At 72.2% G+C, this 227,259-nt stretch carries 220 protein-coding genes, 1 pseudogene and 1 riboswitch (2 of these 222 cut by a window edge); of the genes and pseudogenes, 96 read left to right on the top strand and 125 right to left on the bottom strand.

Features of this window, described 5'->3' with window-relative positions; translation table 11 throughout:
- On the bottom strand, positions 1-1,333 hold the 5' portion of the coding sequence (locus tag IE200_RS07210; RefSeq protein WP_229856241.1) for a uracil-xanthine permease family protein. 92 nt of this gene lie to the left of the window's left edge; only the first 1,333 of its 1,425 coding nucleotides appear in the window; the start codon lies at positions 1,331-1,333; its stop codon lies off the left edge, out of view.
- Positions 1,334-1,510: 177 nt separating this feature from the next.
- Here IE200_RS07210 and IE200_RS07215 point away from each other — a divergent pair, with 177 nt between their 5' ends.
- Entirely contained in the window at positions 1,511-1,984 is a 474-nt protein-coding gene (locus IE200_RS07215) for a GNAT family N-acetyltransferase (protein WP_191278727.1), read from the top strand.
- A gap of 182 nt (positions 1,985-2,166) precedes the next feature.
- Here the strand turns inward: IE200_RS07215 and IE200_RS07220 are convergent, their stop codons facing one another.
- Positions 2,167-3,033: a glycerophosphodiester phosphodiesterase gene (locus tag IE200_RS07220; RefSeq protein ID WP_191278728.1), complete on the bottom strand. Its 867-nt coding sequence runs from the start codon at positions 3,031-3,033 to the stop codon at positions 2,167-2,169.
- Between the two features lie 170 nt (positions 3,034-3,203).
- Between IE200_RS07220 and IE200_RS07225 the strand changes: the two genes are divergently transcribed.
- Entirely contained in the window at positions 3,204-3,965 is a 762-nt protein-coding gene (locus IE200_RS07225; protein WP_191278729.1) for a tyrosine-protein phosphatase, read from the top strand.
- Between the two features lie 45 nt (positions 3,966-4,010).
- Here the strand turns inward: IE200_RS07225 and IE200_RS07230 are convergent, their stop codons facing one another.
- The gene (locus tag IE200_RS07230) at positions 4,011-5,267 is read right to left on the bottom strand and encodes a PucR family transcriptional regulator (protein WP_191278730.1); all 1,257 of its coding nucleotides are present in this window, start codon (positions 5,265-5,267) and stop codon (positions 4,011-4,013) included.
- A gap of 81 nt (positions 5,268-5,348) precedes the next feature.
- On the opposite strand from IE200_RS07230, the gene IE200_RS07235 reads away from it, so the two are divergent.
- The 3 genes from IE200_RS07235 to IE200_RS07245 are packed head-to-tail and all read left to right on the top strand — an operon-like array spanning position 5,349 to position 9,024.
- Positions 5,349-6,128, top strand: a complete 780-nt coding sequence (locus IE200_RS07235) for a DUF2877 domain-containing protein (RefSeq protein WP_191278731.1) — start codon at positions 5,349-5,351, stop codon at positions 6,126-6,128.
- The gene (locus IE200_RS07240; RefSeq protein ID WP_191278732.1) at positions 6,125-7,636 is read left to right on the top strand and encodes an FdrA family protein; all 1,512 of its coding nucleotides are present in this window, start codon (positions 6,125-6,127) and stop codon (positions 7,634-7,636) included. Before IE200_RS07235 ends, IE200_RS07240 begins: the two co-directional genes overlap by 4 nt.
- A complete protein-coding gene (locus tag IE200_RS07245; RefSeq protein ID WP_229856242.1) occupies positions 7,633-9,024 on the top strand; it encodes a YlbE family protein in 1,392 nt (463 codons plus the stop codon). Before IE200_RS07240 ends, IE200_RS07245 begins: the two co-directional genes overlap by 4 nt.
- Positions 9,025-9,272: 248 nt before the next feature.
- On the opposite strand, the gene IE200_RS07250 is transcribed toward IE200_RS07245, so the two are convergent.
- From IE200_RS07250 to moeZ, 9 genes are all read right to left on the bottom strand, one after another.
- Entirely contained in the window at positions 9,273-9,950 is a 678-nt protein-coding gene (locus IE200_RS07250; RefSeq protein ID WP_191278733.1) for a lysophospholipid acyltransferase family protein, read from the bottom strand.
- Between the two features lie 5 nt (positions 9,951-9,955).
- Positions 9,956-10,288 carry an MGMT family protein gene (locus IE200_RS20665; protein WP_229856243.1) on the bottom strand — a complete coding sequence of 111 codons (333 nt, stop codon included), beginning with the start codon at positions 10,286-10,288 and terminating at the stop codon, positions 9,956-9,958.
- Positions 10,285-10,794, bottom strand: coding sequence for a hypothetical protein (locus tag IE200_RS20670; RefSeq protein ID WP_229856245.1), 510 nt, complete (start codon positions 10,792-10,794; stop codon positions 10,285-10,287). The genes IE200_RS20665 and IE200_RS20670 overlap by 4 nt, the downstream gene beginning before the upstream one ends.
- Positions 10,791-12,065 (bottom strand): DUF58 domain-containing protein, encoded by a 1,275-nt coding sequence (locus tag IE200_RS20675; protein WP_229856246.1) that lies wholly within the window; start codon positions 12,063-12,065, stop codon positions 10,791-10,793. Before IE200_RS20675 ends, IE200_RS20670 begins: the two co-directional genes overlap by 4 nt.
- Positions 12,062-13,057 carry an AAA family ATPase gene (locus tag IE200_RS07260; protein ID WP_191278734.1) on the bottom strand — a complete coding sequence of 332 codons (996 nt, stop codon included), beginning with the start codon at positions 13,055-13,057 and terminating at the stop codon, positions 12,062-12,064. Before IE200_RS07260 ends, IE200_RS20675 begins: the two co-directional genes overlap by 4 nt.
- The gene (locus IE200_RS07265; RefSeq protein WP_191278735.1) at positions 13,044-13,481 is read right to left on the bottom strand and encodes a hypothetical protein; all 438 of its coding nucleotides are present in this window, start codon (positions 13,479-13,481) and stop codon (positions 13,044-13,046) included. Before IE200_RS07265 ends, IE200_RS07260 begins: the two co-directional genes overlap by 14 nt.
- Positions 13,478-14,278, bottom strand: a complete 801-nt coding sequence (locus IE200_RS07270; protein ID WP_191278736.1) for a DUF4129 domain-containing protein — start codon at positions 14,276-14,278, stop codon at positions 13,478-13,480. The genes IE200_RS07265 and IE200_RS07270 overlap by 4 nt, the downstream gene beginning before the upstream one ends.
- A gap of 46 nt (positions 14,279-14,324) precedes the next feature.
- On the bottom strand, positions 14,325-15,194 hold the full coding sequence (locus IE200_RS07275) for a chymotrypsin family serine protease (RefSeq protein WP_191278737.1): 870 nt from the start codon (positions 15,192-15,194) through the stop codon (positions 14,325-14,327).
- A 67-nt stretch (positions 15,195-15,261) separates the two neighbouring features.
- Entirely contained in the window at positions 15,262-16,476 is a 1,215-nt protein-coding gene (gene moeZ, locus IE200_RS07280; RefSeq protein WP_229856248.1) for an adenylyltransferase/sulfurtransferase MoeZ, read from the bottom strand.
- Between the two features lie 304 nt (positions 16,477-16,780).
- Here moeZ and IE200_RS07285 point away from each other — a divergent pair, with 304 nt between their 5' ends.
- From IE200_RS07285 to IE200_RS07300, 4 genes are all read left to right on the top strand, one after another.
- Complete coding sequence (locus IE200_RS07285) at positions 16,781-19,087, top strand: immune inhibitor A domain-containing protein (protein ID WP_191278739.1); 2,307 nt, start codon at positions 16,781-16,783, stop codon at positions 19,085-19,087.
- A 199-nt stretch (positions 19,088-19,286) separates the two neighbouring features.
- Complete coding sequence (locus IE200_RS07290) at positions 19,287-19,874, top strand: TetR/AcrR family transcriptional regulator (protein WP_191279072.1); 588 nt, start codon at positions 19,287-19,289, stop codon at positions 19,872-19,874.
- 52 nt (positions 19,875-19,926) lie between these two features.
- Positions 19,927-20,145 (top strand): DUF3107 domain-containing protein, encoded by a 219-nt coding sequence (locus IE200_RS07295; protein ID WP_191278740.1) that lies wholly within the window; start codon positions 19,927-19,929, stop codon positions 20,143-20,145.
- A 19-nt stretch (positions 20,146-20,164) separates the two neighbouring features.
- A complete protein-coding gene (locus IE200_RS07300; protein WP_191278741.1) occupies positions 20,165-20,479 on the top strand; it encodes a GlsB/YeaQ/YmgE family stress response membrane protein in 315 nt (104 codons plus the stop codon).
- A 20-nt stretch (positions 20,480-20,499) separates the two neighbouring features.
- Here the strand turns inward: IE200_RS07300 and IE200_RS07305 are convergent, their stop codons facing one another.
- Positions 20,500-21,174 (bottom strand): ferritin-like fold-containing protein, encoded by a 675-nt coding sequence (locus IE200_RS07305; RefSeq protein ID WP_191278742.1) that lies wholly within the window; start codon positions 21,172-21,174, stop codon positions 20,500-20,502.
- Positions 21,175-21,345: 171 nt separating this feature from the next.
- Here IE200_RS07305 and IE200_RS07310 point away from each other — a divergent pair, with 171 nt between their 5' ends.
- Positions 21,346-22,743 carry a DEAD/DEAH box helicase gene (locus IE200_RS07310; protein WP_229856249.1) on the top strand — a complete coding sequence of 466 codons (1,398 nt, stop codon included), beginning with the start codon at positions 21,346-21,348 and terminating at the stop codon, positions 22,741-22,743.
- A 6-nt stretch (positions 22,744-22,749) separates the two neighbouring features.
- Here the strand turns inward: IE200_RS07310 and IE200_RS07315 are convergent, their stop codons facing one another.
- Complete coding sequence (locus tag IE200_RS07315; protein ID WP_191278743.1) at positions 22,750-23,604, bottom strand: ParA family protein; 855 nt, start codon at positions 23,602-23,604, stop codon at positions 22,750-22,752.
- A gap of 60 nt (positions 23,605-23,664) precedes the next feature.
- Here IE200_RS07315 and IE200_RS07320 point away from each other — a divergent pair, with 60 nt between their 5' ends.
- From IE200_RS07320 to IE200_RS20685, 3 genes are read left to right on the top strand one after another with little or no spacing between them, the layout of a single operon-like run.
- Positions 23,665-24,417, top strand: a complete 753-nt coding sequence (locus IE200_RS07320) for an SDR family NAD(P)-dependent oxidoreductase (protein WP_191278744.1) — start codon at positions 23,665-23,667, stop codon at positions 24,415-24,417.
- 2 nt (positions 24,418-24,419) lie between these two features.
- Positions 24,420-24,701, top strand: coding sequence for a hypothetical protein (locus IE200_RS20680; RefSeq protein ID WP_229856251.1), 282 nt, complete (start codon positions 24,420-24,422; stop codon positions 24,699-24,701).
- Between the two features lie 27 nt (positions 24,702-24,728).
- A complete protein-coding gene (locus IE200_RS20685) occupies positions 24,729-24,902 on the top strand; it encodes a GNAT family N-acetyltransferase (RefSeq protein ID WP_229856252.1) in 174 nt (57 codons plus the stop codon).
- A 145-nt stretch (positions 24,903-25,047) separates the two neighbouring features.
- On the opposite strand, the gene IE200_RS07330 is transcribed toward IE200_RS20685, so the two are convergent.
- The 5 genes from IE200_RS07330 to IE200_RS07350 form a co-directional block, all read right to left on the bottom strand.
- Positions 25,048-25,590, bottom strand: a complete 543-nt coding sequence (locus IE200_RS07330) for a P-loop NTPase family protein (RefSeq protein WP_191278745.1) — start codon at positions 25,588-25,590, stop codon at positions 25,048-25,050.
- Complete coding sequence (locus IE200_RS07335) at positions 25,583-26,428, bottom strand: PHP domain-containing protein (RefSeq protein WP_191278746.1); 846 nt, start codon at positions 26,426-26,428, stop codon at positions 25,583-25,585. The genes IE200_RS07330 and IE200_RS07335 overlap by 8 nt, the downstream gene beginning before the upstream one ends.
- A 1-nt stretch (position 26,429) precedes the next feature.
- Positions 26,430-26,999: a histidine phosphatase family protein gene (locus IE200_RS07340; RefSeq protein WP_191278747.1), complete on the bottom strand. Its 570-nt coding sequence runs from the start codon at positions 26,997-26,999 to the stop codon at positions 26,430-26,432.
- A gap of 46 nt (positions 27,000-27,045) precedes the next feature.
- Entirely contained in the window at positions 27,046-27,231 is a 186-nt protein-coding gene (locus IE200_RS07345; RefSeq protein ID WP_191278748.1) for a DUF5302 family protein, read from the bottom strand.
- Positions 27,232-27,303: 72 nt separating this feature from the next.
- Positions 27,304-28,116 (bottom strand): class I SAM-dependent methyltransferase, encoded by an 813-nt coding sequence (locus IE200_RS07350; RefSeq protein ID WP_191278749.1) that lies wholly within the window; start codon positions 28,114-28,116, stop codon positions 27,304-27,306.
- 37 nt (positions 28,117-28,153) lie between these two features.
- Between IE200_RS07350 and IE200_RS07355 the strand changes: the two genes are divergently transcribed.
- Positions 28,154-29,248, top strand: a complete 1,095-nt coding sequence (locus IE200_RS07355; RefSeq protein ID WP_191278750.1) for a hypothetical protein — start codon at positions 28,154-28,156, stop codon at positions 29,246-29,248.
- Here IE200_RS07355 and IE200_RS07360 read toward each other — a convergent pair.
- Together IE200_RS07360 and IE200_RS07365 are read right to left on the bottom strand one after the other, a co-directional pair.
- The gene (locus tag IE200_RS07360; RefSeq protein WP_191278751.1) at positions 29,224-30,264 is read right to left on the bottom strand and encodes a MaoC family dehydratase; all 1,041 of its coding nucleotides are present in this window, start codon (positions 30,262-30,264) and stop codon (positions 29,224-29,226) included. The two genes, IE200_RS07355 and IE200_RS07360, sit on opposite strands and share 25 nt — an antisense overlap.
- Positions 30,261-31,457 carry an acyl-CoA dehydrogenase family protein gene (locus IE200_RS07365; RefSeq protein WP_191278752.1) on the bottom strand — a complete coding sequence of 399 codons (1,197 nt, stop codon included), beginning with the start codon at positions 31,455-31,457 and terminating at the stop codon, positions 30,261-30,263. The genes IE200_RS07360 and IE200_RS07365 overlap by 4 nt, the downstream gene beginning before the upstream one ends.
- A gap of 148 nt (positions 31,458-31,605) precedes the next feature.
- On the opposite strand from IE200_RS07365, the gene IE200_RS07370 reads away from it, so the two are divergent.
- A complete protein-coding gene (locus IE200_RS07370) occupies positions 31,606-32,229 on the top strand; it encodes a hypothetical protein (RefSeq protein ID WP_191278753.1) in 624 nt (207 codons plus the stop codon).
- A 10-nt stretch (positions 32,230-32,239) separates the two neighbouring features.
- On the opposite strand, the gene IE200_RS07375 is transcribed toward IE200_RS07370, so the two are convergent.
- The 6 genes from IE200_RS07375 to IE200_RS07400 all read right to left on the bottom strand — a co-directional run bounded on the left by IE200_RS07375 (position 32,240) and on the right by IE200_RS07400 (position 39,836).
- A complete protein-coding gene (locus IE200_RS07375; RefSeq protein WP_191278754.1) occupies positions 32,240-33,685 on the bottom strand; it encodes a phospholipase D-like domain-containing protein in 1,446 nt (481 codons plus the stop codon).
- 34 nt (positions 33,686-33,719) lie between these two features.
- Positions 33,720-34,751, bottom strand: coding sequence for a hypothetical protein (locus tag IE200_RS07380; RefSeq protein WP_191278755.1), 1,032 nt, complete (start codon positions 34,749-34,751; stop codon positions 33,720-33,722).
- Positions 34,752-34,786: 35 nt separating this feature from the next.
- Positions 34,787-35,011: a DUF6752 domain-containing protein gene (locus tag IE200_RS07385; RefSeq protein ID WP_191278756.1), complete on the bottom strand. Its 225-nt coding sequence runs from the start codon at positions 35,009-35,011 to the stop codon at positions 34,787-34,789.
- A 13-nt stretch (positions 35,012-35,024) separates the two neighbouring features.
- Positions 35,025-36,590 (bottom strand): class I SAM-dependent methyltransferase, encoded by a 1,566-nt coding sequence (locus tag IE200_RS07390; protein WP_191278757.1) that lies wholly within the window; start codon positions 36,588-36,590, stop codon positions 35,025-35,027.
- 64 nt (positions 36,591-36,654) lie between these two features.
- Positions 36,655-37,791: an endonuclease/exonuclease/phosphatase family protein gene (locus IE200_RS07395; protein WP_191278758.1), complete on the bottom strand. Its 1,137-nt coding sequence runs from the start codon at positions 37,789-37,791 to the stop codon at positions 36,655-36,657.
- Between the two features lie 122 nt (positions 37,792-37,913).
- Positions 37,914-39,836 carry an endonuclease/exonuclease/phosphatase family protein gene (locus IE200_RS07400; RefSeq protein ID WP_191278759.1) on the bottom strand — a complete coding sequence of 641 codons (1,923 nt, stop codon included), beginning with the start codon at positions 39,834-39,836 and terminating at the stop codon, positions 37,914-37,916.
- 198 nt (positions 39,837-40,034) lie between these two features.
- Between IE200_RS07400 and IE200_RS07405 the strand changes: the two genes are divergently transcribed.
- The 4 genes from IE200_RS07405 to IE200_RS07420 are packed head-to-tail and all read left to right on the top strand — an operon-like array spanning position 40,035 to position 43,383.
- Entirely contained in the window at positions 40,035-41,318 is a 1,284-nt protein-coding gene (locus IE200_RS07405; RefSeq protein ID WP_191278760.1) for a magnesium transporter MgtE N-terminal domain-containing protein, read from the top strand.
- Positions 41,315-41,827 carry a DUF1003 domain-containing protein gene (locus IE200_RS07410; protein WP_191278761.1) on the top strand — a complete coding sequence of 171 codons (513 nt, stop codon included), beginning with the start codon at positions 41,315-41,317 and terminating at the stop codon, positions 41,825-41,827. The genes IE200_RS07405 and IE200_RS07410 overlap by 4 nt, the downstream gene beginning before the upstream one ends.
- Positions 41,828-41,858: 31 nt before the next feature.
- Entirely contained in the window at positions 41,859-43,019 is a 1,161-nt protein-coding gene (locus tag IE200_RS07415; RefSeq protein WP_191278762.1) for an Mrp/NBP35 family ATP-binding protein, read from the top strand.
- Between the two features lie 34 nt (positions 43,020-43,053).
- Entirely contained in the window at positions 43,054-43,383 is a 330-nt protein-coding gene (locus IE200_RS07420) for a sec-independent translocase (protein WP_191278763.1), read from the top strand.
- A 21-nt stretch (positions 43,384-43,404) separates the two neighbouring features.
- Here IE200_RS07420 and IE200_RS07425 read toward each other — a convergent pair whose 3' ends face one another.
- Positions 43,405-43,941, bottom strand: coding sequence for a hypothetical protein (locus IE200_RS07425; RefSeq protein ID WP_191278764.1), 537 nt, complete (start codon positions 43,939-43,941; stop codon positions 43,405-43,407).
- A gap of 122 nt (positions 43,942-44,063) precedes the next feature.
- Between IE200_RS07425 and IE200_RS07430 the strand changes: the two genes are divergently transcribed.
- Both IE200_RS07430 and IE200_RS07435 read left to right on the top strand, forming a co-directional pair.
- Positions 44,064-44,756, top strand: coding sequence for a LysM peptidoglycan-binding domain-containing protein (locus tag IE200_RS07430; protein WP_229856254.1), 693 nt, complete (start codon positions 44,064-44,066; stop codon positions 44,754-44,756).
- Positions 44,756-45,274: an Rv3235 family protein gene (locus IE200_RS07435; RefSeq protein WP_191278765.1), complete on the top strand. Its 519-nt coding sequence runs from the start codon at positions 44,756-44,758 to the stop codon at positions 45,272-45,274. Before IE200_RS07430 ends, IE200_RS07435 begins: the two co-directional genes overlap by 1 nt.
- A 74-nt stretch (positions 45,275-45,348) precedes the next feature.
- Here IE200_RS07435 and secA read toward each other — a convergent pair whose 3' ends face one another.
- From secA to IE200_RS07485, 10 genes are all read right to left on the bottom strand, one after another.
- Positions 45,349-48,189, bottom strand: a complete 2,841-nt coding sequence (gene secA, locus IE200_RS07440) for a preprotein translocase subunit SecA (RefSeq protein WP_191278766.1) — start codon at positions 48,187-48,189, stop codon at positions 45,349-45,351.
- Positions 48,190-48,204: 15 nt separating this feature from the next.
- A complete protein-coding gene (locus tag IE200_RS07445) occupies positions 48,205-49,431 on the bottom strand; it encodes a winged helix-turn-helix domain-containing protein (protein ID WP_191278767.1) in 1,227 nt (408 codons plus the stop codon).
- Positions 49,432-49,436: 5 nt separating this feature from the next.
- A complete protein-coding gene (locus IE200_RS07450) occupies positions 49,437-50,111 on the bottom strand; it encodes a response regulator (protein ID WP_229856256.1) in 675 nt (224 codons plus the stop codon).
- Between the two features lie 44 nt (positions 50,112-50,155).
- On the bottom strand, positions 50,156-50,770 hold the full coding sequence (hpf, locus tag IE200_RS07455; RefSeq protein WP_191278768.1) for a ribosome hibernation-promoting factor, HPF/YfiA family: 615 nt from the start codon (positions 50,768-50,770) through the stop codon (positions 50,156-50,158).
- A 400-nt stretch (positions 50,771-51,170) separates the two neighbouring features.
- On the bottom strand, positions 51,171-51,923 hold the full coding sequence (locus IE200_RS07460) for a ComF family protein (protein ID WP_191278769.1): 753 nt from the start codon (positions 51,921-51,923) through the stop codon (positions 51,171-51,173).
- Positions 51,924-51,982: 59 nt separating this feature from the next.
- Positions 51,983-53,719 (bottom strand): LpqB family beta-propeller domain-containing protein, encoded by a 1,737-nt coding sequence (locus IE200_RS07465; protein ID WP_191278770.1) that lies wholly within the window; start codon positions 53,717-53,719, stop codon positions 51,983-51,985.
- Positions 53,716-55,311 carry an MtrAB system histidine kinase MtrB gene (gene mtrB / locus IE200_RS07470; RefSeq protein ID WP_191279075.1) on the bottom strand — a complete coding sequence of 532 codons (1,596 nt, stop codon included), beginning with the start codon at positions 55,309-55,311 and terminating at the stop codon, positions 53,716-53,718. The genes IE200_RS07465 and mtrB overlap by 4 nt, the downstream gene beginning before the upstream one ends.
- A gap of 28 nt (positions 55,312-55,339) precedes the next feature.
- Entirely contained in the window at positions 55,340-56,038 is a 699-nt protein-coding gene (gene mtrA, locus IE200_RS07475; protein WP_191278771.1) for an MtrAB system response regulator MtrA, read from the bottom strand.
- Positions 56,039-56,108: 70 nt separating this feature from the next.
- Positions 56,109-57,560 carry an adenosylhomocysteinase gene (gene ahcY, locus IE200_RS07480; protein ID WP_191278772.1) on the bottom strand — a complete coding sequence of 484 codons (1,452 nt, stop codon included), beginning with the start codon at positions 57,558-57,560 and terminating at the stop codon, positions 56,109-56,111.
- A 93-nt stretch (positions 57,561-57,653) separates the two neighbouring features.
- Positions 57,654-58,781, bottom strand: coding sequence for a DUF808 domain-containing protein (locus IE200_RS07485; protein ID WP_191278773.1), 1,128 nt, complete (start codon positions 58,779-58,781; stop codon positions 57,654-57,656).
- Between the two features lie 22 nt (positions 58,782-58,803).
- Here IE200_RS07485 and IE200_RS07490 point away from each other — a divergent pair, with 22 nt between their 5' ends.
- From IE200_RS07490 to IE200_RS07505, 4 genes are all read left to right on the top strand, one after another.
- Positions 58,804-59,535, top strand: coding sequence for a hypothetical protein (locus IE200_RS07490; RefSeq protein ID WP_191278774.1), 732 nt, complete (start codon positions 58,804-58,806; stop codon positions 59,533-59,535).
- A gap of 166 nt (positions 59,536-59,701) precedes the next feature.
- A complete protein-coding gene (locus IE200_RS07495; protein ID WP_191278775.1) occupies positions 59,702-61,108 on the top strand; it encodes an HNH endonuclease signature motif containing protein in 1,407 nt (468 codons plus the stop codon).
- Between the two features lie 491 nt (positions 61,109-61,599).
- Entirely contained in the window at positions 61,600-61,947 is a 348-nt protein-coding gene (locus IE200_RS07500; protein ID WP_191278776.1) for a hypothetical protein, read from the top strand.
- Positions 61,932-62,090: a VOC family protein gene (locus tag IE200_RS07505; RefSeq protein ID WP_191278777.1), complete on the top strand. Its 159-nt coding sequence runs from the start codon at positions 61,932-61,934 to the stop codon at positions 62,088-62,090. The genes IE200_RS07500 and IE200_RS07505 overlap by 16 nt, the downstream gene beginning before the upstream one ends.
- Positions 62,091-62,092: 2 nt before the next feature.
- Here IE200_RS07505 and IE200_RS07510 read toward each other — a convergent pair whose 3' ends face one another.
- Genes IE200_RS07510 through IE200_RS07525 form a run of 4 tightly spaced genes read right to left on the bottom strand, consistent with a single transcriptional unit; the run spans position 62,093 to position 64,106 of the window.
- Positions 62,093-62,491 carry a hypothetical protein gene (locus IE200_RS07510; protein ID WP_191278778.1) on the bottom strand — a complete coding sequence of 133 codons (399 nt, stop codon included), beginning with the start codon at positions 62,489-62,491 and terminating at the stop codon, positions 62,093-62,095.
- A 7-nt stretch (positions 62,492-62,498) separates the two neighbouring features.
- The gene (locus tag IE200_RS07515; protein ID WP_191278779.1) at positions 62,499-63,530 is read right to left on the bottom strand and encodes an SIS domain-containing protein; all 1,032 of its coding nucleotides are present in this window, start codon (positions 63,528-63,530) and stop codon (positions 62,499-62,501) included.
- Between the two features lie 12 nt (positions 63,531-63,542).
- Positions 63,543-63,713 (bottom strand): Trm112 family protein, encoded by a 171-nt coding sequence (locus IE200_RS07520; protein WP_191278780.1) that lies wholly within the window; start codon positions 63,711-63,713, stop codon positions 63,543-63,545.
- 30 nt (positions 63,714-63,743) lie between these two features.
- Positions 63,744-64,106 carry a DUF3499 domain-containing protein gene (locus IE200_RS07525; protein ID WP_191278781.1) on the bottom strand — a complete coding sequence of 121 codons (363 nt, stop codon included), beginning with the start codon at positions 64,104-64,106 and terminating at the stop codon, positions 63,744-63,746.
- Positions 64,107-64,155: 49 nt separating this feature from the next.
- Between IE200_RS07525 and IE200_RS07530 the strand changes: the two genes are divergently transcribed.
- Complete coding sequence (locus IE200_RS07530) at positions 64,156-64,620, top strand: metallopeptidase family protein (RefSeq protein ID WP_229856258.1); 465 nt, start codon at positions 64,156-64,158, stop codon at positions 64,618-64,620.
- Here IE200_RS07530 and IE200_RS07535 read toward each other — a convergent pair.
- From IE200_RS07535 to IE200_RS07545, 3 genes are all read right to left on the bottom strand, one after another.
- Entirely contained in the window at positions 64,617-66,011 is a 1,395-nt protein-coding gene (locus IE200_RS07535; RefSeq protein WP_191278782.1) for a DUF5719 family protein, read from the bottom strand. The genes IE200_RS07530 and IE200_RS07535 overlap by 4 nt on opposite strands.
- Positions 66,004-68,937 (bottom strand): glycosyltransferase family 2 protein, encoded by a 2,934-nt coding sequence (locus IE200_RS07540; RefSeq protein WP_191278783.1) that lies wholly within the window; start codon positions 68,935-68,937, stop codon positions 66,004-66,006. The genes IE200_RS07535 and IE200_RS07540 overlap by 8 nt, the downstream gene beginning before the upstream one ends.
- Positions 68,938-69,010: 73 nt before the next feature.
- Entirely contained in the window at positions 69,011-69,268 is a 258-nt protein-coding gene (locus IE200_RS07545) for a WhiB family transcriptional regulator (RefSeq protein ID WP_056605988.1), read from the bottom strand.
- 144 nt (positions 69,269-69,412) lie between these two features.
- Here IE200_RS07545 and cofD point away from each other — a divergent pair, with 144 nt between their 5' ends.
- Genes cofD through IE200_RS07565 form a run of 4 tightly spaced genes read left to right on the top strand, consistent with a single transcriptional unit; the run spans position 69,413 to position 72,978 of the window.
- Entirely contained in the window at positions 69,413-70,441 is a 1,029-nt protein-coding gene (gene cofD, locus IE200_RS07550) for a 2-phospho-L-lactate transferase (RefSeq protein ID WP_191278784.1), read from the top strand.
- Positions 70,438-71,448, top strand: a complete 1,011-nt coding sequence (cofE, locus tag IE200_RS07555; protein ID WP_191278785.1) for a coenzyme F420-0:L-glutamate ligase — start codon at positions 70,438-70,440, stop codon at positions 71,446-71,448. The genes cofD and cofE overlap by 4 nt, the downstream gene beginning before the upstream one ends.
- A 51-nt stretch (positions 71,449-71,499) precedes the next feature.
- Positions 71,500-72,237: a DUF3105 domain-containing protein gene (locus IE200_RS07560; RefSeq protein WP_191278786.1), complete on the top strand. Its 738-nt coding sequence runs from the start codon at positions 71,500-71,502 to the stop codon at positions 72,235-72,237.
- A 3-nt stretch (positions 72,238-72,240) separates the two neighbouring features.
- Positions 72,241-72,978, top strand: coding sequence for a TIGR03089 family protein (locus tag IE200_RS07565; protein ID WP_191278787.1), 738 nt, complete (start codon positions 72,241-72,243; stop codon positions 72,976-72,978).
- A gap of 21 nt (positions 72,979-72,999) precedes the next feature.
- Here the strand turns inward: IE200_RS07565 and IE200_RS07570 are convergent, their stop codons facing one another.
- From IE200_RS07570 to IE200_RS07610, 9 genes are all read right to left on the bottom strand, one after another.
- On the bottom strand, positions 73,000-75,735 hold the full coding sequence (locus tag IE200_RS07570; RefSeq protein WP_191278788.1) for an FG-GAP-like repeat-containing protein: 2,736 nt from the start codon (positions 75,733-75,735) through the stop codon (positions 73,000-73,002).
- Positions 75,736-75,980: 245 nt separating this feature from the next.
- Positions 75,981-76,748, bottom strand: coding sequence for an ABC transporter ATP-binding protein (locus tag IE200_RS07575; protein ID WP_191278789.1), 768 nt, complete (start codon positions 76,746-76,748; stop codon positions 75,981-75,983).
- The gene (locus IE200_RS07580) at positions 76,748-77,656 is read right to left on the bottom strand and encodes an ABC transporter permease (RefSeq protein ID WP_229856260.1); all 909 of its coding nucleotides are present in this window, start codon (positions 77,654-77,656) and stop codon (positions 76,748-76,750) included. The genes IE200_RS07575 and IE200_RS07580 overlap by 1 nt, the downstream gene beginning before the upstream one ends.
- Positions 77,657-77,663: 7 nt before the next feature.
- The gene (locus tag IE200_RS07585) at positions 77,664-79,682 is read right to left on the bottom strand and encodes a glycosyltransferase (RefSeq protein WP_191278790.1); all 2,019 of its coding nucleotides are present in this window, start codon (positions 79,680-79,682) and stop codon (positions 77,664-77,666) included.
- Entirely contained in the window at positions 79,679-80,887 is a 1,209-nt protein-coding gene (glf, locus tag IE200_RS07590; protein ID WP_191278791.1) for a UDP-galactopyranose mutase, read from the bottom strand. The genes IE200_RS07585 and glf overlap by 4 nt, the downstream gene beginning before the upstream one ends.
- A gap of 36 nt (positions 80,888-80,923) precedes the next feature.
- Complete coding sequence (locus tag IE200_RS07595) at positions 80,924-81,838, bottom strand: glycosyltransferase family 2 protein (RefSeq protein WP_229856262.1); 915 nt, start codon at positions 81,836-81,838, stop codon at positions 80,924-80,926.
- Complete coding sequence (locus IE200_RS07600; RefSeq protein ID WP_229856264.1) at positions 81,835-82,764, bottom strand: glycosyltransferase family 2 protein; 930 nt, start codon at positions 82,762-82,764, stop codon at positions 81,835-81,837. The genes IE200_RS07595 and IE200_RS07600 overlap by 4 nt, the downstream gene beginning before the upstream one ends.
- 31 nt (positions 82,765-82,795) lie before the next feature.
- A complete protein-coding gene (locus IE200_RS07605; RefSeq protein WP_191278792.1) occupies positions 82,796-84,352 on the bottom strand; it encodes an LCP family protein in 1,557 nt (518 codons plus the stop codon).
- A 94-nt stretch (positions 84,353-84,446) separates the two neighbouring features.
- A complete protein-coding gene (locus tag IE200_RS07610) occupies positions 84,447-84,962 on the bottom strand; it encodes an acyl-CoA thioesterase (RefSeq protein ID WP_191278793.1) in 516 nt (171 codons plus the stop codon).
- Between the two features lie 25 nt (positions 84,963-84,987).
- On the opposite strand from IE200_RS07610, the gene IE200_RS07615 reads away from it, so the two are divergent.
- The 3 genes from IE200_RS07615 (at position 84,988) to IE200_RS07625 (ending at position 87,533) form a co-directional block, all read left to right on the top strand.
- Complete coding sequence (locus IE200_RS07615) at positions 84,988-86,199, top strand: LCP family protein (protein WP_191278794.1); 1,212 nt, start codon at positions 84,988-84,990, stop codon at positions 86,197-86,199.
- A 168-nt stretch (positions 86,200-86,367) separates the two neighbouring features.
- Positions 86,368-87,081 (top strand): PadR family transcriptional regulator, encoded by a 714-nt coding sequence (locus IE200_RS07620; RefSeq protein WP_229856266.1) that lies wholly within the window; start codon positions 86,368-86,370, stop codon positions 87,079-87,081.
- Positions 87,078-87,533, top strand: a complete 456-nt coding sequence (locus tag IE200_RS07625) for a DUF1707 SHOCT-like domain-containing protein (RefSeq protein WP_191278795.1) — start codon at positions 87,078-87,080, stop codon at positions 87,531-87,533. The genes IE200_RS07620 and IE200_RS07625 overlap by 4 nt, the downstream gene beginning before the upstream one ends.
- 17 nt (positions 87,534-87,550) lie before the next feature.
- Here the strand turns inward: IE200_RS07625 and IE200_RS07630 are convergent, their stop codons facing one another.
- Positions 87,551-88,396 carry a universal stress protein gene (locus tag IE200_RS07630; protein WP_191278796.1) on the bottom strand — a complete coding sequence of 282 codons (846 nt, stop codon included), beginning with the start codon at positions 88,394-88,396 and terminating at the stop codon, positions 87,551-87,553.
- 107 nt (positions 88,397-88,503) lie between these two features.
- Here IE200_RS07630 and IE200_RS07635 point away from each other — a divergent pair, with 107 nt between their 5' ends.
- Complete coding sequence (locus tag IE200_RS07635) at positions 88,504-88,941, top strand: pyridoxamine 5'-phosphate oxidase family protein (protein ID WP_191278797.1); 438 nt, start codon at positions 88,504-88,506, stop codon at positions 88,939-88,941.
- A 181-nt stretch (positions 88,942-89,122) separates the two neighbouring features.
- Here IE200_RS07635 and IE200_RS07640 read toward each other — a convergent pair whose 3' ends face one another.
- From IE200_RS07640 to IE200_RS07655, 4 genes are all read right to left on the bottom strand, one after another.
- Positions 89,123-89,326, bottom strand: a complete 204-nt coding sequence (locus IE200_RS07640) for a hypothetical protein (protein WP_191278798.1) — start codon at positions 89,324-89,326, stop codon at positions 89,123-89,125.
- A gap of 116 nt (positions 89,327-89,442) precedes the next feature.
- On the bottom strand, positions 89,443-90,081 hold the full coding sequence (locus IE200_RS07645; RefSeq protein ID WP_191278799.1) for a DUF305 domain-containing protein: 639 nt from the start codon (positions 90,079-90,081) through the stop codon (positions 89,443-89,445).
- A 104-nt stretch (positions 90,082-90,185) separates the two neighbouring features.
- On the bottom strand, positions 90,186-90,734 hold the full coding sequence (locus tag IE200_RS07650; protein WP_191278800.1) for a hypothetical protein: 549 nt from the start codon (positions 90,732-90,734) through the stop codon (positions 90,186-90,188).
- A 28-nt stretch (positions 90,735-90,762) separates the two neighbouring features.
- On the bottom strand, positions 90,763-93,204 hold the full coding sequence (locus tag IE200_RS07655) for a heavy metal translocating P-type ATPase (protein WP_191278801.1): 2,442 nt from the start codon (positions 93,202-93,204) through the stop codon (positions 90,763-90,765).
- Positions 93,205-93,355: 151 nt separating this feature from the next.
- Here IE200_RS07655 and IE200_RS07660 point away from each other — a divergent pair, with 151 nt between their 5' ends.
- Together IE200_RS07660 and IE200_RS07665 are read left to right on the top strand one after the other, a co-directional pair.
- Complete coding sequence (locus IE200_RS07660) at positions 93,356-93,559, top strand: hypothetical protein (protein ID WP_191278802.1); 204 nt, start codon at positions 93,356-93,358, stop codon at positions 93,557-93,559.
- A 237-nt stretch (positions 93,560-93,796) separates the two neighbouring features.
- Positions 93,797-93,970, top strand: coding sequence for a nuclear transport factor 2 family protein (locus IE200_RS07665; protein WP_191278803.1), 174 nt, complete (start codon positions 93,797-93,799; stop codon positions 93,968-93,970).
- 87 nt (positions 93,971-94,057) lie between these two features.
- Here the strand turns inward: IE200_RS07665 and IE200_RS07670 are convergent, their stop codons facing one another.
- The 5 genes from IE200_RS07670 to trxA form a co-directional block, all read right to left on the bottom strand.
- Positions 94,058-94,717, bottom strand: coding sequence for a DUF305 domain-containing protein (locus IE200_RS07670; protein ID WP_229856267.1), 660 nt, complete (start codon positions 94,715-94,717; stop codon positions 94,058-94,060).
- Between the two features lie 108 nt (positions 94,718-94,825).
- A complete protein-coding gene (locus tag IE200_RS07675) occupies positions 94,826-95,233 on the bottom strand; it encodes a four-helix bundle copper-binding protein (RefSeq protein ID WP_191278804.1) in 408 nt (135 codons plus the stop codon).
- A gap of 88 nt (positions 95,234-95,321) precedes the next feature.
- Positions 95,322-95,801, bottom strand: coding sequence for a hypothetical protein (locus tag IE200_RS07680; RefSeq protein WP_191278805.1), 480 nt, complete (start codon positions 95,799-95,801; stop codon positions 95,322-95,324).
- A gap of 77 nt (positions 95,802-95,878) precedes the next feature.
- Positions 95,879-97,051: an acyl-CoA dehydrogenase family protein gene (locus tag IE200_RS07685; protein WP_191278806.1), complete on the bottom strand. Its 1,173-nt coding sequence runs from the start codon at positions 97,049-97,051 to the stop codon at positions 95,879-95,881.
- An 83-nt stretch (positions 97,052-97,134) separates the two neighbouring features.
- Complete coding sequence (gene trxA / locus IE200_RS07690; protein WP_191278807.1) at positions 97,135-97,506, bottom strand: thioredoxin; 372 nt, start codon at positions 97,504-97,506, stop codon at positions 97,135-97,137.
- Positions 97,507-97,618: 112 nt separating this feature from the next.
- On the opposite strand from trxA, the gene IE200_RS07695 reads away from it, so the two are divergent.
- A complete protein-coding gene (locus tag IE200_RS07695; protein ID WP_191278808.1) occupies positions 97,619-98,059 on the top strand; it encodes a CoA-binding protein in 441 nt (146 codons plus the stop codon).
- A 6-nt stretch (positions 98,060-98,065) separates the two neighbouring features.
- Here the strand turns inward: IE200_RS07695 and IE200_RS07700 are convergent, their stop codons facing one another.
- Positions 98,066-99,067: a Gfo/Idh/MocA family protein gene (locus IE200_RS07700; RefSeq protein WP_191278809.1), complete on the bottom strand. Its 1,002-nt coding sequence runs from the start codon at positions 99,065-99,067 to the stop codon at positions 98,066-98,068.
- A 34-nt stretch (positions 99,068-99,101) separates the two neighbouring features.
- Here IE200_RS07700 and arfB point away from each other — a divergent pair, with 34 nt between their 5' ends.
- Positions 99,102-99,539, top strand: coding sequence for an alternative ribosome rescue aminoacyl-tRNA hydrolase ArfB (gene arfB / locus IE200_RS07705; protein ID WP_191278810.1), 438 nt, complete (start codon positions 99,102-99,104; stop codon positions 99,537-99,539).
- Between the two features lie 6 nt (positions 99,540-99,545).
- On the opposite strand, the gene purE is transcribed toward arfB, so the two are convergent.
- The 6 genes from purE to IE200_RS07735 form a co-directional block, all read right to left on the bottom strand.
- Positions 99,546-100,088, bottom strand: a complete 543-nt coding sequence (gene purE / locus IE200_RS07710; RefSeq protein ID WP_191278811.1) for a 5-(carboxyamino)imidazole ribonucleotide mutase — start codon at positions 100,086-100,088, stop codon at positions 99,546-99,548.
- A 20-nt stretch (positions 100,089-100,108) separates the two neighbouring features.
- Complete coding sequence (locus IE200_RS07715; RefSeq protein WP_191278812.1) at positions 100,109-101,278, bottom strand: 5-(carboxyamino)imidazole ribonucleotide synthase; 1,170 nt, start codon at positions 101,276-101,278, stop codon at positions 100,109-100,111.
- 26 nt (positions 101,279-101,304) lie between these two features.
- Complete coding sequence (locus IE200_RS07720) at positions 101,305-101,622, bottom strand: winged helix-turn-helix domain-containing protein (protein ID WP_191278813.1); 318 nt, start codon at positions 101,620-101,622, stop codon at positions 101,305-101,307.
- Positions 101,623-101,715: 93 nt separating this feature from the next.
- Positions 101,716-102,735 (bottom strand): adenylate/guanylate cyclase domain-containing protein, encoded by a 1,020-nt coding sequence (locus IE200_RS07725; RefSeq protein ID WP_191278814.1) that lies wholly within the window; start codon positions 102,733-102,735, stop codon positions 101,716-101,718.
- Entirely contained in the window at positions 102,725-103,225 is a 501-nt protein-coding gene (locus IE200_RS07730) for a PH domain-containing protein (RefSeq protein WP_191278815.1), read from the bottom strand. Before IE200_RS07730 ends, IE200_RS07725 begins: the two co-directional genes overlap by 11 nt.
- Before the next feature lie 55 nt (positions 103,226-103,280).
- Positions 103,281-104,078, bottom strand: coding sequence for a biotin--[acetyl-CoA-carboxylase] ligase (locus IE200_RS07735; protein WP_191278816.1), 798 nt, complete (start codon positions 104,076-104,078; stop codon positions 103,281-103,283).
- 107 nt (positions 104,079-104,185) lie between these two features.
- Between IE200_RS07735 and IE200_RS07740 the strand changes: the two genes are divergently transcribed.
- The 6 genes from IE200_RS07740 to IE200_RS07765 are packed head-to-tail and all read left to right on the top strand — an operon-like array spanning position 104,186 to position 109,465.
- Positions 104,186-105,769, top strand: a complete 1,584-nt coding sequence (locus tag IE200_RS07740; protein WP_191279082.1) for an acyl-CoA carboxylase subunit beta — start codon at positions 104,186-104,188, stop codon at positions 105,767-105,769.
- Entirely contained in the window at positions 105,769-105,999 is a 231-nt protein-coding gene (locus IE200_RS07745) for an acyl-CoA carboxylase subunit epsilon (protein ID WP_191278817.1), read from the top strand. Before IE200_RS07740 ends, IE200_RS07745 begins: the two co-directional genes overlap by 1 nt.
- A gap of 47 nt (positions 106,000-106,046) precedes the next feature.
- Positions 106,047-107,750 (top strand): DUF885 domain-containing protein, encoded by a 1,704-nt coding sequence (locus tag IE200_RS07750; protein ID WP_229856269.1) that lies wholly within the window; start codon positions 106,047-106,049, stop codon positions 107,748-107,750.
- On the top strand, positions 107,747-108,346 hold the full coding sequence (locus IE200_RS07755; RefSeq protein WP_191278818.1) for a Maf family protein: 600 nt from the start codon (positions 107,747-107,749) through the stop codon (positions 108,344-108,346). Before IE200_RS07750 ends, IE200_RS07755 begins: the two co-directional genes overlap by 4 nt.
- 19 nt (positions 108,347-108,365) lie before the next feature.
- Positions 108,366-109,007 (top strand): CDP-alcohol phosphatidyltransferase family protein, encoded by a 642-nt coding sequence (locus tag IE200_RS07760; protein WP_229856271.1) that lies wholly within the window; start codon positions 108,366-108,368, stop codon positions 109,005-109,007.
- Positions 109,007-109,465, top strand: coding sequence for a YqaA family protein (locus IE200_RS07765; RefSeq protein WP_191278819.1), 459 nt, complete (start codon positions 109,007-109,009; stop codon positions 109,463-109,465). Before IE200_RS07760 ends, IE200_RS07765 begins: the two co-directional genes overlap by 1 nt.
- Positions 109,466-109,492: 27 nt before the next feature.
- Here IE200_RS07765 and IE200_RS07770 read toward each other — a convergent pair whose 3' ends face one another.
- From IE200_RS07770 to IE200_RS07785, 4 genes are all read right to left on the bottom strand, one after another.
- The gene (locus tag IE200_RS07770) at positions 109,493-110,686 is read right to left on the bottom strand and encodes an ABC transporter permease (protein ID WP_191278820.1); all 1,194 of its coding nucleotides are present in this window, start codon (positions 110,684-110,686) and stop codon (positions 109,493-109,495) included.
- Positions 110,683-111,564: an ABC transporter ATP-binding protein gene (locus IE200_RS07775; RefSeq protein WP_191278821.1), complete on the bottom strand. Its 882-nt coding sequence runs from the start codon at positions 111,562-111,564 to the stop codon at positions 110,683-110,685. Before IE200_RS07775 ends, IE200_RS07770 begins: the two co-directional genes overlap by 4 nt.
- 66 nt (positions 111,565-111,630) lie before the next feature.
- Positions 111,631-112,317, bottom strand: coding sequence for a response regulator (locus tag IE200_RS07780; protein ID WP_191278822.1), 687 nt, complete (start codon positions 112,315-112,317; stop codon positions 111,631-111,633).
- Positions 112,314-113,657 (bottom strand): sensor histidine kinase, encoded by a 1,344-nt coding sequence (locus tag IE200_RS07785; protein WP_191278823.1) that lies wholly within the window; start codon positions 113,655-113,657, stop codon positions 112,314-112,316. The genes IE200_RS07780 and IE200_RS07785 overlap by 4 nt, the downstream gene beginning before the upstream one ends.
- Positions 113,658-113,799: 142 nt before the next feature.
- On the opposite strand from IE200_RS07785, the gene IE200_RS07790 reads away from it, so the two are divergent.
- The 3 genes from IE200_RS07790 (at position 113,800) to IE200_RS07800 (ending at position 116,293) form a co-directional block, all read left to right on the top strand.
- Positions 113,800-115,140 carry an HNH endonuclease gene (locus tag IE200_RS07790; RefSeq protein ID WP_191278824.1) on the top strand — a complete coding sequence of 447 codons (1,341 nt, stop codon included), beginning with the start codon at positions 113,800-113,802 and terminating at the stop codon, positions 115,138-115,140.
- A 33-nt stretch (positions 115,141-115,173) separates the two neighbouring features.
- The gene (locus IE200_RS07795; RefSeq protein ID WP_191278825.1) at positions 115,174-115,509 is read left to right on the top strand and encodes a YnfA family protein; all 336 of its coding nucleotides are present in this window, start codon (positions 115,174-115,176) and stop codon (positions 115,507-115,509) included.
- 73 nt (positions 115,510-115,582) lie between these two features.
- The gene (locus IE200_RS07800) at positions 115,583-116,293 is read left to right on the top strand and encodes a hypothetical protein (protein ID WP_191278826.1); all 711 of its coding nucleotides are present in this window, start codon (positions 115,583-115,585) and stop codon (positions 116,291-116,293) included.
- 19 nt (positions 116,294-116,312) lie between these two features.
- On the opposite strand, the gene IE200_RS07805 is transcribed toward IE200_RS07800, so the two are convergent.
- Positions 116,313-117,509 (bottom strand): acyl-CoA dehydrogenase family protein, encoded by a 1,197-nt coding sequence (locus IE200_RS07805; RefSeq protein WP_191278827.1) that lies wholly within the window; start codon positions 117,507-117,509, stop codon positions 116,313-116,315.
- A 138-nt stretch (positions 117,510-117,647) separates the two neighbouring features.
- Between IE200_RS07805 and IE200_RS07810 the strand changes: the two genes are divergently transcribed.
- The 7 genes from IE200_RS07810 (at position 117,648) to IE200_RS07840 (ending at position 129,771) form a co-directional block, all read left to right on the top strand.
- The gene (locus tag IE200_RS07810) at positions 117,648-118,661 is read left to right on the top strand and encodes an iron ABC transporter substrate-binding protein (RefSeq protein WP_191278828.1); all 1,014 of its coding nucleotides are present in this window, start codon (positions 117,648-117,650) and stop codon (positions 118,659-118,661) included.
- A gap of 101 nt (positions 118,662-118,762) precedes the next feature.
- A complete protein-coding gene (locus IE200_RS07815) occupies positions 118,763-120,238 on the top strand; it encodes an ABC transporter permease (RefSeq protein ID WP_229856273.1) in 1,476 nt (491 codons plus the stop codon).
- Positions 120,235-121,299 (top strand): ABC transporter ATP-binding protein, encoded by a 1,065-nt coding sequence (locus IE200_RS07820; RefSeq protein WP_191278829.1) that lies wholly within the window; start codon positions 120,235-120,237, stop codon positions 121,297-121,299. Before IE200_RS07815 ends, IE200_RS07820 begins: the two co-directional genes overlap by 4 nt.
- Positions 121,300-121,400: 101 nt before the next feature.
- A complete protein-coding gene (locus IE200_RS07825; protein ID WP_229856275.1) occupies positions 121,401-123,893 on the top strand; it encodes an AMP-binding protein in 2,493 nt (830 codons plus the stop codon).
- A 90-nt stretch (positions 123,894-123,983) separates the two neighbouring features.
- Positions 123,984-125,762 carry an acetyl/propionyl/methylcrotonyl-CoA carboxylase subunit alpha gene (locus IE200_RS07830; protein WP_191278831.1) on the top strand — a complete coding sequence of 593 codons (1,779 nt, stop codon included), beginning with the start codon at positions 123,984-123,986 and terminating at the stop codon, positions 125,760-125,762.
- A 34-nt stretch (positions 125,763-125,796) separates the two neighbouring features.
- Positions 125,797-126,222, top strand: a complete 426-nt coding sequence (locus IE200_RS07835) for an HIT family protein (RefSeq protein ID WP_191278832.1) — start codon at positions 125,797-125,799, stop codon at positions 126,220-126,222.
- A 162-nt stretch (positions 126,223-126,384) separates the two neighbouring features.
- Positions 126,385-129,771: a pyruvate carboxylase gene (locus IE200_RS07840; protein ID WP_191278833.1), complete on the top strand. Its 3,387-nt coding sequence runs from the start codon at positions 126,385-126,387 to the stop codon at positions 129,769-129,771.
- A gap of 9 nt (positions 129,772-129,780) precedes the next feature.
- Here the strand turns inward: IE200_RS07840 and IE200_RS07845 are convergent, their stop codons facing one another.
- Together IE200_RS07845 and IE200_RS07850 are read right to left on the bottom strand one after the other, a co-directional pair.
- Positions 129,781-130,782, bottom strand: a complete 1,002-nt coding sequence (locus IE200_RS07845) for an amidohydrolase family protein (protein WP_129455408.1) — start codon at positions 130,780-130,782, stop codon at positions 129,781-129,783.
- Entirely contained in the window at positions 130,779-131,093 is a 315-nt protein-coding gene (locus IE200_RS07850; RefSeq protein WP_191278834.1) for a metal-sulfur cluster assembly factor, read from the bottom strand. Before IE200_RS07850 ends, IE200_RS07845 begins: the two co-directional genes overlap by 4 nt.
- A gap of 216 nt (positions 131,094-131,309) precedes the next feature.
- On the opposite strand from IE200_RS07850, the gene IE200_RS07855 reads away from it, so the two are divergent.
- Entirely contained in the window at positions 131,310-132,137 is an 828-nt protein-coding gene (locus tag IE200_RS07855) for an IclR family transcriptional regulator (protein ID WP_191278835.1), read from the top strand.
- On the opposite strand, the gene IE200_RS07860 is transcribed toward IE200_RS07855, so the two are convergent.
- Genes IE200_RS07860 through IE200_RS07870 form a run of 3 tightly spaced genes read right to left on the bottom strand, consistent with a single transcriptional unit; the run spans position 132,095 to position 135,483 of the window.
- Positions 132,095-133,288: an MFS transporter gene (locus IE200_RS07860; protein ID WP_191278836.1), complete on the bottom strand. Its 1,194-nt coding sequence runs from the start codon at positions 133,286-133,288 to the stop codon at positions 132,095-132,097. The two genes, IE200_RS07855 and IE200_RS07860, sit on opposite strands and share 43 nt — an antisense overlap.
- A 30-nt stretch (positions 133,289-133,318) precedes the next feature.
- Entirely contained in the window at positions 133,319-134,260 is a 942-nt protein-coding gene (locus tag IE200_RS07865) for an SGNH/GDSL hydrolase family protein (protein WP_191278837.1), read from the bottom strand.
- Positions 134,257-135,483, bottom strand: a complete 1,227-nt coding sequence (locus tag IE200_RS07870) for a SpoIID/LytB domain-containing protein (protein WP_191278838.1) — start codon at positions 135,481-135,483, stop codon at positions 134,257-134,259. The genes IE200_RS07865 and IE200_RS07870 overlap by 4 nt, the downstream gene beginning before the upstream one ends.
- Before the next feature lie 98 nt (positions 135,484-135,581).
- On the opposite strand from IE200_RS07870, the gene IE200_RS07875 reads away from it, so the two are divergent.
- The gene (locus IE200_RS07875) at positions 135,582-136,238 is read left to right on the top strand and encodes a hypothetical protein (RefSeq protein ID WP_191278839.1); all 657 of its coding nucleotides are present in this window, start codon (positions 135,582-135,584) and stop codon (positions 136,236-136,238) included.
- 33 nt (positions 136,239-136,271) lie between these two features.
- The gene (locus IE200_RS07880; RefSeq protein ID WP_191278840.1) at positions 136,272-137,162 is read left to right on the top strand and encodes a DNA-formamidopyrimidine glycosylase family protein; all 891 of its coding nucleotides are present in this window, start codon (positions 136,272-136,274) and stop codon (positions 137,160-137,162) included.
- Here IE200_RS07880 and IE200_RS07885 read toward each other — a convergent pair.
- Together IE200_RS07885 and lpdA are read right to left on the bottom strand one after the other, a co-directional pair.
- Complete coding sequence (locus IE200_RS07885) at positions 137,098-138,489, bottom strand: NAD(P)H-quinone dehydrogenase (protein ID WP_191278841.1); 1,392 nt, start codon at positions 138,487-138,489, stop codon at positions 137,098-137,100. The two genes, IE200_RS07880 and IE200_RS07885, sit on opposite strands and share 65 nt — an antisense overlap.
- Complete coding sequence (lpdA, locus tag IE200_RS07890; protein WP_191278842.1) at positions 138,489-139,892, bottom strand: dihydrolipoyl dehydrogenase; 1,404 nt, start codon at positions 139,890-139,892, stop codon at positions 138,489-138,491. The genes IE200_RS07885 and lpdA overlap by 1 nt, the downstream gene beginning before the upstream one ends.
- Positions 139,893-139,960: 68 nt before the next feature.
- Here lpdA and IE200_RS07895 point away from each other — a divergent pair, with 68 nt between their 5' ends.
- From IE200_RS07895 to IE200_RS07905, 3 genes are read left to right on the top strand one after another with little or no spacing between them, the layout of a single operon-like run.
- Positions 139,961-140,413 carry a gamma-glutamylcyclotransferase gene (locus IE200_RS07895; RefSeq protein WP_191278843.1) on the top strand — a complete coding sequence of 151 codons (453 nt, stop codon included), beginning with the start codon at positions 139,961-139,963 and terminating at the stop codon, positions 140,411-140,413.
- Positions 140,414-140,446: 33 nt separating this feature from the next.
- Positions 140,447-141,259 (top strand): purine-nucleoside phosphorylase, encoded by an 813-nt coding sequence (locus tag IE200_RS07900; protein WP_191278844.1) that lies wholly within the window; start codon positions 140,447-140,449, stop codon positions 141,257-141,259.
- Positions 141,260-141,269: 10 nt separating this feature from the next.
- Complete coding sequence (locus IE200_RS07905) at positions 141,270-142,085, top strand: NAD-dependent epimerase/dehydratase family protein (protein ID WP_191278845.1); 816 nt, start codon at positions 141,270-141,272, stop codon at positions 142,083-142,085.
- A 211-nt stretch (positions 142,086-142,296) separates the two neighbouring features.
- Here the strand turns inward: IE200_RS07905 and IE200_RS07910 are convergent, their stop codons facing one another.
- Complete coding sequence (locus IE200_RS07910; RefSeq protein ID WP_191278846.1) at positions 142,297-143,616, bottom strand: DUF2252 domain-containing protein; 1,320 nt, start codon at positions 143,614-143,616, stop codon at positions 142,297-142,299.
- A gap of 40 nt (positions 143,617-143,656) precedes the next feature.
- Here IE200_RS07910 and tpx point away from each other — a divergent pair, with 40 nt between their 5' ends.
- Positions 143,657-144,154 carry a thiol peroxidase gene (gene tpx, locus IE200_RS07915; RefSeq protein WP_191278847.1) on the top strand — a complete coding sequence of 166 codons (498 nt, stop codon included), beginning with the start codon at positions 143,657-143,659 and terminating at the stop codon, positions 144,152-144,154.
- A 49-nt stretch (positions 144,155-144,203) separates the two neighbouring features.
- Here tpx and IE200_RS07920 read toward each other — a convergent pair whose 3' ends face one another.
- The gene (locus IE200_RS07920) at positions 144,204-144,848 is read right to left on the bottom strand and encodes an MOSC domain-containing protein (RefSeq protein WP_229856277.1); all 645 of its coding nucleotides are present in this window, start codon (positions 144,846-144,848) and stop codon (positions 144,204-144,206) included.
- Positions 144,849-144,857: 9 nt separating this feature from the next.
- Entirely contained in the window at positions 144,858-147,671 is a 2,814-nt protein-coding gene (locus IE200_RS07925) for an AAA family ATPase (protein ID WP_191278848.1), read from the bottom strand.
- Between the two features lie 115 nt (positions 147,672-147,786).
- Here IE200_RS07925 and IE200_RS07930 point away from each other — a divergent pair, with 115 nt between their 5' ends.
- A complete protein-coding gene (locus IE200_RS07930; RefSeq protein ID WP_191278849.1) occupies positions 147,787-148,287 on the top strand; it encodes a VOC family protein in 501 nt (166 codons plus the stop codon).
- 38 nt (positions 148,288-148,325) lie between these two features.
- Here the strand turns inward: IE200_RS07930 and IE200_RS07935 are convergent, their stop codons facing one another.
- Positions 148,326-148,694 (bottom strand): VOC family protein, encoded by a 369-nt coding sequence (locus tag IE200_RS07935; RefSeq protein WP_191278850.1) that lies wholly within the window; start codon positions 148,692-148,694, stop codon positions 148,326-148,328.
- A gap of 51 nt (positions 148,695-148,745) precedes the next feature.
- On the opposite strand from IE200_RS07935, the gene IE200_RS07940 reads away from it, so the two are divergent.
- Genes IE200_RS07940 through yidC form a run of 3 tightly spaced genes read left to right on the top strand, consistent with a single transcriptional unit; the run spans position 148,746 to position 151,566 of the window.
- Positions 148,746-150,401, top strand: coding sequence for a phospho-sugar mutase (locus IE200_RS07940; RefSeq protein WP_191278851.1), 1,656 nt, complete (start codon positions 148,746-148,748; stop codon positions 150,399-150,401).
- Positions 150,402-150,423: 22 nt separating this feature from the next.
- The gene (locus IE200_RS07945) at positions 150,424-150,711 is read left to right on the top strand and encodes a hypothetical protein (RefSeq protein WP_191278852.1); all 288 of its coding nucleotides are present in this window, start codon (positions 150,424-150,426) and stop codon (positions 150,709-150,711) included.
- A gap of 57 nt (positions 150,712-150,768) precedes the next feature.
- A complete protein-coding gene (gene yidC / locus IE200_RS07950) occupies positions 150,769-151,566 on the top strand; it encodes a membrane protein insertase YidC (RefSeq protein WP_191278853.1) in 798 nt (265 codons plus the stop codon).
- On the opposite strand, the gene IE200_RS07955 is transcribed toward yidC, so the two are convergent.
- Positions 151,553-152,494 (bottom strand): NAD(P)-dependent alcohol dehydrogenase, encoded by a 942-nt coding sequence (locus IE200_RS07955; RefSeq protein WP_191278854.1) that lies wholly within the window; start codon positions 152,492-152,494, stop codon positions 151,553-151,555. The genes yidC and IE200_RS07955 overlap by 14 nt on opposite strands.
- Positions 152,495-152,586: 92 nt before the next feature.
- Here IE200_RS07955 and IE200_RS07960 point away from each other — a divergent pair, with 92 nt between their 5' ends.
- Together IE200_RS07960 and IE200_RS07965 are read left to right on the top strand one after the other, a co-directional pair.
- On the top strand, positions 152,587-153,228 hold the full coding sequence (locus IE200_RS07960; RefSeq protein ID WP_191278855.1) for a TetR/AcrR family transcriptional regulator: 642 nt from the start codon (positions 152,587-152,589) through the stop codon (positions 153,226-153,228).
- Between the two features lie 579 nt (positions 153,229-153,807).
- Positions 153,808-155,376, top strand: coding sequence for a hypothetical protein (locus IE200_RS07965; RefSeq protein WP_191278856.1), 1,569 nt, complete (start codon positions 153,808-153,810; stop codon positions 155,374-155,376).
- A 7-nt stretch (positions 155,377-155,383) separates the two neighbouring features.
- On the opposite strand, the gene IE200_RS07970 is transcribed toward IE200_RS07965, so the two are convergent.
- Positions 155,384-155,992: a hypothetical protein gene (locus IE200_RS07970; protein ID WP_191278857.1), complete on the bottom strand. Its 609-nt coding sequence runs from the start codon at positions 155,990-155,992 to the stop codon at positions 155,384-155,386.
- 78 nt (positions 155,993-156,070) lie between these two features.
- On the opposite strand from IE200_RS07970, the gene deoC reads away from it, so the two are divergent.
- From deoC to IE200_RS07985, 3 genes are read left to right on the top strand one after another with little or no spacing between them, the layout of a single operon-like run.
- Positions 156,071-157,048: a deoxyribose-phosphate aldolase gene (deoC, locus tag IE200_RS07975; RefSeq protein ID WP_191278858.1), complete on the top strand. Its 978-nt coding sequence runs from the start codon at positions 156,071-156,073 to the stop codon at positions 157,046-157,048.
- Positions 157,049-157,053: 5 nt separating this feature from the next.
- Positions 157,054-158,493: an aldehyde dehydrogenase family protein gene (locus IE200_RS07980; protein WP_191278859.1), complete on the top strand. Its 1,440-nt coding sequence runs from the start codon at positions 157,054-157,056 to the stop codon at positions 158,491-158,493.
- Entirely contained in the window at positions 158,490-159,356 is an 867-nt protein-coding gene (locus IE200_RS07985) for an aldehyde dehydrogenase family protein (protein WP_191278860.1), read from the top strand. Before IE200_RS07980 ends, IE200_RS07985 begins: the two co-directional genes overlap by 4 nt.
- Positions 159,357-159,460: 104 nt before the next feature.
- Here IE200_RS07985 and IE200_RS07990 read toward each other — a convergent pair whose 3' ends face one another.
- On the bottom strand, positions 159,461-161,125 hold the full coding sequence (locus tag IE200_RS07990) for a substrate-binding domain-containing protein (protein ID WP_191278861.1): 1,665 nt from the start codon (positions 161,123-161,125) through the stop codon (positions 159,461-159,463).
- 96 nt (positions 161,126-161,221) lie between these two features.
- Between IE200_RS07990 and IE200_RS07995 the strand changes: the two genes are divergently transcribed.
- Positions 161,222-161,848 carry a nucleoside/nucleotide kinase family protein gene (locus tag IE200_RS07995; protein ID WP_191278862.1) on the top strand — a complete coding sequence of 209 codons (627 nt, stop codon included), beginning with the start codon at positions 161,222-161,224 and terminating at the stop codon, positions 161,846-161,848.
- Here the strand turns inward: IE200_RS07995 and IE200_RS08000 are convergent.
- Positions 161,823-162,917, bottom strand: coding sequence for an adenosine deaminase (locus tag IE200_RS08000; protein WP_456237848.1), 1,095 nt, complete (start codon positions 162,915-162,917; stop codon positions 161,823-161,825). The genes IE200_RS07995 and IE200_RS08000 overlap by 26 nt on opposite strands.
- Positions 162,918-162,958: 41 nt before the next feature.
- On the opposite strand from IE200_RS08000, the gene IE200_RS08005 reads away from it, so the two are divergent.
- Complete coding sequence (locus tag IE200_RS08005; RefSeq protein ID WP_191278864.1) at positions 162,959-163,411, top strand: MaoC family dehydratase; 453 nt, start codon at positions 162,959-162,961, stop codon at positions 163,409-163,411.
- A 40-nt stretch (positions 163,412-163,451) separates the two neighbouring features.
- Here IE200_RS08005 and IE200_RS08010 read toward each other — a convergent pair whose 3' ends face one another.
- Positions 163,452-164,735 carry a thymidine phosphorylase gene (locus IE200_RS08010; protein ID WP_191278865.1) on the bottom strand — a complete coding sequence of 428 codons (1,284 nt, stop codon included), beginning with the start codon at positions 164,733-164,735 and terminating at the stop codon, positions 163,452-163,454.
- Positions 164,735-165,151, bottom strand: coding sequence for a cytidine deaminase (locus IE200_RS08015; protein WP_191278866.1), 417 nt, complete (start codon positions 165,149-165,151; stop codon positions 164,735-164,737). Before IE200_RS08015 ends, IE200_RS08010 begins: the two co-directional genes overlap by 1 nt.
- A gap of 165 nt (positions 165,152-165,316) precedes the next feature.
- Here IE200_RS08015 and IE200_RS08020 point away from each other — a divergent pair, with 165 nt between their 5' ends.
- From IE200_RS08020 to IE200_RS08040, 5 genes are all read left to right on the top strand, one after another.
- A complete protein-coding gene (locus tag IE200_RS08020) occupies positions 165,317-166,429 on the top strand; it encodes a BMP family lipoprotein (RefSeq protein ID WP_229856281.1) in 1,113 nt (370 codons plus the stop codon).
- Between the two features lie 203 nt (positions 166,430-166,632).
- Positions 166,633-168,156, top strand: coding sequence for an ABC transporter ATP-binding protein (locus IE200_RS08025; RefSeq protein WP_191278868.1), 1,524 nt, complete (start codon positions 166,633-166,635; stop codon positions 168,154-168,156).
- Complete coding sequence (locus IE200_RS08030) at positions 168,153-169,382, top strand: ABC transporter permease (protein WP_191278869.1); 1,230 nt, start codon at positions 168,153-168,155, stop codon at positions 169,380-169,382. Before IE200_RS08025 ends, IE200_RS08030 begins: the two co-directional genes overlap by 4 nt.
- Positions 169,379-170,683 carry an ABC transporter permease gene (locus tag IE200_RS08035; RefSeq protein ID WP_229856283.1) on the top strand — a complete coding sequence of 435 codons (1,305 nt, stop codon included), beginning with the start codon at positions 169,379-169,381 and terminating at the stop codon, positions 170,681-170,683. The genes IE200_RS08030 and IE200_RS08035 overlap by 4 nt, the downstream gene beginning before the upstream one ends.
- Positions 170,684-170,752: 69 nt before the next feature.
- Positions 170,753-171,889: a CDP-glycerol glycerophosphotransferase family protein gene (locus IE200_RS08040; RefSeq protein ID WP_191278870.1), complete on the top strand. Its 1,137-nt coding sequence runs from the start codon at positions 170,753-170,755 to the stop codon at positions 171,887-171,889.
- Here IE200_RS08040 and IE200_RS08045 read toward each other — a convergent pair.
- Positions 171,879-173,069, bottom strand: a complete 1,191-nt coding sequence (locus IE200_RS08045; protein ID WP_229856284.1) for an MFS transporter — start codon at positions 173,067-173,069, stop codon at positions 171,879-171,881. The genes IE200_RS08040 and IE200_RS08045 overlap by 11 nt on opposite strands.
- A gap of 33 nt (positions 173,070-173,102) precedes the next feature.
- On the opposite strand from IE200_RS08045, the gene IE200_RS08050 reads away from it, so the two are divergent.
- Both IE200_RS08050 and IE200_RS08055 read left to right on the top strand, forming a co-directional pair.
- Entirely contained in the window at positions 173,103-173,522 is a 420-nt protein-coding gene (locus IE200_RS08050; RefSeq protein WP_191278871.1) for an OsmC family protein, read from the top strand.
- A gap of 38 nt (positions 173,523-173,560) precedes the next feature.
- A complete protein-coding gene (locus tag IE200_RS08055) occupies positions 173,561-174,706 on the top strand; it encodes a sensor histidine kinase (RefSeq protein WP_191278872.1) in 1,146 nt (381 codons plus the stop codon).
- Between the two features lie 12 nt (positions 174,707-174,718).
- On the opposite strand, the gene IE200_RS08060 is transcribed toward IE200_RS08055, so the two are convergent.
- Genes IE200_RS08060 through IE200_RS08075 form a run of 4 tightly spaced genes read right to left on the bottom strand, consistent with a single transcriptional unit; the run spans position 174,719 to position 180,920 of the window.
- Positions 174,719-175,906 (bottom strand): amidohydrolase, encoded by a 1,188-nt coding sequence (locus IE200_RS08060; RefSeq protein ID WP_191278873.1) that lies wholly within the window; start codon positions 175,904-175,906, stop codon positions 174,719-174,721.
- Between the two features lie 12 nt (positions 175,907-175,918).
- Complete coding sequence (meaB, locus tag IE200_RS08065; protein WP_191278874.1) at positions 175,919-176,929, bottom strand: methylmalonyl Co-A mutase-associated GTPase MeaB; 1,011 nt, start codon at positions 176,927-176,929, stop codon at positions 175,919-175,921.
- On the bottom strand, positions 176,929-179,115 hold the full coding sequence (scpA, locus tag IE200_RS08070; RefSeq protein ID WP_191278875.1) for a methylmalonyl-CoA mutase: 2,187 nt from the start codon (positions 179,113-179,115) through the stop codon (positions 176,929-176,931). Before scpA ends, meaB begins: the two co-directional genes overlap by 1 nt.
- On the bottom strand, positions 179,112-180,920 hold the full coding sequence (locus IE200_RS08075) for a methylmalonyl-CoA mutase family protein (protein WP_191278876.1): 1,809 nt from the start codon (positions 180,918-180,920) through the stop codon (positions 179,112-179,114). Before IE200_RS08075 ends, scpA begins: the two co-directional genes overlap by 4 nt.
- Before the next feature lie 94 nt (positions 180,921-181,014).
- Between IE200_RS08075 and IE200_RS08080 the strand changes: the two genes are divergently transcribed.
- Positions 181,015-181,137 carry a DUF2510 domain-containing protein gene (locus IE200_RS08080; protein ID WP_191278877.1) on the top strand — a complete coding sequence of 41 codons (123 nt, stop codon included), beginning with the start codon at positions 181,015-181,017 and terminating at the stop codon, positions 181,135-181,137.
- A pseudogene (locus IE200_RS21175) lies at positions 181,137-181,514 on the top strand (DUF4328 domain-containing protein); the annotation flags it as partial. The gene IE200_RS08080 and the pseudogene IE200_RS21175, both read left to right, overlap by 1 nt.
- 98 nt (positions 181,515-181,612) lie before the next feature.
- Here the strand turns inward: IE200_RS21175 and IE200_RS08085 are convergent.
- From IE200_RS08085 to IE200_RS08095, 3 genes are read right to left on the bottom strand one after another with little or no spacing between them, the layout of a single operon-like run.
- Positions 181,613-182,389, bottom strand: a complete 777-nt coding sequence (locus IE200_RS08085; protein ID WP_191278878.1) for a succinate dehydrogenase/fumarate reductase iron-sulfur subunit — start codon at positions 182,387-182,389, stop codon at positions 181,613-181,615.
- Between the two features lie 10 nt (positions 182,390-182,399).
- Positions 182,400-184,253 (bottom strand): fumarate reductase/succinate dehydrogenase flavoprotein subunit, encoded by a 1,854-nt coding sequence (locus IE200_RS08090; protein ID WP_229856286.1) that lies wholly within the window; start codon positions 184,251-184,253, stop codon positions 182,400-182,402.
- A gap of 20 nt (positions 184,254-184,273) precedes the next feature.
- Positions 184,274-185,095, bottom strand: coding sequence for a hypothetical protein (locus IE200_RS08095; protein WP_191278879.1), 822 nt, complete (start codon positions 185,093-185,095; stop codon positions 184,274-184,276).
- 158 nt (positions 185,096-185,253) lie between these two features.
- Between IE200_RS08095 and IE200_RS08100 the strand changes: the two genes are divergently transcribed.
- From IE200_RS08100 to IE200_RS08110, 3 genes are read left to right on the top strand one after another with little or no spacing between them, the layout of a single operon-like run.
- Entirely contained in the window at positions 185,254-185,973 is a 720-nt protein-coding gene (locus tag IE200_RS08100) for a succinate dehydrogenase cytochrome b subunit (protein WP_229856289.1), read from the top strand.
- 41 nt (positions 185,974-186,014) lie between these two features.
- A complete protein-coding gene (locus IE200_RS08105; protein WP_191279091.1) occupies positions 186,015-188,036 on the top strand; it encodes a fumarate reductase/succinate dehydrogenase flavoprotein subunit in 2,022 nt (673 codons plus the stop codon).
- Positions 188,037-188,038: 2 nt separating this feature from the next.
- The gene (locus tag IE200_RS08110; RefSeq protein ID WP_191278880.1) at positions 188,039-188,782 is read left to right on the top strand and encodes a succinate dehydrogenase/fumarate reductase iron-sulfur subunit; all 744 of its coding nucleotides are present in this window, start codon (positions 188,039-188,041) and stop codon (positions 188,780-188,782) included.
- A gap of 201 nt (positions 188,783-188,983) precedes the next feature.
- Here the strand turns inward: IE200_RS08110 and IE200_RS08115 are convergent, their stop codons facing one another.
- From IE200_RS08115 to trpS, 4 genes are all read right to left on the bottom strand, one after another.
- On the bottom strand, positions 188,984-189,856 hold the full coding sequence (locus IE200_RS08115; RefSeq protein ID WP_191278881.1) for a hypothetical protein: 873 nt from the start codon (positions 189,854-189,856) through the stop codon (positions 188,984-188,986).
- Between the two features lie 265 nt (positions 189,857-190,121).
- Positions 190,122-191,180, bottom strand: coding sequence for a YihY/virulence factor BrkB family protein (locus IE200_RS08120; protein ID WP_191278882.1), 1,059 nt, complete (start codon positions 191,178-191,180; stop codon positions 190,122-190,124).
- 1 nt (position 191,181) lies between these two features.
- On the bottom strand, positions 191,182-191,691 hold the full coding sequence (locus IE200_RS08125) for a 2'-5' RNA ligase family protein (RefSeq protein WP_191278883.1): 510 nt from the start codon (positions 191,689-191,691) through the stop codon (positions 191,182-191,184).
- 9 nt (positions 191,692-191,700) lie between these two features.
- On the bottom strand, positions 191,701-192,720 hold the full coding sequence (trpS, locus tag IE200_RS08130; RefSeq protein ID WP_191278884.1) for a tryptophan--tRNA ligase: 1,020 nt from the start codon (positions 192,718-192,720) through the stop codon (positions 191,701-191,703).
- A 171-nt stretch (positions 192,721-192,891) separates the two neighbouring features.
- On the opposite strand from trpS, the gene IE200_RS08135 reads away from it, so the two are divergent.
- The 3 genes from IE200_RS08135 (at position 192,892) to IE200_RS08145 (ending at position 195,949) form a co-directional block, all read left to right on the top strand.
- Complete coding sequence (locus IE200_RS08135; protein ID WP_191278885.1) at positions 192,892-194,160, top strand: lipase family protein; 1,269 nt, start codon at positions 192,892-192,894, stop codon at positions 194,158-194,160.
- Between the two features lie 77 nt (positions 194,161-194,237).
- On the top strand, positions 194,238-194,759 hold the full coding sequence (locus tag IE200_RS08140) for an RNA polymerase sigma factor (protein WP_191278886.1): 522 nt from the start codon (positions 194,238-194,240) through the stop codon (positions 194,757-194,759).
- Positions 194,756-195,949: a hypothetical protein gene (locus IE200_RS08145; RefSeq protein WP_191278887.1), complete on the top strand. Its 1,194-nt coding sequence runs from the start codon at positions 194,756-194,758 to the stop codon at positions 195,947-195,949. The genes IE200_RS08140 and IE200_RS08145 overlap by 4 nt, the downstream gene beginning before the upstream one ends.
- 42 nt (positions 195,950-195,991) lie before the next feature.
- Here IE200_RS08145 and IE200_RS08150 read toward each other — a convergent pair whose 3' ends face one another.
- The 4 genes from IE200_RS08150 to IE200_RS08165 all read right to left on the bottom strand — a co-directional run bounded on the left by IE200_RS08150 (position 195,992) and on the right by IE200_RS08165 (position 200,536).
- On the bottom strand, positions 195,992-196,150 hold the full coding sequence (locus IE200_RS08150; protein WP_191278888.1) for a hypothetical protein: 159 nt from the start codon (positions 196,148-196,150) through the stop codon (positions 195,992-195,994).
- A gap of 129 nt (positions 196,151-196,279) precedes the next feature.
- On the bottom strand, positions 196,280-197,527 hold the full coding sequence (locus IE200_RS08155) for an MFS transporter (RefSeq protein WP_191278889.1): 1,248 nt from the start codon (positions 197,525-197,527) through the stop codon (positions 196,280-196,282).
- Between the two features lie 73 nt (positions 197,528-197,600).
- Complete coding sequence (locus IE200_RS08160) at positions 197,601-198,290, bottom strand: DUF6498-containing protein (protein WP_191278890.1); 690 nt, start codon at positions 198,288-198,290, stop codon at positions 197,601-197,603.
- A gap of 20 nt (positions 198,291-198,310) precedes the next feature.
- Entirely contained in the window at positions 198,311-200,536 is a 2,226-nt protein-coding gene (locus tag IE200_RS08165) for an NADP-dependent isocitrate dehydrogenase (RefSeq protein WP_191278891.1), read from the bottom strand.
- 174 nt (positions 200,537-200,710) lie between these two features.
- Between IE200_RS08165 and IE200_RS08170 the strand changes: the two genes are divergently transcribed.
- Positions 200,711-201,802, top strand: coding sequence for an aquaporin (locus IE200_RS08170; RefSeq protein WP_191278892.1), 1,092 nt, complete (start codon positions 200,711-200,713; stop codon positions 201,800-201,802).
- 15 nt (positions 201,803-201,817) lie between these two features.
- Here the strand turns inward: IE200_RS08170 and IE200_RS08175 are convergent, their stop codons facing one another.
- A complete protein-coding gene (locus IE200_RS08175; RefSeq protein WP_191278893.1) occupies positions 201,818-202,513 on the bottom strand; it encodes a hypothetical protein in 696 nt (231 codons plus the stop codon).
- Positions 202,514-202,624: 111 nt separating this feature from the next.
- Between IE200_RS08175 and IE200_RS08180 the strand changes: the two genes are divergently transcribed.
- A complete protein-coding gene (locus IE200_RS08180; RefSeq protein ID WP_191278894.1) occupies positions 202,625-203,611 on the top strand; it encodes a malate dehydrogenase in 987 nt (328 codons plus the stop codon).
- Positions 203,612-203,699: 88 nt separating this feature from the next.
- Here the strand turns inward: IE200_RS08180 and IE200_RS08185 are convergent, their stop codons facing one another.
- From IE200_RS08185 to IE200_RS08210, 6 genes are all read right to left on the bottom strand, one after another.
- On the bottom strand, positions 203,700-204,104 hold the full coding sequence (locus tag IE200_RS08185; RefSeq protein ID WP_191278895.1) for a DUF3017 domain-containing protein: 405 nt from the start codon (positions 204,102-204,104) through the stop codon (positions 203,700-203,702).
- Position 204,105: 1 nt separating this feature from the next.
- Positions 204,106-204,954: a bifunctional methylenetetrahydrofolate dehydrogenase/methenyltetrahydrofolate cyclohydrolase gene (locus IE200_RS08190; RefSeq protein ID WP_191278896.1), complete on the bottom strand. Its 849-nt coding sequence runs from the start codon at positions 204,952-204,954 to the stop codon at positions 204,106-204,108.
- Positions 204,955-204,980: 26 nt separating this feature from the next.
- Positions 204,981-206,558, bottom strand: a complete 1,578-nt coding sequence (gene purH / locus IE200_RS08195; RefSeq protein ID WP_191278897.1) for a bifunctional phosphoribosylaminoimidazolecarboxamide formyltransferase/IMP cyclohydrolase — start codon at positions 206,556-206,558, stop codon at positions 204,981-204,983.
- A 23-nt stretch (positions 206,559-206,581) separates the two neighbouring features.
- A riboswitch (ZMP/ZTP riboswitch) is annotated at positions 206,582-206,659 on the bottom strand.
- A 2-nt stretch (positions 206,660-206,661) separates the two neighbouring features.
- The gene (purN, locus tag IE200_RS08200) at positions 206,662-207,279 is read right to left on the bottom strand and encodes a phosphoribosylglycinamide formyltransferase (RefSeq protein WP_191278898.1); all 618 of its coding nucleotides are present in this window, start codon (positions 207,277-207,279) and stop codon (positions 206,662-206,664) included.
- A 10-nt stretch (positions 207,280-207,289) separates the two neighbouring features.
- Complete coding sequence (locus IE200_RS08205; protein WP_191278899.1) at positions 207,290-208,534, bottom strand: YibE/F family protein; 1,245 nt, start codon at positions 208,532-208,534, stop codon at positions 207,290-207,292.
- On the bottom strand, positions 208,489-209,739 hold the full coding sequence (locus IE200_RS08210; protein WP_191278900.1) for a cell division protein PerM: 1,251 nt from the start codon (positions 209,737-209,739) through the stop codon (positions 208,489-208,491). The genes IE200_RS08205 and IE200_RS08210 overlap by 46 nt, the downstream gene beginning before the upstream one ends.
- 146 nt (positions 209,740-209,885) lie before the next feature.
- Between IE200_RS08210 and IE200_RS08215 the strand changes: the two genes are divergently transcribed.
- From IE200_RS08215 to IE200_RS08225, 3 genes are read left to right on the top strand one after another with little or no spacing between them, the layout of a single operon-like run.
- Positions 209,886-211,772, top strand: coding sequence for a SigE family RNA polymerase sigma factor (locus tag IE200_RS08215; RefSeq protein WP_191278901.1), 1,887 nt, complete (start codon positions 209,886-209,888; stop codon positions 211,770-211,772).
- 36 nt (positions 211,773-211,808) lie between these two features.
- A complete protein-coding gene (locus tag IE200_RS08220; protein WP_191278902.1) occupies positions 211,809-213,128 on the top strand; it encodes a hypothetical protein in 1,320 nt (439 codons plus the stop codon).
- 6 nt (positions 213,129-213,134) lie between these two features.
- A complete protein-coding gene (locus IE200_RS08225) occupies positions 213,135-213,338 on the top strand; it encodes a hypothetical protein (protein ID WP_191278903.1) in 204 nt (67 codons plus the stop codon).
- Between the two features lie 24 nt (positions 213,339-213,362).
- On the opposite strand, the gene sucD is transcribed toward IE200_RS08225, so the two are convergent.
- Together sucD and sucC are read right to left on the bottom strand one after the other, a co-directional pair.
- A complete protein-coding gene (gene sucD, locus IE200_RS08230) occupies positions 213,363-214,244 on the bottom strand; it encodes a succinate--CoA ligase subunit alpha (RefSeq protein WP_191278904.1) in 882 nt (293 codons plus the stop codon).
- 17 nt (positions 214,245-214,261) lie between these two features.
- Positions 214,262-215,431 carry an ADP-forming succinate--CoA ligase subunit beta gene (gene sucC / locus IE200_RS08235; RefSeq protein WP_191278905.1) on the bottom strand — a complete coding sequence of 390 codons (1,170 nt, stop codon included), beginning with the start codon at positions 215,429-215,431 and terminating at the stop codon, positions 214,262-214,264.
- Positions 215,432-215,557: 126 nt separating this feature from the next.
- Between sucC and IE200_RS08240 the strand changes: the two genes are divergently transcribed.
- On the top strand, positions 215,558-216,868 hold the full coding sequence (locus tag IE200_RS08240; RefSeq protein ID WP_191278906.1) for a cryptochrome/photolyase family protein: 1,311 nt from the start codon (positions 215,558-215,560) through the stop codon (positions 216,866-216,868).
- A gap of 265 nt (positions 216,869-217,133) precedes the next feature.
- A complete protein-coding gene (locus tag IE200_RS20695; RefSeq protein WP_229856291.1) occupies positions 217,134-217,856 on the top strand; it encodes a M23 family metallopeptidase in 723 nt (240 codons plus the stop codon).
- A gap of 66 nt (positions 217,857-217,922) precedes the next feature.
- Here the strand turns inward: IE200_RS20695 and pcrA are convergent, their stop codons facing one another.
- The 6 genes from pcrA to IE200_RS08275 all read right to left on the bottom strand — a co-directional run bounded on the left by pcrA (position 217,923) and on the right by IE200_RS08275 (position 224,772).
- Positions 217,923-220,325: a DNA helicase PcrA gene (gene pcrA / locus IE200_RS08250; RefSeq protein WP_191278907.1), complete on the bottom strand. Its 2,403-nt coding sequence runs from the start codon at positions 220,323-220,325 to the stop codon at positions 217,923-217,925.
- A 71-nt stretch (positions 220,326-220,396) separates the two neighbouring features.
- On the bottom strand, positions 220,397-220,750 hold the full coding sequence (locus IE200_RS08255; RefSeq protein ID WP_191278908.1) for a hypothetical protein: 354 nt from the start codon (positions 220,748-220,750) through the stop codon (positions 220,397-220,399).
- 25 nt (positions 220,751-220,775) lie between these two features.
- Positions 220,776-221,219 (bottom strand): universal stress protein, encoded by a 444-nt coding sequence (locus tag IE200_RS08260; RefSeq protein WP_191278909.1) that lies wholly within the window; start codon positions 221,217-221,219, stop codon positions 220,776-220,778.
- Positions 221,219-222,649, bottom strand: a complete 1,431-nt coding sequence (locus IE200_RS08265; protein WP_191278910.1) for an APC family permease — start codon at positions 222,647-222,649, stop codon at positions 221,219-221,221. The genes IE200_RS08260 and IE200_RS08265 overlap by 1 nt, the downstream gene beginning before the upstream one ends.
- 99 nt (positions 222,650-222,748) lie before the next feature.
- A complete protein-coding gene (locus tag IE200_RS08270) occupies positions 222,749-223,414 on the bottom strand; it encodes a LuxR C-terminal-related transcriptional regulator (protein ID WP_191278911.1) in 666 nt (221 codons plus the stop codon).
- On the bottom strand, positions 223,411-224,772 hold the full coding sequence (locus IE200_RS08275; protein WP_191278912.1) for an ATP-binding protein: 1,362 nt from the start codon (positions 224,770-224,772) through the stop codon (positions 223,411-223,413). Before IE200_RS08275 ends, IE200_RS08270 begins: the two co-directional genes overlap by 4 nt.
- Before the next feature lie 143 nt (positions 224,773-224,915).
- On the opposite strand from IE200_RS08275, the gene IE200_RS08280 reads away from it, so the two are divergent.
- Together IE200_RS08280 and IE200_RS08285 are read left to right on the top strand one after the other, a co-directional pair.
- Positions 224,916-226,136 carry a PspC domain-containing protein gene (locus tag IE200_RS08280; protein ID WP_191278913.1) on the top strand — a complete coding sequence of 407 codons (1,221 nt, stop codon included), beginning with the start codon at positions 224,916-224,918 and terminating at the stop codon, positions 226,134-226,136.
- A gap of 24 nt (positions 226,137-226,160) precedes the next feature.
- Positions 226,161-226,445: a hypothetical protein gene (locus IE200_RS08285; RefSeq protein ID WP_191278914.1), complete on the top strand. Its 285-nt coding sequence runs from the start codon at positions 226,161-226,163 to the stop codon at positions 226,443-226,445.
- A gap of 3 nt (positions 226,446-226,448) precedes the next feature.
- Here the strand turns inward: IE200_RS08285 and IE200_RS08290 are convergent, their stop codons facing one another.
- Positions 226,449-227,259 carry the end of an aminotransferase class V-fold PLP-dependent enzyme gene (locus IE200_RS08290; RefSeq protein WP_229856293.1) on the bottom strand. Its footprint extends 878 nt past the window's final position, so only the last 811 of its 1,689 coding nucleotides appear in the window; its start codon lies beyond the right edge, outside the window; it ends in the stop codon at positions 226,449-226,451.

Genomic DNA, 227,259 nt, shown 5'->3' on the forward strand with positions numbered 1-227,259 from the left:
CGCCGCCACGCCCCTTGACCATGTGGAAGAAGACGATGACCAGGATCGTGCCGAGGGCGATGCCGCCGAGCTCGAAGTCGTCGCCGAAGGTGAGGGTCACTCCGCCGATGCCGGCGATGATGCCGGCGGCGAGGCCGACCATGTTGACGGGGTTGCCGAAGTCGATGTTGTTCTCGACCCAGATCTTCGCGCCCACCAGTCCGATCATTCCGTAGAGGACAACCGTGATGCCGCCCAGGACGCCGCCGGGGGTGGCGTTGACGACCGCACCGAACTTCGGGCACAGGCCGAGCAGGATCGCCACGAGCGCGGCGACGTAGTAGGCGGCCGAGGAGTAGACACGGGTGGCGCCCATGACGCCGATGTTCTCGGCGTACGTCGTGGTCGGCGAGCCGCCGAACGCACTGGCGAAGGCGGTCGCGATGCCGTCGGCACCGATGGCACGGCCCATGTAGGGGTCGAGGTCCTCACCGGTCATCTCGGCGACGGCCTTGACGTGGCCGGTGTTCTCCGCGACGAGCGCGATGACGCCGGGCAGGACGAGCAGGATCGCGGTCAGCGAGAACGACGGGCCGTGCACGACGGAGACGCCGTCGGCGAGGGTGCCGCTCGGCAGGCCGATCCAGTCAGCCGCCTGGACGCCGGCCCACGAGACGCGGTCGTGCTCGGTGGCCTCCGTGGCACCGCCGAGGACGGAGGTGATGGGGCCGAAGACGACGTCGAGGATCCACGACAGGAGGTAGCCGAAGACGAGCGCGAGGAAGACCGCGATCCGCGACCAGAAGCCGGGCAGCGCTACGGCGGCGAAGACCATGAACGCCGCCGTGGCCAGCGCGACCCACTGGTCCTGGGGCCAGTAGATGCCGGCCACGACCGGCGCGAGGTTGAAGCCGATGAGCATGACGACCGCACCCGTCACCGCCGGCGGCAGGATGCGGTGGATCAGCTCGGCGCCGGCGAAGTGGATGAGCACGCCGACCGCGGCGAGCACGAGACCGCCGACGAGGATCGCGCCGGTGACGTACGACGAGTCGTTGCCCTCGTCGAGCGCGCGGATCGCCGCGACGGACGCCACGAACGAGGCGCTCGTGCCGAGGTAGCTCGGCACGCGGTTCTGGACGATCAGCAGGAACAGGATCGTGCAGAAGCCCGAGAACATGATGGCGAGGTTGGCGTCCAGCCCCATCACCAGGGGGAACACGAAGGTGGCGCCGAACATGGCGACCACGTGCTGGGCGCCGAGCCCGATCGTCTTGCCCCACGGCAGCCGCTGCATCGGCAGCACCGCCTGACCGGGTGCGGGATCGACCACGTCCCACTTGAACATCGACATGTGCAGGCCTCCAGATTTCGCAAGGGGTGTGTACCCGAGAAGCCACAAACTAGTGCGCCACATCACACACCCTCACTGGCGAGATCTGCCGAAGGAACGCCGGGAGCGATGACAAGTTCTTCAGCGGGTTCCCGGGTCGCCTGTCAGACATCGCCGAACGTTCCTACGCTCGCGGCCATGACTCCACCCGCACCGGGACCGGCCGTCGAGGTCCGACGGGCGACGTCTGCCGATGCCCGGGACATGGCAGACATCGCCGAAGCGGCGTACGCCCCCTACCTCGACCGGATGGGCGGTCTGCGCCCCGGGCCGATGGACGCCGACCACGCCGCCGCGGTGCTGGAGGACGAGGCGTGGGTCGCCGAGCTGGACGGCGACGTCGTCGGCTACGTGGTGCTCGTCGACGAGGCGGACACGATGCTGCTCGACAACGTGGCGGTCGTCCCCTCCTGCCAGGGCCGCGGCGTCGGCCGGGTGCTGCTGTTGCTCGCCGAGGAGCGCGCCCGCGCGACCGACTGCTCGCGGATCCGGCTGTTCACCCACGAGACGATGGTCGAGAACCAGGCGCTGTACCAGCGCAACGGGTACGTCGAGACCGCACGCGGCGGGGAGCCGGGGCTCGTGCGGGTGTTCTACGAGAAGCGGCTCTGACGCGGCCGTCGGGGTGGCGGCACATCGCACGTCCGGACCGACGTTGCACGCAATCCGCCGCCACCATCATGGGCAGGCCCGCGTACGGCGCCGGAGGTGGCGGCACATCGCACCCCGGAGGAACCCGAGCACGCAATCTGCCGCCACCCCCGATGACGGGGCGCGTACGCCCGAGCGGGCTGTCAGCCCCGGCGCAGGATGTCGCGCAGAAGCTGGGGGTAGTTGGTGATGATGCCGTCGACCTCCCACCGGATGGCCCGGCGCATGTCCTGCCCGGCGTTGACGGTCCACACGTGGGCCTCCAGGCCGGCGGAGTGGACCTGGTCGACCGTGCTTTCGTCGATGGCGCCGAGGGCCGGGTTCACCTGCTCCGCCCAGGTCGCGGCGGCGGCGATGTCAGCGGGGGTCGGCCTGCTTCCGTAGAGCAGGCCGACGGTGACGTCGGGCGCGCGGTCCTTGTAGGTCCGCAGCCACGGGTGGTTGAAGGACTGCACGACGACCTCGTCGCGCTGCAGCGCGCGGTTGAACGCCGGGAGCGAGCGCAGCTCCTTGTCCAGGTCGACCTCGATGCTCGGGTAGAGCTCGGGCGCCTTGGGCTCGAGCAGCATGCCCGCCCGGTCGCCGACGGCGTTGACCCACTCGGCGAGCGTGGGCACCCGCTCCCCAGCGAACTCCGGGGCGAACCACGAGCCGGCGTCGAGCTGCTTGATCTCGGCGAGCGTGAAGTCACGTACGTTCCACGGCGCGCGGTCCGGGAAGACCTGCTCGACGTCGGTCGTCCGGGCGAGCGTGACGTCGTGCATGATCACCAGCTCGCCATCGCGGGTGCGCTGGATGTCGTTCTCGACGACGTCCGACTTGTGGGCCAGGGCGAGACGGACGGCCGCGAGGGTGTTCTCCGGGGCCGCGCCGGAGGAGCCGCGGTGGGCGGTCACGTCGATCGCCGGCGCCGGAGCGGCTGCGGCGCCCGGCGTGGAGACGGCGGACACCGAGCCGAGCAGGGCGAGTGCGAGGGCCGGTGCTGCGAGGAGTCGTGTCGTACGACGCATGTGAGGTTCTCCCGAGGGTGACGGGGCCGCGCCGGGTCGGCGGGCCGCTCCCCGCCACCGTGCGCAGCGGATGCCAACGCACGGTGACGGGAGGCGCAACCGGCCGTGTCGGTGACGTGCCAACACGTCGCGCGGGGCCACGGCCGTTCGGCGGCACTAGGGTTCGACGGGTGTCGGACAACACCGCTGGACCACGATGGGACGGCGCCCGCAACCTCGGCGACCTCGGTGGGCTCCCCCTGACGTCGGGCGGGACGACCAGGACCGGCCGGGTCTACCGCTCAGCCGCTCCGGAATGGGTCACCGATCGAGGGTGGGCCGACGCGAAGGCGGACGGGCTCACTGCCGTCATCGATCTCCGCAACGAGATGGAGCGTGGTCGCACCGACGTCCACCCGACCGTGGCCGCAGGCGTCATGGACGGCATCGACGTGATCCACGCACCGACCGAGGACCCGGAGGACGAGCAGTTCCTCGACGAGTGCGGTCCGTGGCTGGACCACCCGCGGTCGTGGGCTGCCAACCTGAGGATCTACCCGGACAAGGTCGCACGCGTCTTCACCGCTCTCGCCGGGACCGGGGGTCCGGTGCTCATCCACTGCGCAGGGGGCCGGGACCGCACCGGGATGATCGGCTCGGCGCTGCTCGCGCTGGCCGGGGCGACGCACGACGCGATCGTCGCCAACTACGAGTCCGGCTTCCGGGGCGCCGCCCAGCACCGCGGCCACGGGTTGGCGTTCGACACCGCGTCCGGAACCTGGGTCACGTCGGCCGACGAGCCCTGGGACGAGGACGAGCTCGACGCGGCGCTGGCCGATCGACGTCCGGCACTCACCGCGTGGCTGGCGTCGTTCGACGCCGAGGCGTACCTGCGGCGAGCGGGAGTCGCCCCGGACTCGCTGCAACGACTGAAGGCCCTCCTTGAGGCCTGAACCCGGCAGGGCCTCGCGCGCGGACGTCGCCGCCCGCCGGGAGGCTCAGCCGACGATCTCCAGCGCCCGCAGCGCGACCGCCACGTCGAGACGCAGGTGCGGGTCGGTCGCCACGGGCCCGAGGATGCGCTGCAGCTTGCCCACGCGGTAGCGCATCGTGTTGTAGTGGAAGAACTGGGCGCGTGCCGCCTCGGCCACGTTGAAGTTGGTGTCGAGCAGCACCTGGAGCGTCTCGCGCAGGTCGGCGGCCTCCGGCGTGCGCTCGGCGAGCGGCCCGAGCACGTCGGCGGCGAACGCCGTGAGCTCGGCACCGTCGGGCACGAGCGCCAGCAACCGGTGCAGGCCGAGCTGGTCGAAGCGGGTCACCGAGCCACCGCCGTGCACGCGACGCCCGATCTCGACGGCACGCTGGGCCTGGCGGAACGCCTCGGGCAGGTCGTTGAGCCCGCGGGACACACGGCTGACGCCGGCCGAGAACGCGATGCGGCCGCCTCCGCGGTCGCCGCGCACGGCGGCGATGATGCGGTCGACGGCGGCGTGCGCGTCGGCACCCGCGTCGAGGTCGACGGGCACGAGCGTCACCACCTCGCGACTGAACGCCACCGAGGCGATGCCCGGGTCCACCGTCGCGGAGACCTGCCGCCACGCGTGGGCGAAGCGGTCCTGCCAGGCCCGCCGGTCCTCCGGGTCGGGGCCGAGCGCGGCCATCGCGTCGGGGTCGAGCACCGCGACCACCACCATCACCGGCCGGTCGAGGTGCCAGCCGAAGGCCTGCGCGTGCTCGGCGACGTACTCCTCCTCGCCGGCACGGCCCAGGAAGACGTCGCGCAGGAAGTCGCCGCGGTACTTGTTCTCGACCGCGGTGATCGCCTCGACGCGCGTGACCAGCAGCGCCGCCACGATCGCCGCGCGCTCCAGCGCGTGCACGTCGGAGGCGTGGATCCGGCCGTCCTGGCGCAGCGCGACCAGGCGGGCCAGGTCGACGCCCGCCGCCACCACCCGGCGTACGAGCGCCTCGCCGTCGCCGACCGCGGTGCCGTCGGGGTTGATCCGCTCCACGCGCACGCGACCGGTCGGGTCGAGCAGGTCGGCGGTGGCCAGCGACTCGCGCTGGGACTCGTCGAGGTGGGCCGCGCGCTCGCGCCCGTCGGTGGAGGTGAAGACGACGCCGCACTCCAGCGCCGCGCCCACCGCCTCGGCGATCGCGGCCAGGTCCCCGCCCTCGAGGACGATGTGGCTCAGCGCCGTGTGCAGGGCGTCGGCGCGCTCGAGCGCGGCGACGGCCTCCGGGTCGGTTATCAAGTCTTGGCGCACATCTGCCCCTTGCTCCGACAAGTTCTCACATTCGCGAGTGTCCCATGGCCCGCTAGCGTCTGGGGAGTGATGTCCGGACCACTTCCCGTTGCGGCACCACGACGGGTCCGCGAGCGGCTCCTCGCCGCCGCCGACGGCCCCCGGACGGTGCTCCACGCCAGCGGCACCGCGATCTACGTCGACCTCGACGGCTGGTGCCTGGGCCTGGTCTCCGCGACCGCCACCCGGGTGCCGTGCGCGCTCTGGTCGACGCTCCCGGACCTCGGCGTCCTCACCGACCTCGCCCGCCCCGACGTCCACGTCCGCGCCGGCACCCTCGTCGTGGGCGGGGTCGCGACCCGGGTCGGGCGACTCGTCGACGTCACCGCGCCCGCTCCACGCGACCACGCCGAGCGGCGACGCGGACCGCTCCACCCCGTCACCGCCGGCCTCGACCTGCCCGCGGACGGACGCCTGACGCCCGCGCACCTCGACGACCTGGTCGGACGCGGCCCGGGCCTGACCCCCCTCGGCGACGACGTGCTCGCCGGCTGGCTCGCCACCCGCGCCGCCGCCGGCCGTCCCGACCCGGCGCTGGCCACGGCCGTACGCCGCCGGTTTGGCGCGACGACCCTCCTGTCCGCGACCCTGCTCGACTGCGCCCTGCGCGGCGAGGTGCTGCCGCAGCTGGCCGACTGGCTGGCCGGCCCCACCGCCGGCGCGACCGAGGCGCTGCTCGCCGTCGGCGCGACCTCGGGCGCCGGCCTGCTCACCGGCGCTGAGCTGGCGCTGGCCTCGCTCACGGCTCGCGACCCTCACGACCATCGTGCAGAACCCCACACCACCGACCGCCCCGGGAGGGCAGCATGAAGGACCACGTCGAGCTCCGCAGCGGCGCGTACGCCGACTCGGTGACCCTGCTCCAGGTCAGCCGAGCCGTCCAGGCCAGCCCCGGCGTCGTCGCCGCGCAGGTCGCGATGGCCACGGGCCTCAACCTCGAGGTGCTCGAGGCGATGGGCTTCGACGTGCCCGACTCGACCCCCAACGACATGGTCGTCGCACTGCGGCTCGAGGGTGACGCGGACCTGGCGCAGGCGCTGCAGGCCGTCGACGCCGCGCTCGTCCCCACCCGCCCCTCCTCCGGCGACACCACCGAAGCCCCGGCGCGGACCACCGCGAGCGCGCTGCGACGTGCCGGCGCCGGCGCCGTCGCCCTCGTGTCGGTCCCGGGCGCGAGCGCCACCGTCGAGGCGATGGACGCGCTCGAGTCGGGGCACGACGTGATGATCTTCAGCGACAACGTCCCGGTGGCCGAGGAGGTGGCGCTCAAGACGTACGCCTCCTCCCGCGGCGCCCTGGTGATGGGCCCGGACTGCGGCACCGCGGTCATCGACGGCGTCGGGCTCGGCTTCGCCAACACCGTCCGGCCCGGGCGGATCGGCCTGGTCGCGGCCTCCGGCACCGGCTGCCAGCAGCTGCTGGCGCTGCTCCACCACGCCGGCGAGCAGCTGGCCGCCCGGGGCACCGAGGGCGTCGGCGTGCGCCACGCGCTGGGCGTCGGCGGACGCGACCTGTCGGCCGCGGTCGGCGGTCTCGCGACCCGCGAGGCCCTGCGCCGCCTGGACGCCGACCCCGACGTCGACCTGGTGGTGGTCGTCTCCAAGCCGCCCGCGCCCGAGGTGGCCGAGGCGCTCGCGCGTGACACCGAGGCACTGGCCACGCCCGTCGAGCTCGGTCTGCTGGGCCGCGGTCAGCGCGACCTCACGGCGGTCGCCGAGGCCGTGCTGGCCCGGCTCGGCCACGACGCGCCCGACTGGCCCGTGGACGGCGCGGACGACGCGGCGACCGCGACCGGACCGCTGCTGCGCGGCCTCTTCGTCGGCGGGACGCTGTGCGACGAGTCCATGCTGCTCGCGACCCAGGTGCTCGGCCCGGTGCGCAGCAACATCCCGCTGTCCGACGACCTCGCCCTCGACCCCGGCGAGCTGCTCGCCGACACGCACACGTTCGTCGACTTCGGCGACGACGCGCTCACCCAGGGCCGCGCGCACCCGATGATCGACCCCACCCTGCGCAACGAGCAGATCGCCCGGGCCGCCGCGGACCCGGCGACCGGGGTGATCCTGCTCGACCTCGTGCTCGGCCACGGCGCCGAGCCGGATCCCGCGTCCCACCTGGCCCCCGCCATCGAGGCGGCCCGCCGGGACCGGCCGATCCCGGTCGTCGTCAGCCTCGTCGGCACCGACCTCGACCCCCAGGACCTCACCGCGCAGCGTGAGGCCCTGGTCGCCGCCGGCGCCGAGGTCCACCTGTCCAACGCGAGCGCCACCCGTCGCGCCCTCGACCTGCTGAGCCGATCCGAAGGAGCCCACCAGTGAGCACCACCGTCGTCACCTGCGGAGCCGACATGTTCGCCGACGCCGTGGCCGGCCAGGCCGTGGAGGTCGAGCGCGTCGACTGGCGCCCGCCGATGCCCGGCACCGAGGCGGACCTCGCCGCGGTCGCCACCGACCCCCGCCGGGTCGAGGCCAACCGCACGGCCGTCGAGGCGATGCTCGGCGTGACCGCACACCTCGTGGACGTCGCCCCGGCGAGCGAGGTGCTCGGCCTGGAGAAGGGCCAGTTCCTCCACGCCGGGCCGCCGATCGAGTGGGCGCGCACCTCCGGGCCCCTGCGCGGCGCGCTGATGGGGGGTGCCGCACTGGAGGGTCTCGTGGACGACCCCGAGGACGCGGTCGCGCTGTTCGAGTCCGGCGACAACGTCAGCCTCGAGCCGTGCCACCACCGCAGTGCCGTCGGTCCGATGGCCGGAGTGGTGACGCCGTCGATGTGGATGTGGGTCCTCGAGGACCGTGCCACGGGCAGGCGGACGTACTGCTCGCTCAACGAGGGCCTCGGCAAGGTGCTCCGCTACGGCGCCTACTCCCCCGAGGTGCTGACCCGGCTGCGCTGGATGGGCGACGTGCTCGGTCCGCTGCTGCAGGCCGTCGTCCGCGGGACGGAGGAGGCGTCCGACATCACCGGCATCCTCACCCAGATGCTCCAGATGGGCGACGAGGCCCACAACCGCAACCGCGCCGGCACGCTGATGCTGCTGCGCGACCTCTCCCCCGCGATGGTGACGAGTGGCTTCGAGAGCAAGGACGTCGCCGACGTGCTGCGCTTCGTGGGCGGCAACGACCACTTCTTCCTCAACCTCGCGATGCCGGCCTGCAAGCTCGCGCTCGACGCCGGACGCGACGTGCCGGGCTCGACGATGGTCGTGGCGATGGCGCGCAACGGCACGGACTTCGGCATCCAGGTCTCGGGCACCGGCGACGAGTGGTTCACCGGGCCGGCGCAGGTCGCCGAGGGCCTCTTCCTCGGCGACTACGGCCCCGACGACGCCAACCCCGACATCGGTGACTCGGCGATCACCGAGACGGCAGGGATCGGCGGATTCGCCATGGCGACGGCGCCCGCGATCGTCCGCCTGGTCGGCGGCTCGGTGCCGGACGCACTCGCGACCACCCGCCGGATGCACGAGATCACGCTCGCCGAGAACCCGCGCTGGTCCGTCCCGGTGCTTGAGTTCCAGGGGACGCCCACCGGCATCGACGTGACCAAGGTGTGCCGTACGGGGATCCTGCCGCAGATCAACACCGGGATGGCCGGCGCGGTCGCCGGCGTCGGGCAGGTCGGCGCCGGTCTCGTGACGCCGCCCGCGGAGATCTTCCCGAAGGCGCTCGCCGCGCTCGCCGCCCGGGCGGTCGGGACCTCGGGGTAGTCCAGTGGCCAACGGTCGTCCAGAGGCTCTGCCCGGGACGTCGGGGTAGTCCAGTGGCCAACGGTCGTCCAGAGGCTCTGCCCGGGACGTCGGGGTAGTCCAGTGGCCAACTGTCGCGCGGAAGCTCTCCCGGCGACCGTTCGCCACTGGACTACCGCGCGCCGGCGACCGTTCGCCACTGGACTACCGCGCGCCGGCGACAGGTCGCCACTGGACTACCGCGCGCCGGCCGGGCACGCCGTACGTCGTCAGGTCGCGGCGGCGGAGCGCTCGTTGTAGACGCCGGCCTGCTCCTGCCCGGTCAGGCCGGCGATGGCGGTCATGATCCTGTCGGTGAGGTCGCGACGCGCGCGGCCGGTGGGGACGCCGTCGTACTCGCCGGCGACCGTGATCGGCTCGCCGAAGCGCACGGTCACGTCGACCTTGCCCAGCCGCGGCCGGCTGGCGCCGACCGGCTGGATGTCCTCGGTGCCGAGCAGCCCCACCGGCACCACCGGGCACCCGGCCGTCAGGGCGAGGTGCGCGACGCCGGTGCGCCCGCGGTAGAGGCGGCCGTCGCGGGAGCGGGTGCCCTCGGGGTAGATGCCGAAGGCCTCCCCGCGCCGGAGCACCTCCAGCGCGGTGTCGAGGCTGGCGATCGCCGCCTTGGTGTCGTCGCGGTCGACCGGCAGCATCCCGAGGCCCTCGAACCACGCCCGCGTGAGCGAGCCCCGCACCCCGGTGCCGGTGAAGTAGTCGGACTTCGCGAGGAAGACGACCTTGCGCGGCACCACGACGGGGATCACCACGCTGTCGAAGAACGAGAGGTGGTTGCTCGCCACGATCACCGGCCCGGTGGCCGGGACGTGGTGCTGCCCCTCGACGGTCGGGCGCCACACGGCACGGACCAGCGGAGGGATGACGCCGTTCGCGACCGTGTAGAGCATGGGCGTCATTGTGCCCCGAGCCGCGGCGTGGAGAACGCGCGCGTCAGATCCACGGACCCGTTCGGTCGCAGTGGGGTGCCCTCCTCGAGGTGGGCCTGCCGCGCCTCCTCGTCGTGCGACGGCGGCAGCGAGCCGTCCGCGCGCACCACCCGCCACCACGGGACCGCGGCGCCGTGGGTGGCCATCACGTTGCCGACCAGGCGCGGCCCGCCGCGGCCCAGCCGCTCGCCGACCGCGTCGGCGATCGCACCGTACGTCGTGACCCGGCCGCGCGGCACCGACTCGGCGCACCGCAGCACCAGCTCGGCGTACAGCTCGCGCTCCTCCGGCGTGGTCACCGCGCCTCCGCCCGGACCAGCCGTGCGGTCACCAGCAGCAGCACGACGGTCAGCACGCCGGTGACCAGCCACGTCCCCGGCGGCGCCCACGCCGGGTCGAGCCCGCGCACGGCCAGCCACGCGAGCGGGACCGGCACCAGGACCAGCAGCGCCCGCCCCAGCCACAGGCGCGCCAGGTGCGGGTCGAGGGCCAGCGTGACGGGTCCGTACGACGCGAGGGTCGCGGCGACGTGGGCGCCGAGCAGCAGCGCCGCGACGAGGAGGAGCCGCCAGTCGACCACGCCGTGGGAGGCCCACCAACCGCCGACGAGCACGGGCGGCACGACCCCGATCGCGTGGTCGGGGGTGCGTGCCCAGACGGCGGCGCTCAGCGGCACGCCGAACGACACGGCCCAGTGCGGCACCTCCGGCAGCGCGAGCACCAGCGCGAGGCACGGGAGCACCAGGACCGCTGCACGCAGCGCGAGGGCGGAGGCAGCGACACCGGGCGGGAGGAGTCGCATCACGCACGCACCCGGGGCACCTGGGCGCGGCGCGCGAGCTGGTGCAGCACGGTGTCCAGCGTGCCGGGTCCGCGCCACGGCACGACCGGGGTGCCGAGGCCGGCGAGCCGCTGGAGCCGGTCGTCGCGCTCGATGCGCTGCATCCGGGCGGCGAGGGACGGCAGCGCGAGGCGGTCCGCATCACCGGTCATGCCCTCGCCGAGGGTGTCGACGACCACCACCGAGGCACCGCTGCGCTGCAGGCTGGCGGTCGCGGTGACGAGCGGGGTGAACAGCATCGGCGACAGGACGTAGACCACGCTGCCGGCGCCGGCGCCCAGGTCGAGCCGCTCCGGGGCGACGCTGCGCGCCTCCGTACGGACCCGCGCGAGCGTGCCGTGCAGACGGTGCAGGTGGCGCGGTCCCCCGCCGAGCGGGACGCGCACGCCGTCGGCGGCCAGCACGAGCAGGCCCACCCGGTCACCGGTGCGGACGTGATGCTCGGCGAGGGCCGTGGCGGCACGCACGGTGAGGTCGAGGGTGCTGGCCGCGCCGTCGATCCCGCCGGAGACCCCGATGTCGCGCAGGCCGTCGACCACGAGCCACACGCCGGCGTCCTGCTCGGCGCGGGTGGTGATGACGTGGAGCTCGCGGGTGCGCAGCGACACCGGCCAGGTGATCCGCTTGAGCCGGTCGCCGGTCGCGAAGGGCCGGATCCCCTCGAACTCGGTGCCCTGGCCCACGCGGCGCGAGCGGTGGCGTCCGACCAGGCCGTCGGGCTGCGGCACCTCGGCTCGGCTGTCGTACGGAGCGGTCTGCGGCAGCACGCTGAGGCCGTGCTCGGGGAGGTCCAGCGGCCCCCAGCGCCAGCCCGCCCAGGCGCTGGTGAGCGCGACGCGCTCGGCACCGAGCGCCCGCCGACCCCAGCGCCGCGGGCTGAAGCCGAGCGTCGGCAGTCCGTCCCCGGTCAGCGCGCCGACGGCACCGTACGGCGGCGAGGTGGCGACGTGGGCCGCGACGCCGGCCACCCGGGTCACGTGCTCGACGGCGGTGAGATCGTCCACGTCGAGCCGCGAGGTCGACCCCTGGCCCTCGTGCAGCCGGTGGTGGTCCAGGCGGGCCGTCACCAAGGGCGTGCTGCGCGGCCGGCTCGCCAGCCCCATCGCGGCGAGGACCAGGAACGGTGCGGCGAGCACCACCAGCGCCTCCTGGCCGAGCACGACCCCGCCCGTGAGCCCGCCGAGCGCGAGCAGGCACGCGCGCACGAGCGCCGGGGTCGGCCGCCAGGAGGTCACCGCGGCTCCAGCGTCCGGGGGGTCTCGACCGAGCCCAGCACCGCGTCCACCACGCGTGCCCCCGACGCCTGCGTCATCCACAGGTCGGGCTTGATCGTGATCCGGTGGGCGAGCACGGCGCGGGCCACGACCTTCACGTCCTCGGGCACCACGTAGTCGCGGCCCCGGATCGCTGCCCACGCGCGGGCGGTGAGCACCAGCCCGAGGCTGCCACGAGGCGAGGCGCCGGTCAGCACGTCGCCGTGCGAGCGGGTCGCCGCGACCAGCTCGACGCAGTAGCGGCCCACCGACTCGTCGACGACCACCCGCTCGACGGCCGCCTGGACGCCGGCGAGACCGGCGGCATCGGTGACCTGGGCGATGTCGACCTCCTCGCGCCGGCGGTCGAGGCGGCGCCGGAGCACGTCGTACTCCTCCCGCGCGGTCGGGTAGCCGAAGCCGACGCGCATCAGGAAGCGGTCGAGCTGGGCCTCCGGCAGCGGGTAGGTGCCCTCGTACTCGACCGGGTTGGCGGTGGCGAGCACGTGGAACGGGCTCGGCAGCGCGTGGGTCTGGCCCTCGACGGTGACCTGGCCCTCCTGCATCGCCTCGAGGAGCGCCGCCTGCGTCTTGGGCGGGGTGCGGTTGATCTCGTCGGCGAGCAGGAGACCCGCGAAGACCGGCCCCGGGCGGAAGTCGAACTCGCCGCGTCGCTGGTCGTAGACGTACGAGCCGGTGAGGTCGGCGGGCAGCAGGTCGGGGGTGAACTGGGCCCGGGCGAACTCCAGGCCCAGCGCGCCCGCGAACGACCGCGCGGCCAGCGTCTTGCCCAGGCCCGGGAAGTCCTCGAGCAGCACGTGGCCCTTGGCCAGGATGCCGGCCAGGACCAGCGCCAGCGCCTCCCGCTTGCCGACGACGGCGCGGCCCACCTCGTCCAGCACGCGCTCGGCGAAGTCGGCGACCCCGGCGGGGTCGGTCGGGGCGCCGGAGGGGCGGGGGTCAGCGTCGGTCACGGGCTTCCTCGATTCGGGTCAGGATGCGGTCGATGTCGGCGGGGGCGATGCGGTGCACGCCGGAGAGCTCCCGGCGGACCTGCGCGGCGAGGTCGGGGTCGCGACCGTCCGCCAGCTCGACCAACCGGTCGGCGAGCGCCTCGGACGGCTCGTCGGCCTGCTGGTGGCTGGTCAGGACCCGGAGGTCGGAGGTCGCCTCGTCGACCCGGTCCGACCGGGGCCGCACGGCCTGCTGCCAGTGCGCGGGATCGACGTCGACGGTGTCGACCACGAGGTAGGTCAGCGCCAGCAGGACCACCGCCCACACGGCGTACGGCAGGAGCCGGGGCTCGAAGTCGAACCAGACGGCGATGGCGTAGCCGGCTGCGGCGAGGAGGGCACCTCCCCCGGCTCGTCCGCGCCAGCGAGCGAGGGCGGCCCTCACGACCGCACCCCGAGACTGCGCCGTACGGCGGCCAGCGCCGCCAGCGCCTCGGACCGGTGCTGCTCGGTGATCGCGTGGTCGGAGAAGCGGGCCTCGCGGTAGAGCTCGGCGAGCCGGCTCACCGGGCCGCTGTCTGCCTCGGCGAGGTCGAGGATGCGCAGGGCGTACTCCGAGGACGTCTCCGACGCGCGGCGCGGCACGCCCGCCCGCTCGCCGTGGACCTCGAAGCGGTGCCAGGTCGCGACGATGGCGTTGCGCGCGTCGCCGTCGCGGAGCAGCGCGTCCTGCTCGGCGGCGTCGCGGACCACCTGCTCGACCACGCGGGCCGGCTCGTCGAGGACGGTGAAGCCGACCTCCTGCCGCTCCTCGCGGCGCGAGCGCGACCGGACGGCCCGCACCACCTGGAGCAGCAGCCACAGCACCAGGGCGACGGCACCGACGAGGAGCGTGGAGAGCCCCAGCCACACCAGCAGCCTGACCCAGAGCGGCGGCGGGTTGTCCTCCACGAGGTCGCGGGCCTCGTCGAGGGAGGCCCCGGACGGCGGGTCGCAGTAGTTGCTGCCCAGCGCGTAGTCGTCGGGGTAGTCCACCTCGGTGGTGCCGTCGGGCAGCGTGCGCACCGGCAGCGGGGTGCAGGACTCGGTCGCGGTGGCCGTGCCCGGCCGCGGCCCGGGGCCGGTGAACACCTGGTCGGGGCCCAGCCGCGTGGCCCACGCGGCGAGCACCACGAGCAGGCACGTCGCGGCCACCGCGACGGTGGCGCGCACCGCCGGCGACCACTCCCCCCGCCCTCGCATGGCGCGACCCTAGGTGACGCGGGTCGCGCCGTGCGATGGCGGTGGTTCAGAGCAGCGGGCTGAACGGCTCCGTGCCGGGCACCAGGCGCAGCCCGGCGATGCCGCTGGTGGCCTGGGCGTAGGCCAGCTCACGGGGCAGGTCGCCGACACCGTTGGAGCCGGCCAGCGGGGCGAGGGCGAGCGTGGACAGCGTGCCGAGCGCGTTGCCCTCGGAGTCGAGGAAGGCCGAGCCGGAGTCACCCGGGACGCCGGGCGTCACGGTGTAGACCGGGTGCGACCAGCCCTCCCCCTCGGTGCCGAGGCTGGTGCCCTGCTTGGGCGAGAGCGCCTCGACGCCCGCGCGGAGGCTGGAGTTGCCGTACGAGTAGACGGTCTCGCCCACCGTGGTGCCACTCGTGCTGAGCGCGACGGGTCCGCCCCAGAACGGGACCGACGGGTTGACCCCGGCCGCGTCCGCGGCGTCCACCCGCACCAGCGCGAAGTCGTTGTAGGCGCATGCGTTCTCGTCGGTCTCGCCCCGCTGCTGCATCGCCAGCCAGGAGGAGTAGACGAGCGTGCCGCCGCCGACCCGGGTGCCGCCGGTGACGAGCGAGCCGCCCTCGACGAAGTCCACCCGGGTGCCCAGCGGCAGCGAGGCCGCGTCGCAGCCGTTGGTGTCGGTGGCCTCGCCGGTGCCGGCACAGTGCGCGGCATAGCCGACGTACGTCGTCCCGGCGGTGTCGGTGAAGACGAAGTTCGCGGTGCACTGGGCACCCTCGGTGTACATCTGCACACCGGGGTGGATCGTCGCGGTGTCGGCCGGCGCCCAGGCGACGCGCGCCTGCTTCTTGGGGGCGGCGGTCGCCGGGGTGCTGGTGGCCACTGTGGCCACGAGACCCGCGGCAGCGAGGGTCAGGAGCTTCGTCGGAGCGCGCATGCCACCCCAACGAGGCCCCGCCCGCACGGGTTACGCGCGGGAGCTCGCGAGGAGCTCCCGCCGCGCCTCAATACGCCGGCTGGCTCGGGTCGATCTGGCTGACCCAGGCCACCACGCCACCGCCCACGTGCACGGCGTCGGAGTAGCCCGCACCCTTCACGATCGCGAGCACCTCGGCCGAGCGGACGCCCGACTTGCAGTGCAGGACGATGGGCTTGTCGCTGGGCAGGTCACCGAGGGCGTTGCCGTTGAGGAACTCGCCCTTGGGGACCAGCCGGGCGCCGGGGATCCGGTTGATCTCGAACTCGTTGGGCTCACGGACGTCGATCAGCTCGAAGTCGCGGGTGCCCTCCTCGCGCTCCTTGAGCATCGCCTCGAGCTGGGTGACCGAGATGGTCGAGCCGGCGGCCGCCTCGGCCGCCTCGTCGGAGACCGCGCCGCAGAAGGCGTCGTAGTCGATCAGGCCGGTGACGGTGGCGTTCTCGCCGCACAGCGCGCAATTGGGGTCCTTGCGGACCTTGAGCTTGCGCCACTCGAGCTCGAGCGCGTCGTAGATCACGAGCTTGCCGATCGCGGGGTCGCCGATGCCGGTGAGAAGCTTGATCGCCTCGTTGACCTGGATGGAGCCGATGCTGGCGCACAGCACGCCGAGCACGCCGCCCTCGGCGCAGCTCGGGACCATGCCCGGCGGCGGGGGCTCGGGGTAGAGGCAGCGGTAGCACGGGGCGTCGTCGGCCAGCGAGGGCGCGAACACCGAGGCTTGGCCGTCGAAGCGGTAGATCGAGCCCCAGACGTAGGGGATCTTCAGGAAGTAGGCCGCGTCGTTGACCATGTAACGGGTGGCGAAGTTGTCCGTGCCGTCGACGATGAGGTCGTAGCCCTCGAAGACCTGCAGCACGTTGTCGTTGTCGAGGCGCTCGGGGTGCACGACGACCTCGACGTAGGGGTTCACCTCCGCGATCGACTCCCTGGCGGACTCGGCCTTGGAACGGCCGATGTCGGACATGCCGTGGATGATCTGGCGCTGCAGGTTCGACTCGTCGACCTCGTCGAACTCCGCGATGCCGAGGGTGCCCACACCGGCAGCGGCGAGGTAGAGCAGGGCGGGCGAGCCGAGGCCACCGGCACCGATGACGAGCACCTTGGCGTTCTTCAGCCGCTTCTGCCCTGTCATGCCCACGTCGGGGATGATCAGGTGGCGGCTGTAGCGGCGCACCTCGTCAGTGGTGAGCTCGGCGGCCGGCTCGACGAGCGCGGCCACACCGGACGAGTTGGACGACACAGGGACTCCTTCGTGGCGGGGCTTCTGGAACAGGCACAACCGGCCGGACGCCGGGTCTGTTCCCTGCCATCGTCCCGTCGGGCCACCGCGCTCCTCGACCGGTCCCGCCATCCGGACGCACACCGGCGTCCCCGCCGGACCGGCGGCCGGAGCATCTGCGGCCCCAGGGGTGGAACGCGCCAGGATTTCCTTGCCAGATCGGCGGCGATGGGGTGGAGTGGTCCGCTGTGCAGTGCCCCGGCCGGGCGTTCCGGTCACTCTGGGGGGAGCAGGGCACTGCCGCGAATCTCGTGGAGCATCGACAGTGAACAAGCTGGTACCCGGCATCATCGCCGGCACCGCCACGCTCGCGCTGGGCCTGACCGCCCTCGCCCCCGCCGTGGCCTCACCCTCGTCCGCAGCACCCGGCCGCGACACCGCGGCGGCCCAGCGCCCGGACGACCTTCCCAACCCCTTCGCGACCAAGCAGGCGGAGCTGCGCAAGCAGGCCGTCGAGCTCATCGTCAACGGCAAGGCGAAGGCCGAGCCACGGCGCGGCGGCGGCTCCGTGGTCACGCTCGCCGACGGCCAGGCCGTCGAGTTCGTGGACAACAAGAAGGAGGCACGCGTGTGGACCGTGCTCTCCGAGTTCGGCGAGGAGTCCTCGGGCCGCTACGGCCGCGGCGCCGGCCCGCTCCACAACGAGATCGCCGCGCCCGACCGGGCATCCGACAACTCGACCCAGTGGACCGACGACTTCGACGTGGCCCACTACGAGGAGATGTTCAACGGCGAGGGCGAGTCCTTCCGCAACTACTACCTCGACCAGTCCAACGGGCAGTACCGCCCGACGGTCACCACCGAGGACTGGGTCCGGGTCCCCAAGAACGGCGCCTGGTACGGCGACAACGCCAACGAGACCCAGGGCTACTGGACCTACGTCGCCGACACGGTCAACGCCTGGTACGAGAAGCAGCTGGCGGCCGGCAAGACGACTGCCGAGATCGACGCCTACCTGTCCCAGTTCGACGTGTGGGACCGCTACGACTTCGACGGCGACGGCAACTTCAACGAGGCCGACGGCTACATCGACCACTTCCAGGCCATCCACGCCGGCGAGGGCGAGGAGGCCGGCGGCGGAACGCTCGGCGAGGACGCGATCTGGTCGCACCGCTGGTACGCCGACTACACCACCCAGGGCTCCGTGGGCCCGGTGGTCGAGGGCAACACCGACGCCGACGGCCAGCCCGCCGAGGAGAACCTCCTGGGCGGCAAGCGGATCGGCTCCTCGAAGTACTTCATCGGCGACTACACGATCGAGCCCGAGAACGGCGGCCTCGGCGTCTTCGCGCACGAGTACGCCCACGACCTGGGCCTGCCCGACTTCTACGACACCGCCGGCGGCGAGAACGGCTCGGCCTTCTGGACGCTGATGTCCAGTGGCTCGTGGCTGGGCCACGGCGAGGAGGCCACGGGCTTCGAGGTCGGCATCGGCGGCACGCCCAACGACATGGGCCCCGAGGAGAAGCTCTTCCTCGGCTGGCTGGACCCGCAGGTCGTCGAGGCGGGCACGCAGAGCGACCACACCCTGCGCCCCACCGGTGACCCCGCCTCCAACGACGCCGTGCTGGTCAACCTCCCCGACTCCACCGACACCCAGGACCTCACCACCCCGTACGCGGGCAGCAAGTCCTGGTACTCCGGTAGCCGTTCGGAGCTGACCGCGACCCTCGCGCGCGAGGTCCCGGCCACCGACAGCGTCACGGTGACGGCGCAGGCCTGGTACGACACCGAGGTCGGCTACGACTACTGGTGGGCCGAGTACCGCCCGGTCGGCGCCACGCAGTGGACCAAGATCGGCCAGCCCGTCGACGGTGCGTCGCGCGGCTGGACGTCCACCCGGTTCTCCTACCGCCCCGGCGGCCAGGCGACCGAGTTCCGCTTCGTCTACAAGAGCGACGGGGGCGTCAACGAGGCCGGCGTGTTCCTCGACGAGATCGTGACCAAGGCCGGCCGGGAGGTCCTCGACACCGAGGGCGCCGAGGGTGGCGAGTCCGCCTGGACGGCCGACGAGTTCAGCGTCTCGGACGGCACCGCCACGACGACCGGCGCGCGCTACTACCTGATGGAGAACCGGTCCTACGTCAACTACGACGACACCCTGCGCACGGGGCCGTACAACTTCTCCGAGGGCGTCACCCGGCCGAACTGGGTCGAGCACTTCTCCTACCAGGACGGCATGCTCGTCTGGCTGGTCGACCACAGCGTGGCCGACAACAACACCAGCCAGCACCCCGGCACGGCGTACGCGTTGCCCATCGACGCCAACCCCGCCGCGCTGAAGTGGAGCGACGGGTCCCTGGGACGCAGCCGCATTCAGGTCTTCGACGCGACCTTCGGCCTGCAGGCCACCGACGCGTTGAAGCTCAGCCGTCAGGTGTCGGAGACCGAGAGCCAGACCCTCGAGGCCGCCGTGCGCGACGGCGTGGCGATCTTCGACGACACGGTCGACTACTACAACGAGGAGCTCCCGGGCACCTCGGTGAGGACGGTGGGCGCCGGCGTGCTCGCCACCGTCACGGCCCACGACGCGAGCGGCATCACGGTGCGCGTGGCGAACCAGCTGCCCTGACGGCAGCCGTCCCGACACGCTGGGAGGGGCCCCGGGAGACCGGGGTCCCTCTCGCCGTCTGCGGTGCCGGATAGGCTCGGCCCCCACTACCCGCGAGTACCCCCGGCAGCATCAGGAGCACCACGTGACCGCAGGACGTCCCGACACCACGTCCGACGGCTCGGCCGCCGGCACGTTCTCCCGCCCACGTGGCAGTCGGATGCCGCGTCGCGAGCGCCGCGCCCAGCTGCTCGAGTCGGCCCTCGAGGTCTTCGTCGCCCAGGGCTACCACGCCGCGGCGATGGACGACATCGCCGACCGCGCCGGGGTCTCCAAGCCCGTGCTCTACCAGCACTTCCCCGGCAAGCTCGACCTCTACCTCGCGCTGCTCGACACCTCGTGCGACCTGATCATCGACAACTGTCGCGAGGCGCTCGCCTCGACCACCGACAACAAGGACCGCGTCGCGGCCACGATGAAGGTCTTCTACAGCTACGTCGCGTCCGAGGAGGGCGCCTTCCGGCTGGTCTTCGAGTCCGACCTCACCAGCGAGCCCGACGTGCGCGAGCGGGTGGACCGGGTCACCACCGAGTGCGCCTCCATGATCGCCGACGTGATCCGCACCGACACCGGGCTGCCCGACGAGGCCTCCGAGCTGCTGGCAGTCTCCCTGGTGGGAATGGCGCAGGTCTCGGCGCGGTTCTGGCTGGCGGGCGGCGGCGAGATCGCCCAGGACGACGCCGCGGACCTGATCGCGGGCCTGGCGTGGCGCGGCATCCGGGGCTACCCGATGACCGATGACCACTGACCCGGCATCATTCACCACGACGTACCCACCCCTGAGCTGAGGAGCATCCACCGTGGAGGTCAAGATCGGCGTGCAGCACGCCCAGCGCGAGCTCGTGCTCGACACCGACAGCACGCCCGAGGACGTCGAGAAGCTGCTCGGCGACGCGCTCGCCGACGACGGCGTGCTGCACCTCAAGGACACCAAGGGTCGCGCGGTCGTCGTGCCCGCGGCGAAGATCGCGTACGTCGAGCTGGGCTCCCCGAGCGCCAGCACCGTCGGCTTCCGCTGACCCGCGCCGGAGGACACCCATGGGTCTGCTCTGGACCATCCTCGTCACCCTCGGGGTCGGTCTGGTCATCGGATTCCTCGGCAAGGCGATCGCCCCGGGTGATCGCGACAACATCCCGCTGTGGCTGACGGTCGTCTGCGGGATCGTCGGCGCGTTCGTCGGCAGCTACGTCTACTACGGGCTGTTCGGCGTCGCCGCCGACCACCCCAACGGCGACATGTACGACACGAGCCGCGGTCTCGACGTGTGGCGCCACGTGTGGCAGGTCGGCGTCGCCGCGGTGCTGGTGATGGTCGCGGCGTCCTTCACCGGCCGGCACACGCCCAAGGCGTGACGCCCCGCTCCCCCAGTGCCTCAGGCGTCGAGGCCGAGCTCGGCCATCCGGGCCGCGTGCAGCTCGGTGAGCCGGGCGAACATCCGACCCAGTGCGGCCAGGTCGAGCCCGGGCCGGTCCACCCCGCCGGCCAGGAGCGCCGTGAGCGAGTCGCGGTCGCCGGCGACGCGCTGGGCCTGGGTGAGGGCCTCCCCCATCAGCCGTCGGCCCCAGAGCGCGAGCCGGCCGCCGAGGCGGTGGTCCTCGGCGATGCCGGCGCGTACGCGCTCGACGATGAACGCGGTCTGCCCGGTGTCCTCCAGCGAGCTGATGATGACCTCGCGGGTCTCGGGGTCGAGGTAGGCCGCGATCTCACGGTAGAAGTCGGCGGCGAGCCCGTCGCCGACGTAGGCCTTGATCAGCCCCTCGTAGTAGTCCGAGGGCGCCGTGTGGGCGTGGAAGCTGTCGAAGCTCGGCCTAAAGACCTGCATCGCCTCGGCGGGGTCGGCGCCGAGCTGCTCCAGCCGCTCGACGAGCTTCTGCAGGTGGGCGAACTCCGCGGTGGCCATCGCGCCGATGGCGATCTTGTCGCCGATGCCGGGCGCCATCTTGGCGTCCTCGACGAGCCGCTCGAAGGCCGAGAGCTCCCCGTAGGCGATCGCCCCGAGGAGGTCGACTGCGGCACGGCGGTAGTCCTCGTCGGGCGATTCCGTCATGGCCGCAGCCTAGCGATAGCATGATGGTGACCGAGCCGCCGACCAACCGGTCCGTGGCCGCCTGTATGTGCGCGGTCGCCATCCCCTCCCACCATTCCGGGAGGGAGCTTTCGAGTGGGCTGACCGCATACGCGTGGGACAACCCGACTCATCAGAGAGCGACATCGATTCGTGACCACCTTCCGTGAACTGGGCGTGCTGCCCGAGATCTGCGACGCGCTCGACCGCGCCGGCATCACCACCCCCTTCGCCATCCAGGAGATGACCCTCTCGGTCGCCCTGCTCGGCACCGACCTGATCGGCCAGGCCCGCACGGGCACCGGCAAGACGCTGGCGTTCGGCATCCCCGTCCTGCAGCGCTCGATCGCACCGACCAACCCGGCGTACGCCGACCTCCCGCAGGGCAAGCCGCAGGCCCTCATCGTCGCCCCGACCCGTGAGCTCGCGCTCCAGGTGTCCAACGACCTGAGCCTGGCGAGCAAGGACATGGGCCTGCGTGTGCTCACCGTCTACGGCGGCGTCGGCTACGAGCCGCAGCTCGAGGCCCTCGACGCGGGCGTGGACATCGTCGTCGGCACCCCGGGCCGCCTCATCGACCTGGCCAACCGTCGCGCCCTCGACCTCTCCCACGTGCACGCGCTCGTGCTCGACGAGGCCGACGAGATGCTCGACCTCGGCTTCCTGCCCGACGTCATCACGCTGATCTCCAAGACCCCCGAGACCCGCCAGACGATGCTCTTCTCGGCGACCATGCCCGCCGCGATCGTGGCGCTGGCGCGCACCCACATGCGCCACCCGATGAACATCCGCGCCGAGTCCTCCTACGAGAACGCCACGGTGCCGGCCACCGCGCAGTTCATCTACCAGGCCCACGACCTCGACAAGACCGAGATCATCGGCCGGGTCCTGCAGGCCGAGGACGCCGACAAGATGATCGTCTTCACCCGCACCAAGCGCCAGGCGCAACGGGTCGCCGAGGACCTCCAGGAGCGCGGCTTCAAGGCCTCCCCGCTCCACGGCGACATGGCCCAGGTGGCGCGCGAGAAGGCGCTCGCCCGGTTCCGCGAGGACAAGATCCAGGTCCTCGTGTGCACCGACGTCGCCGCCCGCGGCATCGACGTGCGCGGCGTGTCCCACGTCGTCAACTACACCTGCCCCGAGGACGACAAGACCTACGTCCACCGCATCGGCCGGACCGGCCGCGCCGGCGCCTCGGGCACCGCGATCACCTTCGTCGACTGGGCCGACCTGCACCGCTGGAAGATGATCAACAGGGCCCTCGACCTGCCCTTCGACAACCCGCAGGAGACCTACTCGACCTCCGAGCACCTCTTCCACGACCAGGGCATCCCGGCCGGCACCAAGGGTCGCGTCGTCGACCCCGCCCCGGTCGAGAAGAAGGAGCGCGCGCCCCGCGAGCGCTCGGGCGGCCGCTCCGGTTCGGGCCGCGACTCCGGTTCCTCGGCCGCGGGCGGCTCGTCGGAGAAGTCGGGCGACGCCCCGCGTCGCCGCAACCGCAACCGTCGCCGTACGCGCGGCGGCGCCGCGGTCGAGACCCCGAAGGGCTGACGCCGGCTACTTCTTCGCGCGAGCGGGCTTCTTCGCCACCTTCTTCTTGGGGCGGGAGGCCCGCTCGACGAGGTTCGCGGCCACCTCGCGGTAGGCCGTGGCGCCCTTGTTGCTGCGGCTGGTCGCGAGGATCGAGCGCCCGGCGGCGGGCGCCTCGGCGAACTTGATCGTCTTGGGGATCGGCGGCTCGACGACCTCGAGGTCGTAGGTCTCGCTGATCGTCTCCAGCACGGTGCGCGCGTGGTTGGTCCGCCCGTCGTACAGCGTGGGCAGGACGCCCCACACCTCGAGGCCGCGATTGGTGAAGCGGCGCACGTCGTGGACGGTGTCGAGCAGCTGGCCGACACCGCGGTGCGACAGCGTCTCGCACTGCAGCGGCACCAGCACCCCGTCGGCAGCCGTGAGCGCGGCGACCGTCAGCACGCCCAGCGACGGCGGGCAGTCGAGCAGCACCCAGTCGTACGCGCCCTCCTCGGTGTCCGCGAGGTCCTCGGCGAGCTGCTCGAGCGCCCCCTTGATGACGTGCTCGCGCCCAGTGCGGGTCAGCAGGTCGGCCTCGGCGCGGGCGAGCTCGATCGTCGCCGGCAGCACGTCGACGCCGTCCTCGGTCTCGATGATCACCTCGGTCGCGTCGATGCCCTTGGTGAGCACGTGGTGGACCGAGATGTCGAGGTCCTCGGGGTCGATGCCCAGCGAGAAGGTCAGGCAGGCCTGCGGGTCGAGGTCGACCAGCAGGACGCGGTGACCGAGCTCGGCCAGCGCGGCCCCGATCGAGGCGACGGACGTGGTCTTGGCGACCCCGCCCTTCTGGTTGGCGACGGCCAGCGTGACGGGGGCCGCTCCCCGGCTCTTGGTGCTCATTGCACGCCATTGTGCCGGACCGGGTCGCATCCCCGGGCGGCGTCCTGAAATGCTGGTGGCATGAGCACTGCACTGATCACCGGCGCGACCGCCGGCATCGGCCACGAGTACGCCGTCCAGCTCGCCGCTCGCGGGGACGACCTCGTCCTCGTCGCGCGCGACGCAGCCCGCCTCGAGAGCGTGGCCGCGGACCTGCGGCGCGCCCACGGGGTCGACGTCGAGGTCCTGGTCGCCGACCTGACCGACCGTGCGCAGCTCGCCACGGTCGAGGCCCGGCTCGCGGACCGCGGGCGACCGGTCGACCTGCTGGTCAACAACGCCGGCTTCGGGCTCAAGCAGCGCTTCCTCGACAACTCCGCCGACGACGAGACCGCGATGCTGGAGGTGCTGGTGACCGCCGTGCTGCGGCTGAGCCACGCAGCCCTCGGTGCGATGGCCGAGCGCGGCCACGGCGGCATCATCAACGTCTCCAGCGTCGCGGCCTTCCTCCCCCGCGGCTCCTACTCGGCCGCCAAGGCGTGGGTCAACAGCTTCAGCGAGTGGGCACACCTGGAGTACGGCCCGCGCGGCGTGAAGGTCATGGCGCTGTGCCCGGGCTTCACCAAGACCGAGTTCCACGAGCGGATGCAGGTCAAGCGGGGCGACGGCTTCATGTGGCTCGACGTCGACTTCCTCGTGCGCAGGTCGCTCGAGGACTTCGAGAAGGGCCGCGCGTTCTCCATCCCCGGCGCGCAGTACAAGGCGATCATCGCGCTCACCCGCGCCATCCCCAACCGCGCCCTGCGGCTCACGCAGTCCATCGGGCGTCGCTGACGATGCGGGTCGCCACCGCCCGCGTCGAGGACGCCGAGGCGCTGACCGACCTCCACCTCGACGTGTGGGACGAGGCGTACGGCTCGCTCGTCGACCCCGCGATCCTCCGTGAGCGGCGCGAGCGTCGCACGGAGCGGGTGGCGAGCTGGCGCACGATCATCGGCGCCGGCTCCAGCGCGAACCTGCTGGCCTGGGACGGCGACCGGCTCGTCGGGTTCTCCAGCACCGGCAACGGCCGCGACCCCGGTGAGGGCCTGCCCCCGCTCGAGCTGATGGCGCTCTAGGTGCGGGCGTCGTCGTACGGCACGGGCGTGGGCTTCACGCTCCTGACCGAGGCGATCGGAGCTGCCGACGCCTACCTCTGGGTCCTCGACGGCAACGAGCGCGCCATCTCCTTCTACGAGCGGCAGGGCTTCGCCCTCGACGGGGCGACCAAGCCCGAGGACGTCGGGCTCGAGCGGCGGATGGTGCGGCGGGCGGACTGAGGGGCAGAGGACCCAGCACCACGAAGGCAGTTCAGCGTCGTGAGCGCTGGCCTGAGCGTGAGCCCGGCCGCACGGGACGCGAACTGCCTTCATGATGCGAGTCGACCTCGCGGACGGACATCGTGGATCTCGCGCCCAGGCAGTCTCAGCGGTCGGCGGCGGGCTGCAGGGTCGCCAGCCACGCCTCCAGCTCGCGCGGCCGCCTGAACATCAGGACCTCCGGTCCCTCGGGAGAGGCGGCCCACGCCCGCATCCGGGCCCGCTTGCGGGCGAACGAGTGGAAGTGCCAGCGGATGATCGAGTCGCGCGCGACGACGCCACGCCAGGTCTCGACGTTGCCGTTGCACCGCGGCTCGCGCGTGACCGCGCCCGACACGGTGCGCCGCACCAGCCGGGCCAGCGACAACCAGCGCGGGTAGTCGAGCCCGACGACGAGCTGCGCGCGCGGGAGCACCAGAACCAGCCACGCGCCGTACGACGAGTCGAGCAGCCACCGCTCCCCTGCCGTGATCTCGCCGATGATGCGGCGCTGCTCGTCCTCCTCGACCGGCACCCAGCCCGGCAACCACGTGAGCTCGTCGACCAGCGTGACGGGCAGACCCGTACGGGCCCCGATCGCGAGGGCCCCGGTGCTCTTGCCGCTCCCGGTCACGCCGTAGACGAGGACCCGGTCCGGGAGCTCAGCCACCCGGCGTCCTGCCCGCCAGTGACACCAGCCGCTCGTACTGCTCCGGCTCGGTCGTGTTCACCCCGAGGTCGTGGTCGACCTTGCCGAGGCCGTGGTGGTCGCTGCTGCCGGTGACGACGAGGTCGAGGTCGCGGGCGAGCGCGCGCAGCTCGGCGCGGTCGGCGGCGGAGTGGTCCTGGTGGTCGACCTCGATCCCGGCGAGGCCGAGGTCCTGGAGCCCGGCGAGGGCGTCGGCGTCGAGGACGCCCCGGCTACCGCGTCCCCACGGGTGCGCCAGCACCGCGACGCCGCCGGCTGCGACGACGAGCGGGACCATCTCCTCCAGCGCCGAGGCGTAGCGGTTGACGTAGCCCGGCTGCCCCGGGCTCAGCAGGGTCGCGAAGGCCTCCCCGCGGTCCGCGACGACGCCGCGGCGCACGAGGGCGTCCGCCACGTGCGGGCGACCCGCCGCCACCGACCCGCCGGACTCGCGGCGTACGTCGTCCTCGCTGATGTCGATGCCGTGCTCGCGCAGCGCCGCCACGATCGCAGGCGTACGCGCGGTGCGACCCGCCAGGATCCGGTCCAGCTCCGCGACCAGCGGCGGGTGTGCCGGGTCGGGGAGGTAGGCGAGCAGGTGGACGCCGCGGTGCCGGAAGCGCGTGCTGATCTCCAGCCCGGGGACGAGCGTGATGCCCACCTCATCGGCCACCTGCTGCGCCTCGGCCCACCCGGACATCGCGTCGTGGTCGGTCAGCGCGACGACGTCGAGCCCGGCCCGGGCGGCCTCACGGACGAGGTCGCCGGGGGTGTCGGTTCCGTCGCTGGCCGAGGAGTGGGTGTGGAGGTCGATGCGCACGTCAGCTGTTCCACCGCAGCAGGGCGGGGTGCTCGCGCTCGAAGCCGAGCACCGAGACGGTCGAGGTGTCGAGGCGGAAGAACCGGCCCTCCGCGACGGACTGCTGCAGCCACCGCGCGGTCAGGACGCGCAGTGAGTGACCGTGCGCGAAGACGAGCGCCCGCTGGTGGCGGCGCGAGCGGGCAACGACGCGGTCGAGCCGGGCACCGACCTCCTCGGCCGTCTCGCCGCCGGGCGTCGGGTGGGTCCACACCGTCCACCCCGGGACGCTCTCGCGGATCTCGGCGGTCGTGACCCCCTCGTAGTCGCCGTAGCCCCACTCGACGAGGTCGTCGTCGACCTCCGCGTCCGCGAAGCCCGCCAGCTCGGCCGTACGCCGCGCGCGCAGGCGCGGGCTGGTCAGGACGAGGTCGAACTCCACCCCGCCCAGTCGCGGGGCGAGCTCGCGCGCCGCTGCCTCTCCCACGTCGGTGAGGGGCAGGTCGGTGGCCGAGGTGTGCTTGCCGTCACGACTCCACTCGGTCTCCCCGTGCCGGACCACCCACAGCTCAGGACCCGCGACCGATGACATGCGGCGAGTCTGCCACGGCCCCTGGCCGTGGATGGTCGGGCGGGAGTCAGACGCCGCCGCCGCCCGCCTTGCGCCGGTGCATCGGCTTGGCGACGTTCTTGTCGTTGACCTCCGAGCCGTGTGCCTTCTCGCGCGAGCCCGCACGGTCGTCCGGGTGGTCGTGACCCTTCTTGCGATCGAGGGCCTCCCGCATCTTCGCCTTGATGTCTGCGTTGGGGTCCTGATCAGCCATGAGGTCCTCCTGGGTCGACGACGGTCGGGTGGCCCACCCTGCCAAACGCGACCGGGCGCGGTCGAGGGGATATCAGGGCCGGCGCAGCACGTCGACGCGTCCGCGCAGTCCGCCCGTCATGAGGTGGAGCCGCCAGCGGCAGTCGCCGAGCATCACCTCGTACGCCGCGTCGCCGAACTCGGCGCGGTAACGCTCCGGCTCGCGCGCCAGCCGCGCCAGGTGGAGCAGTGCGCGACCGCCTGCGCCTTCCTGCTCCTGCGACCACTCTCCCCACTCCGAGGCGAGGTCGACCGTGGCGACCACCTCGAGCCCGGAGCTCGCGATCGCGTCGTCCAGCAGGCGACCGTCGGTCGACGACGGCACCACCCCCATCACCTCGAAGAGCCGGTCCGCCTCCTCGTGGGCGAGCAGGTCGGTCGCCACCGCCTGGTAGGCCACGACGTGGCCGCCACGACGCAGCACCCGGGCGAACTCGGCGTACGCGTCGTGGGGACGCTCGACGTGGACCAACACGTCGCGGCACCAGACCAGGTCGAGCGAGGCATCGGGCACCGGCACGCGGGTGGCCGTGCCGCGCTCGAAGGCGAGGCGTGCCGCGATGGCCGGCGCGAGGTCGCGCCGCGCCGTACGGGCCAGGTCGAGGTGGCGCTGGACCGGGTCGACGCCGAGCACGCGGAAGCCGAAGTGCGTCGCGATCCGGACGGCGTACGCCCCCTCCCCGCACCCCACGTCGACCGCACGGCTGTCGGGAGGCAGGTCCAGCTCGCGCACCACCTGCAGCAGCACCGACGGGTCGCGCGGGGCGAGGCTCTCGTCGAGGCGCGCAGCGAAGGCGGCCTCGAGCCGCGGGTAGGTGTCGTAGAAGAAGTCCGGGTCCCAGGCCACGGAGCGAGTCTGCCGCCACCGGAGTAGGGTCCCCGCCATGGCTCGCCGCGTGTTCCTCCACGTCGGCACCGCGAAGTCCGGCACGTCCTTCCTCCAGGACCTCTGGTGGCAGCACCGCGACGAGCTGCGCGAGCGCGGCCTGCTGCTGCCGGGCGGCCGGCGTCGCGACCACTTCGCGGCGGCGGCGGTCGTCAAGGGCATGACCGCGGTCGTCGAGACGCTCCGCGAGCGCGAGCGTGACGCATGGAGCCGCCTCGTGGAGGACACCAGCGCGTGGCCCGGTGACGCGCTCATCACCAACGAGCACTTCTCCGACTCCCCGCCCGACGCCGCGGCCGCCGCGCTGGCCGACCTGGCCGGCGCCGCCGACGAGGTGCACGTCGTGGTGACCGCCCGCGACCTGGGTCGGGTGCTCCCCTCGGCGTGGCAGCAGCGCGTCAAGATGGGCGCGCGCCAGCCCTACCGTCGATTCCTCGCCACGGTCCGGCGCGGCGAGGGCGACCAGAAGTTCTGGCGCTACCAGGACGTCGCGGCGGTCCTCGGACGATGGTCCGCCGGCCTCCCCGGCCCCCGCGCCCACCTCGTGGTCGTCCCTCCGTCCGGGGCGCCTCGCGACGAGCTGTGGCTGCGCACGTCCGCGGTCCTCGGCCTCGACGTGACCGGCCTCGACACCGCGGCCCGCCGCCCCAACGACTCCCTCGGCCTCGTGGAGGCCGAGCTGCTGCGGCGCATCAACGAGCGCGTGCCGCGCCCCCGACGTACGCCGGCGCTGACCCGCCACGTGAAGGGGACCTTCGTGCCCGAGGCGCTGTCCGGCTCGGCGGACCGGGAGTCGTTCGTCCTCCCTGCGCGGCACCACGGCTGGGTGGGCGAGCGCTCCGAGGCGCTCGTCGCCGACCTGCGCGCCAGTGCGTACGACGTGGTCGGCGACCTCGACGAGCTGCTGCCCGCCGCCCCCCGCTCCGGACGTACGCCGGACGACGCCACCGACGACGAGCTGCTCACGGCGGCGCGGGTGGTGATGACGCGGCTGGGCCTCACGGAGGCAGCGACCCTCGACGCCGCGCTCGCTGCGATCGGGGACGACCTGCTGGCCCGCTTCGGGGCTCAGCGCGGGACGAGCGCCCAGTAGTCCAGGTCGAGCAGCACCCCGTCGGCGTACTTCCCGTCCTCGCCGCGCAGGGTCGTCGACTCGTCGCGACCCCTGGTGGCGACCAGCCTCAGGCGCAGCGCGCCGACACCCGGGGCGTCGAGCTCGGCGGTGTCGAGGACCTCCGACCACGCATGCACGGTGTCGCCGGCGAAGGCCGGGGCGACGTGCGCACCGGCGTTGATCGCTGCGACGAGCTGGGCGTTGGCGAGGCCGTTGAAGGACAGCGCGCGCGCCAGGGAGATGACGTGGCCGCCGTAGACCAGTCGTCGGCCGTCGGGACGGGCGTCGGTGTTGAAGTGCACCTTGGCGGTGTTCTGCCACAGGCGCGTGGCCATCATGTGCTCCGCGTCGGTGAGGGTGACGCCGTCGACGTGGTCGATGCGCTCCCCCACCTCGTAGTCGCCGAGGCGGTGGGGCTCCCCCGCCGCAGCCGTGTCGTACGCGGTGAAGTCGAGGCCGGCGGGCACCACGAGGTCGTCGGGGGCGACGGCGTCGGCCAGCGACGGCACCACCGTCTCCGGGGCGGGCGAGTCGGCCGAGCGCTTGTGGACCATCACCCAGCGCGCCCAGTCGATCGCGACCTCTTCGCGCTGGTTGGTGGCGGTCGAGCGCACCCAGACCACGCCGGTGCGGCCGTTGGAGTTCTCCTTGAGGCCGATGACCTCCGAGCGGGTGCGCAGCGTGTCGCCGGGCACGACGGGTGAGCGGAACCGGCACTCGGCGTAGCCGAGGTTGGCCACCGCGTTGAGCGACACGTCCGGCACGGTCTTGCCGAAGGCGACGTGGAACCCGATGAGCTCCTCGACCGGGTGCGGGCTCAGACCCACCGACGCGGCGAACTCCGCCGACGACGGGACCGCGAAGCGCGTCGGGTAGATCGCGCCGTAGAGGGCCCGGTCGCCCTCCGTGATCGTGCGCGGGGTGGCGTGCTCGATCACCTGCCCGACGGTGAAGTCCTCGAAGAAGTTGCCGGCGTTGGTCTTCGCGGCGCTCATCGCAGCTGGTAGTCCTTGAGCAGGCTGCGGCCGATGATCATCTTCTGGATGTCGGAGGTGCCCTCTCCGATCAGCATGAACTTCACCTCACGCATGAGGCGCTCGATCTCGTACTCCTTGGAGTAGCCGTAGCCGCCGTGGATGCGGAAGGAGTCCTCGACGACCTCGTTGGCGTACTCGCTGGCCACCATCTTGGCCATGCCGGCCTCGACGTCCATGCGCTGGCCGGTGTCCTTGAGGCGAGCGGCCTTGACCATCATCGTGTGCGCCACCTCGACCTTGGTCGCCATCTCGGCGAGGCGGAACAGCACCGCCTGGTGCTCGGCGATGGCCTTGCCGAAGGTCTTGCGCTGCTGGGCGTAGGCGATGCCGAGCTCGAACCCGCGCCAGGCCAGGCCGCACGCACGGGCGGCGACGTTGACGCGGCCGACCTCGACGCCGTCCATCATCTGGAAGAAGCCCTTGCCGGGCTCGCCACCGAGCACCTGGTCGGCGCCGATGCGGTGGTCCTCGAGGATGAGCTCGGTCGTCTCGACGCCCTTGTAGCCCATCTTGTCGATCTTGCCGGGCACGGTGACGCCCTGCGCGGTCTCGCCGAAGCCGGCCTCCTTCTCCACGAGGAAGGTCGTCATGTTCTTGTAGACCGAGTCGGCGCCCTCGTCGGTCTTGGTGAGCACCGCGACGAGCGTGGAGGTGGCGCCGTTGGTCAGCCACATCTTCTGCCCGGTGATGCTGTAGGACCCGTCGTCGGCGCGGGTGGCCTTGGTCGACACCGCGGACACGTCGGAGCCCAGCCCCGGCTCGGACATCGAGAAGGCGCCGCGCACCTCGCCGGTCGCCATCCGCGGGAGGTACTTCTCCTTCTGCTCCTGCGTGCCGTGCTGGACGAGCATGTAGGCGACGATGAAGTGCGTGTTGATCACGCCCGAGACGCTCATCCACCCGCGGGCGATCTCCTCGACCACCAGCGCGTAGGTCAGCAGCGACTCGCCGAGCCCGCCGAACTCCTCGGGGATCGTCAGGCCGAACACCCCGAGCTCCTTGAGCCCGTCGATGATCTCCTGCGGGTACTCGTCGTTGTGCTCGAGCTCCTGCGCCACCGGGATGATCTGCTCGTCCACGAACTGGCGCACGGCCTTGAGGATCTCGGTCTGGTCCTCGGAGAGGCCGTCGGTCTGGCAGAGGCGGGGCATGTCGTGGCTCCTGTGCGCTCGTGGGTGCGACGACTCGGGAGTCTAGTTACTGACCGTTCACCTGGGCAGGGGCGCGACCGGAGACTGATGTCACACGCGCGGCTCTCGCAGCCGGTGAGGAACGCGCCTGCGTGACAGACTGGAGTGCATGCGACTCACCCGTGCGATCGGACCAGCCCTCGGAGCCTCCCTCGTCCTGCTCACCGCCGGGTGCGGGGACGAGGCCGACTCGCCGGACACCGGGGTGGACCCGTCCTCGTCGGAGTCCTCCTCCGAGTCCTCCTCGGAGTCCTCCTCCGAGTCCTCCGAGCCCACCGCCCCGCCGGTCGAGCCCGTGGACTTCGGTGACGAGCCGGCGGTGCGCGCGTCGTACGAGCGCGCGGCGTTGCGGGCGACCGACGACGAGCTGATCACCATGGTGCCGAGCGCCCTGCCGGACGGCTGGACCGCTGTGGGCGGCGGCTACCAGCGCGACCCCCAGTGGTGGCGCATGGAGTTCACCGCGCCGACCGGCGACGTGGTCCTCGACCAGCTCCCCGGCACCAGTGACGAGGCGCTCGCCGACCAGCCCGGCCTCACCCCGGCCGACGACGTCGACCTCTCGGACTGGGGTACGGGCGCGTGGTCGGCGTGGGACCACGAGGGCGCGGCGGTGCTGGCCTACGACCTCAAGGGCAGCACGGTGGTGCTGCAGGGGCCGGACCTCGCGACCGTGCGCAGCCTCGCCGAGTCCCTCCTGCCGGCCGAGGACGCCGCCGAGCAGGAGGGCTGAGCGGGTCCGCTCAGTCGTTCTCCCAGGTGGGTCCGGCGCCGCGGAGGCCGTCGGGCTCGATGGTCACGACCGGGTCGGTGCCCACGCGTCGACCGTTGACCATCTTCCACTCCGAGTAGGTCGTGGTGTAGGCGTCGCGGCTGTAGGGCTTCTTCCACATCAGGTTGAAGTTCTTCAGGTACTCGCGCACCAGACCGCGCCCGTGCATGCTGAACAGGATCTCGTCCTGCGGGGTGCCGAGGCTGGACCAGTTGGTCGAGCCGGTCCACACGATGTGGCTGTCGACGTTGCCCTTGTAGGAGCCCTTGAGCACGAAGTACTTGTGGTGGGTGTAGCGCTCGATGTTCTCCGGCATGTTGTCGATCTCGGGGTCACCGGTCGGGACGTCGTCCTTGAGGTTGAAGCCGGTGGAGCGCAGCGGCACCCGGCCTCGCTCCGTCGGCGCGCCGATCTGCTGCTTGGTGTGGAAGCCCATCAGGCCGTAGTTGACCCGCAGGGCGCAGCCCTGGGCGTAGAGGTCGCGCAGCTTCGCCGCGATGTAGTTGCCGCGGTTGCCGCGCATCGAGTGCATCGACAGCGCCAGGCGGGTGCGTCGCTGCACGCCTGTCGCGTCGGTGTAGACGCACTGGATGTTGTTGAGGATGTCGAGGACGGCGTCGTTGCTCGACGTGGTGTAGCGGGGGAAGACGGTGCTGAAGTACTTCTGCTGGTCCCCGGCCGGGCAGTCGCGGCCGTTCTCGCAGAAGTTGTAGGTGGCGCGACGCTTGTCCCAGTCGGGCTTCATGTCGCGGAAGAGCGTCTGGAACTCGTCGTAGAGCGTCTTCTTGCCGACCGTCGTCCAGAGGTCGTTCCACTGCCAGCGCACGGCGTTGAGGGTCATGTTGTAGGACCCGAGCATCACGACGTTGCGGTTCCGGCCGGTGCGGCTGAACAGGTAGAACTTGCTGTGCAGGTTGTTGTACTCGTTCTCGTCGGCACGGCAGCCGGAGACACAACGCTTCAGGAAGCTCTTCTTCTTGACGTTGTTGCCGAGCACGCGCTGGATGCGCACCTGCGCGTTGGGCACGAGGTGGTCGTTGAGCAGGACCTGCACCTTGACCCCGCGCCGCTTGGCCCGGATCAGCTCGTCGGCGAAGACCTGCCGGTCGAGGGAGTAGGCCGAGATGGTGATCTTCTCGCCCTTGGGCGTGTTGCGGATCGCGCGCAGCACGTGGCGCTCGATGACGAAGCGGTCCTTGGGGACCATCGGGTTGTTGAACTTGGCCCCGACGGGGACCTTCCACTTCTTGTTGGGCTTGCCGGGCTTGCGCGCGCTGAAGGCCACCGGCTCGTCCGAGGTGCTCGCGATCCGGCTCGTGCTGGGCGCGGCGCCGGACACGGTGGCTGCCGAGGCCGGCGCGGCCAGGGAGACGGCCAGCCCGAGGGCGGCGAGAAGGGCAATGGACTTGGAACGCACAACAACTCCTACGTGGCACCCCGTGGCGCCCGGATCAGAGATTCCCCCGACGGCGTGGCGGCACATCACCTGTGCTCGCGCGGACGTCCGCCACGATATCAGCGACGAGGCGGGCGGCCGATTCGAGCAGCTCCTCGCCGGTGACCGTGTCGGGCTCGCGCCCGGCCCCCCGCAGCGCCCCCTCCCCCGCGAGGTCGGAGAGGTCACCCAGGACGTGGAAGCCGCGCTCGACGACGAGGTCGACGGCGGCGCGGTCGAGCTCGGCGAACCGCGCGCGGTGCTGCTCGGGCAGCCCGCCGCGTTCGCGGGGTTGCCGGGCGAGCAGGTCCTCGGCGAGGTAGCCCCGGATCCAGACCCCTCGCTCCTGTGCCGAGTAGCGCGGCAGGTGCTTGTTGACCAACCGCAGGGTCTCGATCTGGACGATGCCCAGCGCCGGGTTGACCGCGTCGTCCGGCGCGGCGTACGCATCGGGGTCGAGGCCGAGCACCTCGGCGAAGTGGCGCCAGTGCAGGTCCCGTGCCTGGCCTGCGCCGGGCATCACGAGGACGTGCACCCGGTCGCCGGTCAGGTCGGGCGTCCAGCGCTCCAGCACGCCGGCCAGGTCCCACGTGCGCATGCTGAACTCGGGTCCGCCGGCCGGCTGGCCGGCCATGACGGCGTCGAGGTCGACCGTGCCTCCGTTCTTCACCGACTCCTGCCATCCGGCCGAGACCACGCTCGCCGCGTCGCGGGCGGTGACGACGAGGTGCACCTCCGCGTCGGGGAAGCTCGCGATCGCACGCGAGGCCTGCTCGGCCGAGGCCCCGCAGAAGAACTCGTGGGTGATCAGGACGTCGCCCGCCTGCGCGGACGCCTCGTCGACCAGCCGCTGCCAGGCGCCAGGCGCGTCCGGGTGCCGCTTGGCGAGCCGGGGCCGCTCCTGCAGGTCGAGCGCGGCCCACAGGTGCTCGCGGTGCCCGAACCCGGGCACGTGCAGCCCGGCCGCACGCAACCGGTCTCGATTGCCCCACACGACCTGCTGGAGATAGGTCGTCCCGGTCTTGGGCAGGCCGATGTGGAGGAACACCCGCCGCGGCCCGCCCGCCTGTCGGGAGCCTGGACTCAAGAGAAGTCCCCGCGGTACTTCCCGAGCAGCTCCTCCAGCTTCTCCTCGTCCCGCGCAGCGACCGGCAGCAGCAGCTCGGTCACGACGTCGGTCAGCTCGGCCAGGCGCACGTTGAGGGCGCGGTTCTCCCGGACGGCCTCCTCGAGGGCCGCGACCCGCCTCTCGAGGTCGCCGCTGGCGACACCTGACCGGTTGCCCCAGCGGCTGCCGAGTCCGAACATGTCTGCTCCCACCTCACGCGTTCCAGTCGATGATCATGCGGCACACCTGCGAGCTCCCCGGCTCGGAGGAGACGCTGGTGCGGACCTCCTCGAGCACCCGGCCGCCCGACTCGGCCACCTCGGCCAGCACGACCGCCGGGTCGAGGGGCTTGCGGGCCCCGGTCCGGCGAGCGTAGCCGTCGCGGCCCTTCTGGCTGAGGAACTGCAGGTGCAGGGTGCCGGTCGTCCCCGCGAGCACCATCCGCGCGGCACGGAGCAGGTTCATCCGGCCGCGGTGGCCGAGTCGCTCGACGACGTGCACGCACCCCACGGCACGCGGTCCCGGCATCCGGGCGATCCACGCCGGGACGGCGAGCACGTGGCGCAGCTCGAGCAGGTTGAAGAGCTGGAACGTCACGCGCGGGTCGTCGGCACGCCGCTGCGCCTCGGCCTCGAAGGCGTAGGGCTGGAAGTCCAGGCCGACGGCGGACACGCCACGGTCGGCGAACCACGCGACGTCGGTGCCGCGCCCGCACCCGATGTCGACGTAGGTGGCGAGGTCCGGGTGGCGCTCGGCCACCTCGCGGGCGACGTCCGACACCGATGGCTGCTGGCGTGCGGTGCGCTTGTGGTAGGCGTGCCACCCGGCCCGCCCCGTACGCATCCCGCGGAACCAGCCGTTGAAGAGCTCGATGGTGCTGGCCGGGGTGGTGAACTTGTAGGCCGGGTCGGGAACACGCCAGCGCGGTCCGTAGGTCGCGGTGAGGAACTTGTCCGCGTCGGCGGGCACCGGGAACTCGCGCCCCTCGAGGGTGGCCGTCCCGAGCGGGTAGATCCACTCGCGCTCGAAGGGCACCGCGATCTCACCCATGAGGTAGAGGACGCCGTCGCGCATGAAGCCGCCGAACACGTCGAGGCCGCGGTCGAGGCCGTCGCTCTCCTCGACGTGGACCTTGAGCGCGATGGCCGAGTAGCGCGTCACGCGGTAGCCCATGTCGGTGAGGGCACGCTGGATGCGGAAGGACTCGCGGATCACGTCGACCGGGTGGTCGTAGGTGCTGACGTAGCCCAGGTCGGCGTCGCTGTCGTGGCCGATGAGGCCGCCGTCGCGGATCGCCCCGAGCGCGGTGCCGTAGGCCAGGAAGGCGTCGAGCCCGACCTCGCGCAGCGCGCCCAGCACCTCGTCGATGGCGTCGAGCAGCGGCTCCACCTGCGCGGCGTCGCGGGTGTCGAAGGTCTCCACGAGCTTGAGCGACTTGTCGATCGCCAGCGGCCGGCCGGCCGCGTTGACGACCTCGATCCGCTCGGACCTCTCACCGAACTGCACCGTGCGCGAGAACAGGACGGTGTCGGAGGCCGGGTCGGTCATCGTCACGTCGGTGACGCCGTCGAGGAAGGGCCGCAGCGGCTTGGGCCAGGCCAGGCGTACGCCGTCCTCGCCCTGCTCGCCGTCGCGCAGCACCCAGAACGACCAGATGCGGCGTCCGTCGAACGCGACGTCGACCAGCCGCTCGCGTCCGGCGCCGAGGAGGATCCCGCTGGCGTCGACCTGGAGGACGTCCAGCGCGCCGGGACGCCGCAACTGGCTCAGGGACCTCACGCGGCGGAGTATATCGATGGGCGCGGGCGCGGGCCCGGCGCCCGCTCGACCCCGTGCCGGCCGGCTAGTCGGACCCGGCCAGCGTCGCGGTGGCGTGGACCATCGCATGGTCCGAGGCCACGCCGGTGTCCATGACCGCGTAGTCGGCGAAGGCGACCCCGGTCGAGCCGAAGATCCAGTCGACCTGCATCCGCGGGGGCGGGGCGCAGCCCCCCGCCGAGCTGCCCCCTGCTGCGGCGGAGAACACGCCGCCGGCGGTGAAGCGGCAGAAGATCTCCTCGCGCTCGTTGTAGTCGCCGGTGGCGATGACCGGGAGGCCCGTCGACTGGTGGAGCTCGGTCAGGTAGGAGACCTCGATGCTCGCCGCCTCCGCACGCCAGCGCGCGTTGTTGCCGAGGTTGGGCGTGTCGGCCGGGTTGTGGAAGTTCGCGAACCAGGCCCTGCGGCCGGTGCTGACGGACTCCAGCAGGACGACCGGCATCGCGATGCGGCTTCCGCCGGCGTACGGGATCGAGAGGGACCGCCCCTCGACGAGGCGCCACACGCTCGAGCGCCAGGCGATGTTGAAGCGGACCGACTTGTTGCCCAGCGACATGCCCGGGTAGAGCGAGTACTCGCCGGCACGCGAGGAGAACATCGCCCACTGGCTCTGCTCGAACTCCTGGAAGCCGACCACGTCGATGCCGTTGCCGCGCAGGTCCGCGATCATCATGTCCATCCGCGGGCCGGCGTCCGGGAATCCCGGCTTGTTGCCGCCCGGGCCGGTGTGCGAGTCGCCGAGCACGTTGTAGGTCGCGACCCGGAACTCGAAGGGCTGGGTGCGCTCGGCGAGCCGCTGGGAGACGCGGGCGGCGAGCTTGCGCTGTGCGGCGCGGAAGCGGCGTACGGACGCCTCGAGCTCCTCGGGCTCCACCTGGTCGGGCTCCGCGCCGTCGCCCACTGCGGCGCCACCGTCCGAGCCGTCCGCCGAGCCGTCCGCCGAGCCGTCGTCGGCGTCCGTCGCGGAGTCACCGCCCCCGCCGATCCGCGCCGCCTCCTGGACGGCGCCGGCACGGTCCTTCGCGGTGTCCTGGACGGCGGCGTCGGAGAAGAACGACGCCCACACGACAGCCGCGACCACCGCCACCACCAGCGCGGGCGCCCACAGCTCCACGCGCGACCGTCGCGGGCCGCTCGTGGTCGGAGGGTCCTTGTGCTTCACGGCCACCTTCTGCGGGAGGTGAGCCGACGGCCGCGGACGGACGGCTCCACAGGCCCCCTGCGGGGCATGGGCGGCTCGGGAGGGCCCAGCCTAACCGGGCACGCCCGTCCCGCACCAACCGATCAGGATCCCGGCACCTGGAGGGGGTCGAAGACCTGGAAGCGCTGCTCGGGGTCCATCGACGAGCCCGGCACCGGCGGCAGGCGCAGCGTGCGGGTCACGAGGTTGGTCAGGTCGCCCACCCGGATCGGCTGCGCACCCGAGTAGCCCACCTGCTGCTTGCCGGGCGAGGTGAACGACGGGTTGAGGTCGTAGAGGTCGCTGCCGGCCGGGACACCGGGCCCCGTGACCCACATCGGCACGCGGTAGCTCTGCGCCCACGTGCGCGAGGATCCCCTGGCCTTCTGCGCCCCGCCCGTGCCGGTGACGACGAGGAGGGTGCGGCCGGCCATCTCGGGCTGCTGGTGGATGCTGCGGCGGATGGCGGCGACGCGCTGGAACGCCTTGCGGACCGCCTTCTGGTAGGCGGGGCCACGGAAGCCGCCGTCGAGGCCCTCCTCGAGGACGCCGGACAGCTCGATGACGCTCAGCCGGGCGGGCCGCTTGGCGAGCCGGTCGCGCCACAGCTTCACCGCGGTGGCGTCGTCCTTCTTGATCTTGAAGGTGTCGATCTTCGCGGGACCGTCGTCGACGCCGTACGGGTCCTTGCCGCCCGTCTTGCGGTTCCAGCTGCGCAGCACGAGCTGGGTCGCGGGCCGGCTGGAGAAGAACATCGTGCGGTTGGAGAGGTTGTGGGCGAGGTCGAAGACGCTCGAGACGTACTGCCCGGCCGAGTCGTGCACGGTCGCGGGCAGGGACTTCTCCGAGCCCACGCCGTGGCCGCCCCGCTTGGGGAAGACCCGGCGACCGCTCAGCAGGGAGAACAGGTTGGCGTCGGCCTCGGTGCTCTCGGTGACGGTGCGGGCGTTGGTCGTCGACGCGCCGTTGTCGCGCATGCGGGCCGCCTCGCCGGGTGCGCTGGTGCCGCGCACGACCGTGGAGGTGAGGCCCGGCACGGCGACCACGACCACGTGGTCGACGTCAGCGGGGGCCGAGGCCGGGATGACGGCGTTGGCGTAGTAGAGCGGGTGGTCACTGGTCTTGGAGACGAAGTCGTTCCACACGCGGGTGTAACCGTTGAAGAAGACGTCCTTGGTGCCCATGATCCAGTCGATCGCACCGCCTGCGGGGGGCTGGCAGGTGGAGCCGTCGACGTAGCCGCCGCTGGCCGACCACATGTCGGCGCCGGGCGCGACGACGCAGTAGTAGTCGCTGCCGCGCTCGTTCTTGTCACCGAGCGAGATGAAGGGGACGCCGGGGTACGCCGCGCGCAGCTCGTTGGCGAGCGCGACCTCCATCGCGAAGCCGGCGTCGCGCCACTGCTGGGCCGGACCGCGGGTGTCGGCCGGGTTGTGGGTGTTGAAGAACCACACGCGACGACCCGTGCCGTTGTTCTGCAGGAGGACGGCCGGCATCCGGCTCGGCACGCCGTCGAAGTAGGGGATCGGGATGGTGCGCGCCTCGACGAGCGTCCACACCGCGGTGCTCCACCCGATCGAGTTGACCGACGGACCGGCCGGGTTGTTGAGGCCGGGGTAGGTCTGCCAGGAGGTGCCCATCAGCTGCTGGAAGCGGGTCGCCTGCGGCGGCTGGAACTCCTGGAACCCGACCACGTCGGGGCCCTTCTCCTTCAGCAGGGTCACGACCCGGTCCATCCGCACCGTGCCGGAGTCCCAGCCCTTGCGGTTGCCGCCGGGCGCCGTGTGGTCGGCGCCGAGCACGTTGAAGTTCGCCACGCGGAACGAGGTGGCCGGGGTCGTCTGGACCGTGTCGGCGGCGCGGGCCGCGACCGGCGCTGCCGCCTCGGCCGATCCGTCGGACGCGTCGGGCGCGGCCGGGGCGAGGACGAGCGCCAGGGCGAGGGTCGCACCGGCGGCGCACAGGCGGCGCAGCCCCGCGCGGGACGGGCGCGCCAAGGTGCGCGGGGAAGCGGTCGTGCCGGACATGCGGGCCTCACAGTCGTCGGGGAAGTGGCGGCGTCGAGGTGACTCGACCGCGCCCCCCAACGCGCCGTGGACGCATCGGCACGGACCCGGTCGATGTGACAGAAGTGACTCGTGCGACGTCAGCGTACACCAACCCTTCGGGCGTGGCCGCGGTTCGTACGCGTCGCTCGAGGCCCCCGGCACGCTAACGTTGCGGCCGTGAGCACCACCCCGACCCGCGTCTTCGTGGCCCGGATCGTCGGGCTGCCGATCTTCGACCCCCAGGGCGACCAGGTGGCCAAGGTACGCGACCTGGTCGTCGCCATCCGCACCGAGACGAGCCAGCCGCGCGTGCTCGGCATGGTCGCCGAGGTCTTCGGCCGACGCCGCATCTTCGTCCCGATGACCCGCATCACCAACATCGACAGCGGCCAGGTGCACACGACAGGCCTGCTCAACATGCGCCGGTTCGTGCAGCGCTCGACCGAGACGCTGGTGATGGGTCAGATGCTGGACCGGACGGTCACGATCAAGGAGTCGGGGACCACCGGCGTCGTCTACGACGTCGCCATGGAGCAGGCCCGCAACCGCGACTGGGTGCTCTCCCGTGTCGCGGTGCAGGAGCCGAGCAAGGGCTTCCGCCGCCGCGGCCAGACGCACGTCGTGGAGTGGCGCGACGTCACCGGCCTGACCGAGCACGAGCCGGCGCAGGGCGCGACCCACCTCATCGCCGCCCTCAACGACATGCGGCCCGCCGACGCGGCCAACATGATCCACGACCTGCCGCGCGAGCGGCGTACGGCCGTCGTCGCGGCCCTCGACGACGAGCGCCTGGCCGACGTGCTGGAGGAGCTGCCCGAGGAGGACCAGGTCGAGATCCTCGAGCACCTCGACTCCGAGCGGGCGGCCGACGTGCTGGAGGAGATGTCGGCCGACGACGCGGCGGACCTGATCGCCGACCTCAACCCCGAGACGGCCGCCACCCTGCTGGGCCTGATGGAGCCCGACGAGGCCGAGGACGTGCGCCGGCTCATGTCGTACGACGACGACACCGCGGGCGCGATGATGACGCCGGAGCCGGTCATCCTCTCCCCCGACGCCACGATCGCCGACGCGCTCGCCCACGTCAGGAACCCGGAGCTCACCCCGTCCCTCGCCGCGCTCGTCTATGTCTGCCGCCAGCCGCTCGAGACCCCCACCGGCCGCCTCCTGGGCGCCGCCCACATCCAGCGGCTGCTGCGTGAGCCCCCGTCGACGCTCGTCGCGGCCGCGCTCGACGAGTCGATGGACCCGCTGCGCCCGGACGCGTCGATGGACGAGGTCGCGGCCCACCTGGCGACCTACAACCTGGTCGCGGCCCCGGTCGTCGACGACGAGGGGCGGCTGCTCGGTGCGGTCACCGTCGACGACCTCCTCGACCACATGCTGCCCGAGGGCTGGCGGGACCGCGCCCCGCGGCCGGGCCGGATCAATGGCGGACCGAGCGCCGGGAGGGCCGGATGAGCGACAACCGGCGCAGCCGGCTGGACACGCCGCGGGAGACGCGTCGCCAGCTCGTGCGGCGACCGGCCTACGACGCCGACGCGTTCGGCACCTTCGCCGAGCAGTTCGCGCGGTTCATGGGCACGGCCCGGTTCCTGATGTGGATGACGCTCTTCGTCATCGCCTGGATGGTCTGGAACACGTTGGCGCCGGCCGACCTGCGCTTCGACGAGTTCCCCTTCATCTTCCTGACGCTGATGCTCAGCCTCCAGGCGTCGTACGCCGCGCCCCTGATCCTGCTCGCCCAGAACCGGCAGGAGCAGCGCGACAAGGTGATCGCGGAGCAGGACCGCCAGGCCAACGCGCGCGCCCATGCCGACATGGAGTTCCTGGCCCGCGAGGTGGCCTCGCTGCGCATGTCGGTCGGCGAGGTCGCGACCCGCGACTTCCTCCGCTCGGAGCTGCGCGGGCTGATGAGCGACATCGAGGACCTGTCTCGCCGCGAGCCCGAGGACGAGCCGGGACCGTGACGTGCCGGGGCGGCTCGTAGACTTCTCCCCCATGAGCACCCCCACGCAGCAGCAGGTGATGGACGCGCTGGCGACCGTCAACGACCCCGAGATCAAGCGCCCGATCACGGAGCTGGGGATGGTCGACTCGGTCGCGGTCGCCGACGACGGCTCGGTCGCGGTCCACGTGCTGCTGACGGTGGCCGGTTGCCCGCTCAAGGACACGATCAACCGCGACGTCACCGCCGCCGTCACCGCGGTGTCGGGCGTGGCCTCGGTCGACCTCACCCTCGGCGTGATGACCGCCGAGCAGCGCGCCGGGCTCAAGGAGATCCTCAGCGACGGCCGCGCGCAGCGCGAGATCCCCTTCGCCCAGCCGGGCTCGCTGACCAAGGTCTACGCCATCGCCAGCGGCAAGGGCGGCGTCGGCAAGTCCTCGGTCACGGTCAACCTCGCCCTCGCGCTCGCCTCGCAGGGGCTCAAGGTCGGCATCGTCGACGCCGACATCTACGGCCACTCGGTGCCGGCGATGCTGGGCGTCGCCGACACCCGGCCCACCCAGGTCGACGACCTGATCATGCCCGTCCCCACTCCCAGCGGGGTCTCGGTGATCTCGATCGGCATGCTCAAGCCGCGTCGTGACCAGGTCGTGGCCTGGCGCGGCCCGATGCTCGACCGGGCCCTGGTGCAGATGCTCGCCGACGTCTACTGGGGCGACCTCGACGCCCTCCTCCTCGACCTCCCCCCGGGCACCGGCGACGTCGCGATCTCCCTCGGACAGCACCTCCCCAGCGCCGAGGTCGTCGTGGTGACGACCCCGCAGGAGGCGGCGGCCGAGGTCGCCGAGCGGGCCGGCACGATGGCCTCGATGATGCACCAGCGCGTGGTCGGCGTCGTGGAGAACATGAGCTACCTGCCGTGCCCGCACTGCCCGGCCGAGGACGACCACCGCCTCGAGGTCTTCGGCAGCGGCGGCGGCGAGCGTGTGGCCCGCACGCTGTCCGAGCGCTTCGGCTACGACGTCCCCGTCCTGGCACAGGTCCCCCTCGACATCTCGCTGCGCGAGGGCGGCGACGTCGGCAAGCCGATCGTCGAGGCGGACCCGTCCGCGCCGGCGGCCCGCGAGCTGACCCGGATCGCCGAGGCCCTCTCGGGTCGGGGCCGCGGCCTCGCCGGCATGCAGCTCGGCCTCACGCCCTCCAACAGGTTCTGATCGCGGTTCACGGCGAGGCAGTAGGTTCTGGGACATGTGGGACGTCGGGCTGCTCGAGCTGGCCGTGATCGCGCTCGTGGCCGTCGTCGTCCTCGGTCCGGACCGGCTTCCCGAGCTGGCCCGGCAGGCCGCGCAGCTGCTGCACCGTGCCCGCAGCCTGGCCCACACCGCGCGTGACGAGCTGCGCAGCGAGCTCGGCCCGGACTACGCCGACCTCCAGCTGCGCGACCTCGACCCGCGCACCGTCGTGCGCAAGCACATCACCGAGGCGATGGCCGAGGTGGAGCGCGAGGAGGCCAGGACCGCCAAGCAGAAGGCGCTGCCCGAGGGACAGGTCCCGCCCTACGACGTCGAGGCCACCTGACCTCCGCTGACCCTCGCCCGCCTAGTCCTCGCGGCTCTGCACGGCGACCAGGCCGGCGTACGGCACGAGCAGCTCGCTCCCGGCCGCATCGAGCGCCTCGAGGAAGTCGGCGCCGACGCGACGCACGTACGCCTCGTGGCGAGAGCCGTCGGCCAGGTGCAGCAGGCACCGGGCACCGGCGTCCGCCAGGCGCCTCAGCGCGGCACGCAGGCCGAGGCGGTCGACCGGCGACCACGCGACCTCCGGCACCGAGCGCCCGCTGGCGCCGTGCACGCCGGTCACCGCACGCAGCGGGACGATCCAGTCCTGCCGCGCCCCGCTGAGCAGGCACCACTCCTCCCCCACCCGGGCGAGCCGTCCGTCCAGCCGACCGACGTGGGGCAGGTCCAGCGCCACGTCCTGTCCACGCGAGGCCATCAGCCGGCTGGCCAGGGTGACGGCGCCGTACTCGGCACGGGCCCGGTCGGCGAGCTCTGCCTCCCGATCGGCCTCCCAGGCGGCCGTTGCCTGGCCCTCGAGGTCGTCGAACAGCGCGAACAGCTCGTGCTCCCAGGACATGTCGCGAGCCTAGCCGCGCGCGACGCAGTCGCGAGCGGCGTGGTGAGGCTGTGGAGAAACCTTTGACATCGCTGCCAAACATTCGTTGAATGAAGCAAACGCACGCAAACGAAAGGATGCGGATGTCTCGGGGGAACACGCGTGTCGTACGTCCGATCGTGGTCTGGCTGACGGTCACGCTCGCCGCGCTGGCGAGCAGCCGGGAGGTTCCGTCGGCATGGCTCGCCCTCGCTGCTGCCGGCGACAGCCACGCGGACGCGGCCGACGCCGTGGTCGCCGGGTGCGCGTTGCTGCTCGCCGCGGCCCTGGGCTGGGTGTGGCTGGTCGCGACGGTGACGGTCACGCAGGTCCTCGCCGGCACCGCCCGTGCCGGCAGCGGTGGCACCACCCGTCGCCTCGTGCTGCTGGCGTGCGGGGCGGTCGTGGTCACCGGGGGCACCCTGCCGGCCCACGCCGAGGACGGTGGCGGGCTCGAGCGCTTGGCGGGCCTGGGCCTCCCCGACCGCGCGGTCGCCCCGGCAGCAGCCACCTCGACCCCCGACCTGACCCACGCCCCGACCCCCACGCCGGCGTCCACGTCACCGTCTCCCCCCACCTCGCCGGCGACCTACGTCGTGCGCGCCGGCGACTCGCTGTGGTCCATCGCCCGGGCCCACCCGGGCGACCGCGACGACATCGGTCTGCGCTGGCGCGAGATCTGGGCCGCCAACCGGGGCGTCGTCGGCGCCGACCCCGACCTGATCCACCCCGGGCAGGCGCTCGTCCTGCCCGGCGACACCCCACGCACCCGCACCCACGAGGACGGAGAACGATGATGAGCACACCCGACACCGCAGAGGCCCAGGTCGTCGTCCTGCGACCGCGCGCCCCCGTGGCGAGCGTCCAGGGCTCGCTCGCCCTCGACCTCACCCCTCGCACGGCTCCCCCGCGACCCCGCCTGCGCAGCGCCCGGACCACTGACCTGGTCGCCCTCGAGCATGCGGCGCGCGAGCACGTCGACGCGTTCGTCGGCCGGTTCCTGCAGGCGGTGGTCGAGATCGGCGCCGGCGACCGGCCGGTCACGCAGGTCCTCCGGCACGCCGTGCCCGAGGTCTACGACCAGCTCACCGAGCGGGCGCGCACGGTGAGCTCGGCCGGTGGCGCCACGCCCGGTCACGTGCGAGGACCCAACCCCGCCCGCCCCGTCGTGGTGGGAGTGCGCACCGCGCTCATCCGCCGCGACGCGGTCGAGGCGAGCGCGCACGTGCGGTACGGCCGGCGCTCGCGCGCGGTCGCGGCACGCTTCGAGGTCGTGCGCGACCGCTGGCAGTGCGTCGCGATCCAGTTCGGATAGGCCGACTGAGGCAAGCGGGGTCCCCGCGGCGTTGTTCGGGGGAGCGCAGCGGAGGAGAAGAACGTCGTGGGGTGCTATCCGCCCATGGTCGCGCGGCCGGTCGCGCCGCCCGGCGCACCGTGGCAGCGCTTGAACTTCTGGCCCGACCCGCAGGGGCACAGCGAGTTGCGCCCGACGCCCGCGAACGGGTCGTCCTCCGCGGCCGGCGCCGCGTGGACCTCGGCCTCACCGTCCTCCGAGGGCGCGCTGTAGGACAGGTTCTGGGGGCGCTTAGGCCTGTCCAGGCCCTTGGCACGGATGGTCGGCGCGTGGGCCTGCGCCTGGGCGAAGTCGATCTGCGGGGTGGCCGCGGAGACCTGGGGCGCGACCGCGGCCGGGACCTGCTCGGCCTCCTCACCCTCGGGGCCCTCGCCGTCCTCCTCCTCGACCTCGACCTGGAGGTTGAACAGGAAGCCGACCGACTCCTCCTTGATGCCGTCCATCATCGCGGCGAACATGTCGAAGCCCTCGCGCTGGTACTCCACGAGCGGGTCGCGCTGGGAGTAGGCACGCAGGTAGATGCCCTCGCGGAGGTAGTCCATCTCGTAGAGGTGCTCGCGCCACTTGCGGTCGAGGACCGAGAGCACGACTCGGCGCTCGAGCTCGCGCTGCACCTCCTCGCCCATCTCGTCCTCGCGGCGGTCGTACGCCTCCTGCACGTCGCGCTGGAGGTCCTCGACGAGCTTCTCGCGGGTCAGGCCCTCGAGGCCGCCGGCCTCCTTGACCACGGCGTCCTTGGTGAGGCCGACCGGGTAGAGCTGGTTGAGCGCGGTGAACAGGCCGTCGAGGTCCCACTCCTCGGCGTAGCCCTCGGTCGCACCGCGGACGTAGCCGGCGATGACGTCGTCGAGGAAGCCGCGGATCTGCTCGCCGAGGTCGGCGCCCTCGAGCACGCGGCGTCGCTCGGCGTAGATGACCTCGCGCTGGCGGCTCATCACGTCGTCGTACTTGAGGACGTTCTTGCGCGACTCGAAGTTCTGCGACTCGATGTTGGCCTGCGCGCCGGCGATGGCGTTGCTGACCCGCTTGGCGTCGATCGGCACGTCGTCGGGGACCTTGAGCACGGTGAGGATGCGGTCCACCCACTCCGACTTGAACAGGCGCATCATCTCGTCCTGCAGCGACAGGTAGAACCGGGACTCCCCCGGGTCGCCCTGACGCCCGGAGCGACCGCGCAGCTGGTTGTCGATGCGGCGCGACTCGTGGCGCTCGGTGCCGACGACGTAGAGGCCGCCCAGCTCCCGGACCTCGTCGTGCTCGGCAGCGACCTGCGCCTTGATGCGCTCGACCATCGCGGGCCAGGCCGCGTCGTACTCCTCCGGCGCCTCGACCGGGTCGAGGCCCTGCTTGCGCAGCTCCTGGTCGGCGAGGAAGTCGACGGAGCCACCGAGCATGATGTCGGTTCCTCGGCCGGCCATGTTGGTGGCGACCGTGACCGCGCCCTTGTGGCCGGCGAGCGCGACGACCTTGGCCTCGTCGGCGTGCTGCTTGGCGTTGAGGACGGTGTGCGGGATACCGCGCTTCTTGAGCAGGTTGGAGAGGTACTCGGACTTCTCGACCGAGACCGTGCCGATGAGGATCGGCTGGCCCTTCTCGTGGCGCTCGGCGATGTCGTCGGCGACCGCCTCGTACTTCGCCTCCTCGGTGCGGTAGACGAGGTCGACGTTGTCGATGCGCTGCATCGGCCGGTTGGTCGGGATCGGGACCACGCCGAGCTTGTAGATCTTGTCGAACTCCGAGGCCTCGGTCATCGCCGTGCCGGTCATGCCGGAGAGCTTGTCGTAGAGGCGGAAGTAGTTCTGCAGGGTGATCGTGGCGAGGGTCTGGTACTCCTCGCGGACGGTCACGCCCTCCTTGGCCTCGATCGCCTGGTGCAGGCCGTCGTTGTAGCGGCGACCGGCCAGGATGCGGCCGGTGTGCTCGTCGACGATGAGCACCTCGCCGTCCATGACGACGTACTCCTTGTCCTTGCGGAACAGCTCCTTGGCCTTGATGGAGTTGTTGAGGAAGGAGATCAGCGGGGTGTTGACCGAGTCGTAGAGGTTCTCGATGCCGAGGTGGTCCTCGACCTTGGTGATGCCGGGCTCGAGGACGGAGATCGTGCGCTTCTTCTCGTCGACCTCGTAGTCGGTGTCGCGGACCATCGAGCGCGCCACCTTGGCGAACTCGGCGTACCACTTGACCTCGTCCTGGGTCGGGCCGCTGATGATCAGCGGGGTGCGGGCCTCGTCGATCAGGATCGAGTCGACCTCGTCGACGATGGCGAAGTTGTGGCCGCGCTGCACGCACTCGGCGACGGTGTCGGCCATGTTGTCGCGCAGGTAGTCGAAGCCGAGCTCGTTGTTGGTGCCGTAGGTGATGTCGCAGGCGTAGGCCTCGCGGCGCTCGGCCGGGCGCATCTGCGGCAGGATCACGCCGGTGGTCAGGCCGAGGAAGTGGTGCACGCGGCCCATCTGCTCGGACTGGAACTTCGCGAGGTAGTCGTTGACCGTGACGACGTGCACGCCCTTGCCCTCGAGGGCGTTGAGGTAGGACGGGAGGACCGCGACGAGGGTCTTGCCCTCACCGGTCTTCATCTCGGCGATGTTGCCGAGGTGGAGCGCCGCCGCGCCCATCACCTGCACGTCGAAGGGCCGCATGCCGAGCACGCGCTTGCTGGCCTCGCGCACCGTGGCGAAGGCCTCGGGCATGATGTCGTCGAGGGTCTCACCGTTGGCGAGGCGCTCACGGAACTCGGCGGTCATCGCGCGGAGCTCGTCGTCGCTCATCTTGACGAAGTCGTCCTCGATGGCGTTGACGGCCTTGGAGACGGCTTCGAGCTCACGGAGGATCTTGCCCTCGCCGATGCGGAGGAGCTTGTCGATGATGGCAGGCACGAGTGGTAACTGTACCTACCGCGCCAACGCTGCACCCAATGCCGTCGACAGGTCGCCCTTGACGCCCACGACGACGTCGTCCAGCCCCAGCCAGCCGGCCAGCCGCCACAGCTCCGCGGCCAGCTCCTCGGCCGTCTCGGCTGGGGCGTCCTCCTCCGCGTACGCGCCGGGTACGAGCAGCACCCGGGCCCCGCGGTCGGCCTTGAGGTCGACGCGCGCCACGATCCGGTCTCCCAGGAGGAACGGCAGCACGTAGTAGCCGTGGAGGCGCTTCTCCTTCGGCACGTAGATCTCGATCCGGTAGGAGAAGCCGAACAGCGCCTCGGCCCGGGCACGCTCCCACACCACCGGGTCGAACGGGCTGAGCAGCGTGCGGGCCGCGACCCGACGGGGCAGCCGGGCGTCGCGGTGCAGGTAGGCCCGGCGCCGCCACCCCTGCACCGTGACCGGGACGAGCTCCCCCTCCTCGACGAGCTGCTCGACGGCGACCGTCGCGCTCGCCTCGCCCGGCGTGGGCTGGAGCCGCAGCCGGTAGTAGTCGGCGAGGCAGGCGAGGCTGGCGACGCCGTGGGAGCGCGCGGCGAGGCGTACGAGCTCGGTGACCGCCTCCTGGGGCGTGGGCGTCGGGGCGTCGAGGACCGCGGCGGGCAGCACCCGCTCGGGCAGGTCGTAGACCACCTCGAACTGGCTGGTGCGCCCGGCGATGGCGACGTCGCCGACGAGGTAGAGGTAGTCGAGGACCTTGCGGGCCTCCGACCAGTTCCAGCCCCAGTGCTCCCTCGTCCGGGGGCCGGTGCTGAGCTCGGCCTCGAGGTCGCGCGCGGTGACCGGCCCGCGGTCGCGCACCGCGTCGCGCACCCGCGGCTCGAGGGCCGCGTCGGCGGCGAAGCCCCACTTGCCGCGCTCGGCGCGGTACTTCTCCATCCGGTGCCGCATCAGCGGCCACAGCCCGACCGGCATGAACGCCTGCACGTGCGCCCAGTACTCGACGAGCAGGCGCTCGCGGCGTCCGGTCGACGACGCCGCCCGCTGGAGCAGGTCGACGTCGTAGGGGCCCATCCGCGAGTAGAGCGGCATGTAGTGGGCGCGCTGGAGGACGTTGACCGAGTCGACCTGGAGCACGCCCGTTCGCCCGACGGTCCGCTCCAGCGTCCTCAGCGAGGGCGTCGCGTGCGCGCGGTCGGTGAAGCCCTGGGCGGCCAGCGCGATGCGGCGGGCCTTGAGGCGGGTGAGCCGGTCCACCGGACCTACGGGAGGTCGAGAAGCTTCTCGCGCATGGCGTACATCACGGCCTCCATGCGGGAGTGGAGCTGCAGCTTCTCCAGGATGTTGCGCACGTGGTTCTTCACCGTGTTCTCGGAGATGAAGAGCTCCTTGGCGACCTCGCGGTTGTTGAGCCCCTTGGCCACCAGCCGGAGCACCTCGAGCTCGCGCTCGGTCAGCCGCAGGGCCGGACCCTGCTCGCGCTCGGGCTTGGACATCTGCTTGAACTCGTCGATCAGCTTGACCGCCATGGACGGGCTGATGAGGGACTGGCCCTCGTTGACGACGCGGATGGCCTGGGCGACCTCCTCGATCGAGGAGTCCTTGAGGAGGTAGCCGGCCGCGCCGTTCTTGACCGACTCGTAGAGGTCGGCCTCCTCGTCGGAGACGGTGAGCATGATGATCTTGGTGGCCGGGACGGCCTCCTTGATGGCCCGGCAGGCCTCGACTCCCGTGCGGCGTGGCATCCGGACGTCGAGCAGGATGACGTCGGGCGCGGTCGTGGTCGCGAGCTCCGTGGCGGTGATGCCGTCGGCCGCCTCGCCGACCACCTCGATGTCGGTGTCGCCGGACAGCAGCATGATCAGTCCACGACGGAACAGCTCCTGGTCGTCGACCACCAGGACGCGGACGGGTTCACTGCTGGGTGCCTCGGTCACGCGCGCATCATTACATGCGCGCGCGACCGAGGCGTGGAGGGCGCTCAGCCGACGTCGAGCGAGATGACGCCGTAGTCGTAGCCGCGCCGGCGGTAGACCACCGCCGGCCGCTCGCTCTCCTTGTCCACGAAGAGGTAGAAGTCGTGCCCGACCAGCTCCATCTCGTAGAGCGCCTGGTCGAGCGTCATGGGGGTGGCGTGGTGGGACTTCTCGCGCACGACGAGCGGTCCGTCGCCGGTGACGGTGATCGGTCCGACCTGGTGCTCGATGACGTCGGGCTCCTCCTCCTGGGCGACGTCGTCGACGGTGGGCATGGCGGCGAGCGCCTCTCCCACCGACACCTGCGCACGGCCCTTGTGCACGCGTCGTCGGTCGGCGGCGCGACGCATCTGTGCCTGCATCTTGTCGAGCGCCAGGTCGAGCGCGCCCATCTTGTCCTCGGCTGCCGCCTCGGCCCGGATCACCGGGCCCTTGGAGAACGCGGTCAGCTCCACCTTGGTGGACCGGTCGTGCTGGCGGGGATTCTTCTCGAGCTCGACCTCCACCTGGACGCGCATGATGCGGTGATCGTGCTTCTCCAGACGGGTGAGCTTCTCGGACACGTGCTCGCGGAACCGGTCGGACACCTCGCAGTGCCGCCCCGTGACCACAACCTCCATGTGAACCTCCTCAACTAGCGAACGGTCCGCACCCCTCCATTCGCCGCGGCGGCACACCCGCCGGGGCAGGGTGGGATGGAGCCCGCCCGGCCGACCTGGTCTTCGACCCCACAATCGCCTGCTGAGGCGTTCGCAGCTTCTCCGCCACTACTGGCCTTCTCCCGGCATCCGGCACATCTGGTGCCGGCGACGGGGCAGGACTTACTTCTAAGCCGCACCGTGATCGTCCGACGGGCACGCGGCTGCAGGGCAGCGACGCGACCGGGGACTTACGTGGACCGTTTCGCCTGCGACTGGCATCGGCTTGCCGCGGGTCGGACCTGACGAGGCACCTGACGGTGCTGCGCGCAGCCCTCTCCGTGACGCAACCACGGACCCGGGCGGACTCCATGACAAGACGCTAGCCCCTCCGGGCCCCCGGGCCAACAGCCGGGTCACCCCTCGGTCCTCCACCCTCGTGCGGGCGGGTCTGCGTGCGCCTGCGGGTCCCAGCCACGGCGGCGATCGCGACCGGCGGCAGGCCCACGGCCTCGAGCGCCCGCTGGGCTTCGCGCGCCGTCGAACCGGTCGTGACGACGTCGTCGCAGACCACGACGTACGCCGCCCGCCGCCGGCGCACGGCCCGCGCGAGCGCGGCCGAGGGACAGTGCATCGAGCCGGCCATGTTGGCTGCGCGGTCCCCCGCGCCGAGACCGGCCTGGTCGGCCGCCCCGCGCGAGACCAGCAGCGGCGCGAGCGCGACCGGTCGCTCGCCGCGCAGCGCCCGCGCGGCCGTGCGCACGAGCGCGGAGGTCGCCTCGTAGCCGCGCCGGCGTCCGGCGCCGGGGCGGGACGGCACGGGCACCAGCAGCAGCGGCACACTGGGCTCGAGCCCGGCCGTCGCGCCCCGCACGGCATCGGCCAGCAGGGCGCCCAGCACGCGCCGGTGCCCCCACTGTCCGCGGTCCTTGTGGCCCACCACGAGAGCCCGCACGGCACCGTCGTACGACTCGGTCACCCAGGGCGTGACCAGGCCCGCGGGCACTGGTGAGGGCCACGCGACCCGCGCGGTGCCGGACAGGCCCGCCCGGCACGCGGGGCACAGCATCCGCCCGGGGCGGTCACAGCCCACGCAGCGGCTGCCGAGGAACAGGTCGAGGGCCTCGTCGAGCACCCGCCCATGCCAGCAGCCCGGCCACGCGCCGCGCAACGCGACGACCGCAGCCCTGTGGATCAGCCCACGTAGGTGAGGGACGTCAGCCCCCGGGGCAGGTCGGGCACCGGCCGTTCGGGGCGGGTCAGGCTGGTCACCTCGCGGCCGGCGAGGGCGTAGACCTCGCCGTCGGCCGGGGTGGACACGAGCGTGCGGACCCGCCCGCGCAGGCTCGTCGTGCCGCCCGTCGAGATCCCTCCGGGCGCGCCGTCGACCGAGATCGTGCGCACCTGGGAGAACTCGTCGTTGATGTCGCTCAGCACCGACACCGTCGTCGGCGAGCGCCACGCGACGTCACGGATCCGCGCGGTGCCCTCGGCGGGCAGGGACAGCGTGCGGGGCCGGGTGAAGCCGAGGACGGCCCCGGCGACGTCGTGGCGCACGCGCACGGACACGACGCGGTCCGCCGAACGCCCGCGGACGACGGCCACCAGCCGGCTGCCGTCGCGCGAGACGATGAGCTCGGTGAGACGGCGGCCCGTCAGGCCCGGGACGACCCGCTCCTCCGCCGTGCCGTCGGCGACCTGGACCACGCGCGCACGACCCGCGCCGCGGTCCAGCACCCACACCCGGTCCCGGTGGTCCCAGTGCGGGCGGGCCAGGTCGACCGCACCGACCACGGGCGTCGTCACCTCGCCCGTCGTCGCGTCGGTCGGGGCGAGGAGGAGCTCGCTGCCGGCGTCCGAGACCGCCGCTACCCGCGTCCCGGGGAGGTTGACGCCGATCGATCGCAGGCCGTAGACAGGCTCCCCGAACGGGCCGGCCGTCGGGCGCAGGTCGTCCACCCGCCCCGCGACGACGCTGTCCTGGTCGAGGGCGAACAGGTCGGTGCTCGCGCGGTCGCCGTTGGGGTCGTACGCGGCGCCGAAGCCGAGGTTGACCGGCGCCAACCCGCCGGGTCCGTTGAAGGTGCGCTCACCGATGCTCAGCTCGACGGCACTGATCCGCGGCTCCTGGCCGAGGGTCCACACGAGCTGGGCGAGCATCCGCTGGGCCGTCTCCTCGTCCACCGCGTCCGGGTCGCCGGACAGCGCCACCCGGGCGATGCCCGACTCGATGGGCAACAGGCCGGGCGTGGTCCCGGGTGGGAAGAAGCTGCGCGTGACGTCGCGCGAGTCCTCATCGCGTGGGGTCAGCAGGCCGCGCACCAGCGAAGAGGCGTACTGGTCGCCACGCGGGACGAAGACCGGCTCGGGGACGAGCACCTCCGCGGTGGGGTCGAAGTAGTAGAGGGCGGCTCGCTCGTACCAGTCGTCGAACCACGAGTCCGGGACGATGAGCGCGTCGGGGAGGTCGTCGATGCGCCACTCGCCGTCCTCCTGGACCAGGCGCAGCGACAGCCGGGCACCGGCGTCCGTGCGTTGCCACGCGCCCCGCGCGTCGTAGGTGTTGACCTCGCTCAGCGGCACGCGCACCGAGGTCCCGACGGAGGCGACGCCCAGCTCGCCGTAGGTGAGGATCTGCTGCTCCGGGGTCCAGCGCTCCGCCGCCTCGCGCGAGAGGAACTGGCGTGCGACCGTCATCCGGACCGGGGTGGCCTTCATCGCCTCGAAGAAGCCGGCCACGATGTCGGCGGCCGGATCACCGTCCTGCGGAGGACGCGGGTCGAAGGAGATGCCGGGCACGTCGTCGGCACCGGTGGTGACCTCGGACTCCACGACCGGCCCGGAGGTCGGCATCCGGACGCAGCCGGCCAGCAGCGCCACGGCGACGAGCGCACCCGCCGTGCGCGCCGTGCGTAGGACCCGGGACCTCACGCGGACTCCCGGGCGTCGGTCGGCACCAGCGGGAGCGGCGAGTGCCGCAGCTGGGTGCCGAGCTGGCGCGGCAGCGTCAGGCGGAACTGGGCACCCTCGCCGGGGCGTCCCCACGCCTGCAGCCAGCCGCCGTGCAGGTGGGTGTCCTCGAGCGAGATCGACAGCCCGAGACCGGTGCCGCCGCTGGTGCGAGCGCGCGCGGGGTCGGCCCGCCAGAACCGGTTGAACACCATCGCCGACTCCCCCGGACCGAGCCCCACCCCGTGGTCACGTACCGCGATCGCGGCCGACTGGCGGTCGGCGCCGACGAAGACCTCGACGTCGCGGCTCTCGGCGTGGTCGATGGCGTTGGTGACCAGGTTGCGCACGATCCGCTCCACCCGGCGTACGTCGGCCTCCGCGACGCACGGGGTCCCGGGGTCGTGCAGCACGACACGCGTGTCGCGCTGCGCGGCTAGCACCGAGGTCATGTCGACCACGCGGCGCGCGACGTCGACCAGGTCGACGTCCTCGGTCTCGAGGACCGCGGCGCCTGCGTCGAAACGACTGATCTCGAGGAGGTCGGCGAGCAGCGTCTCGAAGCGGTCGAGCTCCTTCTGCAGCAGCTCGGCGGCGCGACCCGTCACCGGGTCGAGGAAGGGCCGCGCGTCGTGGATCACGTCGCTGGCCATGCGGACGGTGGTGATCGGGGTGCGCAGCTCGTGGGAGACGTCGGAGACGAAGCGTCGTTGCAGCCGGCTCAGCTCCTCGAGCTGACGGATCTGCTTCTGCAGGTTGGAAGCCATCTGGTTGAACGACATGGCCAGGCGCGCGAGGTCGTCCTCCCCTGTGACGCGCAGGCGCTCCTGGAGCTGTCCGGCGGCGAGGCGCTCGGCGACCCGGCGCGCCATCCGGATCGGCGTGACCACCTGCCGGGTCACCAGCCAGGTCAGGCCGGCGACGAGCAGGAGCAGCGGCACGCCCGCGATGAGCATCGCGCGGGACACGAGCGCGAGCGTCTCCTGCTGCTCGGCCAGCGGGTAGAGGTAGTAGAGCGTGTAGGGGTTGTCGTCGGCCGGGAGCCGCACCTGGCTGCCCACGACGATGCCGGGCCCCGCCGGGAGTCCGTCGATGGGGCGCGTCGTACGGATGTCGGTGTAGGTCCACGCCGTCGGCGCCAGCTGGTCGAAGTGGTCCTCGAGCGTCTCGGGCACGCTCGAGAGATCGAGGCCCTCGGTGAACTTGGCGCCGCCGTCGGCGAGCCGCACGCTGTCGCCGACGGGCGGGGAGAGCACGACGGCGAAGCCGCGGGTGGCGCCGCGCGCCTGGATCGGCTCGACGAGCGCCTGCTGCTGCGCGGACTCGTCGCCGACGATCCCGGACTCGGCCGCGAGGGCCGTACGGGCGGCCTCGGTCTCACCCTCGGCCTCCTGCACGACGGCGGCGACGCGGTTGTCGAGGAGGCCGTCGCGGGTCTGCTGGATGAGGAACCAGCCGACGATGCCGACGACGGCCGCCGAGAGCAGCACCGTGCTGACCACGACGCGCGCCTGCACCGAGCGCCGCCAGAAGGCGGGCCCGTGCCGCAGCGCCGGCGGGAGCCGGTCGCGCATGCTCACCGAGGACTCACCCAGGATCCACTCAGGACTTGCCGGCCTTGTAGCCCACGCCGCGCACGGTCACGACGACCTCGGGGTTCTCCGGGTCGTGCTCGACCTTGGAGCGCAGGCGTTGGACGTGCACATTGACCAGACGGGTGTCGGCGCTGTGCCGGTAGCCCCAGACCTGCTCGAGCAGCACCTCGCGGGTGAAGACCTGCCAGGGCTTGCGGGCCAGGCACACCAGCAGGTCGAACTCGAGGGGGGTGAGGTTGATCGGCGCTCCGTCGCGGGTCACCGAGTGGCCCGCCACGTCGATGGAGATGTCGCCGATGGTGAGGCCCTCGTCGGGCGTGACGTCGTTGCGGCGCACCCGGGCGCGGACCCGGGCGATGAGCTCCTTGGGCTTGAACGGCTTGACGATGTAGTCGTCGGCCCCCGACTCGAGACCGACGACGACGTCGACGGTGTCGCCCTTGGCGGTCAGCATCACGATCGGGACGCCGGACTCTGCGCGGATCTCCTTGCACACGTCGATGCCGTCCTTGCCGGGCAGCATCAGGTCGAGCAGGACGAGGTCGGGGCGGTAGTCGCGGAATGCGTCGAGGGCCACGTCACCGCGACCGACGATGCGACTGTCGAACCCCTCCTGGCGCAGCACGATGGAGAGCATCTCCGCCAGGGAGGCGTCGTCGTCGACGACGAGCACGCTGCCGCGAGCGGGCTCGGCAAGGTCGGTCATGGGCCAAGTGTAGGGCGGGGCCCCGCTCCACCAGCGTGGAAAGGGGCCCCGACCGGGAGCCGTCGACGGCTCAGTAGCGGTAGTGCTCGGACTTGTACGGGCCCTCGATCGGCACGCCGAGGTAGGCGGCCTGCTCCTTGGTGAGCTCGGTCAGCTCGACACCGAGGGCGTCGAGGTGCAGGCGCGCGACCTCCTCGTCGAGGTGCTTGGGGAGCACGTGCACGCCGAGCTCGTAGTCATCGGCCTTGGCGAAGAGCTCGATCTGCGCCAGCACCTGGTTGGTGAAGGAGTTGGACATCACGAACGACGGGTGGCCGGTGGCGTTGCCCAGGTTGAGCAGGCGACCCTCGGAGAGCACGATGATCTTCTTGCCGGGCTCGCCGTCCTCGCCGGGGAAGATCCACTGGTGGACCTGCGGCTTGATCTCGTCCTTGACGATGCCCGGGATCTTGGCGAGGCCCGCCATGTTGATCTCGTTGTCGAAGTGGCCGATGTTCCCGACGATCGCCTGGTGCTTCATCTTGTGGAAGTGCTCCACGGTGATGATGTTGAAGTTGCCGGTCGTGGTGATGAAGATGTCGGCGGTCTCGACGACGGACTCGAGGCGCTTGACCTCGTAACCGTCCATCGCGGCCTGGAGGGCGCAGATCGGGTCGATCTCGGTGACGATGACGCGCGCACCCTGGCCGCGCAGGGACTCCGCGGAGCCCTTGCCGACGTCGCCGTAGCCGCACACGACCGCGACCTTGCCGCCGATCATGACGTCGGTGGCGCGGTTGATGCCGTCGATCAGGGAGTGGCGGCAGCCGTACTTGTTGTCGAACTTGGACTTGGTGACGGAGTCGTTGACGTTGATCGCCGGGAAGAGGAGGGTGCCCTCCTTGAACCGCTCGTAGAGGCGCAGCACGCCGGTGGTGGTCTCCTCGGAGACGCCCTTGACGAGCGGGGCGCGCCTGGTCCAGCGCTGCGGGTCGGCCTCGAGCGAGCGAGCCAGCACGCGCAGCACCTCCTTGAACTCCTCGTTGTCGGTGGAGTCCTGCGACGGCACGGCACCGGCCTTCTCGTACTCCACACCGAGGTGCAGCAGCATCGTGATGTCGCCGCCGTCGTCGAGCAGCATGTTGGGGCCGCCCTCGGGGAAGTCGAAGACCTTCTCGGCCTCGTCCCAGTACTCGGCGAGGGTCTCGCCCTTCCAGGCGAAGACCGGGACGCCACGGGGGTCCTCCGGCGTGCCGCCCTTCGACGGGGGGCCGACGACGACCGCGGCGGCGGCGTGGTCCTGGGTGGAGAAGATGTTGCAGGTGGCCCAGCGGATGTCGGCACCGAGGGCCGCGAGGGTCTCGATCAGCACGGCGGTCTGGATCGTCATGTGCAGCGAGCCGGCGATCCGGGCGCCCGCGAGGGGCTGCTCCTTGCCGTAGCGCTCGCGCATCGCCATCAGGCCCGGCATCTCGTGCTCGGCGAGCTCGATCTCCTTGCGGCCGTAGGCGGCGAGGGTGAGGTCAGCGACGTGGTAGTCCATCAGTTTCTCCTGGCGTCGAGGAGCTGCGTCTGCGCCGCACATCTGTGCATCGTCGGGATCTCCCGCGCGGACCAGACGAGGGTAGGACCGCCCTCAGCGATTCGGAGAATCCTCGGACGTCCCGCCCGCGGAGGTCTCGCCGTGGGCCACGCCGTCGTCCGAGGCGTCAGCCCCCGTCTGCCCCTCGGCGCTCTCCGCTGCGTGGCTGTCGCCGTGGCCGCCGCCGATCCCGAAGGCGTGCAGCACGGCCAGCACGATGCCGCCGACGACCAGGCCCACGACGCCGGAGACCACGGTGTTGAGCACCCAGCCGAGCGTGCCGCCGAGGGCTCCGCCGACGGCCTCGTGGACCGCGTCCTCCCAGTGGTGGACGAGGCCGTACGGGGCGTGGAGCGCGTCGCCGACAGCGGTGCCCTCGAGCAGGCCGTCGTGGCCGCCGATCTCGTAGAGGCTGACCAGCAGGATGTGGCCGCCGACCCACAGCATGGCCAGCGTGCCGATGAGCGAGATCGCGGAGAGGAGGCGCGGCATCGCCGAGACCAGGGCGAGGCCGATGCGCTGCGCGCCCTTGGACGGCTTCTCCGCGAGGTGCAGGCCGACGTCGTCCATCTTCACGATGAGGGCGACGACGCCGTAGACGAGGACCGTGATCAGCACGGCGACCGCGGCGAGGACGATGGCGCGCATCCAGATGCTGGCGTCCGGGTCGGAGCTGACGACCTCCTTGAGCGCGATGACCATGATCTCGGCGCTCAGGATGAAGTCGGTGCGGATGGCGCCGGCGACGGTCTTGGCCTCGTGCTCGGGGCTCAGCTCCCCCGTGCTGGTCAGCTCGGCCTCGGCCTCCTCGGCCACCGGCTCGTGGTGGCTGATCTTCTCCCACACCTTGTGCGCGCCCTCGTAGGCGAGGAAGCCACCACCGAAGATGAGGATCACCGGGAGGAGCCACGGCAGGAACTGCCCGAGCAGCACGGCCGCGGGCAGGATGAACAGCATCTTGTTGCGCAGCGAGCCGATGGCGATCTTCTTGATGATCGGCAGCTCGCGCGCGGCGGGTGACCCGTGGAGGTACTGCGGGGTGACGGCGGTGTCGTCGACCACCACGCCCGCCGCCTTCATGCTGGCGCGCCCGGCGGCGGCGCCGACGTCGTCCACGCTGGCTGCGGCGATGCGCGCGAGGGCGGCGACGTCGTCGAGGAGGGCGAACAGTCCGCCGGCCATGGTGGGTCCTTCGGGTCGTGGAGTGGGTCGGGCTGCAGCCTATCGGCGCTGCGCGGCGCGGGACGCTGGCCGTCGTCCGCGTCGGCACGCCTTCGAGTCCCTCGACCCGGACCGTACGGCGCTCGTCGTGGTGGACGTGATGCCCTTCCTCGTGCGCGAGTCGGCCCACGTGCGCGGGATCGTGCCGCGGGTCAATCGCCTGGCAGGTGCGCTCCGCGGCGCCGGCGGCACCGTGGCGTGGGTCGTCCCGGCGTACTCCCCGCCCACGCCGAAGGACCGCGAGTTCTTCGGCGAGGAGGTGGCCGAGCGGTACGGCGACGTACGCCCCACGAGCGCGGTGCTGGACCTGGTGGAGGCAGGGAGTGCGCAGGCGCTCGACGAGCTCGTCGTGGGGTGCCGTGGCCAGGCCGGTCCCCCACGTGTCGAGCGCGGTGCCGAAGTGCAGCACCTCCTCGCCGCGCAGCGCAGCGAAGCCGGCGATCCGCCCTCCTTCCTCAACCACGAGGCACTCGATCGCGGGGTCGGCGATCTCCTCGCGCCAGCGAGCCGCGACCTGCTCGCGCGGAAACGGGTACCGGTCCTAGGGGAACACGTCGGACAGTCCCGCGATCGCCGCGGGCTCCTGTACCGCGACGACGCCGGGCACGTCCCCGGGGCGCATGGGGCGCAGGACGTGGTTGCGACCGGGCATGGCGGGAAGAGTAGGCGCCAGGGCCGACCCGTCGCTTCCTCCTTGGCCGAGCAGTCCCCGTGAGCTGGCCTCGACTGTCGGCGAGGGACGGGCGGGCCTCTCGACACCCCGCCCGGCGCTGGTCGAGGAGGCACGAAGTCCCGTCACGAGACCCCCGCCCCCGCTGGTCGAGGAGGGACGAAGTCCCGTCACGAGGCCACTGTCAGTGGCGTCCTCTAGAGTCGAACACATGATCGAAGTAGCGACAGGACCGGGAGCAGGTGAGGCAGACGGCCTCACCGCCGCCGACCTGCTCGCCTCGATCCGGTCCGCCCGCGACGTCGAGAACCAGGCAGCAGCAGAGCAGCTGATCCTCGCCGCCCGGTGGGCTGACCTCCACCCGCCGGAGTCGATCCACTCCGCGGCCACGTTCCCCGTCCCGGGGTGTGAGCACGAAGAGCCCATCGCCGGTGACGGTGCGCCGCTGGTGGCGGAGTTCTGCGTCGCGGAGCTCGGCACCGTCCTCGGCATCTCCACGGTCGCGGCGAAGAAGCTCATCGGGCACGCCCTCGAGCTGCGCCACCGCCTCCCCCGCCTCTGGGCACAGGTCCACGCCGGCGCCGTTCCCGCCTGGCGGGCCCGCACGGTCGCCGAGACCACCATCCACACCAACCCCGTCCTGACTCGTGAGGCTGCCGGGTTCGTCGACGCCCAGGTCGCCGCCGTCGCCGGCCGCATCGGTCCCGCGCAGCTCGACCGCCTCGTCGCCGAGACCATCACGCGCTACGACCTCGCCGTCACCGACCCGACAGCCGATCCGGAGGACGGCTATCTGTCGGTCGACCCGCGCCACGTGACCGTCCACGACGACGACGTCCACTTCGCCGGCACCATGCGCATCGAGGCCGAGGTCGACCTCGCCGACGCCCTCGACCTCGACCGCGCCGTGGCCCACGGCGCAGAAACCTTGAAGACGCTCGGCTCCGACGAGTCCCTGGATGCGCGGCGTGCGAAGGCGCTCGGCGACCTCGCTCGCACTCAGACCGCACTGGACCTCCACGCATCGGGCGTGACGGACGCGAGCGAGGACGGGCTGCCGCCTGCGCGGGAGATGGTGATCCACGCCCACTTCGACGCCACCCTGTCCGGCGACACCACCGTGTTCGGCCCGACCGGTCGGATGGAGAACGGCCAACGCCTCGTCCTCCTCGAGCAGATCCAAGCCTGGTGCGGCGACACCCGCACCCAAGTGACCGTCAAGCCCGTCATCGACCTCAACACCCCGCTCACCGCCCAGGGCTACGACATTCCCGACCAGATCCGCGAGCAGATCATCCTGCGCGACCGCACCTGCGTGTTCCCGCGCTGCAGCCGCCCCGCCCGCGGCTGCGACATCGATCATGTCGTGCCGTGGGACGAACACGCCGAAGCCGAGGGCAGACCCCAGCCCGGGCCGACCACCACGAGCAACCTCGCCGCCCTCTGCAGGTTCCACCACCGACTCAAGACCCACTCACCCTGGCGCTACGCCATGGTCGCGCCCGGGGTCTTCGAGTGGCGAAGTCCGCACGGGTTCCGCTTCCGACGCGACCACACCGGCACCACCGAGCTCGACCCACCGGATCCTCCCGGCATCCCACGCCCCCGCCGACGATGATCCCGCCCCACACCCCGCCAGTCCCCACGATGGCGGGGCCACAGGCGCGTCGTGCCCGGCTCGGCCGGGGTTTCAAGCCCGGCTCCTGTGGAACAGTCCAGTGGTAGTTCGATCCCTCGCCATCCCGGCATCTTCGAGGAGAACCCCGTGCAGACCGAGTACCACGCCTTCGTCGACGGAGATGTCGGACGTTGCGGTGCCATCCTTCGCCACACGGGGTCGCGGAGTCTGCGGACACGCACCGTGTTCCGGATGGGCGAGGACGCCCCCTCTACCTCGTGGACCACGTCGTCGATCACGACGGGGACGTCCGACGATGGAGCCGGTTCACCTACAACTCGCCGAGCTCGGGGAGTCGGCACTCCGGCACACGCGACCCCGGCGGCACCGTCCACGTGGATGGCACGCCGGCGCCGTCGCTCCCCGACACGATCGGCGCCTATGGGGAGCACCTCGTCCTGACCCAGATGCTCCGCGACGGTGCGGCCACCGTGTCCTACCTCCAGTTCGACGAGAGCGAGCCGGAGCGGGACCCGCAGGCGGCGGAGCTGCACAGGATCGGGATCGAAGCCACGGAGCTGCTGGATGGCTCCACCGTCGACGCCGAGCGCGTACTGCTCGTCCTGGCCGGTCAGTCCAGCAACTCACACTGGTGCATCGACGGTGCCGTCGTGAAGTCCGACTGGTGTGGCGCCCAGTCGTTCCTGGTCGACGACCTCGATGCTCTGTGCGCTGGGCTCGACCCGGAGGTGGTGGCGCAGATCCGCGATTTCGCCTCGCAGGCGACCCGCCGGGCACCAGGCAGACACGTACGGTCGTCCCCATGCCCTCCTTCGTGAAGTCAGTGACCTTCGACTGCCACGACCCGTTGGGGCTGGCCGCGTTCTGGGCGGGCGCCCTCGGCTCGAACGTCGACGAGGACAGCACCGCGGACCGCGCGTGGGTCGAGCCCGAGGGCAACGAGGTCTGCCTCGAGACCTGAGGTCAGCCGACCACGCGGAACTCGGAGCGACTGGGCGCTATCGGTTCGTGCGGCCTGACCTCGAAGGAGACGAGCGTCGGCGTGAACCCGGCCGGCACCGGCGCGAGGGAGAGTGCGTGCAGGACCGGATCGGCGAGGCGTGTGCGCTCGGCCACCGCCTCGTCGCGTCCGGCCCTGCCGGCCTCGACCCGGAGGGCGGTGACGGCGACGGCGTTGATGGCCGTCTCGGCGGCCGGATCCCACCCGAAGGCTGCACCGTCGGGCCGGTGCGACTGCTCGTATCGCACCACGAGGTCGACGAGGACGACGAAGGAGTCGGCCGTGACGACCGGCTCGCCGGTGAGGACGTAGTCGCGCGGCGCGGCGTGGTCGGCACCGCGTCGACCGCCGAGGAAAGGCATGACGGCGCTAGTCCTCGACGAGCCCGATGCGCAGGTACTCCGCGGCGTAGGTGCCGGTGAGCAGCAGCGACGCGTAGCGCGCCACCTCGGCGTCCGCGTCGGTCTCGAGCGTCTCCACCCGTACGCCGTGGCGCGCCGCCGCGGCCCTGAGCTGGCCGGCCTGCTCGCGGACGATGGGGTCGTCGGAGCGGTCGTCGAGGATGAGCAGCAGCGGACGGAGGTCTCCGGCGTCCTCGGCGAACGGGTCCGCGAAGACGTCGTGCGGCTTGGTCGCCTCGATGACCGGGAGCAGGTGCTCGGCGTCGCCGGCGATGGCGGAGCGCCCGGTGGTGCGGCGCAGCGACTCCGCCAAGCGGCGGGCCGCGCGGGCCGCAAGCACGGAGCCGCCCCACACGAGCGGGTTGGTGTCGGCCATCGCGATGGCGAGCATCTTGGCCGGGTTGACGGCGAGGTCGCGGTGCGGGGAGCAGCTGGTGGCGACCTCGTCAAGGGACAGCGCCACCGACTCGGCGTCGGCGCGCGGCCCGAGGTGCACGTGGGCGAGGTAGTCGAGCATCACCACGGCCGTGGCGAGCTGGTCGCCGGTCACGGTGGGCAGCACGGTCACGTGCCGCCCCGCGGCGTGCTCGCCGACCAGCGAGCGCTCGGGGCACGCGACGACCACCTGCGCACCACGCCGCACGGCCTCGGCGACTGCCGACGCGGACCCGTGGTCGTTGCCCTCGGGCGCGAGCATCACGACGAGGTCCAGCGAGCCCGCCCAGCCCGGCAGCCCGGGGTTGGGCCAGGCGACGAACGGCACCGGGCACCACGGCTCGAGCACCGCCCGCAGCAGCCGCGAGTCCGGGCCGGCTGCGATCACGGCGCGGGGTCGCTCGCCGTCGCGACCGGCTGCGATCAGCTCGGCCGTCGCCGTCGCGGCCTCGTGGGCCTCCCGCCTGACCCGGGCACCGCTCTCGGCGAGCGTGCGCAGCCGCAGGTCAACGGTCTCCAGCACGGCCGGGTCGTCCAGCCGGGCCTCGTCGAACCAGGTCGCCACGTGCGTCGTCCCTCAGTCGGGCTTGCGGGCCTCGTCGACCAGCAGCACGGGGATGTCGTCGCGCACGGGGTAGGCGTTCCCGCACCCCTGGCAGACGAGCTCCTCGGCGTCCGTGGCCGGCGACAGCTCGCCGTGGCAGGCCGGGCAGACGATGATGCTCAGCAGCTGCTGGTCGATGTTCACACCGATGATCCTAGGGGGTGAGCGCCCGGGTCAGTCAGTGGGAGTGAGCACGCGCAGGTGCCCTCGCTTGGCACCGCGGCTCGGGTCGTCGGTGGAGTGCAGCGGCACCGGCGCAGGGGCGGGTCGGGCCGCCTCGCGCACCGCGTCGGCCAGCGCGAGCAGGTCGTCGCTGCTCGGGCCCTGGGCCTTCGGGTCCGGAGCCAGCCGGAGCACCTCCCAGCCGCGCGGCGCGGACAACCGCTCGCTGTGCACCTCGCACAGGTCGTAGGCGTGCGGCTCCGCGTACGTCGCCAGCGGTCCGAGGACGGCGGTCTGGTCGGCGTAGACATAGGTCAGCGTGTTGACCGCAGGACGGCCACACGCCGTCCGCGAACAACGACGGGCAGGGCTCACGACGCCGACGCTACCCGGCGTACGCACGCGCGGCGTTTAGGCTCGCGGCGTGGGAGACAGCGTGGGCGACGGAGCGGACCACCCGGCCGGCGCCGTACGCCGCCGCACGCGCGACCGGCGCGGTCGCGGGATGCGCGGCCCGGGCGTCGTGCCGGTCGATCCCGGGACCCCGGCCCTGCGCACCGCGCGGCAGCGCTTCGACCAGCTCGTGCTCGACGTGGTGACGCCGCTCGACGAGAAGTGGCAGCGCCACCTCGGTCTGGTGGAGTACGCCGTCGAGGACACGCCGATGCTGCCCGACGACTGGGGCGACGAGACCGTGCCGCTGTCGTCCCTGGTGCGCGGCAAGGGTCAGGCACCGACCCGTCTGGTCCTCTTCCGCCGGCCGATCGAGCACCGCTCGACCACCCGCGACGAGCTCGAGGCGCTGGTGCACACCGTCGTCGTGGAGCAGCTCGCCGAGCTGCTCGACCTCACGCCCGGACAGGTCGACGAGCGGTACGAGGACGGCTAGCGCTGCGCGGGACGCACGTCGGGCACGGGGCTGGTGGCCACGAGCTGCGACAGGGGCAGCACGGACAGCCCGCGGTCGACCACCTCGAGCGCCGCGACCACCCCGGTCCGCTCGACGCCGAGGACGGCGAGCACCGCGTCGTCGGGAAGGCGCAGCCTGGCCGCGGTCGCGGGATCGACCTCGACGCGGCGCTCGCGCACCACCGGAGCACCGTCGGCGTCCCAGGCCCGCAGCGTCACCACACCCGGGGCGTCGGCGCCGACGAGCACCAGCCGCTTGGACCCTCCGGGCAGCGCGACGGCGGCCTCCTCGGACACGGACTCACCGGCCGCCGACAGGGCGAGGTCGCGGGCCGTCCTCGTGCGCAGGGACGCGGTGACCGGAGCCGTCGCCTCCACCCGGATCCCCTGCACGCCCTGCAACGCCGGGCCGCGGAGCACCCCGCTGAGCTCGACCTCGCGGACCGACGCGGGTGCCAGGGTGACCTCCTCGAGCCCCGACGGGACGAACTCGCTCTCCTCGCTCACCAGCTTGAGCACCACCCGGACCTCGCTGTCGCCGGGGTTGGCGAGGGTGAGCACGCGGTCGGCGGACGAGGTGCCGACGCCGGCGACGTACGAGGTGGCGGCGGGCGCAGCCTGCGCCGGCAGCCACTCGCGCACCGGGGCGTCGCGGCCGACGGGGTCGATGACGTCGACGACGCTGGAGGCCAGCCGGCCGCGGGTGACCGCCACACGGATCGCGAGGGCGTCGCGGTTGGGGCTGACGGTCGACAGGTCGAAGGACGTGGAGCGCCCGCCCGGCACCCGCACCCCGCGCAGGGCAGGGACGTCGACGACCCCGCTGCCGTCCCAGACGGTGACGTCGGCGACCGCAGGACCCTTGTCGGGGTTGACGAGCGTGAGCGTCGAGGCATGCTCGGCCGAGGCACCGACACCGGTGAACCAGCGCTCGGGCGACGGGGGCTCACACCCGACGGCGGACCCGCCGCCGGACCTCGACACCACCAGGCCCGGCGCGAGCTCGCCGTCGGCGCCGACCACGACGTACTGGCGCTCGGTGCGCGCCGCGACGCCGTCGGCCAACGACTCCACGTCCTCCTCACGACCCACGCGCAGCGCCAGGTCGCCGGACGCCAGGGAGCTGCTGCCGAGGCGGACCTCGTCGGCACCCGGCAGGCGGGGCGGACAGACCGCCGTGGCCCGGTCGAGCGGCGCCTCGGTCGGCGCGTACGAGGTCGGTGACTCGTCGGCCGGGCGGACCAGCGCGAGTGCGGCCACGGTGAGCAGGGGGATCACGACGGCGAGGACGGTGAGCGGGGACGGACGGCCACGGGAGGTCTCGGCGACCCGGCGGCGACCGACCCCGGTCGTGGACTCGGGCTCAGTCATCGCGTCCTCCGTCCCGGCGCTGCCGCACGGTCGGCGCCGCGAGCACCAGCGCGAGCGCGATCGCGATCGCCTGCACGGCCAGGAGCGCCGAGCGCCACCACGAGCCGGGTCCGTCGACGGCCGACGGGTCGAGCGGCCGGTCGACGCGCCAGGCCCTCGTGGTGCGGTCCTCCGCACTGGCCTGCTCGAGACCGGCGGTCGCGTCGAGCAGCGAGGAGATGCGGCCGTCCGCCGGCGAGCCGAGCACGACGTACTCCACGCCTCGCGCCCCCAGCGCGGCGACGACGGCCGGCGTGGGAGAGGACACGAGGGCGCGCACGTCCTCGGTGAGCGCGGAGTCCTCGTCGGCGAGCGTGAGGATCTCGTCCTCGCCGACGGTGGTGCCGTCGTCGCGACGGATCCGGTAGGTGATGCCGTCGTCGACCGACCCGCCGAGCACCAGCACGCCGTGCTCCTGGCCGAGCAGCGAGCTCTGCTGCATGTAGACCGGGACGGACTGGTCCGCGTCCTGGGTCATCGCGTCGTCGGGGGTGGTGAGCCACCAGCCCAGGCCGCCGACGGGCACCGCGGCCGCGACGACCGCCAGCGCGGTCGCGACGCCCCGCTGCCACCACGGGTGGTGCTCGGCGAGGCGGCGGAGGTAGGTGTCGGCCCCGAGCACGACCGCCACGATCGCGGTGCCCTGGAGGATCACCACGAACAGGCCCAGGCTCGGGCGCGTCGTGACCGCGGGCAGGTCGAGCGTCAGGTGCGACAGCAGTCCCGAGACGAGCGCGGCGGCGAGGGCGACCAGCCAGCAGACCAGGACCGGGACGCGCGTACGCCGCGGGAGCAGCGCGGCGACGGCCAGGAGGCCCAGCACCACGCCGAGCCACCACGGCGCACCGAGGTCGTTGAGCCGCCCGGTCACCAGGCCCGCGAAGGTGACCTCGTCGACGGTGAGCCGGCCGGCCTCCAGCAGCAGGCCGGCAGCCGAGCCGGTCGTGAGCAGCGGCAGCAGCCACGGCGCGAGGAGCAGCGGGGTGGCCGCGACGGCGACCACCGGCGGGCCCCAGCTGTCGCGCTCGCGCAGCAGGCGGGGGGCGATGACGGCGGCGGCGCCCAGCACCACGACCGTCGCCAGCAGCGCGAACAGCCAGAACCCCGGCACGAAGGCGGCGCCCAGCGCGAGCAGCAGTGCCGTGCGCCAGGCCGCGCGCCAGCGCCGGTCGCGGTCGGGGTCGACGAAGCCGAGGGCGGCGCGGGCAGCCCACGGCAGCAGGGCGGCCACCGCGACCGTGCCGAAGCGTCCCTCGGCCCACGCGCCGGACGTCACCGGGACCAGGGCGTAGGTCAGGGCACCCCACACGACGAGCCACCGCGGCAGGCCGAGCGGGTCGACGAGGCAGCCGACCACCGCGAGCAGCCGCCAGGCGCCCCAGGCGGCGACGGGCACCGCGAGCAGCATGAGGCCGGACACGACGGCGCCGGTGTTGCCGAGCAGCACGGTGGCCGCGAGGGCGAAGGGCAGGACGTAGGCGGGCGCCGGGACGTCGGTGCCACTGCCGAGCGGGTGCCAGGTGGCGAGGTGCAGCTGCCACCAGTCACCGGCCGTCGCAGGCACCGGGGAGAGCGCCCCGCCGGTGACCGACCCGAACGCCTCGCGCCCGGCGAGCAGCGCCATGATCCCGAAGAGGGCGAGCACCACCGCGACGGGGTTGGTGAAGAACCGGGCCACGAAGCCGGTGTCGGTGAGGTAGGCGTCCTCGTCGTCGTCACCCGGCGTGGCCGGCACGCGGCGCTGCTCGCGACCCGTCGGCGACGCGGCGTCGGCCGCCTGAGCCAGCCGGCGCCGCTCCGCCACGTCGGCGGCCTGGCTGGTCGCCGCCGAGGCGAGGTCGGTGACGAAGTCGAGGCCGTGGCGGTAGGGCAGCCAGGCGGGTGCCAGCAGCCGGCGTACGGCCTCGTGCTGCGGCGCGGCGTCGCCGCGCAGACGCGCCCGCTCGCGTCGGGCGGCGAGCACCTGCCGTGGGCGGCCGTGCACCGAGAGCGCGGCGGCCAGCTCGTCGAGCGCCTCCCCCACCGAGCGCACGGCGAGGAACCCGAGGACACGCAGCAGGGAGCCGAGGAAGAGCCGGACGTACTGCCACGCGAAGCCTCGCGACGACACGTTGGCCAGCGAGGTGAAGAGCGCGGCACGGCGCTCCTGGTAGTGGGTGTGCCGACCGGTGAGGGGCGTGCGCCGGATGCCGCGGTGCGCGGCCTCGGCGTGGAAGACGACCGCCTGCGGCACCACCAGCGTGCGGTGGCCGGCCAGCGCGGCGCGCCAGCCGAAGTCGATGTCGTTGCCGAAGATCGGCAGCTCCTCGTCGAGCCCGCCGAGGGACTCGAGCACGCTGCGGCGCACCAGCATGCCGGCGGTGTTGACCGCCAGGACCTCGCGCACCTCGTCGTGCTGGCCCTGGTCGTACTCCCCCCGCTCCAGACCAGTCTCGCGGCGACCCGTGCCGGTGATCGTCAGACCGACCTCGAGCAGGCGTCGCAGCGAGGGCCACTCACGCAGCTTCGGGCCGAGGATCGCGGCGCCCGGGTCGGCCTCGGCGGCGGCGAGCAGCTCGGCGAGCGCCGTCGGGGCGGGGTTGCTGTCGTCGTGGAGCAGCCAGATCCACTCGTCGTCGGTCCCACCCGTCGGGGTGGGCGGCGCCAGCTCGAGACCGCGCCGGACGGCTTCGGGATAGCTGGTCGAGCCCGGGACGACGGCCACCTCGTGCCGGTCGGCCCAGGCGCGGCCGAGCGCGTCACGGACCAGCTCGACGCTGTCGTCGCGGCTCGTGGTGTCGACAGCCACGACGCGGTCCGCCGGGAGGGTCTGCCCGACCAGACCAGTCAGTACGGCTGGGAGCCATCGCGCCCCGTCATGACTGACGAGAAGCGCTGTGACGGTCACCGGAGCACCCTAGCGAGGGGCTCCGCGCTCCATGAAACCGTCGACAGGGATGCTGCAGGAACTGCGGGAAGGCTCAGACAGCGCGCTTCTTCAGCTTGCGGCGCTCCCGCTCGGACAGACCGCCCCAGATGCCGAAGCGCTCGTCGTTCATCAACGCGTACTCGAGGCAGTCGTCACGCACCTCGCACGTCAGGCAGACCTTCTTGGCCTCCCTGGTCGAGCCGCCCTTCTCGGGGAAGAACGCCTCCGGGTCCGTCTGCGCGCACAAGGCGCGGTCCTGCCAACCGAACTCCTCGCCCTCAGGCTCGAGGAGAAACAATTCTGCTCTCATGGCTGACGCCCTTTCGACCCTGGTTTTCGAGACCGGACGAACACTCGTCCGACCTCACGACACTGTGGGAATTACATGCCTGTCGTACGCGTGAAGTCAAGCCCGGATCTGATATGGCCGTTCTGCTTCCGGCAGGCTGTTCCCATGCCATCATCGACGCCAGAGCTACGCCGCCTCACCGTCCTGTCCGGAGGGGTGGGCGGCGCCCGGTTCATCCAGGGCCTCCTCCACGGCCTGCGCACGGGCGTGGTGCCGGGAGGCTCCGCCGACACCGAGGTCACCGTGGTCGCCAACACCGCGGACGACTGGTGGATCCACGGGCTGAAGGTCTGCCCGGACCTCGACACCGTGATGTACACCCTCGGCGACGGCATCGACGTCGAGCGGGGGTGGGGCCGCCGCGACGAGACGTGGAGCGCCAAGGCCGAGCTCGAGGCGTACGGGGTGGAGCCGACGTGGTTCGGGCTGGGCGACCGCGACATCGCGACCCATCTCGTCCGCACCCAGATGCTGGAGGCCGGGTTCTCCCTCTCGCAGGTCACCGAGGCCCTGTGCCGGCGCTGGCAGCCCGGCGTACGGCTGCTGCCGATGACCGACGACCGGGTCGAGACCCACGTCGCGATCGCCGATCCCGAGAGTCCCAGCGGGCGCCGGGTCGTGCACTTCCAGGAGTACTGGGTGCGGTTGCGGGCCGCGGTCCCCGCCGAGACCGTCGTCGTGGTCGGCCAGGACGCGGCCACCCCCGCCCCCGGCGTGCTGGACGCGATCACCGGCGCCGACCTCGTCGTCCTCCCGCCGTCGAACCCGGTCGTCTCGGTGGGCACGATCCTCGGCGTGCCCGGCGTGCGCGAGGCGGTCCGGTCCACGCCGGCGCCCGTCGTGGGGCTCTCCCCCATCGTCGGCGGCTCCCACGTGCACGGCATGGCGGCCCAGATGCTGGCGAGCATCGGCGTCGAGGTCGACGCCGGGGCCGTCGGCGCCCACTACGGTGCACGCTCCGCCGGCGGCGTGCTGGACGCCTGGCTGGTCGACGAGCGCGACGCCGACCAGGTCGCGGGGCTGGAGGCCGCCGGGCTGCGCGCGCAGGCCGTGCCGCTGATGATGGACGGCCCCGACGCCACGGCGGCGATGGCGGCCGCGGCCGTCTCGGTCGCGGCCGGCCACCCGGCGTGAGCACGCGGCTCGAGGCCTGGGCGCCCGACGGCTTCCCGGAGGTGGCGGCCGGCGACGACCTCACGACCCTGGTGCTCGCCGTCCTGGGCGGCGGCGCCGGCCTCGCGGACGGCGACGTCGTGTGCGTGACCAGCAAGGTGGTGAGCAAGGCCGAGGGCCGCACCCGGAGGGGTGGGCGCGAGGCCGCCATCGAGGAGGAGACCGTCCGCGTCGTGGCCCGCCGCGGCGCGACCCTGGTCGTGCGCAACCGGCTCGGGCTGACCATGGCCGCCGCGGGCGTCGACGCCTCCAACGTCGCCACCGGGTCGGTCGTCCTGCTCCCCCTGGACCCGGACGCGTCGGCGCGGGCACTGCGTCGCGCCGTCCACGAACGCACCGGCACCAACGTCGCCGTGGTGGTCACCGACACCTCCGGGCGCGCGTGGCGCGAGGGCCAGACCGACATCGCGATCGGCGCCGCCGGGCTGCTCGTCGCCGAGGACTTCGCCGGTCGCACCGACCGGCACGGCAACGCCCTCGCCGTCACCCTCCCGGCGGTCGCCGACGAGATCGCCGGTGCGGCCGAGCTGGTGCAGGGCAAGCTGGGCGGGCGGCCGGTCGCCGTGGTCCGCGGCCGGGCCGACCTGGTGCTGCGGCCCGGGGAGGACGGGCCGGGCGCCGCGTCGCTCGTGCGGCCCGACGGGGCCGACCTCTTCGGCTGGGGCGCCCGCGAGGCTGTCGTACGGGCCCTGGCCGGCGACGACGCGGACCTGGCCGCGTTCGGCGAGCCCGTGGCGCCCGACGAGCTGCAGGCGGCGCTCGGCCGGGTGGTCGGCGGCGGGGCCGGCCTGTCGTCGACGCTGCTGCTGACCTTCGACGAGGAGCCCGGTCAGGTGGTCCTGCGGCTGCCGGCGGACGCCGGACGCGCCGCGGTGGAAGCCGTCTGCTTCGCCCACGGGTGGCGGCTCGCGGTCTGGGAGCAGGCGGGGAGCGACGTCGTGTGCCACGTCTCACCCGTGACTACGTAGACTCTGCCAGCGCAGACCTACCCAGCACTCGACCGAGAGACACCGAGCACCGTGGCCAAGCAGGCAAAGACCGACCGTCAGGCGGTCATCGACTCCATCCGCTCCCAGCAGTCCAAGCGCGAGAACCGGCGCGGCATGGCCATCGTCGGCGTGTGCGTCCTGGTCGCCGTGCTGATCGTGGGGGCCGCCGCGTTCAAGCCGGTCAAGGACTGGTGGGACCTGCGGGCCTACGCCTCCGACTCGCTCGGCGAGATCGGCGCCGAGGCGTCGGTCTGCCAGGACGTCACCACCAAGTCCGCCGAGGGCAGCCAGGACCACGTCGAGGTCGGCACACCCCTGAGCTATCCCGATGCCCCGCCGGCCTTCGGCCAGCACTGGAACATGTGGGACAGCATGGACCGCAAGCTCTACACCACCTCGGACCGTCCCGAGCTCGGCGAGCTGGTGCACAACCTCGAGCACGGCTTCACGATCCTCTGGTACGACGAGACGATCGCCGAGGACTCCGAGCAGATGGACGTGCTGCGCGGCATCGCCTCCAAGCTGCAGGGCACCGACAACCTGCGCGACAAGTTCAAGGCCGTGCCGTGGACCTCCGAGGACGGCAAGGCCTTCCCCGACGGCCAGCACGTGGCCTTCACCCACTGGTCGCTCGGTGGCGTCGGCGAGACCGACCCGTCCAAGCAGGTCGGCGTCTGGCAGTACTGCTCCGACGTCAGCGGCGCGGCCCTGGAGCAGTTCATGGAGGACTACCCCTACATGGACTCCCCGGAGCCGAACGCCGTCTGAGGCGTGACCGTCCCCGGCACGTTCTCCGAGGTGCTCGCCGCACAGCTCCGGCGGGACCCGGGTCGACCGCTGGTCACGTTCTACGACCACGCCACCGACGAGCGGGTCGAGCTGTCGGTGACGACCTACGCCAACTGGGTGGCGAAGGCGTCGGGCCTGCTCACCGACGTCGCGGACCTCGAGCGCGGCATGTCGTTGCGCATCGACCTGCCGCCGCACTGGCTCTCCCCGGTGTTCCTCGGCGCGGCCTGGACCGTGGGCCTGCGGGTCACGACCTCGGACGAGCCGGACGCCGTGGTGTGCGGTCCCGACGGGCTGCAGCGCTGGGCCTCGCGGGCGGCGACGATGCCTGTGCTCGCATGCAGCCTGCGCCCGCTGGGCGTACGGTTCGCCGACCCGCTGCCGGCCGGGGTGCTCGACGTCGGGGTGGAGATCTGGTCGCAGCCCGACGGCTTCACCGCCTGGGACCCGCCCACCGCGGACGACCCCGCCACCGACGACCTGAGCCAGCGCGCGCTCCTCGGCGCCTCCGATCGCTCCGACGACCTGACGGCCGCCGTCGGGAGTGGTCTCACCGACGGCGGCCGTCTTCTCTCGGTGGCCGACCCGGCTTCCCCACCAGGAATGGCCACCTTCACCGAGCCCCTCGTCCGAGGGGGCTCGCTGGTCCTCGTCCGCAATCCCGACCCGGAGCGTCTCGACGACGTCTTCGACGCCGAGCGGGCGACAGCCCGGGCCTGATCGCGCGTTGCGGTCCTCGCCTCACCCGGCCAGGTCGAAGGCCCCCAGTCCCTCACCGAGCACCCGCGGGCTGGAGACGCCCTTCTTGCGCCCGGGGTAGACGTACGCCACGCCGCTGGCCCGGTCCCGCACGACGTAGTCGCTCGTGCCCTTGAGTGCCATGTCCTGCACCCGGAGCACCCAGTCGAAGCCGGAGAGGTCCGCAGGGAGACCGGCGGGCGTGGAGACGCCGCCCTGGACCGGCACCGCGGTGGCGAAGCCGCTGCCGTTGCCCCTCCAGACCATCAGCTGACCGCCGGAGGGAGTCCCGACGAGATCGGGGAGCCCGTCGCCGGTCACGTCGCCGACAGCGGTGATGCCGTCGACGGTGTTCCAGCCTCCACCGAGCACGCGACCCGGGGCGAGCGCACCGGTGCCGTTGCCGGAGAACAGCCACAGCTGCCCGGAGGTGTCGCGGGCGAGCACGTCGCCGAAGCCGTCGCGGTCGACGTCTCCCGCGTTGAGGATCCGGTCCATCCCGGCGAACGAGACGCCGGTGTCGATGGGAGCGCCGAGCTCGAAGGTGTCGCGGTTCGCCACGACGACGAGCTGCTTGCCGGCCACGCCGATGAGGTCGGCGCCCGCGCCGTCCACCATGTTGACCCCGGTGATCCAGCGCATCGTCTTCAGGTTCGTCGCGGGGCCCAAGGCGGCGCCGAAGGTGCCGTCGCCGCGCCCGGGCATGAGCATCATCTTGCCCGCCGAGCTGCGCGCGACGATGTCGGTGCGGCCGTCGCCGTTGAAGTCGCCGGCGACCATGCGGTTGAACGTGCTCCACCTCCCTGCCACCCGCTGTGCGGGGGCGAACCGTCCGGTGCCGTAGCCGGTCTGGAGGAACACCCGGTTCTTGGTGCGCAGCAGCAGGTCGGCACGACCGTCGCCGTTGACGTCGCCGGCCCCGACCATCTGGCGGTAGCCGCCGTAGCCCTTGCGGGTGGCCTTGCGGGCGAAGCCGCCCTTGCTGGTCCCCAGGAGGGTGGTGAGCCGGCCCTTGAAGCGGGCCACCAGGTCGTTGCGGCCGTCACCGTTGATGTCGCCCGCCGCGGTGATGAGCGAGTAGCCGCGCAGCGACATCTTGCGGGTGGTGGCGCCGAACCTCCCGTTGCCCTTGCCCGCTCGCACCCGGACGACGCCGGACTTGTCGACGGTGACCAGGTCGGCCCGGCCGTCACCGGTCAGGTCGGGCGAGACCAGCACGTCGGCGCGCTTGTCCCAGCCGCGCTTGCCGACCACGAGACGCTTCTGGAACGAGGTGAGGCCGCCGGTCGGCAGGACCAGGCCGCGCCCGTCGGCGGCCCGGCGGACGACGAGGTCCGGGTAGGGCGAGGCGTCGAGGTTGTTCTGGGGGTTGGGCGCGGAGATCGCGATCGGCGTCGGGCCGGCCGGCGGGGCGGGTGCGGCCGTCGATGCGTACGAGCGGATCGTCGGCAGCTGGGCGTACAGGTACTTGCCCGGGCACGCCGTGGAGCCGGCGTCGCGGTGGCCGTTGATGGCCGCGAAGGTGCGGCTGCCGATCTTCTGCGACGTCGAGGCGGGGTCGACGCCGTGCAGCGACAGCTTCCAGGCGAACAGCGCGCCGTAGGCCCGCAGCATCGCGTCCGTCGGCTGGACCACGTCGAAGTTGCCGATGGCCGACATCGCGAACGAGTACTGGTTGTAGTTGAGCGTGTGCGCGCCGACGACCGGGCGGTCGATGCCGCCGAAGCGACCCTCCCAGATCCGGCCGAAGCGGTCGACGAGGAAGTTGTAGCCGATGTCGCTCCAGCCGCGGGACTTCACGTGGTAGGCGTAGATGCTGCGCAGGATCGCGGGCACCTGTGCCTCGCTGTAGTCGTTGGCGTTGACCGTGTGGTGGACGAAGCCGCCGCTGATCGAGCCGTACCGCAGCGAGCTCTTGTCGCGGATGCTCTCGTCGGCGCCCCACTGTGCGCGGGAGAAGATCGTGGGCTGGGCGGCGGTCTTCTTGCTCGTGGCCACGGTGGCGGACTGGAGGGTGATGCCCTCTTCGGCCGCGTCGGTGCCGTCCTGCTCGGCGTACGCGTCGTCGTAGGCCCCGCTCAGGTCGTCGGAGGGCCGGTCGGCGGGGACCTCGGTCTCGTTCTTCTTCGAGGCGCCCGGGTCGACCAGCGCCAGGGAGAGGTCCCCCGGCAGTGCGGCGTCGTTCGTGACGGCCTCGACCTGGACCTCGTCGACCTCACCGACGAAGGTCGGCTCGGTGCCGGGGCGCGCGTTCGCACCCTCGGGGCTGTCGGGGTTCGGCGCGTGGTCGTCGTGGTACTGCAGGTACTCCCAGCCCGACCAGGTGTCGCCGGTGCGCGTGCGGACGCGCAGCGTGATCTCGTCCTCCGCCACCTGCTCCCCTGCGTCCCAGGTGACGCCGACGGCCGCGAAGTCGGTGACCGGCTGCGGCTTGCTCAGCACGCGGTCGGTGGTGGCGCCCTCGGCGACCGTACGGCCGCGGAGGCCGGAGAACCCACCCGCGGCACCGGTGAGCGGCACCTCGGTGACGGTGGGCGTCACCGGGGCGGTCGGCACGGTGGCCGACACCAGCTCGGCGGGCGAGGACTGCCCGGTGGTCGCGGAGCCCTGGCCGCCGGGGGTCTCCCCGACGATGTCGAGGGACACCACGCCGGAGGCGGGCGTGAGGACGACGAGCACGACACCCAGTGCCAGCACCTGCTGGCAGAGGGTGACGAGACGGGCCTGAAGAGGACGCATGACGAGACTCCTGCTGTGTGGGGGAAGGTCACACAAGGCAGAAGTTCACACCAGTCACACCAGTCACGGAAGAGTTTCTGAGTAACTACAAACGTGTAATTTCCACTCGACACGCCGTTACATCGATGCAATTCTCACCCAGGATGGCACACGTTCGCCGGCAACTGGTCCGAGAACAGCACTCCCGCCCCCATGAGCGGGGGCGGGAGTGCTGGGACAAACGGGTCAGCCAGGCCAGGCAGACGTCACACGTCGGCGCCGAGCCCGTCGTCCTCACCGGAGTCGTCGCCCTCGTCGTAGTGCAAGAAGTGGATGCCCTCCTCGACATCACCGTCGAAGGCGAGCCGGCCGCTCTCCATGACCAGGACGCGGTCGCACAGGTTGCGGACCGCACCGGGTGCGTGCGAGACGTAGAACATCGTCACGCCCGACTTCACGATCTCGTCCATGCGCTTCTTGCACTTGCGCTTGAACGGCCGGTCCCCGACCGCGAGGGCCTCGTCGGCGATGAAGATGTCGGCGTCGACGTTGACCGCCACCGAGAACCCGAGCCGTGCCTTCATGCCGGAGCTGTAGTAGGCGACGTCGGTGTCGAGGAACTTGCCGAGGTCGGCGAAGTCGACGATCTCGTCGAACTTGCGGTCGGTCTCGGCCCGGGACATCCCGAGGATCGCGGCGTTGAGGTAGAGGTTCTCCCGCCCACTCAGGTTGTTGTCGAAGCCGGTGCCCGTGGCGATCAGGCCGGCGATCCGCCCTCGGGTCATCACCGACCCGGAGTCGGGACGCATGACGCCACTGATCAGCTTGAGCAGGGTCGACTTGCCGGAGCCGTTGAGACCCATCAGGCCGACGGACTCCCCCGCGCTGACGGTGAAGCTGACGTCGTCGACGGCGTTGAAGGTGTCGTGGGTCTTGCGCCCCCGGGCCTTGGCGAGCACGGTCTGCTTGAGGGAGCGCTGGTAGGACAGCGTGAAGGACTTGGTGGCGTTCTCCACCTGGATCATGGTCGTCATCACAGGCGCTCCGGGACCCGAGCCTCGAGCCGGGAGAAGACACGCTGGGCCAGCACGAGCAGCACGATGGAGATCGCCGTCATGGTGAGCCCGCGGGCGAAGAGCTGGTCGGGCAGGTGCACGGCGGCCGTGACCTCCGGGTCGCTCGTGGTCCCGGTCCAGAAGCCGCGCTGGATCAGGAGCACGGCCTCGGCCATCGGGTTGAGGAGGTAGTAGCCCGACCACGGGTCGCCGAAGCGGTCGTCCACCAGCGTGAACGGATACATCATCGGCACGCTGAAGGTCACGAACTGGGTGAGGGTCTGGGCGATCTTCCCGACGTCGCGCATGAAGACGTTGCCCACGCTGAAGAGCAGCCCGAGTGCCAGCCCGAGCGCGGCGGCGAGGGTGAAGCCGAGCAACGCCGCGGCCATCCCGACGAGGTCGGGGCGCCACCCGAGCAGCACGCAGGGCACCACGAGGATGATGAGCATCGGCACCGTGTGCCAGGCAGCGACGAGCATGCGCGCCACGGGGAACATCTCGCGGGGCACGGGCAGCTTGGTGATCAAGGACCGGTTCTGCACCAGCGACTGGGTGCCGCCGTTGAAGGTCTCGGTGAAGAAGTGCACGATCACCATGCCGGCGAAGAGATGGATCGCGAAGTTCTCCATCCCCGAGCCGCGACCGATCATCACCTGGAACAGGAAGTAGAACATCGCGAACCGGATCGCCGGCTGCAGGTAGCTCCACAGCCAGCCGAGCACGGTGCCCTGGTAGCGCGACTTGATCGTGTTGCGCACCAGCATGCCCAGCAGGTAGCGGCGGCGTACGACCTCACGCAGGCCCGTCGCCGCCGGCGGCGCCAGCGGCAGGGCCTCCAGGTCCGCCTCCGCACGCCTGGCCGGACCTGAGGCTGTGGTGCTCACGCGCGGCTCACCCGTCCTCCCGCTCGGACGTCACGTCGTCCGTCCACGGCGCGAAGGTCTTCTCCCACGCCTCGGGCGAGGTGATCTCCCCCAGCGCCTCGCGGTACTGCTGCGCGAGCTGGGGCCACTCGCGGTGGAAGCGCCGGTGGATGTCGATCGTGCGCTTGAGCAGGTCGCGGTAGTGCGCCGGGTCCCGCTTGTAGAGCGCGACGGACGACCCGTCGTTCATCGAGACGACTGCCGAGTCGTACTTCACGAGGTTGTACCAGGCGGCGTCCATCGCGGTGAGCTCGGTCTCGGGGTAGTCCTTCGCCATCTCGCGCACGGGCCGGAGCTGGCGCAGCGGGGCCAGCGCCGCGGCGACCAGGGTCTGCTTGCGGCCCGGGATCTCGATGTCGGACTTGCCCTTCTTGGGCGGCTTCTTGCGGCGTACGGGCGGCAGCTCGTCGCGGTCCGGGTGCAGCTGGGCGTCGGAGAACTGCTTGCGGAAGGCGTTGATGTCGGCGAGCTTGGTGGCCAGCTCGCCGTGCAGCGCGTGCGGGCCCCGCAGCACGTCCTCCAGGGCCAGGTGCCGCAGCTCCGCGGTGGAGTACTGCAGGGAGGCGAGGTGCTTGACCTGGTGGTTGAAGCTCTCGCGCACCATGCGCCCGCCGCGCTCGTAGGGCGAGTGCAGCAGCGCCGCGATGAAGCGGTTGCGCTGGTGGAAGTAGGACTGCCAGTCGACGCCGTCGTTCTTGTCCGTCCACGGCACGTGCCACACCGCGGCGCCCGGGAAGGACACGGTCGGGTAGCCCGCCTGCTTGGCACGCAGGCCGAACTCGGAGTCGTCCCACTTGATGAAGACCGGCAGCGACAGCCCGACCTCCTCGAGGACGACCCGCGGGATCAGGCACATGAACCAGCCGTTGAAGTCGACGTCGGCACGCTTGTGCAGCCAGCGCGAGGAGCGCAGGTTGCGGGCGGCGAAGTCCCACTGGCTGTAGCCGTCGAGGCGGGTCTGCCACCAGAAGCGCCACGGCTGCACGATCTCGCCGAACGAGTGCAGCTGGGCGCGGCTGAAGAGGTTGAACATGTGGCCGCCGACGATCGTCGGGCGCTTGGCCAGGTCGCCGAAGGTGACCGCGCGGATGATGCCCTCGGGCTCGCAGACGACGTCGTCGTCCATCATCATCGCGTAGGTCGCGGTGCCCTTGCGGACGCTCTCGAGCTGACCGCGGGCATAGCCGCCGGACCCGCCCAGGTTGCCCTGGACGATGACGCGCAGCTTGTCGCCGAGGCCGGCCGACGCTGCGGGGAAGTACTCGCTGTCGGTGACCTTGTCCTTGCCCTGGTCCATCACCATCACGGTGTCGAGGTAGGGCTGGAGCTCGTCGGCGGCACCCAGCTGGCCGAGGAGCTGGGCGCTCATGTCGGGCAGCATCGTGGTGATGCAGACGTCGACCGTGCCGTGCTCGGCACGGTCGGCGGGCACCTGCGCCGTCCACTCGGCGCCCTCGACCGTGGCGCCGTGGTCGCCGGCGACGACGTCGTACCAGTACCACCCGCCGTCGACGAAGGGCTTCAGCGGGAGCGAGAAGGTGAACTCGGCCGAGTCGCCCTCGACCGTGGCGGCGTCGACGCGCTGGGAGTGGCCGCGGGCCATCGACTTGTAGACCGTGACCATCGAGCCGGCGCCGGACACGCGTACGGTCAGCTCGACGTCGGTGACGATGGTGTGGCGGCGCCAGTAGGACGCCGGGAAGGCGTTGAAGTAGGTGCCGAACGACAGCAGCTGCGAGGGCTGGAGCCGCAGCGCGGTGCGGGACCTGATCTGGTCGGGGTGAAGCTTCTTGCCGGTCGAGGTCGACTGACGGATCGCCGCGTTGTTGAGGTCCTTGGCGGCCTTGTCGCCACCGACGTCGTGGCGGTCGGTGTCGAGACGGGCCTCCTCGAGGTCGACGTAGAGCGCGAAGACGTCCGTGTCGCGGTCGATGGGCAGGATCTGCCGCTGCAGCAGCCTGGTCACGGTCTGGTCGGTGGCGCTCATGCGTCGATCCCTCCGCTCGTCAGCGCGACACCCTCGGTGAAGTGCGGCTTGAGCTTGTTGTCGTACATCGACAGCGCTGCGCCGATGGCCATGTGCATGTCGAGGTACTTGTAGGTGCCCAGGCGGCCGCCGAACAGCACCATCGGCTCGGCCTTGGCGAGCTCGCGGTACTTCAGCAGCTTGGCGCGGTCCTCGGCCGTGTTCACCGGGTAGTAGGGCTCGTCGCCCTCCTCGGCGAAGCGGCTGTACTCGTGGACGATCACGCTCTTGCCGGGCAGGTGGGTCTTCTCCCGCTCGGGGTGGAAGTGCTTGAACTCGATGATCCGGGTGAAGGGGACGTCCTGGTCGTTGTAGTTGACGACCCCGGTGCCCTGGAAGTCGTCGGTGTCGACGACGCTCTCCTCGAGGTCGACCGTGCGCCACGACAGGCGTCCCTCGGAGTTGCCGAAGTACTCGTCGACGGGGCCGGTGTAGACGATCGGGACCTTGCCCTTGTAGTCGTCCGCGACGGCGAAGAAGTCGGTCTCGAGGCGCACCTCGATGTTGGGGTGGTCGGCCATCTTGGTCAGCCACGCGGTGTAGCCGTCGACCGGCAGGCCTTCGTAGGTGTCGCTGAACCAGCCGTTCTGGAAGGTGTAGCGCACCGGGAGCCGGGTGATGATGTCCGCGCTCAGCTCGGTCGGGTCGGTCTGCCACTGCTTGGCGGTGTAGCCCTTGATGAACGCCTCGTAGAGAGGGCGCCCGATCAGGCTGATCGCCTTCTCCTCGAGGTTCGAGGCGTCCTCGGTCGCGATCTCGCTGGACTGCTCGGCGATCAGCGCGCGGGCCTCGTCGGGGGTGTGGGACTTGCCGAAGAACTGGTTGATGAGCGCCAGGTTCATCGGGAGGGAGTAGACCTGCCCCTGGTACTTGCCGAAGACGCGGTGGCGGTAGTCGGTGAACGAGGTGAACCGGTTGGCGTACTCCCAGACCCGCTCGTTGGAGGTGTGGAAGAGGTGCGCGCCGTACTTGTGCACCTCCACGTTGGTCTCCGGGTCGCGCTCGCTGTAGGCGTTGCCGCCGAGGTGGTGGCGACGCTCGAGGATGAGCACGCGCAGACCGAGCTCCTCGGCGCACCGCTCGGCGATGGTGAGGCCGAAGAGGCCGGCTCCGACGATGACGAGGTCGGGAAGCTGGCCGGTGTCGTGGCTGGTGGCCTGGGACAAGGGGGGAACTCCTTGGGTGAGGAACGCTGGGTGAGTCTATCGAGGGGGACGGGCCGAGTCGGTCAGGCGCCGCATGCCCCGTGCCGACGCCATGGCACGGATCACGTTGCGTGCCTCGGCGCGACCGCCGCGGACGGGGCTGAGCAGCACGACGACGAGGGCGATCAGCCACGGCTTGAGCCGCACGAGGGGGTTCTCCCCGTGGCGCAGGTGCACCACGAAGAGGTTGCGATACATGTAGAAGCCCTTCCAGCCGGCCAGGTCGTGCTGCTGGTTGAACTCCAGCTGCCGCACGAGCACCGCGTCGCGCACCGCCCAGATGCGCCGTCCGGCCCGGCGGGCGCGCACGGCGTACTCGGCGTCGTCGAAGAAGATGAAGAACGCGGGATCGGGCAGGCCGATCTCGGTGACCACGTCGCGGCGCACCATGAAGCCCTCGAAGGCGACGTTCTGCACCTCGACCAGCTCCGGCATCGACGCGCGGTCGGCGTACGTGCTGTCGACGGTGGCTCGCTTGGGCCGGATCGCGAGCGGGTTGCGGAGGTCGAAGTCGACGGCGGCCTTCTCCACGAGCGCCCCGGAGCGGTCCTCGCGCACGGCGATCAGGCAGTCGGCGTCGACGCCCATCATCACCTCCAGGCAGTCGGGGGCCGGGACCACGTCGTCGTCCATCAGCCACACGCGGTCCCAGCCCGCGTCGTACGCCGCCCGCACGCCGCGGTGGAAGCCGCCGGCACCTCCGAGGTTGTCCTGGGTGATGACCTGCAGGGGCAGGTCGGTGCGTGCGGCGAGCACCTCGCCGGTGCGGTCGGTGCTCGCGTTGTCGACCACGACGACCGCGTCGGGGCGTCGGGTCTGGGCCGCGAGGCCGTCGAGCATCCCCACCAGCAGGTCGGCGCGGTTGTGGGTCACGACGACGACCGCGACCGTCTCGCGCAGGCCCTCGCTCACCGGAGGAACCTCCGGTGGCCGTCGAAGTCCCCCGCGATGCCGGCACGCATGGCGCCGACGCTCAGACGCAGCCGGGACAGGCTGGGCCGGGTGAAGGTGTAGAACCAGGCGGTCTTGACCACGAAGGCGAGCGCGTGCAGCGGGCCGCGGTAGTCACGGAGGTTGACCAGGTTGTTGCGGGCCATGCAGTAGTGCTTGAGGTCGCTGGGCGAGTCGTTGTAGGTGGTGCGGCCGAACATCATCGGGGTGCCGAGGTTGCCGACGCTCGGGTGCCGCACGGTGGCGGTGACGACCGTGGCGACCCGGGCGCCCGCCTCCTCGGCGCGCAGCCGGTACTCGTGGTCGTCGCCCCAGATGAAGAACTCCTCGCGCGGGAGCCCGATGCGGTCGACGAGCTCCTTGGTGACGAGCACCCCGTTGAACGGGATGACGATCCCGTCGATGCGGTCCTGGCGCGCGGCGCGACGCACGTCGTCGACGGCGTGCACCACGCGGGTGCCGCCCGGGAGCCGGATCGGGAAGACGAGCCGGTCGGGGTCGGCCTCGTCGACGACCAGCGGACCCCAGAAGTCGAGGTTGTCGGTCTCGAGCAGCAGCTGGTCGAGGCAGTCGACGTCCGGCAGTCCGTCGTCGTCCATCAGCCAGACCAGGTCGGCACCGCGGTCGATGGCCCAGGCGAGACCGTCGTGGAAGCCGCCGGCACCCCCGCGGTTGGTCGCCAGCGTGCGCCCGGCGAGCGGGACCTCACCGGTGGTGGGACGGCCCGCGAGCCACTCCCCCGTCCCGTCGGACGACGCGTTGTCGACCACGAGCACCTCGGCGAGGCCGTCGATCTCGCCGAGGCGGGCGACGAGCTTCTCCAGCAGCGGCAGGCGGTTGAAGGTGACCACGACCGCGACGATGCGAGGCAGGGGTCCGGTGGTCACGGCGTACACACTAGGGGCGAGGTCGCGGCCGCTAGCAAACCGCGCCGAGGTCCTCCGACTGGTTGGCGGCGTACCCCGTGGAGAGCGAGCCCAGCGAGCCGCCGGTGACCGCGGGAGGGGCCGCGGGCGCGGCCGGGGCGGCGGGCTCCGCCGGGGTGGCGGGTGCGGCCGGGGCGGCCGCGTCGTCAGACGGCTCGGCGGCCTCCTCGGCGGCAGGCGCCTCGGCCGCCGGCTCGGGAGCCGCCTCGGCCGTGCCGGCGGGCTTGCGACCCTCGGCCTTCGCGATCGCGGCTGCGACCTTGGCGTGGACGAGCTCGATGTCGGGGTCGGCCGTGTTGATCATCGGCGGCACGAGCGAGAGCGTCGCGATCTTCTGGCCCTTCGCCTTCAGCGCCAGGTCGACGAAGCGGTCGACCTCGCCGCGCGGGACGTCGGTGGAGACCATCGCCGAGCTGGCCGCGGCGATCTCCTGGAAGTTGGCGAGGGCCGTCTGCGGGCTGACCTGCTGGAGCATCGCGCTCATCACGCACTTCTGCCGGGCCATGCGCGAGTAGTCGTCGGAGCCCTCGCGCGCCCGGGCGAACCAGAGGGTGTCGTGCCCGCCGAGGGTGCGCACGCCCGGCTGGATGTAGTGGAAGTGCTTCTCGTGCGGGAGGCCGACCGGGATGGGCTGGCGCACGTTGAGCTCCACGCCGCCGACGGCGTCGACCAGGTCCTTGAAGCCCTCGAGGTTGACCATCGCCCAGTAGTTGATGTCGAGGCCGGTGATGCCCTCGACCCCGGCGACCGTCGCGTCGACGCCGGGGTTCTTCGAGCCCTCGAAGAGCTCGGCGTTGTCGAGGGCCCACGTGGCGAGACCGTTGAGGTACATCCCCTCCTCGTCGAAGCCGTCGGGGAACTGCTCGGCCATCACCGATCCCTCGGCGAAGGGGAAGTTCTGCATGTTGCGCGGCAGCGAGATGAGCACGGTCTTCCCCGTCTCGGCGTCGATGCTCGCGACCGTCATCGAGTCCGGGCGCAGGCCCCAGCGTCCGGCACCGGAGTCGCCGCCCATCAGCAGCACGTTGTAGCGCCCGTGGCTGGCGTCGACCGCGGAGCCGTTGCCGAACATCGTGATCATGAAGTCGCGCTGCACCCCGACGACGTGCGCGCCGAAGAGCAGCGCACCGGCGACGCTGAAGCACAGGAAGCCGTTGACGCCGACCACGGCGAGGCGGTGCTGGCGCTGCAGCGTCAGCGGCTGGCCCAGGCGCCAGGCGTCCACGAAGAGGTAGGCCCACCCGATCGCCAGCGCGATCAGGCCCAGGCGCAGGACCTGGAGCAGGGCGGTGTTGGTGCCCGCCCAGAAGGCGACGCCGTTCCAGACGTACGACACCACGACGGCGAGCAGGCCGACGACGAGCAGCGAGAGCCACGTCCACACAGCGATGCGACCCACCCGGCGACGGCCGGAGACGAGCTGCGCGGACCCCGGGAGGACGAGCGTCATGAGCATCAGCGTCACCGCGCGACGGAACCGGACGCGCTGGGCGCGGTCGAGCGTGGTGAACCGCGGCTGCGCGGACCCGGGGGGCGGGACGGGCGGCATCGGGGGGCCTCTCTGCTGGGGGAAGTCAGCCCGCCCAGTATCACCAGTCACACCCGCCCCAGCCGCCCGCGACGCGCCGGGACGGGCAGGTGGCCTACGCCTCGCGCCCCTGGTCGATCTCGGCCTTGCGCGCCAGCCGGTGGGCGCGGCGGATCTCCGCCTCGCGCCGCCGGCGTACGTCCGCCTCCGTCTCGGTCTCCAGCGGCGGCACCGGCCGCGGGTGGCCCTCCTCGTCGATCGCGACGAAGACGAAGTAGGCGCTGGCGACGTGCACCGGTTCGTCACTCGCGTTGCCCCAGGGCTGCGCCTCGACCCGCACCCCGATCTCCATCGAGGACGTGCCGGCCCAGTTGACCTGGGCGTAGGTCTTGATGATGTCGCCGACGTGCACCGGTGCCAGGAAGGTCATCTCGTCCATCGCCGCGGTGACCGCCGGGCCACCGCTGTGACGGTGCGCGACCGCCCCGGCCGTCGAGTCGGCGAGCTTCATGATCTCCCCGCCGTGCACGTTGCCCAGCAGGTTGGCCTCGCTCGAGTGGGCCATGATCCCGAGGCTGACCCGGCTGTAGGACGTGGGACGCGCCGTGGTCGCCTCGCTGCGCTCGGTCATGCCCGGCACGGTAGCGTCATCGGTCATGACTGACCGTCCGCAGGGCTCCGGGGTGCCCGAGAAGGGAACGCCCGAGTACGACTGGCTCTACGGGAGCCGGTCGCAGTCGCCGCCGGACGACGCCACCCAGCGCGTCGAGGCGCAGCAGGCGCCCGGGGCCGGGCGCCCCGACGAGACCCGGGTCATGCCGGTGGCCCGCCGCGAGGCGCGCGGATCGGGCGGCCAGCCGCCGCGCACCGGTCGTACGGCTGCCGCCGCGCCGCCGCCGCGGCCGAAGAAGCGGCGCTGGCGTCCGCGGTTCCGGCTCGGGCTCATCCCGCTGCTGCTCCTGCTGGTCCTGGTCTACCTCGCCGGCGTGCCGCTCTACCACTGGACGAAGATCGACAAGGTCGACGCGGCGCCGTCCGGCGACCGTCCGGGCGACCAGCCCGGCACCAACTACCTCATCGTCGGCTCCGACAAGGCCGACGACCTCTCCGACGAGCAGCGCAAGGTGCTCCAGACCGGCGAGCGCGGCGGCACCAACACCGACACGATCATCGTGCTGCACACCGGCTCGGGCGGACGCACCATGATGTCGATCCCCCGCGACACCCTCGCCGAGATCCCCGGCAACGGCACCCAGATGATCAACTCCGCCTTCGCCATCGACGGCGCGCCGCTGCTGGTGGCGAGCGTGGAGCGGCTGACCGGGATCCACATCGACCACTACGTCGAGCTCGGCTTCGGCAGCGTGATCAACACCGTCGACGCCTTCGGCGGGGTCGAGATCTGCCCCAAGCAGGACATGAAGGACCCCCGCGCCCGCCTCGACATCGAGAAGGGCTGCCAGCAGGTCGACGGCCTCACCGCGCTGGGCTACTCCCGCTCGCGCTACGTCACCGCGCTCAGCGACCTCGACCGGGTCGCCCGCCAGCGCGAGGTGATCAGCGCGCTCGGCGACGAGGCGCTCACGCCGTGGACCTTCGTCAACCCCGTGCGCTACTGGCGGATCAACGACGCCGCCTCCGGCGCGATCCGCGTCGACGAGGAGATGAACCCTGTCGACCTGGGCCGCTTCGCGCTGGCGATGACGGGCGAGAGCCAGACCTGCACCATGCCCAACCTCCCGGCCCCCAGCGACCCCAACCGGCTCGTCGCCGACCCGGACCGGGCACCCGCCCTCTTCCGGGCGATCATCAACGACGAGTCGGTGCCCCGGCGCGCCTGCACGCCGACGGGCCGCGTGCGTCCGTAGGGGACCTCGCAGGACGCGCGGCCCAAGGGTCGTCCCGGGGTGATCCCGGGGGTGATCCCGGGGTGTTTCCTCCTTGCCCTGGCATGCCCTCGGGCGTACGCTCGCGATATATCGCGATACGTCACCGATAAGTCACGACGTACCGTCCACCAACCCGAGGGAGCAGACATGGGACACCACTGGCCCGGCGCCGACTGGCCCGGCAACGACGACGGATCCGACGGCGGCGAGCGGGACTACCGTCGCCCGCGGGGCGGCTCGGACTGGAGCGGGTGGGGACAGGCGTTCTCCACCGGCGGCCGCGGCCACCGCGCCGGCGGACCCCCGCCGTGGCTCGGCGAGATCTTCGGCTTCGCCACCGCCCCGCAGCGTCCGCAGCAGCGCGGCCCGCGGGTGCGTCGCGGCGACGTGCGCACCGCGATCATCGACGTCCTGCACCGCGCCCGGAAGGCCGACGAGCCGATCAACGGCTACCAGGTGATCCAGGAGATCGCGGAGCTCAGCCACGGGGAGTGGCGCCCCTCCCCCGGTTCGGTCTACCCGACCATCCAGCAGCTCCAGGACGAGCTCCTCGTCGAGTCCGACGACGAGCGCGGCCGGCGCACGATCCGGCTGAGCGACGCCGGCGTCGCCTGGGCCGAGGACAACGCCGATGAGCTCGCCGCGGTGTGGGCACCCTTCGCTCGCACCGAGCAGCCCGTCGCCGACCAGCCGTCCGGCCAGGCCGACATCAAGAGCGAGATCGGCCAGGTCGTCAGCGCGGTGTGGCAGCTCGCGACGCAGGGCTCGGACCAGCAGAAGAAGGCCGCCCTCGACGCGCTCGTCGACACCCGCCGCCGGCTCTACGGCATCCTCGCGGACGGACGGGACGGCGTGCGATGAGCCAGCCCGACCCGCGCATGCGCATCGCCGACAGCGACCGCGAGCGCGCCATGGCCGACCTGGCCGGGCACTACGCCGAGGGGCGCCTGGACCACGAGGAGTACGACGAGCGGCTCGACGCGATCTGGACCGCACGCACCCGCGCCGACCTCGCCCTGCTGTTCAGCGACCTGCCGCGGCCGCAGGCGCCGCAGCCGAGCCGTGCCCCGGCGCGTGTGCCGCGACCGGCCGGGTCCCGCTCCCGGTTCCCGCTGCTGCCGATCGTCCTCGTGCTGCTGGCGCTCAGCGTGCTGACCGAGGCGCCGTTCTGGCTGCTCGTCATCCCGCTCGTCTGGTTCCGGGTGCGCCGGCGCCGGGCGAGCGGCCCTGCGGCGCACCGGCCGCAGGGCTGGTCGCACCAGTCGCACGGTCACACCGACTACCGCAGGCCGCGCGGCTCGCACGGCTGGTAGTCGCCCGCCCGTCTCGCTCAGCGCACCACGACGACCGGGCACTCCGCGCGGGCGAGCACGCCCTGGCTGACCGAGCCGAGCAGGAGTCCGCCGAAGAACCCGAGGCCGTGCGAGCCCACCACCACCAGCGAGGCGTTGTGCGACGCGTCGGCCAGGCAGCGGACCGGAGCGACCGGCACGGCCTCCCGCTCCAGCACCACGTCGGGGTGGTCGGACCGAACGCCCGCGACGCTCTCGGCGAGCAGCACCTGCCGGTGCGGCAGGGAGTCGATCGCGCGGGCCTCGCCGCTCCACACGTCGGTCGACGGGACGTGCTCCTTCCAGGCGTGGATCGCGACCACGGTCTCGCCCGTGCGCTCGGCCCGCTGGCAGGCGTACTCCAGCGCCGCCGAGCCGTTCGCGGAGCCGTCGATGCCCACCACGATCCGCTGGGGGTCGGCGGCGGCCGTACGGCGCACGACCGCGACCGGGCAGGCGGCGTGACGGGCCAGGTGCTGGCTCACCGACCCGATGAGCAGGTCCCCGGTGCGCCCATGGCCGCGGCTCCCGGCCACCACCATCGAGGCCGACTCCGCTGCTCGCAGCAGCTCCTCCATCACGTTGCCCACGCGGGTCTCGAGGACGGCCCCGGCCGCCTCGTCGCCCAGCGCGGTGCCGGCCCGGGCGAGGACCTCCTCGCCATGGTGCGCCACGGCGACCCCCCAGGGCGAGGTGATGAGGTCGTCGACGACCAGGACGCGGAGCCCCACGCCGCTCGCGCGGGCCTCGTCGGCGGCCCAGCGCAGGGCCAGCTCGGCATCTGACGACCCGTCGTAGGCGACCAGGACGGGCAGGGCGGGTCGAGTGGGTCGATTGGTGTCCATGCCGCCAGCGTCGCCCTTCCTGCTCGTCCACGGCAGGAGAGGAGGACCCGTGCCGGAGGGGTCCAACGGCCCTGCCGCGGCCCGGTGGTGCGCCGTACGGTCCTGGCATGGACGAGCCGATCACCCGGATGAGCACCGAGGAGTGCTGGGAGTTCCTGCGCCGCCACGAGTTCGGCAGGATCGCCCACCACCTCGCCGACGAGGTGCACATCGCACCGGTCAACTACGCCGTCGACCACGACCCGGCCACCGACCACCGCACGTTGCTGTTCCGCACCGCCGGCGGGTCCAAGCTGCTCGGCGTCGTGATGAACCCCGACGTGGCGTTCGAGGTCGACGAGATCGTCGACGAGCAGGCGACCAGCGTCGTCCTGCGAGGGCGGGCACGCCGGCTCGAGGAGGACGAGGAGCACCGGGCCGAGAACGTCCCGCTCCGCCCCTGGGTGGCGACCGAGAAGTGGAACGTGGTGGAGATCGACGTGACCGAGATCAGCGGCCGGCACTTCGAGCTGTCGCGGCCGTGGCAGCACATGATCCCCGACTGAGGACGCCGAGACCGCCCAGCCCTGGCGCCGACCACCCTGGGGCACTCCATCGCTTCCGGAGGCAGCAACTTCTGGGGCGTCGAGGTCTTCGAGCAGGACGGCACCGAGTACGTCGCCGCCAGCGACCGGGACTCCGGGCTCCGCACCGCGGACCGTCGTCGAGTGCGTCAGCGATGGCCGTTCACCGGAAGGTGACCCCGATGCGCTGGTCGGGCTCGAGCCTCAGGTCGGCCGGGTCACCGGAGACCGGGGCGCCGTTGCTGGTGAAGGTGAGCTTCCGTCCGGCCGACGCCTTCTCGCCGCCGACCTGGGTGGGAGCGAGGTGTGAGGTGAGCGCGGCTGTGACGGCCAGGGCCGCCAGCCGGGCGCGGTCGGGAGTCTTCACGAGGCTCTTCCTCGGGAGTCGGGGTAGCCGCAGGCGTGCGAGCGCAGGGCCGTGCGGCGCACCGGGAGGCCCGCGGGCAGACGCCACCGACGCGGATGGCGTCCGCCCGCGTCAGGTCAGGAGTCGAGGAGGTCGTTCATGACGTCGATCTCCTTCTGCTGCGCGTCGATGATCTGACCGGCGAGGTCGACGGCGTCCTTGAACTGGCCGTCCTCCTGCTGGGTCTCGGCCATCTCGACAGCGCCCTCGTGGTGCTCGACCATCATCTCCACCCACATGTCCTGGAACTCCTCGTCGGAGGCGTTCTCGAGGGCGTCCATGTCCTCGGCGGTCATCATCCCGGGCATGTCGTCGTGGCCCATGTCGTCCATGGTGTCGGACATGTCGCCCATGTCGTGGCCGGCGTTGGCGTGGTCACGCATGGTCTCGGGGACCTCCTCGCCCCACGCGGTGAGCCAGTCGGCCATGGTCTCGATCTCCGGCGCCTGGGCGGCGCGGATGTCCTCGGCGAGGGCCTGGACCTCCGGGTCGAGGGGCCGGTCGAGGGTCAGGTCGACCATCGAGAGCGCCTGGGCGTGGTGGGTGATCATGTCACTCGCGAACGCGACGTCGGCGTCGTTGTGCTCGGTGGTGCTGACCTCGCCCGAGCTGTTGGCGTCGGTGTCATCGCCGCAGGCGGTGAGGCCGGCGCCGAGGGCGAGGGTGAGGGCGACGGCGCCGAGGGCGCGCGTGCGGGTCGTCGTCTTGCTGTTCATGACGGTCCTCCTGGATGTCTCAAGTACGGGGTGGGAGCGGGCGGCGGCCGCGCCCGGCACGCTGCCGCGTTCGACGGCGGCGTGGGCGGGTGGCCGAGCGCCTGTCAGCACCCGATGACGGAGAACCGCCACGCGGGCGGCGGACCGGTGCCACGCACCCACCGCAACACCCGCTCACGGACGACGGCGGGCTTGAACGCGGCCGGCAGCAGCGGCTGGAAGGAGCCGCTGGCGAGCCGCACCAGCAGAGTCAGCGCGGCGACGGCGAGCATGACGACGCACAACATCACCATGTGGTTCATGCCGTGCCCCGAGCTGGAGTCGGCGTCCACGCCGATCGCGGCGCCCTCCGTGGAAGCGCCCGCAGCAGCGGCAGCGTGGGCGTGACCAGCGTGCGAGTCACCGCCGGCCACGGATGCGTCGCGGCTGCTCATGCTCGTCATGGACGTGCTCGAAGTCCCCATCGCAGCCGTCGCAGCCGTCGCAGCCGTCAAAGCCGCTGCGGTGCCGTGGTTGGCGAGGGCGTGCATGCCGAGGATGCCGACGACGAGCGCGGTGATGAGCCCGGCGAGCGCGGTGCGACCGTTGGCCCGACCAACCCCCAGCACCGGCAGGGGCCTGCGGGTGCTGGTGGTGGCAGGCACTGGCTTCATCGCTCTCGATGGTACGGAGCCGCTGGGCTCACACCAGCTTCTGGGTCCGCAGCCGCAGCGCGTTCACGATGACGCTCACCGACGACAACGCCATCGCAGCCGCCGCGATGACCGGCGACAGCAGCCACCCGAACACCGGGTACAGCACGCCCGCGGCGATGGGGATGCCCGCGGTGTTGTAGCCGAACGCCAGCACGAGGCCGCGGCGGACGTTCCCCATCACGGCGTGGGACAGCTGTCGGGCGTGGGCGATGCCGTTGAGGTCACCACGCAGGAGGGTGACGCCGGCGGACTCCATCGCGACGTCGGTGCCGGTCCCCATCGCCAGGCCGACGTCGGCGGCGGCCAGCGCGGGAGCGTCGTTGACGCCGTCGCCGGCGAAGGCGACCACGCGGCCCTCGGCGCGGAGCTTGTCGACGACGTCGGCCTTGTGGTCGGGCAGCACTTCCGCCTCGACCCGGTCGATGCCCAGGTCGGCTGCCACGGCGGCGGCGGTGACCTGGTTGTCGCCGGTGAGCATGATGACCTCGATGCCCTCCTTGCGCAGCGCGGCCAGCGCGGCCGGTGTCGTTTCCTTGACCTGGTCGGCGATGCCGATGACACCGGCCGGGATGCCGTCGACGGCGACGAGGACGGCGGTCGCACCGGTGCGGCGCAGCTCGTCCGCCTTCTTGGCCAGGACTTCGGGGTCTACGTACTGTGAGCGGAGGAAGCCGGCGGTGCCGATGAGGACGCGGCGGCCGTCGACGACTCCGAGGACGCCCTTGCCGGCCGGTGCGTCGAAGTCAGCCACCTCCGGCAGCCGGCCATTGGCCTGACCATCCGCCTCGGCCAGGTCGGCCTGGGCCTGGTCGACGATGGCGCGGGCGAGCGGGTGCTCGGAGGCGTTCTCGACGGCGGCGGCCAGCCGTAGCAGCTCCGCGGACGGCAGCTCGTTGACCCCGTCAGCGAGCTCGACCGCGACCACGGCCGGCTTGCCCTCGGTCAGGGTGCCGGTCTTGTCGACGACGACGGTGTCGACCTTCTCCATCCGCTCGAGCGCCTCGGCGTTCTTGATGAGGACGCCCATCTGGGCTCCGCGCCCCACCCCGACCATGATCGACATGGGCGTGGCCAGGCCCAGGGCACACGGGCAGGCGATGATGAGGACGCTGACCGCGACGACGAGCGCGTGGGCGAGCTTCGGGTCCGGGCCGACGAGGGCCCAGACGATGAACGCGAGCACGGCGATGCCGATGACCGCGGGCACGAACACGGCGGACACCTTGTCGACGGTTCGCTGGATGGGCGCGCGGGAACGTTGGGCCTCGGCGACCATCTGCACGATGCGCGACAGCATCGTGTCGCGGCCCACCGCGTTCGCGCGCACCAGAAGCGCGCCGGTCTGGTTCAACGTGCCGCCGATGGCGTTGTCACCGATCGCCTTCGTGACCGGCATGGACTCACCGGTGACCAGGGACTCGTCCACGGCCGACTTGCCGTCCTCGACGAGCCCGTCGACCGGGACCTTCTCCCCGGGACGCACGCGGAGCAGGTCGCCCAGCTGGACCTGGTCGAGGGTGACCTCCTCCTCGGTCCCGTCGTCAGCGACGCGGCGGGCGGTCCTGGGCGACAGGTCGAGGAGCGCCTTGACGGCACCCGAGGTGGCTTCGCGGGCGCGGAGCTCGAGGACCTGACCGAGGAGCACCAACGTCGTGATGACCGCTGCGGCCTCGAAGTACACGTCGACGGCGCCGTCCTCGCGGAACGCGTCGGGAAAGATGCCGGGGGCGACGGTGGCGACGACGGAGAACAGCCAGGCGACGCCGGTGCCCATCGCGATGAGCGTGAACATGTTCAGCCTCATGGTGCGCACGGATTCCCAGCCGCGGGTGAAGAACGGCCACCCCGCCCAGAGCACCACCGGGGTGGCGAGCACCAGCTGCAGCCACGCGGACGTCGACGCCGGGACCGCTTCGTGCAGTCCTGGGATGAGGTCGCGGCCCATGCCGAGGACGACCACCGGGACGGACAACGCGACCCCGACCCAGAACCGGCGGGTCATGTCCCGCAGCTCCGGCGACGGGCCGGAGTCGACCGTGACCATGACCGGCTCCAGTGCCATGCCGCAGATGGGGCACGACCCGGGGCCCGGCCGGCGGATCTCAGGGTGCATGGGGCACGTGAACTCGACGACCTCGCCCTCGCCCGGTGTGGGCGGCTCCCCGCCTGCGTGAGCGCTGTGCGGATGGGGACCGGCATGCTCGTGGTGCGTCTGTTCGTGACCAGCATGTTGCTCCGGCCGGTGGGCGGCGTACGGGTCGGGATGGATGAGGAACTTGTCCCTGCAACCGGCAGAGCAGAAGTAGAAGTGCTTGCCGTCATGGGCGGCTTCATGTTCGGTCGTGGTCGGGTCGACCGTCATGCCGCACACCGGGTCAGTGACCTGGCGAGCAGTGGTCGGAGCCGATTCGTGCTTGCGACTGGTCATGCCTTCACGGTACCCCCGGGGGGTATCAAGTCAACCCCTGGAGCAGACCGCAACGGTCCCGACATGACGGGCACCTTGGCCCTACCTCATCCGGGGGCAGGAGGGCAGCCTCGAGACAGCCACCAACCCGCATCGGCGAAGGAGCCACGTCATGACCACATTCCGCAAGATCCTCAGCATCGCGGTTCTCGCCGTCGGTCTGTCCTCGGCCACGACGCCGTTCGCGTCCGCCAGCACCGGCCAAGAGTTCGGCCACCACGTGCGATCCTGTGCGCAGACCATGGGCTTCGACGGATCTCACAACCCTGGCATGCACACGGGATACGCCGGGTGGGACCCGTCCCACGTCTGCTGATGGTGTCGAAGCTGTGGGATGCCGGCGCTGAGCAAGGGCGATAGCTGCGGTTCCGAGTGCCTCGATCTGGCGGGGCGTTGCAGGTGGCCCTCACGACGGAGAACGAGCGTCAGGGCCAGTTTGTCGTTGATGCCGGCGCCCGCGCACCCCCGACTGGCCCGGCATCACGGCCGCCGGCCGGGTGGTCGCCGGGTTCCTGGCCGGCGTACGTGTCACCGGCGACGTCGCCGCGCCGACGTGCGCTGGAGCCAGCACGGCCACCAGGTCCTCGCCCCCGACGGCTCACCCGGGGGACCCATCATCGACGTCGGCTCGCCGGTCTACCGCGTCGAGGGCGACCGGATCGCGGAATACTGGATCCAGCTCGACCGCCTGGGTCTGGCCGAGCGGCACAGACAGCGCAACACCTGACGTGAGCCGACCTGCCCGCCCCCTCATGCTTGCCGTTCCGTCAACCCTCCCGCGTCGGATAGCCGCGGTGGCCATCGTGCGGGCTGGTCAGGAGCCAAGGAACGGCAGTGCGAAGAGTGCACGCAGCAGCGTGTCTCCCACGCCGGACGTGTCCGTAGCGTCCATTGCCGTGCCCTCGAAGTCCGGGACCGGCCGCTTCTCGGCCTCCTCGGGTGTCGTGACCGGGCCGTTCTCCTCGATGTCGCGGACCAGCCAGTCCATCTCCTTGATCTCCTTGCGCTGTGCCGCGGTGATGCCGTCGGCCAGCTCACGCACCCGTACGTCCTCGATCCCGGCCCTCTCGCTGGTGAGGATCGCAATGGAGTGGTGCGGGATCATCGCCTTCATGTAGCTCTCGTCGTCGACGAGCGCCTGCGACCGGGACAGGTAGAGCGCGGTGGCGCCGAGCAGGAGCGCGCCAACCACGATGCCGACGTTCGCGGCACGGTTGCGGTACATCATCCCCCACATGAACGCGAGCATGATGAGCGCCATCGCCGCGGCCATGAGCAAGGCCATGTAGACGCGCTCCTCGCTGAACCGGACGTGGTCGACGCTGAAGGCGTTGGTGTAGGTCAGGGCGAACATCACGACGGTCGACGTCGCGATCATCAGCCCGAAGCGCAGGTACATCTTCATCTCGTGCCGTCCGCCGTCGGAGTCGTGGCGGGTTTCGTGGCGGGTTTCGTCGTGCGTGTGCTGGGTCATGGGGTGTCCTTCGGGTTCGGGGGTCGTGCAGGGGTACGCCGCGCGCACGTGACCGCCCGGGCGGCCGGACCGAGGGGACGGTCCGGCCACCCGGACGCGGGGCGCGTGTCAGCCGATGGCAGCCAGGACGCGGTTGCAGGCGTCCTCGCAGCGGCGGCACGCCTCGGCGCAGATACGGCAGTGCTCGTGCATCTCCGCGTGCTGCTCACACTCCTCGGCGCAGGACTTGCACGCCTGGGCGCACGCCTGGAGCACCGCTCGAGTGATGTTCGCGTCGTAGCCGGTGTGGCGTGACAACACCCGTCCGGTGGCCTCGCAGAGGTCGGCGCAGCTCGCGTCGGTGCTGATGCACTTCCTCAGCTCGGCGACCATCTCCTCGCTGAGACAGGCGTCGGCGCACGCGGTGCACGCCTGGGCGCACTCCACGCACGCGGCGATGCACTCGGCGAGGAGCTCGCGGTCGATGTCGACCTGCGCGGGGTGGGTGGTGGTCATCTCGGTGATCGTGCTGGACATGTTCGGTGTCTCCATCTCTGGTGAGGGGTCGTGGACCGTGCATCGAGGGCCGCACCACGGACGTGCCGGGGCGCAGCTGACGCATGGCCTACGTCCGGATCACCGGAGAGGAGCGGGGCGGGCTCAGGCGGGGCGGGCCGCGGCGCAGGCCGGCCAGCCAGGGAGCGGGCAGGGCGACCCGAGGTGACAGGGCGGACGTGGCGCGCCTCGCCCACCTGCACAGCCCCCGTGCTCGCAGGAGCAGGACGCCGGCGACCAGCACGGCCACGCAGGCGCCGAGCAGGTGGAGCACGTGCGCGGCACCCCTGCCGTCGACGGTCGTGTCACCGGTCCCGTGGACCGGCGCGACACCCGCGGTCGCTCGGTCGCCCGGACGCTCGGTGGTCGCGGTCGCAGCGCCGACGCCGGACGATTCGGCCAGCAGCTCGGACGACGAGGCCGACATGCCGACGTGGCGGGCGAAGACGTCGTCCCCGGAAGCGCCCATGAGGACGAACAGGGCAGCCATCACGCACGCGACCAGCCACCCCTGGGGTGGCTTCGTCCACGCGTCCTCGAAGCTCGGCATCGGCGACCCCGTACCCCGGGGCGCCGCCGCTCATGCCGCACCCGGGAATCGCGACATCCCGGGCCCTGCGGCAGCGGTCAGAGCTGCGACTGCACCCCGGCGAGCAGCTGCCGTGCCATCACGATCCGCTGGACCTGGTTGGTGCCCTCGTAGATCTGGGTGATCTTGGCGTCGCGCATCATCCGCTCGACCGGGTAGTCGCGGGTGAAGCCGTAGCCGCCGAGCACCTGCACGGCGTTGACGGTGACCTCCATCGCGACGTCGGAGGCGAAGCACTTGGCGGCCGCGCCGAAGAAGGTGAGGTCGTCGTCGCCACGCTCGGAGCGTCCGGCGGCGGCGTACGTCATCTGCCGCGCCGCCTCGACCTTCATCCCCATGTCGGCGAGCATGAACTGCAGGCCTTGGAAGTCGGCGATCGACTTGCCGAACTGCTGGCGCTCCTTGGCGTAGTCGAGGGCGTAGTCGAGGGCACCCTGCGCGACGCCAACGGCCTGCGCGGCGATGGTGACGCGGGTGTGGTCGAGGGTCTTCATCGCGGTGGTGAAGCCGGTGCCCTCCTCGCCGATCATCCGCGAGGCGGGGATGCGGACCTTGTCGAGGTAGACCTCGCGGGTCGGGCTGCCCTTGATGCCGAGCTTCTTCTCCGGGGCCCCGAAGGAGACGCCCTCGTCGGACTTCTCGACCATGAACGCGGAGATGCCGCCGCGGGTCTTCTTCTCGGGGTCGGTGACGGCCATGACGGTGTAGAACTCCGACTCGCCCGCGTTGGTGATCCAGCGCTTCACGCCGTCGAGCACCCACTCGTCGCCGTCACGCACCGCGCGGGTCTTCATCCCACCCGCGTCCGAGCCCGCGTCGGGCTCGGAGAGGCAGTAGGAGAACCCGCCCTCGCCCTTGGCGAGCCGGGTCAGGTAGGTCTGCTTGAGCTCCTCCGAGCCCGCGATCTGCACCGGCAGCGAGCCGAGCTTGTTGACCGCCGGGATGAGGGAGGAGGACACGCACGCACGGGCGACCTCCTCGATGACCAGCACGGTGGCGAGCGCGTCGGCGCCGGCGCCGCCGTACTCCTCCGGGACGTGCGGGGCGTGGAAGTCGGACGCGAGCAGCGCCTCGGCGGCCTCGTGCGGGTAGCGGGCCTCCTCGTCCACGGCCGCCGCGAACGGTGCGATCTTGGCGTCGGCGACGGCTCGTACGGCCTCGCGGATCGCCTGGTGCTCCTCGGACAGGACGTAGAGGGGGAACTCGCTCATGCGGGGAATTCTAGGATGTCCAACCATCCGCGTGGAGGGCCCGGCGGTGTGGCGATGACCACCCCGCCGGGACGCTGCCCACGTCAGGCGCCGCGACGCTCCTGCGCCTCGGCGTCACGCAGCGCGGCCTCGAGGTCGAGTCCGCGGACCGCCGTGATCAGCTCCTCCAGCGCCGCAGCGGGCAGGGCGCCCGGCTGGGAGAAGACGAGGACGCCTCCATTGAAGGCCATCAGCGTCGGGATCGAGGTGATCCGCGCAGCGGCGGCGAGCCCCTGCTCGGCCTCGGTGTCGACCTTGGCGAAGACGATGTCCGGGTGCTGGGCCGAGGCGGCCTCGAAGACGGGGGCGAACTGGCGGCACGGGCCGCACCAGGATGCCCAGAAGTCCACGATCACGATCTCGTTGTCGGCGACGGTGGTCTCGAAGTCGGCGGCGGTCAGGGCAACGGTGCTCACAGGGGCTCCTCTCGGTGGGTCGGAGCGCCGGTCGCGGCAGCTCCGTCCAGCACAGCACTGATACCCCCTGGGGTATTCCCGGTCCTCACCGGCTCCTGACTACGGTGGTCGCATGACCTCCGTGAGCACCCACTGGCAGGACCCCGCCACCGTCGAGCACCTGCTGGAGGAGCTCGACACGTGGGCGGTCGTCGGGCTGTCCGGGGACCCCGGCCGTACGGCGTACTCGATCGCCTCGCTGCTGCAGTCCCGTGGCAAGCGGATCGTCCCGATCCACCCCGTCTTCGCCGACCCGGGCGCCCCCGCGGTGCTGGGCGAGCAGGGCTACGCCACGCTGGCCGACGTGCCGTTCGCCGTCGACGTCGTCGACGTCTTCCGCCGCTCGGAGGCGGCCGGCGAGTTCGCCGACCAGGCGGTGGCGATCGGCGCCAGGGGCGTGTGGCTCCAGCTCGGCGTCGTCGACGAGGCGGCCTTCGAGCGCACCACGGCCGCCGGCGTACCGATGGTCATGGACACGTGCCCGGCCATCGAGTGGCGCCGCCGGGGTCGCTGAGTCCCGCTAGAGCGCGGCCGGGGCCTCGGCCATGTCGATGTCGAGCTGGCCCAAGCACTCCTCCAGCACCCACAGCACGTCGAGCGTGTCGTCGAGAGGCATCACCGGGCTCTCGGTGAGCCCGGCGGCCAGGCAGCGCTGGACCTCCTCGGCCTGATGGACGTAGCCGCGACCGACGGCCGGAAGCTCGACCTCCTCCGCATCCGCACCGTTGCGCCGCACGACGACCCGGGTCGGGTGGTGGAAGGGCGGGACGAGCTCGATCGTTCCCTCGGTGCCGACCAGCACGGCACCCCCGGGGGTCTGGCTGGCCAGGGTGCAGGTCAGCGAGGCGGCGCGCCCGTCGGCGTACGCGAGCTTGATCGCTGCCGAGCGGTCGGCGCCGTTGGGATAGGTGGTGCCGGTCGCCACGACCCGGTCGGGACGGCCGAGGAAGTGCTGCGCCAGCGAGACGGTGTAGACGCCGAGGTCGAGCACGGCCCCGCCGCCGAGGGCGAGGTCGAAGAGCCGGCTGGACGGGTCGTAGGCGCGGTGCGCGCCGAAGTCGGCCTGCACCATCAGCAGATCGCCTATCTCGCCCGCGCCGACGAGCTCGCGGACGTGGCCGAGCGCCGGCTGGAAGCGGGTCCACATCGCCTCCATGCAGAACACGCCGGCCGCGCGGGCGGCGGCCACCACCTCCTCGGCGCCCTTCAGGGTGGCGGTGAAGGCCTTCTCCACCAGCAGCGGCGTCCCGGCCTCGATCGCGGCGAGGGCGAACGCGTGGTGCTGGGGGTGGGGCGTGGCGACGTACACGACGTCGACGTCCCCACGACGCCCCGCCTCGACGAGGTCGCGATAGGTGCCGGAGCCGGCTGCCGCGCCGCCGTGCCGTGCGGCGAACCCTGTGGCGGCCTCGGACGAGCGACTGCCGACGAAGGCGATCTCGGCGTCCGGCAGGTGGGCGAGGTCGGAGGCGAAGGCGTCCGCCATCTGACCGGTGGCGGCGATTCCCCAGCGTGTGGTCATGCCCCGACCCTAGGGCCGTGGCCACAATGGAGGGGTGCGAGACCTCCACGTGCCCGCGGGCCCCGGGCTGCCCGAGGGCCTGGTGGTGCCGGCCGCCGAGCTGGTGGAGCGGTTCTCGAAGTCCCCCGGCCCGGGCGGGCAGTCGGTCAACACGACCGACTCCCGGGTCGAGCTGGACTACGACGTCGCCGGCTCGGGCGCGCTCACCGACGTCCAGCGCGCGCGAGCCCTGCGCCGGTGGCCGGACGGGCGCGTCTCGGTCGCTGCCTCCGAGCACCGCTCGCAGCACCGCAACCGCGTGGCCGCGCGCGAGCGGCTCGCCGCGCTGCTGCGCGAGGCCCTCGCCCCGCCCCCGCCCCCGCGCCGGCCCACCCGGCCCTCGCGCGGGTCGGAGGAGCGCAGGCTGCGGGCGAAGAAGGAGCGGGCCTCGACCAAGGCCCTACGCGGTCGCGTGCGGGACCGGGACCAGTAGCCGACGCTAGAAACCCACCCGGGGGGCGTCGCCAGCGGCGGCGCGGCGTACGACCTCACCCTTGGCGTGCGCGGTCTCGGCGAGCCCCGCCTGGTAGTCGACGAGGCGCTGCTGGAGCTCGGGGTCGCTCGTGCCGAGGATCCGGGCGGCGAGGATGCCGGCGTTCTTGGCGTTGCCGATGGCGACCGTGGCCACCGGGATGCCGCCGGGCATCTGCACGATGGAGAGCAGGGAGTCCATGCCGTCGAGGTACTTCAGCGGCACCGGGACGCCGATGACCGGCAGCGGCGTCACCGAGGCGAGCATGCCCGGCAGGTGGGCCGCGCCGCCGGCGCCGGCGATGACGACCGACAGCCCGCGGGTGTGGGCCTGCTGGCCCCACGCGACCATCTCGGTGGGCATCCGGTGCGCGGAGACGACGTCGGCCTCCCACCCGACGCCGAGCTCGGTGAGCACCTCCCCGGCGGCCTGCATCACCGGCCAGTCGGAGTCGGAGCCCATCACGACCCCGACCCTCACGGCCGGCTGCTGTCCCTGCGTCTGGCTCATCGGACCGTCCTCACGTGTCGTCACTCGCTCTCGTCGCCCAGGTCACCGCGGAACCACGCGGCCGCGTGCCGCGCACGCTCGAGGCAGTCCTCCAGGTCGTCGCCGTAGGCGTTGACGTGGCCGACCTTGCGCCCGGGTCGCAGGTCCTTGCCGTAGAGGTGCACCCGCAGGTGCGGGTCGCGGGCCATGGCGTGCGGCAGGCCGTCGTAGAGGTGTCCGCTGTCGGTGGGTCCACCGAGGATGTTGACCATCACGGTCCAGCGGTTGCGCGGGGCCGGCGAACCCAGCGGGAGGTCCATGACGGCGCGCAGGTGATTCTCGAACTGGGACGTCACGGCGCCGTCCTGGGTCCAGTGGCCGGTGTTGTGGGGGCGCATCGCCAGCTCGTTGACCAGGATCCGGCCGTCGGTGGTCTCGAAGAGCTCGACGGCGAGGATGCCCGTGACGTCGAGCGCACCGGCCACGCGCAGGGCGATCTCCTGCGCCTCGCCGGCGAGCGCGGGCGCCAGGTCCGGCGCCGGGGCGATCACCTCGTGGCAGATGCCATCGAGCTGGGTCGACGTCACGACCGGGTACGCCGCGGCCTGGCCGCTGGGCGATCGGGCGACGAGCGCGGAGAGCTCGCGACGGAAGTCGACCAGCTCCTCGGCCAGCACCTGCACCCCCGCCTCCGCGGCGGCGTCGAAGGCCACCTGGGCCTCGTCGAGGGCGCGCACCACCCACACGCCCTTGCCGTCGTAGCCGCCGCGGGTGGTCTTGAGCACGCACGGCAGCCCGAACGCCTCCACGTCGGCGGTCGAGGTGACGACCGCGTTGCGCGGGCACGGCACGTCGAGCTCGGCGAGGCGCCGACGCATGACGGCCTTGTCCTGGGCGTGCACCAGGGCGCCCGGTCCGGGGCGTACGGCGAGCCCGTCGTCCTCGAGCGCGTGCAGGTGCTCGGTGGGGACGTGCTCGTGGTCGAAGGTCACCACGCGCGCTCCTGCGGTCACGCGTCGCAGGGTCGGCAGGTCGGTGTAGTCGCCGACGATGTGGTCGGGGATCACCTGGGCCGCCGAGACTCCCTCGGCCTCGGCGAGCAGGCGCAGCGGGAGGCCGAGCGCGATGGCGGGCTGGGCCATCATCCGGGCCAGCTGACCACCTCCGACGACGGCGAGCGTGGGGGCACGGTGCGATCCGGTCGAGGACACGCCGCGAGCCTATAGAAGGCCCATGGTCAGCTGGCGACGGTGTCCGCGGACGTCTCGAATCGCAGACCTCGACCGCGGTGCGTGGTGATCAGGACCGGGCTGCGAGGGTCGTCGCCGAGCTTGCGGCGAAGCCAGCCCAGATGGACGTCGATGGTCTTGGAGTTGGTGTAGAACGACGTCTGCCACACGTCGGCCATCAGCTCGCCGCGCGTGACGATGTCGCCCGGTCGCGCCATCAGGGCGTGCAGCAGCTCGAACTCCTTGCGCGAGAGCCTGATCTCGTCCTCGCCCCGCCAGACCCGGCGCGAAGCGGGGTCCAGTCGCACGTCCTGCACAGCCAGCACGAGGTGAACGTAGGGACCGCGCACGGCCCGGGTGGTCCTTATGGGTGAAAATTGCCCGACTGGTCTGGTCCACCCTGACCACGGTCGCGCGAGTCAGCGACGGCGTACGGCGACCGGCTCCACCAGGCCGAAGCCACGCACCGGTCGCGCCGGCAGGCGCCGGCTCTCCCACTCGTCGGCGGGCAGCAGGTCGGCGGTGTTCTGGTCGACGATCAGCCGGTTGCGCCGGGCCACCTGGGTGAGCCGCGCAGCCATGTTGACGGGCGGGCCGAAGATGTCTCCGAGGCGCTGGACGACCGGCCCGCTGGCCAGGCCGAGGCGCACGTCGGGCATCTTGGAGTCGCGGCCGATCACGTTGATGATCCCCTCGGCCACGCCCACGGCCTCCTCGGCGGTGTTGGTGACGAACAGGACCGAGTCGCCGAGGCTCTTGATGATCCGGCCGCCGTAGCGGGCCACGACGTCCTGGCAGCGGCTCTCGAAGACCTCGACGAGGTCGCCGATCTCGTCACGGTCGAGGCTGTTGGACAGGGCGGTGAAGGACACCAGGTCGGCGAAGCCCACCGTCACGTCGATGGTGTAGAGGTCCTCGTCCTTGGCGCCCATCGCCTCGATCCGGCCGACCGCGGCCGCGAGGTGACGACGCCAGGCATAGACCAGGAGCCGCTCGAAGGGCGGGTTGACCTCGTCGATGAGGCGTCGCGCCGACCCGATGCGCGAGCCGGTCGCCTCCTCGCCGGCCTCCAGCTCCTCCACCCTGCTGACGAGCGTGGAGACCTCCCAGTCGGCGAGGCGGGCCATGGTCTGCCCGACGCCCCGGGTGAGGTTGACCGCCATGTCGAAGTCGACCGCGCCGGAGTCGACGAACCCCATCAGCGTGCCGACGGCCTCGACGTCCGCGGCCGTGTAGGCCTTCTCGCCGCTGAACTCCGGAAAGCCGAGCGCGCGCCACAGCCGGCGGGTCTGCTCGATGGTCACGCCGGTCTCGGCGGCCACCTCGAGGGCGTTGAACTGCGGGGCGCTGCCCAGGATCGCCTGGTCGAGCTGCTCGCCGGGTGCACCCGCACCGCCGGCGTCGTGCGGCTCGCCGCGGCGCCTGCGCTCAGGCGCCATCGTCGCGTCGGTCCCCACCGGAGAGGAGGTGGAGCTGCTCGGAGACCTGGAGCTGCACCTGCTCGACGCGGGGGATGTCGTGCAGCTCGACGCTGCCGTCGGTGCTGGCGTCCGAGACGACCAGGGTGCCGCAGCCGAAGACCCGGTCGATGACGCCGATCTCGAAGTCGACGCCGCTGATCCGGTTGAGCGGGATCGTGCGGCCCTCCTTGGCGATGAAGCCCGAGCGCTTGATGAACCGGCGGTTGGTGAACGTGTAGGTCGTCGTCGCCCACCGCAGCAGCGGCCCGGCCACGAACCACACCACGACCGCGAGGAACAGCACCCACACGACGATGCGCGCGGCGCCGTCGACGAGGCCGCTCGCGACGAGGGCGAGCGCCAGCGCGACGACGACCGCGAGGCCCGGCAGGATGAGAGCCTTGGGGTGCGTCCGCGTCGAGACGACGACGTGTTCTCCGGGGTTCAGGAGCTTGGTCGGGTAGGCCACGCGCCGATCATGTCACCCGGTGCACCCGACCACTAGGCAGGCCGCGCAGCGGCCGTCAGGCCGGGCGCACGTGCACCACGTCGCCCGCGGCGACGGTGAGCGCACCGTCGTCGGTCGCCACGACCAGCGCGCCGGTGGCGTCGATGTCCAGCGCCTCGCCCCGGCGTACGTCCCCTCCCGGCAGGTGGACGTCGACCGTGCGGCCGAGCGTGACGCACACGTCGGCGTACGCCCGGCGCAACGAGTCGACGTCGTCGAGCAGCGGCAACAGGCCGTGCAACGACCCGAGCACCTGGCCGAGCAGCCCGGTGCGCTCCACCGGCTCCCCGGTCTCGAGGGAGATCGAGGTGGCCGTCGCGACCGGGAGCTCGGCGAGCGTCTGGTCGACGTTGATGCCGACCCCGACCACGGCCATCGGGCCGTCCGGGGCCTCGACCCGCTCGAGGAGGATGCCGCACACCTTGCGGCCCGTGCCCGAGCCGTCGTCGACCAGCACGTCGTTGGGCCACTTCAGGGCGATGTCGGGCAGCCGGTCGGCGAGCGCGGCCTGCACGGCGTACCCGGTGAGCAGCGGCAGCCACGACCACGAGCCCACGGGCACGTCGGGGCGCAGCAGCACCGAGAAGGTGAGCGAGGAGCGGGCCGGCGTCTCCCACGCCCGGTCGAGGCGACCGCGGCCGGCCGTCTGGTGCTCGGTGACCAGCACGAGCCCGGGCTCCTCCCCTGCTCGGGCACGCTCGGCCAGCGCGGCGTTGGTGGAGGGGATCGCCTCCTCCACCTCGACCCGCCACCCGGCGGGGACCGCGAGCCGGGAGGGATCGAGGGGTGGGCGCGGTGCCGGTGCGTCGCTCATGGCACTAGATTGCCCCAGAGCCAGCAAGCCGAGCGACCAGCCAGCCAACAGGAGGCCACCGCGTGAGTGCACAGCCGGGTGAGGGCACCGACGTCCCCCCTCAGGAGATGGACATCGACCTCCACACGACCGCAGGCAAGCTCGCCGACCTCGAGCGCCGCCTCGACGAGGCCGTCCACGCGGGCTCGCAGAAGGCGATCGAGAAGCAGCACGCCAAGGGCCGCAAGACCGCCCGCGAGCGCATCGAGATGCTCTTCGACGAGGGCACCTTCGTCGAGCTCGACGAGCTCGCCCGCCACCGCTCCACGGCCTTCGGCCTGGAGAAGAACCGCCCGTACGGCGACGGCGTGGTCACCGGCTACGGCGAGGTCAACGGACGCATGGTGTGCGTGTTCAGCCAGGACTTCACCGTCTTCGGCGGCTCGCTGGGCGAGGTCTACGGCGAGAAGATCACCAAGGTCATGGACCTGGCGATGAAGACCGGCTGCCCGATCATCGGCATCAACGAGGGCGCCGGCGCCCGGATCCAGGAGGGCGTGGTCAGCCTCGGCCTCTACGGCGAGATCTTCCGCCGCAACGTGCACGCCTCGGGCGTCATCCCGCAGATCAGCCTGATCATGGGCAACTGCGCCGGCGGCCACGTCTACTCCCCCGCCGTCACCGACTTCACCGTGATGGTCGACCAGACCTCGGCGATGTTCATCACCGGTCCCGACGTGATCAAGACCGTCACCGGCGAGGACGTCACGATGGAGGACCTCGGCGGCGCCCGGACCCACAACACCAAGTCCGGCAACGCCCACTACATGGCCTCCGACGAGGAGGACGCCATCGAGTACGTCAAGGCGATGCTGTCCTTCCTCCCCCAGAACAACCTCGACCCGGCGCCGGCCTTCGACGAGGTGCCGGACCTCGAGGTCACCGGCACCGACCGCGCGCTGGACCGGATCATCCCGGACGGCGCGAACCAGCCCTACGACATGCACGACGTCATCACCGCCGTGCTGGACGACGAGGACTTCCTCGAGGTCCAGGAGCTGTTCGCCCCCAACATCCTCATCGGCTTCGGCCGGGTGGAGGGGCAGTCGGTCGGCGTCGTGGCCAACCAGCCCATGCAGTTCGCCGGCACCCTCGACATCGACGCCTCGGAGAAGGCCGCCCGCTTCGTGCGGTTCTGCGACGCCTTCAACATCCCCGTGCTGACCTTCGTCGACGTGCCCGGGTTCCTTCCCGGCACCGACCAGGAGTGGGACGGCATCATCCGGCGCGGCGCCAAGCTCATCTACGCCTACGCCGAGGCCACCGTCCCGCTCGTCACCGTGATCACCCGCAAGGCGTACGGCGGCGCGTACGACGTGATGGGCTCCAAGCACCTCGGCGCCGACATCAACCTTGCCTGGCCCACCGCGCAGATCGCCGTGATGGGCGCCCAGGGCGCGGCCAACATCCTGCACCGCAAGACCCTCAAGAAGGTCGCCGAGGCCGGCGGCGACGTCGAGGCCAGGCGCGCCGAGCTCATCGAGGAGTACGAGACGACGCTCGCCAACCCCTACATCGCCGCCGAGCGGGGCTACGTCGACGCCGTCATCTCGCCCCACGAGACCCGCATCGAGGTCGTCCGCGCGCTGCGCCTGCTCCGCTCCAAGCGGGAGACGCTGCCGCCCAAGAAGCACGGGAACATCCCGCTCTGATGGCCGACCAGGACCAGGCCGACCAGCAGCCACCCCTGCTCACCGTCGTCGACCCCGACGCGACCCCCGAGGAGATCGCCGCGCTCGTGGCGGTCTTCTCGGCCCTGGGCTCGGCGGGGGGCGAGCCGCCCCGCGCGCCGCGACCCACGTGGAACCACCCGGCGCGCGGCGTACGACAGGCGCACCGCAGCGGTCCCGGCGCCTGGCGGGCGAGCGCCCTGCCGCGCTGACCGCCACGGCGGCGTCCGGTGGGGGTCGCGCGGCTAGGGTCGGCGGCGTGACCGAACCCCACCTGACCGAGCGCCGGATCGACGCCCTCTGCGACGCCTACGTCGACGACTACTGCGCGCTCGACCCGCTGGCCGCCACCTCCGTCGGCGTCGGGGGGCACGAGCACGAGATGACCGACTTCTCGCCCGCCGGCTTCGACGCCCGCCTCGCCCTGGCCCGCGAGGCGGTCTCGGCGGTGGAGGCCGCCACGCCGGTCGACGACCGGGAGGCCGCTGCCAGGGACGCCTTCCTCGAGCGGACCCGGCTGGAGATCGAGCTGGAGGAGGCGGGGGTCAACCGGTCGCGGATGTCCGTGCTGTGGAGCCCGCTGCACGAGGTCCGCGGCGTCTTCGACCTGATGCCGACCGAGGGCGAGGAGGCGGTCGCGGCGATCGCCGCGCGTCTCGCGGCCGTGCCGACCGCCCTCGAGGGCCTGCGCGTCACGCTGACCGAGGAGGCCCGCAAGGGCAACGTCGTCGCGGCGCGGCAGTACGCCGAGGTCGCCGAGCAGGTGCGGCGGTGGACCGGCCAGGCGGGTGAGGCCGGCGACTTCTTCCTCGGCCTCGTCGAGCGGCTCGACGTGGCCGACCGCACCGGGCTCCGGGCGCTCGCGGGTGCCGCGAGCGCCGCCACGGCGGAGCTCGGGCTGTTCCTCAGCGAGGAGCTGCAGCCCCTGGGCGCCGAGCGCCAGGCGGTGGGTCGCGAGGTGTACGCCCTCGCGAGCCGCTACTTCCTCGGCGCCGACGTCGACCTCGACGAGACGTACGCCTGGGGCTGGGTGGAGCTCCAGCGGCTCTCGGACCTGATGGCCGCCACCGCCGACCGGATCCTGCCCGGGGCCGACGTCGACGCGGCCGTCGCGCACCTCGACGCCGACCCGGCGCGGGTCGTGCACGGCCGGGAGGCGTTCCGGGTGTGGATGCAGGAGCTCGCCGACCACACGATCGCGGCCATGACCGACGTGCACTTCGACATCCCGGAGCCGATCCGGCGCATCGAGTGCCTGCTCGCCCCGACCAACGACGGCGGCATCTACTACACCGGGCCGTCCGAGGACTTCGTGCGCCCGGGCCGGATGTGGTGGTCGGTGCCTGACGGCATCGAGGACTTCCACCCGTGGCGCGAGGTCACCACCGTGTTCCACGAGGGGGTGCCCGGCCACCACCTGCAGGTCGCGCAGACCGCCTACCGCAGCGACACCCTCAACCGGTGGCAGCGGCTGATGTGCTGGTGCAGCGGCCACGGCGAGGGGTGGGCGCTCTACGCCGAGCGACTGATGGAGGAGCTCGGCTTCCTCGACGACCCCGCCGACCTGCTCGGCATGCTCGACGGCCAGTCCCTGCGCGCCGCGCGCGTCATCGTCGACATCGGCATGCACCTGGAGCTGCAGATCCCCGAGGACAACCGCCTCGGTGCCGGCGGGGCGCCCTTCCATCCCGGCGAGACCTGGACGCCCGAGCTCGGGCTGGAGTTCATGCGGCTGCACTGCCGGATGGACGACGAGTTCATCCAGTTCGAGGTCAAGCGCTACCTCGGCCTCCCCGGCCAGGCGCCGTCCTACAAGGTCGGCGAGCGGATCTGGCTCGAGGCACGCGCCGGCGTCCGGGCCCGACAGGGCGACGCGTTCGACCTCAAGGCCTTCCACCGCGAGGCGCTCGACCTCGGCTCGCTCGGCCTCGACCCGCTGCGCACCGCCCTGGAGCGCCTGTGAGGACCACGCTCGTCCTCGCGTCCGCCTCGCCCGCGCGGCTGGCGACGCTGCGCGCCGCCGGGCTCGAGCCGACCGTCATCGTCAGCGGCGTCGACGAGGACCAGGTGACCGACCTGCCGCCCGCGGAGCTCGCCCTGCAGCTCGCCGAGCTCAAGTGCGCGGCCGTAGCGGCGCGCAGCGACGTACCGACCGGGTCCCTCGTCCTGGGCTGTGACTCGGTGCTCGAGCTCGACGGCGAGCCGCTCGGCAAGCCCCTGGACCCCGACGAGGCCCGCCGGCGCTGGCAGGCGATGCGCGGGCGCACGGGTGTGCTGCACAGCGGGCACAGCCTCCGCGACACCGCGTCGGGGCGCGTAGCGGCGGCCACCGCGTCGACCGTCGTCCACTTCGCCGACGTCGGTGACGACGAGATCGAGGCGTACGTCGCGACGGGCGAGCCGCTGCACGTCGCGGGCGCGTTCACGATCGACGGGTTCGGCGGTGCGTTCATCCGAGGGATCGAGGGCGACCACCACAACGTCGTCGGGGTCAGCCTGCCGCTGCTGCGCGAGCTCGTCCTCGAGCTCGGCCACGCGTGGCCCGACCTGTGGCGGTGACCCGCTAGCATCACGCTCCGTGGGGAGCGGGGTGCAGGACAGGTGGGCGGCGCAGCCGGTGCCCGACCCCGACGACCTCTACGGGGTGCGCGAGGAGCGGCTGCTCACCGGCGCCACCGTCATCACCGGGGTCCGGACGATCGTCTCGGTGGTCCTGGCCGCCGTCGCCGCCCACGAGCAGAGCCTGGCGCTGCTGGTCGCCGCGCTCGCGGTCTACTGGGTCGGGGACATGCTGGACGGCCTGTACGCCCGGCTGCGCGGCTGCGAGACCCGCATCGGCGCCGTGCTCGACATCCTGTGCGACCGGTTCAACGCCGCAGCGTTCTACGTCGGGCTGGCGTGGCTCCAGCCCGACCTGTCGCCGGCGATCTTCGTCTACCTCGCCGAGTTCATGGTCGTCGACCTGTTCCTGTCGATCGCGTTCCTCGCGTGGCCGGTGCGCAGCCCCAACTACTTCTTCGTCGTCGACCGGCCGACGTGGCTGTGGAACTGGTCCAAGCCCTCCAAGGCCGTGAACAGCGCGCTCTTCGCCGTCCTGCTGCTCGTGACCGGCTGGATGTGGGTCGGACTGGTCATCGCCTCGGCCCTGCTGGTCCTCAAGTGCGTCTCGCTGCACCGCCTGGTGCGGATCGGACTGCCCGTCCCCGCGGCCGTCGGCTGATGCTCTTCTGGAGCGTGATGGGCGCGTCGATCGCCTCCGCCCTGCTCCCCCTGATCAACATCGAGGCGATCCTCGCGGTGGCCGTCACCCAGTCCCCGCACGACCTGTGGGGGCTGCTCGTCGCGGCCACCGTCGGGCAGATGCTCGGCAAGGTCCTCTGGTACTGGGGCGGCATGCACCTCGACCGGGCCCCGTGGGTGCACCGCCAGCTCGAGAAGCCGAAGGCGCGCGCGTCCCTCGAGACGTGGCACGCGCGCGCCGAGGGGCGGCCGTGGTTCACCGCCGGACTGCTGTTCGTCTCCGCGAGCACCGGCATCCCGCCGTACGCCGTGACCGCGGTGCTGGCCGGCACCCTGCGGGTCCCGTTCTGGATCTTCATGGTCACCGGCCTGCTGGGGCGCGGGCTGCGGTTCTGGGCCGTGGTGGCGGGGACGTCGTCGCTGCTCGACGTGTTCTGATCCTGGCCGCGGGTCAGCGGCGGAGGCTCACTCCGCTGCCGACCATGCCTGGCGGAGGCTGACCCGCCCGCCGGTCTGCAGCAGCGCACGACGATAGAGGCGCTCGCCGACCCAGACGGTGATCGCGGCGAAGACCGCCAGGAGGCCGAGGGCGACCAGCGGCTCCCACCACTCCACCCCACCGGCGAGGATCCGCTTGGGCATGACGACCGCCGACACCGGCGGGACGAACGAGGCGATGACCTGGCCGCGCCCGTCGAGGGACAGACCGCCGAAGAACATCACCAGCATCAGCATGGTCAACGGCGTCGAGGTCGCCTGCAGGTCCTCGGTGCGCGAGGCCAGCGAGCCCGCCACCGCCCACAGGCAGGCAAGGGCGACGAAGCCGGCGAGGAAGAACCCGATGAACCACGCCGTCGGGCCCGAGAGCGCGGGCACGAAGGACTTGTAGGGGGTGAAGGAGAGCCCGACCAGCCCGACCACGAGGTAGACGAGCAGCTGGATGACCGCCAGCGCGGTGTTGCCCAGCACCTTGCCGGCCAGCAGGTGCCGCAGCGGGATGGCCGCCGCGATGATCTCGACGATCCGGCTCTGCTTCTCCTCGATCACCGAGGAGGCCAGCTGCATGCCGAAGACGAGCGCGGCGAAGTAGAAGAGGAAGACGAACACGAACCCCACGGCGTCCGCCACGGCCGCCTGCTCGGCGTCGCCGCGCAGGAAGTCGGTGGTGACGGCACTGCCCTCCTCGAGCGCCTCGACGGTCGTGCCGGCACCGGCCGCGTTGTCGGCCAGCACCTGCTGGCGTACGACCGCCTCGACGACGGTGGTCAGCGAGTCCTGGAGGCTCGACTCCGAGGTGAGCTGCCAGCCACCGTCGACCGGGTGCAGCCAGGCGTCGGCCTCGTCCTCGGTCAGCGCCGCCTCGGCAGCGGCCCGGTCGTCGACCTCGAGGAGGGTGATGGTCAGGTCCTCGTCGACCTGCGGCGCCCCGTCCCCGATGGCGGTCGCCATGGCGACGGCCTCGGGGGTGGCGGCGAGGGTGGCGTCCTCGCTGCGGTCCTCCTGCCAGGCGGTGAAGCCGATGAAGCCCGCGATCAGCAGGACCATGAAGGCCGTGCCGAAGAGGAAGGACCTGTCGGTGATGCGCGAGACGACCTCGCGGCGGGTCACGAGGAGCCAGGCGGGCTCGGTGTCGCGGTCGGTCTCGCGCTGGGTGCTCATGCGGTGGCCTCCCGGTAGATCTCGCTGAGCGCGGGACGGACCCGCACGAACTCGTGGACGTCGCCGCGGCGGGTCGCCTCGGCGACGAGGTGCTGCTCGGCCCCGTCCTGGCGAACCTCGACCAGGGCGCTGCCACCGTCGAGGTCGAGGACCTCGAGGCCGCCCTGGTCGCGGACCCAACCGGCGTCGCCGCCGAGGACGAGACGGAAGCGCGGCACCCCCGCGTCGCGCAGCTCCGCCACCGTCCCGGCGGCGACCCGGCGTCCGTGGGCCAGCACGACCAGGCGGTCGCACAGGCGCTCGACCAGGTCGAGCTGGTGGCTGGAGAAGAGGACCGGGATGCCGTCGCGGGTGTAGTCGCGCAGCAGGTCGACCATCGAGTCGACCGCCGCGGGGTCCAGCCCGGAGAACGGCTCGTCGAGGACCAGCGCGACGGGACGGGGCAGCACCGAGGCGATGATCTGCACGCGTTGCTGGTTGCCCAGCGACAGCTTCTCGAGGTGGTCCCCGGTCCGCTCCCCCAGGCCGAACCGCTCGAGCAGCTCGGTCACCTCGGTCCGCGCCGCGACCCGCTCCATGCCCTTGAGCTGGGCGATGTAGACGAGCTGGTCGAGGATCGGCTGCTTGGGGTACAGGCCGCGCTCCTCGGGCATGTAGCCGAACCTGCGGCGGTCCAGCCGGGTGATCGGCCGGCCCTGCCACAGCACCTCCCCCTCGTCGATGCCGAGCACGCCCATGACCATGCGCATGGTCGTGGTCTTGCCCGCGCCGTTGCCGCCGACGAAGCCGGTCATCTGACCGGCCGGCACCTCGAACGACACGTGGTCGACGGCGGTGTTCTCACCGAACCGTCTGGTCAGCTCCCGGATCTCCAGCATGGCGACGACGCTACGGCCGGCGTGATGCCCCGCGGATCCCCCGCGCGACGGAACTCGGCCTGCGGCTCACTCCTCCGTCGGGAGGACGAGGCCCACCTCGTACGCCCAGACGACCGCCTGCACCCGGTCACGCAGGTGGAGCTTGGCGAGGACGCTGGACACGTGGGTCTTCACCGTCGCCTCCCCCAGCACGAGCTCGGCCGCGATCTCGCCGTTGGAGAGGCCGCGCGCCAGCAGCACGAGCACCTCGCGCTCACGCGCGGTGAGACGCGCGAGCTCGGGCGGCTCGCCCGCCCGACCGGTCGTCGCGGGCCCAGCCACCGCCTCACCCGCCATCCGGCCGATGACGCGACGGGTCACCTCCGGCGCGAGCAGTGCGTGGCCGCGACCTGCGGCGCGTACGGCGTCGAGCAGCTGCTCGGGGCCGGCGTTCTTGAGCAGGAACCCGCTCGCGCCGGCGCGCAGCGCTTCGAAGAGGTAGTCGTCGCGGTCGAAGGTCGTCACGATGACGACGTGCCCCAGGTCGTCGGCGACGAGGTGACGGGTGGCCTCGATGCCGTCCATGCGTGGCATCTGGACGTCCATCAGCACCACGTCGGGGCGCGTGGCGCGGGCCGCCTCCACCGCCTGGACACCGTCGGCCGCCTCGCCCACCACCTCGATGTCGTCCTCGACCGAGAGCACCATGGCGAAGCCCGAGCGCACCATTGCGTGGTCGTCCACCAGCAGGACCCTCAGCGGCGCCTCCGTCATGACACCCCCACCCGGTCCTGGCGCAGGGGATAGCGCACGCGCACGCGGTAGCCGCCGGTCACCCGCGGCCCGATGTCGACCTGGCCGTCGTGGGTGGCGGCCCGCTCGCGGATGCCGAGCTGCCCCAGCCCGCTGCCGGACGTGCCGTGCCGCGGGCGGCCGTTGTCGACGACCTCGACCTCGGCGTAGGACGTCGTCTCGTCGACGCGCACCACCACGGAGGCCGAGTCGGCGGTGCTGTGGCGGCGTACGTTGGTCAGTGCCTCCTGCACCGTGCGGTAGACCGCGAGCCCGATGCCGGGCGGCAGCCGGTCGGCCGCCCCGGGCTGCGACTCCACGACGTCGAGGCGGACCGCCAGCCCGTCGTCGCGCACCGCGGCGACGAGCTCGGGCAGGTGGCACACGCCTGCCTCGGTCGTCCGGTCCCCCGAGGGCTCGCCGGCGCCGTCCCCGGCCCCTTCTCGCAGCGTGCCGAGCAGGCGGCGCATCTGCGTGACCGCGTCGCGGGAGGCCTCCTCGACGTTCGCGAGGGCGGTGCGTGCTGCGTCCGGGTCGCGGTCGAGGACCCGACGCGCGGCACCCGCCTGGATGCCCATGGCCGAGACGCCGTGGGCGACGACGTCGTGCAGCTCGCGGGCGATGCGCAGCCGCTCCTCGACGACGGCCTGCTCACGCAGCCGTCCCGCCTGGGTGGCGATGGTCTCGGCCTGCTCCTGCAACCGCAGGCGCTGCCGCGCGGCTCGCCACGACACGCCTCCGCCGATGATGGCGCCGCCGAAGTAGAGGGCGTTGACCAGCAGCGTGATCGCGACCGCCGCCGGGATCGGCGGGAAGGCGCCGGTGCGCTGCGGCGACTCCTCGTCGTCGATCCACTGCTGGAGGGCGGAGCCGGCGGCGAACTGCCACCCGATCCAGGCGAACATGAAGAGCACGATCGTGCCGACGACGACCGCCATCGCGCGGCGGTCCCGGGCCCAGGCCACGCCCGACAGGAGCGCGACGAAGTAGACGATCTGCAGGGAGAGCTGGCCCATCACCTCGGGCATGGTCACCCCCGCGACGAACATGTGGAGCGCGGCGAGGACCGCGACGGTCAACGGCCATCGCCTCCGCCCGAGCAGCAGCACGGCGCCGGTCGAGACCGTCAGCCACTGCGCCCACACGGGTGCGTCGGTGCGCTCGAGGCCGCCGGCGCTGCGCACCAGCTCGAGGGCCAGCAGGCTCACCACCTCGACGCCCGCGGCGAGCAGGACGTCCTGCCGCCCGATCGGCGGGCGCGGGCGCTCCCACGCGTCGTCGACGCCGAACCAGGTCAGGACGCGCTGGCTCGTGCTGGGCATGGGGCGAGGGTAGAGCGGTGGCGCCCCGAGCGGATCCGTCGGGAGGAGGAGATGAGCCAGCATCCGTCCACAGGCTCGACGTCGCCCCACGATGTCCACAGGTCGTTCGGTCAGTGTCGGTGGCGCCTGTTGGAGTGGACCCATGACCAGCTCCCAGCCCCCGCTCACCGCAGCCGCAGTCACGGCGATGCGGCGCGAGGTGCAGGTGTCCCTCGACGGTCCGAGCGGGCTCGACGACGCTGGGCGGGTGGACCTGGTCCGCGCGCTCGAGGAGCTGGTCTGCACGGCCACTGCCGCACAGGCCGCGGTCGCCGCTGAGCTGGCCACATCTGTCGAGGCCGACCACGAGGCACTGGGCCTGCCGGCAGCCAGTCGCGGGCAGGGCGTCGCGTCGATGGTCGCCCATGCGCGGCGGGAGTCACCACACCGTGGTCAGCGCCACCTCGGGCTCGCCAGGATCGTGCAGCGGGAGCTCCCCCACACCTGGGCCGCGTGGCGCTCCGGTCGCGTCAGCGAGTGGCGCGCCACGCTGATCGCACGGGAGACGGCCTGCCTCTCCCTCGAGCACCGTCTGGGCGTCGACGAGGCACTCGCCGCCGACGCGGGCGCGCTCGAGGCGATGAGTGACCGACAGGTCGTCGCGGCCGCGCAGGTCGAGGCCACCCGGCTCGACGCCGCGGCCCAGGTGGCGCGACGCCGCAAGGCCGAGGCCGAGCGGCGCGTGTCCATCCGTCCGGCCCCCGACACCATGGTCTGGCTGACGACGCTGCTGCCGGCCGGGGAAGGCGTCGCCACCTACGCCGCACTCGCCCGGGAGGCGGACCGTGCCCGGGCCCAGGGCGATCCCCGCACCCGCGGCCAGGTGATGGCCGACGCCCTCGTCCAGTCCGTGCTCGACGACGTGGACAGCGAGCCGGAGGAGGGGAGCCGGTCGCACCGCTCCCTCCCGGTCGCGCTCGGGGTCGTGATGTCCGACGCCGCCCTGTTCGGTGGCGCCGACGACACGGCACACCTCGAGGGCTTCGGCCCGATCCCTGCCGAGCTCGCCCGCGAGATCGTGTGCGGCGCCCTCAGCGCGGACGAGCAGCTGAGCATCCGTCGGCTGTACGCCTCGCCGGAGTCCGGCGAGCTCGTCGCCATGGACGCCCGCACCCGCACCTTCCGCGGCAACCTCGCCCGCTTCATCCGGCTGCGCGACCAGGTCTGCCGGACACCGTGGTGCGACGCTCCGATCCGCCACACCGACCACGTCGAGCCCTACGAGGCAGACGGACCGACCACCGCTGCCAACGGCCAAGGGCTGTGCGAGGCCTGCAACCACGCCAAGCAGTCCCCGCGATGGCGAGCCAGACCCGGGCCGGGCGGCTCCGTGACGACCACGACCCCGACCGGCCACACCCGCACCTCCAGACCACCACCGATCGCAACGATCAGGTGGCGTGACGCACCGGCCCTGACGATCGACTACGTCCTCGCCGGCTGACCCGGCGCGTGACCGGGCTGCCACACTCCGGGCATGACGATCGCGAAGTCACTCGTCCTGTTCGCCGTGGCCGCGCTGGCCGAGATCGGCGGGGCGTGGCTGGTCTGGCAGGGCGTGCGCGAGCACCGCGGCTGGCTGTGGGTCGGCGCGGGCGTGATCGCGCTCGGCCTCTACGGCTTCGTCGCCACGCTGCAGCCCGATGCCAACTTCGGGCGGATCCTGGCGGCGTACGGCGGTGTCTTCGTCGCCGGCTCGCTCGCCTGGGGCATGGTCGTCGACGGCTTCCGTCCCGACCGCTACGACGTCGCCGGCGCGCTCGTGTGCCTGCTCGGGGTCGCGGTGATCATGTACGCCCCGCGGACCGCCTGACTCGGCGGCCCGACGCACTGATCTCCGTGGTTCGCTGCGCCGGCTCGCCCGGCCGCGGCCGTAGGGTCGCTCCATGAAGCTTCGTCTCGGCGCCGTCAGCCTCCTCCTGGCAGTCTCGGCCGCCTGCGCCGACTCCGGGCAGTCGTCCGGCGACGACGCGGAGCGCGTTGATCCGTCGTCGTCGACGAGTGAGCAGTCGTCCACCCCGACTTCGACCCCAACTACGACGCCGACTTCTAAGCCGGCCACCAAGGGCCCGTGCGCCCCCCTCGATGCGGCCACGATCCGCGAGCTGACGGGCGAGGATCTGCAGGGACAGGAGGCGACCGTCCCCGGATCGGACCTTCCGGCCTGCCTCTACGGGCGCCTCGACGGCGTGGGCGTGCAGGTCGCCCAGGTGCCGGCAGGCGAGTGGGCTCGCGCCCTCCCCGCCTTGGCGGACCAGATCGAGGCGGCGGACGCCCTCGGTGACCAGGAGCTCCGGCGCCGGCTCGAGGAGGGGGCGCAGCTGATCGAGAGCGGGAGGACGATCCCCTCCGAGCGAGCCTGCGGGCTCTTCACAGACTTGCTCGAGCTCCAGCGCGACGTCCCCGCCGGGTCGGACTACGTCATCACCTACATCCCGAGCGACAAGGATCCACAGGCAGCGTCGGGGCAGGCCTGCGTCGACGGCACCTTCACCTCCGTCGGCGTCGGCATGCCCGGCCTGGAGGTGGGCGCGGAGCTGGAGGCTGCCTTGGAGGCCGCCCTCCAGGAGGCGCTGGCGAGCACCACGTCGTCGTGACGGTCGGCTCGCCGCCGGCTCACTCCACGGGCAGGCCGAGCCCCCGCGCGATCAGCATCCGCTGGACCTCCGAGGTCCCCTCACCGATCTCGAGCACCTTGGCGTCGCGGTAGAAGCGCACGACCGGGTACTCCTCCATGAAGCCGTAGCCGCCGAAGACCTGCGTCGCGATGCGGGTCGCGGTGACCGCCGACTCCGTGGCGTACAGCTTGGCGACGGCGGCGGCCTGCTTGAACGCGCCCATCGAGACCGACTGCCCCGCGTCCATGGCGTCCTTCATCGCCGCCGCCTTGTAGGTCAGCAGGCGCGAGGCGTCGAGCATCACCTGCAGGTCGGAGACCTGGAAGGCGAGGCCCTGCTTGCGCCCGATGGGACCACCGAAGGTCTGCCGCTCCCCGGCGTACTGCACCGACATGTCGAGGCACGCCTGGATGCAGCCCACGGCGAGGGCGGCGATCGCGACGCGGCCGTCGTCGAGCGTGGCGAGGAACTGCGCGTAGCCGCGGCCACGCTCGCCGAGCAGGTTGGCCTCGGGCACCCGGACGTCGGTGAAGGACAGCGGGTGGGTGTCGGAGGCGTGCCAGCCGAGCTTGTCGTAGGCCTTCTCGGCGACGAAGCCGGGGGTGTCGGACGGGACGATGATGGTCGAGATCTCCGGGCGACCGTCGGGGCGCTCGCCGGTGCGGGCGGTGACGGTGACAAGCGAGGTGATCGAGGAGCCCGAGTTGGTGATGAACTGCTTGGAGCCGTTGACGACCCACTCGCCGTCCTGGAGCACGGCCTTCGTCTTCGTGGCGCCCGCATCGGACCCGGCCCCGGGCTCGGTGAGGCCGAAGCCGGCGATCTTGTCTCCCGCGACGAGGTCCGGCAGCCAGGTCTTCTTCTGCTCGTCGGTGCCGTAGGTCAGGATCGGGTTGATGCCGAGCCCGACGGCCGCCTCGAGGGTGATGCCCATCGACTGGTCGACGCGGCCGACCTCCTCGATCGCCAGGCACAGCGAGGTGAACCCGCCGTCCTCACCGGCCATCCCGGCGCCGCCGAACTCCTCCGGAGCGGTGAGGCCCATGAGCCCGAGCGCGCCCATCTTCTGCACGACGTCGGTCGGGAAGTGGTGGTCGCGGTCCCACTGCGCGGCGTGCGGCGCGATCTCGGCCTCGGCGAAGTCGCGGACGCTGCGGCGGAACTGCTCGTGCTCGGGGGACAGCTCGAAGGTCATGCGATGAGACTAGCGCCACAGGGTTAGCGATCGCTAACCCCGCTGTCCCACCCTCTCGGTGTGACGCAGTCGATTCCCCACCCACCGCGCAGGGGGCATAGAGTTAGGTGAGCCTAAGCAAACAAGAGGAGCCTCGTGATGCCGTCCCCCCGCCGAGCCGCCGTGGCGCTGGCCACCCTGACCCTGACCGCCTCCGCCCTGTCGGGCTGCGGCGTCTTCGGCTCCCCCGACCTCGTCGTCTACAACGCCCAGCACGAGCAGCTGCTCGACGAGATCATCCCGCTCTTCGAGGAGGAGTCGGGCCTCGACGTCGAGCTCCGTCACGGCAAGGACCTCGAGATGGCGAACCAGATCACCGAGGAGGGCGAGGACTCCCCGGCCGACGTGTTCCTCACCGAGAACTCCCCCGCGATGACCATCGTCGACAACGCGGGCCTGTTCGCCGAGCTGCCGGAGTCCGCGACCGCGACCATCCCGGACGAGTACGTCCCCGCGGACCGCACCTGGACCGGCTTCCTGGCCCGCTCGACCGTCGCGATGTACAACACCGACACCATGACCGAGGCCGACATGCCCGCCTCGATCCTCGAGTTCGCCGAGCCCGAGTGGGAGGGCCGCGTCGCCTTCTCCCCCACCGGTGCCGACTTCCAGGCGATCGTCTCCGCCGTCCTCGAGCTCGAGGGCGAGGAGGCGACGGCCGAGTGGCTCGCCGGGCTGAAGGCCAACGGCGTGATCGTGCAGAACAACCTCGTCGTCATGCAGTCGGTCGACTCCGGGGAGGTCGACGCCGGCATCGCCTACCACTACTACTGGTACCGCGACCGCCAGGAGAACGGCACCGACTCCGACACCTCGGCGCTGCACTTCTTCGGCGACCAGGACCCCGGCGCGTTCCTCAGCATCTCCGGCGCCGGCATCCTCGCCAGCAGCGAGAACCAGGAGGCCGCGCAGGAGTTCGTCACCTGGCTCACCGGCACCGAGGCGCAGCAGGCCATGGCGGAGTCGTACGCCCTGGAGTACCCGCTGAACCCCGACGCCAGCCTCGCCCCCGAGGTCAAGCCGTTCGACGAGCTCGAGCCGCCGGCCGTCGACGTGGCCAACCTCAACGGCCCGCAGGTGACCGACCTGATGACCGAGGCAGGCCTGCTCTGACCACGACCGCCACCCGGGACCACCACCGGCGCACCGGGACCGAGCGCCGCACGCCTCCGCTGCTCCTCGCAGCGGGGGCGGCGGTCGCCGTCCTGTCGCTGGTGCCGCTGGCCTACGTGGCGTCGTACGTCGTGGTGATCGGCCCGGTCGACCTGTGGCAGCTCCTGGCCAGGCCGCGGATCGCCGAGCTGCTGCGCAACACCATCACCCTCTCCCTCGCGTGCATGGCCGCCACCGCGGCGCTCGGCGTCGCGCTGGCCGTCCTCGTCGAACGCACCGACCTGCCGGGCCGGCGGCTGTGGCACGGCCTGCTCGTCGCACCGCTGGCGGTGCCCGCGTTCGTCAACGGCTACGCGTGGGTCTCCCTCGACCGCGGCATCAACGGGTTCGACGGAGCCTTCGCGGTCGTCACCCTGTCCTACTACCCGCTCGTCTACCTCCCGGTCGTGGCGATGCTGCGCCGTCTCGACCCGGCGCTGGAGGAGACGGCCTTCTCCCTCGGGCACTCACGCGCGCGGACCTTCCGCACGGTCGTCCTGCCCCAGCTGCGCCCGGCCCTGCTCGGCGGCGCCCTGCTGGTCGGCCTCCACCTGCTCGCCGAGTTCGGCGCGCTGTCGCTGCTGCGGTTCCCGACCTTCACGACCGCGATCTACGACCAGTACGGCTCGACCTTCAACGGCGCCGCCGCGACCGCGATGGCCGGCGTGCTGGTGCTGCTGTGCCTGGTCCTGCTGCTGGCCGAGCTGCGCCTGCGTGGCGACCGGAGGTACGCCCGGGTCGGGCGCGGGGCCGCCCGCGCCGCGGTGCCCCTCACGCTCGGCCCTTGGCGCCTGCCGGCCCTCGCAGCGGTCGTGACCGTCGTCCTGCTCGCCCTCGGCGTGCCCGCCTTCTCCCTGCTGCGCTGGCTGGTCGTCGGCACCTCGACGGAGTTCCCCCTCGCCGAGCTCGGCGAGGCGCTCACCGCCACGCTCGCCCTCGCCCTCGCCGGTGCGGTCGTCACCACCCTGGCCGCGATCCCGGTGGTGTGGCTCGCGGTGCGCCACCGCGGCTGGGCGAGCACGGTGATCGAGCGGAGCACGTACGTCGCGAACGCGCTGCCGGGCATCGTGGTCGGCCTCGCGCTCGTGGTCGCCTCGCTGCGCCTCGTGCCGGTCGTCTACCAGACCGCCGGGCTCCTGGTCGCGGCCTACGTCATCCTGTTCCTGCCCCGCGCCGTCGTCACGGTGCGGGCCGGGCTCGAGCAGGCGCCCGTCGTGCTCGACGACGTCTCCCACAGCCTGGGCCTCGGCCCGCTCGAGACGGCACGGCGGGTCACCCTGCCCCTGATCGCACCCAGCCTCGGGGCGGGCGCGGCGCTGGTGTTCCTGGCGATCTCCACCGAGCTGACCGCCACCTTGATGCTGTCCTCCATCGGCACGAGCACGCTGGCCACCGAGTTCTGGTCGGCGTCGTCGGAGCTGCGCTACGGCGCGGCCGCCCCGTACGCCCTGCTGCTCGTGCTCGTCTCCATCCCCGCCACGGTGCTCCTGATGCGCACCGACAGCCCCGCTGCCCAGACCGAGAGGGTTCCCGCATGAGCTCGCTCACCATCACCGGCGTCACCAAGTCCTTCGGCACCGGCCCCGCCGCCACCCGCGCCGTCGACGACGTCACGCTGCACGTGCCGCACGGCTCGTTCACGACCGTGCTGGGCCCCTCCGGCTGCGGCAAGACCACGCTGCTGCGGCTGATCGCGGGCTTCCTCGTGCCCGACGCCGGCAGCATCGGGTTCGGCGACACGACCGTCGCCGGCGACGGCGTACGGCCGGTGCCGCCGCAGGCGCGCCACGTCGGCTACGTCCCGCAGGAGGGGGCGCTGTTCCCCCACCTCGACGTCGCCGCCAACATCGCGTTCGGCCTGCCGTCCGCCGCCCGTGCGAGCCGGCAGGGTCGCGACCGCGTCGCGGAGATGCTCGACCTCGTCGAGCTGCCCGCCCACTTCGGCGTCCGTCGCCCCGACGAGCTCTCCGGCGGGCAGCAGCAGCGGGTCGCCCTCGCCCGCTCCCTCGCGCCGCAGCCCGCGGTCGTGCTCCTCGACGAGCCGTTCTCCTCCCTCGACGCGAGCCTGCGCGGGAGCACCGCGACCGCCGTACGCCGCGCGTTGGCGGCCACCAACACCACGGCGCTGCTCGTCACCCACGACCAGAACGAGGCGCTCTCCCTCGCCGACCAGGTCGCGGTGATGCGCGGCGGCCGGCTGGTGCAGTCGGCCCCGCCGAGCCAGGTCTACCTCTCGCCGAGCGATCCGCAGGTGGCGGAGTTCGTCGGTCGCGCGGTGGTGCTGCCCGGCGTCGCGACCGAGGCTCGCGCGACGTGCGTGCTGGGCGAGGTCGTGCTGTCGGAGGCGGCGACCGGCCCGGTCGCGCTGATGATCCGTCCCGAGCAGGTCTACGTCGACCTCACCCACGCCGAGGGCGTGCGGGGCACCGTCGAGGAGGTCAGCTACTACGGCCACGACTGCGCGGTCCAGGTGCGGCTCGACGACGGCACGCCGGTGCTCGCGCGGATGGCGGGCGTGCGCCACCCGGCCGCAGGCGACGTCGTCCACCTCCGCGTGACCGGCCTGGTCCGCGCCTACCGACCCGCGGGGGCCCTGTGACGCTCACGTCGCCCCAGCCCGCACTCCGGCCGCGTTCCGACAGACCCGCGACGACCGGACCGGTCCTCGAGCACGCCCGGTTCGGCGACACCCCCGCCGTCGTGTCCGACGGGGTCGTCCTCAGCCACGCCGACCTCGCGCGCCGGGTCGCCGACCGCGCGGCCTCGTGGGGACCGGCGCGGCGCCTCGTGCTGGTCGAGGGCGCCAACGACCTCGACTCCCTCGTCGCCTACCTCGCCGCGCTGCAGCACGGCCACGTCGCCCTCGTCGTGCCGGACGGACGCCCCGAGCAGCGCGACGCGACGATCGCCGCCTACGACCCGGACGTCGTGTGCACCGCGACCGCCGGCGACGACGTGCGCCGGGCCACCGGCGCCCACGACCTGCACCCCGACCTGGCCCTGCTGCTGAGCACCTCGGGCACCACCGGCTCGCCCAAGCTGGTGCGGCTCTCGCGCGACAACGTCGCGGCCAACGCCGCCGCGATCGCCGACTACCTCGCCCTCACCCCAGCCGACCGGGCGATCACCTCGCTGCCGCTGCACTACTGCTACGGCCTGTCGGTGCTGCACTCGCACCTGGTCGCGGGCGCGAGCATCACGCTGACCGACCTCAGCGTCGTCGACGAGTGCTTCTGGGACCTCTTCGCCCGCACCGGCGCGACCAGCCTCGCCGGCGTCCCGCACACCTTCGACCTGCTCACCGCGAGCGGCTTCGAGGACCGCGACCTCCCCACGCTGCGCCTCGTCACCCAGGCCGGCGGCCGGCTCGCCCCCGACGACGTACGCCGCTGGAGCCGGTTCGGTCGCGACCGCGGGTGGGACATGGTCGTGATGTACGGCGCCACCGAGGCCACCGCCCGGATGGCGTGGCTCCCGCCGCACCTGGCCGAGGACCACCCGGCCTCGATCGGCCGCGCCATCCCCGGCGGCCGCCTCCACCTCGACGAGTCGGTGGACGAGCGGCCCGGCGTCGGCGAGCTCGTCTACTCAGGGCCCAACGTCATGCTCGGCTACGCCACCACCCCCGCCGACCTGGCGCTGGGGCGGGTCACCACCGAGCTGCGCACCGGCGACCTGGCGCGACGGCACGACGGACTCTTCGAGGTGGTCGGGCGCCGCAGCCGCCGGGGCAAGGTCTTCGGCCTGCGCATCGACCTCGACGCCGTCGAGGGGGACCTGCGCGCCCAGGTCGACCGGCACGCCCGCGTCGTCGCCACCGACCACGCCGTGCACGCCTTCGTCACCAGCGGACGCGGCAGCGCGCCCGCGCGCACGCTCGTGGCAGAGCGTTGCGGCCTCCCGCTCCACGCGGTCCGGGTGACCGTCGTGCCGCAGGTCCCCCACACCACCTCCGGCAAGCCCGACTACTCCGCACTGACGGAGCTGGCCGCGCTGGAGGAGCACGACGCGCAGCACGACGAGCGTCCTCCCGGGCCCGGCTCGGTCCGCGCCGACGTCGTCCGCGTGCTCGGACGGCCGGACGCGACCGACACGGACTCCTTCGTCGACCTCGGCGGCGACTCGCTGTCCTACGTCGAGCTGTCCACCCGGCTGGCCGCGCACTTCCCCGCGGGTCTCCCCGCCGGCTGGCACACGCGCAGCATCGGCGAGCTCGAGCGGCTCGCGCACGCCGGAGCGCTCGACGAGGACCGCGAGCCCGCGGGCGACCGGCGCGGCGGTGGCCGTACGCGCCTGCCACGCCTCGACACGACGGTGGGGCTGCGCGCGCTCGCGATCCTCTTCGTCGTCGCCAGCCACGTGGACCTCGTCGCGCTCGAGGGCGGCGCGCACCTGCTGCTCGCCCTGGCCGGCTTCAACTTCGCCCGGTTCCAGCTGTCGGCGACCGGCGACGCCCGTGCGCGCCTGCGCCACGGCCTGTCGGGCCTCGCGCAGCTCATCGTCCCGTCGGTGCTGTGGGTGGGCGGTGTCGCGCTCCTGATCGGGACCTACGACCTCACGACCGTGCTGTTCGTGCGGGAGGTGGTCAACGGCTCGGAGTGGGACGACCAGTGGCAGCTGTGGTTCCTCGAGTCGCTCGTGTGGCTCACCGCGGCCGCCCTGGCGCTGACGACCCTCCCGTCGCTGCACCGCCTCGAGCGGCGCGCGCCGTTCCACTTCGCGCTCGGCGTGCTCGCGCTCGCCACGGTCGCGCGTGTGGCGGAGGTCGGCTGGCGCGCCGGGGCCACCGAGCGCTACACCCTCCTCGTCGTGGCCTTCTTCTTCGCCCTGGGCTGGGCCGCGGCGCGCGCGAGCACGACCCGCGAGCGGCTCCTGGTGACCGCCCTGGCGCTCGTGCTGACGGTGGGCTTCTTCGGCCAGCCCCACCGCGAGGTCATCGTGCTGGGCGGGTTCCTGCTGATGCTGTGGGTGCCGCACCTCCCCGTCCCGGCGCCGCTCGCACGCGTCGCCGGCGTCCTCGCCGGGGCGAGCCTGTTCATCTACCTCACCCACTGGCAGGTCTACCCGCCGCTCGAGGACGCCGGCCACCAGTGGCTCGCGCTTGTGGCGTCGCTCACAGTCGGCATCGCGTACGCGCGGATCGTGCGTCCCGTCCACAAGGCTGTCGGTCGCGCGGTGCTCGGCTCGCGGTAGCCTGCCGAGCGGTACGCCCTCCGGCTGCCCGTCGCCGCCCGTCCAGAGTCACCGCCCAGAGTCATCGCCGTCACCGCCAGGAGTCCTCGCGTGAGCTTGAAGAAGGTCCTCATCGCCAACCGCGGCGAGATCGCCGTCCGTGTCGTCCGCGCCTGCAAGGACGCCGGCATCGGGTCCGTCGCGGTCTACGCCGACCCCGACCGCGACGCCCTCTTCGTACGCCTCGCGGACGAGGCCCACTCCCTCGGCGGCGCGACTCCCGCCGAGTCCTACCTCGACATCGCGAAGATCATCGCGATCGCCGAGAAGTCCGGCGCGGACTCGGTCCACCCCGGCTACGGCTTCCTCGCCGAGAACGCCGACTTCGCGCAGGCGGTGATCGACGCCGGGCTGGTCTGGATCGGCCCCCCGCCGGCCGCCATCGAGGCGCTCGGCGACAAGGCCAAGGCCAAGCACATCGCCGACAAGGCCGACGCGCCGCTCGCCCCGGGAACCAAGGACCCGGTCAAGGACGCCGACGAGGTCGTGGAGTTCGCCAGGGCCAACGGCCTGCCGGTGGCGATCAAGGCCGTCTTCGGCGGCGGCGGCCGCGGCCTGAAGGTCGCCCGCACGCTGGAGGAGATCCCCGACGCGTACGACTCCGCGGTCCGCGAGGCCGTCACCGCGTTCGGTCGCGGCGAGTGCCTGGTGGAGAAGTTCCTCGACAAGCCGCGCCACGTCGAGACCCAGTGCCTGGCCGACCAGCACGGCAACGTCGTGGTGGTCTCCACCCGCGACTGCTCGCTGCAGCGCCGCAACCAGAAGCTCGTCGAGGAGGCTCCCGCGCCGTTCCTGAGCCAGGAGCAGCTCGACGAGCTCTACGAGTCGTCCAAGCGGATCCTCAAGGAGGCCGGCTACCACGGCGCCGGCACCTGTGAGTTCCTCGTCGCCCAGGACGGCACCATCTCCTTCCTCGAGGTCAACACCCGCCTCCAGGTCGAGCACTGCGTCTCCGAGGAGGTCACCGGCATCGACCTCGTGCGCGAGATGTTCCGCATCGCCGCCGGCGAGGAGCTCGGCTACGGCGACCCCGAGATCCGCGGGCACTCCATCGAGTACCGCATCAACGCCGAGGACGGCGGCCGCAACTTCATGCCCGCCCCCGGCACCCTGACCCGCTGGCACCCCCCGGCCGGCCCCGGCGTACGCCTCGACGGCGGCTACGACCAGGGCGAGACCATCCCGGGCTCCTTCGACTCGCTCATCGCCAAGCTCATCGTCACCGGCAAGGACCGCACCCAGGCCCTCGAGCGCTCGCGGCGCGCGCTCGACGAGTTCGTCGTCGACGGCATGCCGACGGTGATCCCGTTCCACCGCGCGGTCGTCTCCGACCCGGCCTACGTCGGCGCCTCCACCCCCACCGGTGAGGGCGAGTTCACCGTCTACACCCAGTGGATCGAGACCGAGTTCGACAACCGGATCGAGCCGTACGCCGGCGACGCGGGCGAGGCCGACGAGGCCGGCGAGCGGCAGAAGGTCACCGTCGAGGTCGGCGGACGTCGCCTCGAGGTCGTCCTCCCCGCCGGCCTCGGCGGCCTGGCTGCCGCAGGCAACGGCGGCAACGGGACCAAGAAGCCCAAGCGGTCGGCGAAGAAGGCCGGCGCCGCCGCGTCCGGCGACGCCGTCACCTCCCCGATGCAGGGCACCATCGTCAAGGTCGTCGTCGAGGACGGGCAGGAGGTCGCCGAGGGCGACACCATCGTCGTCATGGAGGCGATGAAGATGGAGCAGCCGCTCAAGGCCCACAAGGCCGGCACCGTCACCGGCCTCCAGGCCGAGGTCGGCGCCACGGTCACCAACGGCGCCGTCATCTGCGAGCTCAAGGACTGACGGCCCCGCGTCGGTGACCACGCGGTCGAGGACCATGCCCACTGAGCCCTGTCCCTTCTGCGACCTCGCGCGGGTCGAGCTCATCGCCGAGGCCGGACCGTGCGCCGCCATCTGGACCAACGAGCCCCCGGCAGGCTCGTTGATGGTCATCCCGAAGGCCCACCGCGAGACCGCCTGGGACCTCACCCCGGAGGAGTGGTCCGTGACCCGGGACCTCCTGCACGAGATGATGCGCCGGGTCGGGCAGAGCCACCAGCCGGACGGCTGGAACATCGGCTGGAACGTGGGCGAGGTCGGCGGTCAGTCGGTGCTCCACGCGCACTGCCACCTGGTGCCGCGGTACCGCGACGAACGCCACGCCGGGAAGGGCCTGCGCTGGTGGTTCAAGCAGCCGGACAATGCGTCGCTCCAGGCACGCGGGGCCGCTACGCCAGCCCGACCGCTTCCACCAGTGCCGTGAGATGGTGCTCGATCAGGTCGCCGGGATCGGCCAGGGTGTCGACGCCGTGAGCGCCATCTCGCGGCGGATCCGGGCCAGGTCGCGCGAGAGCCGGCGCGGCGGCCTGACCGGGGTACGGACGAGTAACCCACCTCACACGCCTGTGTCGATAGCGTGCGGGCCATGTTCTCCAAGGTGCTCGTCGCCAACCGTGGCGAGATCGCAGTCCGGGCCTTCCGTGCGGCGCGCGAGATCGGTGCGCGCACGGTGGCCGTCTTCCCGCACGAGGACCGGTGGTCCGAGCACCGGATGAAGGCCGAGGAGGCCTACCAGATCGGTGAGGAGGGGCACCCGGTCCGGGCCTACCTCGACCCCGACGCGATCGTCGCGGTGGCGGTGCAGTGCGGGGCCGACGCGATCTACCCCGGCTACGGCTTCCTCTCGGAGAACCCGGCGCTGGCCGAGGCCTGTGCGGAGGCGGGCATCACCTTCATCGGCCCGAGCGCCGAGGTGCTCACCCTCACCGGCAACAAGGCCCGCGCGATCGCCGCGGCGAAGGCGGCGGGCGTGCCGGTGCTGGAGTCGGTGCCGCCCTCGACCGACGTCGAGGAGCTGCTGGCGGCGGCCGAGCAGATCGAGGCACCGCTCTTCGTCAAGGCCGTGGCCGGCGGCGGCGGTCGGGGCATGCGGCGCGTCGACGACCGGGCCGACCTGCGTGACGCGATCGAGACCTGCATGCGCGAGGCCGACGGCGCCTTCGGCGACCCGACCGTCTTCATCGAGCAGGCCGTCGTCGACCCCCGCCACATCGAGGTGCAGATCCTCGCGGACGGCACGGGCGCCGAGGGCGGTGTCATCCACCTCTACGAGCGCGACTGCTCGGTGCAGCGCCGCCACCAGAAGGTCGTCGAGATCGCTCCGGCGCCCAACCTCGACCCCGAGCTGCGAGAGCGCATCTGCGCCGACGCCGTGCGCTTCGCCCGCGAGATCGGCTACAAGAACGCCGGCACGGTCGAGTTCCTGCTCGATCCCGCCGGGAAGTACGTCTTCATCGAGATGAACCCGCGGATCCAGGTCGAGCACACGGTGACCGAGGAGGTCACCGCGGTCGACCTCGTGCAGTCACAGATGCTCATCGCAGCCGGCGCGACGCTCGCCGACCTCGAGCTGACCCAGAAGGCGGTGCAGCCGCGCGGCTTCGCCCTCCAGTGCCGCATCACCACGGAGGATCCCGCCAACGGCTTCCGTCCCGACACCGGCAAGATCACGACCTACCGCTCGCCCGGCGGACCGGGCGTACGCCTCGACGGCGGCACGACCTACAGCGGCGCGGAGATCAGCCCGCACTTCGACTCGATGCTCGCCAAGCTCACCTGCCGCGGCCGGACGTTCGAGGCGGCGGTGCAGAAGGCCAGGCGCGCACTGCTCGAGTTCCGCATCCGCGGCGTGTCCACCAACGTCGGCTTCCTCCAGGCGGTGCTCGCCGACCCCGACTTCGCCGCCGGCGGCGTCACCACCTCCTTCATCGAGGACCACCCCCACCTCCTCAAGGCCAACCTCGGCGGCGACCGCGCGACCAAGCTGCTCGCCTACCTCGCCGACGTCACCGTCAACCAGCCGCACGGCCGCGCACCGGTGACGGTGTCGGCGGCCAGCAAGCTGCCCGAGCTCGACCGCACCCACCCGGTCCCCGACGGCACCCGGCAGCTGTTGCGGGAGGTCGGGCCCGAGGAGTTCGCGCGGATGCTGCGCGCCCAGGAGCACGTCGCGGTCACTGACACCACCTTCCGCGACGCCCACCAGTCCTTGCTCGCCACCCGCGTCCGCACCCGCGACCTGCTCGCCGTCGCCGAGCACGTCGCCCGCACCACGCCCGAGCTGTGGTCGGTCGAGTGCTGGGGCGGCGCGACGTACGACGTGGCGCTCCGCTTCCTCGCCGAGGACCCGTGGGAGCGGCTGGCCGCCCTGCGCGAGGCGATCCCCAACATCGGCCTGCAGATGCTGCTGCGCGGGCGCAACACCGTCGGCTACACGCCCTACCCGACGGCCGTCACGGAAGCCTTCGTGCAGGAGGCCGCTGAGACCGGCATCGACGTGTTCCGCATCTTCGACGCCCTCAACGACGTCTCCCAGATGCGCCCGGCCGTCGACGCCGTCCGTGCGACGGGGACGTCGGTCGCCGAGGTCGCGCTGTGCTACACCGGCGACCTGTCGTCCCCCGCCGAGCGCATCTACACCCTCGACTACTACCTCCGGCTCGCGGAGCAGATCGTCGACGCCGGCGCGCACGTGCTCGCCATCAAGGACATGGCCGGCCTGCTGCGCGCCCCGGCGGCGCGCACCCTGGTCACCGCCCTGCGCGAGCGCTTCGACCTGCCCGTCCACCTGCACACCCACGACACCCCCGGCGGTCAGCTCGCCACCCTCACCGCCGCCATCGACGCGGGCGTCGACGCCGTCGACGCCGCCTGCGCCGCGATGGCCGGCACGACCTCCCAGCCGGCGCTCTCGGCCCTGGTCTCGGCCACCGACCACTCCGATCGCGAGACCGGCCTGTGGCTGCCGGCCGTCGACGCGATGGAGCCCTACTGGGAGGCCGTACGCCGCGTCTACGCGCCGTTCGAGTCCGGCCTCCCCGCACCGACGGGCCGCGTCTACCGCCACGAGATCCCCGGCGGCCAGCTGTCCAACCTGCGCCAGCAGGCCATCGGCCTGGGCCTCGGAGAGCGCTTCGAGGAGGTCGAGGACATGTACGCCGCCGCCAACGACATCCTCGGCAACGTCGTCAAGGTGACGCCGTCGTCCAAGGTCGTCGGCGACCTCGCCCTCGCGCTCGTCGCCGCCGGCGCCGACCCCGCGGCCTTCGAGGAGGACCCGGCGTCGTACGACATCCCCGACTCCGTCATCGGCTTCCTCAACGGCGAGCTGGGCGACCCGCCCGGCGGCTGGCCCGAGCCCTTCCGCACCAAGGCGCTCGCCGGCCGGACGTGGAAGCAGCCCACCGAGAGCCTCACCGACGAGCAGCAGGCCAGCCTCGCCTCGGACCGGCGAGCCACCCTCAACGAGCTGCTCTTCCCCGGGCCCACGGCGGCGTTCCGCGAGTCGCGCGACGCCTACGGAGACCTCTCCGCGGTCTCGACGGTCGACTACCTGTACGGCCTGCGCCGCGGCGAGGAGCACCGCGTGCAGGTCCGCGAGGGCCGCGAGATGCTCTTCGCCCTCGAGGCCATCAGCGAGCCCGACGAGCGCGGCTTCCGCAACGTGATGGCGACCGTCGACGGCCAGATGCGACCCGTGCAGGTGCGCGACCGCAGCATCTCCGCCGACGTCGCCTCGACCGAGAAGGCCGACCCCACCAACAGCGGCCACGTCGCCGCGCCCTACGACGGGGCCGTGACCGTGACCGTCGCCGAGGGCGACACCGTCGAGGCCGGCCAGACGGTGGCGACCATCGAGGCGATGAAGATGGAGGCCTCCATCACCGCACCGGTCGCGGGCACCGTCACCCGGCTCGCCGTGCCCTCGACGCAGGCCGTCGAGGGCGGCGACCTGGTGCTGGTGATCGGCTGACTCGCCCCGTCAGCTGCCGGTGAGGCGCGCCCGGGTCTCGGCGACGTCCATGCCGTGCAGCCGCAGCAGGTTCTCCCCGAGGATCTTCCTCTTGGCCTGCTCGGTCAGCTGCGGGTAGCCGTAGCCGTCGCAGAGGTCCTGGGGGAGCTCGAAGTTCCAGAACGCCTCCAGCGCCCACTGCGGCTGCCAGATCGGTGCCTCGCTGCCGTAGACGATCTTGTCCTCGCCGCACCAGAACAGCAGCTTGCCGAGGAGCTCGGCGAAGAGCCGCGGGGCCCGCACCACGAAGTTGATCGACGCGGCCAGCGAGGCGTGGAGGTTGGGGTAGCGGATCAGCTGCCAGCAGGTCTCGTCGATGAACGGCAGTCCGACGTGGTAGATCACGAAGTTGATGTCGGGGAAGTTGCCGGCCGCGCCGTCCATGTCCCAGGTCTGGGTGTGCTCGATCATCTGCGGCCCGAGCGGCACCCCCTTGTGCACGCCGACCAGGTTGACCCCGAGCTCCTGCATCCGCTCAAAGACCGGGAAGGCCACCTTCGGGTCGTCCATCCGCCACGGCACCTGGCCGCCGTCCTCGTAGCGCACGTTGTAGAACTTGAACGCGCGGGCGCCGTACTCCTCGACCTGACGGGTCACGTCGTCGAGCGCCCTCTTGCCCTCGAGCGGGTTGACGGTGCCCCACAGGACGGTGCGATCAGGGTCGAGCTGCGCCAGCCTGGCGCACTCCTGCCACGGCGAGAGCCCGTCGCGGTAGAGGTCGGTGAGCGGCAACGGCATCGCGACCAGCATGTCGGTCTGCGACTTCTCGTAGACCATCTCGCGGATGTCCTCCACGCTCCACTTCCTCAGGAACTCCTCCGCGCTCATCAGCGGCTCGCCCTCGGGAGTCAGCACCGTGTGGAAGGCGTAGAGGTGGTTGGAGAACATCTGGCCGGCCGGCCCGTAGGCGTTGTCGGGCTCGAAGTTGAAGGGGTGCGCGACCCCGTCGAACACCAGTGCGTCACCGATCATGAGAGCTCCTCCGTCGTCGTGGGTGATGGCCGGGCAGCGGCGACGTACGCCGCGGGGTCGCGCACCTCCGACGGATCCGGGAGGAACCGCAGCGTGGTGCGCGCGCTGTCCGAGAGGCGTGCCGGTGTCCACACCTCGTCCCAGACCAGCTCGACCCGAGCGGTGTCCACGCCGGGGATCGACAGGACGGCGGTCTCGACGTCGGTCAGGACGCTGGCGGCGAAGGGGCACCAGCCGGAGGTCAGCACCAGCTCCACGCGAGCGTGCCCGTCGTGGATCTCGGCGCGGTGCAGCAGGCCCATGTCGACCACCGAGATGCCCTTGTCGCGGCAGCACGGGCCCGCTCCGTGTGCTGCACGGTCATGGGTGCCCTCCTCGCTCGGTGTGGCGTGGACGCCGTCCGTGCGCCAGTTTCACCCCGCGGCCGGGCACCCGGAAACCCCCGGCCTTTTCACATGACGAAACGCTGGACGCCGTGACGCCGGTGCCTACGATGGTCCTTCGACAGCCGGAGCGAGGAGTCCGCGATGGAGTCAGAGGCTGGCCCGCAACCGGCTGACTTCGTGCAGAGCGTCGGGCGCGCCATGCTCATCCTGGAGGTGGTCGGTCGGTGCCCCGGGTTGCCGGTCAAGGCGATCGCGCGCCGCTGCTCCCTCAACCTCTCGACGACCTACCACCTCGTCCGGACCCTCGCCTACGAGGGCTACCTCGTGCGGCTGCCGGACGGCACCTACGTGATCGGGGACGCGGTGGCCCGGCGCTTCCACGACCTGGCGGCCTCCCTCGAGCGACCCCCCGAGGCTGCGCTCGTCCTGCACCAGCTCACCGAGCGCATCGGACTCAGCGCCTACCTCGGCCTGCTCCGGGACGAGCGGGTGACCGTCGTCGAGGTCGCGGAGAGGCCCGGCTCCCCCCACCTCGAGGACTTCGAGGTCGGGTTGGACGTCTCGGCGCACGCAACTGCGCTGGGCAAGGCGCTCCTGGCCGCACTGCCGCCGCGGACCAGGCGCGACCTGCTGCTCGGGCACGGCCTCCGTCCCTACACCGCCAACACGCAGACGGATCTGGACCGGCTGGAGGAGGAGCTGCGGTCCGTGCGCCCCGGCGCTCCCGTGGTCGAGCACGGCGAGTTCCGCGACGGGGTCGCCTGCGTCGCCGCCCTGGTGCCACGCACCGGTGCCGATGGACCGGCCTGGGCCGTGGTGGTCGCGATGCGCGACGAGGACGTCCCCTCGCACATCTGCACGGAGGTCGTCCTGGCCGCCATGGACCTCGCCGCGGCGCCGACGCATCCTGACCGGCCGGGTGCCGCTCAGCAGTCCGGGTCGGCGTGGTGGCGCGGCCGTCGACGGTGACGCAGGGCGACGAGCGCGAGCGCGGCGACCACGGCGCCTCCGAGGGCCGCCGCGAAGCTGCGGGAGTAGCCGTACGACTCCTCGTGCAGTGCGGCTCCCAGCGCAGGTCCCGCCAGCCCCGCCACGCCCCAGGACGAGAAGACCCGGCCGAACGCCGTGCCGAACCGGCCGTCCCCGACGATCTCCCGGGTGATCGCCGGGAGGAGCGCGGACGTGAGGCCGTACTGCACGCCGAGCAGCGACAGGCCCGCGACCACCGCGACGGCGCCTGGGAGCCAGGCCAACGCCACGAGCGACAGCGTCAGGGCGGCGAGGTCGGCGGCGAGCGCCCGGCGCAGACCGATCCTGAGGACCAACGATGCGGCGCAGAGCCGACCCGCGAGGTTGGCGGCCGCCATCAGCGCGACCGCGACGCCGGCACCTCGGGCGGAGACGCCCCGCTCGGTGGCCACGTCGGCGGCGTTGGCGAAGGCGAGCAGGCCGGGCGCGAAGGCCCCGAGCGAGAACCACCACAGGGCCGTCAGTGCGAGCGCGTCGTCGGGCGGCCCCGCCGCCACGCGGGTGGTGCCCGCCGGGGACGGTCCGGGTGGGCCGGGCAGGCCGCGGCTCGCCAGGACGATGACGACCCCGACCAGGGCGGCGGCGAGGACCAACGTCGTCCGCCATCCCCAGCGCTCGACCCCCAGGCTGCCGAGCGGCGCGGTCACCACCGGCCCCGCGGCGTACGCCGCCACGACGACGCCCACCTCCCGCAGCCCGCCTGCGCGTGTGGTCGCCCAGGAGACCGCGCTGAGATACGTGAGGCCGCTGCCGAGGCCGAAGAGGACCCCGACGCCGAGGTGGAGTGCCAGCAGGTCCCCTGACGCCGCCGCCACGGCGAGTCCCCCACCGGAGAGCAGACCTCCCGCCGACACGGCACGCCGCGGACCGTGCCGATCGACTGCGGAGCCCCCGCACAGGACCGCGACCGCGAACGCGACCATGCTGATGGAGAAGACGGATCCGAGCTCGACGGCGGGTCGGTCGAGATCTGCGCTGAGGGCCGGGACCAGGACGCTCCAGGCGAACAGGGTCCCCGCCGCCGCGTTGGCCGCCACCGCGGAGAGCAACGGGAGCCGATCGGGGCGAAGGACCCCCTGGAGGAGCGACACGCCGGGCCTCCCGTCAGTGAGGTGCTGCGCTCAGCTCGCGTTGAGGACGACCGCGTCCGGGTCGGGCTCGGCGTACTCGGTGACCTCGGCCGGCTCCTCGCCCGTCACCTCGCGGAACACCTCGACGGCGACCGCGCGCATGCCGTTGATCTTGGGGTGGAACGGGGCCGCGACGCCCACGCGGAGCCGGGGGCCGTTGACCCACGCCCGGCCCTTGGCGCACACGTCGTGGCCCTCCGACACGGCCGCCATGTCGACGTACGCTCCCCCGGCCGCCCGGGCGCCCCGGCGGAGCGAGGCGTTGAGGAGGCCGGCGACCTCCGTGACCGGCCCGAGCACGTCGGCGGGGACACCCACGGCGCCGCAGGTGCCGTCGGTGGGCAGGATGTCGGGGTAGCCCACGACGAGGACCTCGGCATCGGGGGCCACGGCGAGGATGCGGCGCACGGCCTGCCGGATCCGGCCGGCCACCTGGCCCGCGTCGGCGCGCAGCTGCGCGACCGGGCACGCGGCCGCGGGCCCGCGCTGGCACTGGATCAGCGAGTCGTAGATGCCGAAGTCGTTGCCACCCATGCCGAGGGTGACCAGGTCGGTCTCCGCCGTGACCGCGTCGAGCTGCGGGCGGGTGGTGTTGCCGTCGAACATCACCATCGGCTCGTAGAGGTCGGTCGTCGTGGCCGCCGAGCACGTGACGTCGGTGTAGGTCGCGACGTCGAGCCAGTCGGCGACGAAGGCCGGGTAGTTGTCCTTGGAGCGGGCGCAGCCCTGCGGGTCGGCGCGCATCGTGCCGATGAACGGTCCGGCGGAGAACGAGTCCCCCAGCGCGACGTAGTCCACCGACGAGGTCGCGCCGGTCGCCACGACGGGGTCGGGCAGGTCGACCGTGCCGTCGGCCGCCCGGCCGGACTCGCACGCGGACGCGGCGAGCGCGAGGGCAGCGACGGCGGCGGCGACGCGGAGCCTGCGGGTCACTGGCGGGCCGGACCCGTCTGCCGCGGGGTCACGCCGAAGGTGAACCAGTCCGAGTAGAGGCCGAAGGAGGACCGCACGGTGTCGCCGTCGACGGCGACCCGACCACCGGTGAAGACGAACGCCATGTCGGTGACCCGACCGCCCCACTCGCCGTTGCCGTCGCGCGCGACGACCTCGATGCCGGTCAGGTCGCCCATCCCGGGCCACTGCTTCTCGACCTGGGTGTCGTCGATCGTGGTGGTCCACGTCGAGTACGTCGGGTTCGCGAGGCCGTCGTAGGGGTCGGCCTGCGCCACGAGGTAGGGCATCGAGCCGGCCGACGACCAGCCGCCGTTGCTGGCGGAGAACTGGGTGAAGGCCGGACGGCCCTCGTAGTAGAGGCCCTGCTTGGCGGTGGCCTTGATCGCTTCGGTCGCCGCCGGGTGCTCGACGTCGACGCCGCCGTAGACCTGGCACTGCGAGGTGTCGCAGAGGTCGTAGCGCTCACCCTTGCGCGCCTGCCGCTCGAAGGCGGCGTACGTCCGCGCGGCCACCGACTGCGCGCTCACCGCGTCCGGCTCCCACAGCGCGGGCACCTCCTGGGGCACGACCCCGCGCAGGTAGGCCTCCATGCTGAGCTTGTTGACCGTCTGGCGCTTGCCCGGGCGGGTCGCGATCGACTGCAGGGTGCCGCGGTAGTCGCGGCGCGCGCCGCGCAGGACGAGCGTGAGTACGCGGTCGGCCGAGGAGAACTCGGCCTCGCCCGGGACCTTCCGCCAGGCCCTCCAGCGGCCACCCTTGGTGAACTGCACCGCCGTGTCGTCGCGGGCGGCGACCAGGCGCCACTTCCGCGCTCCGTTGGCAGGGAGCCGCCAGGTGCGCTGGCGGGCGAGGCTGGTGACCTTCAGGCCACGCTCGGCCACCACCTGGACGTCGCGCCCGGTGTCGGCGGTGATCAGCACGCGGATCTTGCCGCCGATCCGCCCCCAGGTGGTGCCGGGGTAGTAGAACTCGTCGATCTGCCGCCACGTCAGGCCCTGCTGCGCCGCGCCGAGGGCGCCGTACTGGGACAGCCCGTGCCCGTGGCCGAAGCCGCGCCCGGTGATCGTGATCGCGGTGCTGCCCGGGGTGCTCCACGTCTCGGCGGCCCGGCGCGACTCGGCGGCCGAGGCGGCGCTCGCGGGCAGGACGGGCAGCAGCATCGCGCTCGCGGCGAGGGCGAGCAGCAGGCGGGAACGGGACATGTCGGCGTCTCCCCCGAGAGTCGGCAGCGGAATCTCCGAGCGTACAGGGGCTCCGGAGCCGCCGGGCGGGGTCCGGGCGATCTGGCAGACTCCCCGCCATGTTCGGGGGACGCAGGAAGCGGCAGGAGGCCGAGCTCGCCGAGAAGGACCGGTGGCGGGTGGCGCGCAGGCTCATGGACGAGGACGTCACCGTGCTCGGCGAGCAGCTGGCCGAGCTGCACGTCGACACCCTCGGCGACGACCTCGACCCCGAGTCCCACGACCACTACCGGCGCGCGCTCGAGCACTACGAGCAGGCCAAGCACCTGGTGGCCTCCAGCGCCACCGCCGAGGACGTCGTCGCCGTCGAGCAGGTCGTCGCGGACTCCCGCTACCACCGCGCGGCCGTCATCGCCGTACGGGACGGCGAGCCGTTGCCCCAGCGGCGCGAGCCGTGCTTCTTCGACCCCCGGCACGGGCCGGCGCGGCAGGACGTGGAGTGGGCGCCACCATCGGGGGTGCCGCGGACCGTCGCCGTCTGCGCCGCCGACGCCCGCCGGCTGTCGGCCGGCGAGGAGCCGCTCGTCCGCCTGGTGCGGGTCGGCGACCGCTGGGTGCCGTGGCACCGCAGTGGCGGCACCGCCGGCGCGGTCGACGCCGGCGTGCAGCTGGCAAGGGGCTCGTCCCACGGGGTGCACGGCCAGCAGAACCTGGCGGCGGCCTACCTCAAGCAGACGACCGACGGGGCCAACGGGGTGAAGGGCCCGTTCGGGTGACCCGCTGTCGCACCCGCCTGTGACACTGGCGAGGTGCCCGAGGGAGACAGCGTCTGGAAGCTCGCCCGCCGGCTGGACCGCCAGCTCGCCGGCCACACGGTCGTGCGCTCCGACTTCCGGGTGCCGGCGCTCGCGACCCGCGACGTGTCGGGCCGGGAGGTCCTCGGCCACGACACCCACGGCAAGCACCTGCTGACCCGGCTCTCGGGCCTCGCGGGCTCGCCGCCCGCCACGCTGCACAGCCACCTCCGCATGGACGGCTCGTGGTCGACCCTGGCACCCGGCAAGCGACTGCCGGGCAAGGTCGTGCCCCACGTGCGGCTCGTGCTCGGTCTCGACGACGGCCGCACCGTCCACGGCGTGCGCCTCCACGACCTCGCGCTGGTGCCCACCGGACGCGAGGACGACCTCGTCGGGCACCTCGGACCCGACCCGCTGCGCGAGGACTGGGACGCCGCCGAGGCCGTGCGGCGCCTGCGGGAGCAGCCCACCACGCCGCTGGTCAGCGCCCTGCTCGACCAGACCTCGATGGCGGGCCTGGGCAACCTCTGGGCCAACGAGCTCGCGTTCCTGACCGGCGTCAGCCCGTGGACGCCCGTCGGCGAGATCGACGTCGAGCGCCTCGTGGAAAGGGCCGCGACGATGCTGAGGCACTCCGCGACGGTCCCCGGCGCCTACCAGGTGACGACCGGGTCACCGGTCAAGGGCGACGACCACTGGGTGACCGGACGGCAGCGGCAGGGCTGCCGGCGGTGCCGCGGCCCGGTCAGCGTGCAGGCCGAGGTGGCCGGCGACGCCGCCAACCGGCGTACGTGGTGGTGCCCCGCGTGCCAGCCCGGCCCGGGTCCGGAGGGCCGGCTCAGACGTGGTGCAGGCGACGGGCGGCCTCGGCGACCGACCCGCTCATCGACGGGTAGACGGTGAACGCCTGGGCGAGCTGGTCGGCGGTCAGCGACTCCGCGACCGCGATGGAGACCGGGTGGATGAGCTCGGAGGCCCGCGGACCCACCACGACTCCCCCGACGACGATCCCGGTGCCGGGGCGGCAGAACAGCTTCACGAAGCCGTCGCGCACCCCCTGCATCTTGGCGCGCGCGTTGCCGGCCAGCGGCAGGGTGACGACCTCGGCCTGGATCTCGCCGGCGTCGACGGCCTGCTGCGACCACCCGACCGTGGCGATCTCGGGTGAGGTGAAGACGTTGGAGGAGACCTTCTTGAGGTCGAGCGGCGCGACCGCGTCGCCGAGGAAGTGCCACATCGCGATGCGTCCCTGCATCGCGGCGACCGAGGCCAGCATCAGCACGCCCGTGCAGTCGCCCGCGGCGTAGACCCCGCGTGCCGAGGTGCGCGAGACCCGGTCGACGCGGATGAACCCACCGTCGTCGACGGCGACGCCGGCCTCCTCGAGGCCCAGGTCCACGGTATTGGGGATCGAGCCGAGCGCGAGGATGCAGTGGCTCCCGGTGACCGTACGGCCGTCGGTGAGCGTCACCGTCACCTCGTCGCCCTCGCGGGTCACCGACTGCATGCGCGACTGGCCGAGCACGTGCATGCCGCGTCGGGTCAGCACGTCCTCCAGCACCGCGGAGGCGTCGGCGTCCTCGCCGGGCAGCACGCGGTCGCGGCTGCTGACCAGGGTGACGTCGATGCCCAGCGAGAGGTAGGCGCTGGCGAACTCGGCGCCGGTGACGCCGGAGCCGACGACGATCAGCTTGTCCGGCACCTCGGTCAGGTCGTAGACCTGCTCCCAGGTGAGGATGCGCTCCCCGTCGGGCTGGGCGCTGGGCAGCGTGCGCGGCGAGGCACCGGTCGCGACGATGATCGCGTCTGCCTGGAGCGTCTCCTCGCCGTCGGCGGTGGTCGCGACGACGGTGAGGTCCGGCCCGAGGCGGCCGCGGCCGGTGACGACCCGTACGCCGTCGCGGTCCAGGCGGGCCGCGATGTCGGACGACTGGTCGGCCGCGAGCTGCTTGACGCGGGCGTTGACCCGGGCCAGGTCGACCGCGATCGCCGTGGCCGCGTCGCCCTGGAGGTCGTGGAAGTTGACCCCGAGCTCCTGCGCGGCCGACATGTCGGCCATCAGCTCCGCGGTGGCGATGAGGGTCTTGCTCGGCACGCAGTCGGTGAGGACGGCCGAGCCGCCCACGCCGTCGGTGTCGACGACCGTGACGTCGGCGCCGAGCTGGGCGGCCACGTGTGCCGCCTCGTAGCCGCCGGGGCCGCCGCCGATGATGACGATGCGGTCGGCCATCAGAGGTTGATCATGTGGCCGGCGATGCCGTGGACGGCCTCCTTGACGGCCTCGCCCAGCGTCGGGTGGGCGAAGACGTTGCGGGCGACCTCGTCGGCGGTGAGGTCCCACTTCTGGGCCAGCGTCACGACCGGCAGCAGCTCGGTGACGTCGGGGCCGATCATGTGGGTGCCGATGATCTCGTTGTGCTCGGCGTCGGCGACCACCTTGACGAACCCGAACGCCTCGCCGAGCCCCATGGCCTTGCCGTTGGCGGTGAAGGGGAACGTCGCGGTCTTGACGTCGTAGCCCTTCTCCTCGGCCTGGGCCTCGCTGTAGCCGAAGGACGCGATCTGCGGCATGCAGTAGGTCGCGCGGGGGACGAAGTCGTACTCGACGGGCATGGTCTCGGCGCCGTTGATGGTCTCGGCGGCGACGATGCCCATCGCCTCGGCGACGTGGGCGAGCATCAGCTTGCCGGTGCAGTCACCGATGGCGTACACGTTGTCCACGTTGGTGCGGCAGTAGTCGTCGATCTCGATCGCACCGCGCTCGGAGACCGTGACGCCGACGTTCTCGAGGCCGAACCCCTTGGTGCGCGGGGCGAAGCCGAAGGCGGCGAGGAACTTGTCGGCCTCGATGACCTGCTCGTCCCCTCCGGCGGCGGGAGCGACGGTGACCTTGACGCCGGAGCCGGTGTCCTCGACCTTCTTGACCGCGGTCGAGGTCATCACCTTCACGCCGAGCTTCTTGTAGTGCTTGAGCAGCTCCTTGGAGATGTCGGCGTCCTCGGTGGGGACCATCCGGTCGAGGAACTCAACGATCGTGACGTCGACCCCGAAGTTGGCCATCACGTAGGCGAACTCGACGCCGATCGCACCCGATCCGCCGATGACGATCGAGCCGGGCAGCTCGTCGGTGAGGATCTGCTCCTCGTAGGTCACGACGTTGTCGCTGAGCTCGACGCCCGGGACCAGGCGCACCGTCGCTCCGGTGGCGAGGATCAGGTTGTCGAAGGTGTAGGACGTCGAGCCGCCGTCCTTGTCCTTGACGTCGATCCCGGTCGCGCTGGTGAGGGTGCCCCAGCCGTCGATCTCGGTGATCTTGTTCTTCTTCATGAGGAAGTGGACGCCCTTGACGATGCCGGCGCTGACGTCGCGGCTGCGCTTGTGGGTCGGACCGAACGCCATGGTGGCGTCGCCCTCGATGCCGTACTTGGCCTTCTCGTGCTGGAGCGTGTGTGCCAGCTCGGCGTTCTTGAGCAGCGCCTTGGAGGGGATGCAGCCGACGTTGAGGCAGACACCTCCCCAGTACTTCTCCTCCACCACGGCCACCTTCTGGCCGAGCTGGGCTGCGCGGATCGCGGCGACGTAGCCACCGGGGCCGGCGCCGAGGACGAGGGTGTCGAAGTGGGTGTCGGTCACGGCCCCCACCCTAGTTGTCGGCGCCGCCGCGCGGACACCCGAGGTGGCGGCTCGATATCGTGTGGCCCGTGACGCTGTACGCCGCCTACGGGACGAACCTCGATCCGGCCCGCATGGGCGAGCGCTGCCCCCACTCGATCCTCCACTCCACCGGCTGGCTGAGTGGGTGGCGACTGACCTTCGGCGGCGAGGAGCACGGCTGGGACGGGGCGCTCTCGACGATCGTGCAGGACCCCTTCGAGCAGGTCTTCGTCGCCGTCTACGACGTCACCCCCGAGGACGAGCGGTCGCTCGACGGGTGGGAGGCCGCCGACACCGGCCTCTACCGCAAGACCAAGGTGCGGGTGCACACGATGGCCGGGGAGCTCGTCGTGTGGGCCTACGTGCTCGACGCGTACGAGGGAGGGCTGCCGTCGGCGTCCTACCTCGGCGTGCTGGCCGACGCCGCGGACGCGGCCGGCGCCCCGGAGGACTACGTCGCGGCGCTGCGTCGCCGCGCGTGCCGGTCCACCGGCCTCTGAGCCGCGGGCGCACCGTCGGTCTAGAGTTCGCCCGTGACCCACGCAGCCGAAGCCCCCACCCCCTACGAGCTCGCCGGCTCCGCAGCCCAGCGGCTCGCCGAGCTGACCGGCGTCGAGCGCCACGACATCGCCCTCGTCCTCGGCTCGGGCTGGCTCCCGGCCGTCGACGCCCTCGGTGAGGCCACCGCTGAGATCGACACCACCGACCTGCCCGGCTTCAGCGCGGCCGCGGTCGCGGGGCACAGCGGCAAGATCCGCTCCGTCAAGAGCGGTGATCGCCACCTGCTGGTCTTCCTCTCCCGCACCCACTTCTACGAGGGCAAGGGCGTCGCGGCGGTCGTGCACCCGATCCGTACGGCGGCCGCGGCCGGCTGCTCGGCGATCGTGCTCACCAACGGGTGCGGCGGCCTGAAGGAGGGGTGGCAGCCCGGTCAGCCGGTGCTGATCTCCGACCACATCAACCTGACCGGCACCAGCCCGATCGTCGGCGCGAACTTCGTCGACCTCACCGACCTCTACAGCCCGCGCCTGCGCGCGATGTGCCAGGAGGTCGACCCCTCCCTCGACGAGGGCGTCTACGTACAGTTCCCCGGCCCCCACTACGAGACGCCGGCGGAGGTCCGGATGGCCGGCATCCTCGGCGGGCACCTCGTGGGCATGAGCACCACGCTCGAGGCGATCGCCGCCCGCGAGGCCGGCATGGAGATCCTCGGCATCAGCCTGGTCACCAACCTCGCCGCGGGCCTGAGCGGCGAGCCGCTCGACCACGAGGAGGTCCTCGAGGCCGGCAAGGCGGCGGCCAGCCGGATGGGCGGCCTGCTCAGCCAGGTCGTCGAGCGGATCTGAGCAGGCCGCGATGCGCGTCCTGGTCACCGGCGCCGCCGGAAGCCTCGGCCGGGTGGTCACCTTCGGCCTGGCCGACCTGGGCCACGAGGTCGTCTGCCTCGACATCGTGCCGGCCGTCGACGGCACGCCGTTCGTGTGGCACGAGGCCGACTGCGCCGACGCCGACGCCGTGGAGGCGGTCTTCGACGCGGAGCGGCTCGATGCCGTCGTGCACCTCGCCGGAGTCCCGGAGGAGCGGCCCCTGCCCGAGGAGCTCACCTCCCACGTCGTCACCACCGCGGCGCTCCTGGACGCGATGGTCACCCACGACGTGCCTCGCCTGGTCTACGCCTCGTCCAACCACGCGGTCGGCCGCACGCCGCGCGCAGACGGCGAGCTCACCGAGCAGGCCCTCCCCCGGCCCGACACCTACTACGGCGTCGCCAAGGTCGCGGCCGAGGCCCTGATGCGCCTGTTCGCCGACCGGCACGGCATCGACGCCGTCGCGTGCCGGATCGGCTCGTTCCTGGAGGAGCCGACCACCGTCCGCAACCTCTCGACGTGGCTCTCCCACGGCGACGGGGTGCGGATGGTCCAGGCGGCGCTCACCGCCCCCGCGCCCGGCTTCGCCGTCCTGCACGGCATCAGCGCCAACACCCGGGGCTGGTGGGACCTCGAGCCCGGGCGCCGCCTGGGCTACGAGCCGCAGGACGACGCGGAGGCGTACGCCGACCGCATCGAGCCCCGCCCCGAGGACGAGGCGGAGGCCGAGTTCGTCGGCGGCCCGTACGCCACGGCCCAGTTCCACCGGCCCGCGCTGAGCGATGCCGTGCCCGGCGACCTCTGAGGCGCCATGTCCACGATCGACGCCTGACGCGCGCCACCCGAGGGTGGCGGCACATCGCACTCCTGAGCACCCCTGGAGAGCAATCTGCCGCCACCCCCACCACAGCCGCCCGGAAGGTGGCGGCACGTCGCACGTACGCCACCCCGACAGCCGCAATCTGCCGCCACCCCGGTCAGCAGCCCGATCACCATCCCTGCAGCGGCCGCGAGGATCAAGTGGCTGCGATCCCGACCCGGCCCTCGCGGAACGCGTCGACGAACAGGGCGTGGTCGTCGCGCACCCGTGCGGCGTAGTCGATGCCCCAGTCGCACAGCCACGCCACGAAGTCGTTGCGGCGCCCCTGCAGGGAGTCGGCAATGGCCTTCTCGACCTGGAAGTCGACGAGGTCCTGCTGGCTGTCCTCGTCGGAGGCGCAGTGGATCTTGGCGGTGGCCCGACCCAGCAGGTCGACCACCTCGCGCATGTCCTCGGGCTCGTTGATCTCGTCCCAGTCGAGGTCCACCTCGTAGGGCGAGACCTCGGAGACGACATAGCCCACGCCGCCGATCACGGTGTGTCCGAGCAGCGGGTCGGTGTGCACCTGCAGCGCGCGCTGGCTCACCGACGTGCGGTGCCCCTCGTCCTCGAAGTAGGCGTCGACCTCGCTGGTGTCGACGAAGCGGCTCACGGCGGGGATGTTGGCCTGCTTCATGCTGAGCACGACATCGTTGTCGAGCGCCTGGCTGTAGCCCTCGACCAGCACGTTGTAGGCCGGGAGGCCGGCGCTGCCGATGCCGAAGCCGGACTTCCCGACGACGTCGCGCAGCTCGTAGAACAGGTCCCGGTCGAAGCGCTTGGACTGCGGGATGGTGTCGAGGTAGGCGCGGAAGGCGGCGACCACCTCGGTGCGCTCCTCCCGCGACAGGCGCCGGGTGCTCGGGTCGTCGGCGAACTTGCGGATCCCCCGCTGCATCACGGTCAGGTCGTCGAGCAGGTCGGCGCGGCGCATCGCCCGCGCCTCCTCCAGGGCGATGAGCACCGGTCCGTACGCGGTGTCGAGGGTGATCTCGAAGTCGTCGTCGGAGTCGGAGGCCACGTAGTGGTTGACCTGCGCGAGGTAGGAGCGGGCGTAGCGGGCGATGAGCTTGCGGATCGCGTCCTCGGGCAGTGCCTTCTGCCAGGCGACCAGCGCGAGGCTCGCGGCGAAGCGCTGGAGGTCCCACGTGAAGCGACCGAGGTAGGCCTCGTCGAAGTCGTTGATGTCGAAGACCAGCCGGCCGTCGGAGTTGAGGTAGGTACCGAAGTTCTCGACGTGCAGGTCACCGTGGATCCAGATCTTCTCGGCGCCGTGGGCGGCCCACTCGTCGGCCTCCTTCGTCACGTCGTGGAAGAACAGGCACGCCGTGCCGCGGTAGAACGCGTGCGGGTCGCGCGCCATCTTGCGGTACTTCGCCCGGAACGCCGCCGGGTCGGCACGCATCAGGGGCGCGAACGCGTCGCGCAGCACCTCGACGATCACGTCGGTCCGGTCCGGTGTCCGCGCGGTGGCCATGCGGGCACTCTAGGTCCCAGGGGCCCAGTAGGTTATGGACATGGCAACCACACAACTCGGCCCCTCCACCGTCAGCACCGTGGGCGAGCTCCCCGCGGTCGGCTCGCAGGCTCCCGGCTTCGACCTCGTCGACTCGAAGTTCCAGGCCCTCACCGACGCCGACGTCTCCGGCAAGCGCGTCGTGCTCAACATCTTCCCGAGCATCGACACCGGCGTGTGCCAGGCCAGCGTCAAGAAGTTCAACGAGCTCGCCGCCGGCCTCGACAACACCGCGGTCGTCAACGTCTCGGTCGACCTGCCCTTGGCTCAGGCCCGCTTCTGCGGCGCCGAGGGCATCGACGACGTGCTCGTCGGCTCGGCTTTCCGCTCGTCTTTCGGCGACGACTACGGCATCGCGATGGCGGACGGCAACTGGCAGGGCATGCTGGCGCGCGCCGTCGTGGTCCTCGACACCGACCGCACCGTGCTGCACACCCAGCTCACCGAGGCCATCGGCACCGAGCCCGACTACGACGCCGCGGTCGCCGCGCTCGGCTGACCTCCACCGACCGTGCCGGCCGGTGCCTCGCGGCGCCGGCCGGTGCGCTTCACCGCCGCGAGGCGAGCCACGCGTGCTCGGCCTCGGGCAGCACCCCTGCGTCGAGGAAGACGTCTGCGAGGTCACGGTCGCCCATCGCGGCGCGGAAGAGCATCGGCACCGTCAGCCCGTGCCCGGGCCGGTGCACCACCTCGATCGGGTCGTCGCGCTCGATGACGCCGGCCTCACGCACCGCGAGGTAGGCGCCGGTCCGGCCGTGGTCGGCGAAGCGTCGCACCCAGCGGGGCTCGGCCATGTGCAGGGCGAAGGTCGCGCACGGCACCCGCGGCCCGCAGACCTCGAGCAGCGTCAGGCCGACCCGCCACTGCTCCCCCACCTCGGCGGCGTCCACGTCGATGCCGCTGGTGGTGAGGTTCTCGCCGAACATCCCGTCGGGCAGGTCCCGGCCGAGCTCGCGGCCCCAGTGGTCGAGCTCCTCGCGCGCCACCGCGTACACCGCCTGCGTCTCGCCGCCGTGGTGCTTGCGGCTCACGATCGCGTCGCCCACGACGCCGCTGCCCAGGCCTCCGTGCTTGGGCCCGGGGTCACGGACCTCGATCCGTGCCACCGGACGCTTGCGGATGCCACTGGGGCGCTTCAGCCCCGGCACCGCCTCCGCGCCGCCGAGGTTGGTGGAGAGGACGGTCGCGATCACGCGGCAACGCTAGTCGAGCTGCGCATACGCCCGCACCAGCTCTGCTCGCGACCGGAAGCCGCGCTTGCGGAACACGTTGCCCAGGTGACGCTCGACGGTCTTCGGGCTGAGGAAGAGCGCTGCCGCGACGTCCTTGTTGGTCCGCCCCTCGGCGACCAGCAGGGCAACCCGGGTCTCCTGCGAGGTGAGCGGCTCGTCGCCGTCGAGCAGCTCGTTGCGGGGACGGACCACCGCCCCTGTTGCTCGCAGCTCGGCCGCCGCCCGCCCGGCCCAGTGGCTGAGCTCCATGTCGGTGAAGGACCGGTGGGCCGCCTGCAGGTGCTCACGTGCCTCCACCCGTCGTCCGTCACGCCTCAGCCGGGAGCCCAGCATCAGTCGGGTGCGCGCACGCTCGAAGAGGTCCTGTGACGTGGCGTGGGCCCGGAGCGCGTCGTCGAAGGCGCGTCGCGCGGCCGCCTCGTCCCGCGCCACCAGTCCCTGGCAGCGCAGGACCATCGCGGTCAGCTCCGCGGGCGCGTGGACGGGAGTCGCCGAGGCGAGCCGGTGGGCGAGGTCCTCGGCCTGCGCCACACGTCCGAGGCTCACGTACGCCTCGACCAGGAGAGGTGCCACGCCGAGGGCCTCTCCCATCGCACCGACGCCCCCGTCCGTCTCGAGTCGGGCCTCGAGGACGTCGACGACCTCGGTCATGTCGCCGCGACACAGTGCGCAGAAGGCGACGGTGAGGGCGTGGTGCGCGGCGGCGCTCGTCGTCTCCGCCCGGTCGAGGAGGGTCCGCGCCCTCGCGAGGGCCGATCGCGCCTCCTCGTGGAGCCCGCGAGCGGCCGACTCCCAGGCCAGGTGCTCGCAGGCGATGGCTGCCTCCGCCACGTAGCCGAGGTGCTCCGCGAGCTCGGCTGCCTCGCCGGCGTCGGCGTACGCGCCCGCGTGGTCGCCCAGCATGGACCGTCCGGACGCGCTGATGGCGAGGATGGGCACGAGCATGCCGATCGCCCCGCGGCGCCGGACCCTCTCGACCCGGACGGCCCCGCGCGCGAGCGCCTCGGCGACCGTGCCGGTGAAGCCGGAGGCCAGGGCGAGCAGCAGGATCGAACGTGGGTCGTCCTCCAGCGCGTCCGACAGTGCCAGCTCGGCCACCTCCAGCAGCATCGGCCGGGCGGCCGGATAGTCACCCGCGAGAGCCGACGTGACGCCGGTGGTGAAGCACTCCCGGAGGCGCTGTGCCGGGTCGCTGCGGTCCACGGCACCCCTGATCCGGGCCGCGCAGTCCTCGAACCCCGCCAGGTCCCCCAGGCGGAACCGGACCAGCGCGAGCTCGGTGAGAGCATCGACGAGGGCGGCACCGGTCAGGGTCAGGCTGGCGGTGCGGAGGTGCTCCGCCGCACGTGGGTTGGACCCGGCGTACTGCTCCACCATCCCCAAGGTGAGCAGTGCCCGCCCGCACGCCGGTTCGGAGGCCGACGCCGAGCCCAGGACCCGTTCGACGAGACGTCTCGCACGGATGACGTCGCCGGCGACGAAGGCGTCGTCCGCCGCGGCCGCCAGCCTGGCCGAGGCGGCTGCCGGGTGGGTGGTCAGCGCGGCGGCCCGCTCGAGCGCGAGCGACGACGCGGCATACCCGAGGCGGACGCGATCGCCGGCGGCGACGCGGTCCAGCTCGTCGGCCAGGGCGTCGTCGGGGCCGGTCGACGCCGCCGCCAGGTGGTGCGCGCGACCGGACGCTCCGCGTGGGAGGGCCGCCGCCAGGGACCTGTGCGCACGGCGCTGTTCCTCAGGAGTCGCCAGCCGGAGGACCGCAGCCCTCAGCAGCGGGTGCTGGAAGCGATGACCCTGGGGCTCCGCGGCGAGGACGCCGGCGGAGACCGCCTCGTCGAGCGCGCCCGCCTCCGCCAGCACACGGGCGCCCGTGCGACTGAGCGCGACCAGGAGGACGGCGTGCCTGGCCTCCGCCGTGAGCCTCGACAGCACGTCGTCGTACACGGTGTGCAACCGGTCCCCGACGGGCAGGGGGTCGGGCAGGGCGGCTGCGCCCACGCGCTGCGCCGGGGTCAGGTGGGCGGAGACCTCGACCAGGGCGAGCGGGTTGCCGCCTGTGGCGGCGGCGAGCAGACCGGCGACCGCCGGACTGACCGTCGTCGCCACGAGGGCTGCCGCGTCCGACGACTCCAGCGCGCGCACGTCCAGGGTGGGCAGTCCCCGCGCGAGGTCGGGAGCGGGCGTCGCCGGGTCCGTACGTGCGTTCATGAGGAATCGGACGGCATCCGCGCCCAGGCGACGCGCGGCGAACACGATGGCACCTGCCGACTCGCGGTCCAGCCACTGGAGGTCGTCCACGAGCACGAGGACCGGCTCCTCGGCAGCGGCCGCCGCCAGCAGCGACAGGGTGCCGGCAGCGACCAAGAACCGGTCGGCGGGCGCGTCGGTCGGCGCCCATCCCAGGGCGGACGCCAGCGCCGCCGCCTGGCCGTCGGGAACCTCCGGGAGGAGTGGGCGCAGCGGGGTGAGGAGCTCGAGGAGGCCCGCGTGGGCCATCGCGGACTCCGACTCGATCCCCGAGGCGGTCAGGCAGCGGACGTCGCCGGCCCTGGACCGTGCGGCGCGGAGCAGCGCCGTCTTGCCGACCCCCGCCTCGCCGGTCAGCAGCAGGGCTGCCGGGCGGCCGTGACGCACCTCGCCGAGCAGGCGGTCGATCTCGGCGAGCTCCGGGTCCCGTCCGGTCAGGCCGCTCGCGGACTTGGGGGTATCTCCCGACGCGGTCCTGCGCGTCCCGGCGTGAGGGTGACCGGAACGTCCTACGACCGGAGGTGGTCCCCATGCGGACATCACAGATGATCCTAGAGATCCTGGGCAGGCGCGCGCGATGGCCCGGATGGGCCGGTCTCGTGTGGCTGCCCGTGACCCCCGAGCGGTCCCGCTGGTACCACGGTCGGATCCGGCCGTGGTGACCTTCTCCGGTGTCGACCACGTGTCGCTCACCGTGACGGACCTCGACGTGAGCGAGCGCTTCTACACCGCGCTTCTCGGTTTCGTCGTCGTGATGGACGTGGGGTACGGCCGCATCTGCATGCATCCCTCCACCGGCTTCGTGCTGGCGCTGGTCACGCATCCCGGCGCACACGGTGGCGCGTTCAGCGAGCTCCGCACGGGGATGGACCACCTGGGACTGGCCGCGGCGTCCCGCGAGGAGCTGGAGGAGTGGGAGCGCCGCTTCGCCGAGCACGGCGTCACCCACACCCCGATCCGCGACATGGAGTTGGGCCACCACCTCAACTTCCGCGACCCCGACGGCATCGCGCTGGAGCTCTCCGCCTCGAACGAGGTCATGCGCACGGCGCAACGGCTTATGGCAACCGGCGACGTCAGCGCGTCGGACATCGCCGCCTTCGTCGCGGAACACGTCAGCCCGGACCTCGTCCCAAGGGCCACCGCCGAGACCTGATGCCGTCCTGGCCTGTCAGGGGCCGTCCAGGGCCCGGGTCACTCCCCGCCGTGGCAGACCGCCTCGATGTTGTTGCCCTCGGTGTCGCGGACGAACGCGCCGTAGTAGCCGGGGTGGTACTCCGGCCACAGCCGCGGTGCGTGGAGCGACTCGGCGCCGGCCGCCACGGCCTCCGCGTGCCAGGCGCGGACCGCCGCCGCGTCCGGCGCCGTGAACGCGACGTGCACCTCGCGGTTGGGCCCCACGCCCTCGAAGGTGCTGATCCAGAAGTCGGGACCCTCGGTGCCGTAGCCGATGGCGACACCGACGTCCATCACGCGCCGGTGACCCAGCACGCCGAGGACCCGGTCGTAGAACGCAGCCGCTCGCTGCAGGTCGGTGCAGTTGATGCCCAGGTGATCGATCATGGGCAGATCCTGACAGCGCCCACCGACGGCGGTGCCCGATAGCGTGCGCCCATGACCGCCGACCACCAGCTGCTCGAGCAGGCCCGCGCCTGGGCCGCCGAGGACCCCGACGACCAGACCCGCACCGAGCTCGAGGCGGTCGTCGCCGCCGCCGAGCGCGGCGAGGACACCGACCTCGCCGACCGCTTCGCCGGGACGCTCGAGTTCGGCACGGCGGGCCTGCGGGGCGCACTGGGGGCGGGTCCGAACCGGATGAACCGCGTCGTCGTCACCCGCGCCGCGGCGGGGCTGGCGGCCTACCTGAAGGACACCGGCCACGCCGGTGGTTCGGTCGTGATCGGCTTCGACGCGCGCCACAACTCCGACGTCTTCGCCCGCGACACCGCGGAGATCATGACCGGCGCGGGGTTCAAGGCCCTGGTCATGCCCCGCACGCTCCCCACCCCGCTGCTCGCCTACTCGATCCGCGAGCTCGGCTGCGTGGCCGGCGTGATGGTGACCGCGAGCCACAACCCGCCCCAGGACAACGGCTACAAGGTCTACCTCGGTGACGGCAGCCAGATCGTGCCGCCCGCCGACATCGAGATCGCCGAGCGGATCGCTGCCGTCGGGTCCCTGGCCGACCTGCCGCGCGGCGACGCCGGCCGGCTCGTCGGCGAGGACATCGTCGACTCCTACCTCGACACCGTCGCCGGGCTCGCCGAGGACGGCCCGCGCGACCTGCTCGTCGTCTACACCCCCCTCCACGGCGTGGGCGGGACGACGGTGGCGCAGGTGCTGGAGACCGCGGGCTTCGACGCCCCGTACGTCGTGGAGGAGCAGGAGCACCCCGACCCCGACTTCCCGACCGTGGCGTTCCCCAACCCCGAGGAGCCCGGGGCGATGGACCTCGCGATGGCCCTCGCCGAGAAGCAGGGCGCCGACCTGGTCGTCGCCAACGACCCCGACGCCGACCGGTGCGCGGTCGCGGTGCCCGACGCCCACGGCTGGCGGATGCTGCGCGGCGACGAGGTGGGCGCGCTGCTGGCGCACCACCTGCTCGCGCGCGGTCGCCGCGGCACGTACGCCAACTCGATCGTCTCCTCCAGCCTGCTCGGCAAGATGGCGGCCGCGGCCGGCCAGCCGCACGAGGAGACGCTGACCGGTTTCAAGTGGATCGGCCGGGTCGAGGGGCTCGCCTTCGGCTACGAGGAGGCCCTCGGCTACTGCTGCGACCCCGAGCACGTACGGGACAAGGACGGCGTCTCCGCTTTGCTGCTGATCTGCGAGCTCGCCGCGCAGGCCAAGGCAGCGGGACGCGGGCTGACCGACATCCTCGACGACATCGCCCACCAGCACGGGCTGCACGCGACCGACCAGCTCTCGGTGCGCTTCGAGGACCTCGCCGAGATCGCGGCCACCATGGAGCGGCTGCGCACCACTCCCCCGACGACCCTCGGCGGGCTCGCCGTCGAGCGGGCCGAGGACCTCGCGGAGGGGTCGGCCGCGCTGCCGCCGACCGACGGCCTGCGCTACACCCTGGCCGAGGGGGCCCGGGTCATCGTGCGTCCGAGCGGCACCGAGCCCAAGGTGAAGTGCTACCTCGAGGTGGTGATCCCCGTCGAGCCCGGCACCGGCGGCAGCGGGGTCGACGCCGCCCGCATCTCGGCGGTCGGTCGCCTCGACGCGATCAAGGCCGACCTCCGCGGTGCGGCCTTCGGGGGCTGACCCACGCGGCTAGGCTGGCTCCATGGTCCGGTCCGTGGTCGTCGCGCTGGCGTCGCTCGTCGCGGCGGTCTCGCTCGCGCCAACCGCGTCCGCGCTCTCGGCCATGTCGGCCGAGGCGCTCGTGGTCGTCGCCAGCCTGGCGGCGGCGACAGCGCTCATCGGCGTCGGCGGACCCGTGCTCCTCCCCGACTCGACCCGGCGTGCGCTGCTGCCGCGGCGCCGCGCCGCCTGCGTACCCCTCGTGCTGGCCGGGCGGACGACCGACACCGGTCACCACCCGGTCCTGCCGCGCGCTCCCGGACTGGTCTGACGTCGCCCTGCGGGCGACACGCACCCAGACCCGTCCCTCCCCTCCCGAGGAGCCCGCATGTCCCTGCTCGACCCGATCTCGCACGCCCTCGCGGCCGTCCTGGCCGCCACGCACCACGCCCTCGCCGACCTCGGCGCCCCACCTGACGCAGCCGGCACCTGGCTTCTCGGCATCGCGTCCCTCGTCGTCCTCGTCCGCCTCGCCCTGCTCCCGTTCGTGGTCCACGGCGTGCGTCAGGCGCACGCCACGGCCCGCGCCCGGCCGCACCTGCGCGGCATCGCCGAGCGCTACCAGGGGCGCACGGACGCCGAGAGCCTGCGCGCCCACCTCGACGAGCGCCGAGCGGTGTCCGCCGAGCACGGCGTGAGCCGGCTCGGCTGCCTGCCGGTGCTCGTCCAGCTGCCCGTGTGGCTCTCGCTCTACCACCTCATCGGCGACGTTGCCGCGGGCGCGGCCGTCGGTGCGATGGGGCCCGGCCTGGTGTCATCGTTCGGCGCGGCCTCGGTGCTCGGCGTCTCGCTGGCCGGCCACGGCTATGTCGGCTCCGGCGGCCTGCACCTGGCCGTCGTGGCCGGTCTCGCCGTGACCGCGGCCGGCCTGTCCTACGTCACGCAGCGCTTCGTCGTGGCACCCAACACCCCCGTCGAGCAGCTGCCCGAGGCGGTGCTCGCCGCGCAGCGCGTCCTGCCGCTGCTGTCCGCCGGCGGCCTGCTCGTCGCGGGCGGCGTCGTGCCGGTCGCCCTGCTCGTCTACTGGGTGTGCAGCTCGACGTGGACCCTGGGGCAGTCCGCCGTGGTCGCGCGCTGGTTCCCCACCCCCGGCACGGCCGCGGCGGCGCGCGTCACGGGAGCATGACCAGGTTGCCCACCTTGCGGCCGGAGTCGACGACCCGGTGGGCCTCGACGACCTCGTCGAGGGGCAGCGTGCGGTCCACGACCGCCCGCAGCTCACCGGCCGCGACGCGCTCGAGGAGCCAGGCGAAGTCGGCCGGATCCTCCGCGATGGGCCCGGTGCGCACGTCCCCGCGCGCCAGCACCGTGTCGACCAGCCCCGCGACCGCGAGGAGCAGCACCCCGTCCGGCGCCAGCAGGCGTCGCCCGGCGCGCCGGTCGAGGTTGCCGACCGCGTCCAGCACGACGTCGTGGGTCGCGGGCAGGTCGAGCACCGAGGTCGCGGTGTGGTCGACGACCTCGTCGGCGCCCAGCGACCGGACGAGATCGGCGTTGCGCCCGCTGCACACGGCGGTCACGTGGGCGCCGCCCAGGTGCGCGAGCTGGACCGCGGCGCTCCCGACCGCGCCCGAGGCCCCGTTGACGAGGACGCGGCGCCCGGGCGCGGCGAGGTCGCGGAGGAACTGGCGTGCGGTGCTGCCGCCGAAGAGGATCGCGGCGGCCTGCTCGTGGTCCACGCCGGCGGGCTTGGGGCAGACCCGGTCGGCGCGTACGGCGGCGAGCTCGGCGTGCGCGCCCATGCGGACCCCGGTCATCCCGCAGACCTCGTCACCGACCGCCACTCCCGTCACGCCCGGGCCCACGGCCTCGACCACGCCGGAGTAGACGACGCCCAGGACCGCCCGCCGCGGGCCGTTCCAGCCGAGGGCCAGCCGCCCGGGCAGGGCGAACCCCCGCGGGAAGCGACACCCCCTGATCCGGGCGTCGCCCGAGTTGACCGTGGTCGCCCGCACCCGGACCACCACCTGCCCCTTGCCGGCCACCGGGTCCGGGACGTCCCGCACCGAGACCACCTCGGGCGGTCCGTACCGCTCCACCACCGCTGCTCTCACGCCCACTCCTACCTTACGCCTGTAAGTCTCTCGGTCGTCAGCGTAGCCTTACAGTCGTAAGCCCGCCACCCCGCGCTGCTCCAGGAGCCACCGTGACCCGACCATCCCTGACCCGCGACCGCGTCGTCGACGCAGCGAGCCGGGTCGCGGACGCTCAGGGACTGGTCGGAGTGAGCATGCGCAGCGTGGGGCGCGAGCTGGGGGTCGAGGCGATGTCGCTCTACCACCACGTCGCGAACAAGGACGCCCTGCTCGACGGCCTGGCCGACTGGGTCTTCGAGCGCATCGACACGCCCTCGGCCTCGGGTCCGTGGCGCCTCGAGATGGAGAGGCGCGCACGCTCCGCGCGCACGGTCCTGGCCGCGCACCCGTGGGGTCTCGGGCTCATCGAGTCGCGCCGCTCCCCCGGACCCGCGACCCTGACCCACCACGACGCCGTGATCGGCTGCCTGCGCGCCTCGGGCTTCAGCATCACGCTGGCAGCGCACGCCTTCTCCGTGCTCGACGCCTATGTCTTCGGCTTCGTGCTGACCGAGGTGAACCTGCCCTTCCATCCCGGCGAGTCCCCCGAGGACTTCATCGCGGACCTCGGCCCGGTCGCGGCCCAGTACCCGCACCTGGCCGAGATGATCGCCGAGCACATCGTCGGCCACGACTACTCCTACGGCGACGAGTTCGACCACGGGCTCGCGCTGATCCTCGACGGGCTCGAGGCGCGGTTCGACCGGGCGTGAAAAGGGGGCCGTTGGCCAGGTCACCGTGGGCCCAACGGACCATGTCCGGCGAGCCAGGGCTCGGCGTACAACTGGTGGATGGGGTGGGCACGCAGGTTCTTGTCGGCAGTCGCGATTACGAGCGTGCTCGGCGCCGGCTCGGTGCCCTTGGACGCAGGGGAGGCGAGAGGAGCGCCTGACCGAGCCGCGGACGTACCCACGTGGACCGACACTCCCGCGCCGGTCGTCCTCCGGGCGAACACGGTCATCGAAGAGGTCGCCTGCTCTCCCACCGGCACGTCCTGCGTCGCCGTCGGACATCGCTTCGAACGCAACGGCGACCAGGTGATCGCCATCCAGCGCTGGGACGGCGCGGCCTGGCGGGTGGAGACGCCGCCCGCTCGCGCCAGCGCAGGATTGATCAATGTCGCGTGCAGCACGGCGACGGACTGCGTCGCGATCGAGGACAGTCGAGCGCAACGCGGCGACACGCGTCGGCTGGCCGTCAGGTCTGCAACAGGCTGGCGTTGGGTTGAGTTCCCATCCCCAAGGCACGCCGCGGACCTCGAGTTCGTGTCCTGTGCCGCAGCGTCCTCCTGCATGGTGGCCGGCCATGGAGGCGACTTCGTGGCGTTCGACGGCGCGGCCGTCCGCGTGCTCCCCCGGATGCCGCTGAGGCCTTTTGACCTCTCCTGCCCCAGCGCGATGTACTGCGCCGCCCCGGACGCGACGTCCTTGTTCGAGTGGGACGGCGCCACGTGGACGGAGACGCCGCTGGGCGGTGACTACCTCTGGGACGTCGGCTGCTGGGCGGAGCGGGCGTGCCTGGCACTGGGCGGCGGCTACGCAGGCACGCCGACGTACGCGCGGTCACCCGAGGCGACCTGGCATGCCGTTCCCTCACCAAGCGGTCGCCCCGTGGACGACAGCTCGCTGTGGGACACGGTGAGGCTGGGGCTCGAATGCGTCCCGAACGATGAGTGCCACCTCCTCCGCTACACGGGCAGGCGTCGTGCGCCGGACCTCGAGCTTCTGACCTGGACGACAGGAGGCTGGGTCGAGAACGCCGTGCCGACCCCTGAAGGGATGGTCAAGGCGTTGGGGTGCCGACCGGGCGAGTGCGTCGTGATCGATGCCATCGTGGATCCCGACGAGTACCCGCTGCGCGCGCGGGCACTGCACGGCTACGGCCCGGCGTGGGTGCACCGGAGCATGGTCAATCCACATGGTGTACTTCCCGGGAGCCGGCCCTTCGAGGCGAGCTGCCTGACCCGCGACTGGTGTGTCGGAATCGGCTCCTCAGGCGTCGGCGACGAGGATTACGTGGTCCGCCGGACAGGGCGCCGATGGGTCGAGGTGGCTCCGCCGCTCGAGAGCCAGTGGGACGTCGACTGCTGGCGGACGGGCTCGTGCGTGGTGGCCGGCTGGCATGACAAGAAGCCACGGATCGCCCTCCTCGAAGCAGGACGGTGGCGGCGTCAGCCCGTGCTGTCGCCACCTTGGCTGGCGGAGGGCTCCATGACCGGAGTCAGCTGCGTGGGACCTCGGTGCACCTACACCGGCTACTACCGCGCCCGGCACGACGCGGGCTACGGCGCCTTCGTGGCGCGACGCGACGGCACGGGCTGGCACGCGCAGCGTCTCGGCCCCCTGGTCGAGGACGACACGTGGTTCCATGCGTTCCCCTCCATCGACTGCCCGACAGCGTCGCGGTGCGTGGTCGTGACGTCCCAGCTGCAGCCGCGCAAGCCAGGGCAGCAGCGAGGTCAGATGCCCAACTCCTACGAGGCAGTCCTCGAGGACGGGGTCTGGCGCTGGCGCGAGGTCGGCCACGACTTCTCGCTCTTCGACCTCGACTGTCCGGACGCCGACCACTGCGTCGCCGGGGGCAGCGACGGGTATCCGGGCCTCATCATGGCGCGCGGCGTGGACGGCCGCTGGCGTCGAGTGGCGGCGCCCACCCGCAACGCGGACTTCTACTCCGTCTCCTGCCCCACCTCGCGCGAGTGCTACGTCGCAGGCACGGGCAGCCGCGTCCGCCGGCTGACCCGTACGCCGTCTGGCTGGCGGGCCCGGGAGACCGGACCGCGCGACATGACGGACATCACCTGCTGGGCGTCGCGGTCGTGCCTGACCTTCAACAACCGAACGGCCCGTGTGAGCCGCTGAGCAGTGCTCAGACGAAGAAGCTGACCGCCAGCACCAGGCCCGCCCCCGCGATCAGCGCGAGGGGCACCACGGCCGGCTCGCGGCGTACGGCGTCGGGCAGCGCCAGCTGCTCCTTCGAGCCCGGCCGCACGCCTGCACCCCGCCGCGCCCCGTCGACGAGCTCGTGCAGGCGGTGCTCGGCCCAATCGGCGTAGGACATCCCGTCCCGCAGGCCGCCCGCGTCACCGGCAGCCGGGCGCGTCAGCATGGCCTTGCGCCACGTGCGTCCGACCACCGTGGAGACGAAGCGCCGGTCGTCGGCGCGCACTGCGAGCACCTGTCGCACGGCCATCTCCTCGATCGCGGCGAGCCGGATGTGGACGGTCTCGGCGAGGTTGCGCATCACGAGGTGCTCCTCGGTGACCCACAGCGCCGGTCGCAGCATCGCGGCCCAGGCCAGGACCCCGACCAGCAGGCCGGCGGCGGCCACCCAGGCCGGGAAGCCGTCGTCGAGGTAGGCCACTCCCAGGCCGGCGACCGCCGCGCAGAGCGCGACGGCGAGCCACCCGGTGAACCGGCCGCTCGTCGGCTGGAACCGCTCCACGACGGCGTCGGCGTCGTGCTGCAGGCGTGCCATGTCGTCCTCGCTGATTTGGGCAGACTTTGGCCCCGCACGGATTGCCGGGGGCCTCGCGCCCAACTCTATGCTGGGTCGGTGACACCCACAGCCAGCCCCACGGCGAGCGACACCTCCGCCCTCGGCGTCTTCGACGACGTCGTGCGCTCGGAGTCCTCGCTGCGCCGATTCCTCCACGGCCTGCCGGGAGTCGACCAGGTCGGGTGCGAGGCCCGCGCCGCCGGTCTGGCCACCCGGTCCATCAAGACCACCTCGAAGGCCTTCGCCATCGACCTGGCCATCCGGATGGTCGACCTGACCACGCTGGAGGGCCAGGACACCCCCGGCAAGGTCCGCGCGCTCGCGTCCAAGGCGATTCGTCCCGACCCCGCCGACCCGACCTGCCCGGCCACCGCGGCCGTCTGCGTCTACCCCGACATGGTCGCCACCGCGAAGCAGACGCTCGGTGACAGCGGCGTCAACGTCGCGGCCGTGGCCACCGCGTTCCCCAGCGGTCGCGCGGCGATGGACATCAAGCTGGCCGACACCCGCGACGCGGTCGAGGCCGGCGCCGACGAGATCGACATGGTCATCGACCGCGGCGCGTTCCTCTCGGGTCGCTACCTCCAGGTCTTCGAGGAGATCGCCCAGGTCAAGGAGGCCTGTGGCGACGCCCATCTGAAGGTGATCTTCGAGACCGGCGAGCTCCAGACCTACGACAACGTCCGACGCGCGAGCTGGTTGGCGATGATGGCCGGCGGACACTTCATCAAGACCTCCACCGGCAAGGTGCAGCCCGCCGCGACCCTCCCGGTCACGCTGATCATGCTCGAGGCCGTGCGCGACTTCCGCGAGCAGACCGGTCAGATGGTCGGCGTGAAGCCGGCCGGTGGCATCAAGACCACCAAGGACGCCATCAAGTACCTCGTGATGGTCAACGAGATCTGCGGGGGCGACTGGCTCGACCCCGACTGGTTCCGCTTCGGTGCGTCCACGCTGCTCAACGACCTGCTGATGCAGCGCACCAAGATGACGACCGGTCGCTACTCCGGTCCCGACTACTTCACGCTGGACTGATGGGAATGACGAACATCTTCGAGTACGCCCCCGCGCCCGAGTCGCGCGCGATCGTCGACATCAAGCCGTCCTACGGCCTGTTCATCAACGGCGAGTTCGTCGACGGCAACGGCACGTCGTTCAAGACCGTCAACCCGGCCACCGAGGAGGTGCTCGCCGAGGTCGCGGAGGCCACCGACGCCGATGTCGACGAGGCCGTGAAGGCCGCCCGCCGGGCGTACACCCGCGTCTGGTCCCGGATGTCGGGCGCCGAGCGCGCCAAGTACCTCTACCGGATCGCCCGGATCATCCAGGAGCGCGGGCGCGAGCTCGCCGTGCTGGAGTCGATCGACAACGGCAAGCCGATCAAGGAGTCTCGCGACGTCGACGTCCCGATCGTCGCCGCCCACTTCTTCTACTACGCCGGCTGGGCCGACAAGCTGAAGTACTCCGGCTACGGCGAGACCCCGCTGGGCGTGGCCGGGCAGGTCATCCCGTGGAACTTCCCGCTGCTGATGCTGGCGTGGAAGATCGCGCCGGCCCTGGCCTGCGGCAACACGGTCGTGCTCAAGCCCGCCGAGACCACCCCGCTGACCGCGCTGCTGTTCGCCGAGATCTGCCAGCAGGCCGACCTCCCGCCCGGCGTGGTCAACATCGTCACCGGCGCCGGCGACACCGGCCGCGCGATCGTCTCCCACCCCGACGTCGACAAGGTCGCCTTCACCGGCTCCACCGAGGTCGGCAAGGCCATCGCCCGTGCCGTCGCCGGCAGCGACAAGAAGGTCACCCTCGAGCTCGGCGGCAAGGCCGCCAACATCGTCTTCGACGACGCCCCGCTCGACCAGGCCGTCGAGGGCATCGTCAACGGCATCTTCTTCAACCAGGGCCACGTCTGCTGCGCAGGCTCGCGTCTCCTCGTGCAGGAGTCCGTCGCCGACGAGGTGATGGACCGGCTCAAGCGCCGGATGGCGACGCTGCGCGTGGGCGACCCGCTCGACAAGAACACCGACGTCGGCGCGATCAACTCCGCCGAGCAGCTCGCCAAGATCCGCGAGCTGTCGCAGGTCGGCGAGGACGAGGGCGCCGAGCGCTGGTCGGCCCCGTGCGACCTCCCGGCCAACGGCTACTGGTTCGCCCCAACCGTCTTCACCGGCGTCTCGCAGGCCCACCGGATCGCCCGCGAGGAGATCTTCGGCCCGGTCCTGTCCGTGCTGACCTTCCGTACGCCGTCCGAGGCCGTCGAGAAGGCCAACAACACCCCGTTCGGCCTCTCGGCCGGCGTGTGGACCGACAAGGGCTCGCGCATCCTGTCCATGGCCAACCGCCTGCGCGCGGGCGTGGTCTGGGCCAACACGTTCAACAAGTTCGACCCGACCTCGCCGTTCGGCGGCTACAAGGAGTCCGGCTACGGCCGCGAGGGCGGCCGCCACGGGCTCGAGGCCTACCTGAAGGGAGCGGACGCGTGAGCCGCATCGACGTGCGCAAGACCTACAAGCTCTACATCGGCGGTGCGTTCCCCCGCTCGGAGTCGGGACGCTCCTACGTCGTCAACGACGCCAAGGGCAAGCTGCTCGCCAACGCCGCCCAGGCCTCACGCAAGGACGCCCGCGACGCGGTCGTCGCCGCCCGGGCCGCGTTCGGGGGCTGGTCGGGGAGGACGGCGTACAACCGCGCCCAGGTCGTCTACCGCATCGCGGAGGTCCTCGAGGGCCGCCGCGAGCAGTTCGAGGCCGAGATCCGCGCCTCCGAGGGCGTCTCGGCGGCGAAGGCCAAGACCGCTGTCGACGCCGCCGTCGACCGGCTCGTCTGGTACGCCGGGTGGGCCGACAAGATCACCCAGGTCGTCGGCAACGCCAACCCGGTCGCCGGCCCCTACTTCAACCTGTCCACCCCCGAGCCCAGCGGAGTCATCGCCGTCGTCGCGCCGCGCGATCCGCTGCTCGGCCTGGTCAGCGTCGTCGCGCCGCTGATCATCACCGGCAACACCGTGGTGGTGATCGCCAGCGAGGACCACCCGCTGACCGCGATCACGCTCGGCGAGGTCATGGCCACCAGCGACCTGCCCGGCGGCGTGGTCAACGTCCTCACGGGCTCGCAGGCCGAGATCGCGCCGTGGCTGGCCTCGCACATGGACGTCAACGGCATCGACCTCACCGGCGTCGAGGACGCCGAGCTGGCGACCGAGCTGGAGGTGGCCGCGGCCGACAACCTCAAGCGCGTACGCCGCCCCTCTCCCGGCGCCACGGACGACTGGCTCGCCGAGCCCGGGCTGGACCGGATGACGCAGTTCCTCGAGACCAAGACGGTCTGGCACCCGATCGGGGTCTGAGACCGCCAGCACGCACGACGTCACCCAGAGAACGTGGAGCTCCTGTGCCGACATCCGGCACAGGAGCTCCACGTTCTTCGGCGTCGTCGCCGGCTCGCGCCGGCTCAGCGGTTGAGCAGCGCCTGGGCCAGCACCCCGAGGATCTCGTTGGGGTTGTTGACCAGGTAGTTCTGGCCGCCGGTTGCCGCGGCGATCTGCTCGAGCTCGCCGGTGTCGGCGTCCTGCGAGATGCCGATGATGATCACCTTGACCGGCTTGGCCGGGTCGCGCAGCGACTTGAGCTGGGTGACCAGGGACTCCAGCGACAGCGAGCTGCTGTCGTCGCTGGCGCCGTCGGTCATGATCACGACGGAGTTGAACCACGCCGGGTCCCACATCTTCTGCGCGTGCTTGTAGGCCGCCAGCGTGGTGTCCATGACGCCGGTTCCGCCCTTGACGCGGCCCGGGAGCAGGTCGGCCTCGCGGCGTACGACGTCCCCGTGGGTCTCCCCGTTCGCGGCGGGGGCGTCGAGGCGGTCGAGGGCGGCGTACTCGGCCCACGACGACCCGTTCTCCCCACGGTTCTTGGAGAAGCCCCAGATGCCGATGCGGGCCTGGGCTGGGAAGGCGTCGAGCGCCACCTGCGAGGCCGTGACGGCCAGGCCGATGCGGGTCGTGTCGCCGAGCGCCATCTTCATGGAGCCGGACAGGTCGACCACCGCGAGGATGCTCGAGGGCACCGACAGCACGCGCCACTGGCGCAGGGTGTCGTCGGTCGTCTTCTGCGCGACCGTGCTGAGCACCGTCGCGTCGCCGAGGCCGATGTCGTTGGGCAGCGGGGTGCCCTCGGGCCCGCGCAGCTCGGCGGCGGCGATCGCCTCCACGCCGGCGCTCGAGGCGAACCAGCGGCCCAACGCCCGGCCGACGCGGGCCGACAGGTCGCCGCCGGAGGCAAGGAGGTCGGAGGTGCCTCGGTTGACGTCGATCAGGGGGTACTGGAGCATCGGCACACCGGTCTGCGGCGCGACGAGGTTGAGCTGGTCGTTGCTGCGGCGCGCGGCGAGGTAGGCCTGCTCGGTCGCCGGCACGAGCTGGGTGCTCGAGGCGGTGATGGTCGCGAGGTCGGTCTGGTTGGCGCTGCCGGCGACGGCGCGCTCGCCGTAGGTCTGGGCGACCGGGACGGTCTTCTCCTCGATCGAGAGGGGGGTCTCACCCGTCTTCTTCATCTCGGCGTACGGCGCGAGCAGCGCCAGCGCCGAGGCGCCCTCCGCGCTCGGGTCCGCCATCGCGAGGCTGCCGCTGTCGAGAGCCGCGGCCCACGACGCGGGCGCCGTCACCGCGGGACCGCCGACGAGGCCCACGGGGGTCTGGGCGAGCACCTTGGTGATGGGGGTGCCGGTCCAGCCGGCCGAGGTCAGCTGACCCTTCCAGGTCGGGCTGTCGGGGATCCACAGCTCGGGGAGCTCGGCGTTGGGGTCGCTCAGCAGCGCCACCACGTCGCTCACGGACCCGGCCGTGACCTGGATGTCGATGCACGGCTCGTCGGCGTTGACGTCCTTGACCGCCTCCGCGACCAGGTCCTCCATGACCGGCGCGGTGGTGAGCGTGACCACCTCGGAGATGCAGTCGGCCTCGGGCTCGCTGCCCTCACCGCGCATGGCGAGGAAGGCGATGATGCCCAGCACGAGCACGAGCACGAGCCCGATCAGCGCCAGGGTCTTGCCGGAGCGCCCGCCGGAGCCACCGGAGGTGGTGGCGGTTTCGGGCGCGATGGAGTCATCCAGACTCATGATGTCCTCCCACAAGAACGTCAATCGGGGGTCTGGGCGAGACTAGTGCCAGCCTTTACCGTCCGGGGGCCGAACGAAGAAATGAGTGCCTGACAAATGACACACGCCCAGGTGGTCGTCCTGGCGGGACCGAGCGGCGCCGGCAAGTCCAGGCTGGCCGAGCGACTCGGACTGCCGGTCCTCCGCCTCGACGACTTCTACAAGGACGGCGACGACCCGTCGCTGCCGCGGATCACCGCCGGCAGCAACGCCGGACTGGTGGACTGGGACCACCCCGACTCCTGGCACGAGGCGGACGCGCTGGCTGCGCTGCGCGAGCTGTGCGCGACCGGCCGCAGCGAGGTGCCGGTCTACGAGATCTCCCAGAACGGGCGATGCGGCTCGCGCACGGTCGAGCTCGGCGACAGCGCCTGGTTCGTCGCGGAGGGCATCTTCGCCCCCGAGGTCGTGGCGGCCTGCCGCGACGAGGGGATGCTGGTGGCCGCCTACTGCATCACCCAGCACCCGCTCAGGACGTTCTGGCGCCGCCTCACCCGCGACCTGCGCGAGCGCCGCAAGCCACCGCTCGTGCTCGTACGCCGTGGACTGGCGCTGATGCGCGACCAGCAGCGCGTGGTCGCCCACGCGGTGCGCCGGGGCTGCCGGCGTGCGACAGGCGACCAGGCCTATGCCGAGCTCACCGCCGCCCGCGGCGCGGCTACGCCCCGGCCCGACCCTCGATGAGCGCGGCGTAGCCCGGCTTGATGACCTCGTCGATGATGACGAGCCGCTCGTCGAAGGGGAGGAAGGCCGACTTCATCGCGTTGATGGTGAACCAGCGCAGGTCGGCGAGCGTGTAGCCGAAGGCCTCGACCAGCCCGTGCATCTCCTGCGTCATCGACGTGCCGCTCATCAGCCGGTTGTCGGTGTTGACCGTGACCCGGAAGCGGAGGTCGGTCAGCAGCCCGATCGGGTGCTGCTCGAACGACTCGGCCGCCCCCGTCTGGATGTTGGAGCTCGGGCACATCTCCAGCGGAATCCGCTTGTCGCGGACGTAGGCCGCGAGCCGGCCGAGCTCGACCGAACCGTCGTCGTGGACCGTGATGTCGTCGATGATCCGGACGCCGTGGCCGAGGCGGTCGGCGCCGCACCACTGGATCGCCTCCCAGATCGACGGCAGGCCGAAGGCCTCGCCGGCGTGGATGGTGAAGTGGGCGTTCTCGCGCTGGAGGTACTCGAAGGCGTCGAGGTGGCGGGTGGGCGGGAAGCCGGCCTCGGCGCCCGCGATGTCGAACCCGGCGACGCCGCGGTCGCGCCACGAGATCGCCAGCTCGGCGATCTCCATCGACCGGGCCTGGTGGCGCATCGCGGTCAGCAGCTGGCGTACGACGATCCGCCCGCTGCTGGCCGCCATGCCGGCCTCGAAGCCCTCCTGCACCGCGGCGACGACCTCGTCGAGCGTCATGCCTCCGGACACGTGCTGCTCGGGGGCGTAGCGCACCTCGGCGTAGACCACGCCGTCGGCGGCGAGGTCCTCGACGCACTCGCGGGCCACCCGCGCGATGGCGGGGCCGTTCTGCATGACGGCGACGGTGTGGTCGAAGGTCTCGAGGTAGCGCACGAGCGACCCGGAGTCGGCCGACTCGGCGAACCAGCGGCCGAGCGACTCCGCGTCGGCCGCCGGGAGCTCGTGGCCGATCTCGGCAGCGAGCTCGACGATGGTCTGCGGGCGCAGCCCGCCGTCGAGGTGGTCGTGCAGCAGGACCTTGGGGGCGGCCTGCACCTGGTCGCGCGTGGGAGTGCTCACCGGCACATCCAAGCAGGGCCGCCATGGTCGAGCACTATGTTCGTCGCATGCGCACCTTCACCACGCTCTCCGAGGTCGCCGAGGCCGCCGGGTCCGAGATCGGCACCAGCGACTGGCTCGCCGTCGACCAGGCCCGGATCGACGCCTTCGCCGACGCCACCCTCGACCACCAGTGGATCCACGTCGACGTCGAGGCGGCCGCCGCGGGCCCCTTCGGCACCACGATCGCCCACGGGTTCCTGACCCTGAGCCTGCTGCCCCACTTCGCCTCGCAGGTCTTCCGCCTCGAGACACCGGGCGCGCGGCTCAACTACGGGCTGGAGAAGGTGCGCTTCCCCGCGCCCGTCCCGGTCGATGCCCGGCTGCGCTCGCACGTGCGGTTCGGCGAGGTGCGCGACCTGCCCGCCGGCAAGCAGCTGGTCGTCGAGCACACGGTCGAGATCGAGGGCCACGACAAGCCGGCCTGCGTGGCCGCCCACGTGGTCCTGCTGCTCGCCTGAGCGCGCCCGACCGTTGGTCGAGGAGGTCGCGCAGCGACCGTCACGAGATCCGGTCGAGCACGATCTCCCCGCGGGTGAACCCCGCGCCCTCCTCGATGTCGTAGCCGCCATCCAACGAGGCGAGCGCCCGGTCGAAGCGCTCGGGCTCGTCGGTGAGCAGCGTGAAGAGCGGCTGGCCCTCGGTGACCTCGTCGCCCGGTCGGGCGTGCCACACCACACCGGCCCCGGCCTGCACCGGGTCCTCCTTGCGGGCGCGGCCCGCGCCGAGGCGCCAGGCGGCCATGCCGACCGCCATCGCGTCGAGGCGGGTGAGGGTGCCGGTGGCCGGAGCGGTGACGACGTGCGACTCCTTCGCCTGCGGCAGCGCCGCGTCGGGGTCGCCGCCCTGCGCGCGGATCATCGCCTTCCAGGCGTCCATCGCCGAGCCGTCGCCGAGCTTGTCGGCCGGGTCGACGTCGTCACGCCCGGCGCCGGCGAGCATCTCGCGGGCCAGGGCCAGGGTCAGCTCGACCACGTCGGCCGGTCCGCCGCCGGCGAGGACGTCGACCGACTCCTGGACCTCGACGGCGTTGCCGGCCGTGCGTCCGAGCGGGGTGGACATGTCGGTGAGCAGGGCGACCGTGTGGACGCCCGCGTCGGTGCCGAGCGCCACCATGGTCTCGGCCAGCTCGCGGGCCCGGTCGAGGGACTTCATGAAGGCGCCGGTGCCGACCTTCACGTCGAGCACGAGCGCGCCGGTGCCCTCCGCGATCTTCTTCGACATGATCGAGGAGGCGATGAGCGGGATCGCCTCGACGGTCCCGGTGACGTCGCGCAGCGCGTACAGCTTCTTGTCGGCGGGCGCCAGGCCGTCGCCGGCCGCGCAGATCACCGCTCCCACCGACTCCAGCTGGGCGAGCATCTCCTCGTTGCTCAGCGACGCCTGCCAGCCGGGGATCGCCTCGAGCTTGTCGAGCGTGCCGCCGGTGTGTCCGAGGCCGCGACCCGACAGCTGGGGTACGGCGACGCCGCACGCGGCGACGAGCGGGGCCAGCGGCAGGGTGATCTTGTCGCCGACGCCGCCGGTGGAGTGCTTGTCGGCGGTGGGGCGCGAGAGCGTGGAGAAGTCCATCCGCTCCCCCGAGGCGATCATCGCCCCGGTCCACCGCGAGATCTCGCGCCGGTTCATCCCGTTGAGCAGGATCGCCATGGCGAGGGCGGACATCTGCTCGTCGGCGACGTCGCCGCGCGTGAAGGCGTCGATCACCCAGTCGATCTGGCTGTCGCTGAGCTCGTGCTTGTCGCGCTTGGCGAGGATCACCTCGACGGCGTCGTGGGCGGCCACTACTTGATCCCTTCAAGGTCGTCGGGTCCGAAGGCGTCGGGCAGCACCTCGGACATGGGCTTGACGCCCGAGACGGTCCAGACCAGCAGGTCGCGGCCACCGTGCTCGAACAGCAGCTGGCGGCACCGGCCGCACGGCATGATGATCTCGCCCGCCCCGTTGACGCAGACGAAGTGGGTCAGTCGCCCACCGCCCGTGGCGTGCAGCTGGGAGACCACGCCGCACTCGGCGCACAGCACCACCCCGTACGCCGCGTTCTCGACGTTGCACCCCACCACCACGCGGCCGTCGTCCACCCGGGCGGCCGCGCCGACCGGGTAGCGGGAGTACGGCGCGTACGCCCGTCCCATCACCTCGACTGCCGTGGCCCTGAGCTCGTCCCACTCCTGCTGCTTCACGCGGCCACTATGGCGCATACGAGGAAGCGACAGTCTTTGGCAGGTTCCGCCGAAAGTTCTCCGGCGACTTTTATGTCTCAAACGCATTTCGGAAGTTCCGAACCGCGTGACGGGGTGTCTCCCGGCAGGCATCATGCTGCCCGAAAGCGACCCCACTCCGGGGGCACGAACTTGGAGGCATTTGTGAAGAAGTCGAGGAAGGTCGTCTCGAGCGGCCTCGTGGCCCTGCTGGCGGCCGCGACCCTGGCAGCGTGCGGCGACGCGCCCGAGGAGGAGACCAACGGGAGTGGGAGCGGCAGCGAGGCTGCGAGCGACTTCCAGCCCTGCATCGTCTCCGACGCCGGCGGTTTCGACGACAAGTCGTTCAACCAGCTCGGCTACGAGGGCGCCAAGCAGGCCGCCGACGAGCTGGGTGTCGAGCTGACCGAGGTCGAGTCCAACAGCGAGAACGACTACGGCCCCAACCTGGAGAGCCTCGTCGGCGAGGGCTGCGACGTCATCGTGACCGTCGGCTTCGCCCTGGCCGCGGCCACCAAGGAGTCGGCTGCCGCCAACCCCGACATCGAGTACGTCCTGATCGACGACTCCGCCGACGGCGGCGAGGACGGCCAGACCTTCGACGGTGAGGCCGACCAGCCCAACATCAAGCCGCTGCTCTACAACACGGCCGAGGCCGCGTTCCTCGCCGGCTACGCCGCTGCCGACTACACCACGACCGGCAAGGTCGGCACCTACGGCGGCATGCCCTTCCCGACCGTCACCATCTTCATGGACGGCTTCAAGCAGGGCGCCGAGTACTACGCCGAGGAGAACGGCAAGGACGTCGAGGTCGTCGGCTGGAACGGCAAGAACGGCTCGTTCACCGGTGGCTTCGAGGCCAACGAGGCCGCGACCAGCACCGCCAAGCAGATCCTCGACCAGGACGTCGACGTGATCCTGCCCGTCGGTGGCCCGATCTACCAGGGTGCGATCACCGCGATCCAGGACTCGGGCAAGGACATCGCCATGATCGGCGTCGACGCCGACCTGTACGAGACCGACCCGAGCACGCAGGACTACGTCATGACCTCGATCCTCAAGGGCATGAAGGTCTCGACCTACGAGGCCGTCCTGGCCGCCGGCAACGACGAGTTCGACTTCTCGCCCTACATCGGCACCCTCGAGAACGACGGCGTCGGCATCGCGCCGTTCCACAACTTCGAGGACAAGGTCAACCCCGACCTCGCCGCCCAGCTCGACGAGGTGAAGGCCGGCATCATCGACGGCTCGATCACCGTGGAGTCCTACCTGGGCTGACGCCCACCACGCACCACCCCGGGGGGAGGCCGACGGATCCGTCGGCCTCCCTCTCTTTTGGCGGCCGGGCCGCACGACGGCCCCCGGTTGCCAGACCTCCGGTCCCACCTTTGGCACATCTCGGGGCAGAGGTGCCCGACCACCCACGGTTACCCTTCTCCGCGCGCTTCTCGCGCACATTCCGACCCCTAGGATGCGATGCCATGAGACTCGTCCTGCGAGGCATCACCAAACGCTTCGGCAGCGTGGTGGCCAACGACTCGATCTCCTTGACCGTCGAGCCCGGTGAGATCCACTGCCTCCTCGGCGAGAACGGTGCCGGCAAGTCGACGCTGATGAACGTCCTCTACGGCCTCTACAAGGCCGACGAGGGCGAGATCGAGCTCGACGGCGAGGTCCAGCACTTCACCGGCCCGGGCGACGCGATGGCCGCCGGCATCGGCATGGTCCACCAGCACTTCATGCTGATCCCCGTCTTCACCGTCGCCGAGAACGTGATGCTCGGCAACGAGACCACCGGCTTCGCCGGCAGCCTCGACCTCGAGGCCGCCAGCACGCGCGTCACCGAGATCTCCGAGCGCTTCGGCTTCCACGTCAACCCCGACGCGCTCGTCGAGGACCTCCCGGTGGGCGTGCAGCAGCGGGTCGAGATCATCAAGGCGCTCTCCCGTGACGCCGAGCTGCTCGTCTTCGACGAGCCGACCGCGGTGCTCACCCCCCAGGAGACCGACGAGCTGATGGAGATCATGCGCCAGCTCAAGGAGGCCGGGAAGGCGATCGTCTTCATCACCCACAAGCTCCGCGAGGTGCGTGCCGTCGCCGACCGCATCACGGTCATCCGGCTCGGCAAGGTCGTCGGCGAGGCCGAGCCCACCGCCAGCAACGCCGAGCTCGCCTCGATGATGGTCGGTCGTCCGGTGGAGCTCGTCGTCCACAAGGACGAGCCCGAGCTCGGCGCGGACGCCCTCGTGGTCAAGGACCTCCGGGTCACCGACCTCGCGGGCCACGCCCAGGTCGACGGCCTCAGCTTCACGATCCGCGCCGGCGAGATCCTCGCGGTCGCGGGCGTGCAGGGCAACGGCCAGACCGAGCTCACCGAGGCCCTGCTCGGCCTCCAGGACGACGTCACCGGCTCGATCGTGCTCGACGGCACCGAGCTCGTGGGCCGCTCCACCCGCCAGATCCTCGATGCCGGCGTCGGGTTCATCCCCGAGGACCGCCAGGTCGACGGCCTCGTCCCCGGCTTCACCATCGCCGAGAACCTCATGCTCAACCGCAGCTTCAGGTCGCCGTTCGTCAAGAACGGCAACCTGCGGCTCGGGGCGCTGCGCGAGTTCGCGGCGGAGAAGCTCAAGCAGTACGACGTCCGCGCCCGCGACATCGACACGCTCGCCGGCAACCTCTCGGGCGGCAACCAGCAGAAGGTCGTCGTGGCGCGCGAGCTCTCCCGCGACCTGCGCCTGCTCGTCGCGGCGCAGCCGACCCGCGGCGTCGACGTCGGCTCGATCGAGTTCATCCACAAGCAGATCGTCGCGACCCGCGACAGCGGCATCCCGGTCCTGGTGGTCTCCACCGAGCTCGACGAGGTGGTCGCGCTCGCCGACCGCATCATGGTGCTCTACCGCGGCAAGGTCGTCGGCATCGTCCCGGCCGACACGCCCCGCGAGACCCTCGGCCTCATGATGACCGGCGAACGCCCGAAGGACCTGAAGGACGTAGCGTCATGACCGACACCGAGAAGCCCCAGTCGGACAAGCCCGCCCCCGACGTCGACCCGCACGACGCGCGCGCCGAGCGCTCCCGGTCGCTGCTGCGGGAGATCGCCTCCGGCGACGCCCTCGCCGGCGTGCTGGCCGTGCTGCTCGCGATCTTCGTCGGCTCGGTGATGATCGCCGCGATCGACGAGGGCGTGCGGGAGACCGCCGGGTACCTCACGGCACGACCCTCCGACTTCTTCACCGCGGTGTGGGAGGCCATCTCCGGCGCCTACAGCGCGATGTTCCGCGGCGCGATCTTCAACTACAACCTCACCGAGCCGGCCCAGCAGTGGCGCCCCCTCACCGAGACGCTGAAGTTCGCGGGCCCGCTCATCCTCGGCGGGCTCGGCGTGGGCCTCGCATTCCGCGCGTCGCTGTTCAACATCGGTGGCCGCGGCCAGATGCTCGTCGCCGGTGGCGCGGCCGGCTGGGTGGGCTTCCAGGTCGACCTGCCGATGGTCGTGCACCTGCCGCTCGCCGTCCTGGTCGGCATGGCCGCCGGCGCCCTGTGGGGCGGCCTGGCCGGCCTGCTCAAGGCCCGTACGGGTGCCCACGAGGTGATCGTCACGATCATGCTCAACTACGTCGGCTACTACCTGCTGTTCTGGGCGCTCACCAAGGAGTGGCTGCTCAAGACGCCCGGCTCGGTGAACCCGAAGTCGCCGCCCATGAAGGACAGCGCGGTCCTTCCCGACGTGCTCGGCGAACGGTTCAACCTGCACTTCGGCTTCGTCCTCGCGCTCCTCGCGGTCGGCGTCGCGTGGTGGCTGCTCAACCGCTCCACCCTCGGCTACCGGATCCGCGCGGTCGGTGAGAACCCGCACGCGGCCCGCGCCTCCGGCATCAACGTCGGGCGCACGTACACCGTCGTCATGATGATCGCCGGCTCGCTGCTCGGCCTCGCCGGCGTCAACCAGGTGCTCGGCACCGTCCCGAGCGGCGTCTCGCTCGACCTCGACGCCGGCATCGGCTTCGACGCGATCACCGTCGCGCTGCTCGGCCGCTCGCGCCCGCTCGGGATCCTGGCCGCAGGCCTGCTCTTCGGCGCCTTCAAGGCAGGCGGCTTCACCATGCAGACGTCCGAGAACATCTCGGTCGACCTGGTGCTGGTGGTGCAGTCGCTGATCGTCCTCTTCCTCGCCGCCCCTCCCCTGGTGCGCGCGATCTTCCGGCTCCCCGCCCAGGAGGCCAAGTGAGCACCGTGACCGACACGCCGACCCCCGACAGCGGAGGGCTGGCGGCCGACACCGCCGTCGCGCCCACCCGCAAGGCCGGTGCGCGCAAGCTGCCGATCGCGCTCGGCGTGCTGACGGCGCTGCTCGCGGGCATCCTCCTGCGCTCGGCCCACTCCGGTGACACCACCTTCCAGCTGGCGGCCGAGAGCGACTTCGTCACGCTGCCCGACATCGTGGTTCCCTCGGGCCCGACCGCGTGGGTGATGGTGGTCGTGTGCCTGGCGCTCACCGCCGAGGCCGTACGCCGCATGCTCGCGCACGTGCGCCAGCCGGGCTGGATCCCGATCGTCTTCGCGATCGCCTGGATGACCGGCTTCCTCAGCTGGGCCGCGGCCGACGGCCGCATCCGCCTCGTCAGCCTCCTCGGCGGCGCGGTGGCGCTCGCCATCCCGCTGGTGTTCGGTGCGCTGGGCGGCGTGCTCGGCGAGCGGGCCGGCGTGGTCAACATCGCCATCGAGGGCCAGCTGCTCCTCGGCGCCTTCGCCGCCGCGATCACCGCCTCCACGACGGGCTCGCCGTGGGCCGGCCTCGTCGCGGCCGCGGTCGCCGGCGCACTCGTGGCGCTGGTCCTCGGGCTGTTCGCGATCACCTACTTCGTCGACCAGGTCATCGTCGGCGTCGTGCTCAACGTGCTCGTGGTGGGCCTGACCAACTTCATGTTCCGCCAGGTCCTCACGCCCAACGCCGAGTCGCTCAACTCCCCCGAGCGGCTGCGCGCCTTCCCGATCCCGGTCCTCGGCGACATCCCGCTGATCGGCCCGATCCTGTTCCGCCAGACCCCGCTCGTCTACGTGCTGTACGCCGTCGTGGCGATCGTCGCCTACGCGCTCTACCGCACGCGCTGGGGCCTGCGGGTCCGTGCCGTCGGCGAGCACCCCAAGGCGGCCGACACCGTGGGCATCAAGGTCAACCGCACCCGCTACCGCACGATCCTGCTCGCGGGCGCGATCGCCGGTCTCGGCGGCGCCTACTTCAGCCTCGTCTCCGTCGCCGGCTTCAACCGCGAGATGACCGGCGGCGCGGGCTACATCGCGCTGGCGGCGGTCATCTTCGGCAAGTGGGACCCGATCCGCGCGACCCTCGCGGCGCTGCTCTTCGGCTTCGCGACCAACCTGCAGGGCGTGCTGTCTGCCATCGGCTCCCCCGTGCCGAGCCAGTTCATGCTGATGCTGCCGTACCTCGTCACCATCTTGGCGGTGGCGGGCCTCGTCGGACGCTCCCGCCCGCCGGCGGCGGACGGAGTGCCGTACAGGCAGCAGTAGGTGTCCAGTGGGTGTCCAGGAGGGTCCGGCGCGGTGCGCCGGGCCCTCCTGCGCGCGTAGACTCCGTACGTGAACGACGTGTCCGTGATCGCCTACTTCTCCGGCGACCCGACGAGGACCTACCAGCTCGCGCAGTGGCTCGAGGTCCTCGAGATCCTCGACCGGGTCCACCCGGTCGGTGTGGTGCTGCGCGACCCGGACTCCGCCGAGCTGATCGGCTCGCGCACGGGCCTCCCCGTGCTCACCGCGCAGACCTTCGCCGAGCTCACCGAGCTCTACGCCCGCCTCGACGCCAAGGTCGTCCTCTACTGCAACAACGGCGTGCTCAACTTCGAGTCGCTGGTCGACGCCCGGATGCTGCACGTCCACATCAACCACGGCGAGAGCGACAAGCAGTCGATGGCCAGCAACAACGCCAAGGCCTACGACCGGGTCTTCGTCGCCGGTGACGCCGCGGTCGAGCGCTACGTCGAGGGACTGCTCGACTTCGACGCCTCCCGCCTGGTCCGGGTCGGCCGGCCCCAGCTCGACCTCCCCCGCACGCCGCTGCTGGATCCGAGCCCGCGCCGGACGGTGCTCTACGCCCCCACGTGGGAGGGCGACGCGGACTACAACGACTACACCTCCGTCGAGGTGCTCGGCGAGCAGGTCGTCCGCGCGATCCTCGCGGTGCCCGACGTGCGCCTGGTCTACAAGCCGCACCCCAAGGTCACCACCAGCCTGACCCCGGGGATCGCGGAGGCGCACCTGCGCATCCTGGGCCTCGTCGACGAGGCCGCCCGTCTCGACCCGGACGCCGGGCACACCCAGGTCCTGACCGGCGACATCCTCGCCGTGATGCCGGGGTGCGACGCCATGGTCACCGACGTGTCGTCGGTCGGGCTGGACTGGCTCTACCTCCACACCGACAAGCCGATCTTCATCACCGACCCGCAGGCCGACGTCGACGCGCTGCACCACCAGGCGCCGATCAGCCGCTGCTCCGACGTCGTCGACGCCACCACGGTCGACGCCCTGGCCTCGCTCCTCGCCGACCGGCTCGCCCACGACGAGCACCACCTGGCCCGCGTGGCGATGCGGCACCACTACTTCGACGACCTGCACGTGGGCGAGAGCACCGGCCGCTTCCTCGCCGAGGTGAGCCAGCTGGTGGTCCTGCGCGACCAGCTCCTCGCCCGGGGCTCGGACGCGGCGATCACTGCCTGACGAGCGACCGGCGCCGCACCGCCAGCGGCAGCGTCGCCACCGCGAGTCCGCCCGCGACCAGGAAGGCGGTGGCGAACGAGCTGGCCTCGGCGATCACCCCGACCGCCACCGAGCCCAGGGCGGTCCCTGCGTCGAAGCCGACGTTCCACACCGCGCTCGCGCGGTTGTGGTGCCGACGCGAGACCGAGGCGAAGGCGACGACGAGCGTCAGGTTCTGCAGGCTGCCGTAGCACAGGCCCACCAGGAGCATCGCCGCCAGGAACGAGCCCACCCGGAGACCGTCGGTGTCGGCGACCGACCATGCCACGAGCGCCATCCCGGCCCCGGTCAGGGGGACCAGCGGCAGGATGAAGCGCTCTGCGCCGTGACGGTCAGCCAGCGCTCCGACCCGCCAGCGGCTCAGCGCTGCCGTCAGTCCCATGAGGAACAGCCCGCCCGCGGCGACCGAGGGGCTGTCGACCATCTGGGGTGTGAACGTGATCACCGCGCCGCCGGCCAGGGTGACCGCCAGGAGCAGCAGCATCGGCCGCAGCAGCCGCACGTAGGCGGCGGACGCCGAGTCGTACGGGTCGGGCGGCTCGTCCGTCCCCGGGTGCAGGTCGGGGGCGCTGCTGCGGAGCGCCGTGGCGAGCCGCAGCGCGGCCGGGATGCCGGCCACCGGCAGCGCGCTGACGGCGAACGCCACCCACCAACCGACGCTCTCGGCGATCCAGGGCCCCGCCGGGAGCAGGAGGAGGTTCGGCACCGCGACCGCGAGGCCGTACGCGCCGATCGCCTCCCCGATGCGCGGTGCGCCGACGAGCGCCGCGACCGCGGCGCTCCCCGCGACCGTCAGGACCCCGAAGCCGACGCCCCGCACGGCGGACAGGCCCAGGACCACCTCCAGCTCGTTGCCCAGCGTGAGCAGGGCGCCGGGGACGCCCAGCAGCAGCAGTCCGCCCGCGAGCACCGGCCCCCACCCGAACCTGCGCAGCGCCCCTGGGACCAGGAGCTGGGTCAGCACGGTGAAGAGCAGGAGCACGCCGTTGACCAGCCCGGCACCGGCCGTCGTCGCACCGCCCTCCACGGCCCACAGGGGAGCGACCGTGAGCAGCACCGCGTAGCCGGAGAACCCCGCGCACGTCATCGCCACCAGCGGCGCCATCCCCGGCTCCCGCCAGATCGGCCCCCGCGCGCTCACGGCCGGGAGTCTAACGACGGGCAGAATCTGCACATGGACCTGTCACCGCTCGGCGTGCGCGCCAGCGCCGGAACCCTTCGCGGCAGCGAGGGGGTCGTGCTGCACCACACCTGGACCGTCGAAGGCGTCGTGGCCGGCCCGGCCACCAACGGCGCCCAGCTGCTGCACCTGTCGGTGGCGCTCTGCGTGCTCAACGACACCTACCGCGAGGCCGAGAGGCTCGGGATCCATGTGGCGGGTGTCGCGGTCGAGGCCGACGGCGGCTTCGACGGCGCGTGGTGCTCGACCGGCATCGCCTACTCCGTGACGGTGGACTCGCGGGCTCCGGCCGAGGACCTGGCACGCCTGCTCGCCGTGGTGGACGACGTCGCCGAGATCCCCCGCGCGCTCCGTGCGGGGGCGGCGGTGTCGCCGGCATCGGCCGATACGGGGACGGACCTGCGGCCGGGGTAACGTGCGGCGAACCCGTTCTGGATATCTCGGAGGTCCTGATGGCAACCGGCGAGCGCGATCCCTCCTCGTCGTCGTCCGCATCCCTCGGCGAAGGCGCTCTCGCCCAGGGCCCCGAGCGCTATGCGTCGCTGTTCACGCACCACCCCCACGCGGCGTACAGCGTCGACCAGCGCGGCTTCTTCACCGACGCCAACGACCAGGCGCTGGCGATGGCGGGGCTCACTCTCGAGGAGATGAGGCAGGCCCACTTCGCCCAGGTGATCCACCCCGACGACCTGCCCGTCATCCAGGCCGGCTTCGAGGGTGCGATGGCAGGCGAGCCCCAGGTCATGGACGCGCGGGTGGTGAGCACCAGCGGAGAGGTCACCGACATCCGTTGCACGGCGATCCCGGTGATCGTCGGCGGCGAGGTCGTCGGCGTGCACGGTGTCTCCGAGGACGTGACCGAGGCCAAGAGGCTGCTGCGCGAGCTCGAGGTGGCCAACGCCGCGAAGACGTTGTTCCTCGCCACCGTGAGCCACGAGGTCCGCACCCCTCTGGCCGCCATCCTCGGAGCGTCCGAGCTCCTCCTCGGCTCCGACCTCGACCCGGACCCGGAGCACTTCGCGCGCATCGTGCACCGCTCGGGCGAGCGCCTCATGGGCGTGGTCCAGGACATCCTGGAGTTCTCCGGGCTCGAGGCGCACCAGACGGTGCTGCGCGACGGCCCGGTCGACATGCACGCGATCGTCGCCGACGTTCGGTCCTGGGCGTCCTGCCAGGCCGACAGCCGGGGCCTCGCGATCACCTTCACCGTCGAGGACACGGTGCCTGCCGCCGGCAGGGGCGACGCCCGCCGCATCACCCAGGTGATCACCAACCTCGTGCAGAACGCCCTGGCGTTCACCGAGCGCGGGCACGTCGACGTACGGGTGTCGAGCCGGCCGGCGACCGGCGACGCGACCGGCAGCTGGGTCGACGTCGTGGTCCGCGACACCGGCATCGGCATCGCCGAGTGCCACCTGCACGACCTCTACCAGCCGTTCGTCCAGGCCGATCCCTTCGCCGTCGCCAACGGGCGCGGCGTCGGGCTGGGCCTGGCGATCTGCCGCAAGCTCGTCGACCTGATGGGGGGACGGCTCGCCGTGGAGTCCACCCTCGGCGAGGGCAGCACCTTCACCTTCGAGTTCCCGCTCGGCAGGTGACCCCGCGCCGGTTCAGGCGCCGAGCGCGGTGACGGCGGCCTCGGCGAGGACTCGCGCGGCGATCGTGGTGGCGCCCTCGTCGACGCGCAGGTTGCCCTGGTGGAGGTCGTACGTCGGGCCGCCGGGCGTCCGCGTGCCGAGGCGGGCCATCGCGCCCGGCACGGAGTCGAGGTACCACCCGAAGTCCTCGCCGCCGAGGCTCTGCGCGGTCGACACGTGCCCGTGCGGGCCCAGGACGTTCTCCACGCCGATGCCGAGCAGGCGGGTGGACTCCTCGTGGTTGACCACCGGCGGCACGCCGCGCTGGTAGGTCACCTCGGCGGTGACGCTGTAGGGCGCCACGATGGAGGTGATCAGCTGGCGGATCAGGTGCTCGGCGTCGGCCCACGCCACCGCGTCGAGCATGCGCACGGTGCCGGCGACGACGCCTCCGTGCGGGATGACGTTGTGGGCCGAGCCCGCACGCACCATGCCCCACACCACGCTGACGCCCGCGCGCGGGTCGAGGCGACGGCTCAGGATCGCCGGCAGCTCGGTGATGACCTTGCCGAGGGCGAAGGTGAGGTCCTCGGTGAGGTGGGGGCGCGAGGTGTGCCCGCCCTTGCCGATGAGGCGTACGGTCAGCGCGTCGGCGGCACCGGTGAGCGGACCCTCGCGCAGGCCGACCCGGCCCACGTCAAGGCTGGGGTCGCAGTGCAGGCCGAAGACGTGCGAGACGCCCTCGAGCGCGCCGGCCGAGATCAGGTGCAGGGCGCCACCGGGCATCACCTCCTCGGCGGGCTGGAACAGCAGGCGCACGCGCCCGCGCAGGAGGCCGCGCGTGGCGACCTCGGCCAGCGCGAGGCCGGCTCCCACCAGGCCGGCGGTGTGCACGTCGTGGCCGCAGGCGTGGGCGACACCGGGGTTGGTGCTCTTCCACGGGTCGGAGATCAGGTCGTCCACGGGCAGCGCGTCGAGGTCCGCGCGCAGCGCGACGAGGCTCCCGCCGTGGCCGATCTCGGCCAGCACGCCTCCGCCCTCGGGCCGCGTCACGGCCCAGCCCGCCCCCTCGAGCGCGGTCGCGACCGCCTCGGAGGTGCGCTCCTCGGCCCAGCTCAGCTCGGGGTGGGCGTGGAGGTCGCGGCGGAGGGCGACGAGGTCGTCGGCGTACTTGTCGACGGTCTCGGCGATGACGGAGGTGGCGGGGAGGGGTTCTGGCATGACCGGCTCAGTCTACGGGCGGGTCGCGTCCCGCCGGGCGGAGTCTCGGTCGTACGCGGCGAGGATCCGGTCCGCGGCCAGCGGGGCGGGCAGCTCGCCCGACAGCACCGCGCGGCGCACGTCGTCGCGCACGGCCGCCACGCCCGGCGAGGAGCGCAGCCGCTGGTCGAGCTCGTCGCGCACCAGCGCCCAGGTGAAGTCGAGCTGCTGCGTGGCCCGCTTGTGGGCCAGGCCGTCGGCGCCGAGGTGCTCGCGGTGGGCGCCGACCCGCTGCCAGACGTCGTCGACGCCGGCGCCGGTGAGCGCCGAGCAGGTGACCACCGGCGGGGCCCACTCGGCGTGGCCGCGCACCAGGCGCAGTGCGCCGGCGAGGTCGCGCGCCGCGACGCGGGCGTCGGCCTCGTGCTCGCCGTCGGCCTTGTTGACCGCGACCACGTCGGCGATCTCCAGGATGCCCTTCTTGATCCCCTGGAGCTGGTCGCCGGTGCGGGCGAGGGTCAGGAAGAGGAACGTGTCGACCATCCGCGACACCGTGACCTCGGACTGCCCGACCCCGACGGTCTCCACGAGCACCACGTCGTGGCCGGCCGCCTCGAGCACCAGCATCGCCTGCGTGGTCGCCCGGGCCACCCCGCCGAGCGTGCCGGCCGAGGGCGAGGGCCGGATGAACGCGCGGGGGTCGACGGCCAGCGTGGCCATCCGCGTCTTGTCACCGAGCACGGAGCCGCCCGTACGCACCGAGGACGGGTCGACGGCGAGGACGCCCACGCGGTGCCCGGCGGCGGTGAGCCGGGTGCCGAGCGCCTCGATGAAGGTCGACTTGCCGACGCCGGGGACACCCGAGATGCCCACACGCGTGGCGAGCGGTCGCTCGATCGAGGCGATCTCCGTCAGCAGCTCACGTGTCGCCACGCGGTGCTCCGGACGCGACGACTCCACCAGCGTGATGGCGCGCGAGACGGCTGCCCGCTGCCCCGACCGCACTCCCTCGACCAGCGCGGCGACGTCGACCGGGCGGGCCATCAGGAGGCGTGCTCGTCCCGCAGCCGCGCGATCAGGTCGAGCGCCGACTCCGCGATCACGGTGCCCGGCAGGAACACCGCCGCGGCGCCCATCTCCTTGAGCGTCTCGACGTCGTCGGGCGGGATCACGCCGCCGATGACGACCATGATGTCCGGGCGGCCCTGGTCGGCCAGCGCCTGCTTGAGCGCGGGCAGCAGCGTGAGGTGGCCGGCGGCCAGCGACGACACCCCGACGATGTGCACGTCGGCGTCGACCGCCTGCTGGGCGACCTCCTCCGGCGTGGAGAACAGCGGCCCCACGTCGACGTCGAAGCCGAGGTCGGCGAACGCGGTGACCACGACCTTCTGGCCGCGGTCGTGGCCGTCCTGGCCCATCTTGGCCACGAGGATGCGCGGGCGGCGGCCCTCCTCGGCCTCGAACTCCTCGGTCGCGCGGAGCACCTCGTCGACCTTGGAGCCCTCGGCGCCCGGTCCGGACTTGGCGGCCTCGTCGCGGTACACGCCGCTGATCGTACGGATCACCGCCTGGTGGCGGCCGTAGACCTTCTCCAGCGCGTCGGAGATCTCCCCCACCGTCGCCTTGGCGCGGGCCGCGTCGACGGCGAGCGCGAGCAGGTTGCCGTCGAGGGAGCCGTCTCCGGCCGGGCCGCGCTCGGCCGACGCCGTCAGCGCGTCCAGCGCCCGCCGTACGTCGTCGTCGTCGCGCTCGGCGCGCAGTCGCTCGAGCTTGGCGACCTGCTGGCGGTAGACGTCGTCGTTGTCGACGCGCAGCACGTCGAGCCTGTCCTCCGCGGCGAGGCGGAAGGTGTTGACCCCGATGACCTTCTGCGCTCCCGAGTCGATGCGCGCCTGGGTACGGGCGGCCGCCTCCTCGATGCGCATCTTGGGGATGCCCTGCTCGATCGCCGCGGCCATGCCGCCGGCGCGCTCGGCCTCCTGGATGTGCGCCCACGCGCGCTCGGCGAGGTCGTGGGTGAGCTTCTCGACGTAGTAGGAGCCGGCCCACGGGTCGATGATCTCCGTGGTGCCGGACTCCTGCTGCAGCAGCAGCTGGGTGTTGCGGGCGATGCGGGCGGAGAAGTCCGTCGGCAGCGCGATCGCCTCGTCGAGGGCGTTGGTGTGCAGCGACTGCGTGTGGCCCTGCGTGGCGGCCATCGCCTCGATGCAGGTGCGCCCGACGTTGTTGAAGACGTCCTGCGCGGTCAGCGACCAGCCCGAGGTCTGGCTGTGCGTGCGCAGCGAGCGCGACTTCGGGTTCTGCGGGTCGAAGTCGTCGACCAGCCGCGCCCACAGCGCCCGGGCCGCGCGCATCTTGGCGACCTCCATGAAGAAGTTCATCCCGATGGCCCAGAAGAAGCTCAGGCGCGGGGCGAACTGGTCGATCGTCATGCCGGTGCCCAGACCGGCCCGGATGTACTCCACGCCGTCGGCGAGCGTGTAGGCGAGCTCGAGGTCGGCGGTCGCCCCGGCCTCCTGGATGTGGTAGCCGGAGATCGAGATCGAGTTGAACCGCGGCATCCTCGCGCTGGTGAAGGCGAAGATGTCGCTGATGATCCGCATGCTCGGCGCAGGCGGGTAGATGTAGGTGTTGCGGACCATGAACTCCTTGAGGATGTCGTTCTGGATGGTCCCCGCGAGCTGTTCCGGCTTCACCCCCTGCTCCTCGGCCGCCGCGATGTAGAGCGCGAGCACCGGCAGCACCGCGCCGTTCATCGTCATCGACACCGACATCTCGTCGAGCGGGATGCCGTCGAACAGGGTGCGGGTGTCGTAGATCGAGTCGATCGCCACGCCCGCCATGCCGACGTCGCCGCGCACCCGCGGGTGGTCGGAGTCGTAGCCACGGTGGGTGGCGAGGTCGAAGGCGACGCTCAGGCCCTTCTGGCCGGCCGCGAGGTTGCGGCGGTAGAACGCGTTGGACTCCTCGGCGGTGGAGAAGCCGGCGTACTGCCGGATCGTCCACGGCTGCGTGGTGTACATCGTCGGGTAGGGCCCGCGCAGGAACGGTGCCAGGCCCGGCCACGTGTCGAGGCCGTCGAGGCCCTCGAGGTGCTCGGGGCCGTAGACCGGGAGGACCTCGATGCCCTCCGGGCTCGCCCACGGGGCCTCATTCGCCGGTCGAGCAGCTCGCGAGGAACGAGCGGGCGTGTCGAGACCCACCTCGGCGAAGTTCTTCGGGATGCTCACTTCGAGAGCTCCTCTCGGATCCGGCCGAGGAAGCCGAGCGCGTCGACCCCCATGGCACACGAGTCGTCCACGTACACCTCGCTGGTCGAGGAGGGACGAAGTCCCGTCTCGAGACCGACTGCCCCCGGCCTGCCCGCGAGCACGACGTACGTCGCCCCGGCCGCGCGCAGGCCCGCGACGAGGTCGGTGCCCCACTCGGCGTACGCCGCGTCGGTGCCGGCGAGGCAGACGACCGGCTGCCCGGTGTACGCCGCCATCACGTCCTCGACGCCGGTCGTGGCGCCCGCCGCCTCGACGGCGACCCCGCCGGCGGCGAAGAGGTTGGTCGCGAAGGTCGCGCGCGCGGTGTGCGCGGCGACGCTGCCCATCGTGGCGAGGAAGACCGGGCGCCCGGCGGGCGCGGAGCGCATGTCCTCGTAGGGCGCGGCGTAGTGCACGCCGGGGCGCTGCCACGGCGCCCGCTCGGGCAGCACCTCGTCGAGGTTGGGGAACTCCGAGACGCCGGTCAGCGGGCGGGAGCGGTCGGCGATCCCGGCGTCGCGAGCGGCACGCACGGCTGCGACCCGCTCCTCCACCCCGGCCAGCGCGTCCGCGGCGACGGCTCCGCCGGCGGACTCGATGCGGCCGAGCTCGGCCCACCCCGCGACGGCCAGGTCGTCGGTGAGCTTCTCCACGGCGTACGAGCCGCCGGCCGGGTCGGTCACGGCGGCGACGTGGGACTCCTCGATGAGCAGCGAGGAGGTGTTGCGGGCGATGCGCCGACCGAGCGCGTCCGGCGCCCCGAGCCGCTCGTCGAAGGGCACCACGGTGATCGCGTCGGCACCGCCGACGCCTGCCGCGAACGCCGCGACGGTGCCGCGGAGCATGTTGACCCACGGATCGTTGCGGCTCATCATCGCCCGGCTGGTGACGACGTGCTGGCGCTGCGGGACGTCGCCCGCACCGCTCGCCTCGAGCACCCGCGCCCACAGCCGGCGCGCCGCGCGGAGCTTGGCGATCGTCGGGAACTGCTCGTCGGTCGCGGCGTAGCGGAACTCGACCAGCGCCGCCGCCTCGTCCACGGACAGGCCCGCGTCGGTGAGCAGGCGCAGGTGGTGCACGCCCACCGCCATGGTCCAGCCGAGCTCCTGCGCGTCGCTGGCGCCGCGGTCGTGGAGCGCGGTGCCGTCGACGACGGCGCCCAGCACGCCGAGGGACCGCGCACGGCGCACGGTCGCGACGAACGCCGCGGCGTCGTCGTCCGTGGGGTCGGCGGAGAGGTTGTTGCCCGGGTGCGGGTCGGCCGCGGTGTCCTCGAGCAGCCGGGCCAGCGCCTCCGACTGCTCGGCGCCCGGACGCTCCAGCGTCACCGGGGCCAGGTCGAGCATCACGCCGGCGAGCGCGGCAGCGAGGTCCGTGCCGGCAGCGAGGTCCAGGAGCAGGGAGGTGGCGCCGTTGTCGAGGTCGACCAACGCCGCCTCGTTGACCGCGGCGGCGTCGTCGCCCACGAGGGACGCCCGTACGTCCCAGGCGCCGACACGCTGCGGGCGTCCGCTCGTGCTGAGGTCGTCGAGGTCGGCGGGCTGGCCGATCGGCGCGACGGCAATACCGTCCAGCGTCGTACGGGTCAGCGCGGACCACACGTCGGAGTCGGGGTCGTCCTCGCCCAGCCGGCGCGCCTTGCGCAGCACGGCGGCGGTCGCTGCCTCCCAGGCGGCCACGTCGTAGGAGTCGTCGTCACCCACGAGCCGGAGCGAGCCCTCGGCAGGCTGGAGGTCCGCGGGCTCGTCGAGCCCGCCTTCGAGAACACCGTCCGCGTCGGTCATGTAGCGCAGGATATGGCGGTCGTCACCCGACGGACACCGCACGGGCTATGGCATACGTCTCACGCCACGGCCCCGGGTCGGGCATGATCCCGGCATGACTTCTCGGGGGGAGGGTTGGTACGCCGACCCGCAGGACGCGTCACGGCTGCGCTGGTGGGACGGGGAGCGCTGGACCGGGCACACGCACCCACCGACGGCGCGCGGATCGACCTGTTGATGGTGCTGAGCTCCGCCGAGGTCTTCACGCTGCTCGTGACCGGGGTGCTGTTCGTCGTGTGGCTCCACACCGCCCACCGCAGCTCGCGGATGGAGCGCCGTGCGATGCGCCACGGGTCCGGCTGGGCGATCGGCGGCTGGTTCGTCCCGGTGCTCAACCTCTGGCGGCCCTTCCAGATGGTCTCCGACGTGCGTCGCGGCGCCACCGGCGACGCGGACGTCGCGGTGCCGCTCCGCCAGGGCTGGTGGTGGGGCACCTGGCTCGCGCTGAGCGCATCGTCCGGCGTGGTGAGCGTGCTCTACGGCCGGGCAGCCGAGGCGCCGGTCGGCCGGGGCTACATCGACGCGCTGGGCGAGGCGGCGTCCTGGGAGCGGCTCTCGAGCGTGGTCAGCATCGTCTGCGCGCTGCTGGCCGTGCTCGTGGTGCGCGAGATCCGCGCGCGGGTCCTCTCCCCGCCGGAGCGTGAGGGACGGCCTCACACCTCGGTGCGACCGTCGTCGTCCCGGTTGCGGAGACCGATCTTGTTGCCCAGCCACACCAGCGGGTCGTACTTCCTGTCGACGACGCGCTCCTTCATCGGGATGATGCCGTTGTCGGTGATGCGGATGCCCTCGGGGCAGACCTCGGTGCAGCATTTGGTGATGTTGCACATCCCCAGCCCGGCCGCGTCCTGCGCGAGCCGGCGCCGGTCGTGGGTGTCGAGAGGGTGCATGTCGAGCTCGGCGTAGCGGATGAAGAACCGCGGGCCGGCGAAGTGCTGCTTGTTGTCCTCGTGGTCGCGGACCACGTGGCACACGTCCTGGCACAGGTAGCACTCGATGCACTTGCGGAACTCCTGGCCGCGCTCGACGTCGACCTGCATCATCCGGCGCTTGCCGTCCGGGTCACGCGGGCCGAGCTCGGCGTACGGGAGCTCACGGGCCTTCTCGTAGTTGAAGGACACGTCGGTGACGAGGTCGCGGATCACCGGGAACGTGCGCATCGGGGTGACCGTGATCGTCTCCGCGGGGTCGAAGTCGGAGAGCCGCGTCATGCACATCAGCCGCGGCCGGCCGTTGACCTCGGCGCTGCACGAGCCGCACTTGCCGGCCTTGCAGTTCCAGCGGATCGCCAGGTCGCCGGTCTGGGTGGCCTGGAGGCGGTGCAGCGCGTCGAGCACGACCTCGCCCTCGGACACCTCGACGGTGTAGTCGGTGAGATCGCCGCCCTCGGCGTCGCCGCGCCAGACGCGCAGCTTCAGGTCGTAGGCCATGGCTGTCCCCTCACTTGTCCTCGAAGAGCTGCTGCAGGTCGTCGGGCATCGTCGGCAGCGGCTTCTCCGCGATGTCGACGCCGGTGCCGGCCTCGTCGAGCGAGAGCACCAGGTTCTTGGCGCCCCACTCGGGATCGGGCCCCGGGAAGTCGTCACGGGTGTGGCCGCCGCGGGACTCCTGGCGGGCCAGCGCCGCCTTCGCGATGCACTCGCTGACCAGCAGCATGTTGCGCAGGTCGAGCGCGAGGTGCCAGCCGGGGTTGTACTGCCGGTGGCCCTCGACGACCATCCGGTCCGCGCGCTGCTTGAGCCGCTCGAGCTCGGCGAGCGAGGCCTCGAGCTCGGTGGCGGTGCGGATGATGCCGACGAGGTCGTTCATCGACTGCTGGAGGTCGTGCTGGATCGTGTACGGGTTCTCGCCGCCTCCCCCCGGACCGGCCGAGACCTCGAACGGCGCCAGGGCGTCGGCCTGCGCCGCCTTCACGTCCGCCTCGTCGACCACCGGACGCTGTCCCCGCTGGTCGAGGGAGGTCGCGTGGGCGGCCGCCGCCTCGCCGGCCCGCTTGCCGAACACCAGCAGGTCCGACAGCGAGTTGCCGCCCAGCCGGTTGGAGCCGTGCATGCCGCCACTGACCTCACCTGCGGCGTACAGGCCGGTGACGGCCGACTGCTGGCTGTCGGGGTCGACCTCCACGCCGCCCATCACGTAGTGGCAGGTCGGCCCGATCTCCATCGGCTCGGCGGTGATGTCGACGTCGGCGAGCTCCTTGAACTGGTGGTACATCGAGGGCAGCCGCTTGCGGATGTAGTCGGCGTCGCGACGGCTCGCGATGTCGAGGTAGATGCCGCCGTGCGGTGACCCGCGCCCGGCCTTGATCTCGGAGTTGATGGCGCGCGCGACCTCGTCGCGGGGCAGCAGCTCGGGAGGCCGGCGGTTGTTCTTCTTGTCCTCGTACCAGGCGTCGGCCTCCTCCTCCGTGTCGGCCGTCTCGGCCCGGAAGAAGTCCGGGATGTAGTCGAACATGAACCGTGCGCCTTGCGAGTTGCGCAGGATGCCGCCGTCGCCGCGCACCGACTCGGTGACGAGCAGCCCCTTCACCGACGGGGGCCACACCATGCCGGTCGGGTGGAACTGGACGAACTCCATGTTGATGAGGCTCGCGCCGGCGCGCAGGGCCAGGGCGTGGCCGTCGCCGGTGTACTCCCAGGAGTTGGACGTCACCTTGTAGGACTTGCCGATCCCGCCGGTCGCGAGGATCACGCTCGGCGCCTCGAAGGTGATGAAGCGGCCGGTCTCGCGCCAGTAGCCGAACGCGCCCGCCACCTGTCCCTCCTGCTTGAGGACCTCGGTGACCGTGCACTCCATGAAGACGTCGATGCCCAGCTGCACGGTGCGCTGCTGGAGCGTACGGATCAGCTCGAGGCCGGTGCGGTCGCCGACGTGCGCGAGCCGGGCGTACCTGTGCCCGCCGAAGTCGCGCTGGGAGATGAGCCCGTCCTCGGTGCGGTCGAACAGCGCGCCCCAGTCCTCGAGCTCGAGCACCCGCTCGGGCGCCTCCTGCGCGTGCAGCTGGGCCATGCGCCAGTTGTTGAGCATCTTGCCGCCGCGCATGGTGTCGCGGAAGTGGACCTGCCACGTGTCCTCGGGCCACCGGTTGCCCAGCGCCGCGGCCGCGCCGCCCTCGGCCATCACCGTGTGCGCCTTGCCGAGCAGGGACTTGCACACGACCGCCGTACGGGCGCCCGCCTCGTGCGCGGCGATCGCGGCCCGCAGGCCCGCTCCCCCGGCGCCGATCACCACGACGTCGTAGGAGTGGCGCTCCATGCCGCCGCGCGCCTCGGGCGACATCTCGTTGCCCGTCATCGGGTGCCTGGTGTCGGTGCTCAAAAGAACCTCACGTCCTGGATCCTGCCGGTGGCGAGCAGGAAGATGTAGAAGTCGACGACCGCGACGGAGAACAGGGAGTACCACGCCCACCGGCCGTGGCTGGTGTTCAGCCGCGAGACCCACGTCCAGAGCCGGTAGCGCACCGGGTGCTTGGAGAAGTGGCGCAGCCGGCCGCCGACGACGTGGCGGCACGAGTGGCACGAGAGCGTGTAGAGCCAGATGAGCACGACGTTGACGAGCATCAAGAGGGTGCCCAGGCCCATGTGGATGCCGCTGGTCTCCCCGTCGCCGAGGGCGTACTCGGCCGGCATCGGGCGGAACGCGAGCACCACGTCGAAGGTCAGCACCAGGCCCACCACCACCGCGGCGTACCAGAACCAGCGGTGCACGTTCTGCAGGATCAGCGGGAAGCGCGTCTCGCCGGAGTAGGACGTGTGCGGCTCGGCGACGCCGCACGCCGGCGGGCTCAGCCAGAACGCGCGGTAGTAGGCCTTGCGGTAGTAGTAGCAGGTCATCCGGAAGCCCAGCGGGAAGACCAGGATGATCAGCGCCGCCGACAGCGGCCACCACGCGAAGGGCTGCCCGAAGTCGGAGGCGCCCTCGACGCAGTCGCCGAGGCAGGGCGAGTAGAACGGCGAGAGGTAGGGCGTCGCGTAGTAGTCACGGCCCATGAAGGCGCGGATCGTCGCGAACACGACGAAGCCCGAGAAGACCACGAACGTCGCGAGCGGTGACTGCCACCATCGGTCCTGGCGCAGCGTCCGTGCCTCGATGTGCGCGCGGCCCGGACTGGTCACGCCGTGGTCGGTCGTCGCCATGCGTCCTCCGTGAGGTCATGGGCCGGGTCCGCGACGTGGTCCCGGCGACGCCCCCGACTATGGCGTGTGTCACACCTGAGCGGAAGACAACGCGCCCAGTGAAACCTCACACGCCCTCGGCGCGTCCTGCGCATGAACGCCGCGATACCGTGTGGATCGTGGCAACCCAACTCACTCCCCCTCGGCCTCGGCTCGTGACGGGCGCGCGGGCCGCGCGCACGACGATCGCCCTCAAGCTCGGCATGGCGGTCAGCGGATTCATCTTCCTCGGCTTCGTGCTCGCCCACATGTACGGCAACCTCAAGGCGTTCGCCGGGCAGGAGGCGTTCAACGAGTACGCCCACCACCTGCGCGAGCTCGGCGAGCCGATGCTGCCGCACGAGGGCGCGCTCTGGATCATCCGGCTCGGCCTGATCCTGTCGCTGGTCGTGCACGTCGCCTGCGCCGTGGCGCTGTGGCGCCGCGCCGCGCGGGCCCGGACCACCAGGTACGTCGTCAAGAAGAACACCGGCGTGACGCGCGCCAGCCTGATGATGCGCTGGGGCGGCGTGACGATCTTCGTCTTCCTGGTGTGGCACCTCCTCAACTTCACCATCGGCAAGGTCAACCCGCAGGGCGGCGCCACCGACGACCCGTACCTGCTCATGGTCGACACCTTCGAGGTGTGGTGGATGACCGTGATCTACCTCGTCGCGATGCTCGCGCTGGGCGCGCACCTGCACCATGGGATCTGGAGCGCCGCCCAGACCCTCGGCTGGACGGGCACCGCGGCCAAGCGCCAGCGCGCCAAGACGTTCGGCTTCGTCGTCGCGCTGATCGTCTCGGTCGGCTTCTCCCTCGTCCCGCTCGCCGTCCTCGCCGGCATCATCACCAAGTAAGGGGTCACCGTACAGTGAGCCACGACAGCCACGACATGGACATGCCCGACACCGTCACCTCGACGGAGGCCTCGGCCAGCGGGTCGCTCGACGGCGACTACGACGACGCCGCGGGCTACTACACCCCGGGCGCGCCCCTGTTCGACACCAAGGCGCCCGACGTCCCCATCGCCGAGCGGTGGCAGACGCGCAAGTTCGAGGCGCGCCTGGTCAACCCGGCCAACCGCCGCAAGCTCTCCATCATCATCGTCGGCACCGGCCTGGCCGGCGCGTCGGCCGCGGCGACGCTCGGCGAGGCCGGCTACCGGGTGAAGTCCTTCTGCTACCAGGACTCCCCGCGCCGCGCCCACTCGATCGCCGCCCAGGGCGGCATCAACGCCGCGAAGAACTACAAGGAGGACGGCGACTCCGTCCACCGGCTCTTCTACGACACGGTCAAGGGCGGCGACTACCGCTCGCGCGAGTCCAACGTCTACCGACTGGCCGAGGTCAGCACCAACATCATCGACCAGTGCGTCGCGCAGGGCGTCCCCTTCGCCCGCGAGTACGGCGGCCTGCTCGACAACCGGTCGTTCGGCGGCGTGCAGGTCTCCCGCACGTTCTACGCCCGCGGCCAGACCGGCCAGCAGCTGCTCATCGGCGCGTACCAGGCCCTCGAGCGGCAGGTCGCGGCCGGCACGGTGGAGACCTTCACCCGCCACGAGATGCTCGAGCTGATCACCGTCGACGGCAAGGCGCGCGGCATCGTCGCCCGCGACATGGTCACCGGCGCGATCGAGACCCACCTCGCCGACGTCGTCGTGCTCGCCTCGGGCGGCTACGGCAACGTCTTCTACCTCTCGACCAACGCGATGGGCTGCAACGTCACCGCCGCGTGGCGCGCGCACCGCAAGGGCGCCTTCATGGCCAACCCCTGCTACACGCAGATCCACCCGACCTGCATCCCCGTCTCGGGCTCGCACCAGTCCAAGCTGACGCTGATGTCGGAGTCGCTGCGCAACGACGGCCGCATCTGGGTGCCGAAGAACCAGGCCGACTGCGACAAGGACCCCCGCGAGATCCCCGAGGAGGACCGCGACTACTACCTGGAGCGGATCTACCCCTCCTTCGGAAACCTGGTCCCCCGCGACATCGCCTCGCGTGCGGCCAAGAACGTCTGCGACGAGGGTCGCGGCGTCGGCCCCGAGGTCGACGGCGTACGCCGTGGTGTCTACCTCGACTTCTCCGCCGCCATCGAGCGGCTGGGCAAGAAGGGCATCACCGAGAAGTACGACAACCTCTTCGACATGTACGAGCGCATCACCGGCGAGAACCCGTTCGAGGTCCCGATGCGCATCTACCCCGCCGTGCACTACGTGATGGGCGGCCTGTGGGTCGACTACGACCTGCAGTCCACGATCCCGGGCCTGTTCGTGACCGGCGAGGCCAACTTCTCCGACCACGGGGCGAACCGCCTCGGCGCCTCGGCGCTGATGCAGGGCCTGGCCGACGGCTACTTCGTCCTCCCCCACACCATCCGCGACTACCTCGCGGACGGGCCCTTCGAGGAGATCACCGAGGACCACCCCGCCGTCGTCGAGGCGCGCGAGTCGGTGAAGTCCCGCATCGACCACTTCCTGTCCGTCAACGGCACCCGCAGCGTCGACTCCTACCACCGCGAGCTCGGCAACATCATGTGGGAGTACTGCGGCATGGAGCGCACCGAGACCGGCCTCAAGAAGGCCATCGACCTCATCCGCTCCCTGAAGGACGACTTCTACCGCAACGTGAAGGTCCTCGGCAGCGCCGAGACCCTCAACCAGTCGCTCGAGAAGGCCGGCCGCGTGGCCGACTTCTTCGAGCTCGGCGAGCTGATGTGCATCGACGCCCTCAACCGGCGCGAGTCGTGCGGCGGCCACTTCCGCGGCGAGTCGCAGACCGAGGACGGCGAGGCGCTGCGCCACGACGACGAGTACGCCTACGTCGCCGCGTGGGAGTGGGCAGGCGAGGACTCGATCCCCGTCCTGCACAAGGAAGACCTCGTCTACACCGCCATCGAGATGAAGCAGCGGAGCTACAAGTGAGCATGAACCTGACCCTCAAGATCTGGCGCCAGCCGGACGCCTCGTCCGCCGGGGCGATGCACACCTACGAGCTCTCCGACGTGTCGCCCGACATGTCGTTCCTCGAGATGCTCGACGTGCTCAACGAGCAGCTCAACGAGAAGGGCGAAGAGCCGATCGCGTTCGACTCCGACTGCCGCGAGGGCATCTGCGGCACGTGCGGGCTGATGATCAACGGCGACGCGCACGGTCCGGAGGTCACCACGACCTGCCAGTTGCACATGCGGTCGTTCAAGGACGGCGAGACCATCACGATCGAGCCGTGGCGCTCCGACGCCTTCCCGGTCGTCAAGGACCTCATCGTCGACCGCAGCGCCTTCGACCGGATCATCCAGCAGGGCGGCTACATCTCGGTCAACACCGGCTCGGCGCCGGAGGCCCACTCCGTACCCGTCCCGCGCGACGACGCGCTGCGTGCCTTCAACGTGGCGACCTGCATCGGGTGCGGCGCGTGCGTCGCGGCCTGCCCCAACGGCTCGGCGTCGCTGTTCATGGGTGCGAAGATCACCCACCTCGGCGAGCTGCCCCAGGGACAGCCCGAGCGCGACACCCGCGTGGTCAACATGGTCGCCCAGCACGACCACGAGGGCTTCGGCGGCTGCACCAACATCGGCGCCTGCACCGCCGCCTGCCCCAAGGAGATCCCGCTCGACGTGATCTCCCAGCTCAACAAGGACCTGCGCACCGCGATCAAGCACGGTCACTGAGCACTGTCCGCTGACGAAGGGCCGGGGGTCTCCCCCGGCCCTTCGTCATGTCAGCGGGGACCTGCCTCAGCTGCCTTTGGCCTCCCTCGAGCGGTGAGTGAGGCAGGTTCTGGGCGTCGACAACGTGCGTCACCCACCGCTCGGGTACGCGCTGGCGCGAAGGCGGTGAGTGAGACACCTTCTGATGGCTCGGGACCTGCGTCACTCACCGCCGATGGGCGTGCGGCGCCTGACGACGTCGGACAATCGTATGAAGAGCGCATCCCACTCAGCACCGAAGTCGGGTGGCGGACCGTCGTAGCCGCGACTCACGAGGAGCGCATGGAGTGCCCGCATGGCCCTGCGGGGCGTGCGCAGCCGCTCCTTGGTGACGAGCTCGTACGCCACGTCGTGCTTCCGATACGCCGCGTAGCGGTCGATGTCGGCGTTGTACTGGGCTCGATCCTCCTGGTGCTGGCTTCCCTCGTACTCAGCAGCCGCTCGCTGGGGGCCGAACCACAGGTCTGGGGTGACGCGGACGTCGGGCGCGATCTCGACCTCCTTGTTGATCTGCGGCGACCCGAGCCGGCATGCCACGACGTACGCGAGCAGCTCCGCCTCGGCCATGGAACGGCACTGGTCGGTGAGATACGCCAGGACGTATGTCGCCTCCGGCACGCCACGACGCCACTTCTCCTCGGACAGGATCTGGTCCACGTCGTGCAGGGCAAGGAGGTTCAGCCGCAGCAGCTCGCACCCGACCTTGATCGCGTCGATGGTCCGGGCGTCCGCGCAGTAGGCCACGAAGGCGGCCGCAGGGGTGACGCCGACGTCGTCCTGCGGTGGCGCCTTGACCGTGCGGTGGAGGAAGACGCCCTCGATCGCCAGGTGGAGGTCGCCCTCGACCACGAAGTGGAGAGGGAGCCGCGGCCCGTAATCGATCCCGAGCTCCTGGATCCGGGTGATGCCGGTGGTTCGCGCCGTCGCCGGGAGTGCGAGCCTCGCGGCAGCCACCCGGTCGGCGAAGGTCGGCGAGTGGTCGACGTGGCAGTAGACGCTCTCGTGGATCCGTCGGAACTGGGGACCCTGCAGCACACCTCGACTGATGCCGCTGGCGAGGCCTTCGGTTCGCGTGAACGGGCGCTTCCGGAACTCATCAGGAACGGAGAACATGCGCCCATGGCAGCCGTCTGATTGCTCCGCCGCCATCGGACGGCACCGGTGCTGTGGAGGAGGCCGTACGTGGCCCGTCTGTGGACGATCAGCGGCCCACCCTGTATGCGCACGGTGGGTGAGACACCTTCTGCGAGCTCGGAACCTGCGCCAGCCACCGCTCGGGCGAGGGCGGCGGGCGATCGCCTCAGCGGCGGCGGCGTACGAGCGCGACGAGGCCGAGCATGGCGGCGGCGCCCGCGGCGAAGGCGGCCTTCGGCGAGGTGGCGGGAGCAGCTTCAGGAGAGGTGCGTACGCCCGCGCGCGCCGCGGCGGCGAGGTCGATGCGCGGCCCCTCGGGCATCTGGTCGGCGACCGTACGGGCCTCGCGGACCGCGCGGGCCTCGGGCGAGGTGTGGGCCCAGGCCGCGGCGAGGACGACGACGCGCGAGAAGTAGTTGATCCAGACCAGCAGGATCAGCGCGATGCCGAAGGCCTGGACGGCCGGCTGCTCGCGGGTGCCCTGCAGCAGGACGGTCGACAGCTGCTTGAGCAGCTCGAACACGACGGCGCCGAGGACCGCACCGGACCACAGCGACCGCGACGGGACGTCAGGACTCGCGAGGAGCTTGAAGAAGGCGAAGAACAGCAGGGCGCTGGCCGCGAGGCCGAGGAGGAGGGCGAGGACCCACAGCAGCGGCTTCGCCCCCGCGCCCAGCCCGACGAGCTCCAGGATCGGGGTGGCGACCTTGGTGGCGACGCCGGAGACAGCGACGCTGACGATGAGCACCGAGCCCAGCGTCAGGAGCGCGAGCAGGTCGCGCAGCTTGCCGACGACGAAGTTGGGCTGCTCGCGCTCGGGCTCCTCGAAGACCGCGATCAGGGCCGTGCGCATGCCCGAGAGCCACCCCAGCCCGGAGTAGAGGGCGAGCAGGATGCCGACGCTGAGGATGCCGGGGGCGTTGTCCTGGAAGGTCGACAGCGAGAGGCCGTCCGGCTCCCCGACGATGCCGGGCAGCACCTCGCTGATGGCCGTCACGAGGTCCTCGTCGGCGTTGGGGTAGGCCCGCGCCACGAACCCGATCACCGCGAAGGCCAGCGCGAGGATCGGGAAGAAGGAGAGGAACGCGAAGTAGGTCACCGCGGCCGCGAGGGCGCTGCCGTTGACGCTGCCGTAGTGCTCGACGGTGCGCACCGCGTGGTCGACCAGCGGCCGGCGCTCGCGCACGCGCTCGACACGCTCCTCCAGGTCCGAGACGACGGACATCTCAGCCCAGCCCGAACTCGTGGGTGGGCCGCCAGCCGGCGTCGCTGTCGTGGACGTAGAGGCTGAACGCGTCGACGGCGAAGCGGCACTCGAAGCTCGCCAGCTCGGCGAACGCCCGGTCCAGGGTGGGGTCGTCGAGGTGGTGGGCGATCGTCACGTGCGGGTGGTAGGGGTAGTGCAGGTCGACCGCGAGCGGACCCCGGCGCACGGCGTCGGCGAGCACCTCGCACCCCGAGATCCCCTCGGCCACCGTCACGAAGACGACCGGGGACACCGGCCGGAAGGTGCCGGTGCCCCGCAGGTGGATGTCGAACGGCGGCACCCGGGCGGCGGCGGCCTTGAGGTGGTCGCTCACCGCGGGCAGCTCGTCCGCGGCGACCTCGGCCGGCGGGATCAGCGTGATGTGCGTGGGGATCTGCGTGGCCGTCGTGTCACCGACGCTGGTCCGGTAGTCCTGGAGCTCGCTCGCCCAGGGCTCGGGGATCGCGATGGCTACTCCGATGGTCGGCACCAGTCGACCCTAGCGAGTCGCGGGCAGGAAGCCGACCCGGTCGTAGACGTCGCGCAGCGTCGCCTCGGCCACCTCGCCCGCACGGCCTGCGCCCTCGCGCAGGATCCGCTCGAGCTCCGTACGGTCCTCGAGCAGCTCGCGGGTGCGCTCGCGCAGCGGGGTGAGCGTCTCCAGCACCACGTCGGCCACCTCGGACTTGAGGTCGCCGTAGCCGCGGCCCTCGAAGGCGGACTCCAGCGCCTCGATCTTCTCCCCCGACAGGGCGGAGTGGATCGACAGCAGGTTGCTGACGCCGGGCTTGGCCTCGCGGTCGAAGCGGATCTCGGTCTCGGAGTCGGTGACGGCCGAGCGGAACTTCTTGGCCACCACCTTGGCGTCGTCGAGGACCCACACGCAGCCCTGCCCGCCGATGGACTTCGACATCTGCTTCTCGGGGACCTGCAGGTCGTAGATCTTGGCCGTGGACTCGAGGATGTAGGGCTCGGGCGGCCGGAAGGTCTTCTTGTAGCGGTGGTTGAACCGATTGGCGAGGTCGCGGGTCAGCTCGAGGTGCTGGCGCTGGTCCTCACCGACCGGGACGTACTGCGGGCGGTAGAGCAGGATGTCGGCCGCCTGCAGGATCGGGTAGGTGAAGAGCCCGACGCTGGCAGCCCCCTCCCCGCCCTTGGCGGACTTGTCCTTGAACTGGGTCATCCGCCGGGCCTCGCCGAAGCCGGTGAGGCACTGCAGCACCCAGCCGGCCTGGGTGTGCGCCGGCACCTGGCTCTGCACGAAGATCGTGGCGCGGGCGGGGTCGACGCCCGCGGCGACCAGCTGCGCCGCCGAGACGAGCGTGCGCTCGCGGAGCACCTTGGGGTCCTGCTCGACCGTGATCGCGTGCAGGTCGGCGATGAAGTAGAAGGGCTCGAAGTCTTCCTGCAGCGAGACCCACTGACGCAGTGCACCGAGGTAGTTGCCGAGGTGGAACGAGTCCGCTGTCGGTTGGATGCCGGAGAGGACCCGCGGGCGCGAGGCGGTCGTGGTCGACATGGCGCCAGTCTCTCACCGTGCGCGCCGACGCCCGCGCGCGGTCCCACCCCCGCGGCACCGCTCACCCGTACGGAGGTTGCGGTGTGACTGATGTCACATTGCCAGTGTGATGTGACTCACCAGTAGGTTTCGCGAGGAGGCCGGGCGGTCCGGCCCGGGAGGGAACCCACCATGGGAGCACCATCACGTCGTCGGGCTCGGACGGCCGGCGCGATCGCATCACTCACCACCCTGCTCACCACCACGATCACCGCGGTGGTCACGGTCACCGCGCTCGGCACGACGTCGGCCCACGCCGCCGTCGAGGAGCCGCCGCGGCCCCCCTTCTACGAGACGCCCGCCACCCTGCCCAGCGCCAACGGCGCGGTCATCCGCAGCGAGAAGATGACGTTCCTGCTCGACCCGCTCGACGCGACGAGCCTGGTCCGCAACGCCCAGCGCGTGCTCTACAAGAGCACCAACCGCGCCGGCAAGGCCATCGCGGTCTCCGGCACCGTGCTGGTCCCCCACGCACCGTGGATCGGTCTCGGCTCACGCCCCGTCATCGGCTACTCCCCCGGCACCCAGGGCATGGCCGACCGGTGCGCCCCGTCGCGCCAGTTCTCCGAGGGCATCGAGTACGAGGGCGTCGGGATCGAGTCACTGCTGCTGCGCGGCTACGCCGTGGCGATGCCCGACTACGAGGGGCTCGGCACCGTCGGCATCCACACCTACATGGACCGCGTCTCCCAGGGGCGCGCGACGCTCGACGTCGTCCGCGCCGCCCAGCGACTCCCCGACACCGGCCTGAGCTCCACCAGCCCCGTCGGGCTGATGGGCTACTCGCAGGGCGGCGGCGCGGCCGCCGCGGCGGTGGAGCTCGCCTCGACGTACGCCCCCGACCTCCGGGTGAAGGGCGCCGTCGTCGGAGCCGTTCCAGCCGACCTCGACAGGGTCGCGACCACGCTCGACGGCGGGCTCTACTCCTCGTTCGCGTTCTTCGCGCTGCGCGGCCTGTCCGCGAGCTACGACGTCGACCTGACGCCGTACCTCAACGCGAACGGACGCGCGACCAGCGACCGCGTCGAGACCGAATGCGTCTTCGACCTGCTCAACAACGCCTTCGTGAAGTCCTCGACGCTGAGCTACAACGGCCAGCCGATGTCGACGCTGATGGACGCGGAGCCGTTCAGGTCGATCGTCGCGGCCCAGCGGATCGGGACGATCAAGCCGACCGTTCCGGTGCTGGTCACGCACTCGGCGCTCGACGACGTCATCCCGTACGCCGTCGGCAAGCAGATGGCGAGGTCGTGGTGCGGCAAGGGGGCCAACGTCCGCCTGCACACCAACGTGGCACCGCTGCACGTCGGCGGGATGGTCCCGCACGTCGCAGAGGCGCTGCCGTTCTTCGAGGCGCGGTTCGCCGGCCTGCCCCAGATCAGCAACTGCTGGCTGATCTGACCTGCGGGCGGGATGCAACCGGCCCGCCTTCCCATGAGTCGTCAGGGAAAGGGCGGACGACCATGGGAAGGTGGGCCATGCCACGGGGGAACGCAGCGGTCGACCGCGTCCACGAGGTGTACGACGCCTCCTACCGGCGGCTGGTGGGCCAGCTGACCGGCGTGACCGGTGACCCGGTCGAGGCGGAGGACGCGGTCATGGAGGCCTTCGCGCGGGCCGTGAACCACTCGCGTGCCTTCCTCGAGGCCGACAACCCCGAAGCCTGGTTGCGCACGGTCGCGCTCAACGTCACCCGCACCCGGTGGCGGCGCAACCGCTTCTTCCGCGCCGTCAGCCACCGTCTCGTCGCCCAGGAGTCGTACGCCGACCTGCCGGAGGACCGCGTCGCCCTGCTGGCCGCACTCCGGGAGCTGCCCGCGGCCCAGCGGGAGGCGATCGCCCTGCACCACCTCGCCGACCTCCCGGTCGCCGAGGTCGCTGACGCCGTCGGCGCACCGGTCGGCACCGTGAAGGCGCGGCTCGCCCGCGGACGTACGGCGCTGGCGACCCTGCTCGCGGAGTCCGAGCCCGAGCCCGAGACCGAAGGGAGCCCCCGATGAGCCTGTCCACCGACGTCCCCGGCGAGATCGCCGAGCGCGCGCCGCAGCCCGGTTTCGAGGCCGTCCTCGACCGGGCACGCGCCGGCCGCCGCCGACGTCGTACGACGATCGCCGGCGCGATCACGACCGCGGTCGTGGTCACCGTGGCCGGGTTCGCGCTCGGGGAGCGTCCCGCCGGGGACGCCGGGCCCCCGCCGGCTGACGGCACCCGGACGGACGACGTCGCGTCGCGGATCGACCCCGACCTGCCGGAGGGGGTCCGCCACCTCCTGGGTCGCGAGGACGTGACTGCCTGGCACGTGTCGGCCGTCGACGGGGCGACCGTCGCGTTCTGGCGGGCGTGCGGCAGGCCCGCCGATCCGTGCCAGCTCGCCTGGACCCTGCGCAACGGCGACGACGTGACCGGTGACCTCCTCGACGCCGAGCGACCGACGGTCACGACGGTGCCGGACGGCTGGCTCGTCGACGGGCACCTGGACCAGCTGCTCCTGCTCACCCCCGACGGCGACCTCGAGTCGGTCGCGTCGGCGGAGCCGGGCGGCGCTCCCCTGCAGGCGGGCGACACCGCCGTGCTGACCTCCGAGGGCAGCCGGCTGCTGCGCGACGGCGCGCTGGTCGCGATGCCCGAGCCGCCGGGACGCCCCGCGGTCGGCAACTCCTACGTCACCCCGTCCGGGCGGCTCGTCGCCACCACGGCCGACCCTGTGGCGTGGGGCGTGCAGGCGACCGACGACGGTCGCACCTGGCAGGACCCGAGGCCGACCCCGCCGGAGAGCTACGGGACACCTCTGGTGGCCGGGGCCCGTGACCACGTCGCAGTGGTGACGAGCACAGCCTCCGACGACTACTCCCTCGCCGTCCAGGAGGTGCTGGTGTCGTCCGACGCGGGCCGCACCTGGACCACGGTGAGAGGCCTCGAGACCATGGGCGCGGACCGCATCGGCGACCCCTACTCCCTCGCGGTCGGACCCGGCGGCACGACGTACCTCACGACCGGGACCGACGGGCTGGTCCGGATCGACCCCGACGGCGACGCACGACCCATGCGCCTCTCGTCGGCGGACACCTCGGTGTTCGTCGCGGACGACGAGGTGTGCGTGGCGGTCGAGGCCGGCGCCGTCGACGAGCTGCGCTGCTCGTCCGACGACGGGGCGACGTGGTCCCCGCGGCCCCTGCCGGGGTTCAGCTGAGCGCGTGAGCCCGGCAGGGGCCCGGGGCGTGCGGACCTCGCCTCACACGACCCAGCCGACGTTCTCCGCCACCAGGTCGGCCGCGGGATAGATCCCCCGCAGCTCCTGACGCCGCCTCAGCAGCTCGACGACCGCTCCGGTGTTGCGGTCGGCCAGCTGTCGGCGACGCTCCATCTCACGTGCGATCTTGTCCTCGTCCATCTGCGCCCCTCCGGATGATCTGGGGCGGACCATCCGCCCTGCGTGGATTTGATCGTTACAAACCCGGGCTACGCAGGAGTTCCGCCCGTGTTAACTCCGTGCAACACGAACGCAACCGAACGGGGAGGTTCAGGCCCGTACGTCCTCGCGCCCGCGCACGTGCAGCGCGGCCGACAGCAGCAGGATCGCTACTCCGGCGACCGACAGGCCCAGGCCGACGAGCGCCGGGGCACGCAGGCCCCAGCCGGCCGCGATGACCAGTCCGCCGAGCCAGGCGCCGAGCGCGTTGGCGATGTTGAGCGAGGCGTGGTTCATCGCCGCCCCCAGCGTCTGCGCCTCGCCGGCGACGTCCATCAGGCGCAGCTGGAGGTTGACCACCAGCACCGAGCCGAGCGTGGTGATGAGGAAGACCACCGGCAGCGCTGCCCAGCCGTACGGGGCGGTGACCCAGAAGGCCAGCATCGTGCCGGCCATGCCGACGCCGCCGATGATCAGCGAGCGGAAGATCGACCAGTCGGCCATGATCCCGGCCAGCCACGTGCCCGCGACCATGCCCAGCCCGAAGGACAGCAGGTAGACCGGCACCCACCGCTCCCCCAGCCCGGCGACGTCGGTGACGACGGGCGCGATGTAGGAGTAGACGGCGAACATGCCGCCGAAGCCGATCGCGCCGGCGAGCAGGGTCAGCCAGACCTGGGGGACCTTGAAGGCGGAGAGCTCCCGGCGCCCGCTCGCGCCGGCGTCGCCGGGCACGGACGGCACGAACCACACCACGAGCGCGAGCGTCAGCACGGCGAGCCCGCCCGCGGCCCAGAACGCGGCCCGCCAGCCGAGCTCCTGCCCGAGCACCGTCGCGGCCGGGACGCCGATCACGTTGGCCACCGACAGCCCGAGCATCACCAGCGAGACGGCGCGGCCCTTGCGCGAGGGGCGCGCCAGGCTGGCGGCGACGAGCGACGCGACGCCGAAGTAGGCACCGTGCGGCAGACCGGCGGCGAACCGCGCGACCACCAGCTGCTCGTACGACGTGGCGAGCGCGCTCAGCCCGTTGCCGACCGCGAAGGCCGCCATCAGCGCGACGAGCAGCGCCCGGCGCGGGAGGCGGGCACCGAGGAAGGCCAGGACCGGGGCGCCCACGACCACGCCCACGGCGTACGCCGAGATGACGTGACCGCCGGTCGGGATGGAGACGCCGACGCCGTCGGCGATCTGCGGGAGCAGGCCCATCGTGACGAACTCGGTGGTGCCGATGGCGAAGCCGCCCATCGCGAGCGCGAGCACCGCGAGACCGAAGTGCCGGGCGGTCACCGACGGGACGTCGAGGTCGCTCGCCGACGGACGGTCGGGCAGGTCGGTGGTCGCAGCAGTCGTCGTCATCACCTCCCGCAAGGACGGACGGGGGAGGTTTTGTTCCCTGCCGCCCGCGCGTCGCGGCGTGGCGTGGGCGGGATCACGCCGCGTCGACCACGGCGGCCGGCACCGAGCCGCGACGCCGCTCCCACAGGTGCAGCGCGAGGTCGACCACGGTCTTGAGCCCGAGGAGCAGCAGCACCGGCGCCAGCTGCCGGAGACCGGAGGGGGTCTCCGCCGAGCCGACGGCGTCGATGGCCAGGCCGAAGCCCAGGATGATGCCGACGTGCAGCACCAGCATCCGCGGGTAGGGCTGCCACATGGCGGTCGGTGCCGATACCCGCAGGCGCTCGCCGCCCTCGAACCAGTTGAGCCACAGCGACCCGAGGTGGCTCAACCCCAGCGCGAGCCCCGCGAGGACCCACGACCCGGGGTGCAGCTCGCCGCCGGCCATGAACGCCATCACGAACGCGAACACCCCGTGGACGAGGGTGAAGATCCCGTAGTGCAGGGCGAAGAAGAAGGCGAGCGGCCCGGGTCGGTCCGGGTCGATCGGTCGGCCGTTGAGGCGCATCCTGCCGGCAGACGGCCCGGGAACGCCGCGGGCGGTGCGCACCTTGACGATCGTGATCGCCCAGTAGGCGAGGTTCTCGATCCAGTAGACGACGAAGACGTCGCCCACCGACATGTGCCCGGCCCACACCGCCCAGATGGGCAGCAGGTTGCCGACGACCAGCGAGACCGAGGAGAGCAGGGGTGCGCGTGGCAGCCCCTGCTCCCCCGTGGTCATCGTCGTTCCGTCCCGCGTACTCAGCCGAGCGAGGCGAGGGCCTCGTTGAAGGTGGCGGACGGTCGCATGACCGCCTCGGCCTTCTCGGGGTCGGGGCGGAAGTAGCCGCCGATGTCGGCCGGCTTGCCCTGCACGGCGAGCAGCTCGTCGACGATCGTCTGCTCCTTCTCGCGCAGCGTCGCGGCCAGCGAGGCGAAGGCGCTGGCGAGCTCGGCGTCCTCGGTCTGCTTCGCCAGCTCCTCGGCCCAGTAGAGCGCGAGGTAGAAGTGCGAGCCGCGGTTGTCGATCGTGCCGAGCTTGCGGCCGGGCGAGCGGTCCTCGTTGAGGAAGGTCTCGGTCGCGCGGTCGAGGGCGTCGCCGAGCAGCTTGGCGCGCTGGTTGTCGGCGTAGCCGGCGAGGTGCTCGAGCGAGGCGGCCAGCGCGAAGAACTCACCGAGGCTGTCCCAGCGCAGGTAGTCCTCCTTGACCAGCTGCTGCACGTGCTTGGGCGCCGAGCCGCCGGCGCCGGTCTCGAACAGGCCGCCGCCGTTCATCAGCGGGACGATCGAGAGCATCTTGGCGCTGGTGCCGAGCTCGAGGATCGGGAACAGGTCGGTGTTGTAGTCGCGCAGCACGTTGCCGGTGACCGAGATGGTGTCCTCGCCCTTGCGGATGCGCTCGAGGGAGTACGTCGTCGCGTCGGCCGGCGCCATCACCTGGATGTCGAGCCCGTCGGTGTCGTGCTCCTTCAGGTACTCGGTGACGAGCGCGATCAGGTTGGCGTCGTGCGCGCGGGTCTCGTCGAGCCAGAAGACGGCGGGCGTCTGCGAGGCGCGGGCGCGGGTGACGGCCAGCTTGACCCAGTCGCGGATCGAGGCGTCCTTGGTCTGGCAGGCGCGCCAGATGTCGCCGGCCTCGACGTCGTGCGACATCAGCACCTCGCCGGCGCCGTTGCGGACCTCGACCTTGCCTGCCGCGGGGATCTCGAAGGTCTTGTCGTGCGAGCCGTACTCCTCGGCGGCCTTGGCCATCAGGCCGACGTTGGGCACCGAGCCCATGGTCGCGGGGTCGAGGGCGCCGTGGGTGCGGCAGTCGTCGATCGCGGCCTGGTAGACGCCGGCGTAGGAGGAGTCGGGGATGACGGCGAGGGTGTCCTGCTGCTCGCCGTCGGCGTTCCACATCTGGCCTGACGTACGGATCATCGCCGGCATCGAGGCGTCGATGATGACGTCGGAGGGCACGTGCAGGTTGGTGATGCCCTTGTCGGAGTCGACCATCGCCAGCGACGGGCCCTCGGCCAGGCCCTTCTCGAAGGCGGCTCTGATCTCGGCCCCGCCCTCGACCTTGTCCAGCCCGGACAGGATCGCGCCGAGGCCGTCGTTGGCCGACAGGCCCGCGGCGGCGAGCTGCTCGCCGTACTGGGTGAAGACGTCGGCGAAGTAGGCGCGCACGACGTGGCCGAAGATGATCGGGTCGGAGACCTTCATCATCGTGGCCTTGAGGTGGGCGGAGAACAGGACGCCGTCGGCCTTGGCCTTGGCGACCTGCTGGGCGAGGAACTCGTCGAGGGCCGCCGCGCTCATGAAGGTCGCGTCGACGACCTCGCCGTCGAGGACCGCCAGGCCCTCCTTGAGCACGGTCTCGGCCGCAGTCCCGTCCGGGCCGGTGCCGACGTGGACGATCGAGAGCGTGTCGTCGCCGTCGATCACCACGGACTGCTCGTTGCTGCGGAAGTCGTCGTGGCCCATCGTGGCGACCGACGTCTTGGAGTCGCTGCTCCAGGCGCCCATCGAGTGCGGGTGCGACTTCGCGTAGTTCTTGACCGACGCGGGGGCGCGGCGGTCGGAGTTGCCCTCGCGCAGCACCGGGTTGACCGCGGAGCCCTTGACCTTGTCGTAGCGGGCGCGGGTCTCGCGCTCCTCGTCGGTCTGGGGGTTCTCCGGGTAGTCGGGGAGGTCGTAGCCCTGCGACTGCAGCTCGGCGATGGTCGCCTTGAGCTGCGGGATCGAGGCGGAGATGTTGGGCAGCTTGATGATGTTGGCCTCGGGCTTCGTGGCGAGCTCGCCGAGCTCGGCCAGGGCGTCGTCGAGGCGCTGCTCGTCGGTGAGGCGGTCGGGGAACTGCGCGATCACGCGGCCGGCGAGGGAGATGTCGCGCGTCTCGACGTCCACACCGGCGGTCTTCGCGTAGGCGGCGATGATCGGGAGGAACGAGTACGTCGCCAGCAGGGGCGCCTCGTCGGTCTGGGTGTAGATGATCTTGGCCATGGGTGGGACAGCTCCTGTAGATCGCGATCTGATCCGGGCATAACTCTTGACGTCAAGATACCTGACGGCGCCGTACGTGGCGACTCGCCTACCCTCGCACCGCTCCGGCCACGCCGCTAGGCTCACCGTGGCCTACGCGGGGTACGGCCGACCTGACTCTTGAGGGGACTCGCGATGAGCGACATCGTCGAAGACACACCGACCACCGGGCAGAAGTTCACCGCCGAGGCACTGGGCACCTTCGTGCTCGTGTTCTTCGGCTGCGGCGCAGCCGTCTACAGCGGTGGCGACCTCGTCGCCACGGGCCTGACCTTCGGCCTGACGGTCGTGGTGATGGCCTATGCCGTCGGACGCATCTCCGGTGGGCACTTCAACCCGGCCGTCACGCTGGGCGCCGTGCTCGGGGGCCGCCTCCCGTGGAACCAGGTCGGCATCTACATGGCCGCCCAGCTGCTCGGCGGCCTGCTGGCCGGCGCGGTGCTGTTCGGGCTCGGCAACGGCTTCGACGGCTTCAGCGCCGAGGGCAACATGGGCCAGAACTTCTTCGGCGACCAGGGCTCGGGCTTCGCGTGGTGGGCCGCGCTGCTCCTCGAGATCGTGCTGACCGCGATCTTCCTGTGGGTGATCCTCGCCGTCACCGACGAGCGCAACGAGGTCAACGTCGCGCTCGGCCCCCTCGCCATCGGCCTCGCGCTCGCGATGATCCACTTCATGGCGATCCCGCTGACCGGCACCTCGGTCAACCCGGCCCGCTCCATCGGGGTCGGCGTCTTCGCCGGAACCGACGCGATCGTGCAGCTGTGGCTGTTCGTCCTCGCCCCGCTGCTCGGCGCCGCGATCGCCGGTCTCACCTACCCGCTCCTCTTCGGCCAGGGCGCCGCTCCCGTCGCGGGCTCGGGCCTCAACTTCGGCGGCGGCCGCAAGGAGCAGTTCGTCCCCGGCACCTACGAGGCCCAGTGGAACCAGGGCCAGCAGGGCGGCTGGGGACAGCCCGGTGCCGCATGGGGCGCTCCCCCGCAGCAGCAGTGGGGCCAGCCGGCCGCCCCCCAGCAGCCCGACCCGGCGTACGGAGCACCGCAGACCGCGCCCGGCCAGTGGGGACAGCCCGCTCCGCAGCAGCAGCCCGCGCAGCCCAGTCAGCCCGGCCAGTGGGGCGCGCCCCCGGCCCAGCAGCCCGGCCAGCACCCGGGCCAGGGCGCTCCCGGCCACTGGGGCAACCCGGAGGGCGACGACGACGGCCGCACCCAGGTGCGCAGGCCTGACTAGCCCCGACCAGCCCGGCTAGCTCCCGACCAGCTCGGCCGTCCAGCCGGCGTCGAGGTCCTCGAACCCCACGAGGCCGGCACCCTCCTCGTACACGCGACGAGTGGTGGTGCCGGCCTCGTCGAGCACCTGGACCAGGACGTCGGACTGGTCCTCGATCGTCCGGCTCGCCCGGGGCAGGCCCGGCACGTCGCGGAGCAGCCAGCCGTCGCCGAGCCGCGGGTCGGCGGGCATCGCGAGGCCGGCCTCGGCCCCGGCCTCCCCCGCGCGCCACGACACGCCGTCGGCGTCGCCGCCGACCAGCCAGACGTTGCCGGCCTCGTCCTGGGCGTAGATGTCGGTCGCGGTGCGCGTCGTGCGGTCGAGGTCCACGGTGGTCTCCACCACGGTCGCGTCGAGGCCCGCGACCGCGACGGTGCCGTCGAGCACCTCCACGACGACGGTGCCGCGCACGGACTCCTCGCCGGACGTCTCGCCGGTCATCTCGTAGGTCCACCGGGCCCCGGGCTCGAGGGACAGCCAGGCGTTGTCGACCCCGGTCACGAAGTCGGCCGGGACGGGACTCGGCGTCGGGATCACCAGGCCGTTGATGCCGCGGGAGTCGTACGGAGCGGGCTGGCCGATCCCGCCGCACCCGGACAGGCCGAGCACGAGACCGGCGCCCAGCGCCCCTGCCACCCGCGCTCGGCGTACGGCCCGGGACCCGCTCGTCATGGGCGCCAGCATGCCAGCCGCAGACCAGCCGCCGGCGCCCGACCGGGCGCTGCTAGCGTCAGCCGGACAACCCAGGACAGATCCGAGACCACCCTCACGAGGAGTACGACCGTGACCTCCGAACCTCTCAAGGTTGCCGTCACCGGCGCCGCCGGCCAGATCGGCTACAGCCTGCTCTTCCGCCTCGCCAGCGGTGCGCTGGCCGCGGACCGCCCCATCGAGCTGCGACTGCTCGAGATCGAGCCCGCCCTCAAGGCGCTCGAGGGCGTCGTCATGGAGCTCGACGACTGCGCCTTCCCGAACCTCGCCGGTGTCGAGATCGGCGCCGACGCCGAGAAGATCTTCGACGGCGTCAACCTCGCCCTCCTCGTCGGCGCGCGTCCCCGCGGGCCGGGCATGGAGCGCGGCGACCTGCTCTCGGCCAACGGCGCGATCTTCACCGCGCAGGGCAAGGCCCTCAACGCGGTCGCGGCCGACGACGTGCGCATCGGTGTGACGGGCAACCCCGCCAACACCAACGCCCTCATCGCGATGACCAACGCCCCCGACATCCCGCGCGAGCGCTTCTCCGCGCTGACCCGCCTCGACCACAACCGCGCGATCAGCCAGCTCGCGGCGAAGACCGGCGCCAAGGTCACCGACATCACGAAGATGACCATCTGGGGCAACCACTCCGCCACCCAGTACCCCGACCTGTTCCACGCCGAGGTCAAGGGCCAGAACGCCGCCGAGCTCGTCGGCGACCAGGCCTGGCTGGAGAACGACTTCATCCCGACCGTCGCCAAGCGCGGCGCGGCGATCATCGACGCCCGCGGCTCGTCCTCGGCCGCGTCCGCCGCGTCGGCCACGATCGACGCCGCCCGCGACTGGCTGTTCGGCTCTGCGCCGGACGACTGGGTGTCGATGGCCGTGGTCTCCAGCGGCGAGTACGGCGTCCCCGAGGGCCTGATCTCCTCGTTCCCGGTCACCACCTCGGGTGGCGACTGGTCGATCGTCGAGGGCCTCGAGATCGACGACTTCTCCCGTGCGCGCATCGACGCCTCCACCGCGGAGCTCGCCGACGAGCGCACGGCCGTCACCGAGCTCGGCCTCATCTGACGCGTCCCCCGACGCACCCGAGCGGTGCGTGAGGCAGCTTCCGGGCACCGGAAACCTGCCTCACGCACCGCTCGTGCGTTGTCGGGCCCTAGAAGCCCGGCTGGTCCGGGATCGACCCGGCCAGGAAGATCAGCGCCCCGCCGAGGACGACGAGGATGAGCGCGTCGAGCAGCTTGTGCCGCACCGCGAGCATGCCGGCGTCACGACGGCGCAGCACGAGTCGTACGGCGGCCGCGAAGATCAGCGACCCTCCCATCAGCCGGATGCCGGTGCGCCACTCGTCGAGCACGACGACCACCATCGCCACGCCGACGGCGCCGAGCACGAGCAGGTAGAACGCGCCGCCGATGGTGGAGGGGTAGCGGCGCGGCTCGTCGGGGTCGACCGGCTCGGCCGACACGGGTGGTACGGACTCGGGTGGCTCGATGTGACTCGTACGGGCCTGCGTGTCGGGGATGTCGGAGCCGTGCGGGCTGTCCGGTTCGTCGGCCATGTCAGGACCGGAGGGACTTCTCGGCGATCTCGACGATGTTGCTCAGCAACATCGCGCGCGTCATCGGACCCACGCCCTTGGGGTTGGGCGAGACCCAGCCGGCGACCTCCCACACGTCGGGGTGCACGTCGCCGGTGACCAAGCCGTCGACGCGCGAGACGCCGACGTCGAGGACGGCGGCGCCGGGGCGGACCATGTCGGCGGTGATGATGCCGGGCACGCCGGCAGCCGCGACCACGATGTCGGCACGGCGCACGTGGGCGGCGAGGTCGCGGGTGCCGGTGTGGCACAGCGTGACCGTCGCGTTCTCCGAGCGGCGGGTCAGCAGCAGCCCGAGCGGGCGGCCGACGGTGATGCCGCGCCCGACGACCACGACCTCGGCGCCCGCGATCTCGATTCCGTGGCGGCGCAGCAGCTCGATGGACCCGACCGGGGTGCACGGCAGCGGGCCGGCCTCGCCGAGGACGAGCTTGCCCAGGTTGGTCGGGTGCAGCCCGTCGACGTCCTTGTCGGGGTCGACGCGCGAGAGCAGCGCGAACTCGTCGAGCCCGGTGGGCTGCTGGACGATGAACCCGGTGCAGGCGGGGTCGGCGTTGAGTTCGTCGATGACGGCCTCGACCTCGGCCTGGGTGGCCGTGGCCGGGAGGTCGCGGCGGATCGAGGTGATGCCGATCTCCGCGCAGTCCTTGTGCTTGGCGCCGACGTACCAGTGCGAGCCGGGGTCGTCGCCCACCAGAACGGTGCCGAGCCCGGGCACCACGCCCTGCTCGCGCAGCGCCGAGACGCGCTGGGCGAGCTCGGCCTTGATCGTCCTGAGGGTGGCTGCGCCGTCGAGGGTCTGTGCGGTCACGGTGGTCATCCTAGGGAGCCCCGTCCTCAGTGGAAGAAGTGCCGTGCGCCGGTCAGGTACATCGTGACGCCGGCTGCCTCGCAGGCCGCGACGACCTCGGCGTCGCGTACGGAGCCACCGGGCTGGACGATCGCCCGCACCCCGGCGTCGATGAGGATCTGGGGTCCGTCGGCGAACGGGAAGAACGCGTCCGAGGCGGCGACCGCCGAGGAGGCCCGCTCCCCCGCGCGCTCGACCGCGAGGCGGCAGGAGTCGACGCGGTTGACCTGGCCCATGCCGACGCCGACCGAGGCGCCGCCGGAGGCGAGCAGGATCGCGTTGGACTTCACCGCGCGGCAGGCGCGCCAGGCGAAGGCGAGGTCGGCGAGCACCTCGGGCGAGGCGGCCTCGCCGGTCGCGAGGGTCCACGTCGCGGGATCGTCCCCTTCTGCGGAGATGACGTCGCGGTCCTGGAGCAGCAGCCCGCCGGAGATCGCGCGCATGTCGCCACCACCGGGGGCCAGCGGCGGGCACTCCAGGACGCGGATGTTCTTCTTGGCCTGCAGCACCTCGATCGCGCCGTCCTCGTAGCCGGGCGCCACGACGACCTCGGTGAAGATCTCGGCGACCTGCTCGGCCATGGCGACCGAGACCGGGACGTTGGTGGCGATGACGCCGCCGAACGCGCTCACCGGGTCGCACTCGTGCGCCAGGCGATGCGCCTCGGCCACGTCGGCCCCGACGGCGATGCCGCAGGGGTTGGCGTGCTTGATGATCGCCACGGCCGGCTCGTCGAAGTCGTACGCCGCCCGGCGGGCCGCGTCGGCGTCGACGTAGTTGTTGTAGGACATCTCCTTGCCGTGGTGCTGGGTCGCCTGCGCGAGACCCGGACCGCCGGGCAGGAATCCGCTGCCGTAGAGCGCGGCGGACTGGTGCGGGTTCTCCCCGTAGCGCAGCACCGCCTCCTTGTTCCACGTCGCCCCCATCCACGCCGGGAAGCCGGTGCCCTCGCTCGTGTCGGTGAGCACGTTGCCCATCCACGACGCGACGTGGACGTCGTAGGTCGCGGTGTGGACGAACGCCTCCGCGGCGAGGCGCTGGCGCTCGGCGAGGGTGAACCCGCCGGCGGCGACCGCCTCAAGGACGGAGCCGTACGCCGCGGGCGAGGTCACGATCGCGACGCTGGGGTGGTTCTTGGCGGCGGCGCGCACCATCGAGGGCCCGCCGATGTCGATCTGCTCCACACATTCGTCGGGGCTGGCGCCCGAGGCGACGGTCTGCGTGAACGGGTAGAGGTTGCTCACCACGAGGTCGAACGGCTCGACGCCGAGCTCCTCGAGCTGCGCCACGTGGGTGTCGAGACGGCGGTCGGCGAGGATGCCGGCGTGCACGCGCGGGTGCAGCGTCTTGACGCGCCCGTCGAGGCACTCGGGGAAGCCGGTGAGGTCCTCGACCTTGGTGACGGGCAGCCCGAGCGACTCGATCAGCGCGGCCGAGCCGCCGGTGGAGACGAGCTCGACGCCGGCGTCGTGGAGGCCGCGGACCAGGTCGTCGAGACCGGCCTTGTCGTAGACGGAGACCAGCGCTCGGCGGATCGGGACACGGTCGGGGGTGTGGTCGGGCACGGGACTCCTCGTAGCTCTCGAGTCGAGGGCACCCAGGCGTTCGATGCCCTCGCGCGTCACTCCCCGGTGGTGTCCCACCTGCGCCAGTCGTGTGCTGCGCAGACTACCGAGACTCGGCGCCGATGCGAACCCGGCGGCCCTCGACCGAGATGCCCTCGCGCGCGATCCGGCCCACGGCGTCGACGAGCATCGCGCGCTCGGCGGTCTTGATCCGCTCGTGCAGCGACTCCACGTCGTCGTCCTCGGCGACCTCGACGGGCACCTGGGCCACGATCGGTCCGGTGTCGACGCCGGCGTCGACCACGAACAGGGTCGCCCCGGTCACCTTCACGCCGTGCTCGAGCGCGTCGCGCGGACCGTGCATCCCGGGGAACGCCGGGCACAGCGCCGGATGGGTGTTGAGGGTGAGGAAGCGGTCGAGGAAGTCCTGCGAGAGCAGCTTCATGAAGCCGGCCGACACCACGACGTCGGGCTCGAAGCGCTCGACGACGGTGGCGATCGCGGCGTCCCAGCCCTCGCGCGTCTCGAAGTCGGACACCTGGCGCACGAAGGTCGGGATCTGGGCTCGCTCGGCGCGCGCGAGGCCCTCGATGTCCTCGCGGTCGGCGCCCACCGCGACGATGCGCGCGCCGTACGCCGGGTCGGCGCAGGCGTCGATGAGGGCCTGCAGGTTCGTGCCGGATCCCGAGACGAGGACGACGAGGCGCGCGGGGTGGTTCACGCCCGGAAGTCTAGGCCCGGTGCGAGGGCCCGCCGTCCGCCGTCCGGTCGCGGACCAGACGGCCGGCGACGAGCGCCGCGATGCCCGTGGTGACCGGGACGGCGGCGAGGATCCCGAGGCCGCCGACGAGGCCGCGCACGACCTCCTGGGCCACGACCTCCTGGCTGACCGCGATGCCGAAGGGCAGCGAGAGCGCGGAGAAGACCAGCATCAGCGGCAGCGTGGCGCCGACGTAGGCCAGGACGAGGGTGTTGACCGTCGAGGCCGCGTGGGAGCGCCCGATCCGCATCGCCCGCACGAAGATCGAGCGCACGCTCGCGTCGGGGTCGACGTCGGCGAGCTCCCACACCGCCCAGGTCTGCGTCACCGTCACGTCGTCGAGCACGCCGAGCGCCCCGATCACGAGACCGGCGAGCAGGAGCCCGCGCAGGTCAACCTGGGCGGCGATCCCGGAGATGTACTGGCTGCCCTCGTCGACCAGGCCGGTGAAGTGCCCGATCCGGGTGAAGACCCAGCCGAGCGCGCCGATCACCACGAGGGACACGAGGGTGCCGAGCATCGCGACGGTGGAGCGGATGTCGAGGCCGTGGGAGAGGTAGAGGGTGACGAGCATGATCGCCGCGGCGGTGGTCACGGCGACGGCCAGGGGCGAGGAGCCCTCCATGATCGAGGGGAGGGTGAAGACCGCGATGAGGACCAGGGAGTACGCCAGGCTGGCGAGCGCGCCGATGCCGCGCCAGCGCGACAGCGCGAGGACGCCGAGCGCGAAGAGGAGCGTCAGCACGAGCAGCGGCGGCCCACGGTCGAAGTCCTGGAAGGCGTACTGCTCGCCCGCGGGTGCCTCCGCGGTGAAGGACACGATGATCCGGTCGCCGGCGTCGACCTCCGGCGCCTGCGAGCCGTAGGGCAGGAGCGCCTGCGCCGTGCCGGGGGCTCCCGGCCCGCTCAGCAGCTCGACCTCGGCCTGCTGGCAGCCCTCGACGGCCGCCTCCTGCCGGCACGACCCGACCGACTGCACCTCGGCGGTGCCCCGCTCGACGTCCACCCCCGGTCCGCTGACCTGCAGGTCGCCCTCGGGCCAGAGGACCACCAGGCCGACCAGGGTCGCGAGCACGAGCGGGCCCACGACCAGTGCCAGCAGCACCCGCAGCCGCCGCGGCGCGGGCCCCAGGGAGGGGCGGTCGCCGTGGCTGTGCCCAGCCCCCACGCTCAGTCCTCCGACGCGGCCGCGCGGGCCGTACGGGTCGAGCGCCACGCCGCGAACGCCAGCAACGACGCGCCCAGCAGCGCCCCGATCCCGCAGGCGGTCACCGAGTGGACCAGCACGTCACGCGTGAAGGGACCGACGAAGCGCATCCGCCCCGGCCCTGCGGCGCCGCCGGAGAGCGAGGCGAGCACCGCGAACCCGAAGCCCGCCACCAGGCCGCCCCCGCACCCGGCGAGCAGGATCCGGTCCCACGTGAGGAGCCGGCCGCGCAGGGCGCGGAAGGCGCCCCAGGCGGCGACCAGGGGCGGGAGCGCCATCAGCGCGCCGACCCAGCCCGCGGGTGTGCCGGCGGCGGGCAGCGCGGCGAGGAGCGGCACGACCGGGAGCGGGCCGAGCACGACGGCGCCCGGCGAGACGAGGGTGGCGCCGCCGACGGCGAAGCCGGGCCCGAGGAGCCAGGATCCGGTGAACAGGGCGGCGTTGGGGACGAAGGCGGCGTTGACCAGCGCGTATAGCCCGGCCTCGGACGGGCTCGGGTGCAGCCGCGACGTCATCGTGGCGGCGTCGTCGAAGGACAGCGCCAGCGCGAGGAGGAGCACGAGCGCGGACACCACGACCAGGCGGAGGAGGACCGCGCCGGCGACGGCGGCCCCGGCGCGCACCGACACCGGCAGGAATGCCGCCCAGATGGCGGCGCGGCCCGAGCCGGTCGCGATCGCCGGGGCGGCGACGGCGGCGGTCAGCATGACGGTCCAGCCGAGCACGCGCGGCAGGGACGGGTCGGCGGTGGTGCCGGCCGCGAGGGTCGCGACGACGACCGCCACCACGGCGTACCCGGCGAGGAACAGGGCGGCGGCGGTGGGCACGGTGAGGTCGCGCTCGCCGTCGGAGATCCGGTCGGCGTCGGGGCCGTGACCGGAGACCGCGTCGCCGACCCGGTGCCCGAGGCGCCACATCGACCACGCGGCGACCGCGGTGACGCCGAGCGGCACCAGGGCGATCCGGACGCCGTCGACCGTGAACCCGGAGCCGTGCCCGGCCAGCCAGGCCAGCGCGCCCATCCGCATGCCGTCGCGCGGGGCACCGTGCACGCCGGCGTCGGTGGCGAACCAGCCGATGACCCCGATCGCCAGCAGCACCACGAGCGGGCCGAGCGCGGCCATCGCGCCGCCCAGCGTGGCGATCAGCACGAGCGGGCGCGGCCGGGCAGCCTCGGGGCGCGCGTGGTCGGGGCGGGTGAGGAGCGACGTCATGGCCGCCCCATCATCACCCGGTGGCGCCGGCAGATCGTGCTCCCACGCCGCCCCGGCGCGGTCACCGGTCGGGCCCCTGCCCGTCGTCGGCGGACCCGGGGGAAGGATGTGCGCGCCGCTGGCCGCTCCCGTACCGTGGAGCGGTCATGAGGAGCCCCGAGACGTTCGACGCCTACTACGTCGAGACCCGCACCCGACTCCTGCACGAGGCCTACGCACTCACCGGCGACGCCCCGGCCGCCCGTGCAGCCGTCCGCGACGCGTTCGTCGTGGCGTGGCACCACTGGCGCAAGGTGGGCCAGCTCGACGACCGGGACGCGTACGTCCGACCGCTCGCCCTCGGCCGGGCCCGGCGCCGCCACACCGCCCGGATCTGGCACCGCGACAAGTCGCTCGACCCCGAGGCGCGCAGCACCCTCGACGCCCTGTCCAAGCTCTCGTCGCGCCAGCGCGAGCTCTTGGTCCTCAACGGTCTCTCCGCGTTGACGCTGTCCGACATGGCCCGCGCCGTCGGCCTGCCGCGCGCCGACGCCGAGCGCGAGCTCCAGACCGCCAGCGCGCAGTTCTCGCTGCACCGCGACGCCCCCACCACCGAGATCCCGCGGCTGCTCCACGGCCTCGCCGCCCCGCTCGAGGACATCCGGTGGCCACGGGCCACGGTCATCCGCCGCGCCGGTGCGGCACGGCGACGCACCCACACCGTGATCGGCGCCGGTGTAGCGACCGCCGCCCTCCTCGCGTCGGGCTCGCTCGTCGCGACCGGCTCCAACGCCGAGACGACGAGCCTCAGCGAGGAGAAAGCCACGCCCGCCGTGACCGTGCACCAGCCACGGACCGACACCACCGGCGAGCAGATCATCGACGAGGACGCCCTCCTCTCGTCCGCACAGCTGTCCCGGTTCGGGTCGGGACTGGAGTGGACCGAGACCTCGACCACCGACAACCTCTCGGGCAACGGGCTGCTCGCGCCCTGCCAGCGCGAGCGCTTCGCCGACCCCGACGGCGTCACCGCGCTCGCCCGCACCTGGGACGGCTCGACGACCCGCGTCGTCAAGCGCCCGGGCGGCAAGGGTCGGCGCACGCGCGAGGTGACCCGCGTGGAGTCCACCGCGGTGCAGATGGTGGAGATGTCGCGCAACGAGCGGCAGGCCGCCCAGGGGTTCGAGACCGCGTCGCTGTGGTTCGCGGGCTGCATCGACCCCCGCACCCAGCTGCTCACCACCCGCACCGTCAAGCGCGTCGGGGACCAGGCGCGGGTCTTCCGGCTGCGCTCCTGGGGCAAGGTGCCGGCGACCATCACGGTCGGCACGGCCCGGACGGGCAGCCTCGTCGTCACCACGGCCGTGCGCAGCCGGGGCAGGGCCGTCGGCGACAAGGCCGCCCTCACGGGGCTCGCTGCTGCGGTCAACGGTCTCTGCGGCGCCGAGGGCGCCGGCAGGTGCGCCGGCCGCGCCCGCGCCACCACCACCGCGCCCCTCGACATCGGGACGCCGCCCGGCCTGCTGTCCGTGGTCGACCTGCCCCCGGTGGCCCGGGTCCGGGGGCCCTGGGTCGGCACCGAGCCCGAGCGCGCCCGCAGCAACTACGCCGCCACGCGGTGCGACCGCACCACGTTCCAGGGCAAGGGGATCAGCAAGGCGCTGACCCGTACGTTCCTGTTCCCCGAGACGCCCGACGCCTCCCAGCTCGGGCTCACCCAGACCGTGGGGGCGATGAAGCAGGCCAGGGCGAGCGCGTTCGTCGACCAGGTGCGCACCCGGATCCAGCAGTGCGGCCGGGCCAACCTCGGCACCAGCGTGACCCAGCTCGAGACGAGGTCGACGAGGACGACCGACCTCAGCGTCTGGGCGCTGACCATCGAGCTCAACGACCGCCAGTCCTTCCCGTTCCTGATGGCGATCGTGCGTGACGGCACCGCGGTCTCGCAGCTCGGCTTCGCCCCCGACCGGACGATGACGATGTCCCGCGCCGACTTCGTGGCCCTGTCGCGACGCGTCCTCGAGCGCCTCGGACGACTCGACTCGTCCGGCTGACGCAACCTTTTCCGCGCGCGCGGTGTCTCACCTGGCATGAGGCACCGACGTCCGCGGCACGCCGCCCCGGCCTGCGCCCTGGCGAGCGTCCTGGCGCTGGGCGCGTGCGGCGAGCAGCCGTCGGGCGAGCCCGCATCCACCGGTGCGTCGGCGACCACGGCGCAGGCGTCCGGGGTGACCATCCCGGACGACTTCCCCCTCTCCGCCGGCATGGGCGGTCCGCAGGACACGATCGCGACCTCGCGGACCGGCACCGGCCTGCGCGACCTCGAGCTGTGCCGTACGACGCCGCTGCGCGGCCTCGGCGCGCGGGACCGGATGGTCGCCGACACGAGTGGCGGTGAGTCGGCCGACACCCGCGAGCTCCTCGTCCTCAGCGGCGACGAGGAGGCGACCTCGCTCAGCGAGGAGATCACCGCCCTCGCCACCGACTGCGAGGTGACGCGGGGCGTCGACGGGATGGAGGCCCGCACCGAGGTGCTCGCGTCACCCTTCGGGCCGGCACCCGCCGCGACGCTGCTGCGGACCTACACCTTCGACGGCGCACCCGGCACGGGCGCGACCGTCGTCCACGTCGTCCCGGTCGGACCGGCCGTGCTGCTCACCTCGACCTACGGGCAGTGGACCGCGGACCGGGCCGAGCAGGCGGTCGACGACACTGTGGAGCCCCTGCGCGACACCGTCGCCGCGCTCGAGGCCTTCGGAGAGCGGCCGGAGGCCACCGAGGACCCGACCGAGGACCCGACCGAGGAGCCCACCGAGCAGCCCACCGGGGAACCCGCGCCGGCCGCGATCCCCGCCGACTTCCCGCTGCTGGCCGGCTGGCCGGAGGACTCCTCGGCCGAGCCCGGTGCCGGCAACGGCCGGCAGGGCCCGGTCCGCGGCGCCGACACCGTCGAGCTCCGTGCGTGCGGGGAGACCTGGGACGAGTCCGGCCACGTCGACCGGCTCCACGCCGGCTGGGTGGACGTGGAGGACCACCGGATCCGGCAGCTGACCACGTACGGCGACGCGGACGCCGCCGCCGCCGCGGTCGAGGCCCTGGTCTCCCAGCAGCGGGCCTGCCCGGACGAGCCGGCCGGCGAGGACGGCTTCGCGACCACCCGCGAGGTCCGCCCGGTTGCGCTCGGCGACGACGGGTGGGCGATACTCGAGCGCGACACGTTCGACGGGGCTCCGTCGGCCTTCGGCGAGAGCTCGCTGGTCGTGCGGGTGGGACTGGCAGTGCTGGTGGTGCGCCACGGCGGCCACGCCGGCTATCCGAGCGGTGACGGGCACGCCCAGGTCGAGGCCATGGGCTCCGAGGCCGCGAGGTCGATCGCACGCATGTGTCTGTTCACGAAAACGGGGTGCTAGGTAATCATGTCCATTCCATCGACGCTGGCCAGCTCGGCCTGCCCGACCCTGCCGTCCCCGCGACGCCTGAGCGCCGTCGCGCCGGTGCGCCTGCTGGGCGCCCACCTCGTGTGGCGCGTGCTGTGGGAGGCGAAGGCTCCCGCTCGTCCCGGGCGGCACCCGAAATCACCGACGGCCCCGCAGGAGGACCCGCGAGGCCGTCTCGACTGAGCCCGGCGGCCCAGCCTCTGGTGGTCAGAGGTCCTGCAGGACCTCACGCATGAGGGCGGCGGTCTCCGACGGCGTCTTGCCGACCTTGACCCCGGCGGCCTCGAGGGCCTCCTTCTTCGCCTGAGCGGTGCCCGAGGAGCCCGACACGATGGCGCCGGCGTGGCCCATGGTCTTGCCCTCCGGGGCGGTGAAGCCAGCGACGTAGCCGACGACCGGCTTGGTCACGTGCTCCTTGATGTACGCCGCGGCCCGCTCCTCGGCGTCGCCGCCGATCTCGCCGATCATCACGATCGCCTTGGTCTCCGGGTCGTTCTCGAAGGCCTCGAGCGCGTCGATGTGCGTGGTGCCGACGATGGGGTCGCCACCGATGCCGATGGCGGTGGAGAAGCCGTAGTCCTTCAGCTCGTACATCATCTGGTAGGTCAGCGTGCCGGACTTCGACACGAGGCCGACCGGGCCCTTGCCCGCGATGGTGTGCGGCGTGATGCCGGCCAGCGACTCCTCCGGGGTGATGATGCCGGGGCAGTTGGGGCCGATCATCCGGGTGCTCTTGCCCTCGAGGTAGGCCACGACCTCGGCGGTGTCGAGGACCGGGACGCCCTCGGTGATGACCACCAGGAGGGGGATCTCGGCGTCGATGGCCTCGATGCAGGCGTCCTTGGTGAACGCCGGCGGCACGAAGGCGACGGACACGTTGGCGCCGGTCTCCTTCATGGCCTCCTCGACCGTGCCGAAGACCGGGAGCTCCTTGCCGCCGAGCTCGACGGTGGTGCCGGCCTTGCGGGCGTTGACGCCGCCGACGATGTCGGCGCCGGACTCGACCATGAGGGTGGTGTGCTTGGCACCCATCCCACCCGTCATGCCCTGGACGATGATCTTGCTGTCCTTGTTGAGGTAGATAGACATCTCTTCAGTTCTCTCTCTCAGGCCCGGTGGGCGAGCTCGGCGGCCTTGTCGGCCGCGCCGTCCATCGTGTCGACCTGGGTGACCAGCGGGTGGTTGAGCTCGTCGAGGATGCGGCGACCCTCCTCCACGTTGTTGCCGTCGAGGCGCACCACGAGCGGCTTGGAGGCCTCGTCGCCGAGGATCTCGAGCGCGCCCTTGATGCCGTTGGCGACCTCGTCGCAGGCGGTGATGCCGCCGAAGACGTTGACGAACACGCTCTTGACCTGCGCGTCGTGGAGGATCACGTCGAGGCCGTCGGCCATGACCTGCGCGTTGGCGCCGCCGCCGATGTCGAGGAAGTTGGCCGGCTTCACGCCGCCGTGGGCCTCGCCGGCGTACGCGACGACGTCGAGGGTGCTCATGACGAGGCCCGCGCCGTTGCCGATGATGCCGACCTGGCCGTCGAGCTTGACGTAGTTGAGGCCCTTGTCCTTGGCCTTCGCCTCGAGCGGGTCGGCCTCCTCGCGGATCTCGAACTGAGCGTGGTCGGGGTGGCGCACCTCGGAGGCGTTGTCGTCGAGCGACACCTTGCCGTCGAGGGCCTCGAGCTTGTCGCCCTCGAGCCGGGCGAGCGGGTTGACCTCGACGAGGGTGGCGTCCTCCTCGACGTAGACCTTCCACAGCTTCTGGACCATCTCGATGGCCTGGTCGCGCAGCTCGGCGGGGAACTTGGCCTCGTCGACGATCGCGGCGGCCTTCTCCGGGGTCACGCCCTCGAGGGCGTCGATGCGGATCTGGCGCACGGCCTCGGGGTTGGTCTTGGCGACCTCCTCGATCTCCACGCCGCCCTCGACCGAGGCGATGCACAGGTGCGAGCGGTTGGAGCGGTCGAGCAGGAAGGAGAAGTAGTACTCCTCCACCGGCGGCGTCGCCGGGGTCACCAGGACCCGGTTGACGGTGAGGCCCTTGATCTCCATGCCGAGGATGTCGCGGGCGTAGGACTCGGCCTCGTCGGCGGTCTTGGCGATCTTGACGCCGCCCGCCTTGCCGCGGCCGCCGGCCTTGACCTGCGCCTTGACGACGGTGACGCCGCCCATCTCCTCGGCGGCAGCGCGGGCGGCCTCCGGGGTCTCGGCCACGACACCCAGGGTGGTCGCTACTCCATGCTTGGCGAAGAGCTCCTTCGCCTGAAATTCCATCAGGTCCACGAGGTGACCAGTCCTTTTCGTCTGCGAGCAGGGGGGGATTACCTCTCGGCACCCTAGACCTCCCGAGCGTGGTCGCACGAGGTCGGGTGAGCGTGGTGGTGCTCACTCCCGGACTACGTTGAGGCCATGTCATCGGTCATGTGGTTCCGCAGGGACCTGCGGGTCAGGGACAACCCGGCGCTGCTCGCGGCGCTCGAGGAGGGCCCGGTGACGGCGCTCTTCGTGCTCGACCCCGCGATCTGGGCGGGCGCCGGGCCCGCGCGACGCGCGTGGCTCGCCGCCAACGTGCTGTCCCTCGCCGAGCGGATCCCGCTGACCATCCACCACGGCGACCCGCGCGAGGTCGTGCCCCGGGTGGCGGACGGACGGCGGGTGCACGTCGCCGGCGAGACCACGCCGTACGGTCGCCGGCGCGACGACGCGGTCGGGGAGCAGGTCGAGCTCGTGGCCACCGGTTCCCCGTACGCCGTGGGGCCGGGGCGCGTCCGCAACGGCAGCGGCGACCCCTACCAGGTGTTCAGCGCCTTCGCGCGGGCCTGGCGCGAGCACGGCTGGTCGGAGCCCGCCCGCACGCCCCGCTCCCCCGACATCGAGCCGGGCGACTCCCACCGGCGCGCCCTCGACCTGCTGCACCGGGCCGTCGACGACGCTCCGTTCGACCTGCCCGGCGCCGGGGAGGACGCCGCCTGGCGTCGCTGGCGCGCCTTCCGCGACGACGGCCTGCAGGACTACGGCTCCGAGCGCAACCGGCCCGACCACGACGGCACCTCGCGGCTCTCGCCGTACCTCCACCTCGGGGTGCTGCACCCCCGCTCGCTGCTCGCCGAGGTCGACCACGGCTCGACCTACGCCACCGAGCTGGCCTGGCGCGACTTCTACGCCGACGTGCTGTGGCACTCCCCCGAGTCGGCCTGGTCGGACCTCAAGCCGGCGCTGGAGGGCATGAGGTACGACGACCCGGAGGACGCCATCGAGGCCTGGCGCACCGGCACGACCGGGTTCCCCATCGTCGACGCGGGGATGCGGCAGCTGCGCGAGACCGGGTGGATGCACAACCGGGTGCGGATGATCACCGCGTCCTTCCTCACCAAGGACCTCCACGTGTGGTGGCCCGTGGGGGCGCGGCACTTCCTCGACCTGCTGATCGACGGCGACGTCGCCTCCAACAACCACGGGTGGCAGTGGGTGGCCGGCACCGGGACCGACGCCTCTCCCTACTTCCGCGTCTTCAACCCCGTCACCCAGGGCCTCAAGTTCGACCCGCAGGGCGACTACGTACGGCGGTGGGTGCCCGAGCTGGCGCACCTGCCGGGCAAGGCCGCGCACGAGCCGTGGAAGTCCGACGTGGGCTACGAGCACGACTACCCGCTGCGCATCGTCGACCACGCCGACGAGCGGCGCGAGGCGCTCGAGCGCTACCAGGCGGTGCGTGGCTGACGCGTGCCCGCCGCAGGACGTCCGCATAACGGGCGTCGCACCGGGGTATGTGAACTCTTTTGGTCGAGGGTTGCACTTTCCCGTGATCCTTCCGTTACAGTCGTGCGCGGTCTAGCCGACCCGAACCCCCCTGACGATCCGGCAGATTGGTAACTCCTCCATGGGCAACCACCGAGCGGAGCGCGCTCCCAGGCGACGCACCTCGGCACCGGATGCACCCACGATCGGCAAGCGGCGCGCCACCACGCCGTCGCGCCGTCCCCTGGTGAAGCTCCCGTCCCTCCCCCTCGTGGCCGGCGTCGCCGTCCTCGCGGTGTCCGCCGGTGGCGCCGTCACCGCCTCCGGGACGGGTGTCACCGCGCTGACCTCGACCGGGACCGCGGTCGAGGCCGCCGGGTCGGTGGGCCAGGCCGCCGGGCAGGCGCTCTCGCGCCGCGGCGTGATCGTCAGCCGCGACGCCACCCGCGACCCCGGGAGCGAGGAGACCGACCCCGAGCTCATCGCCCTGGCCGAGAAGCAGATGGCCGAGCGCGCCGCGAAGCTCGAGGAGATGCGCGAGGCCGCGGAGAAGCAGGCGGCGAAGATCAAGGAGAACAAGTGGGTTCTCCCCCTCAACAGCTACGGCATCACCGCCACCTTCGGCCAGTACGGTCTCTGGGCCAGCTATCACACCGGCCTCGACTTCAACGCCAACAGCGGCGACCCGATCCTCTCCGTCGCCAACGGCACGGTCACCTCGACCGGCTACGACGGGGCGTACGGCAACAAGACGGTCGTCACCCTCGATGACGGCACCGAGATCTGGTACTGCCACCAGACCGCGATCTACGTCTCGGTCGGCGACCGCGTCAACGGGGGCGAGACCATCGGCACCGTCGGCGCCACCGGCAACGTCACCGGCTCGCACCTGCACCTCGAGGTCCGCCCCGGCGGCGGCGGTCCGGTCGACCCGTTCCAGGCGTTCGTCGAGCACGGCATCGTTCCGTGACCGAGCCCGCGAAGCGGGCTTGAGGTCACGGAAGATCGAGTAGCTGCTCGACCGTCCCTCGCGGGGCTAGAGCTTCTCCACCGGCGCGTAGCGCAGGAGCAGCCGCTTGACGCCCTCGGAGCCGAAGTCGATGGAGGCCACGGACTTCTCCGCAGCACCTTCGACGGCCACGACGGTGCCCATCCCGAACGAGTCGTGGACCACCCGGTCGCCCGGCGACAGGCTCGGGATGGCGCGGGCCGGCTTGGCCTTGGCCGCGGCGTCGGCGCGCAGCGCGGCGGAGCTGAAGTTGCGGCGCCCGGCGTCGGTGGGCGTGCCGAGTCGCGTGGATCCGCCGGTGAGGTCCTGGCGTCCCCACCGGGTCTGCTCGGCCGCGGTGCGCCGCCAGTCGACGAGGTCGACCGGGAGCTCGTCGAGGAAGCGGCTGGCCGGGTTGTGGCTGGGCGCGCCCCACGCCGAGCGGACGAGCGCACGCGAGATGTAGAGGCGCTTCTCGGCACGGGTCAGCCCGACGTAGGCGAGCCGTCGCTCCTCCTCGAGCTCGGGCTGGTCGCCGAGCGAGCGCTGGTGGGGGAAGACCCCGTCCTCGAGCCCGGTGAGGAAGACGACGGGGAACTCCAGGCCCTTGGCGGTGTGGAGGGTCATCAACGTGACGACCCCGGAGTCGTCGCCGTCGGGGGCGTCGGGGATCTGGTCGGCGTCGGCGACGAGCGCGACGCGCTCGAGGAAGTCGCCCAGCCCGACGGCCACCGTGCCGGCCTCGACCTCCGACGGGTCGGCGCTCGGGCCCGGCTGCGGGTCCTCGGCGAACTCGCGCGCCACCGCGACGAGCTCGGCGAGGTTCTCCACGCGGGTGCCGTCCTGGGGGTCGTCGCTGGCCTCGAGCTCGGCCAGGTAGCCGGTGCGCTCGAGGACCGACTCGAGGATCACGTCGGGGCGCTCGTCGGCCTCGACCATCGACTGCAGCTCCTGCATGATCGCCACGAACGACTCGATGTTCCTCAGGCTGCGCGTGGCGAGCCCGGGCGCCTCCGCGGCCCGGGTCAGCGCCTCCCAGAAGGTGATCCGGTCGCGCTCGGCGAGCGCGGCGACACAGGCCTCGGCCCGGTCGCCGATGCCGCGCTTGGGCGTGTTGAGCACCCGGCGCAGCGAGATCTCGTCGGAGGTGTTGGCCAGCACCCGCAGGTAGGCCAGCGCGTCGCGGACCTCCTTGCGCTCGTAGAAGCGCACCCCGCCGACGACCTTGTAGGGCTGGCCGGTGCGGATGAACACCTCCTCGAACACGCGCGACTGGGCGTTGGTGCGGTAGAAGACGGCGACGTCGGCGGGGCGTACGCCGTGCTCGTCGACGAGCCGGTCGATCTCCTCGCTGACGAAGCGGGCCTCGTCGTGCTCGTCGTCGGAGACGTAGCCGACGATGCGCTCACCCTCTCCCGCGTCGGTCCACAGCCGCTTGGGCTTGCGTCCGCGGTTGTTGCCGATCACCGAGTTGGCGGCGCTCAGGATGGTCTGGGTCGAGCGGTAGTTCTGCTCGAGCAGGATCGTGGTGGCGTCGGGGAAGTCCTGCTCGAAGTCGAGGATGTTGCGGATGTCGGCGCCACGGAAGGCGTAGATCGACTGGTCGGCGTCACCGACGACCATCAGCTCGCTGGGCCCGACCTGCTCACCCGCGGCCTCGACGGGGTCGATCTCGAAGGAGGTGCCGCAGAGCTGCTGGATGAGGCTGTACTGGGCGTGGTTGGTGTCCTGGTACTCGTCCACCAGCACGTGGCGGAACCGGCGACGGTAGTTCTCGCGGACGTCGGGGAACGCCTGGAGCAGGTGGACGGTCGTCATGATGAGGTCGTCGAAGTCGAGGGCGTTGGCCTCGCGCAGGCGGCGCTGGTAGGCCGCGAACGCCTTGGCGTAGGCCTCCTCGAAGGAGTTGCGCGCCTCCTTGGCGGCGTCCTCGGCGTCGCGGAGCTCGTTCTTCTGGTCGGAGACCCAGTTGAGCACGGCGTTGGGCTGGTAGCGCTTGGGGTCGAGCTCGAGGTCGCGCAGGACGAGCGTCATCAGCCGCTTGGAGTCGGCGGCGTCGTAGATGGAGAAGTTGGACTTCAGCCCGACCCGGTCGATCTCCTTGCGCAGGATGCGCACGCACGCGGAGTGGAACGTGGAGACCCACATGATCCGCGCGCGCCGGCCGACCAGGTCCTCGACGCGGGCCTTCATCTCGGCAGCGGCCTTGTTGGTGAACGTGATCGCGAGGATCGAGCCGGGGTGGGCCTTGCGCTCGTTGATCAGCCAGGCGATGCGCCGGGTGAGCACCCGGGTCTTGCCCGATCCCGCGCCGGCGACCACGAGCAGGGGCGCACCGGAGTGCACCACGGCCGCCCGCTGGGGCTCGTTGAGCCCGGCGAGGAGGGGGTGGTCGGTGCGCTCGAAGAGCGCCTGGTCGGCGGGACCGGCAGGGGTGTCAGTACGGCTCATGTCCCGTCCAGCCTATGCGGGCGGTGGGACAGCCGTACGCCCGCTCCCGCCGCCCTGTGGACCGAGGTGGATCAGGCGTGCGTGGGCGACCAGAACACCGCGACCGCGATGTTGGCGACCGTCAGCGCCAGCAGGGCGTAGTAGAGCCCCTGCGGGATGCTCGGCTTGCGCAGGTTGACCATCACCAGCACCAGGATGACGAGGCCGACGGCGAACTTCACGCCGAGCTTGACGTGGTCGGGGCTGCCGAGGGCCTCCAGCACGCCGACGAGCAGCAGCCCGGCCAGGAAGGCCGTGCCGGAGCCGTCGCGCATCAACGAGTTGACGGCCTTCTGCTCCGAGCGCAGCTGCACCAGCAGGCCGCCGAGCAGCGCGGCGTAGCCGAGGATGTGGACGAAGAGCAGCACCAGCCGCAGGGTCTCCATGGCCACACCCTAGGGCGGTGCGTGCCTACTTCCTCTGCCGGGGCGCCGGGCGTACGACGAGCACCGGGCACGGCGCGTAGTGCTGGACGCGCTGCGCGGTGCTGCCGACGAGGACGGCGTCGCTCAGGCCGCGACCGCCGGCGGCGACCACGACGAGACCGGCGTCGTACTGCTTGGCGGCCTTGATGATCTCGTTGGCCGCCGAACCGCTGCGGATGCGCTTGTTGACCTTGGGGCCCCAGCCCTCGAAGACCGCGGCGATCGTGTCGACCGCGCTCTGGGCGGCGTCGCGGAACGACCCGTCGAACGCGCCCCCCGACACGTCGTCGGCGAACGCGACGGACGCGAGTGGACGGAGCACCGCGACGACGGAGATCTCGGAGATCTTCGTCGGGTCGGCGAAGGACTTGAGGTGCTTGGCGGCGGCCAGCGACTGCTTCGAGCCGTCCGTGGCGACGATGACGTGCATCAGAGGTCTCCCTTCGGCGTGCGTGAGGCGGTGCCGGGACGGGCCGACCCGCCACCGAGCAGCTGCTCGACCAGGAACAGCACGACACCCACCGCCAGCAGGCCGGCGCACCACAGCAGCGAGGCCGGGTCGTCGTAGACCGCGTAGTAGAGGATGGCGAGGTTGCCGAGGAGGCCGACGACGAGCAGCGGGGTGCTGGCCCGGAAGGCCCGCTCGTCCTCGTCCTGCCCGCGCAGCTTGAGGCAGGTCGCGATCACCAGCGCGTAGATGACCAGCAGGAAGACCACCGTCACCAGCGCGAGCCGGTTGACCAGGTCGATGCCCCCGCCGGCCGCGGTGACCGCGTAGCCGGTGACGAGCAGGGTGCCCACGACCAGTCCGCTGAACAGCAGGCCCACCCAGGGGCTGCGTCGCGTCTCGTGGACCTTGGCGAAGACCCCGGGCACCACGTCCTCGCGCGCCATCCCGTAGAGGATGCGGGGCTGGGTGACGAGGGTGACCAGGGTGGTGTTGGTGATCGCGACCAGCGCGATGACGGTGAAGATCGTGGTCATCAGGTCGGTGGAGAAGGGCAGGATCCCCTGCTTGACGACCTCGAGCAGCGCGACCTCGGACTCGGCCAGGGTGTCGACCGGCACGGTCAGGGCCGCGGCCATCGACACCAGGACGTAGACGACGCCCGCGACGACCATGCCCCCGATGAGGGAGCGGGGGAAGGCCCGGTAGGGGTCGACGGTCTCCTCGGCGACGTTGGCGGTGTTCTCGAAGCCGGTCATCGCGAAGAACGACAGCGCCACGCCGGCCAGGACGGCGAGTGCCGGGTTGCCCGAGACGCTGATGTCGATGAGGACGCCGAAGTCGGCGTTGCCCTCCGCGACGTACCAGATGCCGATGACCATGACGATGACCAGGCCGCTGAGCTCGATGAAGGTCATCAGCATGTTCATCACCACCGACTCGGTGATGCCGATGAAGTTGATGACGACCAGGACCGCGACGAAGACCAGCGAGACGATCACCGCCGGCGGCCCGCCCCCGTCGAAGAGCTGGGAGAAGTACGACGCGAAGCCGGTCGCCAGCGAGCCCGTGGCGGCGAAGCTCGCGGACAGGAACGACACGGTCACCAGGAACGTGAGGGCCTTGTTGCCGAACGCCTTCTGGACGTAGAGCGAGGACCCGGCGGCCTGGGGGTACTTCGTCACCAGCTCGGCGTAGGCCGACCCGGTGATCGCGGCCACCGTGACGCCGGCGGCGAACGCGATCCAGAAGGCACCGCCGACCGCGGCCGCGACCAGGCCGATGAGCACGTAGATGCCGGAGCCCAGGACGTCGCCGAGGGTGTAGAAGAACAGCTGCGGGCCGGTGATGGACCGCTTGAGGCGGTCCTCGTCGTCATCGGCGTACGGAACTGTGGCGGTGGAGTCGGCCACGGGGCCTCGCTTCCCGAGTGGGGGTGGGGATCACTCGACCCCACCGCCTCCGGGGGCCGATGTCAATCGGCGCCCACCCGTGCGGGGGCGGTGCCGGGCTCAGAGCAGGCGCCGGTCCGAGGCCCACTTCGTCAGCTCGTGACGGCTCGAGAGCTGGAGCTTGCGCAGCACCGACGACATGTGCGTCTCGACGGTCTTGACCGAGATGAAGAGCTCCTTGGCGACCTCCTTGTAGGCGTAGCCGCGGGCGATCAGGCGCATCACCTCCCGCTCGCGCTCGGTCAGCCGGTCGAGGTCCTCGTCGACGGCCGCGACGTCGATCGAACCCGCGAACGCGTCGAGGACGAAGCCGGCCAGGCGCGGCGAGAACACCGCGTCTCCCCCGGCGACCCGCACGACGGCGTCGACGAGCTCGGGTCCGGTGATGGTCTTGGTGACGTAGCCGCGGGCCCCGCCGCGGATGGTCCCGATGACGTCCTCGGCGGCGTCGGAGACCGACAGCGCGAGGTAGAGCGTGTCGGGCGAGGGCTGGCGGCGCATCACCTCGACGCCTCCCCCGCCGGGCAGGTGCACGTCGAGCAGCACGACCTGCGGGCGCAGTTCGCGCACCACGTCGACGGCAGCGTCCGCGTCGGCGGCCTCGCCGACGACCTCGACCACGCCCGCGCCGCTGGCGGCGAGCTCGGCGCGCACCCCCGCCCGGAACATCGCGTGGTCGTCGACGAGGACGACCCGCACGGGTCCTGCGCTGGCGGTCTCGGTCATCGGGTCTCCTCGTCGGGGGCCGGGGGCTGGGGCTCGGACTGCGTCTGGGGCTGGGTCTGGGGCTGGGAGGTCTGCTGGCTGTGCGGACGGCGGGGCATGTGGAGGCGCACCTCGGTGCCCTCGCCGGGGGCAGAGCGTACGTCCGCCCGCCCGCCGTGGCGCTGCATCCGGTCGAGGATGCTGCTGCGCACGCCGTGCCGGTCGGTGGCGACGGCGCCGAGGTCGAAGCCGGCTCCGCGGTCGCGGACGAACACGTCGACGGCGCCGGAGGTGGTCTCGGCGTAGACGTCGGCGCGCTGCGTGCCGGCGTGCTTGGCGACGTTGACGACGGCCTCGCGTGTGGCGAGGACGACCGGGCGCAGGGACTCGTCGAGGTCGCAGTCGCCCACGGTGACCACGTCGACGACCACCGGGTGCTGCGACTCGACGTCGGCGGCCATCTCCTTCAGCGCACCGGCGAGCGTGGTCGCGTCGGTGGACTCGGCCTCGAAGAGCCACTGGCGCAGGTCGCGCTCCTGCGAGCGGGCCAGGCGCGCGACGGTGGTGGCGTCGTGGGCGTTCTTCTGGATCAGCGCGAGGGTCTGGAGGACCGAGTCGTGCAGGTGGGCGGCCATGTCGGCGCGCTCCTGGGTGCGCACCCGCTCGACCCGCTCGGCGCCGAGGTCGTCGATGAGCCGCTTGGCCCAGGGACCGACGACGATGGCGAGCCCCGCGAGCCCGAGGAGACCGGCGACCAGGACGGGGACGGCGAAGGTCGCCTGCCCGGCGGCGACGGCGAAGACGATCAGGGCGGTGACGATCAGCCCGAGGCCTGCGGCGATGCGGCCGTACGCGGCCCAGCCGCCGTTGCCGAAGACCGCGCGGAACGGGTCGATGCTCCCGGACGAGTCGATCCACCGCTCGCGCTGCGCCTCGTCGGCCTGGCGCCACAGCAGGGCGATGCCGGCGACGCCGAGGACCACCGGCCAGAACAGCACACCCTGGCCGAAGAGGCCCTCCACGCCGAGGACCACGCCGAAGAACAGGGCACCCAGCGCGATCGCGGGTCCCGCGTCGCGCAGCCGCGAGCGGCGGCCGGGGCGACGGCCGGTGCGGGTCGCGCTCTCCAGCCCGGGCGCACCCACCTCGAAGCGCTGGTCGGCGGGGAGGAAGACCCACAGCCCGGCGTACAGCATCAGGCCGAAGCCACCGAGGAACGCCGTCGCCACGAAGAAGCCGCGCACCCACAGCACCGGCAGCGCGAGGTGCCGGGCCAGCCCCGCGGCGACACCGCCCGCGATGGGCGCACCGAGGTCGCGGTAGGCGCGACGCGGCGTGCCGGGACGCACCGGACGGGAGGGGGCGGAGGGCTGGCTCATCGTGCCTCCATCGTCGCAGGGTCGCCGGTCCGCGACCATGAGGACTGACCCCGAGGAGACCCTGAGCCCTCCCTCGCCCACGTGCCGAAGGATCAGGGCTCTCCCCGATGGTCGCGACGCCCGCGGCCGAGGAGAGTGGAGCCATGGACAACGCCAGTCACACCACCGACGCCGAGCAGCCCGCGCCCGGCGGCCAGCCGCCGTCGGGTCCTCGGGTCACCCGTGAGGAGATGAAGGACCTCGGCCGCCTGCGCCGCAGCGTCACCGACCGTCACGTCGCGGGTGTGGCCGGCGGCATCGCGCGGCACCTCGACATCGACCCCATCATCGTGCGGGTGGCGCTGGTGGTCGCCGTGTTCTTCGGCGGCGCCGGCCTGCTGCTCTACGTGGCCGGCTGGATCCTGGTGCCCGAGGAGGGCACGGACGACGAGCCGCTCGGTCTCGACCGTCGCAGCCGCACGATCGCCCTGGCCGGCGTGGGCGTGCTCGCCCTGGTCGCGGCCCTCGGCGACTGGGCGGGCGCGTTCTGGTTCCCGTGGCCGCTGGCGATCCTGGCTGCGCTGGCCGTGTGGTTCCTGCACCGCCAGGGCTCGGGCCAGGGCCCGGACGCCGGCGGCGCGTCGGCTGCCGCTCCGTACGGGGACCCGTACGCCGAGCCCTACGGGACCGACACCTTCCATGACCCGGGCGTCGCGGCGTACGGTCCGCCGGCCGGGACGGGCGGCTGGGACGCGTACTCGCGCTCACGCCTCCCGCGGAACCCCCGCAAGCGCGGGCCGATCCTCTTCTTCTTCACCGTCGCCCTGATCGCGCTGGCCGAGGGCGTCCTCGGCGTCGTCGACGTCGCCGGCGCCGACGTGGCGGACAGCGCCTATCCCGCGCTCGCGCTCGGCATCACCGCGGCGATGCTGGTGGTCGGCTCCGTGTGGGGCCGCGCCGGCGGGCTGATCGCGCTGGGCCTGGTCGCCGCGCTCGCCACGGCCGCCGCCACCGCCGGCAGCCGCGTGGGCGAGAAGGACCGCTACTTCACCCCGACCAGTGCCGGCGAGGTCCGCGAGACGTACGAGTTCAGCGGCGGTCGCTTCACCCTGGACCTCTCCGGCGTCTCGGACCTCGACTCCCTCGACGGGCGCGAGGTGTCCGTCGACGGCGTCGGCGGGCAGGTCGAGGTGGTCGTCCCCGACGGCATGGACGTCTCCGTGCAGGCACAGGTCGTGGGCGGTGACGTCCAGCTCTTCGACCGGCGGGCCGACGGCTTCGACGTCACCCTGCAGAACTCCCTCGACGGCGGGGACGACGTCCCCGACCTGTCCATCGACATCGACCTGGTCGCTGGCCAGGTCGTCGTCCGCGAAGCGGCCTGAGGAGCGAGCGAGATGAGCGCAGACATGAGTGGGAACAGCAGCCACGACACGGACCTGTACGGCTACGACGAGCCGATGGTCGGTCCGCTCGACGCCCCGGAGCGACCGAGCGGGTTCCACCCGGTCAACATCGGCCACCTCGTGATGGGGGTCGCCTTCGCCGGCATGGTGCTGGTGTGGGCGCTCGTCCAGGGCGACGTCGTCGAGACCTCCGAGCTCGACTGGCTGCTGCCGATCCCGTGGCTGCTCGCCGGTGCCGCAGGCCTCGCCGCGACCGTGTGGGGCTCGCGCCGCTCGTCGCGACCGTGAGCCTCAGGCCAGCGAGCGGGCCGGCAGCGCGAACCAGCGCAGGTCGTCGAAGTCCCGGTCGAGGTGGGCCGGGTCCGACCAGTCGGGCGGCGACGCGGCGGCCATGATCGCGCGGCCCCCGTCGAGGTGCTCGCGGAGCACCGAGGCGGGGGCCGTCTGCGTGTGCGCCGGCCACGTCATGGTCCCGTCGTCGGCGTAGGTGACGTCGGCCAGGCGCATCGGCGGCTCGACCGGCCCGGTGCGGTGGTGCCACAGCCCGGTGAGCGGGTCGAAGCGGTAGTCGCCGAGCAGCCGCCAGCCCTCGCGCGCGACGAGGCGCACGGTCTCCACGACGTAGGTGAAGACCTCCTCGTCGACGAAGTAGTTGAAGTTGACCCGCACCCACCCGGGCTTGATCCCCTCGCAGCCACCCGCGATCTGGGCCTCGAACTGGTGGCTGCGGTCGAGGTCGATGTCGAGCAGCCGGTGGCCGTAGGGACCGGCGCACGAGCAGCCGCCGCGCGTCTGGATGCCGAAGAGGTCGTTGAGCAGCGCGACCACGAAGTTGTGGTGGAGGTAGGTCCCGTCGGGGGCCCGGACGACGAAGGACACGATGGAGAGCCGCTGGGCGTCGAGGTTGCCGAGGATCTGGATCGTGGGCTCCGCGACCCACGCGGCGACCGCGCGGCGCAGCAGCTCCTCCTCGTGGGCCTGGATGGTCTCCACCCCGACGGCCTCCTTGAGCTGGAAGACCAGGCCCGCCCGGATCGACTCGACGATCGCGGGGGTGCCACCCTCCTCCCGGTGCGCGGGGTCGTCGAGGTAGCGGTGCTCG

It is taken from the genome of Nocardioides flavus (ex Wang et al. 2016) (assembly GCF_014653115.1).
GTDB classification, from domain to species: domain Bacteria; phylum Actinomycetota; class Actinomycetes; order Propionibacteriales; family Nocardioidaceae; genus Nocardioides; species Nocardioides flavus.

Bases quoted from the DNA above. Each gene is read 5' to 3' on its own strand.
- IE200_RS08170 (WP_191278892.1), top strand. From the start codon at position 200,711: ATGAGCGACATCGTCGAAGACACACCGACCACCGGGCAGAAGTTCACC.
- IE200_RS07990 (WP_191278861.1), bottom strand. From the start codon at position 161,125: ATGAGTCTGGATGACTCCATCGCGCCCGAAACCGCCACCACCTCCGGT.
- tpx (WP_191278847.1), top strand. From the start codon at position 143,657: ATGGCAACCACACAACTCGGCCCCTCCACCGTCAGCACCGTGGGCGAG.
- IE200_RS08030 (WP_191278869.1), top strand. From the start codon at position 168,153: ATGACCGACACCGAGAAGCCCCAGTCGGACAAGCCCGCCCCCGACGTC.
- ahcY (WP_191278772.1), bottom strand. From the start codon at position 57,560: ATGGACTACCACGTCGCTGACCTCACCCTCGCCGCCTACGGCCGCAAG.
- IE200_RS07805 (WP_191278827.1), bottom strand. From the start codon at position 117,509: ATGACCTTCGAGCTGTCCCCCGAGCACGAGCAGTTCCGCCGCAGCGTC.
- IE200_RS08120 (WP_191278882.1), bottom strand. From the start codon at position 191,180: ATGTCCGTCGTCTCGGACCTGGAGGAGCGTGTCGAGCGCGTGCGCGAG.
- IE200_RS07420 (WP_191278763.1), top strand. From the start codon at position 43,054: ATGTGGGACGTCGGGCTGCTCGAGCTGGCCGTGATCGCGCTCGTGGCC.
- IE200_RS07765 (WP_191278819.1), top strand. From the start codon at position 109,007: ATGCTCTTCTGGAGCGTGATGGGCGCGTCGATCGCCTCCGCCCTGCTC.
- IE200_RS07505 (WP_191278777.1), top strand. From the start codon at position 61,932: ATGCCCTCCTTCGTGAAGTCAGTGACCTTCGACTGCCACGACCCGTTG.
- IE200_RS07615 (WP_191278794.1), top strand. From the start codon at position 84,988: ATGACTGACCGTCCGCAGGGCTCCGGGGTGCCCGAGAAGGGAACGCCC.
- IE200_RS07340 (WP_191278747.1), bottom strand. From the start codon at position 26,999: ATGTCATCGGTCGCGGGTCCTGAGCTGTGGGTGGTCCGGCACGGGGAG.
- IE200_RS07220 (WP_191278728.1), bottom strand. From the start codon at position 3,033: ATGCGTCGTACGACACGACTCCTCGCAGCACCGGCCCTCGCACTCGCC.
- IE200_RS08055 (WP_191278872.1), top strand. From the start codon at position 173,561: ATGGCAACCGGCGAGCGCGATCCCTCCTCGTCGTCGTCCGCATCCCTC.
- IE200_RS08280 (WP_191278913.1), top strand. From the start codon at position 224,916: ATGGACAACGCCAGTCACACCACCGACGCCGAGCAGCCCGCGCCCGGC.
- IE200_RS07870 (WP_191278838.1), bottom strand. From the start codon at position 135,483: ATGTCCCGTTCCCGCCTGCTGCTCGCCCTCGCCGCGAGCGCGATGCTG.
- IE200_RS07795 (WP_191278825.1), top strand. From the start codon at position 115,174: ATGACGATCGCGAAGTCACTCGTCCTGTTCGCCGTGGCCGCGCTGGCC.
- IE200_RS08095 (WP_191278879.1), bottom strand. From the start codon at position 185,095: ATGGCGACGACCGACCACGGCGTGACCAGTCCGGGCCGCGCGCACATC.
- IE200_RS07410 (WP_191278761.1), top strand. From the start codon at position 41,315: ATGAGCGACAACCGGCGCAGCCGGCTGGACACGCCGCGGGAGACGCGT.
- IE200_RS08285 (WP_191278914.1), top strand. From the start codon at position 226,161: ATGAGTGGGAACAGCAGCCACGACACGGACCTGTACGGCTACGACGAG.
- IE200_RS07945 (WP_191278852.1), top strand. From the start codon at position 150,424: ATGGTCCGGTCCGTGGTCGTCGCGCTGGCGTCGCTCGTCGCGGCGGTC.
- IE200_RS07610 (WP_191278793.1), bottom strand. From the start codon at position 84,962: ATGACCGAGCGCAGCGAGGCGACCACGGCGCGTCCCACGTCCTACAGC.
- IE200_RS07630 (WP_191278796.1), bottom strand. From the start codon at position 88,396: ATGGACACCAATCGACCCACTCGACCCGCCCTGCCCGTCCTGGTCGCC.
- IE200_RS07670 (WP_229856267.1), bottom strand. From the start codon at position 94,717: ATGACCCAGCACACGCACGACGAAACCCGCCACGAAACCCGCCACGAC.
- IE200_RS07400 (WP_191278759.1), bottom strand. From the start codon at position 39,836: ATGTCCGGCACGACCGCTTCCCCGCGCACCTTGGCGCGCCCGTCCCGC.
- IE200_RS07425 (WP_191278764.1), bottom strand. From the start codon at position 43,941: ATGTCCTGGGAGCACGAGCTGTTCGCGCTGTTCGACGACCTCGAGGGC.
- IE200_RS08105 (WP_191279091.1), top strand. From the start codon at position 186,015: ATGCCCGACACCGTCACCTCGACGGAGGCCTCGGCCAGCGGGTCGCTC.
- IE200_RS07820 (WP_191278829.1), top strand. From the start codon at position 120,235: ATGAGCTCGCTCACCATCACCGGCGTCACCAAGTCCTTCGGCACCGGC.
- IE200_RS08185 (WP_191278895.1), bottom strand. From the start codon at position 204,104: ATGGCCGACGAACCGGACAGCCCGCACGGCTCCGACATCCCCGACACG.
- IE200_RS07430 (WP_229856254.1), top strand. From the start codon at position 44,064: ATGTCTCGGGGGAACACGCGTGTCGTACGTCCGATCGTGGTCTGGCTG.
- IE200_RS08225 (WP_191278903.1), top strand. From the start codon at position 213,135: ATGTCCATTCCATCGACGCTGGCCAGCTCGGCCTGCCCGACCCTGCCG.
- IE200_RS07660 (WP_191278802.1), top strand. From the start codon at position 93,356: ATGACCACATTCCGCAAGATCCTCAGCATCGCGGTTCTCGCCGTCGGT.
- IE200_RS07855 (WP_191278835.1), top strand. From the start codon at position 131,310: ATGGAGTCAGAGGCTGGCCCGCAACCGGCTGACTTCGTGCAGAGCGTC.
- IE200_RS08080 (WP_191278877.1), top strand. From the start codon at position 181,015: ATGACTTCTCGGGGGGAGGGTTGGTACGCCGACCCGCAGGACGCGTCA.
- IE200_RS08145 (WP_191278887.1), top strand. From the start codon at position 194,756: ATGAGCCTGTCCACCGACGTCCCCGGCGAGATCGCCGAGCGCGCGCCG.
- IE200_RS08260 (WP_191278909.1), bottom strand. From the start codon at position 221,219: ATGCACGTCATCGTCGCCACGGACGGCTCGAAGCAGTCGCTGGCCGCC.
- IE200_RS07725 (WP_191278814.1), bottom strand. From the start codon at position 102,735: ATGGCGCCTGAGCGCAGGCGCCGCGGCGAGCCGCACGACGCCGGCGGT.
- IE200_RS08090 (WP_229856286.1), bottom strand. From the start codon at position 184,253: ATGACGGGCAACGAGATGTCGCCCGAGGCGCGCGGCGGCATGGAGCGC.
- hpf (WP_191278768.1), bottom strand. From the start codon at position 50,770: ATGGAGGTTGTGGTCACGGGGCGGCACTGCGAGGTGTCCGACCGGTTC.
- IE200_RS07275 (WP_191278737.1), bottom strand. From the start codon at position 15,194: ATGCGCGCTCCGACGAAGCTCCTGACCCTCGCTGCCGCGGGTCTCGTG.
- IE200_RS07940 (WP_191278851.1), top strand. From the start codon at position 148,746: ATGACCGCCGACCACCAGCTGCTCGAGCAGGCCCGCGCCTGGGCCGCC.
- IE200_RS07290 (WP_191279072.1), top strand. From the start codon at position 19,287: ATGCCGCGTCGCGAGCGCCGCGCCCAGCTGCTCGAGTCGGCCCTCGAG.
- IE200_RS07585 (WP_191278790.1), bottom strand. From the start codon at position 79,682: ATGAGCGCCACCGACCAGACCGTGACCAGGCTGCTGCAGCGGCAGATC.
- IE200_RS08135 (WP_191278885.1), top strand. From the start codon at position 192,892: ATGGGAGCACCATCACGTCGTCGGGCTCGGACGGCCGGCGCGATCGCA.
- IE200_RS08015 (WP_191278866.1), bottom strand. From the start codon at position 165,151: ATGCGCCATAGTGGCCGCGTGAAGCAGCAGGAGTGGGACGAGCTCAGG.
- IE200_RS07935 (WP_191278850.1), bottom strand. From the start codon at position 148,694: ATGATCGATCACCTGGGCATCAACTGCACCGACCTGCAGCGAGCGGCT.
- IE200_RS08210 (WP_191278900.1), bottom strand. From the start codon at position 209,739: ATGACGTCGCTCCTCACCCGCCCCGACCACGCGCGCCCCGAGGCTGCC.
- IE200_RS08060 (WP_191278873.1), bottom strand. From the start codon at position 175,906: ATGCCAGAACCCCTCCCCGCCACCTCCGTCATCGCCGAGACCGTCGAC.
- IE200_RS07545 (WP_056605988.1), bottom strand. From the start codon at position 69,268: ATGAGAGCAGAATTGTTTCTCCTCGAGCCTGAGGGCGAGGAGTTCGGT.
- IE200_RS07905 (WP_191278845.1), top strand. From the start codon at position 141,270: ATGCGCGTCCTGGTCACCGGCGCCGCCGGAAGCCTCGGCCGGGTGGTC.
- IE200_RS07620 (WP_229856266.1), top strand. From the start codon at position 86,368: ATGGGACACCACTGGCCCGGCGCCGACTGGCCCGGCAACGACGACGGA.
- IE200_RS08175 (WP_191278893.1), bottom strand. From the start codon at position 202,513: ATGACGAGCGGGTCCCGGGCCGTACGCCGAGCGCGGGTGGCAGGGGCG.
- IE200_RS08110 (WP_191278880.1), top strand. From the start codon at position 188,039: ATGAACCTGACCCTCAAGATCTGGCGCCAGCCGGACGCCTCGTCCGCC.
- IE200_RS07970 (WP_191278857.1), bottom strand. From the start codon at position 155,992: ATGGCACGCCTGCAGCACGACGCCGACGCCGTCGTGGAGCGGTTCCAG.
- IE200_RS07675 (WP_191278804.1), bottom strand. From the start codon at position 95,233: ATGTCCAGCACGATCACCGAGATGACCACCACCCACCCCGCGCAGGTC.
- IE200_RS08005 (WP_191278864.1), top strand. From the start codon at position 162,959: ATGCGCACCTTCACCACGCTCTCCGAGGTCGCCGAGGCCGCCGGGTCC.
- IE200_RS07800 (WP_191278826.1), top strand. From the start codon at position 115,583: ATGAAGCTTCGTCTCGGCGCCGTCAGCCTCCTCCTGGCAGTCTCGGCC.
- IE200_RS07790 (WP_191278824.1), top strand. From the start codon at position 113,800: ATGACCAGCTCCCAGCCCCCGCTCACCGCAGCCGCAGTCACGGCGATG.
- IE200_RS07535 (WP_191278782.1), bottom strand. From the start codon at position 66,011: ATGACTGAGCCCGAGTCCACGACCGGGGTCGGTCGCCGCCGGGTCGCC.
- yidC (WP_191278853.1), top strand. From the start codon at position 150,769: ATGTCCCTGCTCGACCCGATCTCGCACGCCCTCGCGGCCGTCCTGGCC.
- IE200_RS07270 (WP_191278736.1), bottom strand. From the start codon at position 14,278: ATGCGAGGGCGGGGGGAGTGGTCGCCGGCGGTGCGCGCCACCGTCGCG.
- IE200_RS07770 (WP_191278820.1), bottom strand. From the start codon at position 110,686: ATGAGCACCCAGCGCGAGACCGACCGCGACACCGAGCCCGCCTGGCTC.
- pcrA (WP_191278907.1), bottom strand. From the start codon at position 220,325: ATGAGCCGTACTGACACCCCTGCCGGTCCCGCCGACCAGGCGCTCTTC.
- IE200_RS07780 (WP_191278822.1), bottom strand. From the start codon at position 112,317: ATGACGGAGGCGCCGCTGAGGGTCCTGCTGGTGGACGACCACGCAATG.
- IE200_RS07685 (WP_191278806.1), bottom strand. From the start codon at position 97,051: ATGAGCGAGTTCCCCCTCTACGTCCTGTCCGAGGAGCACCAGGCGATC.
- IE200_RS07655 (WP_191278801.1), bottom strand. From the start codon at position 93,204: ATGACCAGTCGCAAGCACGAATCGGCTCCGACCACTGCTCGCCAGGTC.
- IE200_RS08240 (WP_191278906.1), top strand. From the start codon at position 215,558: ATGTCATCGGTCATGTGGTTCCGCAGGGACCTGCGGGTCAGGGACAAC.
- IE200_RS07700 (WP_191278809.1), bottom strand. From the start codon at position 99,067: ATGACCACACGCTGGGGAATCGCCGCCACCGGTCAGATGGCGGACGCC.
- IE200_RS07365 (WP_191278752.1), bottom strand. From the start codon at position 31,457: ATGCCCCGCCTCTGCCAGACCGACGGCCTCTCCGAGGACCAGACCGAG.
- IE200_RS08150 (WP_191278888.1), bottom strand. From the start codon at position 196,150: ATGGACGAGGACAAGATCGCACGTGAGATGGAGCGTCGCCGACAGCTG.
- IE200_RS07495 (WP_191278775.1), top strand. From the start codon at position 59,702: ATGATCGAAGTAGCGACAGGACCGGGAGCAGGTGAGGCAGACGGCCTC.
- IE200_RS08255 (WP_191278908.1), bottom strand. From the start codon at position 220,750: ATGGAGACCCTGCGGCTGGTGCTGCTCTTCGTCCACATCCTCGGCTAC.
- IE200_RS07735 (WP_191278816.1), bottom strand. From the start codon at position 104,078: ATGAGCGACGCACCGGCACCGCGCCCACCCCTCGATCCCTCCCGGCTC.
- IE200_RS07785 (WP_191278823.1), bottom strand. From the start codon at position 113,657: ATGCCCAGCACGAGCCAGCGCGTCCTGACCTGGTTCGGCGTCGACGAC.
- IE200_RS07320 (WP_191278744.1), top strand. From the start codon at position 23,665: ATGAGCACTGCACTGATCACCGGCGCGACCGCCGGCATCGGCCACGAG.
- IE200_RS07695 (WP_191278808.1), top strand. From the start codon at position 97,619: ATGACCTCCGTGAGCACCCACTGGCAGGACCCCGCCACCGTCGAGCAC.
- meaB (WP_191278874.1), bottom strand. From the start codon at position 176,929: ATGGCCCGCCCGGTCGACGTCGCCGCGCTGGTCGAGGGAGTGCGGTCG.
- IE200_RS20680 (WP_229856251.1), top strand. From the start codon at position 24,420: ATGCGGGTCGCCACCGCCCGCGTCGAGGACGCCGAGGCGCTGACCGAC.
- IE200_RS07745 (WP_191278817.1), top strand. From the start codon at position 105,769: ATGGCCGACCAGGACCAGGCCGACCAGCAGCCACCCCTGCTCACCGTC.
- IE200_RS07845 (WP_129455408.1), bottom strand. From the start codon at position 130,782: ATGATCGGTGACGCACTGGTGTTCGACGGGGTCGCGCACCCCTTCAAC.
- IE200_RS08075 (WP_191278876.1), bottom strand. From the start codon at position 180,920: ATGACCGACGCGGACGGTGTTCTCGAAGGCGGGCTCGACGAGCCCGCG.
- IE200_RS07300 (WP_191278741.1), top strand. From the start codon at position 20,165: ATGGGTCTGCTCTGGACCATCCTCGTCACCCTCGGGGTCGGTCTGGTC.
- IE200_RS07570 (WP_191278788.1), bottom strand. From the start codon at position 75,735: ATGCGTCCTCTTCAGGCCCGTCTCGTCACCCTCTGCCAGCAGGTGCTG.
- IE200_RS07235 (WP_191278731.1), top strand. From the start codon at position 5,349: ATGTCCGGACCACTTCCCGTTGCGGCACCACGACGGGTCCGCGAGCGG.
- IE200_RS07980 (WP_191278859.1), top strand. From the start codon at position 157,054: ATGACGAACATCTTCGAGTACGCCCCCGCGCCCGAGTCGCGCGCGATC.
- IE200_RS07635 (WP_191278797.1), top strand. From the start codon at position 88,504: ATGGACGAGCCGATCACCCGGATGAGCACCGAGGAGTGCTGGGAGTTC.
- IE200_RS08140 (WP_191278886.1), top strand. From the start codon at position 194,238: ATGCCACGGGGGAACGCAGCGGTCGACCGCGTCCACGAGGTGTACGAC.
- IE200_RS08270 (WP_191278911.1), bottom strand. From the start codon at position 223,414: ATGACCGAGACCGCCAGCGCAGGACCCGTGCGGGTCGTCCTCGTCGAC.
- IE200_RS07680 (WP_191278805.1), bottom strand. From the start codon at position 95,801: ATGCCGAGCTTCGAGGACGCGTGGACGAAGCCACCCCAGGGGTGGCTG.
- IE200_RS08165 (WP_191278891.1), bottom strand. From the start codon at position 200,536: ATGGCCAAGATCATCTACACCCAGACCGACGAGGCGCCCCTGCTGGCG.
- IE200_RS08050 (WP_191278871.1), top strand. From the start codon at position 173,103: ATGGACCTGTCACCGCTCGGCGTGCGCGCCAGCGCCGGAACCCTTCGC.
- IE200_RS07360 (WP_191278751.1), bottom strand. From the start codon at position 30,264: ATGAGCGCCGCGAAGACCAACGCCGGCAACTTCTTCGAGGACTTCACC.
- IE200_RS07625 (WP_191278795.1), top strand. From the start codon at position 87,078: ATGAGCCAGCCCGACCCGCGCATGCGCATCGCCGACAGCGACCGCGAG.
- mtrB (WP_191279075.1), bottom strand. From the start codon at position 55,311: ATGCGCGACCGGCTCCCGCCGGCGCTGCGGCACGGGCCCGCCTTCTGG.
- IE200_RS07370 (WP_191278753.1), top strand. From the start codon at position 31,606: ATGCGACTCACCCGTGCGATCGGACCAGCCCTCGGAGCCTCCCTCGTC.
- IE200_RS07910 (WP_191278846.1), bottom strand. From the start codon at position 143,616: ATGGCCACCGCGCGGACACCGGACCGGACCGACGTGATCGTCGAGGTG.
- IE200_RS07995 (WP_191278862.1), top strand. From the start codon at position 161,222: ATGACACACGCCCAGGTGGTCGTCCTGGCGGGACCGAGCGGCGCCGGC.
- mtrA (WP_191278771.1), bottom strand. From the start codon at position 56,038: ATGACCGACCTTGCCGAGCCCGCTCGCGGCAGCGTGCTCGTCGTCGAC.
- sucD (WP_191278904.1), bottom strand. From the start codon at position 214,244: ATGTCTATCTACCTCAACAAGGACAGCAAGATCATCGTCCAGGGCATG.
- IE200_RS08025 (WP_191278868.1), top strand. From the start codon at position 166,633: ATGAGACTCGTCCTGCGAGGCATCACCAAACGCTTCGGCAGCGTGGTG.
- IE200_RS07740 (WP_191279082.1), top strand. From the start codon at position 104,186: ATGGACATCGACCTCCACACGACCGCAGGCAAGCTCGCCGACCTCGAG.
- IE200_RS07645 (WP_191278799.1), bottom strand. From the start codon at position 90,081: ATGAACAGCAAGACGACGACCCGCACGCGCGCCCTCGGCGCCGTCGCC.
- cofD (WP_191278784.1), top strand. From the start codon at position 69,413: ATGCCATCATCGACGCCAGAGCTACGCCGCCTCACCGTCCTGTCCGGA.
- IE200_RS07435 (WP_191278765.1), top strand. From the start codon at position 44,756: ATGAGCACACCCGACACCGCAGAGGCCCAGGTCGTCGTCCTGCGACCG.
- IE200_RS07650 (WP_191278800.1), bottom strand. From the start codon at position 90,734: ATGAAGCCAGTGCCTGCCACCACCAGCACCCGCAGGCCCCTGCCGGTG.
- IE200_RS07345 (WP_191278748.1), bottom strand. From the start codon at position 27,231: ATGGCTGATCAGGACCCCAACGCAGACATCAAGGCGAAGATGCGGGAG.
- IE200_RS08220 (WP_191278902.1), top strand. From the start codon at position 211,809: ATGAGGCACCGACGTCCGCGGCACGCCGCCCCGGCCTGCGCCCTGGCG.
- IE200_RS08155 (WP_191278889.1), bottom strand. From the start codon at position 197,527: ATGACGACGACTGCTGCGACCACCGACCTGCCCGACCGTCCGTCGGCG.
- IE200_RS07305 (WP_191278742.1), bottom strand. From the start codon at position 21,174: ATGACGGAATCGCCCGACGAGGACTACCGCCGTGCCGCAGTCGACCTC.
- IE200_RS08275 (WP_191278912.1), bottom strand. From the start codon at position 224,772: ATGAGCCAGCCCTCCGCCCCCTCCCGTCCGGTGCGTCCCGGCACGCCG.
- IE200_RS07840 (WP_191278833.1), top strand. From the start codon at position 126,385: ATGTTCTCCAAGGTGCTCGTCGCCAACCGTGGCGAGATCGCAGTCCGG.
- IE200_RS07250 (WP_191278733.1), bottom strand. From the start codon at position 9,950: ATGCTCTACACGGTCGCGAACGGCGTCATCCCTCCGCTGGTCCGTGCC.
- IE200_RS07485 (WP_191278773.1), bottom strand. From the start codon at position 58,781: ATGGCCGGCGGACTGTTCGCCCTCCTCGACGACGTCGCCGCCCTCGCG.
- IE200_RS07510 (WP_191278778.1), bottom strand. From the start codon at position 62,491: ATGCCTTTCCTCGGCGGTCGACGCGGTGCCGACCACGCCGCGCCGCGC.
- IE200_RS08085 (WP_191278878.1), bottom strand. From the start codon at position 182,389: ATGGCCTACGACCTGAAGCTGCGCGTCTGGCGCGGCGACGCCGAGGGC.
- IE200_RS07605 (WP_191278792.1), bottom strand. From the start codon at position 84,352: ATGCCGCCCGTCCCGCCCCCCGGGTCCGCGCAGCCGCGGTTCACCACG.
- IE200_RS07240 (WP_191278732.1), top strand. From the start codon at position 6,125: ATGAAGGACCACGTCGAGCTCCGCAGCGGCGCGTACGCCGACTCGGTG.
- IE200_RS07925 (WP_191278848.1), bottom strand. From the start codon at position 147,671: ATGTCCGCATGGGGACCACCTCCGGTCGTAGGACGTTCCGGTCACCCT.
- IE200_RS07885 (WP_191278841.1), bottom strand. From the start codon at position 138,489: ATGGCCGACCGCATCGTCATCATCGGCGGCGGCCCCGGCGGCTACGAG.
- IE200_RS07965 (WP_191278856.1), top strand. From the start codon at position 153,808: ATGGTGGCCGGCCATGGAGGCGACTTCGTGGCGTTCGACGGCGCGGCC.
- IE200_RS07775 (WP_191278821.1), bottom strand. From the start codon at position 111,564: ATGCTGGAGATCCGGGAGCTGACCAGACGGTTCGGTGAGAACACCGCC.
- IE200_RS07575 (WP_191278789.1), bottom strand. From the start codon at position 76,748: ATGACGACCATGATCCAGGTGGAGAACGCCACCAAGTCCTTCACGCTG.
- IE200_RS07315 (WP_191278743.1), bottom strand. From the start codon at position 23,604: ATGAGCACCAAGAGCCGGGGAGCGGCCCCCGTCACGCTGGCCGTCGCC.
- IE200_RS07215 (WP_191278727.1), top strand. From the start codon at position 1,511: ATGACTCCACCCGCACCGGGACCGGCCGTCGAGGTCCGACGGGCGACG.
- IE200_RS07875 (WP_191278839.1), top strand. From the start codon at position 135,582: ATGTTCGGGGGACGCAGGAAGCGGCAGGAGGCCGAGCTCGCCGAGAAG.
- IE200_RS07385 (WP_191278756.1), bottom strand. From the start codon at position 35,011: ATGTTCGGACTCGGCAGCCGCTGGGGCAACCGGTCAGGTGTCGCCAGC.
- IE200_RS08215 (WP_191278901.1), top strand. From the start codon at position 209,886: ATGAGGAGCCCCGAGACGTTCGACGCCTACTACGTCGAGACCCGCACC.
- purE (WP_191278811.1), bottom strand. From the start codon at position 100,088: ATGAGCCAGACGCAGGGACAGCAGCCGGCCGTGAGGGTCGGGGTCGTG.
- IE200_RS07355 (WP_191278750.1), top strand. From the start codon at position 28,154: ATGGCTCGCCGCGTGTTCCTCCACGTCGGCACCGCGAAGTCCGGCACG.
- trpS (WP_191278884.1), bottom strand. From the start codon at position 192,720: ATGTCGACCACGACCGCCTCGCGCCCGCGGGTCCTCTCCGGCATCCAA.
- IE200_RS08160 (WP_191278890.1), bottom strand. From the start codon at position 198,290: ATGACCACGGGGGAGCAGGGGCTGCCACGCGCACCCCTGCTCTCCTCG.
- IE200_RS07835 (WP_191278832.1), top strand. From the start codon at position 125,797: ATGCCCACTGAGCCCTGTCCCTTCTGCGACCTCGCGCGGGTCGAGCTC.
- IE200_RS07810 (WP_191278828.1), top strand. From the start codon at position 117,648: ATGCCGTCCCCCCGCCGAGCCGCCGTGGCGCTGGCCACCCTGACCCTG.
- IE200_RS07415 (WP_191278762.1), top strand. From the start codon at position 41,859: ATGAGCACCCCCACGCAGCAGCAGGTGATGGACGCGCTGGCGACCGTC.